General features: G+C 65.8%; 203 protein-coding genes, 1 tRNA gene, 3 pseudogenes and 1 riboswitch. Of the genes and pseudogenes, 118 read left to right on the forward strand and 89 right to left on the reverse strand.

Translation table 11 applies throughout. The annotated features are described in order from the left end of the window. Positions 1-71 precede the first annotated feature (71 nt). On the reverse strand, positions 72-875 hold the full coding sequence (locus AC59JP_RS21815) for a hypothetical protein (protein ID WP_497327937.1): 804 nt from the start codon (positions 873-875) through the stop codon (positions 72-74). A gap of 353 nt (positions 876-1,228) precedes the next feature. On the opposite strand from AC59JP_RS21815, the pseudogene AC59JP_RS21820 reads away from it, so the two are divergent. Together AC59JP_RS21820 and istB are read left to right on the forward strand one after the other, a co-directional pair. Further along, positions 1,229-2,603: pseudogene (locus AC59JP_RS21820) on the forward strand (Mu transposase domain-containing protein). After that, on the forward strand, positions 2,600-3,442 hold the full coding sequence (istB, locus tag AC59JP_RS21825; RefSeq protein ID WP_497327938.1) for an IS21-like element helper ATPase IstB: 843 nt from the start codon (positions 2,600-2,602) through the stop codon (positions 3,440-3,442). The pseudogene AC59JP_RS21820 and the gene istB overlap by 4 nt, the downstream one beginning before the upstream one ends. 847 nt (positions 3,443-4,289) lie before the next feature. On the opposite strand, the gene AC59JP_RS21830 is transcribed toward istB, so the two are convergent. The 5 genes from AC59JP_RS21830 to AC59JP_RS21850 form a co-directional block, all read right to left on the reverse strand. Continuing rightward, positions 4,290-5,441: a hypothetical protein gene (locus AC59JP_RS21830; protein WP_497327939.1), complete on the reverse strand. Its 1,152-nt coding sequence runs from the start codon at positions 5,439-5,441 to the stop codon at positions 4,290-4,292. A 386-nt stretch (positions 5,442-5,827) separates the two neighbouring features. Next, positions 5,828-6,745, reverse strand: a complete 918-nt coding sequence (locus AC59JP_RS21835) for an arginase family protein (RefSeq protein ID WP_497327940.1) — start codon at positions 6,743-6,745, stop codon at positions 5,828-5,830. A 132-nt stretch (positions 6,746-6,877) separates the two neighbouring features. Then, complete coding sequence (locus AC59JP_RS21840) at positions 6,878-7,561, reverse strand: HD domain-containing protein (protein ID WP_497327941.1); 684 nt, start codon at positions 7,559-7,561, stop codon at positions 6,878-6,880. 87 nt (positions 7,562-7,648) lie between these two features. Further along, entirely contained in the window at positions 7,649-8,047 is a 399-nt protein-coding gene (locus AC59JP_RS21845) for a hypothetical protein (protein ID WP_497328167.1), read from the reverse strand. Positions 8,048-9,162: 1,115 nt separating this feature from the next. Beyond that, the gene (locus AC59JP_RS21850) at positions 9,163-10,248 is read right to left on the reverse strand and encodes an HNH endonuclease (RefSeq protein WP_497327942.1); all 1,086 of its coding nucleotides are present in this window, start codon (positions 10,246-10,248) and stop codon (positions 9,163-9,165) included. A 1,253-nt stretch (positions 10,249-11,501) separates the two neighbouring features. Here AC59JP_RS21850 and AC59JP_RS21855 point away from each other — a divergent pair. Next, positions 11,502-12,230: a TerD family protein gene (locus AC59JP_RS21855; protein ID WP_497327943.1), complete on the forward strand. Its 729-nt coding sequence runs from the start codon at positions 11,502-11,504 to the stop codon at positions 12,228-12,230. Positions 12,231-12,279: 49 nt separating this feature from the next. On the opposite strand, the gene AC59JP_RS21860 is transcribed toward AC59JP_RS21855, so the two are convergent. Further along, complete coding sequence (locus AC59JP_RS21860) at positions 12,280-12,663, reverse strand: hypothetical protein (protein ID WP_497327944.1); 384 nt, start codon at positions 12,661-12,663, stop codon at positions 12,280-12,282. Further along, positions 12,660-13,949 carry a hypothetical protein gene (locus AC59JP_RS21865; protein WP_497327945.1) on the reverse strand — a complete coding sequence of 430 codons (1,290 nt, stop codon included), beginning with the start codon at positions 13,947-13,949 and terminating at the stop codon, positions 12,660-12,662. The genes AC59JP_RS21860 and AC59JP_RS21865 overlap by 4 nt, the downstream gene beginning before the upstream one ends. Before the next feature lie 189 nt (positions 13,950-14,138). Between AC59JP_RS21865 and AC59JP_RS21870 the strand changes: the two genes are divergently transcribed. The 3 genes from AC59JP_RS21870 to AC59JP_RS21880 all read left to right on the forward strand — a co-directional run bounded on the left by AC59JP_RS21870 (position 14,139) and on the right by AC59JP_RS21880 (position 16,689). After that, positions 14,139-14,492, forward strand: a complete 354-nt coding sequence (locus AC59JP_RS21870) for a hypothetical protein (RefSeq protein ID WP_497327946.1) — start codon at positions 14,139-14,141, stop codon at positions 14,490-14,492. Between the two features lie 431 nt (positions 14,493-14,923). Further along, on the forward strand, positions 14,924-16,276 hold the full coding sequence (locus tag AC59JP_RS21875) for a cytochrome P450 (protein WP_497327947.1): 1,353 nt from the start codon (positions 14,924-14,926) through the stop codon (positions 16,274-16,276). A 62-nt stretch (positions 16,277-16,338) separates the two neighbouring features. Beyond that, positions 16,339-16,689 carry a hypothetical protein gene (locus tag AC59JP_RS21880; RefSeq protein ID WP_497327948.1) on the forward strand — a complete coding sequence of 117 codons (351 nt, stop codon included), beginning with the start codon at positions 16,339-16,341 and terminating at the stop codon, positions 16,687-16,689. Positions 16,690-16,693: 4 nt separating this feature from the next. Here AC59JP_RS21880 and AC59JP_RS21885 read toward each other — a convergent pair whose 3' ends face one another. The 4 genes from AC59JP_RS21885 to AC59JP_RS21900 all read right to left on the reverse strand — a co-directional run bounded on the left by AC59JP_RS21885 (position 16,694) and on the right by AC59JP_RS21900 (position 19,520). Then, positions 16,694-17,212, reverse strand: coding sequence for a hypothetical protein (locus tag AC59JP_RS21885; RefSeq protein WP_497327949.1), 519 nt, complete (start codon positions 17,210-17,212; stop codon positions 16,694-16,696). A gap of 58 nt (positions 17,213-17,270) precedes the next feature. After that, a complete protein-coding gene (locus AC59JP_RS21890; RefSeq protein ID WP_497327950.1) occupies positions 17,271-17,954 on the reverse strand; it encodes a hypothetical protein in 684 nt (227 codons plus the stop codon). 79 nt (positions 17,955-18,033) lie between these two features. Next, the gene (locus AC59JP_RS21895; protein ID WP_497327951.1) at positions 18,034-19,263 is read right to left on the reverse strand and encodes a type II toxin-antitoxin system HipA family toxin; all 1,230 of its coding nucleotides are present in this window, start codon (positions 19,261-19,263) and stop codon (positions 18,034-18,036) included. Continuing rightward, the gene (locus AC59JP_RS21900) at positions 19,260-19,520 is read right to left on the reverse strand and encodes a helix-turn-helix transcriptional regulator (RefSeq protein ID WP_497327952.1); all 261 of its coding nucleotides are present in this window, start codon (positions 19,518-19,520) and stop codon (positions 19,260-19,262) included. Before AC59JP_RS21900 ends, AC59JP_RS21895 begins: the two co-directional genes overlap by 4 nt. Before the next feature lie 358 nt (positions 19,521-19,878). Between AC59JP_RS21900 and AC59JP_RS21905 the strand changes: the two genes are divergently transcribed. The 3 genes from AC59JP_RS21905 to AC59JP_RS21915 are packed head-to-tail and all read left to right on the forward strand — an operon-like array spanning position 19,879 to position 23,572. Then, the gene (locus tag AC59JP_RS21905) at positions 19,879-20,928 is read left to right on the forward strand and encodes an ABC transporter substrate-binding protein (RefSeq protein WP_497327953.1); all 1,050 of its coding nucleotides are present in this window, start codon (positions 19,879-19,881) and stop codon (positions 20,926-20,928) included. After that, positions 20,921-22,534 carry an ABC transporter permease gene (locus AC59JP_RS21910; protein WP_497327954.1) on the forward strand — a complete coding sequence of 538 codons (1,614 nt, stop codon included), beginning with the start codon at positions 20,921-20,923 and terminating at the stop codon, positions 22,532-22,534. Before AC59JP_RS21905 ends, AC59JP_RS21910 begins: the two co-directional genes overlap by 8 nt. A gap of 12 nt (positions 22,535-22,546) precedes the next feature. Further along, on the forward strand, positions 22,547-23,572 hold the full coding sequence (locus AC59JP_RS21915; protein WP_497327955.1) for an ABC transporter ATP-binding protein: 1,026 nt from the start codon (positions 22,547-22,549) through the stop codon (positions 23,570-23,572). Here AC59JP_RS21915 and AC59JP_RS21920 read toward each other — a convergent pair. From AC59JP_RS21920 to AC59JP_RS21935, 4 genes are all read right to left on the reverse strand, one after another. Beyond that, complete coding sequence (locus tag AC59JP_RS21920; RefSeq protein WP_497327956.1) at positions 23,569-24,378, reverse strand: ABC transporter ATP-binding protein; 810 nt, start codon at positions 24,376-24,378, stop codon at positions 23,569-23,571. The genes AC59JP_RS21915 and AC59JP_RS21920 overlap by 4 nt on opposite strands. Positions 24,379-24,386: 8 nt before the next feature. Beyond that, positions 24,387-25,412, reverse strand: a complete 1,026-nt coding sequence (locus AC59JP_RS21925) for an ABC transporter substrate-binding protein (protein WP_497327957.1) — start codon at positions 25,410-25,412, stop codon at positions 24,387-24,389. Between the two features lie 41 nt (positions 25,413-25,453). Further along, a complete protein-coding gene (locus AC59JP_RS21930; protein ID WP_497327958.1) occupies positions 25,454-26,323 on the reverse strand; it encodes an ABC transporter permease in 870 nt (289 codons plus the stop codon). A gap of 117 nt (positions 26,324-26,440) precedes the next feature. Continuing rightward, positions 26,441-27,472 (reverse strand): LacI family DNA-binding transcriptional regulator, encoded by a 1,032-nt coding sequence (locus AC59JP_RS21935; protein ID WP_497327959.1) that lies wholly within the window; start codon positions 27,470-27,472, stop codon positions 26,441-26,443. A gap of 172 nt (positions 27,473-27,644) precedes the next feature. On the opposite strand from AC59JP_RS21935, the gene AC59JP_RS21940 reads away from it, so the two are divergent. Genes AC59JP_RS21940 through AC59JP_RS21955 form a run of 4 tightly spaced genes read left to right on the forward strand, consistent with a single transcriptional unit; the run spans position 27,645 to position 31,925 of the window. After that, positions 27,645-28,802: a Gfo/Idh/MocA family protein gene (locus tag AC59JP_RS21940; RefSeq protein ID WP_497327960.1), complete on the forward strand. Its 1,158-nt coding sequence runs from the start codon at positions 27,645-27,647 to the stop codon at positions 28,800-28,802. Beyond that, positions 28,799-29,980, forward strand: coding sequence for a dihydrodipicolinate synthase family protein (locus tag AC59JP_RS21945; protein ID WP_497327961.1), 1,182 nt, complete (start codon positions 28,799-28,801; stop codon positions 29,978-29,980). Before AC59JP_RS21940 ends, AC59JP_RS21945 begins: the two co-directional genes overlap by 4 nt. Continuing rightward, a complete protein-coding gene (locus tag AC59JP_RS21950; protein ID WP_497327962.1) occupies positions 29,977-30,810 on the forward strand; it encodes a sugar phosphate isomerase/epimerase family protein in 834 nt (277 codons plus the stop codon). The genes AC59JP_RS21945 and AC59JP_RS21950 overlap by 4 nt, the downstream gene beginning before the upstream one ends. Continuing rightward, positions 30,807-31,925, forward strand: a complete 1,119-nt coding sequence (locus tag AC59JP_RS21955) for a glycerate kinase (protein ID WP_497327963.1) — start codon at positions 30,807-30,809, stop codon at positions 31,923-31,925. The genes AC59JP_RS21950 and AC59JP_RS21955 overlap by 4 nt, the downstream gene beginning before the upstream one ends. Here the strand turns inward: AC59JP_RS21955 and AC59JP_RS21960 are convergent. Together AC59JP_RS21960 and AC59JP_RS21965 are read right to left on the reverse strand one after the other, a co-directional pair. Continuing rightward, the gene (locus tag AC59JP_RS21960; protein ID WP_497327964.1) at positions 31,912-32,571 is read right to left on the reverse strand and encodes a hypothetical protein; all 660 of its coding nucleotides are present in this window, start codon (positions 32,569-32,571) and stop codon (positions 31,912-31,914) included. The two genes, AC59JP_RS21955 and AC59JP_RS21960, sit on opposite strands and share 14 nt — an antisense overlap. Before the next feature lie 224 nt (positions 32,572-32,795). Further along, on the reverse strand, positions 32,796-33,485 hold the full coding sequence (locus AC59JP_RS21965) for a type 1 glutamine amidotransferase domain-containing protein (protein WP_497327965.1): 690 nt from the start codon (positions 33,483-33,485) through the stop codon (positions 32,796-32,798). A gap of 136 nt (positions 33,486-33,621) precedes the next feature. Here AC59JP_RS21965 and AC59JP_RS21970 point away from each other — a divergent pair, with 136 nt between their 5' ends. The 4 genes from AC59JP_RS21970 to AC59JP_RS21985 all read left to right on the forward strand — a co-directional run bounded on the left by AC59JP_RS21970 (position 33,622) and on the right by AC59JP_RS21985 (position 36,375). Further along, positions 33,622-34,866 carry a plasmid pRiA4b ORF-3 family protein gene (locus tag AC59JP_RS21970; RefSeq protein ID WP_497327966.1) on the forward strand — a complete coding sequence of 415 codons (1,245 nt, stop codon included), beginning with the start codon at positions 33,622-33,624 and terminating at the stop codon, positions 34,864-34,866. 122 nt (positions 34,867-34,988) lie between these two features. Beyond that, positions 34,989-35,336: an ArsR/SmtB family transcription factor gene (locus AC59JP_RS21975; RefSeq protein ID WP_497327967.1), complete on the forward strand. Its 348-nt coding sequence runs from the start codon at positions 34,989-34,991 to the stop codon at positions 35,334-35,336. Continuing rightward, positions 35,333-35,806 (forward strand): SRPBCC family protein, encoded by a 474-nt coding sequence (locus tag AC59JP_RS21980; protein WP_497327968.1) that lies wholly within the window; start codon positions 35,333-35,335, stop codon positions 35,804-35,806. Before AC59JP_RS21975 ends, AC59JP_RS21980 begins: the two co-directional genes overlap by 4 nt. Further along, positions 35,803-36,375 (forward strand): TIGR03086 family metal-binding protein, encoded by a 573-nt coding sequence (locus AC59JP_RS21985; RefSeq protein ID WP_497328169.1) that lies wholly within the window; start codon positions 35,803-35,805, stop codon positions 36,373-36,375. Before AC59JP_RS21980 ends, AC59JP_RS21985 begins: the two co-directional genes overlap by 4 nt. Before the next feature lie 53 nt (positions 36,376-36,428). On the opposite strand, the gene AC59JP_RS21990 is transcribed toward AC59JP_RS21985, so the two are convergent. Beyond that, positions 36,429-38,291: a helicase-related protein gene (locus AC59JP_RS21990; RefSeq protein WP_497327969.1), complete on the reverse strand. Its 1,863-nt coding sequence runs from the start codon at positions 38,289-38,291 to the stop codon at positions 36,429-36,431. Between the two features lie 142 nt (positions 38,292-38,433). On the opposite strand from AC59JP_RS21990, the gene AC59JP_RS21995 reads away from it, so the two are divergent. The 4 genes from AC59JP_RS21995 to AC59JP_RS22010 all read left to right on the forward strand — a co-directional run bounded on the left by AC59JP_RS21995 (position 38,434) and on the right by AC59JP_RS22010 (position 41,104). Continuing rightward, a complete protein-coding gene (locus AC59JP_RS21995; protein ID WP_497327970.1) occupies positions 38,434-39,198 on the forward strand; it encodes an SDR family oxidoreductase in 765 nt (254 codons plus the stop codon). Continuing rightward, positions 39,159-39,518: a hypothetical protein gene (locus tag AC59JP_RS22000; RefSeq protein ID WP_497327971.1), complete on the forward strand. Its 360-nt coding sequence runs from the start codon at positions 39,159-39,161 to the stop codon at positions 39,516-39,518. Before AC59JP_RS21995 ends, AC59JP_RS22000 begins: the two co-directional genes overlap by 40 nt. Beyond that, complete coding sequence (locus AC59JP_RS22005; RefSeq protein ID WP_497327972.1) at positions 39,515-40,405, forward strand: RNA polymerase sigma-70 factor; 891 nt, start codon at positions 39,515-39,517, stop codon at positions 40,403-40,405. The genes AC59JP_RS22000 and AC59JP_RS22005 overlap by 4 nt, the downstream gene beginning before the upstream one ends. A 291-nt stretch (positions 40,406-40,696) precedes the next feature. Beyond that, complete coding sequence (locus AC59JP_RS22010; protein WP_497327973.1) at positions 40,697-41,104, forward strand: acyl-CoA-like ligand-binding transcription factor; 408 nt, start codon at positions 40,697-40,699, stop codon at positions 41,102-41,104. Positions 41,105-41,125: 21 nt separating this feature from the next. On the opposite strand, the gene AC59JP_RS22015 is transcribed toward AC59JP_RS22010, so the two are convergent. Then, complete coding sequence (locus AC59JP_RS22015; RefSeq protein ID WP_497327974.1) at positions 41,126-42,007, reverse strand: type IV toxin-antitoxin system AbiEi family antitoxin; 882 nt, start codon at positions 42,005-42,007, stop codon at positions 41,126-41,128. Between the two features lie 238 nt (positions 42,008-42,245). Here AC59JP_RS22015 and AC59JP_RS22020 point away from each other — a divergent pair, with 238 nt between their 5' ends. After that, complete coding sequence (locus tag AC59JP_RS22020; protein ID WP_497327975.1) at positions 42,246-43,448, forward strand: Fic family protein; 1,203 nt, start codon at positions 42,246-42,248, stop codon at positions 43,446-43,448. A 135-nt stretch (positions 43,449-43,583) separates the two neighbouring features. Here AC59JP_RS22020 and AC59JP_RS22025 read toward each other — a convergent pair whose 3' ends face one another. From AC59JP_RS22025 to AC59JP_RS22040, 4 genes are read right to left on the reverse strand one after another with little or no spacing between them, the layout of a single operon-like run. Then, entirely contained in the window at positions 43,584-44,093 is a 510-nt protein-coding gene (locus AC59JP_RS22025) for a GNAT family N-acetyltransferase (RefSeq protein WP_497327976.1), read from the reverse strand. 28 nt (positions 44,094-44,121) lie between these two features. Further along, entirely contained in the window at positions 44,122-44,886 is a 765-nt protein-coding gene (madM, locus tag AC59JP_RS22030; protein WP_497327977.1) for a malonate transporter subunit MadM, read from the reverse strand. A 1-nt stretch (position 44,887) separates the two neighbouring features. After that, positions 44,888-45,289, reverse strand: a complete 402-nt coding sequence (gene madL / locus AC59JP_RS22035) for a malonate transporter subunit MadL (RefSeq protein WP_497327978.1) — start codon at positions 45,287-45,289, stop codon at positions 44,888-44,890. A gap of 9 nt (positions 45,290-45,298) precedes the next feature. Beyond that, entirely contained in the window at positions 45,299-48,058 is a 2,760-nt protein-coding gene (locus AC59JP_RS22040; RefSeq protein ID WP_497327979.1) for an AMP-binding protein, read from the reverse strand. 121 nt (positions 48,059-48,179) lie between these two features. Here AC59JP_RS22040 and AC59JP_RS22045 point away from each other — a divergent pair, with 121 nt between their 5' ends. After that, the gene (locus AC59JP_RS22045) at positions 48,180-48,842 is read left to right on the forward strand and encodes a GntR family transcriptional regulator (protein WP_497327980.1); all 663 of its coding nucleotides are present in this window, start codon (positions 48,180-48,182) and stop codon (positions 48,840-48,842) included. A gap of 1 nt (position 48,843) precedes the next feature. On the opposite strand, the gene AC59JP_RS22050 is transcribed toward AC59JP_RS22045, so the two are convergent. From AC59JP_RS22050 to AC59JP_RS22060, 3 genes are all read right to left on the reverse strand, one after another. After that, complete coding sequence (locus AC59JP_RS22050) at positions 48,844-49,101, reverse strand: response regulator transcription factor (protein ID WP_497327981.1); 258 nt, start codon at positions 49,099-49,101, stop codon at positions 48,844-48,846. A gap of 73 nt (positions 49,102-49,174) precedes the next feature. After that, positions 49,175-50,194, reverse strand: a complete 1,020-nt coding sequence (locus AC59JP_RS22055; protein WP_497327982.1) for a DUF8320 family protein — start codon at positions 50,192-50,194, stop codon at positions 49,175-49,177. Beyond that, positions 50,191-51,393 (reverse strand): sensor histidine kinase, encoded by a 1,203-nt coding sequence (locus AC59JP_RS22060; RefSeq protein ID WP_497327983.1) that lies wholly within the window; start codon positions 51,391-51,393, stop codon positions 50,191-50,193. Before AC59JP_RS22060 ends, AC59JP_RS22055 begins: the two co-directional genes overlap by 4 nt. A gap of 83 nt (positions 51,394-51,476) precedes the next feature. Here AC59JP_RS22060 and AC59JP_RS22065 point away from each other — a divergent pair, with 83 nt between their 5' ends. Continuing rightward, entirely contained in the window at positions 51,477-52,175 is a 699-nt protein-coding gene (locus AC59JP_RS22065; RefSeq protein WP_497327984.1) for a carbon-nitrogen hydrolase family protein, read from the forward strand. On the opposite strand, the gene AC59JP_RS22070 is transcribed toward AC59JP_RS22065, so the two are convergent. Genes AC59JP_RS22070 through AC59JP_RS22080 form a run of 3 tightly spaced genes read right to left on the reverse strand, consistent with a single transcriptional unit; the run spans position 52,163 to position 54,311 of the window. Next, positions 52,163-52,957, reverse strand: a complete 795-nt coding sequence (locus tag AC59JP_RS22070; protein WP_497327985.1) for an acyl-CoA thioesterase — start codon at positions 52,955-52,957, stop codon at positions 52,163-52,165. The genes AC59JP_RS22065 and AC59JP_RS22070 overlap by 13 nt on opposite strands. After that, positions 52,954-53,823, reverse strand: a complete 870-nt coding sequence (locus tag AC59JP_RS22075; protein ID WP_497327986.1) for an SCO6745 family protein — start codon at positions 53,821-53,823, stop codon at positions 52,954-52,956. Before AC59JP_RS22075 ends, AC59JP_RS22070 begins: the two co-directional genes overlap by 4 nt. A gap of 32 nt (positions 53,824-53,855) precedes the next feature. Continuing rightward, a complete protein-coding gene (locus AC59JP_RS22080) occupies positions 53,856-54,311 on the reverse strand; it encodes a hypothetical protein (protein ID WP_497327987.1) in 456 nt (151 codons plus the stop codon). A gap of 131 nt (positions 54,312-54,442) precedes the next feature. Between AC59JP_RS22080 and AC59JP_RS22085 the strand changes: the two genes are divergently transcribed. Further along, positions 54,443-54,922 (forward strand): OsmC family protein, encoded by a 480-nt coding sequence (locus AC59JP_RS22085; protein ID WP_497327988.1) that lies wholly within the window; start codon positions 54,443-54,445, stop codon positions 54,920-54,922. Positions 54,923-55,014: 92 nt separating this feature from the next. Here AC59JP_RS22085 and AC59JP_RS22090 read toward each other — a convergent pair whose 3' ends face one another. The 5 genes from AC59JP_RS22090 to AC59JP_RS22110 all read right to left on the reverse strand — a co-directional run bounded on the left by AC59JP_RS22090 (position 55,015) and on the right by AC59JP_RS22110 (position 58,257). Beyond that, positions 55,015-55,617: a DUF6636 domain-containing protein gene (locus AC59JP_RS22090; protein WP_497327989.1), complete on the reverse strand. Its 603-nt coding sequence runs from the start codon at positions 55,615-55,617 to the stop codon at positions 55,015-55,017. A gap of 132 nt (positions 55,618-55,749) precedes the next feature. Then, entirely contained in the window at positions 55,750-56,124 is a 375-nt protein-coding gene (locus tag AC59JP_RS22095) for a DUF1801 domain-containing protein (protein WP_497327990.1), read from the reverse strand. 26 nt (positions 56,125-56,150) lie between these two features. Then, complete coding sequence (locus tag AC59JP_RS22100) at positions 56,151-57,320, reverse strand: winged helix DNA-binding domain-containing protein (protein ID WP_497327991.1); 1,170 nt, start codon at positions 57,318-57,320, stop codon at positions 56,151-56,153. Between the two features lie 99 nt (positions 57,321-57,419). Further along, on the reverse strand, positions 57,420-57,740 hold the full coding sequence (locus AC59JP_RS22105; protein ID WP_497327992.1) for a hypothetical protein: 321 nt from the start codon (positions 57,738-57,740) through the stop codon (positions 57,420-57,422). Between the two features lie 10 nt (positions 57,741-57,750). Further along, positions 57,751-58,257 carry a DUF3558 domain-containing protein gene (locus AC59JP_RS22110; RefSeq protein ID WP_497327993.1) on the reverse strand — a complete coding sequence of 169 codons (507 nt, stop codon included), beginning with the start codon at positions 58,255-58,257 and terminating at the stop codon, positions 57,751-57,753. A gap of 160 nt (positions 58,258-58,417) precedes the next feature. On the opposite strand from AC59JP_RS22110, the gene AC59JP_RS22115 reads away from it, so the two are divergent. Further along, positions 58,418-59,026 (forward strand): ClpP family protease, encoded by a 609-nt coding sequence (locus tag AC59JP_RS22115; RefSeq protein ID WP_497327994.1) that lies wholly within the window; start codon positions 58,418-58,420, stop codon positions 59,024-59,026. Beyond that, positions 59,023-59,610 (forward strand): ClpP family protease, encoded by a 588-nt coding sequence (locus tag AC59JP_RS22120; protein WP_497327995.1) that lies wholly within the window; start codon positions 59,023-59,025, stop codon positions 59,608-59,610. Before AC59JP_RS22115 ends, AC59JP_RS22120 begins: the two co-directional genes overlap by 4 nt. Here the strand turns inward: AC59JP_RS22120 and AC59JP_RS22125 are convergent. Further along, positions 59,607-59,903: a helix-turn-helix domain-containing protein gene (locus tag AC59JP_RS22125; protein ID WP_497327996.1), complete on the reverse strand. Its 297-nt coding sequence runs from the start codon at positions 59,901-59,903 to the stop codon at positions 59,607-59,609. The two genes, AC59JP_RS22120 and AC59JP_RS22125, sit on opposite strands and share 4 nt — an antisense overlap. A gap of 103 nt (positions 59,904-60,006) precedes the next feature. Between AC59JP_RS22125 and AC59JP_RS22130 the strand changes: the two genes are divergently transcribed. Together AC59JP_RS22130 and AC59JP_RS22135 are read left to right on the forward strand one after the other, a co-directional pair. Further along, entirely contained in the window at positions 60,007-60,456 is a 450-nt protein-coding gene (locus tag AC59JP_RS22130; RefSeq protein WP_497327997.1) for a nucleoside deaminase, read from the forward strand. 112 nt (positions 60,457-60,568) lie between these two features. Next, complete coding sequence (locus AC59JP_RS22135; protein WP_497327998.1) at positions 60,569-61,474, forward strand: hypothetical protein; 906 nt, start codon at positions 60,569-60,571, stop codon at positions 61,472-61,474. A gap of 85 nt (positions 61,475-61,559) precedes the next feature. On the opposite strand, the gene AC59JP_RS22140 is transcribed toward AC59JP_RS22135, so the two are convergent. Continuing rightward, the gene (locus AC59JP_RS22140; RefSeq protein WP_497327999.1) at positions 61,560-64,793 is read right to left on the reverse strand and encodes a DEAD/DEAH box helicase; all 3,234 of its coding nucleotides are present in this window, start codon (positions 64,791-64,793) and stop codon (positions 61,560-61,562) included. Positions 64,794-64,841: 48 nt separating this feature from the next. Here AC59JP_RS22140 and AC59JP_RS22145 point away from each other — a divergent pair, with 48 nt between their 5' ends. The 3 genes from AC59JP_RS22145 to AC59JP_RS22155 are packed head-to-tail and all read left to right on the forward strand — an operon-like array spanning position 64,842 to position 68,077. After that, entirely contained in the window at positions 64,842-65,519 is a 678-nt protein-coding gene (locus AC59JP_RS22145; protein WP_497328000.1) for a response regulator transcription factor, read from the forward strand. Between the two features lie 20 nt (positions 65,520-65,539). Further along, positions 65,540-67,273: a ubiquinone-dependent pyruvate dehydrogenase gene (poxB, locus tag AC59JP_RS22150; RefSeq protein WP_497328001.1), complete on the forward strand. Its 1,734-nt coding sequence runs from the start codon at positions 65,540-65,542 to the stop codon at positions 67,271-67,273. Positions 67,274-67,285: 12 nt separating this feature from the next. Next, positions 67,286-68,077, forward strand: coding sequence for an SDR family NAD(P)-dependent oxidoreductase (locus tag AC59JP_RS22155; protein ID WP_497328002.1), 792 nt, complete (start codon positions 67,286-67,288; stop codon positions 68,075-68,077). 15 nt (positions 68,078-68,092) lie between these two features. Here AC59JP_RS22155 and AC59JP_RS22160 read toward each other — a convergent pair whose 3' ends face one another. Next, positions 68,093-68,992, reverse strand: a complete 900-nt coding sequence (locus AC59JP_RS22160) for a DUF5996 family protein (RefSeq protein WP_497328003.1) — start codon at positions 68,990-68,992, stop codon at positions 68,093-68,095. Positions 68,993-69,033: 41 nt separating this feature from the next. Between AC59JP_RS22160 and AC59JP_RS22165 the strand changes: the two genes are divergently transcribed. From AC59JP_RS22165 to AC59JP_RS22200, 8 genes and pseudogenes are all read left to right on the forward strand, one after another. Then, on the forward strand, positions 69,034-70,923 hold the full coding sequence (locus tag AC59JP_RS22165; protein ID WP_497328004.1) for an alpha-amylase family protein: 1,890 nt from the start codon (positions 69,034-69,036) through the stop codon (positions 70,921-70,923). 132 nt (positions 70,924-71,055) lie between these two features. Beyond that, positions 71,056-71,196, forward strand: a pseudogene (locus tag AC59JP_RS22170) (TerD family protein); the annotation flags it as partial. 58 nt (positions 71,197-71,254) lie between these two features. Beyond that, positions 71,255-72,331, forward strand: a complete 1,077-nt coding sequence (locus AC59JP_RS22175; RefSeq protein ID WP_497328005.1) for a DUF475 domain-containing protein — start codon at positions 71,255-71,257, stop codon at positions 72,329-72,331. 148 nt (positions 72,332-72,479) lie between these two features. Next, positions 72,480-75,758: an exodeoxyribonuclease V subunit gamma gene (gene recC / locus AC59JP_RS22180; protein ID WP_497328006.1), complete on the forward strand. Its 3,279-nt coding sequence runs from the start codon at positions 72,480-72,482 to the stop codon at positions 75,756-75,758. After that, positions 75,755-79,027, forward strand: a complete 3,273-nt coding sequence (locus tag AC59JP_RS22185; RefSeq protein WP_497328007.1) for a UvrD-helicase domain-containing protein — start codon at positions 75,755-75,757, stop codon at positions 79,025-79,027. The genes recC and AC59JP_RS22185 overlap by 4 nt, the downstream gene beginning before the upstream one ends. After that, the gene (recD, locus tag AC59JP_RS22190) at positions 79,024-80,874 is read left to right on the forward strand and encodes an exodeoxyribonuclease V subunit alpha (RefSeq protein WP_497328008.1); all 1,851 of its coding nucleotides are present in this window, start codon (positions 79,024-79,026) and stop codon (positions 80,872-80,874) included. The genes AC59JP_RS22185 and recD overlap by 4 nt, the downstream gene beginning before the upstream one ends. Positions 80,875-81,034: 160 nt before the next feature. Next, positions 81,035-82,666: a MinD/ParA family ATP-binding protein gene (locus AC59JP_RS22195; protein ID WP_497328009.1), complete on the forward strand. Its 1,632-nt coding sequence runs from the start codon at positions 81,035-81,037 to the stop codon at positions 82,664-82,666. Between the two features lie 29 nt (positions 82,667-82,695). Continuing rightward, positions 82,696-83,580, forward strand: a complete 885-nt coding sequence (locus AC59JP_RS22200) for a hypothetical protein (RefSeq protein WP_497328010.1) — start codon at positions 82,696-82,698, stop codon at positions 83,578-83,580. Positions 83,581-83,597: 17 nt separating this feature from the next. Here AC59JP_RS22200 and AC59JP_RS22205 read toward each other — a convergent pair whose 3' ends face one another. Together AC59JP_RS22205 and AC59JP_RS22210 are read right to left on the reverse strand one after the other, a co-directional pair. Further along, positions 83,598-84,272 (reverse strand): Rv1157c family protein, encoded by a 675-nt coding sequence (locus AC59JP_RS22205; RefSeq protein ID WP_497328011.1) that lies wholly within the window; start codon positions 84,270-84,272, stop codon positions 83,598-83,600. Between the two features lie 90 nt (positions 84,273-84,362). Continuing rightward, positions 84,363-84,857 carry a winged helix-turn-helix transcriptional regulator gene (locus AC59JP_RS22210; RefSeq protein ID WP_497328012.1) on the reverse strand — a complete coding sequence of 165 codons (495 nt, stop codon included), beginning with the start codon at positions 84,855-84,857 and terminating at the stop codon, positions 84,363-84,365. Positions 84,858-84,913: 56 nt separating this feature from the next. Here AC59JP_RS22210 and AC59JP_RS22215 point away from each other — a divergent pair, with 56 nt between their 5' ends. Continuing rightward, a complete protein-coding gene (locus AC59JP_RS22215) occupies positions 84,914-86,311 on the forward strand; it encodes an MFS transporter (protein WP_497328013.1) in 1,398 nt (465 codons plus the stop codon). Here AC59JP_RS22215 and AC59JP_RS22220 read toward each other — a convergent pair. The 7 genes from AC59JP_RS22220 to AC59JP_RS22250 form a co-directional block, all read right to left on the reverse strand. Continuing rightward, the gene (locus AC59JP_RS22220) at positions 86,254-87,657 is read right to left on the reverse strand and encodes a DUF2079 domain-containing protein (protein ID WP_497328014.1); all 1,404 of its coding nucleotides are present in this window, start codon (positions 87,655-87,657) and stop codon (positions 86,254-86,256) included. The genes AC59JP_RS22215 and AC59JP_RS22220 overlap by 58 nt on opposite strands. Positions 87,658-87,730: 73 nt before the next feature. After that, the gene (locus tag AC59JP_RS22225; protein WP_497328015.1) at positions 87,731-91,261 is read right to left on the reverse strand and encodes an SbcC/MukB-like Walker B domain-containing protein; all 3,531 of its coding nucleotides are present in this window, start codon (positions 91,259-91,261) and stop codon (positions 87,731-87,733) included. Beyond that, positions 91,258-92,391: a TIGR02678 family protein gene (locus tag AC59JP_RS22230; protein WP_497328016.1), complete on the reverse strand. Its 1,134-nt coding sequence runs from the start codon at positions 92,389-92,391 to the stop codon at positions 91,258-91,260. The genes AC59JP_RS22225 and AC59JP_RS22230 overlap by 4 nt, the downstream gene beginning before the upstream one ends. After that, on the reverse strand, positions 92,388-93,872 hold the full coding sequence (locus AC59JP_RS22235) for a TIGR02677 family protein (RefSeq protein ID WP_497328017.1): 1,485 nt from the start codon (positions 93,870-93,872) through the stop codon (positions 92,388-92,390). Before AC59JP_RS22235 ends, AC59JP_RS22230 begins: the two co-directional genes overlap by 4 nt. Before the next feature lie 66 nt (positions 93,873-93,938). After that, positions 93,939-94,883, reverse strand: coding sequence for a GTP pyrophosphokinase (locus AC59JP_RS22240; protein WP_497328018.1), 945 nt, complete (start codon positions 94,881-94,883; stop codon positions 93,939-93,941). A 22-nt stretch (positions 94,884-94,905) separates the two neighbouring features. Then, positions 94,906-95,709, reverse strand: coding sequence for an ABC transporter permease (locus tag AC59JP_RS22245; protein WP_497328019.1), 804 nt, complete (start codon positions 95,707-95,709; stop codon positions 94,906-94,908). After that, entirely contained in the window at positions 95,706-96,671 is a 966-nt protein-coding gene (locus AC59JP_RS22250; protein ID WP_497328020.1) for an ATP-binding cassette domain-containing protein, read from the reverse strand. Before AC59JP_RS22250 ends, AC59JP_RS22245 begins: the two co-directional genes overlap by 4 nt. Before the next feature lie 147 nt (positions 96,672-96,818). On the opposite strand from AC59JP_RS22250, the gene AC59JP_RS22255 reads away from it, so the two are divergent. From AC59JP_RS22255 to AC59JP_RS22270, 4 genes are read left to right on the forward strand one after another with little or no spacing between them, the layout of a single operon-like run. Continuing rightward, entirely contained in the window at positions 96,819-98,186 is a 1,368-nt protein-coding gene (locus AC59JP_RS22255) for a type I glutamate--ammonia ligase (protein WP_497328021.1), read from the forward strand. After that, positions 98,187-98,855, forward strand: coding sequence for a DUF6885 family protein (locus tag AC59JP_RS22260; RefSeq protein WP_497328022.1), 669 nt, complete (start codon positions 98,187-98,189; stop codon positions 98,853-98,855). Positions 98,856-98,911: 56 nt separating this feature from the next. After that, positions 98,912-99,562: an FMN-dependent NADH-azoreductase gene (locus AC59JP_RS22265; protein WP_497328023.1), complete on the forward strand. Its 651-nt coding sequence runs from the start codon at positions 98,912-98,914 to the stop codon at positions 99,560-99,562. Between the two features lie 44 nt (positions 99,563-99,606). Then, positions 99,607-100,797 carry an NAD(P)/FAD-dependent oxidoreductase gene (locus tag AC59JP_RS22270; RefSeq protein ID WP_497328024.1) on the forward strand — a complete coding sequence of 397 codons (1,191 nt, stop codon included), beginning with the start codon at positions 99,607-99,609 and terminating at the stop codon, positions 100,795-100,797. A gap of 4 nt (positions 100,798-100,801) precedes the next feature. Here the strand turns inward: AC59JP_RS22270 and AC59JP_RS22275 are convergent, their stop codons facing one another. Both AC59JP_RS22275 and malQ read right to left on the reverse strand, forming a co-directional pair. Then, positions 100,802-101,035, reverse strand: coding sequence for a hypothetical protein (locus AC59JP_RS22275; protein WP_497328025.1), 234 nt, complete (start codon positions 101,033-101,035; stop codon positions 100,802-100,804). Positions 101,036-101,040: 5 nt separating this feature from the next. After that, positions 101,041-103,173 carry a 4-alpha-glucanotransferase gene (gene malQ / locus AC59JP_RS22280; protein WP_497328026.1) on the reverse strand — a complete coding sequence of 711 codons (2,133 nt, stop codon included), beginning with the start codon at positions 103,171-103,173 and terminating at the stop codon, positions 101,041-101,043. Between the two features lie 78 nt (positions 103,174-103,251). On the opposite strand from malQ, the gene AC59JP_RS22285 reads away from it, so the two are divergent. The 4 genes from AC59JP_RS22285 (at position 103,252) to AC59JP_RS22300 (ending at position 106,607) form a co-directional block, all read left to right on the forward strand. Then, positions 103,252-104,334 carry a hypothetical protein gene (locus AC59JP_RS22285; RefSeq protein ID WP_497328027.1) on the forward strand — a complete coding sequence of 361 codons (1,083 nt, stop codon included), beginning with the start codon at positions 103,252-103,254 and terminating at the stop codon, positions 104,332-104,334. A 3-nt stretch (positions 104,335-104,337) separates the two neighbouring features. Continuing rightward, complete coding sequence (locus tag AC59JP_RS22290; RefSeq protein ID WP_497328028.1) at positions 104,338-105,738, forward strand: OFA family MFS transporter; 1,401 nt, start codon at positions 104,338-104,340, stop codon at positions 105,736-105,738. Continuing rightward, complete coding sequence (locus tag AC59JP_RS22295) at positions 105,735-105,857, forward strand: MFS transporter small subunit (protein WP_497328029.1); 123 nt, start codon at positions 105,735-105,737, stop codon at positions 105,855-105,857. The genes AC59JP_RS22290 and AC59JP_RS22295 overlap by 4 nt, the downstream gene beginning before the upstream one ends. 63 nt (positions 105,858-105,920) lie before the next feature. Next, positions 105,921-106,607, forward strand: coding sequence for a YqjF family protein (locus tag AC59JP_RS22300; protein WP_497328030.1), 687 nt, complete (start codon positions 105,921-105,923; stop codon positions 106,605-106,607). A gap of 10 nt (positions 106,608-106,617) precedes the next feature. On the opposite strand, the gene AC59JP_RS22305 is transcribed toward AC59JP_RS22300, so the two are convergent. Together AC59JP_RS22305 and AC59JP_RS22310 are read right to left on the reverse strand one after the other, a co-directional pair. Further along, entirely contained in the window at positions 106,618-107,772 is a 1,155-nt protein-coding gene (locus AC59JP_RS22305) for an SfnB family sulfur acquisition oxidoreductase (RefSeq protein WP_497328031.1), read from the reverse strand. Further along, entirely contained in the window at positions 107,769-108,938 is a 1,170-nt protein-coding gene (locus AC59JP_RS22310) for an LLM class flavin-dependent oxidoreductase (protein WP_497328032.1), read from the reverse strand. The genes AC59JP_RS22305 and AC59JP_RS22310 overlap by 4 nt, the downstream gene beginning before the upstream one ends. Before the next feature lie 92 nt (positions 108,939-109,030). Between AC59JP_RS22310 and AC59JP_RS22315 the strand changes: the two genes are divergently transcribed. Then, positions 109,031-110,788 (forward strand): NAD-binding protein, encoded by a 1,758-nt coding sequence (locus AC59JP_RS22315; protein WP_497328033.1) that lies wholly within the window; start codon positions 109,031-109,033, stop codon positions 110,786-110,788. Between the two features lie 3 nt (positions 110,789-110,791). Here the strand turns inward: AC59JP_RS22315 and AC59JP_RS22320 are convergent, their stop codons facing one another. Further along, a complete protein-coding gene (locus AC59JP_RS22320) occupies positions 110,792-111,952 on the reverse strand; it encodes an alkaline phosphatase family protein (RefSeq protein WP_497328034.1) in 1,161 nt (386 codons plus the stop codon). 51 nt (positions 111,953-112,003) lie between these two features. On the opposite strand from AC59JP_RS22320, the gene AC59JP_RS22325 reads away from it, so the two are divergent. Next, a complete protein-coding gene (locus AC59JP_RS22325; RefSeq protein ID WP_497328035.1) occupies positions 112,004-113,173 on the forward strand; it encodes an MFS transporter in 1,170 nt (389 codons plus the stop codon). Here AC59JP_RS22325 and AC59JP_RS22330 read toward each other — a convergent pair. Beyond that, entirely contained in the window at positions 113,125-114,444 is a 1,320-nt protein-coding gene (locus tag AC59JP_RS22330) for a T3SS (YopN, CesT) and YbjN peptide-binding chaperone 1 (RefSeq protein ID WP_497328036.1), read from the reverse strand. The genes AC59JP_RS22325 and AC59JP_RS22330 overlap by 49 nt on opposite strands. A gap of 251 nt (positions 114,445-114,695) precedes the next feature. Here AC59JP_RS22330 and AC59JP_RS22335 point away from each other — a divergent pair, with 251 nt between their 5' ends. The 4 genes from AC59JP_RS22335 (at position 114,696) to AC59JP_RS22350 (ending at position 118,678) form a co-directional block, all read left to right on the forward strand. Then, positions 114,696-114,845, forward strand: a complete 150-nt coding sequence (locus AC59JP_RS22335; protein WP_497328037.1) for a hypothetical protein — start codon at positions 114,696-114,698, stop codon at positions 114,843-114,845. Positions 114,846-114,890: 45 nt separating this feature from the next. Next, positions 114,891-115,589, forward strand: a complete 699-nt coding sequence (locus AC59JP_RS22340; RefSeq protein WP_497328038.1) for a GNAT family N-acetyltransferase — start codon at positions 114,891-114,893, stop codon at positions 115,587-115,589. Between the two features lie 114 nt (positions 115,590-115,703). Beyond that, positions 115,704-115,856, forward strand: coding sequence for a hypothetical protein (locus AC59JP_RS22345; protein WP_497328039.1), 153 nt, complete (start codon positions 115,704-115,706; stop codon positions 115,854-115,856). Positions 115,857-115,888: 32 nt separating this feature from the next. Continuing rightward, complete coding sequence (locus tag AC59JP_RS22350; protein ID WP_497328040.1) at positions 115,889-118,678, forward strand: helix-turn-helix transcriptional regulator; 2,790 nt, start codon at positions 115,889-115,891, stop codon at positions 118,676-118,678. On the opposite strand, the gene AC59JP_RS22355 is transcribed toward AC59JP_RS22350, so the two are convergent. The 7 genes from AC59JP_RS22355 to AC59JP_RS22385 all read right to left on the reverse strand — a co-directional run bounded on the left by AC59JP_RS22355 (position 118,675) and on the right by AC59JP_RS22385 (position 124,359). Continuing rightward, positions 118,675-118,953, reverse strand: coding sequence for a GNAT family N-acetyltransferase (locus AC59JP_RS22355; RefSeq protein ID WP_497328041.1), 279 nt, complete (start codon positions 118,951-118,953; stop codon positions 118,675-118,677). The genes AC59JP_RS22350 and AC59JP_RS22355 overlap by 4 nt on opposite strands. A 10-nt stretch (positions 118,954-118,963) precedes the next feature. Continuing rightward, positions 118,964-119,674, reverse strand: coding sequence for an ABC transporter ATP-binding protein (locus AC59JP_RS22360; protein ID WP_497328042.1), 711 nt, complete (start codon positions 119,672-119,674; stop codon positions 118,964-118,966). Further along, positions 119,671-120,447, reverse strand: coding sequence for an ABC transporter permease (locus AC59JP_RS22365; protein ID WP_497328043.1), 777 nt, complete (start codon positions 120,445-120,447; stop codon positions 119,671-119,673). Before AC59JP_RS22365 ends, AC59JP_RS22360 begins: the two co-directional genes overlap by 4 nt. After that, positions 120,425-121,429 carry an ABC transporter substrate-binding protein gene (locus AC59JP_RS22370; protein ID WP_497328044.1) on the reverse strand — a complete coding sequence of 335 codons (1,005 nt, stop codon included), beginning with the start codon at positions 121,427-121,429 and terminating at the stop codon, positions 120,425-120,427. Before AC59JP_RS22370 ends, AC59JP_RS22365 begins: the two co-directional genes overlap by 23 nt. Next, positions 121,426-122,121: a TenA family protein gene (locus tag AC59JP_RS22375; RefSeq protein WP_497328045.1), complete on the reverse strand. Its 696-nt coding sequence runs from the start codon at positions 122,119-122,121 to the stop codon at positions 121,426-121,428. Before AC59JP_RS22375 ends, AC59JP_RS22370 begins: the two co-directional genes overlap by 4 nt. Beyond that, a riboswitch (TPP riboswitch) is annotated at positions 122,115-122,215 on the reverse strand. Its footprint overlaps the gene before it by 7 nt. A 26-nt stretch (positions 122,216-122,241) precedes the next feature. After that, positions 122,242-123,666: a sugar porter family MFS transporter gene (locus tag AC59JP_RS22380; protein ID WP_497328171.1), complete on the reverse strand. Its 1,425-nt coding sequence runs from the start codon at positions 123,664-123,666 to the stop codon at positions 122,242-122,244. A 42-nt stretch (positions 123,667-123,708) separates the two neighbouring features. Beyond that, complete coding sequence (locus AC59JP_RS22385; protein WP_497328046.1) at positions 123,709-124,359, reverse strand: hypothetical protein; 651 nt, start codon at positions 124,357-124,359, stop codon at positions 123,709-123,711. 33 nt (positions 124,360-124,392) lie between these two features. Here AC59JP_RS22385 and AC59JP_RS22390 point away from each other — a divergent pair, with 33 nt between their 5' ends. Both AC59JP_RS22390 and AC59JP_RS22395 read left to right on the forward strand, forming a co-directional pair. Next, a complete protein-coding gene (locus AC59JP_RS22390) occupies positions 124,393-124,794 on the forward strand; it encodes an SRPBCC family protein (protein WP_497328047.1) in 402 nt (133 codons plus the stop codon). A 14-nt stretch (positions 124,795-124,808) separates the two neighbouring features. Beyond that, entirely contained in the window at positions 124,809-126,350 is a 1,542-nt protein-coding gene (locus tag AC59JP_RS22395) for a carboxylesterase/lipase family protein (protein ID WP_497328048.1), read from the forward strand. On the opposite strand, the gene AC59JP_RS22400 is transcribed toward AC59JP_RS22395, so the two are convergent. Beyond that, complete coding sequence (locus AC59JP_RS22400) at positions 126,347-126,646, reverse strand: DUF1540 domain-containing protein (RefSeq protein ID WP_497328049.1); 300 nt, start codon at positions 126,644-126,646, stop codon at positions 126,347-126,349. The genes AC59JP_RS22395 and AC59JP_RS22400 overlap by 4 nt on opposite strands. Positions 126,647-126,745: 99 nt before the next feature. Next, entirely contained in the window at positions 126,746-127,627 is an 882-nt protein-coding gene (locus AC59JP_RS22405; protein WP_497328050.1) for a serine/threonine-protein kinase, read from the reverse strand. 72 nt (positions 127,628-127,699) lie between these two features. Here AC59JP_RS22405 and cynS point away from each other — a divergent pair, with 72 nt between their 5' ends. Both cynS and AC59JP_RS22415 read left to right on the forward strand, forming a co-directional pair. Next, positions 127,700-128,146 carry a cyanase gene (gene cynS, locus AC59JP_RS22410; protein ID WP_497328173.1) on the forward strand — a complete coding sequence of 149 codons (447 nt, stop codon included), beginning with the start codon at positions 127,700-127,702 and terminating at the stop codon, positions 128,144-128,146. Positions 128,147-128,287: 141 nt separating this feature from the next. Then, positions 128,288-129,028, forward strand: coding sequence for a type IV toxin-antitoxin system AbiEi family antitoxin (locus AC59JP_RS22415; protein WP_497328051.1), 741 nt, complete (start codon positions 128,288-128,290; stop codon positions 129,026-129,028). 80 nt (positions 129,029-129,108) lie between these two features. Here the strand turns inward: AC59JP_RS22415 and AC59JP_RS22420 are convergent, their stop codons facing one another. Continuing rightward, complete coding sequence (locus tag AC59JP_RS22420; protein ID WP_497328052.1) at positions 129,109-130,488, reverse strand: aminotransferase-like domain-containing protein; 1,380 nt, start codon at positions 130,486-130,488, stop codon at positions 129,109-129,111. 160 nt (positions 130,489-130,648) lie between these two features. On the opposite strand from AC59JP_RS22420, the gene AC59JP_RS22425 reads away from it, so the two are divergent. From AC59JP_RS22425 to AC59JP_RS22460, 8 genes are read left to right on the forward strand one after another with little or no spacing between them, the layout of a single operon-like run. Further along, complete coding sequence (locus AC59JP_RS22425; RefSeq protein ID WP_497328053.1) at positions 130,649-131,485, forward strand: nitrilase-related carbon-nitrogen hydrolase; 837 nt, start codon at positions 130,649-130,651, stop codon at positions 131,483-131,485. Continuing rightward, positions 131,482-132,903 carry a dihydropyrimidinase gene (gene hydA, locus AC59JP_RS22430; protein WP_497328054.1) on the forward strand — a complete coding sequence of 474 codons (1,422 nt, stop codon included), beginning with the start codon at positions 131,482-131,484 and terminating at the stop codon, positions 132,901-132,903. Before AC59JP_RS22425 ends, hydA begins: the two co-directional genes overlap by 4 nt. Positions 132,904-132,906: 3 nt before the next feature. Beyond that, entirely contained in the window at positions 132,907-133,968 is a 1,062-nt protein-coding gene (locus tag AC59JP_RS22435) for a TIGR03842 family LLM class F420-dependent oxidoreductase (protein ID WP_497328055.1), read from the forward strand. After that, complete coding sequence (locus AC59JP_RS22440; protein WP_497328056.1) at positions 133,965-134,885, forward strand: ABC transporter permease; 921 nt, start codon at positions 133,965-133,967, stop codon at positions 134,883-134,885. The genes AC59JP_RS22435 and AC59JP_RS22440 overlap by 4 nt, the downstream gene beginning before the upstream one ends. 8 nt (positions 134,886-134,893) lie before the next feature. Continuing rightward, positions 134,894-135,694, forward strand: coding sequence for an ABC transporter ATP-binding protein (locus AC59JP_RS22445; RefSeq protein ID WP_497328057.1), 801 nt, complete (start codon positions 134,894-134,896; stop codon positions 135,692-135,694). Next, the gene (locus tag AC59JP_RS22450) at positions 135,691-136,452 is read left to right on the forward strand and encodes an ABC transporter permease (protein ID WP_497328058.1); all 762 of its coding nucleotides are present in this window, start codon (positions 135,691-135,693) and stop codon (positions 136,450-136,452) included. Before AC59JP_RS22445 ends, AC59JP_RS22450 begins: the two co-directional genes overlap by 4 nt. Positions 136,453-136,464: 12 nt before the next feature. After that, a complete protein-coding gene (locus AC59JP_RS22455) occupies positions 136,465-137,616 on the forward strand; it encodes an ABC transporter substrate-binding protein (RefSeq protein WP_497328059.1) in 1,152 nt (383 codons plus the stop codon). After that, positions 137,613-138,917 carry an aspartate aminotransferase family protein gene (locus AC59JP_RS22460; protein WP_497328060.1) on the forward strand — a complete coding sequence of 435 codons (1,305 nt, stop codon included), beginning with the start codon at positions 137,613-137,615 and terminating at the stop codon, positions 138,915-138,917. Before AC59JP_RS22455 ends, AC59JP_RS22460 begins: the two co-directional genes overlap by 4 nt. A 42-nt stretch (positions 138,918-138,959) precedes the next feature. Here the strand turns inward: AC59JP_RS22460 and AC59JP_RS22465 are convergent, their stop codons facing one another. After that, positions 138,960-140,333: an FAD-binding oxidoreductase gene (locus tag AC59JP_RS22465; RefSeq protein ID WP_497328061.1), complete on the reverse strand. Its 1,374-nt coding sequence runs from the start codon at positions 140,331-140,333 to the stop codon at positions 138,960-138,962. Between the two features lie 157 nt (positions 140,334-140,490). Here AC59JP_RS22465 and AC59JP_RS22470 point away from each other — a divergent pair, with 157 nt between their 5' ends. Then, positions 140,491-140,817, forward strand: coding sequence for a hypothetical protein (locus AC59JP_RS22470; RefSeq protein ID WP_497328062.1), 327 nt, complete (start codon positions 140,491-140,493; stop codon positions 140,815-140,817). 5 nt (positions 140,818-140,822) lie between these two features. Here the strand turns inward: AC59JP_RS22470 and AC59JP_RS22475 are convergent, their stop codons facing one another. Next, a complete protein-coding gene (locus AC59JP_RS22475; protein WP_497328063.1) occupies positions 140,823-141,464 on the reverse strand; it encodes a Type 1 glutamine amidotransferase-like domain-containing protein in 642 nt (213 codons plus the stop codon). A gap of 27 nt (positions 141,465-141,491) precedes the next feature. Between AC59JP_RS22475 and AC59JP_RS22480 the strand changes: the two genes are divergently transcribed. Then, positions 141,492-143,162: a dihydroxyacetone kinase family protein gene (locus AC59JP_RS22480; RefSeq protein ID WP_497328064.1), complete on the forward strand. Its 1,671-nt coding sequence runs from the start codon at positions 141,492-141,494 to the stop codon at positions 143,160-143,162. A gap of 50 nt (positions 143,163-143,212) precedes the next feature. Here AC59JP_RS22480 and AC59JP_RS22485 read toward each other — a convergent pair whose 3' ends face one another. Continuing rightward, a complete protein-coding gene (locus AC59JP_RS22485; protein WP_497328065.1) occupies positions 143,213-143,635 on the reverse strand; it encodes an HIT family protein in 423 nt (140 codons plus the stop codon). Positions 143,636-143,637: 2 nt separating this feature from the next. Then, a pseudogene (locus AC59JP_RS22490) lies at positions 143,638-144,401 on the reverse strand (SIR2 family NAD-dependent protein deacylase). Between the two features lie 205 nt (positions 144,402-144,606). Here AC59JP_RS22490 and AC59JP_RS22495 point away from each other — a divergent pair. Genes AC59JP_RS22495 through AC59JP_RS22505 form a run of 3 tightly spaced genes read left to right on the forward strand, consistent with a single transcriptional unit; the run spans position 144,607 to position 147,457 of the window. Then, positions 144,607-145,710 carry a Re/Si-specific NAD(P)(+) transhydrogenase subunit alpha gene (locus AC59JP_RS22495; RefSeq protein ID WP_497328066.1) on the forward strand — a complete coding sequence of 368 codons (1,104 nt, stop codon included), beginning with the start codon at positions 144,607-144,609 and terminating at the stop codon, positions 145,708-145,710. Beyond that, a complete protein-coding gene (locus AC59JP_RS22500; protein ID WP_497328067.1) occupies positions 145,710-146,039 on the forward strand; it encodes an NAD(P) transhydrogenase subunit alpha part 2 in 330 nt (109 codons plus the stop codon). The genes AC59JP_RS22495 and AC59JP_RS22500 overlap by 1 nt, the downstream gene beginning before the upstream one ends. Next, positions 146,039-147,457, forward strand: coding sequence for an NAD(P)(+) transhydrogenase (Re/Si-specific) subunit beta (locus AC59JP_RS22505; RefSeq protein ID WP_497328068.1), 1,419 nt, complete (start codon positions 146,039-146,041; stop codon positions 147,455-147,457). The genes AC59JP_RS22500 and AC59JP_RS22505 overlap by 1 nt, the downstream gene beginning before the upstream one ends. 65 nt (positions 147,458-147,522) lie before the next feature. Here AC59JP_RS22505 and AC59JP_RS22510 read toward each other — a convergent pair whose 3' ends face one another. Continuing rightward, on the reverse strand, positions 147,523-148,182 hold the full coding sequence (locus tag AC59JP_RS22510) for a hypothetical protein (RefSeq protein ID WP_497328069.1): 660 nt from the start codon (positions 148,180-148,182) through the stop codon (positions 147,523-147,525). A 197-nt stretch (positions 148,183-148,379) separates the two neighbouring features. On the opposite strand from AC59JP_RS22510, the gene AC59JP_RS22515 reads away from it, so the two are divergent. After that, a complete protein-coding gene (locus tag AC59JP_RS22515; RefSeq protein WP_497328070.1) occupies positions 148,380-149,018 on the forward strand; it encodes a LysE family translocator in 639 nt (212 codons plus the stop codon). An 8-nt stretch (positions 149,019-149,026) separates the two neighbouring features. Here AC59JP_RS22515 and AC59JP_RS22520 read toward each other — a convergent pair whose 3' ends face one another. Both AC59JP_RS22520 and pdhA read right to left on the reverse strand, forming a co-directional pair. After that, positions 149,027-150,001: an alpha-ketoacid dehydrogenase subunit beta gene (locus tag AC59JP_RS22520; protein WP_497328071.1), complete on the reverse strand. Its 975-nt coding sequence runs from the start codon at positions 149,999-150,001 to the stop codon at positions 149,027-149,029. Further along, positions 149,998-151,074 carry a pyruvate dehydrogenase (acetyl-transferring) E1 component subunit alpha gene (pdhA, locus tag AC59JP_RS22525; protein WP_497328072.1) on the reverse strand — a complete coding sequence of 359 codons (1,077 nt, stop codon included), beginning with the start codon at positions 151,072-151,074 and terminating at the stop codon, positions 149,998-150,000. The genes AC59JP_RS22520 and pdhA overlap by 4 nt, the downstream gene beginning before the upstream one ends. A 178-nt stretch (positions 151,075-151,252) precedes the next feature. Here pdhA and AC59JP_RS22530 point away from each other — a divergent pair, with 178 nt between their 5' ends. Genes AC59JP_RS22530 through AC59JP_RS22545 form a run of 4 tightly spaced genes read left to right on the forward strand, consistent with a single transcriptional unit; the run spans position 151,253 to position 155,852 of the window. After that, entirely contained in the window at positions 151,253-152,731 is a 1,479-nt protein-coding gene (locus AC59JP_RS22530; protein WP_497328073.1) for a cryptochrome/photolyase family protein, read from the forward strand. Between the two features lie 52 nt (positions 152,732-152,783). Further along, complete coding sequence (locus tag AC59JP_RS22535; RefSeq protein WP_497328074.1) at positions 152,784-153,596, forward strand: SDR family oxidoreductase; 813 nt, start codon at positions 152,784-152,786, stop codon at positions 153,594-153,596. Positions 153,597-153,609: 13 nt separating this feature from the next. Further along, on the forward strand, positions 153,610-154,827 hold the full coding sequence (locus AC59JP_RS22540) for an acyl-CoA dehydrogenase family protein (protein ID WP_497328075.1): 1,218 nt from the start codon (positions 153,610-153,612) through the stop codon (positions 154,825-154,827). After that, positions 154,824-155,852 (forward strand): phosphotransferase family protein, encoded by a 1,029-nt coding sequence (locus tag AC59JP_RS22545; RefSeq protein WP_497328076.1) that lies wholly within the window; start codon positions 154,824-154,826, stop codon positions 155,850-155,852. The genes AC59JP_RS22540 and AC59JP_RS22545 overlap by 4 nt, the downstream gene beginning before the upstream one ends. On the opposite strand, the gene AC59JP_RS22550 is transcribed toward AC59JP_RS22545, so the two are convergent. The 3 genes from AC59JP_RS22550 to AC59JP_RS22560 all read right to left on the reverse strand — a co-directional run bounded on the left by AC59JP_RS22550 (position 155,821) and on the right by AC59JP_RS22560 (position 158,261). Next, the gene (locus AC59JP_RS22550; RefSeq protein WP_497328077.1) at positions 155,821-156,282 is read right to left on the reverse strand and encodes an acyl-CoA thioesterase; all 462 of its coding nucleotides are present in this window, start codon (positions 156,280-156,282) and stop codon (positions 155,821-155,823) included. The genes AC59JP_RS22545 and AC59JP_RS22550 overlap by 32 nt on opposite strands. Beyond that, on the reverse strand, positions 156,279-157,436 hold the full coding sequence (locus AC59JP_RS22555) for a benzoate/H(+) symporter BenE family transporter (RefSeq protein WP_497328078.1): 1,158 nt from the start codon (positions 157,434-157,436) through the stop codon (positions 156,279-156,281). The genes AC59JP_RS22550 and AC59JP_RS22555 overlap by 4 nt, the downstream gene beginning before the upstream one ends. A 72-nt stretch (positions 157,437-157,508) precedes the next feature. Beyond that, positions 157,509-158,261 carry a class I SAM-dependent methyltransferase gene (locus AC59JP_RS22560; RefSeq protein ID WP_497328079.1) on the reverse strand — a complete coding sequence of 251 codons (753 nt, stop codon included), beginning with the start codon at positions 158,259-158,261 and terminating at the stop codon, positions 157,509-157,511. Positions 158,262-158,358: 97 nt separating this feature from the next. Here AC59JP_RS22560 and AC59JP_RS22565 point away from each other — a divergent pair, with 97 nt between their 5' ends. Beyond that, positions 158,359-159,102, forward strand: a complete 744-nt coding sequence (locus tag AC59JP_RS22565) for a GntR family transcriptional regulator (protein WP_497328175.1) — start codon at positions 158,359-158,361, stop codon at positions 159,100-159,102. On the opposite strand, the gene AC59JP_RS22570 is transcribed toward AC59JP_RS22565, so the two are convergent. Beyond that, a complete protein-coding gene (locus tag AC59JP_RS22570; protein ID WP_497328080.1) occupies positions 159,099-159,626 on the reverse strand; it encodes a PTS sugar transporter subunit IIA in 528 nt (175 codons plus the stop codon). The two genes, AC59JP_RS22565 and AC59JP_RS22570, sit on opposite strands and share 4 nt — an antisense overlap. Beyond that, on the reverse strand, positions 159,623-159,853 hold the full coding sequence (locus AC59JP_RS22575) for a PTS sugar transporter subunit IIB (RefSeq protein ID WP_497328081.1): 231 nt from the start codon (positions 159,851-159,853) through the stop codon (positions 159,623-159,625). Before AC59JP_RS22575 ends, AC59JP_RS22570 begins: the two co-directional genes overlap by 4 nt. Positions 159,854-159,984: 131 nt before the next feature. On the opposite strand from AC59JP_RS22575, the gene AC59JP_RS22580 reads away from it, so the two are divergent. The 5 genes from AC59JP_RS22580 to AC59JP_RS22600 are packed head-to-tail and all read left to right on the forward strand — an operon-like array spanning position 159,985 to position 164,618. Continuing rightward, on the forward strand, positions 159,985-161,229 hold the full coding sequence (locus AC59JP_RS22580; protein ID WP_497328082.1) for a PTS transporter subunit EIIC: 1,245 nt from the start codon (positions 159,985-159,987) through the stop codon (positions 161,227-161,229). Beyond that, positions 161,226-162,389, forward strand: a complete 1,164-nt coding sequence (locus AC59JP_RS22585) for an N-acetylglucosamine-6-phosphate deacetylase (protein WP_497328083.1) — start codon at positions 161,226-161,228, stop codon at positions 162,387-162,389. Before AC59JP_RS22580 ends, AC59JP_RS22585 begins: the two co-directional genes overlap by 4 nt. Continuing rightward, a complete protein-coding gene (gene nagB / locus AC59JP_RS22590; protein WP_497328084.1) occupies positions 162,389-163,168 on the forward strand; it encodes a glucosamine-6-phosphate deaminase in 780 nt (259 codons plus the stop codon). Before AC59JP_RS22585 ends, nagB begins: the two co-directional genes overlap by 1 nt. Before the next feature lie 2 nt (positions 163,169-163,170). Next, on the forward strand, positions 163,171-163,689 hold the full coding sequence (locus tag AC59JP_RS22595) for an O-acetyl-ADP-ribose deacetylase (protein WP_497328085.1): 519 nt from the start codon (positions 163,171-163,173) through the stop codon (positions 163,687-163,689). After that, the gene (locus AC59JP_RS22600; protein WP_497328086.1) at positions 163,686-164,618 is read left to right on the forward strand and encodes a threonine/serine dehydratase; all 933 of its coding nucleotides are present in this window, start codon (positions 163,686-163,688) and stop codon (positions 164,616-164,618) included. The genes AC59JP_RS22595 and AC59JP_RS22600 overlap by 4 nt, the downstream gene beginning before the upstream one ends. Here AC59JP_RS22600 and AC59JP_RS22605 read toward each other — a convergent pair. The 3 genes from AC59JP_RS22605 to AC59JP_RS22615 are packed head-to-tail and all read right to left on the reverse strand — an operon-like array spanning position 164,615 to position 167,098. Next, a complete protein-coding gene (locus AC59JP_RS22605; protein WP_497328087.1) occupies positions 164,615-165,427 on the reverse strand; it encodes a shikimate 5-dehydrogenase in 813 nt (270 codons plus the stop codon). The two genes, AC59JP_RS22600 and AC59JP_RS22605, sit on opposite strands and share 4 nt — an antisense overlap. Positions 165,428-165,438: 11 nt before the next feature. After that, positions 165,439-166,155, reverse strand: a complete 717-nt coding sequence (locus tag AC59JP_RS22610) for an HNH endonuclease family protein (RefSeq protein WP_497328088.1) — start codon at positions 166,153-166,155, stop codon at positions 165,439-165,441. 40 nt (positions 166,156-166,195) lie between these two features. Continuing rightward, positions 166,196-167,098: an NADP-dependent oxidoreductase gene (locus AC59JP_RS22615; RefSeq protein ID WP_497328089.1), complete on the reverse strand. Its 903-nt coding sequence runs from the start codon at positions 167,096-167,098 to the stop codon at positions 166,196-166,198. A 37-nt stretch (positions 167,099-167,135) separates the two neighbouring features. Here AC59JP_RS22615 and AC59JP_RS22620 point away from each other — a divergent pair, with 37 nt between their 5' ends. From AC59JP_RS22620 to AC59JP_RS22650, 7 genes are read left to right on the forward strand one after another with little or no spacing between them, the layout of a single operon-like run. After that, complete coding sequence (locus AC59JP_RS22620; RefSeq protein ID WP_497328090.1) at positions 167,136-169,979, forward strand: DEAD/DEAH box helicase; 2,844 nt, start codon at positions 167,136-167,138, stop codon at positions 169,977-169,979. Continuing rightward, positions 169,979-170,734 carry an SWIM zinc finger family protein gene (locus tag AC59JP_RS22625; protein WP_497328091.1) on the forward strand — a complete coding sequence of 252 codons (756 nt, stop codon included), beginning with the start codon at positions 169,979-169,981 and terminating at the stop codon, positions 170,732-170,734. Before AC59JP_RS22620 ends, AC59JP_RS22625 begins: the two co-directional genes overlap by 1 nt. Positions 170,735-170,780: 46 nt before the next feature. Continuing rightward, positions 170,781-172,289 carry a CoA-acylating methylmalonate-semialdehyde dehydrogenase gene (locus tag AC59JP_RS22630; RefSeq protein ID WP_497328092.1) on the forward strand — a complete coding sequence of 503 codons (1,509 nt, stop codon included), beginning with the start codon at positions 170,781-170,783 and terminating at the stop codon, positions 172,287-172,289. A gap of 18 nt (positions 172,290-172,307) precedes the next feature. Beyond that, positions 172,308-173,447 (forward strand): isobutyryl-CoA dehydrogenase, encoded by a 1,140-nt coding sequence (locus AC59JP_RS22635; protein WP_497328177.1) that lies wholly within the window; start codon positions 172,308-172,310, stop codon positions 173,445-173,447. Continuing rightward, positions 173,444-174,502, forward strand: coding sequence for an enoyl-CoA hydratase/isomerase family protein (locus tag AC59JP_RS22640; RefSeq protein WP_497328093.1), 1,059 nt, complete (start codon positions 173,444-173,446; stop codon positions 174,500-174,502). The genes AC59JP_RS22635 and AC59JP_RS22640 overlap by 4 nt, the downstream gene beginning before the upstream one ends. Then, a complete protein-coding gene (gene mmsB, locus AC59JP_RS22645; protein WP_497328094.1) occupies positions 174,499-175,383 on the forward strand; it encodes a 3-hydroxyisobutyrate dehydrogenase in 885 nt (294 codons plus the stop codon). Before AC59JP_RS22640 ends, mmsB begins: the two co-directional genes overlap by 4 nt. Continuing rightward, the gene (locus tag AC59JP_RS22650) at positions 175,380-176,156 is read left to right on the forward strand and encodes an enoyl-CoA hydratase (RefSeq protein WP_497328095.1); all 777 of its coding nucleotides are present in this window, start codon (positions 175,380-175,382) and stop codon (positions 176,154-176,156) included. The genes mmsB and AC59JP_RS22650 overlap by 4 nt, the downstream gene beginning before the upstream one ends. Before the next feature lie 3 nt (positions 176,157-176,159). Here AC59JP_RS22650 and AC59JP_RS22655 read toward each other — a convergent pair whose 3' ends face one another. Beyond that, positions 176,160-176,684, reverse strand: coding sequence for a MarR family winged helix-turn-helix transcriptional regulator (locus AC59JP_RS22655; RefSeq protein WP_497328097.1), 525 nt, complete (start codon positions 176,682-176,684; stop codon positions 176,160-176,162). A gap of 168 nt (positions 176,685-176,852) precedes the next feature. Between AC59JP_RS22655 and AC59JP_RS22660 the strand changes: the two genes are divergently transcribed. Continuing rightward, on the forward strand, positions 176,853-177,587 hold the full coding sequence (locus tag AC59JP_RS22660) for a hypothetical protein (RefSeq protein ID WP_497328099.1): 735 nt from the start codon (positions 176,853-176,855) through the stop codon (positions 177,585-177,587). Here AC59JP_RS22660 and AC59JP_RS22665 read toward each other — a convergent pair. Next, positions 177,571-178,407, reverse strand: coding sequence for a rhomboid-like protein (locus AC59JP_RS22665; protein ID WP_497328101.1), 837 nt, complete (start codon positions 178,405-178,407; stop codon positions 177,571-177,573). The two genes, AC59JP_RS22660 and AC59JP_RS22665, sit on opposite strands and share 17 nt — an antisense overlap. Positions 178,408-178,525: 118 nt before the next feature. Between AC59JP_RS22665 and AC59JP_RS22670 the strand changes: the two genes are divergently transcribed. Beyond that, positions 178,526-179,158, forward strand: coding sequence for an alpha/beta hydrolase family protein (locus AC59JP_RS22670; RefSeq protein WP_497328103.1), 633 nt, complete (start codon positions 178,526-178,528; stop codon positions 179,156-179,158). On the opposite strand, the gene AC59JP_RS22675 is transcribed toward AC59JP_RS22670, so the two are convergent. From AC59JP_RS22675 to AC59JP_RS22685, 3 genes are read right to left on the reverse strand one after another with little or no spacing between them, the layout of a single operon-like run. Further along, the gene (locus AC59JP_RS22675; protein ID WP_497328105.1) at positions 179,146-179,814 is read right to left on the reverse strand and encodes a TIGR04282 family arsenosugar biosynthesis glycosyltransferase; all 669 of its coding nucleotides are present in this window, start codon (positions 179,812-179,814) and stop codon (positions 179,146-179,148) included. The genes AC59JP_RS22670 and AC59JP_RS22675 overlap by 13 nt on opposite strands. Continuing rightward, on the reverse strand, positions 179,811-180,464 hold the full coding sequence (locus tag AC59JP_RS22680; RefSeq protein ID WP_497328107.1) for a glycosyltransferase: 654 nt from the start codon (positions 180,462-180,464) through the stop codon (positions 179,811-179,813). The genes AC59JP_RS22675 and AC59JP_RS22680 overlap by 4 nt, the downstream gene beginning before the upstream one ends. Before the next feature lie 7 nt (positions 180,465-180,471). Continuing rightward, complete coding sequence (locus tag AC59JP_RS22685; protein WP_497328109.1) at positions 180,472-181,533, reverse strand: NAD-dependent epimerase/dehydratase family protein; 1,062 nt, start codon at positions 181,531-181,533, stop codon at positions 180,472-180,474. A 131-nt stretch (positions 181,534-181,664) separates the two neighbouring features. Between AC59JP_RS22685 and AC59JP_RS22690 the strand changes: the two genes are divergently transcribed. Next, positions 181,665-182,996, forward strand: coding sequence for a hypothetical protein (locus AC59JP_RS22690; RefSeq protein ID WP_497328111.1), 1,332 nt, complete (start codon positions 181,665-181,667; stop codon positions 182,994-182,996). On the opposite strand, the gene AC59JP_RS22695 is transcribed toward AC59JP_RS22690, so the two are convergent. The 4 genes from AC59JP_RS22695 to AC59JP_RS22710 form a co-directional block, all read right to left on the reverse strand. Further along, positions 182,983-183,681 (reverse strand): methyltransferase domain-containing protein, encoded by a 699-nt coding sequence (locus tag AC59JP_RS22695; protein ID WP_497328113.1) that lies wholly within the window; start codon positions 183,679-183,681, stop codon positions 182,983-182,985. The genes AC59JP_RS22690 and AC59JP_RS22695 overlap by 14 nt on opposite strands. A 179-nt stretch (positions 183,682-183,860) precedes the next feature. After that, positions 183,861-183,933: transfer RNA gene (locus AC59JP_RS22700), tRNA-Arg, on the reverse strand. 60 nt (positions 183,934-183,993) lie between these two features. After that, positions 183,994-184,710, reverse strand: a complete 717-nt coding sequence (locus AC59JP_RS22705; protein ID WP_497328115.1) for a DUF305 domain-containing protein — start codon at positions 184,708-184,710, stop codon at positions 183,994-183,996. Beyond that, a complete protein-coding gene (locus AC59JP_RS22710; RefSeq protein ID WP_497328117.1) occupies positions 184,707-185,576 on the reverse strand; it encodes a thioredoxin-like domain-containing protein in 870 nt (289 codons plus the stop codon). The genes AC59JP_RS22705 and AC59JP_RS22710 overlap by 4 nt, the downstream gene beginning before the upstream one ends. 131 nt (positions 185,577-185,707) lie before the next feature. On the opposite strand from AC59JP_RS22710, the gene argS reads away from it, so the two are divergent. The 23 genes from argS to AC59JP_RS22825 all read left to right on the forward strand — a co-directional run bounded on the left by argS (position 185,708) and on the right by AC59JP_RS22825 (position 209,344). Beyond that, positions 185,708-187,360 (forward strand): arginine--tRNA ligase, encoded by a 1,653-nt coding sequence (gene argS / locus AC59JP_RS22715; RefSeq protein WP_497328119.1) that lies wholly within the window; start codon positions 185,708-185,710, stop codon positions 187,358-187,360. Then, positions 187,357-188,775 carry a diaminopimelate decarboxylase gene (gene lysA, locus AC59JP_RS22720; RefSeq protein WP_497328121.1) on the forward strand — a complete coding sequence of 473 codons (1,419 nt, stop codon included), beginning with the start codon at positions 187,357-187,359 and terminating at the stop codon, positions 188,773-188,775. Before argS ends, lysA begins: the two co-directional genes overlap by 4 nt. After that, positions 188,772-190,079 carry a homoserine dehydrogenase gene (locus tag AC59JP_RS22725; protein WP_497328123.1) on the forward strand — a complete coding sequence of 436 codons (1,308 nt, stop codon included), beginning with the start codon at positions 188,772-188,774 and terminating at the stop codon, positions 190,077-190,079. The genes lysA and AC59JP_RS22725 overlap by 4 nt, the downstream gene beginning before the upstream one ends. After that, the gene (gene thrC / locus AC59JP_RS22730) at positions 190,076-191,158 is read left to right on the forward strand and encodes a threonine synthase (RefSeq protein WP_497328125.1); all 1,083 of its coding nucleotides are present in this window, start codon (positions 190,076-190,078) and stop codon (positions 191,156-191,158) included. The genes AC59JP_RS22725 and thrC overlap by 4 nt, the downstream gene beginning before the upstream one ends. Positions 191,159-191,169: 11 nt before the next feature. Further along, entirely contained in the window at positions 191,170-192,102 is a 933-nt protein-coding gene (gene thrB / locus AC59JP_RS22735; RefSeq protein WP_497328127.1) for a homoserine kinase, read from the forward strand. Positions 192,103-192,359: 257 nt separating this feature from the next. Then, the gene (gene rho / locus AC59JP_RS22740; protein ID WP_497328129.1) at positions 192,360-194,441 is read left to right on the forward strand and encodes a transcription termination factor Rho; all 2,082 of its coding nucleotides are present in this window, start codon (positions 192,360-192,362) and stop codon (positions 194,439-194,441) included. A 285-nt stretch (positions 194,442-194,726) separates the two neighbouring features. Continuing rightward, positions 194,727-194,960 (forward strand): 50S ribosomal protein L31, encoded by a 234-nt coding sequence (gene rpmE / locus AC59JP_RS22745; RefSeq protein WP_497328131.1) that lies wholly within the window; start codon positions 194,727-194,729, stop codon positions 194,958-194,960. 95 nt (positions 194,961-195,055) lie between these two features. Beyond that, on the forward strand, positions 195,056-196,135 hold the full coding sequence (prfA, locus tag AC59JP_RS22750; RefSeq protein WP_497328133.1) for a peptide chain release factor 1: 1,080 nt from the start codon (positions 195,056-195,058) through the stop codon (positions 196,133-196,135). A gap of 19 nt (positions 196,136-196,154) precedes the next feature. After that, the gene (locus AC59JP_RS22755) at positions 196,155-197,003 is read left to right on the forward strand and encodes an SHOCT domain-containing protein (RefSeq protein WP_497328135.1); all 849 of its coding nucleotides are present in this window, start codon (positions 196,155-196,157) and stop codon (positions 197,001-197,003) included. A gap of 2 nt (positions 197,004-197,005) precedes the next feature. Beyond that, positions 197,006-197,887 (forward strand): peptide chain release factor N(5)-glutamine methyltransferase, encoded by an 882-nt coding sequence (prmC, locus tag AC59JP_RS22760; RefSeq protein ID WP_497328137.1) that lies wholly within the window; start codon positions 197,006-197,008, stop codon positions 197,885-197,887. Between the two features lie 12 nt (positions 197,888-197,899). Next, the gene (locus AC59JP_RS22765; protein WP_497328139.1) at positions 197,900-198,556 is read left to right on the forward strand and encodes an L-threonylcarbamoyladenylate synthase; all 657 of its coding nucleotides are present in this window, start codon (positions 197,900-197,902) and stop codon (positions 198,554-198,556) included. 11 nt (positions 198,557-198,567) lie between these two features. Further along, positions 198,568-199,848, forward strand: a complete 1,281-nt coding sequence (gene glyA / locus AC59JP_RS22770; protein WP_497328141.1) for a serine hydroxymethyltransferase — start codon at positions 198,568-198,570, stop codon at positions 199,846-199,848. A gap of 110 nt (positions 199,849-199,958) precedes the next feature. Continuing rightward, positions 199,959-201,050, forward strand: a complete 1,092-nt coding sequence (locus AC59JP_RS22775; protein ID WP_497328179.1) for a glycosyltransferase family 4 protein — start codon at positions 199,959-199,961, stop codon at positions 201,048-201,050. An 18-nt stretch (positions 201,051-201,068) separates the two neighbouring features. Further along, complete coding sequence (locus AC59JP_RS22780; protein ID WP_497328143.1) at positions 201,069-201,512, forward strand: Cg1360 family ATP-synthase-associated protein; 444 nt, start codon at positions 201,069-201,071, stop codon at positions 201,510-201,512. Positions 201,513-201,845: 333 nt separating this feature from the next. After that, the gene (gene atpB, locus AC59JP_RS22785; protein ID WP_497328181.1) at positions 201,846-202,622 is read left to right on the forward strand and encodes a F0F1 ATP synthase subunit A; all 777 of its coding nucleotides are present in this window, start codon (positions 201,846-201,848) and stop codon (positions 202,620-202,622) included. Between the two features lie 67 nt (positions 202,623-202,689). Beyond that, positions 202,690-202,932: an ATP synthase F0 subunit C gene (locus AC59JP_RS22790; RefSeq protein WP_497328145.1), complete on the forward strand. Its 243-nt coding sequence runs from the start codon at positions 202,690-202,692 to the stop codon at positions 202,930-202,932. Between the two features lie 2 nt (positions 202,933-202,934). Beyond that, entirely contained in the window at positions 202,935-203,489 is a 555-nt protein-coding gene (locus tag AC59JP_RS22795) for a F0F1 ATP synthase subunit B (RefSeq protein ID WP_497328147.1), read from the forward strand. Positions 203,490-203,494: 5 nt separating this feature from the next. Further along, entirely contained in the window at positions 203,495-204,319 is an 825-nt protein-coding gene (locus tag AC59JP_RS22800; RefSeq protein WP_497328183.1) for a F0F1 ATP synthase subunit delta, read from the forward strand. Positions 204,320-204,356: 37 nt separating this feature from the next. After that, on the forward strand, positions 204,357-206,006 hold the full coding sequence (gene atpA / locus AC59JP_RS22805) for a F0F1 ATP synthase subunit alpha (protein ID WP_497328149.1): 1,650 nt from the start codon (positions 204,357-204,359) through the stop codon (positions 206,004-206,006). Positions 206,007-206,045: 39 nt separating this feature from the next. Then, positions 206,046-207,020, forward strand: coding sequence for a F0F1 ATP synthase subunit gamma (locus AC59JP_RS22810; protein WP_497328151.1), 975 nt, complete (start codon positions 206,046-206,048; stop codon positions 207,018-207,020). 2 nt (positions 207,021-207,022) lie between these two features. Continuing rightward, a complete protein-coding gene (atpD, locus tag AC59JP_RS22815; protein ID WP_497328153.1) occupies positions 207,023-208,474 on the forward strand; it encodes a F0F1 ATP synthase subunit beta in 1,452 nt (483 codons plus the stop codon). A gap of 6 nt (positions 208,475-208,480) precedes the next feature. Beyond that, entirely contained in the window at positions 208,481-208,852 is a 372-nt protein-coding gene (locus tag AC59JP_RS22820) for a F0F1 ATP synthase subunit epsilon (protein WP_497328155.1), read from the forward strand. A 42-nt stretch (positions 208,853-208,894) separates the two neighbouring features. Beyond that, on the forward strand, positions 208,895-209,344 hold the full coding sequence (locus AC59JP_RS22825; protein WP_497328157.1) for a DUF2550 domain-containing protein: 450 nt from the start codon (positions 208,895-208,897) through the stop codon (positions 209,342-209,344). Here AC59JP_RS22825 and AC59JP_RS22830 read toward each other — a convergent pair. Next, positions 209,341-209,928, reverse strand: a complete 588-nt coding sequence (locus AC59JP_RS22830; protein ID WP_497328159.1) for a cob(I)yrinic acid a,c-diamide adenosyltransferase — start codon at positions 209,926-209,928, stop codon at positions 209,341-209,343. The two genes, AC59JP_RS22825 and AC59JP_RS22830, sit on opposite strands and share 4 nt — an antisense overlap. Positions 209,929-209,983: 55 nt before the next feature. Between AC59JP_RS22830 and murA the strand changes: the two genes are divergently transcribed. Next, positions 209,984-211,237, forward strand: coding sequence for a UDP-N-acetylglucosamine 1-carboxyvinyltransferase (gene murA, locus AC59JP_RS22835; RefSeq protein WP_497328161.1), 1,254 nt, complete (start codon positions 209,984-209,986; stop codon positions 211,235-211,237). Here murA and pdxR read toward each other — a convergent pair. Next, positions 211,230-212,618 carry a MocR-like pyridoxine biosynthesis transcription factor PdxR gene (gene pdxR, locus AC59JP_RS22840; protein WP_497328163.1) on the reverse strand — a complete coding sequence of 463 codons (1,389 nt, stop codon included), beginning with the start codon at positions 212,616-212,618 and terminating at the stop codon, positions 211,230-211,232. The genes murA and pdxR overlap by 8 nt on opposite strands. An 81-nt stretch (positions 212,619-212,699) precedes the next feature. Here pdxR and AC59JP_RS22845 point away from each other — a divergent pair, with 81 nt between their 5' ends. After that, on the forward strand, positions 212,700-213,380 hold the full coding sequence (locus AC59JP_RS22845; RefSeq protein ID WP_497328165.1) for a pyridoxamine 5'-phosphate oxidase family protein: 681 nt from the start codon (positions 212,700-212,702) through the stop codon (positions 213,378-213,380). Positions 213,381-213,832: the final 452 nt, after the last annotated feature.

The raw sequence follows: 213,832 nt of genomic DNA on the forward strand, positions 1-213,832 counted from the left end.
CGAACTTCCTCGGTGCAGCCATAACGGCATTCTCCTGGTGAGATCACAGTCTCCACCAGACCCAGGACGGTTCAAAGACTCCGTGCGCTGGACCTGGACAGCAACTGCGCCCGATCGAGCACGTTCATTGCGGCGAAAGCATCGTCGTCCAGCATCGGCAGAGTGTCTTGCTTGATCAGCTTTAGCAGTTGGTCCCAGTTCGGCAGACCGGCGGATACGCTCACGCCTGCGCCGAGCAGCAGCGCGACGTCACCACCCCTGATCTTCACAGCCAACTTCTTGGCCGCTGTGCTTCGGTCCGTCGGTTGGTGCCGCTCCCGTCTGATCGACTGCAGGGCTGCGTAGTCTGCCGCATTGTCCACCACGATCACGATGTCGAATTTCGAATTCTCCACGAACCTAGTGGTGTGGTCGAGCAGGGACTTGATCACATCACCCCGCACACCGTCGTAGCCGCCGAGTCCAACACCGAGCGTGGGCATAGCAATCAATGGCCTCACCCGGCCGTCTCCTAGTCGAGGCACGTTCGCCTTGATCTCCTCGAGCGCCTCGTCCAGGCCTGCCATCAGCCACGGGACGGACGGCCGTCCGTCGTGTGCGACATTCAGAATCCATGCCGGCCGGTGGGCGGCCGAACGGGATGAAAGCTGACGGGCGCGTCCCCTTCCGATTGCGGCTGATGGCTCCTTATCGAGTTCAAGGGCAGGCCACCAGGTCCTACGTGGAATAAAGTTCGAGCTCGTCGGGACGATGAGAACGTCGGACGCAACCGCTTCCAGTCGGCCCTTCACCACGAAGACGTGGCCGGCCACGCGCGTTTCGACCGTTTGTAGGTGGGGATGCTTCGAACCGTTGCCGAACGGTGACTTCATCATAAGACCGATACTAGGTCTGTCGCGGTGCGCGGTATTACGACCGCATGGTGACGGCGGGCCCGTCTTCGGGAGTGTGGTGACGAATAGCGTTATTAGCAGGAGGATTCGGTGGTTCGAGGGGACGTCGTCCACTGTTGTACATAGTTGCGCCGACAGAATCCACACTGCTGAACCCGCGCGTCTTCACCCGGCTAGATCGCGGACTGCCGGAGGACTGACGGCGCTCATCTGAAGTGCTCACCTCTGCTCACCGAAACTGCTCACCCGTGTGGCTCCGCCAATGAGGGCGGGTCTCCTTCGATGCTGGTGGTCTCTCACCACGCACCAGCACTCCGAAGGAGACCCGCGATCTCATGCTCACATGGGAAGAGGACATGGAGATATCCGCACTGCACAAACGAGGAATGTCGATCTCGGCGATCGCCCGCCACACCGGCCGAAACCGTAGGACCGTCCGCAACTACATCACCGGCGTCACCACCCCCGGCGTCCGCACGAGAACCACACCGGACCCGTTCGAGGCGTTTGTCGACTACGTCCGCGCCCGCCTCGCCGAGGACCCACACCTGTGGGCGGTGGCACTGTTCGACGAACTGATCGCACTCGGGTTCGCACTGTCGTATCAGAGCTTGACACGCAAGATCCGCGAGCAGACGCTGCGCCCGATCTGCCTGTCCTGCAGCACATCCACCGACCGCGCGAACGCGGTGATCGAACACCCACCCGGGAGCGGAAACCCAATGGGACTACGTCGATCTCCCCGACCCGCCACCGTCGTGGGGGTGGGGCAGATCGGCGGCCCTGTGGGTCGGCTCGTTGGCGCATTCCGGGAAGTGGCGGGCGGTGCTGACCCCGTCGAAGGATCAACCGCACCTCGTCGAGGACCTCGACCGGGTAACCCGGGCGCTCGGCGGGGTCACCGCGGCGTGGCGGTTCGACCGGATGGCCACGGTCTGCCATCCCGACTCCGGACGCGTGACCGCCACCTTCGCCGGCGTCGCCAAACACTACGGAGTGTCCGTCGAGATCTGCCCACCGCGACGCGGGAACCGCAAAGGCGTGGTCGAGAAGGCAAATCACACTGCAGCGCAACGATGGTGGCGTTCACTACCGGACATGAGTGTCGAAGCGGCGCAAACGAACCTGGACGAATTCTGCGCCCGCGTCGGCGATACCCGCACCCGGCACACCGCATCGGGAACGGTCACCGTCGCCGAGGCGGCAGCGGCCGAACCGTTGGCCGCGGTGCCCGCCGCGGGCTACCCGGTCATCGTCGGTGACGCCCGGACAGCGTCCCGGCAAGCGTTGGTGTCCTACCGCGGCAACCGGTACTCGGTGCCGCCTGAGCTTGCGTCAGCGCAGGTGACCGTGGCCCGACCGGTCGGTGGGGGCCATCTCGACATCCTCACCGTCTCGGGGATCACCGTCGCACGGCACCGCATCGCCGCGGACGGGCTCGGCGCGGTGGTGCGCGACCACGGTCACGTCGTGGCGCTCGAGGCGGCCGCCATGGCGGGTGCGAACACCGGCAGACCGCACCGCCGCAAGGAACGGATACCACCCGGAACCGAGGCGCTCGCCGCAGCGGAGACGCTGCGGCGCAACCACACCGACACTGCGCCGGCGGACCCGGCTGCACACGAGACCGGTTCGGCGTCAGCAGCTTCCGATGTCGTCGACCTTTCCGCCTACGAGCGGGTCGCGCGGGGACGGAACACCCTCACATGAGCCGCACCCCGAAAGCCGACGCCCTGCCCACCCCGAACACCGCGGAGGCGGCCAGTCTCTATCAACGCCTGCGCGGGCATCTGGGGGTGCTGCGCCTCGCCGACGCCGCCGAAGCGCTCCCCGCCGTGCTCGATCAGGCCACCGCGGAGAACTGGACCATGACCGCGGCGTTGGAGCGGCTGCTGTCCATCGAGGTCGACGCCACCGAGGCCCGCCGGTTGACCGGACGGCTGCGGTTCGCGTGCCTGCCGACGCCGGCGTCGCTGGAGAATTTCGACTACGACAACGCGGTCGGGGTGGACAAGAAGTTGATCGACGAACTGGCCACTTGCCGCTACCTCGAGACGGCTACGAATGTCCTGCTGATCGGCCCGCCCGGTGTCGGGAAGACGCACCTCTCGGTCGGATTGGCCAGGGCCGCAGCATATGCCGGTTATCGCACCTACTTCACCACCGCCGCAGACCTCGCAGCTCGGTGTCACCGGGCGGCGATCGAGGGGCGGTGGGCGACGACGATGCGGTTCTACGCCGGCCCGACGTTGCTGGTGATCGACGAACTCGGCTACCTCCCGTTGCCGGGTGAGGCTGCTGCTGCGTTGTTTCAGGTTGTCTCGCAACGCTATACGAAAACCTCGATCGTGATCACCAGCAACCGTGGGGTCGGCTCCTGGGGCACCGTCCTCGGCGACGACATCATGGCCGCTGCGATGCTCGACCGGCTGCTGCACCGATCCGTCGTGCTGGACATGACCGGCGATTCCTACCGGCTGCGCGACCACAACGCACGCTCGGAAAAGCTCCGCAAAGCAGTCAGCGGCACCCGCCAACCGCTACAGTGATCACCGCTACAGGGTGAGCAGTTTCGGTGAGCGGACCTGAGCACTTCCGATGAGCGTCCTCAGGACTACGAATAGCGATCGGGCACGCAGGGCCGATGCACACATACCGCTATCTGCAGTCCCTGATCGTCCCACCGAATGGCGCTTAAGCGCGAGCCGTGGCTGACCACAGACCTCGCGGATACGTTCGGGCTGGGACTGTCGTTCTTTTAACCAACCGCATCGGCGGTCCCACTCATAAACTTGTTGCGCGTGTTGCATTACCGACTGTGACAGATCCCTTAGCAACCAGACGGGCAGTACTCGCGCTCCACGAGGTCGTCGGCGAAAACCGGCGGATGCGAACTGAGTTCGTGTCGAAAGACAGCAAGACCGCTACAGCCGCTGTCTATGGGTCGGCCATCGACGGCTTTGTGCCGACAGTGTCGGCCTCTCCGGTCAAGGGATTACAGACGAGCACGTCCAGGAACGACTTGCTAAGCCGACGTGCTACCGGTACGTCTACGCTCCGCCCGTCGCGCTGCCAGGCATCGCGTTCGACGGAAAGTCAGAAGTGCTGACCAGTTCTCTGTGAGTGTTGTTGGCTTACATCGACGGCGCCTAACCTCGATCTTTCTCTGGGCTGACGTGTTGGCCTGAGCGAGTCGAGATTGTGATTCTGCGGCCCCGGTGCGAGGCCGTAGCGTGATGGGGTGCCGATGGACTCGAGTTCACGGTCCGAGGGGCGTTTTCTCCCGTCGTCAGTTTAGGAATGCGTGTTCGAGCAGGTGCGGTCGACACCGGCAGCCGGGTCAGTGCGGTCACAATCAGCTCTGACCGTCGTCACCGATTGCGCGGAAGCTGACAGTCAGTCGATTGGTGTGTTGCCTTCTCGGCGGTCTCGTAGGACCTCAATCTTCGATATGACCTTGCATTCCGCGCGGTTCGGGGCTCCGTCGACGCTTGCTACCTCTTTCGCGAGTTCGGCAATATCGGCGAAACCTCCGCTTTCCGAGGCGAACTGTTGCCAGACCTCATCCTCGGATACCTCAACGAGCTGCGCCAATTGATGGTCGACGACCTGGTGTTGATCCCCCACGATCGTGACAAGGTGCCGCATCAAAAGGGCTTCGTCGTCAGAGATCTTCCCATCGGCGTTGATGACCAGCCACGCGACCCACAACGCCAAGCGGGGATGCTTCGAGCGCGTGGAAAGACGATTTGCGAGCTCAAGTACTCGGGCCTCGTTGCGGAAGACGGCTCGCGCATGGCGTCCGGCAACCTGCGTCGTATACCGATTCAGGAGGACAGATAGCGGTATGCCGACCAGCGGGATGCCGATCTTAATGACATTGCGCTGCAGGAGAAATTTCCCGACGAATGGCAAACCCTTGGCGGCATTCAGCACGCCTTTCGCATAAAAACGCTTGACTAGGGGCCGGATCGCGACGGGGACGATTTTGACTACGCCCTCGCGCGCCACTTCTCCACCTTTAATGGTGAAGGCAACCCGTATGAGCTTCCACAGGTCGTCCGGATCGTCCAGATCGAGTGGCACGCGGTAGAGGACGGCTACGTCGTAGGCGAGGTGCAACTGCAGTTGCGTGATGTAGGCGACGTCGATCATCACGGTCACGATTGCAGCTGGCACCGTCGCCGGGGATGCCCCGCCGAGGCTCCCGATCGTCGCGGCGATGGTTGCTGTGTAAGCACTGGCCGACAGGCCGCCCTCGATTGCTGCATAGCGTGAGGCCATCTTGATCCGCTGATCGACAATCGCATCCGCGGGGACGCCTTTGTACTTCGTTTGGAAGTACTGCCAGTCCACCTTCTCGGAGTATGCGCGAAGGGAGTGCGCTAAGAGCTTCGTGAACCAGCCGCCCGATTTGATGTCGTCGCCGCTCAGCTGCTTGACGAAGTCCTGTACCTCAGAGCGATCGCGTTCGACTCGCCGGCGGTCATCCGACTCAGTGTGGTGCGACTGAACGGAATCATCGGTTCCTTTGGCATTCTTTGGCACGGACGCTCCTTGAAGAGTGAGTTGGCAGTTGCTGGCCCTGGGTGTGCAGGTCGCCGATAGTCGGACCACATCGGGTCAAAGCGGGGTTCTTATTGAGGTTCGTTGATCTCGTTGCCGTCCTCCGGTTGGTGAGTGACAGCATCGGCAAGTTTACGTGACCCGGTAATCTCGCTCCTGCGACTTACCCGCCGCGGTCAACTCGTCGGCCCGGCGGAGTTTGCGCACGTTGTCTTCCGCCGAGTGCCGTTTCCGTCCAGCCAGTGTTGATCGTCTCGTCTGCCCAGGTTGTGGGCAACGAGACTCGAAATCGAGATGACCCTTTCACTGGGAACTTGCAACTGCCGCAACGAAGTTCGACGGGGAATAATTGTCGTAGCGGCCACCGTTTACGCTGCGGTCGTCACTGTCGCGTCACCGATGATGTCGGTGCAGGCATTGCGGTCCAACGCTGTCGCGATGGTGATGCGGTGCAGCTCGACCACGGCGTCCTCCGACAACCGGCTGCCCTTGTAGCCGCCGGCCATGACGAACGCCACGGGGATACCGGCGTCGCGGCAGGCGTCGAACACCAGCTGTTCGCGTAACGCGAGCACGGGGTGGGTGATGCCGTCGAGACCACCGATGTCGCAGTTCTCGAAGGGATCCATCCCGGCGTTGTAGAGGACCAGGTCGACGTCGTTGTTGCCGATGGCGTCGGACAGTGCGGCGGCGCACGCGGGCAGATAGTCGGCAGCGCTGTCGACCATCACCGACCCTTCGTGCTGGTCGAATCTGTCGACGGACACGTCGACGTGGATCACTGACGTGTTGCGACCGATGATGTCGGCGGTGCCGCCGCCGTTGTGGGCGTCGAAGTCCACGATCATCACGACGCGGGCCGCGCCACTGGCGAGGACATCGAAAGCGGCGATGGCCAACCCGTTGAACGTGCAGAAACCGGCTCCACTGTCACGACTTGCGTGGTGCAACCCAGATGACAGTGACCCGGCGACACCGTCCGACAGGGCGGCGTATGCAGCTTCGATAGCGCCACCGTTGGACGACGCGACCATGGGATAGAGGTCACGTGACCACGGAAACCCGTTGCCCTCAGCGAGGATACGGTCGTTGCCGGTCTGAACAGCGTCGATGTAGGTGGTCGTGTGTGCTCGCTGTAGCTGCTCGATCGACATGGGGCGGGGCGACACGACCTGGACACCGTCGATGGGGTGCGTGGTGAGCGAATCGGCGATCCAACCGGCCTTGCGGGTGGTGTCGAACGTGTGGGTCGCTCCGACGTACTGGGGGGAGTAAAAAACCTTCATAGGTACCTCACATTGGAATATGCCCGAGCCTTGGTTGCTCGCAGGGGCTGAGTAACTCGGGCCGCGTGAGCGGTCCGGGTGATTTTTCGAATACTTGATCGGGTTTAGCTGACCGACCTGAGCGGCTCGGGGTCAGTGAGGTTCACCCAGCGACTCGGACAACGCGACGAGTCGAGTTCGAATGGCGTCGACGCCGTCGCGACCGAGGGCGAGCCGGTCGTCCAGTGATTCCAGCGCGGACGAGAAAACCGGGACCAGTGGCGCGTATTTCCTGCTCAGCTTCTCGCGTTGGTCGTCGTCGCCCAGAAACTGAACGCTGCCGGCGTTGTCGACGAAGTCCGCGTACTTCACCAGGAATACCTTCGGATCCGAGATCACGGACGCGACGTGCTTCGCATAGGCGGCGTTCTTCTCCTCCTTCGTAAGGCCTGGTTCTGTCGGCGGGTTCGTGACCGCGTCGACCAGCCGAGCTGTCTCGGCCCCGAAGTGCGAAGCCAAAAGGTCCGGCGCGGACTCTGCCGCAGCCTCACCATCGGTCAGGATCGACACGATCTGCCCCGGCTGGTCCTCGACGGTGTCGTGCAGCGCCGCCGCGCAGAGTACGTCCGTGTCGGCGCACCCCAACCGGATGAGCCGCAGCACGTTCCGGAGCGGATGAACGATGTACGGATCGACCGGATAGCCGTTGCGTCCGATCCGGGTCTGGGAGAGGTGCGCTGCGGTCGCCAGTTCGAGGGCGGCGCGGAGCTGTACGACGTCGACGCGCGTGGCGTCGAGCTCGTGCAGAATCGCGAATACCAGTGCGGCCGAGTCCATGTGCTTCAATTTCGTCGCACGGAAGCTATCGGCAAGGAGCTGAGTAGTCAAAGCTTTTCCAGTCTGTTGTGTCGGTCGTACATGAGCTCACAGGGAACGCGGCAACTCGTCGGCAAATCGGTAGTTGCACCCGAGGTCGTCGGGCTTCGTCATGCCTGTGTTGTCGCGGAACCAGGTGATACACGTGTTCGCGATCAATCGTGTGTCTCGGGTGAACAGGTAGCCGTCGGTGCAGTCGTCGAAATGGTCGTCGTGGTGCCAGGTGTCGAGTTCGAGTCCGTCCGCGGAGTAATCCGCGAGCATGAGGTAGCCGAGCACCTCGCGTGAACGCCTCACCATGAAGACGCCGTCGTCGAGCACTTGGATTTGTGCGCACACCACGGGTGCGCCTTCCTCTTCCTCGGCTGGTCCGTAATCACTGGGGCCGAGTTCGATCACGAGCCCGACCGGTTTCCCGTGCATCGATTCGACCAGCCACGCCGCCATGCTGTCCCAGGGATCTATCTCTAGCCGCGTCTCTGCGTTGTGGAGAGTGACGAGGTGACTGCCGTTCTCTATCCGAGCAGTCCAGGCGGGGATCTCCGACCCGTCTCCGACGATGTTGGCCGTCCCATCCTCATCGACCCAGACGCTGTCGAGGAAGAACGGGCGCGTGAGCGTGTGTCCGTCGACCGTGGTGATGTCGGCACTCCACCCGCTGAGGTCGACATACGGATCGGTGACCACCACGTATCGGTCCACGTCGTTCGACACCAGCTGCCAGTCAGGCATCTGCGCATCGTCCGTTGTTCCCGAATGTGTTACCGCGTCTGATGTCTCGGCGCGGTAGATGTCGGCGCGGACCGAGCGGATGCGCGCGATCGACCACGCATTGCTGACGGAGTGTGCAGGCTTGGCGATCAACTGTGCACCGAGCTCCGCAGGGCCATGCGTCTCGACGATCAACTGTGGCCGTTTCGTACCTGACTGACTGAGCCGTGCATCCACTGTGCTGTGCACACATTTTAACAACGGTCGCGGAGTGCGTCGTTTCCCGGATGGTGTCCGCTCCGGCTCGACCTCGATGAGCACGGTCGCACGGCGTCGCAGCTCGACTTCGTTGCACCAGTCGGGCGAAATGTCGGCGTCGTGGTCCACGAAGGGTTCGGTTACCCACAGATCGGAGCGGCAGATCTCGATGCCGGCGATCGGCCAGAAGTCCTTCATGGACCCGACCGCCTGCATGGCGGTCTGTCCGGACTCCCACCATCCGCTGTGCGCGACCTCGAACACGATGCGCGCGTTGCCGAGCGGTGATCGGTCGAGATAAGCGACGCGCGTCCCGAGGGTGTCCAGGAGCGCGGTGCGCCGGCTGGGGGACAGCGTCGACAACCGCTGGTCCACCTCGATGGCGATCGTGAAACCGGGGTCCCCGGCGGGGATGCCATCGAGTCCATAAGGGTTTGGTTGCATAGCGCTCTTCTCTGTGGTGTGCGAAGGAAGTGCCGCGGATGTCGGCGAGGAGGTGTCCGCCGTGAGGACCACCTGCACTCATAGTTGTACACGGGGGTACCGACACTTTCGGGTTGGCCGTGGACGTCCAGGAAGCAGGTCAGTGCTGGTCAAACTCGAGACATCGAGGCGGAGCGACACGATGCCCTGCGGGCCCGCCAGACAGGTGATACGACGGGCTGGCTGGCGTAGAGGCCACGCGCGGATGTGCGCACCCGGTCGAACTGGCTGGGCCACTCGATGCGCGCAGCGAGTTCGTCGAGCAGCGGACGTCCCCGGTCCAGGGCACGGTCGACGTGGGCGCGGTCGGGTAGTAGTTGAGACTTGCTCGTGTTGCACCGTGGGCAGTCCAGCACAAGATTGGTCAGTCCGTCGATACCGACCCTCGACCAGGGGAGCACATGGTCGACATGCGCGGCCAGCCCTAGGCGGGTGGCGCAGTAGAAGCACCGATCACTGAATGCCTCCGTCAAGACTTCGCGGGGACGTTGCAGCGCGACCCGGTCCGAGCCGAACAGGTGCCCTTCGAGATCCGGAACGGTCTCGGACAGATACGAATTCATTCTCCGGACGTCGTCGACCCACGCGATCAAAAGCGCAGGCTTGAGGAGTGCGGACAGTCGAGCGAGGGCGAAGCAGACTCCGGGAAACAGGACGATGCAGTTGTCGTGATCTTGGACAGTGCGGGCGCTGACCTTGCCGCTGAGCCAGCTGTCGTCGAACAGGAACGCGGCAACTGCCGAGCGGCCGGGTACGCGCTGCAGACGGAACAGCGGTTGCTGCGCCAGTACGAGCTTCACAGTCGCAACCGTGCGTCGGTAGGCGTCGGGGTCCCGCCGTGCTGCGATGTCCAGCGGTATCTCTCGACCCTGAGACCGTGTCAGTGATGCCAGGTCGCGGACCGCGTCCGGGATCTTGGCCACCTTGTTCGAGGACTGTCGGAGGTAGTGACCATCGAAGTCGCGAACCTGCCTCCAGTAGAGCGCGATCACCCATGCGGAGAGGTCGTCTAGATCAACTGAGAACGCGGCGTCGTGGTCCTCTGGAACGTGCTCGACGCAGAACTCTAGCAGCGCGACGAGGACGGCAAGCTTGTACGGGACTTGATCCCCGACATCATCGTAGCCTCCGGGCGAATTCCCTCGACCCGAATCTTGGACGCTGAGGATTCGCGAAACGCGTTGCTCGATAAACACTTCCGAGGAGGGCTATGAGCTTCGCGACGCTGCTGAGGACGACAACGTCGAGGAGCTGACCGACGTCTGCAAGGCGTCTGGGCGTTGGCTTCTGACCTCGGCATCACCACCGCGACCTTAGACGAGGTGGCATCCGAGAAGCGGGGGGACTCGAGGTAGGTTCGGCAGGAGGTTGTGATTGGACTGACGGCAGGGACGCCGAGGGACGTTCCCTGCCTATCGAACGCTGCATCGAAGTGTCCCAAAACCAAAGTAGCGATGTATCTCACTACGTAATTTCCACACCAACAGCTATCACTCCCGCCACCACTTTTATCCGGCAGGTGCACCACAGAGAAAGTTTTTGGTATAGCCAAGTCCCAGTGGGTCACCTACCGACTCAAATGTTCTGCACCAAGCGTCGAACCACTCAGGTGAGTTGATATTCTCCCAAATGTTCGGTACTCCTCCGCCGGGATTGGCATCTAATGCCTCAGGAATGCAGGCCGCAATCCACAACGTACTTCCAACCCATTTGGGAAGGCCGTAAACCCGATTCAGTAACACCGATGCTGCTGCCTCTAATCCCGGTGGGAGCGGTTCGAACGATGCGGCGCGTTGATTACCGCACGTTTGTTTGCTCGTCCCACCGTCACGGCTCAATGAGATCGACTGTCCCGGAAAGTCCGGGGAAGGGCCGCTCAAAGTAGTATCACTCGCGGTGAGTGCCCATACGCCGTCGACGCATGAAACAGAAGATGACCTAACGGTGGCTTGTACTAAGATCGTGGACCCGTTGCGGCCAATCTCGGCCCAGTCGGCCTTGCACAAACCTGAAATATCTATGCTACCGCGCAGGGGGGCGGATCTGTCGATGTCGACGATCGCTGGATATGGTCCGTCAGGCCAGATAACAGTGCCAAACCATCGGCCGGTCAGATCCTGGGCCGGGTCAGCTTGTGCGGGCAATGTCGTGACTAGGTAAGCCAGGCTGATGACGCTGCACACTAATAGCGTACGAATCCAGCGGATCAAAGTAGACCTTCCGATCGTAATCTGGTGGGAGTCTGTTTCTCATGGGATTGAACAGCTTTTTCTGATCCCGCGCAGTCCGCTAACTGAATGACAGTGAAGCCGGAAGGTGTCTGCTAGGTCAATCGCCGGCTACCATATGTTGGACGGTGTCGGAAGCGATCTGGTCTCTTGGGTTTAGCGTCACGCAATTTTCGTTGCGGGTGGGCATAGGGTGTCGTTCGCATGGCGACTCGGTGCTGATGCGCTCCAGGTTGATTCAGCTCGGAGCGACACCGGCGGTCAATTTCAACGCCAGCGTGTCCGCAGTCTTGCTTCTCGACGGCGGCGACTTTGATCCGCGGATGCCGCGCGTCGTCGAGAGAGGACTGAGCGTCCTGGGCGCCTCGGATGTGGACGGCGCGTTGAAGATTGAGCAGCCCGCCGTGTTGCCGGCCCGGAAGCCGACCGTGCCGCTTCTTCCGCGCGGAGCCGTGATCGACCTCGATTCCACGACCACCGTTTTCACAGTCGATGCGTCGTGGAGCGCCGCGGCCGGGCCGCTGTCCGTCGACGTCGTGGCCTTCCTGCTCATCCGTGATGAAGTGGCGTCCGGGGACGAGGACTTCGTCTTCTACAACGCGCCGGCGACTTCCGACGTAGCCGTGTCGTTGTCCATCGACGGCGACAGTGAGCAAGGTGTCCGTGTCGACCTCGACGCGGTGCCGGACGATATCGAGCGCATCGTCGTTGTGGCCGCGATCGAGGACGAGCGCACCTTCGGCGACGTCGGCGGCGTGTCCATCACAGTCACTGGTCCCGAGTCTGCCTTCGCAACAGCAGTATTGGACGCAGCGACGACCGAGCGGTCGTTGCTTCTCGCCGAGATCTACCGGCGGGGAACCGGGTGGCGAATGCGCGCCGTGGGCCAGGGGTATGACGACGGCTTGGCGGAACTGGCAGGGCGGTATGGCGTGGAGGTGGACGACTGAGGTTGACCGCCTGAAGCTCGCTGGTCGGGTCTTCGTCAACCCCGCCTGGTCAATACGGCGGCTGCAGTATGAATCGAGGCATCTCGACCGTGTGCACAATAACCTCGCCCCAGTCACCGACCAGTCGATAGCTGTTCCCCGATTGCGCCAAGGTGTCGATGTTGCCGAGGTCGTCGAGCCCGTCAGCGTCGGTCGAGCGCACCGTGCTCCTGCGGATCCACTCGACCCCCGACGGGCTCAGGAATATCAAACTAGCTGCAGCATAACAATATTGCTCACCACGCCGTGGCGGACGATACGCCGGGTGTGATGGCGTGAGGACGGCATCGAGATCGAACACGAGGTTGCCATCGCCCTCGCGGATCGCGGTGACGTAGCTGTCTTCGAGATACACCCCGGCCATTCCGGACAAACTCGTGTAGTCGGTCGTCATGGCACATCCCACTCTATCGGTGTGTGGTTGTCGGGGCTCCGCCGTGAGACGGGGTTTCCGAACGGGTCGGTTCGTTGACCGGAGGCGTCGCGAATCTCGACATGCGGGTCGGTGCTGCCCGGTGCTCGATCGGAGCCGCGTTTGATCGTCACTCGGACCACGCCGTTCTCGTCCACGAATTTGATCGGGCCGCCAGGGGATTGCATCCGCGTCCATCCTTCACCGCGGGCAAGGTTCTCCAGCTCGGATGCCTTCGGTGCAACGTCGTTCTCGAACAACTCGGACAGTTGCCGACGCGGTGCTGTCGGGCGAATTCGGTCGACGACGTTGCGTCCGAGGGATTTCAATCGCTCCAGGGTGAGCATGAGACCCCGAAGATCTTCCGTGACTTTGACGCCTCGCTCGATGGTCTTCGCGACTCGCCACGTCGCGACGGCCTCGGAGACAATGCGCGCAAACTTTGTAATCGTGTGAGCAGACTTGGCTGCGCCTACAGCTGCCGCGGCGCCGAACGTGATGAAGGAGGCGGCCACCGTGATGGCGGCTGTGACGCCGAGTTCAACGGCAAGGTTGTTCAATATTCGGCTCAGAGCGCCGCGAAACTCCTCGATGTTTCGTCGGTACTCGCCGCACGAGTCCGCCAACTCCGTGCTGGCCATGCGGATCGCGTCGACGCTCGTGGCAAGTTCTTCCAGGTCGTCCAAGATGAGGTCGACTTCAGGCGAAATGGTGTCGCCGAACGAACTGACAGCGGCGATCAGGTCGGCAGCGGCGTCAGTCAGTTCGGAACTGTGACCTACCTGGAGCCAGGCCTCCGCGGCATTCGCGAGCTTGTTCGTGTCCGCGTCGGGGACGGCCACACCGATCTGGGCGACGAGCCCCAGCGTTCCGTCGACAAGCCCGTTGCCGGGACCGCCCGCCGACGGCGGCAGGGGCGAGTCGCACCCGGGAGTCGGCGCTGGGTCGGGCACCATTGACAGCTGAGTAGAGTTATCAAGCGTCGAATCCGACTCGGCTGCAGCATGATTGAATCCAGCGGTTCTGAGAAGGCCGGCGTAGTTCTCGAGTGCCTTGACGATGTCGTTCGCGGTGGCCGTGATTCCGATTGCGCGTTGGTCGTAGGACGCGGCCCATGCTGCCCCGCCGTCGTCGGAACCCGCCATTCCGCCGCAAACGACAAGGTTTCTACTCGCAGCACCGAGAACCGTGAAGACTGCGACGGCTGCGTCGTTGCAGCGGCTGGCGGCGTCGTAGTAGATCTGTGGGTCGATGTCGAGCTGCGTCACGACACCCACCTGTCGGCATACCTATGCATCTGCTGGCCCCCTGCCATCTTGGACGCGTGAACGCGCGGGGCGGTTCCCGTCGATTTGTTGGTTGCGGGGTGAATCGCATCCCGTGAGATCGCACTTGGACACCCACGTCTATGTCGGAGCTTCCATCTACGGTTCCCACACCACACACAAGGGGGAACAGTGGACTGGAATCTCGTACTCGCTCCGCTGGCGGTAGCGATCCTGACGGCGTCCGCATCGGCCGTCGTCAAGGCAGGGCGTTGGCTGGTTGCCGACGACAAGTCGAGAAAGATGCACGAGCGGCTCGATGAAATGGCGGTGGCGCTCGGGGACGCCGAACGACTGAAGAGCATCGGACTGGCCGAGTGGGCAGCTGAGTTCGAACAGGAGGCTCTGGAAACTGCTGTACGGCCACTTGCGCGGTGGCGCGACGCGAGGGTGACGGAAAGCCTTTCATGGCTGCGAGTGTGGCGGCATTTGCCTATTGCGCGATGTTTGGCGCTATCCCGTTGTTTCCAGTGCATCAGCGTTTAGCAGTAATAGTTTTGGTTGGTTCGTTGTCGGTCAGTGCTGTCGCATGGATTCTCTGGATCTTTCTTTCCAGGCGTGCCGCAAGACGGGTGGCGACAGCCACCCGCGCGATGGCTTCTGTGGTTCGGCTGCACTGCAGAGGAATTCAGTCATGCGAGTAGTTGGGTCAGGCGGCTTTGCTGCTCGCCCCGCCAGAAACGCCTCCTCATCAGTCAGGCAGCTCGCAGGACGCACACGCCGTAGAGCACGGTGAACGAGTCGACCGACAGGAAGAAGCCCTTCGCTCCTGGGCCACCGACCTGCGTGCACGTCAGTCCGTGAGAGGCGCCGAAATAGGACGTCCGCGAATGGCAGGACCAATTTGCCGGAAAGGGATTACGATCCCCTCGAAGCCGCGACGCGGCAACGTCGGCGGTCCGAGGAGCAGTGGTGGCGTGACTTCGGTGTTCGCACAGCGCGCCAGCTACCACCGGCAAGGCATCCGTTTCCAGGGCGGCCCGCTGCCATTGTTGTCGGAACGCAAGGTGTCGGGGGCGTTCGACCAGAAATTGGCCCGCGACCATCTGTTCGTCGGTGACGGTCGTTCGGACTTCGTCGGCACCTGGCGCGGCAGCCGAGTGCAGCTGTACGCAGTCTCGCGCCGGGCCATCGACGCGATCGTGAATCCGAAGATTTCGGGACCTCTGATCGACCGGGACACGGCAGCGCGCTACTCGTTCGGTCAGCTGAGTCCGGAGGCGATCACCTTCGCATCGGCGAACCAGCCGAACTTTCGTGAGCGCAAGAGGAACCTGATCGTCGCAACCAGTGCCGGCTACGCCGCTGCGCCCACGATGCACGCCATCGATCGACAGTTCGCCGCTACCCGCGGACTGGCCACTCTCGACGTGCGTCCCTCCGTCACCGTCTGCGTTCGCGATGCTGTGGCAGAAGCGATCTGGGGTGACGCGGCCTCTGCGCCTGTCGTCTACATCGACGGGGCAGGGTGTGAGCAGACCCTGCCGTTCGCGGAGGCGATGTACGACAACTTTCTCAGGCTGAGAGAGTACGCGAACACGTACGTGATGCGAGTCGAGCCGAGACTGCAGCGGTTCGCCGTCACCCGAGAGCAACGTTGGATGCGCTCCAACACCCGCGTCCTGCAACGGCACATGTCGACGGTTCCTCCCGACAACACCATTGCCGGCCACATCAGGCGGCTGCATGGCATTTCGGGTTTCTCGCACGACATCGTCCGGGACGACACCGCGACATCGTTCATCGCCGCAGTCGACACCACACGCACCGCCATTCTCGCAACCCTGAAACATCTGCTCGACCCGGCGAATGCGAGCTGGAAGGAGCAGGTCGCGGCGGTGAGTCCCGATTCGGTCGGCGACTCCATGCTGATGCGTGCCTGCGTGATGGAGGCGATGCGCGTCGACACCCCGGGGTCCGTGTTCAACGGGCGGGTGACCGAGGACTTCACCGTGACCCTCGGGGACTCACAGTTCGACCTTCACCGAAACACGCTCGTGATGCCGAACATTCATGCGCTGCATGCCTCGTACGGACCGACCTTCGACCCTGGCCGTCTGCTGCGGGCGCACGCGTCGGAGTTGGTGATCCCGTTCGGGAAGGGGCCGCGGTCGTGCCCCGGAAAGTCGTTCGCGACGTCGATGATCGTGATCTACGTCAACGCCTTCCTACGTGCGTACCCGGACGCACAGTTGGATCCGTCGCAGCCGGACAACGGGTTTCCGATTCACACCTCGTCGGAGCACGGTCTGCATGTTTCGTTGCACTAGTCGTCGAGCCCCCCGGACGCCTACTGTGTGAACGCGACAGCGTGGCGACCAGAGGAGAGCTCATGGATTTCGGACAGGTCTTCCGCACCGCGGCGAACGGGGCGAACAAGGTGATGCTCCCGCTCCTCCGGAACAGTCCGTTGGCGGGTGTGCTCAACAAGTCGATGGCCGAGGTCACCTACACAGGCCGCAAGTCGGGCAAGCAGATCACGCTGGTCGTCAGCTACAAGCGCAGCGGAGACACCGTGCGCATCGCAGTCGTTGCTCCGGACGCGAAGAGCTGGTGGCGCAACTTCCTCGGCGAGGGCGCACCGATGACGTTGATGTTCGACGGAAAGCCGCACGAAGCCCATGCGATTGCGACCCGCAACGACAAGGGCGCAGTTCGGGTCGAGGCAAAGCTGCTGACGTAGGTCGTCAGGCGGGACCCAAGCGGACGGAGTCGTCGACCAGCAGTCTGCCTTGCACGTCTACCAGTGTCAGCGAACGATTCTCGGTGTCCACCCGTCCGCCCTTGGTGACATATCTGAGCCGGGCGACGACCGTCGACGCATCCCGCGGCGTCACGGACAGAACCTCGACCGACCGAATCGTCGACCAGAATTGCTCGAAGCTTGCCTTGCCCGTCTTGCTGGCGTACCGCTGGTCGAACATCGCCCAGGCCTGCTCGGTGGACCCGGGCAACAGGCCGTACAGATTGCGAACCACCTGCTCCGGTGACGGCATCGGCGGGGGAGGCGGCGTGGTGGTGGTGGTGACGGTGGTGGTCGTTGTCGACGTCGGCGCAGCGGTGGTGACCGAAGTCTGCGGCGCAGCGATCGGTGCCGCGGTATCGCGATGCGTCACCACGAATGCGAGCGCACCCACCAGGACGGCCAGGACACCGAGAGCAACCAGCAACAACATCTGAGCTCGGGTGGGGCGGAAACCGTCCATACCCAGAGCCTATTACCCGGTCAAGTTTCCGGCGGTCGTCCGGTTTTTTTTGGGAGACCTACGCCGTGCGCGGCAACTCGTCCGCGAACTCGAACGAGCACCCGAGCTGATCCAGGGCGTCCTCCCCGCCGTTGTCCCGCAGCCACGCGGCGCACGCACTCGCTACCAGGAGTCGGTCCCGGCTGAAGAGGTAGCCGTCGGTGCAGTCGTCGAACAGCCCGTCGTGATGCCACAGATCGAGCTCGAGTCCGGCGACGGAATGGTCGACGAACCGCAGCTGCCGCAGAATCCGACGTGAGCGGCGCACCAAGAACACGCCATCCTCGAGCACGTGAATCTGCGCGTTGACGAATTCGAAGTCCTCGATCTCCTCGTCGGGGATGTCGGTGTTGGGTCCGAGGTCGATGATCATTCCGGGTCGCGAATCGGTCATGGACTCGATCAGCCAGGCGGCCAATCCGTCCCACGGTTCCACCGGAAGTACTTGTCCATCAGCTGTTTCGAAGCTGTCGAGCAGTGCAGCCGCTTCGATGGTCGCGGTCCACGCGGTGCGCGTCGCCAGTTCGATGTAGCGGAAGTCGGCGTCGTTCTGCACAAATGGGGAGGAGTCCGCGGTCCCGTCGACGTGGTTGTAGTGGATGGTCCAGCCGGTGAGGTCGGCGTGCGGGTCCGTGATCACGACGTACCGGGTGCACAGGTCGTCGAATGCGAACTGCCAGGACGGTATGGCGTGAGGTTCCATGGTCCCGTTCTACCGTCCCACTCGGGGTCGGGCGCGGGGAGTACGCGACGCCAGTTCTTGATTACGCGAGGGAATCAGCTCACTCGTCGGACAGTTCGTCGCACCGCTTCGAGAGTAGGTCGGCAAGGCGAGCAGTCGACTTGGGGTCGAAGCCCACGGAATCGAGATCGGACACCCCGGAGCGCACCCCGGCACACACGTCGTCGATGATCTTCAGCGCGGCTCGCTCGGGCAAGCCCAATCTGCCTGCCGACTCGACGACGTGCGTGCGGGACCACCTGTTCGCGCGACCGTACAAGTCGAGCGCCATCGGGTCCTTCCACTGCGCGTACGGCTGCGTGCACAGGAGGTCGTATGCCGGTGTGACAGTCCAGATATCGCGGCTGTTCCGGTAGATCGAATAGTTCTTCCCGTGAAGATTGCCGTTCCCGATGGCGTAGGAGAACACCGTCATTCGCATCAATTCGGATCGGGCCTGTTGCGCGGATCCGCCACCGCGTTCGACCGCGTCGGCAAGGGCGGAGATGACGGTCTCGGTCTTGGCCCTGTACTTCGATGCCGGGTAGATCCCCAGTACTTGACATGCATCTTCTTGCGCCAGGCGCCGATCTGCGTGACGGTCGAACCGTTCGACCAGCAGCGCGGTGGTTCCGTGTCGATCGGTGACGACCTGCCTCCGCGGGACGCGAATACCGCATTGTCCTGCGAGGGTCATGAAGAAGTTCTCGTTTTCGATGAGATGGGGAAAGCGTTGAGGCGGTGCCAGTTTCAAGATTGCAGGCCCGGTAGTGGTCTGGACGGGTGACGAATACATCTGTGCAGACACTTTTCCCTGTACACCCGGTAGGGCTGCATGGTCGATGTCCAGCGAGTCCGTGCTCGACAGTGACGCGAACAGTGCCCGGAGGTCAGCTACCGGCGACCGCGGATCGAAGGCATACTGCTGTTCCGGCAGGCTGTCGCCGCTCGGAAGGACACGGACGTCGCCGATGGTGTCCGCCCCCACCGCCAGAAGGAGGGTGAGGTGATCGTCCTCGGACGTCTTCGTTGCGCTCACGACGCCGCTGAGTCGAACTCCCTCTGGGAGTAGGCCTGCGAAGAATGCGGGCACACTTCCACCCGATGCGACTGTGCTTTGCAAGGATTTCGGAAGCGACCAGGCAATGGCCGATGCGGTCGGATCGTCGAGGTAATCCGAACCATAGCTGAACGTGACGTCGTCGCCCGTTCTCACCAACGTTCCCGCCAAGCGATCACCTGTGTAGACGTCGGCTGCGCTGACCGACCGAAGTGCGGTGGACCCTGTCATGACGACGTGTCGGGGTCGACGACCGAACCAGCTCTGGTCACCAGTTTGACTTCGCACCCCAACGCGTCGGCAATGGCTGTCGCACTGTCGGATTGGATCGCCGTCCGTCCGCTCTCCAGTGCCTGCACCGTGGAGCGGCCGACCCCCGCCAAGAGTGCCAGCTCGGCTTGCGTGAGCCGAAGCTGCAACCGTCGGGAAATGAAGGCGCGGGTGAGTTGGTCGAGGTCGTGTTTCTGGGTCTTGCGTGGCTGGGCCATGTGAGGTGCCTAGGGCTTGTAGTTCCGGGCTTTAGGTGAACTGTAGCAGCGATAGCGCCTGCAGCGTCTTCTATGCTTGCAAGTAGCTGCTTAAGGGCGCCATGCCGAGGCAAGGATCCGATGCGAGTTGCTAAGCTTGGAATGGCAAGCGTTATGGTTCTCCTCGCCGCTTGCGGCGATATGAACAAGTTCGGCCCACGCCGATCTCGCAGGGCCTCACGCCGGATGGACCAGCCGGTGAGGTTCCATGGTCCAGTTCTACCCATTCCAACCCGTTCACTCCGCCGACACCATCCGTTCCCCCAAGACACCTCGACGAGTCGGTTACGGTCAGCAGCATGAGTGACTTCGATCGTCGATGCTTTTGGGAGAACTCTCTGTGAACACTTTTCGTCGCGTGGCCAGCGGAGCATTGGGCCTCGCTGTTGCGCTGTCTGTGGCCTCCTGTTCCGAGCCTGCCGCCCCGGAATCCAGCAGCGGTGCCGGCGGCGGCGCCAGCGGGTCCCTCACCGTCTACACCTCGGAACCGCAGGCCAAGATCGATGCGCTGAACGCCGAGTTCACCGCCGAGAACCCGGGCATCGACGTCCAGGTGTTCCGTGCCGGCACCGGTGACCTGAACGCGCGCATCGCCTCCGAGCGGCAGACCGGCAAGATCGGCGCCGACGTACTCCTCGCCGCCGATGCTCCGACCTTCGAGAAGTACAAGGCCGACGACCTGCTGCTGAAGTACACCCCGGCCGACGTCGGTGCGCTGGATCCGAACGTCGTCGACCCCGACGGTTTCTACGTCGGTACCCGCATCATCCCGACGGTCATCGCCTACAACACCAACGCCGTCTCGCAGGCGCCGACGGCGTGGAAGGACCTGGCAGACCCCAAGTACAAGGGCCAGATCACCCTCCCGAATCCCGACGTCTCGGGAGCAGCCGCGTTCAACACCGCTGTGTGGCTCGGTCAGTCCGATCTGGGCCTGCCGTGGCTCACCGACCTCGTCGCCAACGAACCCGTCGTCGCCGAAAGCAACGGCCCCGTGGCCCAATCCGTCGCCGCCGGCACGCAGCCGATCGGCATCGTCGTCGATTACCTGGTGCGAGAACTCGCGGAGAAGGGCTCGCCCATCGCCGCGTCGTACCCCACCGACGGTGTCCCTTACATCTCGGAGCCCGCCGGCATCTTCAAGGATTCCGCCAACACCGAGGCCGCGCAGAAGTACGTCGACTTCCTCGTCAGCAAGAAGGGACAGGAGATCGCGGTCGGGCAGCAGTACCTGCCCGTCCGCTCGGACGTCGGCACCCCCGAGGGCGCACCCGCGCTCGCCGACATCAACCTGCTGAATCCCGACCTCGACCAGATCACCGCCTCGCAGCCCGATGCCGTCCGCACGTTCAACGATCTTCTTGGCTGACCGCGTCACCTGGGTACGAGCCGGCCTGTGGCTGGCTGTACTCGCCCTGGTTGCCGCACCCTTGGCCGCGGTGGTGTCGATCGGCCTGGGTGGCAACCACATTCAGGAACTGATCGACGGCGGCATTGCGTCGGCCGCGACGAACAGTGTGGTCTCGGCCGGAGTCTCTGCAGCCATTGCCGTCGCCTTCGCGACGGTGATGGCGCTGGTGCTGGACCGCACCGATCTGCCCGGACGCTCGGCGCTACGGCTGATCCTGCTGAGCCCGTTGCTGATTCCGCCGTTCGTCGGTGCCATCGCGTGGACGGGTTTGCTCGGTCCGAGCGGAATGATCAACTCGTTCTGGAACGACCGATTCGGTAGCGGACCGTTGTGGAACATCTACGGCGGTGACGGCGTCATCTTCCTTTTGGCCGTTCACTCCTACCCGTTGGCGTACCTCATCATCAGTGCTGCGCTGCAACGGGTTCCGGGCGATCTGGAGCAGGCGGCGCGGATCACGGGCGCGTCACCAGGCCAAGCCCTGCGCCACGTCACGCTGCCGCTGCTGCGTCCGGCACTTCTGGCGTCCTTCACGCTGACGGCGGTGTCCAACCTCGCCGACTTCGGAATCCCCGCGCTGGTGGGTCTGCCCGAGCGGTACGTGACACTGTCGACGACGGTCTACCGATACATCCAGTCCGGTACCGTCGACCGGCCGCTCGAGGTGGTCTCGACCATCGGCATCGGTCTCCTCGTACTTGCGATCGCGGCGGTCATCGTCGACCGCCTGGTGGGACGACGGACGGTCCAGATCGACGGCGCCGTCACCGCGTCGCAGCTGCTCGAGCTGGGTCGCAGTCGCAGTGCTGCCGCTGTCGGAGCATGGACCATCGGACTGATCCTGACGGTTCTTCCGATCGCCGCACTGGCGACCCAAGCGTTGTTGCCGGCGCCGGGCGTACCGCTGACGTGGGACAACCTGACGTTGTCCAGTATCGAATCGGCCGTGACTGCGCCCGGAACGCTTGTGGGCATTCAGAATTCGGTCACCCTCGCGGTTGGAGCTGCCGTGGTGTGCGGATTTCTCGGCCTCGCGATCGGTGTCGTCACCACCCGAACCCGCTCGCGCGACAACGTGGGCCTCGACCTCGCAGCGATGTTGCCGCAAGCCATACCCGGATTGGTGATCGCTGTCGGATGGTTGATCATCGGCCGCTACACCGGACTGTTCGACACCAAGTGGGTCATCCTCTGCGCCTACGTGATGGCGTTCTTGGCCATCGTGGTGCAGGCGGTACGCGCACCCTTGAGCGCCACGCCCACCGCGTTGGAGGAGGTCGCGAGATCGTCCGGCGCCTCACACTTTCGGTCGCTCTGGGACGTGCCCTGGAAGATGGCCATCCCGGCGGCAGTGACGGGTGCGGTGTTGGTCGCACTGACCGCGGTACGCGAGCTGACCATTTCGGTTTTGCTCGTGGCCCCCGGCACGCAGACGCTCGGAGTGTCCATCTTCAACCTGCAGCAAGCCGGCGACTACAACGCCGCGTCCGCCCTGTCCCTGCTCGTCGCCCTCGTGGGTATCGCCGGCCTCGGCCTGGTCGCGTCCTCACGCATCCGACGCTAGAAGAAGGTAACGATGTCAGCCATCACCATCGACGCGCTCGGTCTGCGCTACCCCGACGGAACAGTCGGACTCGACGGCATCGACCTCGACATCGCGGACGGTGAATTCGTTGCGCTGGTGGGACCCTCGGGTTCCGGCAAGACGACGCTGCTGCGCACGGTCGCGGGATTCCTGCGACCCACGACGGGGTCCATCTCGATCGGATCCGAGCCTGTCGCCGATCTGCCACCGGAGAAACGCAAGCTGGGCATGGTCTTCCAGCAGCACGCACTGTGGCCGCACCGCTCGGTGGGACGCAATGTCTCGTACCCACTCGAACTGGCGAAGGTCCCGAAAGCGGAACGCGCCGAACGGGTGTCCCGCGTGCTCGATCTGGTGGGCCTTCCCGGTCTGGAGAAACGGGATCCCGCGACGCTGTCGGGTGGTCAGCGTCAACGCGTCGCACTGGCTCGCGCTTTGGTGTCCTCGCCCAGGGCGCTTCTTCTCGACGAGGCGCTGTCGGCCCTCGACGAACCGCTCCGCGACCGTCTCCGACTCGAATTGCGTTCCCTGACCAGGGCTGCCGGGCTGACCGTGATCCACGTGACGCACGACCGCACCGAAGCGCTCGCGCTCGCCGACCGAGTCGTGGTGTTGGACGACGGGAAGATCGCCCAGGTGGGGACGCCAGAGGAGGTGGTGCGTACTCCGTCGTCGGCGTTCGTGGCGCGGTTCCTGTCCGACGCCAACCTGATCGACGGCGTCGTCGCGGACGGAACCTTCACCGCTGGAACGGTGAGCGTGCCCTCCGACGGCTCCGGACCCGGCACGCTGGCCATCCTCCCCACCGACATCGAGATCGGCAGCGATATCGACACCAGCGGCGCGATTCACGGGACCGTCACCTCGTCCCTGTTCGGGCGCGACGCCAGCGACGTGGTGGTGGAGAGCGGCGGCGCCGACTACCGCTGCTCGGTCCGCGGCCCGAGACCCGAAGTGGGGGAGCAGGTTTCGCTGTCGATTCGGCGGTCGTTCTTCTACCCGGCCAGTCCTGACTAGTCCACCCCTGTCGTCGCCCCCAACAGATCCCGCACCGTGTTCGCCACCGAGATGAACTCGGGCTTCTCCATCGTCGCGCCGTATTCGCGGTGTGCGGGTAGGTCCACGTCGAGAATGTCCACGATCCGGCCGGGCCGAGGGCTCATGACCACCACGCGGTTGGCGAGGTAAACGGCTTCGGCCACGGAGTGGGTGACCAGCATGACCGTCGTGCCGGTTTCTCGCCAGATACGGTGCAGTTCGACGTTCATCTTCTCGCGGGTGAGCGCATCGAGGGCGCCGAAGGGCTCGTCCATCAGCAGAACTTCGGGTTCGTGTAGCAGAGCCCGGCAGAGGGAGACGCGTTGCTGCATGCCTCCGGACAACTCGTGAGGAAGCGCCCCTTCGAAGCCGGTCAGACCTGTCATCTCGATGAGCTGATCGGCCTTGGCCGCTGCGGCCTTCTTGTTCATACCGCGCATCTCACCCTGAAGCAGGATGTTCTTGCGGACTGTTCGCCATTCGAGCAGTGCGGCGCGCTGGAAGACGTAGCCGATGTTGCGTTGGGGTCCTTTGACTTGCTTGCCGGCGAGTTCGACGGATCCGCGGGAGGCGCCGGTCAGGCCGGCGACCACTTTCAACAGCGTCGACTTGCCGCAGCCCGAAGGTCCTGCGATGGAGACGAACTCGCCCTTACCCACGGTGAGGTCGACATCGGACAGTGCCGTGACATCGCCCCGCTTGGACGAGAATTGGACAGTGAGGTTGTCCACCGTGACGGCGGTGTCGGTGACGGTTGTCGGACGTTCCGATAAAGATGCGCTCATGTGCTCGCTCATTCCTTGTTGGAGGTGAAGGAGGAGTCCCAGTACTTCGACGGCTCAGCTCCGACCTCGGTCAGACCGGCGTCACCGAGGATGGAGATGGTGTTGGTCCAGTCCTGCTCGGCATTGACGCCGGGAGCCTGGCCCTCGGTGTTGGCGGTGGAGAGCAGCGGGATGGTCTCCTGCCACTGCTGCAGCAGCACCGACTCCGGCGGGGTCTGCGGGTCCTTGCCCACCATGGCTTTCACGGCCTCTTCGGGGTTGGCGATGGCGGCTTCGAACGACTCGATGGTGGCGTCGACCATGGCTTGAGCAAGCTCGGGGGAGCGCTCGATCGTCGACGTGTTGGCGATGAGGCCGTTGCTGAAGAAGTTCAGCCCCTCGTCGGAGTATCGGAAGTAGCGCATCTCCTTGCCCGACTTGTTGGCGATGTTCGGGCCCTGGTCGTGCGCGAAGCCGATGAGACCGTCCACCTGGCCGGAGAGCATGGCGGCGATCTTCCCCGCCGAGTCCAGACTTTGTTGCTTGACCTGATCCTCGGGTACCCCCGCGCGTTCGAGGAAAATCGGGAAGGTGGTGGTGGGGGCGTCACCGGCGGATACGGCGATGGTCTTGCCCGCGAGGTCCGCGGTGCTCTGAATGGGTCCGTCGGCGTAGACCTGCACAGCGGACGGCGTCGTCTGCAGGAAGACGCCGAGACTCTTGACCTTCACGCCCTTGTCGATGTTCGACATGACGGCGGCGGAATCCGCCCAGCCGAAGTCGGTCTGGTTCGAGCCTGCGGCCTGAGCGGTCTTGGTCGAGCCCTGGCCTGCGGTGATGGTGAGGTCGATGCCGTGCTTCGCGAAAATCCCCTCTTGGACACCGTAATAGAACGGAGCGTGCTCGCCGTACGGATACCAGTTGAGCATCAGCGAGGACGCGGTTGTCTCCCCGTCGGCGCCGGGCGCCTTCTCCGTGCCGCCGCCACCGCCGCCACATCCGGCGAGAGCGAGCGACGCGGCTACCGCGGCGACGAGGGCAGTCTTGAGTTTCATGCGAGTCTTCTTTCGATGAGGTGTAAGGGGAGGCTGCCGAATCACACTGCGCCGACGGACGCGGTGGAGCGGCGAGATGCGTGCCAGGGGATGAGGAACTTCTCGGCGACCTCGATGATGAGGAACAAAATGATGCCGAGTAGAGACATGATGATGAGTGCGGCGAAAAGCATTGCGGTGTCGATGTTTCCGTTGGCCTGGAGAATCACGTATCCGAGTCCCTCGTTGGCGCCCACGAACTCACCGACCACCGCACCGGTCACTGCGAGCGTCGCCGCGATCTTGAGGCCGGACATCAACTGTGGCAGGGATGCGGGAAAGCGCACCTTGCAGAACGTCTTCCACTTGCTCGCGCCCATCGTGGACGTCAACTCCAAAATTTCGGGGTCGACGGACCGAAGACCCGCCATGCCGGCGATGACGATGGGGAAGAACGCCATGAGTACAGCGACGAGGATTTTGGGGCTGGCACCGAAGCCGAGCCACACGACGAACAGTGGGGCAATCGCGATTTTGGGGATGACCTGCGCGAACAGAATCAGCGGGTACATCGTCTTTTCGAGGGACGACGAATAGAGCATCATCACTGCGACGGCGATACCGACCAGTCCGGCGATGACGAAACCTGCGACGGTTTCGTAGGTGGTCACCCAGGTGTGGCCGGCGAGATAGGACGCGTTGTCCACCATCGTCGACCAGGTGTCACCGGGAGACGGAAGAATGTAGGGCGCAACGAGTCCGGAAGCGGTCACCGCCCACCAGGCGGCTACCAGAACGGCGACGAGGGCGAGGGGACGCCACAGGCCGGACCAGGTGTTGCGGAACGAGGGAAACCGTCGACGACGCGTCGGCGCGGGATGTGGCGCCGGCGGTGCAGTGGGACGGGCCTCAGCTGACGTTGTTACCGCCATGAGTAGTCCTCAAGCTAGTAATGGTGCGGGCTCGGTTGCTCCCGCTGGGAATGCGCTTTCCGAAGCTGAGGACGAACATAGTGTGATGGGGCGCACAGTGTCAAGGAATTCGGACACTTACCTGCTCAGAGCGCTGCTTGCTCTCAGAATCACTGCGCCAGGGGCGAACTCGTGGGTGTCACGCGAGGACTCTGCGGGATCGAGGGCGAGTTCGACTGCTCGCTTGCCGATGTCGACGAGTGACAGTGCCACCGTCGTCAAGCTGGGGACATGGTCGCGAAGGGTAGGGATGTCGTCGAACCCGGCCACGCATACGTCGGTGGGAACGTCGAGACCGAGCTCGCGCCACGCGGCGATGGCACCGATGGCCATGACGTCGGTAACGGCAAAGACACACGGCGGAGTTCCGTGACCCGGCGTCAGCTCGAGTGCCGGCGCGAGTCGCCGGGCGGCGCTGTAGCCGCCGTCGCGGGAGAAGTCGCCTGCGATCTCGATTTCGGGCGTCACGCCGTGCCGGCAGAGGGCATCGACGAACCCGTTGCGACGGTCTGCGGAGGTGCGGATGTTGCCCGGTCCGCCGATGACGGCGAAGCGGCGGTGGCCGAGCTCGTACAGCGCCTCAGCCAATGCTGCTGATGCAGAACGATTTTCGGGTTCCACCGCAGATCCGAAGGGCAGTGGTTGTCCGATGACCACAACGCGGCCACCGTTGTCGCGATAGGTCGCGAACTCGCGCTCCAATGTGCGGTCCAGGTCCCCGCTCTGACGGGAGCCGGCCAAGATGATCGCGTCGGCACGGTGGGAGATGAACGTACTCACCGACTGGCGCTCGATGTCGAAGTCACGTTCAGTGCTGGCGAGGAGCACGAGTTTCCCTGCGTTGCGCGCCTCGTTCTGGACTCCGCGGACGATGGAGGAGAAGTATGGATCGGCGACATCGTGCACGATCAGCCCGATCAGTCCCGTCGACGCCCGTGCCAGGGCCTGTGCCTGGGCGTTCGCCACGTACCCGAGTTGTGTTGCCACGGCGCGAACTCGGTCGGCTACTCCTTCGCCTGGAACGCGCGATGACCCGTTCAGCACCCTCGACGCGGTCGCCTGGGAGACGCCGGCTGCTGCGGCCACGTCACGTAAACGCACTGCTGCCATGTCACCCCCTGCTGCCTGTTGACCAATCGTCGTTGACAGCATAGCTTGGAAAGCGCATTCCGAAGCTGACTTTCCTCCCCGACGTGTGCCGACTTTCCGCTGCACCGTCTCAACAGGTCCTGTCGTGGGCTTTCACCGGCCCGTATCCCTCTGCACAGACAAGGCAATTCGAATGCCCCAGACCACCCGAACCCTGCGCATCGCCATGAACGGCGTCACCGGCCGCATGGGTTATCGCCAACACCTTCTGCGGTCCATCCTGCCGATTCGCGACACCGGCGGACTTCTACTCGACGACGGCACCCGCGTGCAGATCGAGCCAATTCTCGTCGGTCGCAACGAAGCGAAGCTGCAGGAGCTGTGCGAGAAGCACGGCATCACCGAATGGTCGACGGACAGCGCCGCGGTCATCGAGGACGCATCCATCGACATCTATTTCGACGCCCAAGTGACCTCGCGCCGCGCAGAAGCGCTGTCGTCCGCCATGAAGGCCGGCAAGCACGTCTTCACGGAAAAGCCCACGGCAGAAACGCTGACCGAGGCCATCGAACTTGCGCGTATCGCGCAGAACGCGGGAGTCACCGCCGGCGTGGTGCACGACAAGCTCTACCTTCCCGGGCTGGTGAAACTCAAGCGCCTGGTCGACGAGGGCTTCTTCGGACGCATCCTCTCCCTCCGAGGCGAATTCGGATACTGGGTCTTCGAAGGCGACGGGCAACCCGCTCAACGCCCGAGCTGGAACTACCGGGCGCAGGACGGTGGCGGCATCGTCATCGACATGTTCTGCCACTGGAACTACGTGCTCGAAAGCATTCTGGGGAAGGTCGAGACCGTCACCGCGAAGGCCGCCACCCACATTCCGACGCGCTGGGACGAGCAGGGCAAGGAATACGCCGCCACCGCCGACGACGCGGCCTACGGAATCTTCGAGATGGAAAACGGCGTTGTCGCGCAGATCAACTCGTCGTGGGCCGTGCGGGTGTTCCGCGACGAGCTCGTCGAGTTCCAGGTCGACGGCACACACGGTTCCGCCGTTGCGGGGCTGCGCAAGTGCGTCGCGCAGCACCGCTCGCACACCCCGAAGCCCGTCTGGAATCCCGACCTCCCCGTCACCGAGCCGTTTCGCGACCAATGGCTCGAGGTCCCCGCGAACGCCGACCTCGACAACGGATTCAAACTGCAGTGGGAAGAATTCCTGCGCGACGTCATCGCCGCTCGACCGCACCGTTTCGGGTTGCTGTCCGCCGCCAGAGGCGTTCAGCTGGCCGAGCTCGGGTTGCGCAGCTCGGCCGAAGGTCGCCGCCTCGACGTTCCTGAGATCGCGCTGTGACCGCCGTCGACTCGCGGATCGACATCGCGCTGCCCGGTCACGGCGTCTACGAGCTCGGCGAGCCCGGCGAGTGGACGAAACCCGCCTCGCCGATCACCTCGCGCATCGCTTACGCGGCAGCGCATGTCATTCCACGCGCAACGGGAGACAACACTCCCGGCGCAGCCGCGGACATCGACTGGGACGCGACCCTGTCGTATCGCCACGAACTGTGGTCCTACGGACTCGGTGTCGCGGATGCGATGGACACCGCGCAGCGCGGTATGGGCCTCGACTGGGCGGCAACGTCCGAGTTGATTCGTCGGTCCGGTGCCGAAGCTGTTCGCGTCGGCGGACTGCTGGCGTGTGGCGCCGGTACGGATCAACTGGACTTGGAGACCCTGCCGTCCGGACGGGTCGGTCTCTCCCGCGTCCTCGACGCGTACCGGGAACAGATTGCGGTGGTGACCGAGTCGGGCGCGAAGGTCATCGTCATGGCCTCGCGGGCGCTCGCGCGGGTGGCGACGTCACCGGACGACTACCTCGCCGTCTACTCGACTCTGCTCGACGAGGTCGATCGACCCGTCGTATTGCATTGGCTCGGAACGATGTTCGACCCGGCGCTCGACGGCTACTGGGGTAGCTCCGTTATCGACGAGGCGACCGCGACCTTCCGTGAGCTGATCGATACGCACGCGGCGAAGGTCGACGGCGTCAAGGTGTCACTGTTGAACGCCGAGCACGAGGTTTCGTTGCGGGCCGCGCTGCCCGATGGCGTGCGCCTCTACACCGGTGACGACTTCAACTATCCCGAGCTCATCATCGGTGACGGGCAGCATCATTCGGATGCGTTGCTCGGCATCTTCGCCGGCATCTACCCCGCCGCGTCGACGGCCTTGCAAGAACTCGATCGCGGGAACACGACTCGCGCCGAGGAGATCCTGCGCTCGACACAGGAACTCGGGCGGCACATCTTCTCCGCTCCCACGTACTACTACAAAACGGGAATCGCGTTCCTGTCGTGGCTGAACGGCAAGCAACCGGGCTTCTCCATGGTGGGCGGACTGGCGTCGGGACGCAGCGTCGAGCATCTGACGGAGTTGTTCGTGCTTGCCGATCGTGCGGGGCTGCTGGCCGATCCGCCGCTCGCCGCCCATCGCATGGCACTGTTCCTCGAACTGAACGGGGTGTTGTCATGACCGACGACCCGTATGCGTTGCTCTCTCTCAACACCAAGACGACGAACAGCTGGACGTTGAAGGAGTGCGTCGATGCTGCCGCCCGAGCCGGACTCGGTGCGATCGGACCGTGGCGTGACCGAGTGCAGGAGGCAGGGGTCTCCGAGTCGGCGAAGATGATTTCCGATGCGGGACTTCGGGTATCGAGCCTCTGCCGCGGCGGCTTCCTCACGGGGTTGACCGACGACGGCCTCGACGACAACCGTCGGGCACTCGACGAAGCGGCGGAACTCGGCGCGCCCGAACTGGTGATGGTGATGGGCGGTATTCCCGATCGCGATCTGGTCGGTGCGCGCCAACGAGTGGAGGATCGCCTGGCTCAGCTCGTCCCATATGCGCTGGAGCGTGGTGTGCGCATCGCGTTGGAACCGCTGCACCCGATGTTCGTGGCCGATCGTGCCGTCGTCTCGACGCTGGGTCAGGCACTGTCGATGGCGGAGCCACACCCGGTCGCGGCGGTGGGCGTCGTGGTCGACACCTTCCACGTGTGGTGGGACCCGGAACTGGAATTGCAGATCCGAACGGCAGGTGAAAGGGGACGAATCAGCTCCTATCAGGTGTGTGACTGGTTGGTGCCGATGGAGGCCGATCCACTGCTTTCACGCGGAATGATGGGTGATGGTGTGATCGACTTCGGCACCATCGGCCAGTGGGTCCGCAGCGCAGGTTATCGAGGCGACGTCGAAGTGGAGATCTTCAATGCCGATGTGTGGGCTGCGGACGGGGACTACGTGATCGAGACGATGAAGCGGCGGTTCCGTGATCTGGTGCTGCCCAGCCTGATCGGGTGAGGGTTCTTTTCGCCCCCGACTCGTTCAAGGGCACCATCGACGCCGTCGACGCTGCAGCCGCGTTGATGGAAGGGTGGGCGTCTGTTCGAGATGCAGACGATCTGGTGTCGATGCCCCAGGCCGACGGTGGCGAAGGCACGCTCGACGTGCTCGCGGCGTGCTCCGCCGGTTCGGAGTGGTCACGTGCGCGCGGTGTGTGCGGCCCGGATGGACGTGCGGTCGATGCGCGGTGGCTGGTGCTGGCAGACGGCCGGGCAGTGGTCGAACTGGCCGAATCGTCGGGGATTGCGATGATGGCTTCGTTGGACCCGTTCGGTGCCACGACCCGCGGGCTCGGCCAGGTGATCGCGGCCTCGGGGTGCGATCAGATCTCGGTGGCGCTGGGAAGTTCGGCGTCGACCGATGGCGGTCTCGGAGTGCTTCGGGCGCTGGGGGTTCGAGTGCTCGACGCGGCTGGCCGTGACGTTTCGGAAGGCGCCGCCGGGTTGGTTCGTGCTCGGTCCGTCGATGCGTCGGGCCTGATGTCGGTGCCGTCGGACATCGAGTTGCTGACCGACACACGCGCTGTGCTGTTCGGAACCGATGGTGCTGCACAGGTTTTCGGGCCGCAGAAGGGAGCGTCGGCCGCGGACGTCGGGGTACTGGACGAGGCATTGGAGCGATGGGCAGAGTTGCTTGGAGACGCAGGATTGGTGGCCGACCCTCTCATGCCGGGCACGGGAGCCGCCGGCGGGGTAGGTTTCGGACTCGTCGCGCTGGGAGCCCGAGTCGTCGGCGGGGCGCAGCGGGTGTCCGAGCTGACGGGGCTGAAGCTTGCGGTGCCCACCGCGGACCTGGTGGTGACGGGTGAGGGGAGGTTCGATCGCACATCGTTGACCGGAAAGCTCGTCGGGCACGTCGTTCAGATGTGCACCAGCGCTGCCGTTCCGGTCGCAGTAGTTGCCGGTGCCGTCGACTCCGATGACGACGTGCGAACCGTCTCGTTGACCGAGCTCGCGGGGAGCGCCGAGGCGGCGATGGGGGACGCGCACCGGTGGTTGGTGGCGGCAGGGCGGGAATTGGCTAGGGCGATAGAAACTGAACTCGCAGAACGCTTACGCCTCAGAGCACGGTGAACGAGTCGATCGACAGGAAGAAGCCCTTCTCTCCCGGCCCACCGACCTGCGTGCACGTCAATCCGTTCTCGGCCGATGCACACGTGACGGTGCGGCCACTGGGAAGCGAGAAGACGGCACTGTCCCCGTACTCGAGGGTGTTGGGTGAGTCGTATCCTTCGCCCTGAATGATCGTCGCGCACGGCTGTGGACCGCTGGGGAACCAGCCGAAGCGATTCGCGCGACTTTGTTCGACGTCGGGGTAGAAGCCACACAGCGACGCGGTGGTGACTGTGTGCGGGTGTCCCTCGGTCTGGCAGATGAAGTTGCCGTCGATGACGCGGCACTGAATCTGCTTGGACGGGGTCGCGAACGAGTACCGCGACCCGTCGGTGAAGTTCGAAGCGGGAAGTGGCGCAGGCGACGTCGCCTGGCTGGTCGGGGCGGCGGGTGCCGGCGTGTCCGCAGCGTCGGTCGCGTCGGTCGCGGGATCGGGCGTCGCAGCGTCGCCGGTCGTGTCGGGCACGGTCACCGTCACTGTCGGCGCGGGACTCGAGTCGGGTTCTGACGAGCAACTCGCAGTTGCGATGGCCAAGGCCACGGCCGCCATGGCCACCGCGGTGCGTCGTGCGAACCTGTTCATGAATCCTCCCGAGGCGTCCGTCATGTGTTCACAGTGTCGCCATGACCGGGAGATTCGTTACCGAGGCATACGTCCTTGTGGTGCCGGTCGAACAGACGCCTCGCTGTCAGGCGCGGAACCCCGCAGCCGATTGGACCTACCCCCCGGCGATCTGAGGGACAGGAACCACATCAACGCGGTCGAGTGCTCGCCCTCGTGGGCGTCGACGAATCGCGAGGTTCCGTACCAGGACAGTTACCTGGAGGGGGTCACTTCTGGAGCGATCCGAGCTTCTCGATCAGCGCATCGGCTGCGGCGGACGAGGACGCGGGGTTCTGCCCGGTGATGAGGAGTCCGTCTTCGACGACGTACGACGCCCAGTCGTCGCCCTTGGAGAAGTTGCCGCCGAGCTTGGTGAGCTCGTCTTCGAGGAGGAACGGGACGACGTCGGTCAACTGGACGCCCTCTTCCTCGCTGTTGGTGAACCCGGTGACCTTCTTGCCCTGCACCAGCGGGGTGCCGTCTTCGTTGCGGACACGTCGCAGCACGCCGGGTGCGTGGCAGACGAGGGCGACGGGTTTGCCTGAGCGCAAGGTGTTTTCGATGAGGTGGATGGAGTCCTCGTCCTCAGCGAGGTCCCACAGGGGGCCGTGGCCGCCGGGGTAGAAGACGGTGTCGAAGTCGTCCGGGGACACCGAGTCGAGCCGGACCGTGTTCGCGAGTGCGGACTGGGCGTCGGTGTCGTCGTCGAAGCGGCGGGTCTGATCGGTCTGGGCATCGGGCTCGCTGCTCTTCGGATCGAGTGGGGGCTGGCCGCCCTTGGGTGAGGCGAGCGTGACGTCGGCGCCCGAGTCGATAAAGCGGTAGTACGGGGCCGCGAACTCCTCGAGCCAGAAGCCGGTCTTGTTGCCGGTGTCGCCCAGCTCGTCGTGGGAGGTGAGGACCATCAGTACTTTCATCGTGAACTCCTGTGTTCGTCGCGGGGCTGTCGGTGTTGAGTGTTCCCATCCTGGCCGGGTTCGAACCCCGTGGTTCGAGGTGGCTAGCAGGAACACATACGGCTCTCGGGAAGCCCACCGCCATAGAATTCCGCTCATGGAGATCACGGTGACGCTGGAGCACGTCGAGCCTGCGGTCTGGCGACGGTTCACCCTGCCCTCCGGCGCGACCTTGCCTGAGCTGCATGAAGTCCTGCAGGACGTCTTGGGTTGGGAGGACCGGCACCTACACGCATTCGTCACAGGCAACGGTCAGCGATACGAGATGCAGGTGTCCCTCGACGAATGGGACCACGGTGAGGACCTCGTCGAGGACGGTGTTCGCGTCGACGAGCTACTCGGTGACGGTCTCGAATACGAGTACGACTTCGGTGACGGGTGGAAACACCAGCTGGTCTGCGACAGCACCGTCGCCGATGACGGTCCTCCGAAATGTCTGGCCGGGGAGCGTGCGTGTCCACCCGAAGACTGCGGTGGACCGCATGGGTACGAGGAGCTGCTGGCGACACTCGCAGACCCGAGCCACCCCGAACACGAGCATATGAAGAACTGGGCAGGCGACTTCGCCAGCGAGCGGTTCGATGTGGACGAGGCGAACCGTCGGATCGCTGCACGGCAAGAAATCGCGGGACTGGCTGCGCATGCGCCGAAGCTGCTGCCGGTGCTCGACCGCGCACCTCTCCGCTATCACCCCAAACTGATCGATGCGCTGCGCCGGGTTGACTTCGGCGGCGCACCCGTCGACCCGGTCGTCGCAGCCGTCGCGATGGAGAAGATGACGTGGATGCTCGGTCGTCTCGGCAGCGACGGACTCGGGCTCACCGCCGCGGGTTACCTCGCACCCAAGGACGTCGTCGCAATCCGTGACGAGCTGGACTGGGGGCGCGAGTGGATCGGGGGGTCGAATCGGGAAGTGGACAATCAACCGGTCCACTGGCTCCGGCACGCGATGACCAACCTCGGGTTGGCGCGCGTGCTGAAGGGTCGACTGGTACGCACTCGCATGGGTGCAGCGCTCGCCGAAGACCCGGTCAAGTTATGGGTCCACGCCACCAGCAGGATGCCTGTCGGTCGCGAGGACTCCGAGAAGGAATCAGGTGTCCTCCTGATCGCCGCCGTCGCTGCAGGAATGATTGGAGGCGAACGCAATTCGCTCATGTTGCAGAGCATGGAAATCGGCGGCTGGAGAATTCCCGACCGTCAACGCAGCTACATGCAGTACGTCGCCCGCCCCACGCTGGACCTCCTGACGCTGATCGGCGCTGTCCCGTGGACGCTCGGCCGCGACAGTGAGATCCCGGAGTGGGGTCGCAGGTTCGCGGCTGATGCGTTGGTGGGCTGAGCCGCGCGCCTCGACGGTAGTTATCCACAGGTAGTTCGAGAGCAAACCGCTAGCGTATTCAATCCAACGGTTGACAACAGAACCGACGACGCGCACACTGATACTCAACCGAAAGGTTGAACATGACCGATCCACTGTCCAAAGTATTTGCAGCACTCAGTGATCCGATCCGCCGCGACATGGTGGGCAGGCTGTCCGACGCCGATGCGACGGTCAGCGAACTCGCCGAGCAGTACGACGTGAGCATGCAGGCCGTCTCCAAGCACCTCAAAGTGCTCGAGCGTGCCGGCTTGGTCAGTCGTGGCCGAGTAGCACAGACACGCCCCGTGCACCTCGAAGCGGAGGTCTTCGATCTGATGACGAAATGGATTGAGCGGTACCGCATCCGGGCCGAACAGCGCTACCAGCGCCTGGATGCAGTGCTTGCCGAGATGAACGAGAAACCACACCGAAAGGACACCGCATCATGAACGTTCGCGAGGCCACCATCGAGGCCGATGCCACACTGCCGATCATTCGCATCACCCGCGATTTCGACGCCACCCCAGCCCAATTGATGCGCGCGCATACCGATCCCGCAGTGTTCTCCCAATGGGTCGGACCTCGCGGCATGGACACCGAAATTCTCGAGTGGGACGCTCGCAACGGAGGTGCGTGGCGCTACGTTGCGCGCCAAGACGGTGAGGAATACGGGTTCCGCGGCTGCTTCCACACCGTCTCCGACGACGTCATCGTCCAGACCTTCACGTGGGAAGGCCAACCCGACGGCGTCTCGCTGGAGACCCTGCGCTTCGAGGATCTCGGCGACGGTCGTACCCGCTTGCGTGCCCAGTCGTTGGTCGACAGCTTCGAAAGCCGCGACGGCTGGCTGGCCTCGGGCATGGAGGCCGGCGTCAACGACGGCTATGCGCAGCTGGACGCGCTACTGGGCGAACTCTGATGGGTGCGATCGCAGAACTGTCACCCGCCGAACGTCACGCGGTGTTCGCAGCCGGATTCGGTGAACACGTTGCACAGGTGACTGATTGGGGCATGCCGACCCCGGTGGATGGATGGGTCGCGCGCGACGTCGTCGAGCACCTGATCGGGTGGTCACGCGGATTCCTGCGTGCGGGAGGTCTCGAGCTCGCGGTCGACCCGCAGACGTCCGTAGACCCAGTAGCAGCGTGGTCTGCTCACAGCGCAGATATTCAGTCGTTGCTCGACGGGCCCGATGCAACCGCGTCGTTCACCCATCCGTTCGCCGGAACGCACGCGCTCGCCGATGCCATCGACCGCTTCTACTCGACGGACGTCTACATGCACACATGGGACCTTGCGACGGCGCGAGGCGTCGACAGTGGGCTCGACCCAGACTTCGCCGCTCAGGTGGTCGACGGTATGGCAGGCATCGAGGAGATGCTGAGGTCGTCGGGTCAGTACGGCCCCGCGGTGCCTGTGCCGACCGACGCGGACCCGGTGACGCGGTTGGTCGGGTTCATCGGGCGAGATCCGCAGTGGACCCGGTGACGCTCGGGAACGCCGCGGTCACTTGACCAAACGACCAGATACCGGGTACTGACTCACTGTGCTCTCGCCGCCAGGAACGCCTCCGGGTCGATCAGATCCGCCTGCCCCACAATCGAACCCAGGTCCGCGATCCGCTCTACCCCGGTCAGCACCATCTCCTCTTCGACAGTGCCTTCGGCGTAGGCGTAGTAGCAGGTGGACGTCGTGTGCTGGTGGTCCTTGTCGATCCGGTTCGCGCGGCCCTCGATCTGGCGGATGTCGATGGGCGTCCACCGCGGGTCGTGGATGAGGGTGACGCGCGGGGCGAGGGTCGAGGTCGTGCCCTCGGGAAGAAGTAGCTCGTTGGTGTGCAGGTTGATGGCACTGGTCGTGGTGGAGATGATGACGGCGGCGTCCCCGGTCTGGAATCTGCGGATCTCGCGCTCCTGGTCGGGGCTGCTCATGCTGCCGTCGACCACGGCGACGGCGAGACCTTCGTCGCGCAACGTCTCGGCAAGCGCTGCAACAGTTTCGCGGTAGAACGCCGACACGAACACCTGGTTGCCGGCCTTGACCCAGGTGCGCACCTGATCTGCCGATGCCTCGATGCGTAGGTATGAACACTTCTGCCGGAAGCGCAGGGTGGCAGACCGGAGACTCGGATTCTTCTGCAGCACCCGATTCTTGTAGACCGGCAGTCCCACTTCCTTGCGGTAGTCGAGCCACGCGGAGTTGTAGAGCCGTTTCTGCGCGGCGGTGAGTTCCTGGCCGAGCGGTTCACGCGGGGTAGGCGGTGAGGGACGCGAAATCGACCACGGCACAGCCCCTCCCGAGAGCCAGCCGTGGACGGACGCGATGTCGCGTGCACGTTCGGCGGCGTCCGCGGGTTCCCATCGCCACGTCGCCAACCCGGTCGAGGCTTTGCCCGCTTTGATCGCGAAGCCGGACTCCTGAAGGAACTGTGCCCATTTCACGGTGAGGGCGTAGCCGAGGGAATCGTCGTCGCCGATGATCTCGGTGCCGCGTGACTGCTCGATCGCCCGCGCCATGTACGCGAAGTGCAGCGGTTGGTAGCCCGGTGTCGCGGACATCCACACCACCGCCCGCGCCGCCTCCTGGTACCGCCACAGGATTTGCGACTGCTGCGATTCGATGTTCATCAACGCATGCGACTCGTCGGCGACAACCACGTCGATCTCGAAGCGGAGTTCACCGAGCGTGATGGTCCGTTTGTTCTGTGTCCGTTTGCGTTTGCCCAGATCGGTGTCCTCGGGAACCGTCAGCAGCTTCTTCGTCGACTGGTAGGTGACGAGGAGCCAGCGCTTGCGATCCGGCGGGTCGATGTCCGCCTCGCTGTCGGCGATCGTGCGACGCCACCCCGGCAGCGCACCCTTCGGCGCCACCACCAGTACCGTCCCGATCTCGGCGGCCGACATCTGCCGAACCGCCTCACACACGGCGAGGGTCTTACCGAGGCCGGTCGAATCCATCTGCGTGAAATACGGAAAGCCGTTGTCCAGGGCGGCGAGGTGGCGTCGAACGGATTCGAGTTGGGTCTCGCGCGGCTGCATCGACCGCTCTCTGGTCTCTTCGTCACGCCACGTCTCGTTCGCGTCGTCCTCGAGCCAGCGCTGCAGGCTGTAGGGCATCGACTCGTACGGCTGCAGATACTCCGGCAACTCGGTTCCGTAGTACGCGAACACCCGGGGGCCCGGATACCAGCGAGCTCCCGCGGCACCGGCCGTTGACCGGTCCTCGAACGGGACGTCAAGGACCCAGACACGTTCTCCCGGATCGGGGACGCGTAGGTCGGGGGCAGCGGTCTTGGTGGTTCTACGCGGTGCCCGCTTCTTCGTGGTGCCCTTGAACTTGCGGGCAGCGCTGCTCTGACCGGCTCGGACGGTTCGGGTGGTGGTCGTTCGTTTACGCGGAGGCATCGGATCCAGTCTGTCGGACGGCGGCCCGGCAACAGTAAAGGAGCCCTCCGACACCGCGCCTGTCACAACTCGGCGAGCTACCCGGTCGTAGGGGTGACCGGCAGCCACCTGGGCTTCCGGCAATCCAGCGGAAGTAGTCACCATGCGCATCGTGGTCATCGGCGGAACGGGCCTGATCGGCTCGAAACTCGTCGCAAAGCTGAGCGACGAGGGACACGACGTCATCGCAGCGTCACCCAACTCGGGCGTCGACACCCTCACCGGCGAGGGATTGGCCGAGGTACTCGACGGAGCCGACGTCGTCGTCGACGTGTCGAATTCACCGTCGTTCGAGGACGCGGCCGTTCTCGACTTCTTCACCAGGGCGACGACGAACATACTTGCTGCCGAGGTTGTCGCCGGCGTCGGGCATCACGTTGCGCTGTCGGTGGTGGGGACCGAGCGGCTCGCCGACAGTGGGTATATGCGAGCGAAGGTGAAGCAGGAGAGCCTGATCGCGGAATCCTCGATTCCATACTCGATCGTCCACGCCACCCAGTTCTTCGAGTTTTTCAAGTCCATTGCACGAGGAGCGACGGTCGGCGACGAGGTGCGACTGTCACCCGCTCGCATCCAACCGATGGCTGCCGACGACGTGGCCGAGACCGTCGCACGCGTCACGCTCGGTGCCCCGTCGAACGCGACCGTCGAAGTCGGTGGACCCGAGATCTTCGCACTGAACGAGTTCGTCGCGCACGGACTGAAGGCGCACGGCGACCCACGCACCGTCGTTGCCGACCCGCAGGCACCATACTTCGGCGCGATCCTGACCGACCGCGAACTGATCCCCAACGATGACGCCCAGCGCGTGGAGACGACGTTCGATACGTGGCTCGCCGTCGACGTCGTCAGCGGACCGAAGCCCTGACCTCCCACGACGACGTGGCCGCCGCATGCTGCTCCGGCAACGCGCTCACACTCGGGAGCGTGATGTCGGAGGGCGTGTGGGTGGACATCGACATGGAGGGTCGGGTGTTCGGTCGAGCCGGTGTGGTCGATTTTCTTCTGGCGTTCTGTGCGGAACATGGGACAGTGAGCGTGGGATCAGTGAACGGTCGAGCGGGCCTCGTGCGCCGCGAGGCGAACCGAGTGAACGGAATTGTTGTGTTCTCCCTGCGGCGCAGTCTGATCGATCGGATGTGGTGCGTGCTGGCGCCTGCCAAGCTCGGACATTGGACGGCGTCGTGACATCCGAACTCGATTCAGCCACAGCGCTGTTCATGGATGCGCGTCCACAACTTTTCGGCATCGCCTACCGAATGTTGGGGAGTGCCGGCGAGGCCGAGGACATCGTTCAGGACGCGTGGCTGCGATGGCAGGCGTGTGACCGATCGACGGTGGTGAATCCGGTGGCATTCTTGTCGACGACTACCACGCGGCTGGCGATCAACGCGGTGCAGTCTGCTCGCGCTCGGCGCGAAACCTACGTCGGGCCATGGCTTCCCGAGCCGGTCGACACGAGCAACGATCCTTCGCTGGGTGCTGAACGCGGAGAGGCGCTGGAGTTCGCGGTGCTGATCCTCCTGGAGAAGCTCTCACCCACCGAGCGAGCTGCGTACGTGCTTCGGGAATCCTTCGAATACCCGTACAGGCAGATCGGGGAGATCATCGAGGTGTCGGAAGCCAATGCGCGCCAACTGGTCACTCGGGCACGTAGACATATCGCCACCGGACGGAGCGCGACGGTGCACGTCGATGACCGGCGTCGGTTGCTGACCGCCTTCGTCGACGCAGCGCAGACCGGCGACCTGGCCTCATTGAAGCGACTCTTCGTGGCCGACGTCGTCAGCTCGTCCGATGGTGGTGGTGTGGTGGGCACTCTCGCCGCTCGCATCCCGGTATGCGGCGACGCGAGGGTGGCGCAGTTCGTTGCGGCATTCGCCTCCCACTTCTGGACGGGCGCCGACATCCGCTGGGTCGAGGCGAACGGTGCGCCGGCGGCGTTGCTGTCGCGCGACGGTGTGCCGTACACATTGGTGACGGCGGAGGTGTCGCCGCAGGGGATCGAGCACGTGATGTGGGTTATGAATCCGTCGAAGCTGGGCGGGTTCGAGAGTGCTTCGCGAGATCGATAGTGCTGCAGGGCTATCGGGAAGAGATAAGGCTCTCGGAAACGTCTTCGCCTCGTCGTACCCTTCGTCAGTCCCGGAAGTAGGACCCGCTCGCCAAGTCGTCCAGCAATGTCGGCCCGGATGGATTCCAGCCCAACATCTTCTGGGTGATGGTGCTGGACCGATCGCCTACGTGGCGCTGCCCTCGAGCTGTCCCACGATCGGGGGTTCGAGCAGACGACGGCCGCCGACATCGCGGAGGCTGCCGGCGTCACCGAGCGAACATTCTTCCGCCACTACTCCGACAAACGCGAAGTGCTGTTCGGCGGGCAGGACTCGCTGCGTCAGGTGTTCGTCGGCGGAGTGGCTGCGGCCCCGGCGGAGTGGTCGGCTGTCGCCATCGTGGAGCACGTGGTCCATTCGATCGAGTCGTACTTCGATGCCGACCACCGGTCGAGTTCGCGCGTGCGCCAGGCTGTCATCGACGCGAATCCTGGCCTGCAGGAGCGCGAGTTGCTGAAGATGGCCTCGCTTGCCAGGGCGACCGCAGTGGCGCTCGGTGAGCGCGGCATTCCCGAGCCGCAGGCAACTCTGGCGGCGGAGTCCGGAGTGACGGCGTTCGGAGTTGCGTACCGGCAGTGGATCGCCGACGAGGAAGAGAGCTCGTTCGCCGCCTTCGTCGGTGAGGTCTTCGGAGTATTGCGGGCGGTGACGAAGGGGTAGTTTTCGAGAGCATTCTGTTCGCTATCGAATGTGCGAACGTCTCTCGATCAAAGCGAACCCGTCACGAAGTATGCGGCGCAACCGCTCCGGATGCGTCAGGTCCGACCATACCCAGCGCACCACATGCAGACCGAGTGCCCTCAGGCGATCCTCCCGAAGCTTCTCTTTCACCAGGGAGCTGTGATCGCCGTACTTGGTCAACCCGTCGAACTCGCCGATCATGAACTCCCAGTCGAAGTCCGTCCAGCCGATGACACCACGTCGGTCCATGAAGGTGTGCTGTAGTCGCGGTGCGGGCACCTCGGGCCACCGCGTCATCAGCGCCCGACTCCACGATTCGCCGATGCTCTCGGTCAGTGGACTCGCGAATTCGACTGCACGCCTCGCCATGGCGAGACCGTGACGTCGGCCCAGTCTCTCGAGCGGTTCGACGAAGTTTGCACCCAGGCGCAGCGCAGACTCCACCGCGCACACTGCTTGATCGAACGTTCCCCGGCATGCGATGTCGAGTGCCGTCCGCGCCGGCGTCGTCACCGGAATCGAGTCCACGACGGTGCAATCCTCTGGGGCCAGGGGGAACCGATACAACTTGCGCCGCGACGACGTCGTTCCGCCTCCGCGCCCGTCTGCGCTTTCGTGAACGCGCGAGCGGTCGGGCCGCAACAATGCGAGACCGTGCAACGCTGCGGCCGACTCGTGGCTGAGCACCCCGCTGATGCCGCGTTCCGCATAGGCCCGGACGGTGACCGCGTACTGCTCGTGCGGTGCCAACGCGTCCCAGTCGCTGCGGGTGACCGTGCATCCGCGCAGGATCGAGGCGCGTTCGCCTCGCATGCGGGCGGTCCGAAGCTGCTGATCAGTGATCCCGGCGGCGAGCGCGGCGCGGCGTGTGAGGTAGTCCACGAGATGGAGTGTGCAGGCAGCTGCTTGTCCGCTCGGCTCGCTGTGCCCAGTTATCCACAGGCGATCAGGCCGTTTCGAGAGCGCTCTGCGAGTTGGAGAGCACTGCAGGGCTAGCGAAGTTGCAAACAGCTCTCGAAATGCTGTGCCACGCGAATGTGGTGGACGAGCGGGCCGGGCTAAGTAGGGATCCGGCTGCTCATAGCAAACGCTATGTCGTTAAGATTTGGTAAGATCACTCATGGCCGGAAATCGACTCAGGGCGGTGGACTACGAGCAGCGGCCGTGGCGTCCCACCACGGAACTCACATCCCGGACGCAGAAGCGCCTGCACACCGGTCCGTACTCCTCCTCGATTCCCGCACGAATTGTCGACTTGGAGTTGGGTCTGGCGACCGACGTGATCGCCGAATCCGAAGATGCCCTGCGCGAGATCGTTCGGTTCGACGAGTACGCATCGCAGAAGTTGGGTCCGGGAGTCGAGCTAGCTCCGATGAGTTCGATTCTGTTGCGCACGGAGAGCGCGGCGTCGTCGCAGATCGAGAATCTGACCGTCGGGGCGCGAGGACTTGCGCTCGCCGAGTTGGGGCTTCCCGCTAATCGAAACGCATCCATCGTTGTAGGAAACGTTCGTGCCATGGAGGCTGCGATCGCCGCGCGTTCGGGCATAGACGCCGGCTCGATCCTGGCGATGCATCGCGCGCTGATGACTCCGACCGGTGACACTCACGCGGGGGAATGGCGACAGGAACAGGTCTGGATCGGGGGGTCGAACGTCGGTCCGCATCGCGCAGCATTCGTACCGCCCCATCATGATCGGCTCGCCGAATCGTTGACCGACCTGTTGGACTTTGCCAGTCGGACCGACCTTCCCGTTCTGCCCCATGTGGCGCTCACGCACGCTCAGTTCGAGACCATTCACCCCTTCACGGACGGCAACGGCAGAACTGGGCGTGCACTGGTCCACGTCATGCTTTACCGCAGCGATGCCGTCCAGCGGGTTACGGTCCCCCTGTCTGCCGGGCTGCTCACCGACACGCGGTCGTACTTCGACAGCCTCGACGCCTACCGAAGTGGCAAGGTGGAGCCCATCGTTCGCAGTTTCAACAACGCGACCTTTCACGCCGTAGCGAATGGACGGCAGTTGGTCGACGACCTGGTGGCAACCCGATTGCACTGGACCGAAAATGTTGTGGCACGCAGTGATTCGGTGGTGTGGGGGGCTGTCGACGCGCTCGTCGGGCAGCCCGTGATAGACAACGCATTCGTGCAGCGAACGTTCGGTGTGAGCGATATGGCTGCGCAACGGGCTATCGACAAATTGGTCGAGGCGCAGGTGCTTCGTCAGACGTCGAAAGGCCGTCGGAACAGAGTCTGGCAAGCCGATGACGTACTCACCGCACTCGACGAGTTCGCGGAGAGGGTGCGTCGGGCTGCGCTGTGAGATTCGCGGAGAGACCGAGACGGACCTCAGTAGTCGCCCGACGACTGACCGGTGACCCCGGTACCGATCCGAGTGAGGTGCACCCGGCGGGAGAGCCTGATGACCGGTCGAAGCATCAGCTGAGCCCACGGAATCCTATACGGCAGTTTCGAACACGATCTCCAACCCATCCTCCTCGTCCCACTGCTCGCCCACCTCGACGAACCCGAAGGTCGCGATCAGGGCGAGCGAGGGCGTGTTGTCGGGGCTGATGGTGGCGCGCACGGTGTGCACGTCCGGGTGTCGCTGCCCGACGCCCAGGAGCGTCTCAACGGACCGTCGTGCATATCCGCGCCTACGAAATTCGGGATCCACTCGGTACCCGATTTCCACCATGCCCGCCTCGTCGGGAGCGCCGTGAAAGCCGGCCACTCCGACCGGAAGGGAGATATCGGGGTCGACGATCAAGCGCGTGATCCATGTTGCGTCCGAAGGTGTCTGCGTGATCTGCCTACTTCGGAGGCGCCAGAGACCGCGGCATTCGATCCCCGCCAGATAGGGCGACACCCGTGGATCCGGATCACCTGCGGCGAGCGTGTACAGCGCGTCTGCCGGGACGGCGTCCAGGTGCATTCCCGATCGATGGTTCCAGGGTGTGCTCGACATCGTCACGACTCGACCCGCATGTCGACCATCACCCGCCAACGATGGCCCTGATGATCACGTAGAACAGCGACGGTCCGAGCAGGCAACCGATTCCGGTGTAGTACGTTGCGGTCATGGCGCCGTACGGAACCAGGCGTTTGTCGGTCGCGGCCAGTCCGCCAGCGACTCCGGACGTGGTGCCCATCAGTCCGCCGTAGGCCATCGCCGATTTTGCGTTGTTCAGCCCGATCAGACGCGCGATGAACGGTGTACCGATCATGACGACAACGGACTTCACGAGACCGGCTGCAACGGACAGTGCGATCACTTCCGAGCTCGCACCCACGGCGGTTCCTGTCACCGGTCCGACGATGTACGTTGCAGCGCCGGCGCCGATGGTCACCAATGATTCGGCGTCCCGGTAGCCGAATGCCGCGGCGATGGCTGCGCCGACGACGAAAGACACTGTCACGCCCAGGATGATCGACAGCACACCGGTGATGCCGGAGCGCTTGATCTCCTTGAGGTCGACGCCGAAGGCGGTGGACACGATGGCGAAGTCGCGCAGCATCGACCCGCCCAGCAGGGCGAGACCGGACAGCACTGCGAAGTCGGCAACGCCCTTCTCGCCCCCGGTGACCGTGCCGCCCCAATAAGCCAGTGCCAGGCCGAAAATGATCGCAATTGCGGACCCGTGCAAACGGCCGCGGGTCAGCGTCTTGGACAGGAATCCGGCCAGCAGCGTCAATGCGCCGACGACTACGAACGCCACCAACAAATCGTTCTTCTCGAAGACCGAGCTGAGCAGTTCCATATCAGGCCTCCTGCTTTTCTTGCTCGGTCAGCGGAGGCAACGGCTCGGACGGTGTGCCGATCTTGGCCAGCACCGGAACCAGAGCGGCGCCGGCAACCAGAGCTCCGAGGCCGGCGAGGATCGCCATCGGTCCGCCGCTGACGGCTGCCGCGACGTTCTGGATCGACGCCATGGCGATGACGATCGGGATGTACATTGCGCTCCAGAAAAAGATTCCCTGTTCACTTGCTTTGGGGAAGTGGCCCTTTCGGCGCAACCATTCGACGGCGAAGATCAACATGATCATCGCGAAGCCGACTCCGCCGACATTGGCATCGATGCCGAGCAGGGCGCCGATGACTTCACCGACAATCGTGCCGGACAGCATGCACAGCGCGAGCGCCGCAACTCCATAGAGAACCATCGTGTACTCCTACGTCGCGGATGTGAACAGATCGGCGTACTGCTTGCGCAGTTCGGCCTTTTGGACTTTGCCCATGACGTTGCGGGGCAGCGCCTCCACGACACGCACAGCTCGGGGATGTTTGAACCGGGCCAGATCGCCGGTGATGTGATCCATCAGTTCGTTGTCCTGCGGGCTCTCGCCCGGATTCGGAACCACCAGGGCGACAATGGTTTCACCGAAATCCGGATGCGGTACGCCGATGACGGCGGATTCGAGCACCTTGGGGTGGCTGTCGATGAGCTCTTCGATCTCGATGGGGTAAATGTTGTATCCCCCCGAAATCACCATGTCCTTGTCACGTCCGACGATGCACAGGTAGCCGTCCTCGTCGAACATGCCCAGATCCCCGGTGATGAAGAAGCCGTCGGAGCGGAACTCCGAGGCCGTCTTCTCGGGCATCTGCCAATAGCCCGCGAAGACGTTGGGGCCGCGTACCTCGATGCTGCCGACCTCGCCGTCCGGCAACGGCTTTGCAGAGTTACGGTCGACGACACGAATCTCCGTACCCGGCAACGCCTTGCCGACGGTTCCGGGTTTGCGGGGTCCGCCCTCGTACGGGTTCGTGCTGTTCATGCCCGTTTCGGTCATGCCGTAGCGCTCGAGAATGGAGTGGCCGGTGCGGGCCGAGAACGCCTTGTGGTCGCTGGCGAGCAGCGGCGCGGACCCCGAGACGAACAGGCGCATCGACGTGCACAGTTCGGGTGTGACCTTCTCGCTGTTCGCGAGCCGGGTATAGAAGGTGGGCACGCCCATCAGGACGGTGGAGTGTGGGAGGAGATCGATGATGGCATCGGCGTCGAACTTGGGCAGGAAGTGCATCGACGCGCCGGCTGCGAGTGTCATGTTGGCGGCAACGAACAGTCCGTGCACGTGAAAGATCGGCAATGCGTGGATCAGTCGGTCCTCGGACGTGAACTGCCACGCGTCGATCAAGGCCTCGCAGTTGGCGGCGAGGTTGCCGTGCGTGAGCACCGCGCCCTTGGAGCGCCCGGTAGTGCCGGAGGTGTAGAGGATGGCGGCAGGGTCATCGGTCGTGGCGTCGAAAATCTGGTCGTCCCGCTCGGTGCCGCTCAGTAGCGATCCGTCGCCCGACTCGCCGAGCGTTTCCAGTACGAGGCTGTCCTCGTACTCGGCGTACTCGCTCACCCGATCGGGCGCGCAGACCAGGACGCGAGGCTGCGCGTCGCCGATGAAATAGCGCATCTCCGAACCGGTGTAGGCAGTGTTCAGCGGCAGGAAGACGCCGCCGACCTGCAGCGTCGCCAGGTACAGCGCAATGGCCTCGGGAGATTTCGATACCTGCATCGCGACGCGGTCTCCCGGCGTCACACCGTCGGCTCGCAGTCGGGCAGCGATCTGCGCGACGACGTCGGAGGTGTCGCGGTAGCCGAGTGTGCGACCATCGGGCAGCTCGAAGAGTGGAGCGTCCGGTCGACGTCGCACCTGCTCGTCGAACAGTCGGAAGATGGTGGTGGCGTGGGTCATCAGCGGTGTTCCTTCTCTGTTGGGAAGCGTGTCGGCGAGCGCCTTCAGAGGACCGTCGACGGCGACCGTGCGCCGCCGCACGAAGTCCTCGTGCCTGCGTTCGAGCTGGTCGGGCTCGTAGAGGTAATTGACCATGGCCCCGTACGACTGCTGGCAGGCCTTGTCGGAGAGGTTCGCCGGCCAGTTCAGTCGCCACACAGTCGCGCCATTTCCGAGGTGGAAGCGGGCGACGGAGTCCACCGGGCGACCGTCGGCGCGTCGCTCGACTGTCAGATACTTCAGCAGGGCGGGAAACAATCGGTCGCCGGCTGCCGCACCGGAGTCCAACTCGGCCGCCAGCTCGGCGTCGCCGGTCTGCGGATCTTCGAGCCACTGCCGGAAGCCGGGGATCGGTGACAGCGTGACGAACCGATGTAGGTGCGGCAGTTGACTTTTCACCTGCTCGATGACCTGTTTGATCAGGGAACTGCCGAACGAGACCCCCGCCAGACCGTCGAGAGCGTTGTTGATCGAATACAGCGCGGCGGTGTCTGCGCTCGACGGGTCGAGGGCGGCAGCAGGTTCCAGTAGTGGACCGATACGGTCGGGCACACCCTGCACCAAAGCGACTTCGACGAAGATCAGCGGCACGTCACCTGTTGCCGGGTGGAAGAAGGCGAAGACGCGGCGGTCCTCGGGTTCGATTCGACGACGAAGTTCCTCTTCGGTCGTCATCGGGTGGACTGATTCGTAGTGCATCAGGTGCCGGTGCAGTTCGATCGGTGAGTCCCAGGTGACCTCGGTCATCTGCAGGAATCCGCGGTTGAACCAGGATTTCAGAAGATGGTGGAAGTCGTGGTCGAGTGCACGCAGGCGCGGGTCGGTGCGCATCAGCCGGCGTAGATCGGACCGCATCTCGACCAGTGCCAATGTCGCGCCGGGCGCGTGGTTGATGCGACGGAGCAACTGCTGGCGAGCCGGCTCGACGGCGTCGAAAAGCTCGATGGTCTGTGCGCTGGTATCGGTGCCGGCGCTGCGGACGCCCTCCCACTGCCGGAAGGCGGCCCGAACTCGGTCGGCGTCGACGTCGTACGCGGTGGTGACGTGCTGGAAGAAGCGCAGCTTGTCGGCATCGTCGAGTCCCGCGTAGTCGGCCAAGGCCTCGGTCGCAACGGCGCGAATCGACGCCTCACCGACGTCGCTCATCAGGATTTCGCATGCTTCGAGCAGCGCGTTCAGTGGTTGGCCGTGTTCGGATTCCATGGCACGTCCTTGTCCAAGCGGTATATTTCGAAGCGCGTGATATATATAACAGCGACGGTAGCGGATAATTGTGAGCTGCACCACCCCTTGGATCGGTTAATCTATTTCGCAGGAGGTGGCCATGATTCGAGTTCCCGAATCCCAGCGAGTGCGCGATGCGCTGGAGAACGCCGTCCTCGACGGCCACTACCGGCCGGGCGCACGCCTCGATCCGACCCAACTCGAAAAAGAGTTCGGCTGCTCACGCACGCCCATCCGTGAGGCGCTGCAGGCGCTCGAGCGGTCGGGTCTGGTGCAAATTCGTCCCAAGCAAGGCACGTACGTCACCGAACTCGGTATCTCGGAAGTGGCCGAGCGTTTCGAGGTGATGGCCGAACTGGAGGGCATGGCTGCGCGACTCGCGGCGGGCCGTATCGAACGCGACGCACTCGCCGAACTCGAAGTGGCACTGCAGGAATGCGAGGAGCACGCAATCAGCGGCAACGCGGATGCGTACTACTACGCGAACGCGCGCTTCCACGGCATCATCAACGATTCGTGTGGCAACGACTACCTGCGTCAACAGGCATTTGCGTTGAAGCGGGTACTGCAGCCCTACCGACGACTCCAGTTGCGTGTACCCGACAGGATGCGGCGGTCGATGGCAGAACACCGGGTCATTGCCGACGCGATCGCCCGCGGAGACGCGGCTGCCGCCGAGACCGCGGCACGGGACCACGTATTGGTTCAGGTGAAGGAGTTCAGCAACCTCGTGCGAACGTGGCGCCAGTTGTCGGCGAGCTGACTCACAGATCCTCGATATCGATCAGCCCGTCCTGCAGTGCCCGGCACAGCAACGATGCCTTGGTCGACGCGGACCGCCCACAGTCCTCGTACTTGTCCCGGATTCTCGCGATGTGCGTGCTGAGCGTCGAGGGCGCGATGAACAACCGCCGCGCGGCCTTGCTTTTCGAATCACACAACAACCATTCCCGCAGTACTGCTATTTCGCGGGGGCTCAGGGCGGGCCGTTCGAACGGCGGCGAAAGCGGGGGAGCGGTCACCCTCGGAACGCTAGTGAGGGCGGCCCGGAACGGACAGACGCGACTTTTCGTGACACCAGTTCGGGGGTCACGGTTACGTGCTGAAAGTATCGACTCCGTTCGCGTCGATGCTGATTCGCCTCGACGACGAATCCTCGACGTAGACCGACGCCACCGTCTCGCGGCCCGGCGGGAGAATTCGCACTCGCACCGCGCCGGACTGAGCCGACGCCAGGACCGTTGCCACCTGAGATCGCACGCGATCGACCACCCAGGGGTCCGCGTCGTCCAGACCTCCATCATCGATCAGAAGGACTTCGACCCCACGTCGACGGGCTTCGAGTGCGGCCTCGTCGACCAGCGGTGTCGACAGAGCCGGTGCACGGAGATGATCCCGCAGATGAGCTTCCAACAGCTCGCACTCGATGCGCTCGTGGACGGTGAGTGGAATGTCGCTGGCTATTCGGGTCAGGAGCGGCCTGGCCAGACGGTCGAGCCGATTGCGTTGCTCGGTGCGCTCGGCAACGGCTGCTGCCAACGCGGACTGTTCTTCGATCTGCCGCTCCGACCGGGCGCGCAACGTGAACACGGCCTTTGCGGTGGGACGGAGGGTGAAGGACAGGATTGTGGCCATCGCCAAGGGGGTGGCGTCGATGACGACCTTGCCCGCTTCTGCGGCGAATGTGCTTCCTGTCCAGGATCCCCATGCGCCGTAGATCGCGATCATCGCAAACAGGCTGAGCCATGGTGGAATTCGCCGACCCCGAACGCACATGAAACACAGAACGGTGGTCGCTGCTCCGTGGGTCCAGCCTTGTAGGGGCGTCACCATCGGGACGGGGAGCACCCACAGCACAAGTACCGATGCGAGCGGTCCGATCGAGGACAGTGCGAGAGTTGTGCTGCGCGGCAACGGATCACCGGGCGCTGCGATCAACGCGATCACCCCGGCGGAGATGAGCGCCACCGCCCCGACGACGGGCCAGACGGAGCTGACACCCTGAAGGTTCGCGAAGGCTGACACCGAGATCGCGACGATGTACACGACGACAACTACCTTGGCTGCCTGCGTGTGCATCCCGAGGAGGGTGCGAACGTCCTGCTCCGGCGTCACTGTGCGGCTGTCCAGGACACACTGACGCGGGTGCCGTGATCGGGGCGCGAGACGACGGACGACGAGCCACCGGGAAGTTGGCGCAACCGTCCGTGAATGCTCACCGCAATTCCCAACCGGTGTGGAGGAACGCTCGCCGGATCGAAGCCCACGCCGTCGTCGGCGATCTCGATCCGAAGTGAAGGACCCTCCGCCAGGGCGACACGGACTGATCGCGTCGTTAATGGACCGGCGTGAACAACGCTGTTACGGAGCGCTTCCGACGTCGCCGACGCCAGGGTGCGGACAACCCCGGCGGGGAAGACGACATCAGGCAGCTGAGTGTCGACGTCGACGCGCAGACCCGGGTCGATGGCGGCCACCACCGCCTGGATCACCGCCACGCTCTGCGCAGCACCGAGTTGCTGATCGTCGTCGGCTCCCGACTGCATGTCGTCGATGGCATCGAGTGTTCGCGACGCCTGACGTGCCAGCTCCACTGAGCTGCCCTCACGAGCGGCGGCCAACAGCGTCGACATCACGCTGTCGTGAGTGAGCTCGTCGAACCGGCGTCGCTCGTCGGCGCGGGCGCGCACGGCACCGGTCTCCGCAGCGTCGACGAAGGCCTGATTGCGGGTACGGTCCAGCACCCCGGCCGTGCGGATGGCCATGATGCCGGCCGCGACCGGCACGATGCAGAACGCGAACGAGAACGCGATCTCGGGATAGAGGGGGCCATTGAATGCAGGGGCGCGGACCTCGTGGTTGATAGCTGCGGCGCCGACCACCACCACGCCCAGAGTCAGAAACGCCCATCTGGGCCGCCACGCTGCGGCTGCTGCAAGTCCCGGTAGACCGATGAATTGCGAGAACCACATGCCTTTGTTGTTCTCGATCAACCCACCGTTCCATCCGACGGGCCAGAGTGCCAGCGAGACAAAGCATCCAATCACGGACGTAGCGGCGAGGACGCGGAGCTGCGCCTCGGACGATCGCCATCCCAGCACACCCATGGCGATGCCGGGGCCGAAGAAAGCCGGTAGCGCAACCACATTCCACCAGGGGGCCGTCACCGCGAATGCACGATGAATGTCAGGCGCCAGCATGCCGAGGTAGAAAACGTAGCCGATGCCGAGGAAGATGGAGAATTGTTGCGTGATGCGGAGGGAAGCAGAGGAATTCAGGGGGTCGAGGGGAGCAGTCTGCAGACGCTCCTCCATCCGACCATGAGAGCACGAGCCGTGCGGAACTGTCTGTCCTACGTTCGAATGACTGGAAGTACTTTCGATGTGAGGATGGGTACATGGAGTCGCTGCGCATCGCCGTCGGGCAACCGCTGGTCGGTACCGACCTGTCGGCGTCGGTCAGCGCACACGCCGCGCTCGTACTGGCGGCGCGAGCCGACGTGATGGTCTTCCCCGAGATGTCGCTGACCGGTTATCGCCTCGACGCCGATCCGGTGGACCTCGACGGATTGAACGAACTCGTCCTCGCGTGCAGAGCGGTGGTGACGTACGCGTTGGTGGGGGCTCCGATCGAGCACGACGGACAACGAGCCATCGCAATACTGCGGGTCGATTCCGATGGCGTCAGCGTCGCGTACCGAAAATCGTTTCTCGCCGAGGACGAGAAGTCGCATTTCGAGGCCGGCCCCGGTGCCACGGCCATCGAGATCGACGGATGGCGATTCGGCTTGGGCGTCTGCAAAGACACCGGAGTCGACGAACACATCACCGCCACAGCAGCTCTGGACGTCGACGTCTACGCGTGTGGCGTGGTGCATCATCGGTCTGAACTCGCGGAGCAACGCCGGCGAGCAACGGACATCGCCTCTCGTTGCGACGCGTACGTCGCGATGGCCAGTTTCGCGGGACCGACCGGCGAAGGGTACGACCGGGCTGCGGGCCACTCGTCGATCGTGTCGCCGTACGGCGAGACGCTGGCGCAGGCAAGCGAACTCGCCGGCGACTACACCGCGGTCACGATACATCAGTCCTTGTAGTACACCAGCTGATGTCCGGTGGCGAGGAGAGTGCCTGCGGTGCTCCATAATTCGGCTGTCTGGTCGTGGTACCCGCGGTGGAACCGTCGTGCGTGGGCGGTGGCCAGGAGGAAGTCGTCGCCCTGCGCGGCGAGGTCGTCGGCGGTCGCGAAGAAGTGGACAGTCAGCGAGATGGTGCCGGCGGACAGGTACTTCCCGCGTCGCTGAAAGACGCGGGGGTAGAAGGTGTCGCTCAGCGACGTCAGCGCAGCGAAGTCCAGCGGGCGCGGCGGATTGTCTCTGATCCACAGTGTGCCGACCGAATCGGCCGCTTCGGTCTCGGTGAGAGCGCCTCTCAGGTAGCGCATCTCGTAGTTCGCGGCCCACGCGATCATCGTCGGGAAGTCGATCGGATCGATACCGTCGGGTCCTGGAACGTCCGGTTGCACGGCCTCGTCGGAATCCCAGGTGTCGCGGCGGGTGCCGAACACGGCGGTGGCCGTCGTCGCGATCGTTCCGTTCTGGTGCAGTTCGATGTACCAGTGCTGGTTGCTGCGATTGGTTCGCACTGCGCGCGTGGTGATCTCGAAGTCGCCCTCGGCGATGGGGCCGGCGAAGTTCACCGTGACGATCAGCGGATCACCGTGACGGTCCGGGTGTAGCTCGACTGCACGGACGAGCAGTGCGGCAGTCAGTCCACCGAACGGCCCGACCATGTTGTTGAACGGTGCGGAGGTCCGTCCGCGATAGTTGCCGTCTCCCAGGCTTTCCAGCGCGAGGGCGTCGTCGAAGTTGTGGGTCATTTCTTCTTCGTTCCCGGCAGGAAACCGGCGTCGATCACGGCCTTCACGTACGGGCGAACGCTGGTGATGAGCTCGTCCGCGTCGGGCACGTCGTTCCACACGGCCGAGGCCATGATGTCGGTGCGGTCCTCGATGTGCTGATCGAGGGTGACGCCGTCGGCGGTCAAGGTTTCTGCGCCGTCGGCAACCGACAGCAACCCACGCTCGACGAGACGCTGTGCGGCGGAATCCCATTCGTCGTCGGACCATCCGCGCGTCAGCTGGGTGATGCGTCGACCGAGTCCGCCGCGACGGATGTCGGGATCCAGATGCTTGGCCTCGTGGAACACGTTCGCTTCCGTCGGGTCCAACTGGGCGTCGACCAAGGCGGCGAGATGACCGTCGCCGCGCCACTCCCGCAGCACCGCAATTGAATGCCACAGTTTCAGGTGGGGTGCGTCCGGGCGCTCCGAGGAATGCCACGCGGCGGCCAGTGGGCGGCCCGCGAAGGACGCGGTGTCGCCGATGTCACGCAGTCGGTCCGCCACCTCGACGAGATGAGGTTCGTCGACGAGCGGTCCGAGGGCGTCACCAAGTACGCGGTCGAGTGCGGCCCACCGACGGGCAGCAATGGTATCGAGGCCGGCATCCAGGGCCTTGGGCCACGAACGGTCGATCAACGTCGGGTTGAAGTTGTAGAACGCCGCCGCGACGACGCTCGGGGCGCACGCCCCCATCGGAGCTGCGCGAGATCCGACGTACCAGGCATGCCCGTCGAGCCCGGTGTCCGTCCCCGCCTGGGTCAGGTCGGGGTTGAAATACGCGGTGATGTGATACCGCTCGAACGTCTTGTAGGCAGCGCGTGCGAGCTCCGGCGAGGTGGTCATGAGTATTGAACGTACCCATGACCACTCCGGGGTCAGCTGACGGTCAGGTAAGGCGTCCAGGCTGTGAACGAGTGACCCATGGATGTGCAGGTCAGCGCGCCCTTGAAGCCGACCTGGCAGTTGGCGCCGCCATAGCTCACCGATCCCTCCAACTGCTTGCTTCCCGCGCGTCCGTGGGGGCCGCCGATGCCGAAGGTCGGGTGAGCGGGAAACCAGGGGACGTCGATCGCGATGTCGTAGACCTTGGGGGAGAACGGCACCTGAGTCAGGAATTGGCCGCCGACGATGTCGCAGCCGACGACGCCGGTCGGCTTGATCGAACAGTTGAGGGAACCGCTCGAGAAGTAGACCGTGTCTCCCTGCAGGTAGGCGTCCGGCGAGACCGGGACCGGTGCGGGGTAGTCGATGGCCGACGCGACGCCGGCTCCCGTCAACGACATGGCGAGCGCGGCGGCTCCGACCAGTGCTGCTTTGGTGATCGAGCGCATGATGACTCCTCGGTGTCGACGGTGGTGTCCGTGTGTCGGTCCGCGACCCAGAATCGTTACCCGTAGTCAAGATTTGAATCACCTCGAGTGCAACAGTGTTGGACGCCGTGGCTCGGGGTGATGGTGGGACCATGACTACCAGCACTATTCGCACCTCCGTCGTTCCGTTCGTGCTCGACGCCCGCGGAACCGGCGTGGCCCAGCACCTCGTCGTCCAGGGAGACGCCGGACACGAGTTCGACACCGACGCCTACCCGGCCTTCGGTGGCAAGGACGAAGCACCCAGCCCCCTGTTCTACGTCCTCGGCGCACTGACGTCGTGCAATCAGGTCACCGCCGCGCTCGTCGCGAAAGACCTTGGTATCACGTTGGGCGAGTTCACCTTCCGTGTCCAGGGCGATCTCGACACCGAGGTTCTGGTCAAGGGTTCCGAGGGCAACGCCAACTTCGACACCGTGACGGTCCAGGCCACTCTGCAGACCGACGCGGACCAGGCCACCTTCGAGACGTTCGTGTCCGAGGTGGAGCGTCGGTGCCCTCTGTCGCAGCTCTTCGTCCGAAGCGGGCTGGAGTTCGTCAACGAGTGGACGAACGCGGAGCTCACCCGATAGGACTGGTCCCCGCAACGAGCGCCTTCGCGATGATGGTTCGTCTCGTCATCCTCGTCGAGAATACGACCGGGATGCTCGCCAGGACGTTGTTCTCAGAACAGCCGCGCCACTTGAGCAGACAGTTGAAAGCCGAAGCCGCCGTCGTTCGTGCATGTCATGCCATCCTCGCGTGAGGCGCAGGTGTAGCCGTTCATCGCGATGGATTGGTTGTACTGCAACACTTTCGGAGTCTGCGAATAGAAGACGCCCTGATTGAAGCACGCCGGCTCGATGGTCGACTGCTTCATGAAGAAGCCCTTGGTGAGCTGATCGACCGTGAACGTCGAGTTCGCGCAGCTGGCACCGGGAGGGACTGGAGCATCCGCAGCCTGGCAACCCGACCCGTAGTCGAGCGAGGAAATCCTGCACGCAATGTTGCCCGTCGGGGACGTCCAGGAAATACCGTTGCCGTCCTCGAAGGTGGACGGGTCGACAGCGGTGACGGGTGCATCGGGAGCAGACGCGGTCTCTGTGACGGTCTCGGTCACCGGCGCGGCTGAACTGGTCCTGGTCAGGGTGGGTAGGGAGGTTGTCAATGCCGGTTGACTGCCCGCCGAGGTGGTGAGCGAGTCGGACGTGGGTTCGGCTTGCCCTCCACACGCGGAAACGGACATCGCGGCTGCTACGGCGGCGACCAGAGCGAGCTTTCGGAACATGGGTCCTCCTCGACGGGTTGTTGGGAGGTTTATCCGTCGGCGAGTCGGTGTCGTTAGCGATTCGAACGTAACGATTCGGGGACGGTAGTGGTCGAAAGTTCAACGGACTGTTGACGATCAACGGATCATTTCCTACTTCTTGGTCTTGCGTGCCCGGTTGAACTCGATCGCCGCCTGCACCAAGCCGGTCAGCGCGTCCTCGTCGATGGTGTCGCCTTCGTACAGCTCGTAGGATCGGCGCTGCTTACCGCCCAGCTCCCCGTTGAACACACCCTTCGGATCGTCGAGAGACGCGCCGTACATGAAGCCCAGTTTCACCTTCTTCTTGAAGATGTCGCCGACGATCAGGATCCCGTCGACCTCCCACGTGGGGGAACCCATGTACTTCCAGTCCTCGGTGACCGCCGAATCGGCAGCGAGGACGATGCGGCGTGCCTCGGCCAACGCCGCACCACGCCAATCCGGATGCGTGGCAATCAGGTTGTCGATCTCGTCGCTCGGAGTCACGGCGCAAAGATTACGCGTGATCGCTGTCAGGCGCGTCCGCGCAGCTTCTTGTCGGTGGGGGTGGGGAACGACGGCACGATCGGCATTCCGTCCAACAGTGTTGTCAGCCTCGCGGCTTCCGCCTCGACGGCTGTGGTTGCGGCCGAGCCGACGTCGTCGAACATCTCGGTGATCACGTCGCCGGTCGAGCTGACGGACCACCCACCAACGATGCGACCGTCGGACCAGATGGTCGGGCCTATGTTGCCGAACGTGTCGAACAATTTCGGTCCGTGATCGCCGAGGTACCAGTCGCGACGTTTCCACCCCATGGGCGTCGGATCCAGCGAGGGCAGGAGGGCGACTCCTGCCTTCTTCCGCGGGAAGTCCGTGCCCGACAACATAATCCCGTCACCTTCGGCCAGCTGCACATCGACAGTGTCGAGTGACGCGACCGCCGCCTTGGTCTGGGTCTTGTTCCAACCCGTCCACCACTGCAGGTCTTCGGGCGTCGCGGGACCGAACACTTCGAGCCACCGCCGGGCCAACTCCGTTCGCGCCGTTGCCTCGTCGATGTCCTCGATCCCATCTGGCCGCCAGTGCTCGATCGGTGCCCACGTGTGGTGACGCGAGGTCCACTTGCCGCGCGGCTCGGACCGGACCATGTGCCCCTCCGCCGCCAACATCACGAGCACCTGCGAGGTGACGTTTTGCTTGACGTCGTAGACCTTGTCGGTCGTGGGCAACAACGCAGTCCGCAATCCCGGTACGGCCGCAGACAACTCCGCCCCCGTGGCGGTTCCGAGTCGGCGCAGCTCTGCAAGCGTGTCCCGCTCGAGATCGGCGAGCCAGGCGTCGACGTCCTCGACGACGGGGTCCGTCGGCAGCGTCGACACCTGCTTGATCAGCCGTGCCCGCATCACGCGTGCGACCCCGACGCTCGCCGCGGAGTGGAACAGCGGGACGTCCTCCGCCTTCACGACGAACATCGTCCGGCGCATCGCCATCATGCGAAGCAGGCTGCGGTCCTGGTACATCGAGGCTCGAACGTCCTCGACGGTGAGCGACTTCGACCGAGCGAAGAACGACAGGTAGACGCTGGCCGGGTCCGTGGCGTGGAGGGCGAGCATGGAGGACACGATGCTGTTCGGACTCTCCGACATCGCGAGTTGGTAGCGCGTCAGCCTGGCCCGGCGTTGAGCGTCGGTGATCTTCACGGTGCCAGTGTGGCCGGTCGGAGGGCTGTTGTCTGCGATAAGCGCACGGTATGGCGATAGGCCCACGGCTCGACGTGGGCCTATGGCGATTCGGTGCGCCTATCCGGAGGAGGTGAGCCGTGCAGTGTTCGCCGCCTCGGTTTCGGTGTACGCCCGGCCTGCGGCGAGGAAGGTCTCGGCCATGCGGTCGGCGATGTCGATGTGCTGCTGGATCACCGAGGCAAACGAGGCGTCTGAGCCGATGGCCAGTTGGAGGAACTTGTTGCCGAGGGCTTGGCCGGAGGGGAGGGTGCCGAAGGCTTCGATGTTGGTCAAGTAGAACGCCCTGTTCTTGAGGTCGCGGAGGCTTCCCGCATACTGCCGGCAGGCCGCAGCGCAACTCTCCGCTGCTCCTGGCTCGAGAACGAGTGTTTCGGTCATTTTTGCCCCGTCATTTAAGAAGTATTGGATCGAGAATCTGGGCTGATCGCATCGCGGCATCACAGGGCGCCTCAGCTTTGGGGAGGCCACCTTTTGTACCGACGCTCACGACTATCGAACCTCTGGCCCATGCGAATGCAACATCGCAATAGTCACGTGCCGTGTCGTACACAGCTACGTAACTCACCGCATCCCGGTCACCCACCTTCACCGAGACGAAGTCCGTACTTTGCGGATTACTCCGAATCTCCCCAATCGTGTGCGTCGTCGACAACACCGTCAGGTAGTACCACCCGGCGTCCCAGGTGCACAGATCCCAGTCCTTGGCCTCGACCCCAAAATAGTCCGTCGCCACGACGTCGTCCGGATTGGCACCGGTTGCTCGAACCGAGTCCGCCGGGATCTCGCAGGGGTCGAACAGTTCGAAGCTGGATGCGTCGACGACCGGTGTGCCCTCGACGGACTGCCCGCATCCGGCCACGACAAGTCCGAGCATTGCCACCCACAGCCGACGCATTCCCCACCCCCTGAGACCTTGGACGCACCAGGAACCGTATCGGTTCCACCACGGCAACCGCTAGAAGCAAAACCCCACTGTGCCCCTCTGCTCATAGCAGACGCGCTGCCCACAGCAGAACCGCTGGCCCGCAGCCACATTGGCACTGCAGACTCGAACCATGACCGACAGCCCGAGAATGTTCCCGCCAGACCTCCGCAACCAACTTCTGCGCCACCGCGTTCTGGTACTCGACGGACCGCTGGACGACGACAACGGCACCGTCCTCACCACCCACCTGCTGACCTTGGCCGCAGAGAATGCGTCGGCCGATATTGCCCTCTGGATTCATTCACCGGGCGGATCGGTGCCGGCGATGTTGGCGATCCGCGACGTGATGCGACTCGTCCCGTGCGACGTATCGACACTCGCGCTCGGGTTGGCCTGCAGCGCTGGACAATTCCTTCTGTCATCGGGTACCCGGGGCAAGCGGTACGCCCTCCCGCACGCGCGGATTCTGATGCATCAGGGATCCTCCGGTATCGGTGGATCGGCCGTGGAGGTGGAGGTGCAGGCGAACGATCTGCGGCACACTCGCGACACCGTGCTCGGTCTCATCGCAGACGACACCGGCCAATCCCGCGAGCAGATCTTCGAGGACTCGCTGCACGATCGGTGGTTCACCGCCGACGCTGCACGCGATTACGGATTCGTCGATGCGATCGTTGACTCGTTCGACCAGGTCATGCCTATCAGACGCGTTCCGTTCGGAATGGAGATGGCTCGATGAGCACCTACACGATCCCCAACGTCATCACTCGCGATTCGAGGGGTGAACGCGTCGTCGACGTGTACTCCCATCTGCTCAGCGAGCGCATTGTCTACCTCGGTACCGGCATCGACGCCGGCGTCGCGAACGCGCTGATCGCACAGCTTCTTCATCTGGAAGCAGACTCGCCCGACCAGGAAATCTCGATGTACATCAACTGCGAAGGCGGTGATACTGCAGCGATGCTGGCCGTCTACGACACGATGCAGTTCATTGGATCACCAGTTGCCACAACATGTGTCGGGCAGGCGGTGGCGGCAGGCGCGGTCTTGCTGGCTGCTGGGGCGCCGGGCCGGCGGTCGGCATTGACGCACAGTCGGGTCGTGCTCCATCAACCGGCGGCGCAGGGGCGCGGCACCATCCCGGACCTCATTCTCGCTGCCGACGAAGTAGTGCGGGTACGTGCGGAGATGGAGTCGATTCTCGCGAAACACACGGGCCGCGACGCCTCGACGCTGCGGCACGACACCGACCGCGACCTCGTGCTGACGGCTCCGAGAGCACTGGAGTACGGAATCGTCGACCAGGTTCTGGAGGGTCGCTAGGCCGCCATCATCGTGGTGGTGCCGCGGGACAGGTCGTGCTGCGCCTGACCGGCAATCTCGGCCACCGAGGTGCCGAGCGCTCCGACGACGGCCGCGAGGATCTCGCTCGACGGATCCTTGCGGCCCCGCTCGAGCTCGGAGAGGTACTGAGGCGAGATTCCGGCGCGAGATGCGGTGCCGGCCAACGTCTGCCCTCGCCGACGACGATGCTCGCGCAGTCGTCGACCGACCACCTCACGCCAGAGTGGTTCCACGGATGGCCGACGCGTATCGAGACGAATGAGCTCTCCCATGGTCGAACCCTAGCCCCGTGTCGTCGGGCAGGCTCGTCGATTCTGCTCACAGCAGAGATCCGTATCGTCTCTGGAAGTAGTCGACTGACGCATGGAGGCAACGATGCCGGAGAACAACGACCACCTTGCCCGCAGTATCGCGCTGGCCGTCGAGGCGGGCGAGGCGGGAAACCGTCCCTACGGAGCGGTGGTAGTCGGAACAACCGGGGTGGTGCTGGCTGAGGGGCGCAACGAAGTCGCGTCGACCGGGGACATCAGTGCGCACGCCGAACTCATGGCGCTGCAACAATTGACGGCAGACCAGCTGGCCGGATCGACTGTCTACGCAAGCGGAGAGCCCTGCCCGATGTGCGCGGCCGCGTGCGTGTGGGCGGGAGTCGCACAGATTGTGTTCGCTGCGTCGAGCGCAGGCTGTGCCACGGTGGTTCCGGGTGGTCCGCGCATCGAGCTGTCGTGCGCGACGGTGATCGAAGCGTCGAACGCCGACATCGTGGTGGTGGGTCCCGAATGCGAACCGGAGGCGTTGGCGGCGATGCGGGCGTCCGTGGCATAGATCCACCTGCGCTTGTGCCATCGGCGCACGTCGAGACGTGTGCGTATGGCGAAACCGCGAGCCTGTGGATAACCGTCAGCACGAAGTACCCCGATAAGTCCACGCTGCATCCATGGACTTTCCTTTCGGCATCTTCCACACTCGGACCGGTCTCGCCGCGATAGGTGTGACCGACAACGAGATCAAGCGCGGGCTACGTGCTCGCACCCTTGTCGCCCTGGGCCACGGCGCCTATGCGGACGCGGCGGCGTACGAGGCCATGACAGCGGAGCAGCGGCACGTGCTGTCCGTCCGGGCAGCCGCGTCGGCGTGCAGCAGGCCGGTGGTCAGCCATCAGTCCGCTGCCGTACTCCACGGTCTGAGCATGTGGAACCCGGACCTCTCACGCGTGCACCTCAGCGTCGACTCGCGACATCACGGTCGAAGGACGGCGACGCTGCACGTGCACCCCAACCGCCTCGGCGACCTGGTCCACAAGGACGGACTGACCGTGACGTCGGCGGCCAAGACGGCAGTGGATCTGGCGCGAACGTTGCCGTTCGAAGCTGCTGTGTGCGTGATGGACTCGGCACTGACAAGAACGACAAGAGACGAGGTCACACGAGTCGTCCACGCGAGCGCCGGCCTGACAGGAATCAGCGCTGCGAAACGAGTCGTGGCCTTCGCGGACGGTCGAGCCGAGTCAGTCGGAGAGTCGCGTAGCCGGGTCTACCTCCAGCGCTACGGCTTTCCGGCGCCCGAACTGCAAATCGCGCTGCGCAATCCGAACACCCTGCGGGTGATGCGACCAGACATGCTGATCGGCGGTGTGATCCTGGAGTTCGACGGGAAGGTGAAGTACACCTCGCAGGAGGCACTGTTCGCGGAGAAGAAGCGCGAAGACGAACTGACGTCGCTCGGCTGGGTGGTCGTGCGGTGGACGTGGGGCGACCTGTCGAGCGACGCCGGTGCCGTCACGCTGAGGCGGGGACTTCAGCGAGCAGCACGACTTCCGCCGCCGCTGACGATTCGCCTATGACATCGCCATAGGCGCACGTCGAGACGTACGCCCATGGCAAAACCATGCGCCTATCGAGCAACCCAAGCTACTCGACCAACCCAAGCTACTCCACCAACCCCCGAATATCGTCCGCGGACAACGTCGAGCTGAACGCCGCACCGTCGTCCATCACGCTTCGGAACAGCGCTGCCTTGCGCTCCTTCAACGCCATCACTTTCTCCTCGATGGTCCCGCGCGCGACGTAGCGGTTCACGAACACCGTCTTCGTCTGACCGATGCGGTGGGTGCGGTCCACGGCCTGGGCTTCGGTGGCCGGGTTCCACCACGGGTCGAGGACGAAGCAGTAGTCGGCTTCGGTGAGGGTGAGGCCGACGCCGCCTGCTTTCAACGAGATCAGGAACACCGGCGCCGAACCAGTGCGGAACCGCTCCAGTACGGCGCCGCGGTTGCGGGTGCGGCCGTCGAGGTATTCGGTCTCGATTCCGCTCGCAGACAATCGTTCTCGCACGCGCGAGAGGTATCCGGTGAACTGGCTGAACACCAGGGCGCGGTGGCCTCCGGCGATCACCTCGTCCAACTGGTCGATCAGTTCGTCGGTCTTGGAGCTGGAGACGTCGGCGTACTGGGGGTCGATGAGGAACGGATCCAAGCTGAGCTGACGCAGCAACGTCAGCGACGTGAGGATGGTGAACCGGTTCTTGTCCAGCTCCCCGAGGAGTCCGAGAATCTTCTGACGTTCACGGTTGAACGTCAGGTCGTAGAGACGCTGGTGCGCCGGATTCAGGTCGACCTCGACGGTGACTTCCTGTTTCGGGGGCAGGTCGGTCGCCACGAACTCCTTGGTGCGGCGCATCACGAGCGGGCGGATGCGTCGACGCAGTCGGGCGAGAACGTCGCTGTCACCGTCGTTTTCGATCGGTTTGCGGTACATCTCGGTGAACACGCGCGGCGACGGGAACAGTCCGGGGGAGGTGATGGACAGCAGCGACCACAGTTCCATCACGCTGTTCTCCATCGGTGTGCCGGTGATGGCCAGCTTGAACGGGGTCTCCAGTCGTCGGGCGCACTGGTACGACTTTCCCTGGTGATTCTTGACCGACTGAGCTTCGTCGAGCACCAGTCCTGACCATGTGCGCGAGTCGAAGTCGTCGAAATCGATGCGGAAGATGGTGTACGACGTGACGACGATGTCGGCGCCCTCCGCGATGTCGACGATGCTCCGGCCGCGGCGGGCTTGGGTCTCCGACGCGGTGACGACGCGGAGACCGGGGGTGAAGGTGGCGGCTTCTCGTGCCCAGTTGTGCACGACGCTCGTGGGCGCGACGATCAAGAACGGGGATACCAGTCCCGTTGTCTCGCTTTGCTTCTGAATCAGCGAGAGCGTCTGAATGGTCTTTCCGAGACCCATGTCGTCGGCCAGGATTCCGCCGAGCCCGTGGGTGTAGACGAACGAGAGCCACGACAAACCTTCGAGCTGGTAGGTGCGCAGCGTCGCATTCAGGCCCGCAGGTGGTTCGACGGGTTCGAGCGAGTCGAGCATCAACAGTCCCGACACCTGCGCTTGCCACGCCTCGGCCTGCGACGTGACGACTCCCAGTGCTGCGAACTCGTCCCACAACCCCACCTGGAAGCGGCTGAGGCGCAGAGAATTTCCCGGTGCGTCCTGCAGCGAGCGTGCTTCCTCGACCAGTGCACGCAGTCGTGTCAGCTGATCGGATCCCAGGTCGAAGTACCGGCCGTCGGCCAGAATGAGGTGGGAGTCGCCGCGTGCGATTCCCGAGATGACCTCCGCGACAGGCACTGTGGTCCCGTCGACCATGACGTCGATTCCCAGATCGAACCAGTCGTTGCTGCCGCGGATCGAGCTGGTGCTCACCGAGATCGAGATGTCGTCGCTGACGTCTGCGAAGGACGGCGGTTCACCGGTGACGATTACGGTGACGCCGTCGATGTTCTGCAATGCAGGAACGCCGAACGACATCAGCTGCGCTGCCGCGAATCCCTCTCGGGTGAAGGGCCGCAGCATTCCCCCGAGCGAGGGGACGTCGAGAATCTCGGCGACCGCTGTCAATACGGCCAGTTCGGAAGAAGTGTCGCGGTGAGCCTCACCTCCGGGCGCTCGCTCGGTGGAGATGTACATCGGAACGGTGTCGACCGTGTAGTGCCACTGCCCCGACACCAACACTCGGTGTCCTGGCGAGTACGTCATCACCAGATCCAGTGCGGGGCCGACGATCACGGGCTCGCGGAACGACGAGTCGGACGACACCACGGACGTGGTACGCCGGATGGCGGGCAGGTAGCGCGAGGAGAACGAGTCGCGGTCCTCCCGCGGAACCATCAACCCACCGGGCGTCGTCGCGATCGACATGAGTGCGGCCGGAACGGGAGTGGACATGCGCGCCAACCGAAACGGGCGTTTGGCGGGCTCGTCGGTGTTCGCGGGATCCCAGTGCACGAGGCCCGTGCCGTCGTCGCCGACGAAGGAGAACGCCGAACTCGGGAGGGACACACCGTCGACCGTCGTGTGGCCGGTCACCGTCAGCGATCCCGAATCGTGCGACACCACATCGACTTCGAACGTCGCCTGCTCGATGGGCGGGATGTCGCCAAAAGTTCGAGTGGCGTGGACGAGGGGGAGACCGGCGTCGTGTGCGCTGGCCAGAACGCCCCAGACCGAGCGGCCGGGCAGGTCACCGAGATCGAGGTTTCCGATCTGCTGGTACGAGTACCGGGACCGACCGGCCCGGGACTTGACCAGGTGCAGCGAGTACAACTCCTCGAGGATCTCCAACTGCTCCGCGAACCCGCGATCCTGCGAGTACGGCATGCGGTCCCACGCGATACCTGTCGTGGCCCACGCCCCGGTACGCCCTCGTCGCAACGGACGAGCGAGAAGACGGAGGGAGCCGGGGTGCTCCTTCGTTGCCCCCAAGGACAACTGCAGCGCGAGATGGGACTGCTCGGTGTCGTCGTCGACCAGCGGTTCGAGCACAGTCGTCCAGTGCGACGGGGCAGGCGCTGTCGTCACCGCCGACCGGATTGCGTGCAGCACCACAGCCGCGGAGTGCTTGCATCGAACCCTCATCGGGCACGAGCAGGACGTATCGGAGATGCCGGCCACGGCGCCGTCGTCGACGATGACGTCCACCCGAGTCTCGTACGGAACCGCCCGCTGACCGCGCACCCGCGCGTGCAGCACGTGACCGTCCCACTCCAACCCCGATACCCGTCCAGCGCGGGCGTATGCGTCGCCGCGCGAGTAGCTGTCCCCCGTGAACGTTCGACGAATTGCGGCGGGCGCGGAGGCAGAGAGGCGGGGCAGAGAGGCGGTCATCGCAGTCGAGGGTAGGCGAGCGGGCGACCGGTGCGTCAGAATCGTCCAATGGGGCGAGGTGATGTGCGCGACGACGTCGAGAAGCGGGTGCTGCGGATCGGTGTCGTGGACGACCACTATTCGATAGTTCGAGGACTGACGGCGATCGCCGACGAGCACGACGACATGGCGGTGGTGGCCGGCGAGGACACGGTGGCAGACTTGCTGGCCGTCACCACGGACCTCGACCTGGTGATTCTCGACCTCAGGCTGGCCGACGGTTCCTCCCCGCGAGCGAACGTCGAGTGCCTGCGTGACGCGGGCATGAAAACACTGGTGTACACCTCGGGTGATGAGCCCTACCTGGTTCGTCAGGCCGCCGCGGCGGGTGTGCTGGGTGTGGTGCGCAAGTCGGCGCGTCCGTCGGAGATCGTCGAGGCCATCCGGTGCGCGGCGGCGGGTGAGCAGTTCGCCACCATGGACTGGGCCGCGGCCATCGACTCCGACGAGGACTTCGTCGACCTGCCGCCGAGGCTGCGGCAGGTGTTGGAGCTGTACGCGGCGGGGGAGCCGACCAGTCGGGTGGCCGCGCAGACGGATCTGTCGACCGAGACCGTCAATGCGTACGTCGGGCGGATCCGGGCCAAGTACAGCGCGGTAGGGCGTCCAGCACCGACGAAAACCGATCTGTACAAGCGCGCGATCGAGGACGGCTGGCTTCCCATTCCGCGGCGCTTCCGGCGCTGATCCGGCGCATACTGTCGGCCATGGCAACCGTCGCAGACCATTACGTCCAGACCCTGACCGAGAGTGGCGTGACCCACGTCTACGGTCTTCCCGGAGATTCACTGAACGGCTTCACCGACGCGATCCGTCGGCACGAGGGTATGACCTGGCAGCATGTTCGCAACGAGGAGACCGCAGCGTTCGCCGCTGCCGGTGATGCCGCGATCACGGGCGAACTCGCGGTGTGTGCCGGTAGTTGCGGACCCGGCAACCTGCATTTGATCAACGGGTTGTTCGACGCCCACCGCAGCCGTGTGCCGGTGCTGGCCATCGCCGCCCACATCCCGCGCAGCGAGATCGGGTCGCAGTACTTTCAGGAAACCCACCCGCAGAGCCTGTTTCAGGAATGCAGCGTCTTCTGCGAACTGGTCAGCGATCCCGACATGGCCGAACACGTTCTCGCCATGGCGATGCGCGCCGCCATCGAAGAGCGAGGGGTCGCGGTCGTGGTGGTACCGGGCGAAATCTTCCTCGCACATGCCGAACAGCGGAAATCGACACCTGCGATCCGCCCCACCACCTCGCATGTCCGTCCCGACGACGCGTCGCTCGACCATGCTGCGTCCATCCTGAACGCGAGCAGCAACATCACGATTCTGGCCGGCGCCGGTGTGGCCGGAGCGCACCAGCAACTGCTCGACATCGCCGGTGCGCTCAACGCCCCGGTCGTGCACGCGCTGCGCGGCAAAGAGCATGTGGAGTACGACAACCCGTACGACGTCGGTATGACGGGTCTGCTTGGCTTCGCGTCGGGCTACCGCGCCATCTCGCACGCCGATGTGCTGCTGATGCTGGGCACCGACTTTCCCTACCGCACCTTCTATCCCGAGGACGCGAAGATCATCCAGGTCGACATTCGTGGGCAGAACCTGGGCCGCAGAGCAACGCTGGACGTCGGTCTCGTGGGCACCGTGGCCGACACCGTCGACGCACTGCTGCCGCGCCTTCACGCGAAGACCGACCGGGAACACCTGGACAAGTCCCTGAAGCACTATCGCAAAACGAGAAAGAACCTCGATTCCTTCGCCGTCGACGATCGGCACCGCACTCCTATTCGGCCGGAGTACTTGGCGCGGTTGGCAAACGAACTCGCCGACGACGACGCGGTCTTCACCGTCGACGTCGGATCACCCGTGGTGTGGGCCGCGCGGTACCTCACGATGAACGGCAAGCGTCGACTCCTGGGATCGTTCAACCACGGTTCGATGGCCTGCGCGCTGCCGCTCGCCATCGGTGCGCAGACGGCGCAGCCCGGCCGACAGGTGGTGGCGTTCGCCGGCGACGGCGGACTGACCATGGGCTTCGGTGAGCTGATCACGTTGATGCAGAGCGGGTTACCGGTGAAGGTGATCATCTTCGACAACTCGTCGCTGAACTTCGTGGAGCTGGAGATGAAGGCGGCGGGCATCGTCAACTACGGCACCGATCTGAAGAACCCCGATTTCGGCGCGGTCGCCCGGGCGCTGGGGATGTTCGGTCGGCGAGTGGAGAAGCCGCAGGATCTCGAAGCTGCTCTCACCGAGGCGTTCGCGTACGACGGGCCGGCGGTGATCGATGTCGTGACCGCAGCCCAGGAACTCTCCATTCCGCCCAAGATCACCTTGGAACAGGCAAAAGGGTTCACGCTGTACGGCATTCGGACGATTTTGTCCGGACGGGCGGACGAGTTGGTGGACCTCGCCGACACCAACGTCCTGCGCCGCATCTTCGACTGAGAGGCACCTCTAATGCAGATCGACCTGTCCCCGTACACCGCCCTCGTCACCGGTTCCACGCAGGGAATCGGTGCGGCCATCGCTGCCGGGTTGGCGCGATCGGGCGCCACCGTCGCGGTCAACGGGCGTTCGCAGTCGGGTGTCGACGCGGCCATCGAGCGATTGCGCTCCGAGGTGCCCGACGGAACGTTCGTTGCCGCTCCCGCTGACGTCACGACGGCCGACGGAGCCACCGCGGTGCTGGACACGGTTCCCGAGGTCGACATCCTCGTCAACAACCTCGGCATCTTCGGGTCGACGCCGGCGCTCGACATTACCGACGACGACTGGCGACGGTACTTCGAGGTCAACGTTCTTGCCGCGGCGCGGCTCATCCGACTGTATCTGCCGCAGATGACAAAGAAGGGGTGGGGTCGAATCCTCGACATCGCAAGCGATTCGGCGATCGTCATACCCGCCGAGATGATCCACTACGGAATGTCGAAGACTGCGCTGCTCGCGGTCTCACGCGGGTTCGCGAAGGAAGCGGCCGGCACCGGAGTGACCGTCAACTCCGTGATCGCCGGTCCCACCCACACCGGTGGCGTCGAAGATTTCGTCTACGAACTCGTCGACTCGAATTTGCCCTGGGACGAGGCCCAGGTCGAGTTCATGAAGAAGTTTCGTCCACAGTCGTTGCTGCAGAGGCTGATCGAGCCGGAGGAGATCGCCAACATGGTGGTCTACCTCAGTTCGCCGTTGGCGTCGGCGACCACGGGAGCGGCGGTCCGCGTCGACGGCGGGTACGTGGACGCGCTGGTCTAGAAGATCACCGCGTCTTCAAAAGATCACCGCGTCCGACCAGTCACCGAGTTCGGCGGCCACGGAAAAGGTCGACTCCAGAAACTCCATCAGGAGCACGTCGGGGTTGGCCGCGTTCCGCACATCGGCATAGGGGAGTACGAACTCCCCGAGCGCTGCGTCGTAGAAGGCTTGGTCCGGTGCCACGACGTGCGACTCGAAGCCGATCGGCGACGGGTACGCGTAGGAGTAGAAGACGCCTTCGTCCGCGCCACCCGGCCAGTAGCCGCAACTCGAGACCTCGTCGCTGTAGGCCTCGGTCATCACCCAGTCCGGACAGTTCGGGATACCGCCGGGATGGGGCTCGGCCTTGCGTCCGGAGAAGCGTGTGACGGCCAGATCGAAAGCGCCCCAGAAGAAGTGGACCGGGCTGGCCTTACCGCGGAATCGTCCCCGGAAGTCCGAGAACACGCGGTGTGCACTCACCAGGGACGTCCAGAAGTCGGTCATGGCCGCCGCGTCGTAACTCGAATGCTCGGTGTCCTCCGCGAACGGAATCGCGTGGGCGAGTTCCACCGGGACCGGCGTGATCGCGACGTCGATATCGAGTTCGACAAGCAACGAACGGAATTCGGTGTAGAAATCGGCCACGGTCCGCGGCGCCAGCGCCATGGTGCGCGATCGACCGTCCGTCGTCAGGATGGTCAGGGTGTGCGCCCGGAAATCCATCCTGATCTCGACGCCGATGGACTTGTAGGGCATCAGCGACGTGGTCAGTCCCGTGGCATCGACGTAGAGCGGGACGCCCCACCAATGATTGACGTCCGGGGCAAGCGCAAGACGCACCTTTCCGACGATTTGAGTCCACAGGTGCACGGTGTCGCGGGTGGCGATCCAGTTCTCGACGGGAAGTGCGGGCCAGGCAGCGTTCTCGGTCATGGCCCATACTGTGGCACGTCGACCCGTGAAATGATCGCTTCATGGCAACTCCCGACGCCGTCTACGACACGGTGCGCGACATCCTCGCCGACGCGCCGGTCCACCAACGCAAGTCGTTCGAGTTGCGGCTCGAACGGTGGTGGCCCGACCTGCACGATGCGGTCACGGCCCTGTACCCGGACCCGGACCACGTTGCGCTGCGCCTGGTGTCGGTCGCGGCACGCGGTTTCGTCGCACGGCCGACCGACCTGCACCGGCTCGACGAGCGTCGCCTGCTGCGCCCCGACTGGTTCCAGGGGCCCGATATGTTCGGATACGCCTGCTACGTCGACCGCTACGGCGGTACCCTCGCCGGCGTCGGTGACCGTCTCGATCACCTGACGGACCTCGGCGTCACGTATCTGCATCTGATGCCGCTTCTCACCCCGAGGCCAGGAGACAGCGACGGCGGCTACGCCGTCATGGACTACCGCACCGTCCGCTCCGATCTCGGTAGCAACGACGACCTGTCCGAGCTCTGCGCGAAGCTGCGAGACCGCGGAATTTCGCCGGTCATCGACTTGGTGCTCAACCATGTTGCGCGCGAACACGAGTGGGCCGAGAAGGCGCGTGCGGGAGATTCGGTCTATCGGGACTACTTCCTGATCTATCCGGACCGCACGACACCGGACTCCTACGAGCGAACCCTCCCGGAAGTGTTTCCCGATTTCGCTCCGGGAAGCTTCACACTCGACCCGGAACTCGACGAGTGGGTGTGGACCACCTTCAACGACTTCCAGTGGGATCTGAACTGGGCCAACCCGGCCGTGTTGGTCGAATTCGCCGACATCGTCATGCATCTGGCGAACCTGGGCGTCGAGGTACTGCGCCTGGACGCGATCGCGTTTCTCTGGAAACGGCTCGGCACGAACTGTCAGAATCAGCCCGAGGTTCACGCCATCACGCAGGCGCTGCGGGCCACCGCTCGACTCGCCGCTCCGTCGGTGCTGTTCAAGGCCGAGGCCATCGTCGGACCGCGCGATCTGCTGCCGTACCTCGGGGCGGGTCGGCACACCGGCCGTGTGTCCGACATCGCCTACCACAACAGCTTGATGGTGCAGGTGTGGTCGATGTTGGCCACTGGGCGAACCGATCTGGCGGTGCACGCGCTGTCCTCGCTCCCGCCCACTCCGCCGAGCGGCACCTGGGTCACCTACGTCCGCTGTCACGACGACATCGGGTGGGCTATCGACGACGCCGATGCTGCGGCAGTGGGGTTGTCGGGGTGGGGACACCGAAACTTCCTCGCCGACTGGTACTCCGGCGAGTTCGACGGGTCCTGGGCCGACGGCATTGTCTTCCAACACAATCCGCAGACCGGTGACCGCCGCATCAGCGGTACCGCGGCCGCGTTGGCAGGGCTCCGATCCGATCCCGACAACGCACGGGCTCGGCTGTTTCTCGCGCACGCGATCATCGCGGTGTGGGGCGGAATGCCGGTGGTGTGGAGCGGCGACGAGATCGGCCACCTCGGCGACCCCGACTGGGCGTCCGAAGAAGGTCATTCCGGCGACAACAGGTGGGTGCACCGGCCGCGAGTCACGGACGCGGACCGCGCCCGCCGCCTCGAAGCCGGCACCGACGCGCAGCACGTGTTCGACGGCCTAGCTCACGTCGCCCGCGTGCGCGCGGATCTGCCGATGCTGCACGCCGAAGCGCCCGTCGACGTTCTGACCGACGCGCCGGACGGGCTGCTCGCCATCGCGCGGCGGCACCCCAGCGGAACTCTGATGGCTCTGTTCAACGTGACCGCGCACCCGCTGCCGTTTCCGCAGCATCGCCTGCCGTCGCCGGCACTGGAGGTGCTGTCCGGGCACGAGCTGATCGTCGACGCAGGCGGTTCGGTGTGGGTGCCGCCGTACGCGGCTTGGTGGGTTGTCGAGGCGCCCTAGTACTGGACCCGGAACCCGCCGATGAACGTGATCTGGTTCCCTTCGGGATCCGAGACGGTGCACAGCCGCACGAAACATTCGGAAATGAGGTGCGTGATGGCAGTAACTCTCGCCAAAAGCGGCAATGTCTCGTCGGAGGATGCGTCGACCGAGACCGCGATGGTGTTCGGGGAGATCTACCGCCGCGCCGGCGAATGGAAGTTCCGGGCAATCGGGCAGGGTTATGTGTCCGGGCTTGCGGGTATCGTCCGTGACAACGGGATCAACGTCTGAAACCGTGCCCTGACAGCATAATTCGGGCAAAAGCGACAAAGCAGAGGTTTCTTCGACAATGGTGCTTCGCATCTTCGGCATGTCCATCGTGTTCACCGTGCTCGCCGTCGTCGTGGGGTTCGTCTACGGCGGACCGCAGGCAGCGGTGCTCGTGTTGATCCTCGGCGTTCTGGAGATTTCGCTCTCGTTCGACAACGCGGTCATCAATGCGACTGTGCTGCAACGGATGAGTGAGTTCTGGCAGAAGATCTTCCTGACGGTCGGCGTGATCATCGCCGTGTTCGGCATGCGGCTGATCTTCCCGCTCGTGATCGTGTGGGCCGCGTCGGGACTCGGACCCGTTGCCGCACTGGACCTTGCACTCAACCCGCCGGCCGACGGCGCCGCCACGTTCCCGGACGGACGACCGAGCTACGAAACTCTGCTGACCGACGCGCATCCGCAGATCGCCGCGTTCGGCGGCATGTTTCTCCTGATGCTGTTCCTGGGCTTCATCTTCGAAGAGCGCGACATCACCTGGTTGTCCGCCATCGAGAAGCCGCTCGCGAAGGCCGGCAAACTCGACATGCTGGCCGTCGTCGTCGCCGGAATCGCCCTGGTACTGGCCGCCGAATTCCTGGCACCGGAGGACAAAGTGTCCACCGTCATGGTTGCCGGTGTGCTCGGAATGGTCACCTACATCGCCGTCAACGGACTCGGAGAATTCTTCGACACCGGAGACGGTGACGGCCCCTCGGAATTGGCGAAGGCCACCGGAAAGGCCGGATTCTTCCTGTTTCTCTACCTCGAAGTGCTCGACGCGTCGTTCAGCTTCGACGGTGTCATCGGGGCGTTTGCCATCACGGCAGACCCGATCATCATCGCGCTGGGTCTCGGCTTCGTAGGCGCCCTGTTCGTTCGATCGCTGACGGTCTATCTGGTGCGCAAGGGAACCCTCTCGGAGTACGTGTACCTCGAGCACGGAGCGCACTGGGCCATCGGCGCCCTGTCGGTCATTCTGCTGGTGTCCATCGGCGTCGAGATCAACGACATCATCACCGGTCTGGTGGGAGTGGTGCTCATCGGACTGTCGCTCGTGAGCAGTATTCGTCGAAACAGGAAGTCGGCCGACCGCGACGAAGTCGTCACGGTCTGAGTAAGGGATCCGACGGCCGGCGCGCATCAGCGTTCGTGGGCGAGCGGCGCCGACCGCCGAATCTTTCTCCCCCCGATTGGTTCGACGCACCTTTCCTCGAATCGGTTCCATCGACTTCGTGTCCGACCCACCCGCTACCGTGCAGGGCATGTTGATCGTGCATCGCGCCGAGCGTTCCGGAACGCTCGCCGATGCCTTGGGGCAGGTGCTGTCGACGCCCCTCGACGATCCGTTCACTCGGGAGATCGTGTCTGTGCCCGCAAAGGGTGTGGAGCGGTGGCTCAACCAGCGCCTGTCCACGGTGCTGGGAACGGCGGCCGGCGACGGTATCGCCGCCAACATCGATTTTCCAACGCCCACTCGACTCGTCGACACGGCGATCTCCGCGGCCGGCGGGATGGACCCGGACGACGATCCCTGGTCGCCCGGCCGGGTTCTGTGGGCGTTGCTGGCGGTCATCGACGAGAGCCTGGGTGAACCGTGGTGCGCGGTGATGGCCAAGCACCTCGGGTACGACCCCGAGACGAGAACGGTCGAGGGGTATCGCGCGGGACGTCGGTGGGCCACCGCCGCTCACGTCGCGGATCTCTTCCGCGGGTACGCCGCCGCGCGTCCCCGCATGCTGATCGACTGGTCCGGCGGTGCGCTCACCGACGGTGCGGGCGCGCCGTTGGCGCCCGACCTCGCTTGGCAAGCGGAGTTGTGGTCACGGCTGCACTCACGCATCGGGAGCCCCAGTCCGGCCGAACGTCTCGGCGATGCATGCGACACGTTGCGCAGTCGGCCCGAGTCGGTCGACTTACCCGAACGACTGTCCCTGTTCGGCCCCACCCGACTGAGTTACGAGCAGCTGCAGGTGATCTCGGCTCTGGCGGCCAATCGGGACGTGCATGTGTGGATTCCGCATCCGAGCCCGGCGATGTGGACGTCCCTGGCCACGGCACCCGCGCACGTGCGCCGGTCCGAGGACGGTACGGCTCTCGCGGTCGGGCACCCGCTCCTGTCCTCCCTGGCGAGGGACGTTCGCGAACTTCAGGTGCGCCTCGGTCCGCACGACGTGACGGACATCCATCACGACGGCGACGACACGCGATCGACGCTGCTGGGCCGCATCCAGGACGACATTCGCCACGACCGCGCGCCGGCGACCGGTGCCACCCTCGACGGCACCGTTCAGGTGCACGCCTGCCATGGAGCTCCGCGTCAGGTGGAAGTGCTGCGTGAGTGCTTGCTGCACGTGTTCGCCGAGGACCCGACCCTCGAACCGCGCGACGTCCTCGTGCTGTGTCCCGACGTGGAAACGTATGCGCCCCTGGTGCGTGCGACCTTCGGGCAAGGCCTGCTCGGACACCCCGGTCACCGGCTGCGCGTTCGTCTCGCCGATCGCGGGCTCCGACAGACCAACCCGTTGCTCGCCTCCGTGGCCACGTTCCTCGAACTCGCCGAGGGCCGTGTCACGGCCAGTCAGGTACTCGACCTCGCCACCAGTGCGCCGGTGCGCACCATGTTCCGCTTCACCGACGACGATCTCGAGCGGCTGCGAGAGTGGACGCACGCGTCGGGCGCACGGTGGGGCATCGGTTCGAGACAGCGCGAGGCCTTCGGACTCGGCGACTTCCCACAGAACACCTTCAACACCGCCGTCGACCGCATCCTGCTCGGAGTTGCAGCGGACGAGTCCGACAACAGTTGGCTCGATCTCGCGCTTCCGCTGGACGACGTCGACGGAAACGACATCGACCTCGCCGGTCGGTTCGCCGAAATGGTGGACCGGCTTGCCGTCGTTCTGCGCGATCTTCAAGGGCCGCAGACAGTGTCGGAGTGGGTTCGAGTTCTGCGCCGCGCGCTGGATCTGTTGACCGACGTCCGCGTGGCGGATCAGTGGCAGGTGGCCGGCGCGCACCGAGAACTGGCCGAGGCCACCGAACACGGCGCGGCCACCGAGCTGCGTCTGGCCGACATAAGAGCCATGTTGGCGAGCCGTCTGGCAGGTCGCCCGACCCGCGCGAACTTCCGTACCGGTGAGCTGACGGTGTGCACCATGGTGCCCATGCGGTCGGTGCCGCACCGCGTGGTGGTGTTGCTCGGATTGGACGACGACGTCTTTCCCCGGTCGAGCAGCACCGACGGTGACGACGTCCTGGCCCGCGATCCCCTTGTCGGAGAGCGGGACCTGCGCAGCGAGGATCGTCAGCTGCTACTCGACGCGGTGATGTCCGCCGGAGACCGACTGTTGCTCTTCTACACCGGCGCCGACCCGGTGTCGGGTGTTGCCAAGCCGCCCGCCATTCCGCTCAGCGAGCTGCTGGACGTGGTCACGTCGACGGCCGGAGCCGATCCGGTTCAGCGACATCCGTTGCAGCCCTTCGATCCTCGAAACTTCGTCGCCGCCGAGCCCTTCAGTTTCGATACCAGCGCGCTGGCGGGTGCGAAGGCAGATCGGCAGCCCGCCCAGCCGATTCCGCCGTTCCTGCCCGCACCCTTGCCGGCGCTGCCGACGGGTGATGTGAATCTGGCCGATCTGGTCGCCTTCGTGCAGAACCCCACGCAGGCGTTCCTTCGTCAGCGACTCCGCTTTCGGGTTCCCGAGGTCGACGACGACATTGCCGATGCGCTCGACGTCGAACTGGCTCCGTTGTCGCGGTGGAACATCGGGGACCGCATGCTGTCCGCGGTACTCGGCGGCACCGAACTGTCCGAGTTCGCGGCCGCGGAATGGCGACGCGGAACCTTGCCCCCGTTCCACCAGGGCCGTCGCCAGCTGAACGTCATCGAACAGGGCGTCATGGCGCTGGCCGAGGCGTCCCGGTCGGTCCACGTGGGCTCACCGACGAGTGTGGACGTCGCGGTCGATCTCGGCGACGGCCGCCGCATCACCGGAACCATCCCCGGCATTCACGGCTACGTGATCGCGAGGACACGCTATTCGACGCTCGGGCCCAAACATCGGTTGGAAGCGTGGGTTCATCTGTTGGCCTTGGCCGCTCATGCACCGGACGGGATCTGGGAGGCGATCACCACGGGGAAGGGCAAACGCAGCACACCCATCATGCGATCGACCTTGTCCGCGCCAGCCAACGCAGTCGACATTCTGCGCCAACTGGTCGACCTTCGTGACCGCGGAATGCGGGCCCCGCTGCCGATGGCCACAGAGTCGACGGCTGCGTACGCGGAACGACGGTTCAGAGGCGTCAACGCCGATGGTGCTCTGACTGCCGCAAATGAGACGTTCGCGGACAGGTTCGGCGACAACACCGACCGCAGCATCGTCTACGTCTACGGAGACTCCCCGACGCTGGCAGCACTCGGCGACGGACCACCACACGAGGACGAAGCCACGTGGAGCGACGACCCGACGCGGTTCGGCGCCTTGGCGTTTCGGCTGTGGCACCCATTGCTGAGCCGAGAGACGCAGGGGCAGCCATGAACTTCGATCCGACCGCACCGCTGCCGACGGGCACGACCGTCCTCGAAGCCAGCGCCGGCACCGGCAAGACCTACGCCATCGTCGGTCTCGCCACCCGCTTCGTTGCAGAGGGCGTGACCGACGTGGCGCACCTGCTGCTCGTGACGTTCAGCAAGGCCGCCACGCAGGAGCTTCGCGATCGAACCCGTGCTCGCTTCGCCTCCGTCGCAACGGCATTGGCCGACGTGAAGACGGCGCGTACGTCGACCGACGAGGTGGTGCGCTGCCTCGCCGACGTCGAGCCTGCGGAGGTCGAGGTTCGGCGACGACGCCTGACCACGGCACTGTCCGACTTCGACGCCGGCACCATCGCCACCACCCACAGCTTCTGCCAGCGCATGCTCGACGGGTTGGGGATCGGCGGCGAACGCGAGCCGGACGCGGTATTCGTCGAGGATCTCGACGACCTCATCGCGGAGGCGTCCGACGACATCTACCTGCGCACCTATTCCCGGTCCGACGTCTCGGCGGCCATCGAGCCCAAGGAAGCGCGCTCGGTGGCGACGGCCGCGGTCAAGGACCGGCAAGCCGTCTTGGTGCCGGACGAGGACGAGGACACCGTCGCGGGCCACCGCGTCATCTTCGCGCGCAAAGCCCGCGACGAGGTCGAGCGGCGCAAAAGGGTTCTGGGCGTGCGGGATTACGACGACCTGCTCGGTCTGCTGCACGGAGTGATCGACGATCCCGAGCACGGGGCCGCGGCGTGCGCCCGCATCAGCGAGCGGTTTCGCGTGGTTCTCGTCGACGAGTTCCAGGACACCGACCCGCTGCAATGGGACATTCTGCGCCGCGCATTTCACGGCAGCAGCACCTTGGTCCTGGTCGGCGACCCCAAACAAGCCATCTACGCATTCCGAGGAGCCGAGGTCCTCAGCTACCTCGATGCAGCGCGCATCGCCGACGAACGTCACGAGCTCACCACGAACTGGCGCAGTGACCAGCCCCTGCTCGACGCCCTCGCGCACGTCTACGAGGGCGCCGCCCTGGGTCACGAGGACATCGTGGTGCACCACGTCGGTGCCAAGCATCCCGAGTCCCGGATTACGGGACGGCCGCCGCTGCGGGTGCGCTACCTGCCGCGCACCAGCATGGGACCGCTGAATCGATCGGGATTCCCCACGGTGGGTCGGGTGCGGGAACGGGTCGCGGAGGACGTTGCAGCGGACATCGTCGGATTGCTGAGCGGTTCAACCACCCTGAACATTGGCGGCGAGAGTCGTCCGGTCGCACCCGGAGACGTCGCCGTGCTGCTGCGTACGTGGCGGCAGGTCGCCCTCGTGCGCGATGCGCTCGATCGCGCCGGTGTTCCGTCCGTGCTCGCCGGGGGCTCCTCGGTTTTCGCCACCGCCAGCGCCACCGACTGGCTGTGGGTGTTGCAAGCGCTCGAACAACCGCACCGATCCGATCGAGTGCGACTCGCCGCGCTCACCCCTCTGCTGGGGTGGACCGCCGAGGGGCTCGACGCCCGCGGTGACGATGCCGTCGCCGAGGTGAGCAACCAGCTACGAAATCTGTCGATGTTGTTCGCGCAGTCCGGTTTTGCCGCGGTATTCGAACGCATGGCCTGGGAGACGCGCCTCGAGAGTCGACTACTCGCGCTCGACGCGGGGGAACGGCAGCTGACTGACCTGCGCCACATCGCGCAACTGCTGAACAAGGCGGCGGTGGAGGAGTCGTTCGGCCTCACCGCTCTGACGCGATGGCTGACCGATCGTGTCAAGGATCCCGGGGGCGGGGTCACCGACCGGAGCCGCCGGCTCGACAGCGACGCCGCGGCCGTGCAGATCGCGACCGTCCACGCCACCAAAGGTCTCGAGTTTCCAATCGTCTACGTCCCCTACGTCTGGGATGCCTTCTCGATGTTCGAGCCGACGTCGCTGCTGCTGCACGACGACGACGGCCGGCGCCTGCTGGATGTGGGCGGGTCGAGCGGACCGGGGTACTCCGCGCGCAAGACCGTGCACGACACCGAACAGGCGGGTGAGGAATTGCGCCTGTTCTATGTCGCACTCACGCGCGCACAGTGCGCCGTCACCTTGTGGTGGGCACCGAGCTGGGGAACGCGCGAATCGCCCGCACATCGGCTGTTGTTCGGACGGCTGCCGGGCATCAGTACACCCGAGCCGAAACCCAAGGTCCCGGCCGACGACGTCGTGCGCACGCACCTCGAGAACTGGGCGGGCGACGGCCCTGACGGGACGATCTCGGTCGAATTCGTCGACACCCGAGCAGAATTCGACGCGCACTGGTCACCGACAGAGTCGCCGGCCGGTCCACTGGCAGCAGCTGAGTTCGACCGGACACTCGACATGGCGTGGCGCCGCACGTCCTACTCCGCCCTGACGGCGTCCGCCCACGACACCGCGGGCGTGGGCAGCGAAGTCGAGCGTGAGGAGAAGACCGACGAGCCGGACGGGGAACCTCCTGTCGAGGAGGTGCTGACCGGCATCCCGTCGCCGATGAACGGTATGCCGGCCGGGGCAGCGTTCGGTACTCTGGTGCACGAGGTGCTCGAGCACGTCGACACCGGAGTCGACGATCTGCACGCCGAGGTGCTGCGTCGCTGTCGGGACGCCGTCGCGGCGCGGCTCGCCGACGTCGAACCCGAGGCGCTCGCCGACGCGCTCATGCCGGTTCTGCACACCCCGCTCGGTTTCGGAACGTTGGCCGACATCGGCCCGCAGGACCGCCTCGCCGAACTCGATTTCGAGCTTCCACTGGTCGGCGGTGACGACCCCGCGTCCGTGCTCGTCACCGTGAAGAACATTGCCGCACTGGTGCGTTCGCATGTGTCGCCCGACGACGTGCTGGCTCCCTACGCGGACATGCTCGACACCCTCGAGGCAGTCCCGTTGCGCGGGTACCTGACCGGGAGCATCGACTCGGTGCTGCGCGTCGGGGAGAAGTTCGTGATCGTCGACTACAAGACCAATCGCATATCGCGTGGTGACCTCACCGTCGCTCACTTCGGTCGCACGCGGATGGCGGGGGAGATGATGCGATCGCACTACCCGCTGCAGGCGTTGCTGTATTCGGTTGCGCTGCATCGATATCTGCGGTGGCGTCTGCCCGGCTACCGGGCCGATCGGCATCTCGGCGGCGCGCAGTATCACTTCGTGCGTGGAATGGTCGGTCCGGACACTCCCGCTGGTTGTGGAGTCTTCGACTGGGCGCCGCCGCCGGCGCTGGTGGCGGGGCTCTCCGACCTTCTTGCGGGAGCGGGCGCATGATCACCGCCGCCGTGGCCCAGCGCGGGAAAGGACGCCTGCGCGAATTCAACGAGGCGGGGGTGCTCGCCGCCGCCGATGTTCACGTCGCGCTTCGTCTCGGTCATCTCGGTGGAGAGTCGTCGGAGGACGTGCTGCTGGCGACGGCGCTCGCCGTGCGCGCGGTGCGTTCGGGCTCGGTGTGCTTGGACCTGAACAGGTTCCGAGACGTCACGGTCGACGACGACTCCGAGGTCGAGGTCGAGTCCTTGCCATGGCCGCAGATCGACGGGGTGATCGCCGCGCTGCGCCGCAGTCCGTTGATCGTCGGCGGCGACCGGGGTCCTCTTCGACCGCTTCGCCTGATCGACACGGACGAGGGTCTGCTGCTCTACCTCGATCGATACTTCCTGCAGGAGCAGATGATTCGGCAGGTTCTCGACGAACGCTCCACCTCGCACCCCGAGGTGGACGCCCGGGCGCTGGCGTCCGACCTGACGCTGCGGTTCGGTGGGGAGTCGGCGCCCGACCGTCAGCGCATCGCCGCAGCATTGGCCGCCACCACCTGGACCACCGTCATCGCCGGTGGACCCGGCACCGGCAAGACGCACACGGTGGCGCGAATACTCGCCATTCTCGTTGCGGCGCACGGTCCCTCGTTGCGCATCGGTCTCGCGGCACCCACCGGAAAGGCCGCGGCACGCCTGCAGGAGTCGGTCGGCGAGCAGTCCGCAGAACTCTCGCTTCCGCCCGATCTGTCGGCGATGACGTTGCACCGCCTGCTCGGATGGCAGCCGGGAAGCAAATCGCGCTTCAAGTACACCGCCGGCAACCGATTGCCGTACGACGTGGTGGTGGTCGACGAAACGTCGATGGTGTCGCTGACCATGATGAGCCGCCTCCTCGAAGCCGTCCGGCCCGACACGCGCGTGCTGCTGGTGGGTGACCCCGACCAGCTGACCTCCGTCGACGCGGGCGCGGTGCTGGCCGACCTGGTGGCGCGCCCGGTCACCGGTTCGCTCCCACCGGCTCTGACCTCGCTCGTCGGGAACGACCTGAACGCAGCCGACGATCCGGACGAGAAGGCGCTCACCGCGCTCGAGCGGGACCGACTGCGTGGCGGTGTGGTGCGGTTGAGCCGCGGTCGGCGCTTCGGCGGGCAGATTGCCGAGCTCGCCGTGGCCGTGCGCGACGGAGACGCCGACGCGGTGCTGCGTCTCCTCGACCGCCCGACCGAGGAGTTGTCGTTCCATGGGCCCGAGGACGTGGCCGGGGTGAGGCGGGACGTCGTCGACACCGCCGCGGTGGTCACCGCTGCCGCGGCGTCGGGCCACGCCGCCGAGGCAATACGGGGACTCGAGCAACACCGTCTCCTGTGTGCTCATCGGGACGGACCGTACGGAGTGCAGCGGTGGGCCCGCACCGCCATGGAGTGGGTGGGTGAAGCGCAGGGAAAGATCTTCGACCCCTCCCGGTGGTATCCGGGTCAGCCGTTGCTCGTGACCGCGAACGACCACGAGACACGCATCTACAACGGGGACACCGGTGTCATCGTGCAGAACCAGGACGGCACGCTCTCCGCGGCGTTCCAGCGCGGATCCACACCATTCCTGCTGCATCCGAGCCAATTGTCGGCAATTCAGACCATTTATGCCATGACAATTCACAGGAGTCAGGGCAGCCAGTACGACACTGTCACAGTGGTTCTTCCCGCCGAAGCGTCGTCGCTTCTCACTCGCGAACTTCTCTACACGGCGATCACCCGTGCCAGGAAGCATGTCCGGGTGGTCGGCACCGAGGAAGCTGTGCGAGCAGGTGTCGAGCGGCAGGTGCTGCGGGCGAGTGGGCTGAGGCGCACGATACTCGAGTGACTCGAGGTTCCCATTGTGGTGCGCCACATAGTCGGGACTCCCGTTATCTCCCGCGCCATTGATCGGTGCGCTAATATTCGGTCGGTTTCGGGCGTAAAGTTTGTTTCTGCACCCAAACCGGTACGTGAGGGGGATCGCCCGTCCTCGGAGGGAATCAGTCATGGCAACTTCGGTAGAGCCCGAGCGCGCACTGCGCCGCGTTCGCTCCGGCACGTCCGACGCCCCGTCCATCGACAGCGGACCTGCTCGCTGGGGCCTGCGAGGCAAGGTCAACGGCCTGCTCGGCGGGGCATCCCTGCTGTCGGCCGGCGCCGCGGAGCTCGAAGCGCGCGACGATGTGAACGCCATCCGGTGCGCCCTGCCGGCCCGCCAATCGATCGTCGTCGCGAACACCGAAGGCGGCATGGGCAAGACCCCGACCGTCGTCATGCTGGCCAACCTGTTCGGGCGCCACCGCGGAGGCGACGTGGTCGCCTGGGACATCGCCGGGGTCCGCGGCAACCTCGGGCAACGCTCGGCCACCAACGTCGCCGACGGCAACACCGTCTGGGGTCTGCTCGCCGACACGAACGAAGAGCCGTCCGCCGAAGCCGAGCTCGCGCGCTACTTGTGCCGCCAGCCCACGGGCGACGAAATCCTGGCGTCCGACCGTGCGGCCCGGCACATGGAGTCGATCACGACTCCCGAATTGGTCGCGATCGGAAACACGCTGGCGCAGCACCGCCAGATCATCATCTTCGACACCGGCAACGACGACCGCGCGACCGCATGGAAGTGGGCGACGTCGTCCGCGGACCAGCTTGTCGTTCCGATGCCCTACCGCCGCGGCGCCGCGTCGTCGGTGACGTCCATGCTGGCGACGCTCAGCGCACGCGGTTTGGACGACCTTGTCGAGCGCGCCATCGTGATCGCATCGCCGCCCCCGCGTGGGGCGCCTGCTGCGGTGGTCGAGGAGGTGCGGCGACGGCTGACCGAATTCGGTGTCCGCACGATCGTCGACGTTCCGTACGAGCCCGCGTTGGCCTCGTGGGAGCGCATCGACCACGTATCCCTGCCGGACGCGACGGTGCGAGCCTGGACGCACGCCGCGGCAGTGATCGCGAAATCCCTGGCCGTCGGAGCGCGTCGACCCGATGCAGCTTCACCCGACAGCGCCGTGCCGACCGACGCGGTACCAACCGACGCAGTACCAACCGACGATGCGCAATCGTTCGACGTGACCACCGCTGCCCTGCGCCAGTGGTCGACGCGCGAACCCGCCCCGGCTCCCGTCGGAGTCCGCGCAGAGACCGGCAGACGGATACCGGTACGTGGTGTCATGGCGTGCGCCGCGGTCGCACTCGCGGCGGCATCCGCAGGCGGTGTGTTCCACCTGGCCGATCGCGCTGACGCGACACCTCCCGCACCCGTTGCCGCGCAGTCGGATTCAGGCGTCGACCCCGCGCGAGCCAGCGGACCGGCGGTGATCCGAGCGTACGACGACCGGTACTACACGGACCGCAGTGCCGAGGGCGCCGCGTCGCTGTGGACTCTTCCGGAGGTCTCGCCTGCCGAGGCCACCGCTCGGACGGACCAGTTGCAGAAGACGATCGACGACACCGACCCGGGTATGCAACACCGATTGGCCGTGACGCCGACGTCGGATCCGAACGTGTTCGACGTGGTCCTCACCCTGACGACGTCGGACGGTGTGGAGCACCCGTACAACCAACAGTTCACGGTCGCCGAGAACGACGGCTCCTACTCCATCGTCTCGAAGATCGACTGCGAACAGCAGTGCCCCGCTCCGTGATTCCCGTCGATCGAAAGGGTCCCCGATCCGTGTCCGCCAACACTGTGCCGCTCCCGTTGTGGAAATCCGTGGCTTACGCCGGACTGGGTGTGGTGGCCGCCGCGACCATCGGTGTGTTCGGGCAGTCCACGGCGTGGGCTGCTCCGACCGACGACACACCGACCGGTGCCGCTGCTGTCGAGAAGCAACGCCAGGAACAGAACGAGAAGATGGCGAAGATGGCCGCCGACGCCAAGGCGGCCCAGGACGCGAAAGACGCCGAGGCGGAGGCGCAACGCGAGGAGCGCCAGAAGGAGCAGCGCGAGCAAGATCGTCAGAACGCACAGGACCAGAACTCGCAAGACGCTCCGCCGCCGCCCGCGCCGTGGGTGCCGCCGGTGTTCGTCCTCCCCGATCTCCCGTTCGACGTTCCGGGCTTGACCCCGCCTGCCGACCCGGCTCCCGTCGAGGCGGCTCCTGCGCCGGCGCCGGTCCCGGATGCCGTTGCCCCCGTTGTGGTTGCGCCGGAACCCGAGCCCATGCCGGAACCTGAGCCCCAGCCGGAACCGGGGCCCGTCACGCAGACTCCTCCGGCACGGACTCCCGCGCAGGAGCAGCCCGAGAAGAAACGGGATCCGGACCCCGAGCCTGCGCCCGTTCCCGCGCCGCAGCCGGCGCCGTTGCCCGCTCAGCCGCAGGTGCAGTCGGCTCCGACCCATCAGCCCACGCCGGGTCCGGGTCCTGATCCGGAGCCAGATCCCGAGCCCACCAATCCTCCTGTGCCCGAGGTGCATTCGGACGGTGGTCCCACGCAGATGGCCAACCCGGATCCGACCTCGGACGCACCGTCGTCCAGCATGGCGAACCCGTCACCGAAGGCCGACAAGCCGGGACCGAACAAGGCCGGCCCGAACCTGGGCAACCCCACGCCCTGACCGGTTGATCGAACGCCCTAGGGCGCGTTGACAACTCCCGCGACCGGGAGGTAATCGCACTGCGTGCCGAAGATCGTCTGAGTCGAGCCGTGAATCACGGCCGCGACGAGTCCGGGGCCGGTCGGTACAGTGGCGGACAGGGTTTCCGGACCGGTGGGCAGACCGGCGAGCTGCTGAGCGACCCAGGTGCGCTCGCTGCGCAGGGGTGCGTCGCCGCGCTGGCCGTTGGCGAGGTTGAACCACGTCACCCACAGCGTGTCGGTCTGCTTGGCCATGTCGATCGGGGTGTCGATGCCGAAGAACATGAAGTGCACGCTGCCCGGCTCGATGAAGTACGGCAGCGTCGGATCCGCGGCAGGTCCGGAGACGCCCCACGCGCGCCCTTGAGACGAGTTGCGCAGCGGGTTCCGGTTGTCGTAGTAGCCGGTGCAGCTGTTGGCGAACGTGTCGTAGAAGAACTGCTGTTGCGGAGCTTGCATGTTCGTGCCGAAGGGGACCGGGATGGGATAACCGGCAACGTTGGTCTCGGCGCCCCGAGCGCCGGATTGCGCGGCGGCGATGGCCGCGTCCAGTGCAATGTCGACGGGCGACTTCGGCGGTGCGGGAGCCGGATCGGCCGCCGCGGTGGTGGAACCGGTCAACGCGATCACCGCGGCCATCACGCCACACGCCAGCAGTTTCGAACCCTTCATGGCGATGATGTTAGCGGGTCTACGGGCCTGACCCCGCCGCGCGAGTCTCGATACGGAATCGGTCCGATGACTCGTCGTTACCTGTGAGCACTACCGAAACGGCGTCAACAGTCGCCGTGGACTGCGTAGAGCGACCGAGATCGCGTCGGACCTCACGGTCGGATCCGCCCCGGGGCCGGGCCGCATGTCGATGCGATCCGGGCTCGGTGACGTCTCGCATCGCGGGCACCGGCCTGCGACCAGGTCGGTACCGCAGTCGGCGTGCGCGAAGATGCGGCGCGGCCCCCGCGGTGATCGACGTTCCGCCCATGTCGTGAGCGCGGCGAGTGCCGGCCAGAGCGACAGGGCATCGTCGGTGGGGACGTACTCGTCTCCGGTCCGCACCAGCAGGCCGTCGTCGACGAGGGATGCCAGGCGCGTGGTCAGTACTGCTTTGGAGATGTCGAGATGCATCTGGAAGTCGGTGAAGCGGCGTACCCCGAAGACGCTGTCGCGCAGGATGAGCATGGTCCAGCGTTCGCCCACCGTTTCCAGCGCTCGCGCGAGCGAGCAGTCCTGCTTCGCGTAATCGACTCCGAGTGCCATGGTGCGATTCTACGTGATGGTCTGTTCATCGGACCAGATGCTGTTACATTGACGCCATGAATCGCTCGCATGCCCTCGCGGTGTCCGCGCTCGGAACGCTCCTGACTCTCGTCGCCTTCACCGCACCCCTGGCGACGCTGAACGCGACGGCGTCGACACTCGGCGCCGACACCGCGGGACGCACGTGGATCCTGAGCTCGATGGCCATCGGCCTCGGCGCCGCGCTGTTGTCGAGCGGCACGATCGCCGACGACTTCGGCCGCCGCCGCACCTTCGTGATCGGCTGTGTGGTTCTCGCCGTCGGATCTTTGGCCTGCGCCCTGGCGCCCACCACACAGGTGTTCGTGGGCGCCCGCGTCGTGCAGGGCCTCGGCGGCGCAGCCATCGTGGCCGCCAGCCTCGGGATCATCGCGCACGCATTTCCGCCGGGACCCGAACGGGCAGCGGCATCGGGGGTGTGGGGCGCGAGTGTGGGCGGCGGAATCGCATTGGGTCCGTTGGTCTCCGCGACGCTGGATCGATTCGCGAACTGGCGCGACGCGTACTGGCTGCTCCTCGCCGCCGTCGTGGTCCTGGCCGTCGTGACCGTTCGTGTCGTCGGGGAATCGCGGGCGGACAGCCGACGCGGTCTCGACCTGATCGGAACGGTTCTGCTGGCGGCCGGTGTCAGTTCGCTGCTGGCCACCCTCGTCGAAGGACGTCAGGGCTGGGCACAGGTGCACGTCGCCGTTCTCGCCGCGGCCGCGGTGATTCTGCTGGGACTGTTCGTGGTGGTCGAATCACGAAGCAGCGCAGCGATGCTCGACCTTGCACTTTTTCGCCAGCCGCCGTTCGTGGCCGCAACGGTGGCCGCGCTGGCGACGGGCGCCGGCATCATCGCACTGATGTCGTACATGGGTGCGTTCCTCGGCGGGGCGCTCGGAATCTCGGCGCTGGGCGGCGCGTTTCTGCTGTTCGCGTGGTCCGGCTCGAGTGTGGTCACCGCCCTTCTGGCACGGCGCATCCCGTCGCGCTTCGGCGGTCGACCGCAGCTGGGCGTCGGACTGATCGGCGTGGCCGTCGGGCAGCTAACGCTCGTGGGGATCACCGCGGAATCCACGTGGGTGCGGTTTCTGCCCGGACTGCTGATCGCCGGAATTGCCAGCGGCGTGCTCAACGCGGCACTCGGACGTGAGGCGGTGGCCAGCGTTCCCGCCGGACGCGGCGGTCTCGGCAGCGGCGCAAACAACACCGCCCGCTACGTGGGGTCGGCCATCGGAGTGACCGTCGTGGCCGTCATCGCGGCCCGGCCGGGCAGCGGTCCTGCCGTAGCGGCCTCGCTTGCGACCGGCTGGAACCACGCAGCCGTCGTCACGGCCGTTATCTCACTGGTCGGTGCGGCCGCCGTGTTCGTCGCTCACCGCGCGACGCGCGAGAGAACTTCGATGCCGTCGACGTCCGCCGTCACCACGTAACCGTCGGCCAGGGCGTCGCTGATCGCCTTGTCGTCACCGGCTCGGTCGAGAGGCCAGCCGGGCGGCCTCGCCCGATTCACCACGATCCAATCGGGAGTCGAGGTGTCGGCCTGGCGACGAGGAAACACCGTCACGTCGTGGGTCGAGACGAACTGCGGCACGAGATTGTTCGATGCCGCGATCGACTCGTCGGCGGGGATGGTCGAGGCGATCTCCGCCGCCGTGACGGCCTGCGGATCCACGCGCCAGCCGTCCGCGTGCGCGAGGCGCGAGAGCGGGGTGAACGGGAGCGATCCGATCGCAACCACGGCGACGGCACCGAAGATGACCCGTTGCGCTCGGCGCGAGAGGTGCATGTCGCGTCGACCGCGAATCACGGCGTCGATCAATGCGGCGAACAGAATCGGCATCAGGATCGCGTTGTAGTGGTAGATCGGCACCCAGTAGTTCGAGTTGTCGCTCAGGAACCGCCACGCGACGGTCGGAGCAGCGATCAGCGTCAGCGGCGACCGCAGCGCAGCGAACCCGGTGATGGCGAGCAGGAGCAGAATCGTCGCCGCGCGGGAGTCACCTGCCACCAGTCCGTGCGCGGTGTCGGCGATTCCGGAGCCGAGCGGGGGCAGGTTCGATCCCTGGTTGTACGCGTCGTCGGTGCTCAGGGCGGGGATGATCACCTTGACCGCCAGAGCGGTCCACCCCAACCCCCACACGATCGTCGCCGCTCCCCAGAGGCGGACACGGCCGGTCGTCCAGAAGGCGGCCAATGCGCCGATCACGGCGACGGTCAGGCCCATGTCTTCCTTGACGAACACCAGCGGAAGGGCCCAGAGCAGCGCTGCGCGCCAGCGGCCCTGACCGAGCGCCACCACCGAGAACGCCAGGATCGGAACGGCGAACGCGATCTCGTGGAAGTCGAAGTTCAGTGCCGATTGCAGGCCGAAGGAGAGGCCGTAGCCGAGCGCGACGATGACGGCGATGCGCTTGCCGAAGGACTCCTGCGCCCACCGCGTCAGCGGGACGACGCCGACAGCGAAGAGGACGGCCTGCGCGATCAGCAGCGTGTCCGGCGACGGAAACAACCGATAGAAGGGGGCGAGGAGAGCGGTGATGGGCGAGAAGTGATCGCCGAGGGTGTTGTAGCCGGTGCCGAGGAGGTTGGATATCGGCGCCTGCAGATGCGCGTATCCCGACACCTCTTGGACGAAGATGCCCAGGTCGAAGCCCGATGTGCGGAGTTGGCGCTGGCCCATCAGCGACAGCGCCGAGTACAGCGCCGCGAAGACGACGAAGGCGCTCAGTGGCAGCGCCCACCCGCGCGTCCGTGCCGACGGTTCGGGCGCCCTCACCTCGGGTTTGTTCTGTAAAGCCGTCACGGGAAGTCAGTTCTACTCGCAGAAAATGAGATATGCCTGTGAACCCTCAACCCAGCGCGTGCAGGTGCTTGTGTTTGCCGTCCCAGTGCACGCGGGTCGTGACGACCGCGCTGTCGCCCAGCCGCCGGATCTCGTAGACGTCGAGCGCGGGCACCTCGGGAACTGTGCCCCACAGAGCGTGGCCCGTCATGACGAAGTCGATGTCGAGCCGCACGAGCAGACCCATCAGCTCGCCGATCGTGCTCTCGTCGATCTTGGCGAACGCGTCGTCGAGCAAGACGAGCCGCAGCGCGTTGTCGGCGTCGGGAAGGCTGGACAGGTAACCGTCCGCCGCGGCGAAGAGTGCGGCATAGGACACGAACCGCGTCTCGCCCTGCGAGATCTTGGCGCGTTTGGAGATGCGGCGCTGCTGGTCGGGCTCCGGGCCGAGGATGGTGACCTCGACGGCGTGCCACGTCCGGTAGTCGAGCGCCGTGGCCAGATGGGCGGCGTATCCGGCGCTCGGATCCTCCGCATGCAGCTGCTCGACGCGTCCGCGCAGAAGTCCGACGAGTTCGTCCTGATTCGACGACTGCTCGGCCGACAACAGCTCGAGAATGCGGGCGAGCTCGGGTTCGTCCTTCTCGAGGTGCCAGCCCATGCGCACACCGATGCCGTGCGAGGTGCGGCTGGTACTGAGGCTGGAATTCATCGCCTCGATCAGCTCGCGCGCCTGCTCGATGCGCCTGCGTAGTTCGTCGGACACCCCGCCGAGCACGAAGCCGGTGAAGACGTCCCGCTCGCGCTGGCCGAGTGCCTGTTTGCCCTCGCTGACGCGGCGGGTCAGATACTCGACGGCCGCGATCGGATGGTGAGCGTCGCCGGCGCCGTCGATGTGCACGACGTACACCCCGTCCTCGACGCGCTCGGACACCTCGAGCTGGCCGGACGAGTCACGCTGGAACTGCTGAAGTGCGGCGATGAGGTCGTTGACGTCGACCGCGGTGTGCGTGCCGATGGCGTCGAGTGCGGAGGTGACGACCTGGCGGACGTGCTCTGTGTCGTCGGGGTGTTGGGCGACGGGGATCTCTGCGGGAACGGCCGCAGCCAGGCCTGGAAGGCGGACGCGGGCGTTGTATTGGGCTACTCGCTCGACGAGTTCCGCCGCGCGCGCCGACTCCTTCTCGGCCGCCACCGCGGCGTCGGTCCGGGCTGCGGCGAGCTGGTTCTGCAGATCGGTGACCGTGCGCGACGCGTCGTTCAGGTTGTCCTCGGTGACCCGGTGTTGTTCGACCGTTCGATTCAGCTCGACGGTCAGTTCTTGGAGCGGAACGTCGAGCGCGTCGTGGGCAGATGCGAGCTTGGACGCCTGATCGTGCCACTGGAGACGGCGATCTTCCGCTGCGCTCTCGGCGTGGACGCGATCGTTCGTCGCGTACCCGAACTCGGTGAGCGCTGACGCCGCGGCCGCTGCAGCGCGAACCGTGGTGCGGGACGCCGCCGCGAACACGGTGGCCGAGGACGCGACACGCAGACATGCCGCATCGACGGCGGTCAGGTCGGCGACGGTCACCGGAAGGTCCATGCCGTGGCAGGCGACGCGGTGATTCTCGAAATCCGTGCTCCACTCGTCGCGTTCGCGCCGGGCGTGAAGCTCGGCGTCGCGAGCGCGGGTGGCACTCGCCCGCGCAAACTCGGCCAGAGCGGCTGCGGTCGCACGAGCGGCGGTCAGCGCCGTCGACGACGGAGCTGCGCCGAGGTGAGCCTCCAGGGCAGACCGGTCGTCGGCCGATCGGTCGCCGATCGCCCGAGCTGCGCGCACGGGAAGTGTGTCCAGCGCCGGCCCGGCCGTGGACTCGCCGACGAAGGCCTCCACATCGGAGAGCAGGGCGTCGACCTCGGGGTGTTCGGCGATGTCCGGCAGGAGCGATGCTGTGGTCGGATCCGAGACCCATTGCCGCCACGCACGATTCGCGGAGATGGCGACTTCGTCGCGCGACTCTGCGGCGTCGGACGCGCGTCGGTCGTCTCGATCCGCCTCTGCGCGTGCGTGTTCGGCATGAAGCTCGAGTTCGCGAATGCGGCCGCGCTCGACCTCGAGGCGCGTGGCTTCCTGGAGCCGACGCGTGGCCTGTTGGTGTCGGTGCTCGGCGGCCTCGGCGACTCGCTCGGCGGCCTCGGCGGCAGGCCCGAGATCGGCCGGCACCGTGGTCGCTTCGACGAACGTCGGCCGGACGATCGAGGACGGAAAACCGTCGAGCGAGTCAGTGACCGTGGCCTGCTCCGGCTCGCGGGCCCGATCGACGACGTGAATCTCCGTGGGCAGGTCTCCTGCCTCGAGCCCGGCCGACGTCGAATCTCGCGGTAACGCCGCGAGATTCGAGGCCGCGTCCCGCGCAGCGGTGCGGACGTCGTCGTAGCGTCCGATGAGACGATCGGCCGCGTTGACCTCGGCGATGCGGGCCCGCCGGGCGAAGCCGAGCGATTGCTCCGCCGTGCTGCGCAGCGCCGCTACCGCCACGTCGCGCTGGCGGAGGTCGTCGGCCGACTTGAACAGGTCGTGCTCGCGGAAGGCGTCGAGCGCCCGCACCAACTCGGCGCGCTCGTCGGTCAGGTCTTGCCGGAGTGCGGTCGCGACCCCGAGTTCGGACGCCAACCGCTCCGCGATGGCGATATGCGTGCCCTCGATGCCGCGGGCCGTGGACACGGCGTCGACGCCTTCCCGTACCCGCACGGCAGCATTGTGCAGAACTGTTGCGGCGTAGTCGGTCCAGACTCCGCGGAACCGGTCGACGTTCGCCAGCGTCGCTTCGAGACGCTGCTGAGACTGACGAGTTTCGGTGAGTCCGTCGAGCTGCTCGCCTGCTGCGCCCAAGGTGGACTCGCTCAGCGGTGGCAACGCGTCGGAGAGGATCTGCGGCAACTTGCCTTCGTCGATGCGGTTACCCACGTCGGGGGAGCGCAGGGTGTGCAGCAACTGCATCAGACCGGCGAAGCGATCCTTTCCGGACTCGCCGGTCAGGCCGAACACTCTGGTGCGCACGGCTTCCCGATGTTCCTCGGGGGTCTTCGACAGGTTGTCCGCGCCGACGGCGTCGATCAGGTCGTCACGCGAGAGGGCTTCGCGGTTGTCGGCGATCAGGTGGAGATCGAGCCCGACGCGGCGATCGGTGGTGAAGAAGAGCACCTCACTGCGGTTCGCCGTGGTGGAGTACTTGACGTGCGCGCCGACGGTGAGGTGCCCGCGGTCGTTCTCGAGCTCCACCCACAGGTAGCCCAGTCGATTGCTCTGTCCGCGCGCGCCGGTGCGCATCAGCTCGTCCAGATTGACCTTGTTCGATCCGGTCGCATCCATCCGTCGGCGATCGCCGTCGAGAAGGTAGGGGAGCAGCATCTCCAGGGCGCGCGACTTACCGGATCCGTTGGCGCCCCGCAAGATCAGCCGACCGCCGGAGATGGTGAACTCGGTGTCGAGGTAATGCCAGACGTTCACGACGCCGGCGCGGGTGAGGCGCCAGCGGCGGCTGTACTGCTTGGCGGGAAGGCCGGAGGCCGGTCGTCCTTGTTCAGCGGGAATGCCTGGTTCGGGCTGGGTCACGTGTCTGATCCCGTCATGGGTCGGTAGCGGGCGGCGTGGGCGCGGAGTGCAAGTCCGTTCTCGCGGGACTCGGCCATGCGGAAGTCGTGCAGCAGTGCCACCACATCGGTGCGCAGCGCGGACACCGAATCGACGTACTCCTGCTTCCACGACCGCTCGTTCTCCGCGGTGAGTTCGGACAGGATCTGATCGACCAGCGACCACGGTGCGAGCAGTTCGGTCCGCGGCTGCGCAGCCGGAAGTCGTTCCACCAGTTCGCCTACCAGTAAGAGCGTCGCCTGCTTGAGGCTGCCGCTGCCGGGGAATTCGATGTCGCTGAGCCGGGCGTCGGAGTCGTAGGCGAGCACTCCCTCGGCGCGTACTTCCAGCGTGAGACCGAAGTACTCGTCCAGTTCTCGGGTGAGTTCGGTCTTCTCGCGGGCGAGGACGTCCAGCTCGGCGTCGCTGAGGTCCTGTCGCAGACTGATCGGATCCTCCACGAGCCGTCGACGCAGTCGCTGCCGCGGGTTGTCGCTCGGGCCGGTGAGAACCTGTGCGAGTTCGGTGTCCGGTCCCAGCGGATGCGTCAGGAGGTGGGGGAGCAGGGGACGTGCGACGGAGAGCAGCGCGTCGTTGTTCGCATTGTCGCCCCACGCGGTGACGGTCCCGTCGGTCTCGCCGAGCAGCCCCCACTCGACGAGAACCTGCAGCGCGGCGACCAACCGTCGGCGGTCGGTGATGTTCTCCGTCAACGCGATTCCCCGAGCATCGGCGTCCTCGCGGACCCGCGCGGCGAGGGTCGACAGCAGAACCTGATCGCCCATCCCGGGCGCCAGCAGTGCCGCGGCGGTAAGGGCCAGCAACGCATAGGACGATGCCCCCAGCGGAACACCGTTGGGCCGCCGCATGGCTCGTGTGGGCGCCGTCGGTTCGAGCGGGGTTTTTTCCAGGCGGGCAAAACTCGACTCGACGACGAGCGTGTATCCGAGCTGCGTCGCGAACGTCGACTTGAGCGCGGTGGCGTGTTTGCGGATGAGCGACAACAACTCCGGGTCTCTGGACGCCGTGATGATGGGCCGCTGCACGAGTTCGCGGCTCGCTTCCTGCCGACCCGCCGCGTCCTGTGAGTGGGTGCCCAGAGATTCGGTCATCGCGCGCTCCAGCGGGCGTCGTCCGCGCTGCGACTCGACAGGGGTTCCACCGTGAGCGCCAGATCGTGCACGGTCAGCGTCCCGTCCGGCGAGTGGACGACGGTGTCCGCGCCGCCGGTTGCGATCAACCGGAACCCGAGATCCTCGTCGCTCCACTGCCCACCGGGCCCCGCATCGCCGGCGGCCGTCAGCAAACGTCCGAGTTGTTCGAGCAGCAGAGCCCTTGCGGCGCTGGACAATCGAGCACCGTCGAGGGTGCCGAGGCCGGCGAGTTCGTCGGCGGCGTCCCGCGTGCGGAGGGCGTCGGCGCGGGCGATCTCCTCGACCCGTCGTCGGTCGGCCGTCGTGTCCGGCACCCGCGACACGCGGCCTCGCGACACACGATCACCGCGCTCGCGCAGCGACACCGGCACGGTGATGGGATCGGCGTTCCACCACGATGTTCCGGGACCGACACGCGGGTCGGGTTCGTCGGGTCCGAGCAACAGGTGCCGGGTCGGGTGGGCACCGAACGTGGCGGCGAACAGACGCTCGGCATCCTCGTCGGACGACGAGTCGAACCACGAGGCGAGGCGCAACAGGTCCGCTCGGCGAGAGAACCCGGAGTCCGACGCGTCGAGAATGCGCTTGGCGTTCGAGAGCAGCTGGCCGAGTGCCTGCCCAGCGGCGGCGCGCAGTTCGGCCGGTCCCGATCCGGCGCCATGGCCCGCGTACCAGCGCCGAAGACCGTCCCATTCATCGCGGGTGCGTCCGGCGGGCCGTTCGACGGGAGTGTCGGTCAGCACCAGGCGCGGAACCGAGTCGAGGACCTCGAACAACGAATTCGGTACCCGCTCCAAGGCAGCCGACACCACGGGTGCGTGGCGGTTGACGTCGGCGGTGACGAGGTCGACGTAGTCGAGCAGGACCGACTTGAGCTCGGTGTATTCGTCGCCGCCGAGGTCGAACCGACCCAGGACGTCGGCCAGGTAGGCGTAGAACTCGGCGACGCTCTCGGTGAAGAGACGGTGATCGTTGAAGACGCCCGTGACGATGCCCGCGATGCGGTCTGCATCGGGCGCCGGGGTGTCGAGCAGCGTCGGCAGTGCACCGACTCCCTCCGCGATCCGGCCCAGCACTTCGCGGGAGACCTCGCGGGCGCCGTCGGTGGCATGCAGGATCTCGACGGCTCCGCGGTGAACCCGCCGGCCGAGGCCGCTCACGCGGTAGCGCGCACGGGCTCGCAGATAGTCGGCGACGGTGTCGACCCGAGCGTCGTGGGTGGACGGAACGAGGTTGCCCCACTCGACCAGCTGCAGGCAGCGCGCCTCGACGGTGTCGACGTCGAGATCCACGCGCTCGGCCACCATCGAGGCGGACATGTCCGTGAGGACTCCGGAGGTCAATCTGTTCAGAATTGCGATGTACTCGTGCCGCTCGTCCGTCGACAGATACCGGAACAGGTCGAGGTGCGCGTCGGCGCTGCTCTCGGGGTCCGGCATCGTTAGAAGTCCTCGATCAGGGGGCGAAATGGTGGACGTTCCCCCAAGACTAAAGGCACGGCTGGATCAGAGCGGTTTGGTTCGCTCCAACGGCCCGACGACGTTGTAGTACAGCGCGTCGTCGGTGTCGTCGACCGTGACGTTCACGTGCTGCCCGACGCTGAGGTAGTGGTCGACCTTGATGCGCTGGCGTGACTTGGCCGCGTCCTTGACCGATCGCGCGGGGATGAGGCCGCGGCGTCCGTCGTCGGCGACGGCGAGGGCATAGCGCGGGCCGGTGCGGACCACCCGAACGCGGATAGTGGGCCCCGACGCGTGCGCGCCGGACGCGGTGGTCAGCTCTTCGAGTTGGCCGGCGAGGGTGTCGGCCATGGCGTCCACCTCGGCGAGGAGGGTTGCCATGGAAGTGGCGTACTCGGAGTGGCGCTGAGTCGGCTTCAGCGCGCCTCCCGGTTTGTACATGTCCTCGTGCGTCAACTCGCCCCAGGCGTCCTGCAGACGCGTCTTGACCTGCACCTCGACCTTCACGCTCACCATTCCCTGGTGGGTGGCGACCCCGACCACGAGCACCGCATGGAATGCGCGATACCCGCTCGGTTTGGGGTAGGTGACGTAGTCGACGGGAGTCTCGGCGAAGTCGATGGGGCAATGCGCGGACTCGGACGCCTCGACGAGCTTCTCGGTGAACGCAGTGAGATCGCGCGGCGACTTGCACAGCACCTTGACCCCGACGATGTCGCTGAGTGCTCGAGCGACGTCGTCGGGGGTCTGCGGCATGGTGATCCGGCCCTCGGCGATCCTGCGCCTGATCTTGTCCGCGGCGCGCGCCGGATCCTTGATGCGCGCGGTGTCGGCGTTCAGCCTGTCGCGGTCCAGGTTGTCCAGGATTTCGTCGGCGATGGTGTCCAGAAACGTCTGCGCCGTGACGAGCGCAGCTTCCCACGCACGGGCCCGGTCGGTGTAGAGCTCCTCGACCAGGTCGTCGAGCGGGTCGGCTTCGGGTGCACTCACCGCGAAAACCTTAGTCAACGGTTCAGCGACTGACGGCCTTCTTGTACCGGTTGATCGCCAATGGCACGAAGACGATCAGCATGAGCGCCGACCACCCCAGGGTCGCAATGACGGGATGTTGCAGCGGCCAGGCATCGGGTGGCGGAAGCGCCGGGTTCACGTTGCCGAACAACACGCGACTGGCCTGAGTGATCGCCGAGACCGGATTCCACTCCGCCACCGGCTTCAGGAACGACGGCAGGTCGCTGCTCTGGACGAACGTGTTCGCGATGAACGTCAGCGGAAAGATCACGATGAAGCTGGCGTTGTTGAACACCTCCGGTGTGCGGATCCACAGTCCGATGACCGCCATCAACCACGACAGCGCGTACGCGAACAGCAGCAACAGCACGAACCCGAGCAGCGCCTCGAAGAACGACGATCTGATGCGCCAGCCGACCAGTAGACCGGTCAGCGACATCACCACGAGGCTGATCACGTTGATCACGATGTCGCTGCTGGTGCGGCCGATCAGCACGGCCGACGGCGCCATCGGCAGGGTCCGGAACCGGTCGATGATGCCCTTCTGCATGTCCTCGGCGAGGCCGAGACCGGTCCACGTGGAACCGAAGATGACGGTCTGCGCGAAGATGCCGGCGATCAGGAATTCCCGATAGGACATCCCAGGTATGTCGATGGCCGATCCGAAGATGAACGCGAAGACGAGAACGAACATGATCGGCGAGAGCAGAGTGAAGACGATCAGGTCGGGCACGCGCTTGATCTTGATCAGATTGCGTTTGGCGATGGTGGCGCCGTCGGTCACGGCCATGGTCATGGCGTTCATTTCTGCTCCTCCGCAGTGTCGGACTCCGGTGCATGCCCGGTCAGTTTCATGAACACGTCGTCGAGACTCGGGCGGCCGAGCCGAACGTCCGTCGGTGCAATGTCCTTGTCGCGGAGCAGGATCAGCGCGTCGGTCAGGGAGGCGGACCCGTCGCTCACACCGACGCTCACCTCGCGTGAACTCTCGTCCATCTCGACGCGGCCCGGCGCGAACTGCTCGAGAATGCTGCGGGCCACGGTGAGGTCGGTGCCCTCGGCCAGAGTGAGCTCGAGCCGCGTTCCGCCGACCCGGTCCTTCAGCTCGTCGGCGGTTCCCCGCTCGATGACCGTGCCGCGGTCGATCACGGCGATCGAATCGGCCAGCTTGTCGGCCTCCTCGAGGTACTGCGTGGTGAGCAACAGCGTGGTGCCGCCGGCCACCAACTCCTCGATCACCGCCCACAGGTCGACACGGGCTCGGGGGTCGAGTCCGGTGGTCGGCTCGTCGAGGAACAGCACCGGTGGGTCGGCCACGAGTGCGCCCGCAAGATCGAGGCGCCGCCGCATTCCGCCCGAGTAGCCCTTGACCGGGCGGTCCGCCGCGTCGGCGAGGTCGAAACGCTCGAGTAGCTCGCGCGCGCGAGATCGGCTCTTGGCTCGCCCGAGGTGATAAAGCCGCCCCACCATGTCGAGGTTCTCGAATCCGGTGAGGTGTTCGTCGACCGCCGAGTACTGGCCGGAGACCCCGATCCGGGACTTCAGCTCGCGCGCGTCCTTCACCACGTCGAGGCCGACCACGGTGGCAGTTCCGGAATCGGCCTGCAGAAGCGTGGTCAGGACGCGGATGGTGGTGGTCTTGCCGGCACCGTTGGGGCCGAGCAGGGCCATGACCGTGCCCACGGGAACCTCGAGGTCGAGTCCGTCGAGGGCGTGGATGTCGCCGTAACTCTTTCGTAGGCCGCTGGCGGTGATAGCGAACGTCATCTGCGCTCCTTTTTCCTGGTATGCCGGGTACGACCTGCGAACGGGACAAAACTCATCGGGCAGGAGTGGAGCCTGCGGAACGACCAGTCGACGGGACGGTAGCGAGAGGTACCGACAAGTTCCACTGATTTAGGCGAAGATCAGCTGATGCACGACTTCATCGACACCACCCAGAGCCCCATCTCGATCGCGCACGCCCTCGCGGGCCGCGGCATCGTCGGCGTCACGATCGCCTGGTTCGACAACAACGGGATCGTGCGTTCGCGCATCGTCACGACGGAGGAGTTCGCGTCGGTGGCGCTGAAGGGCGTGGGCGTCGCTGCCATCTTCCCGGTGTTCGACACCCACGACACCATCACCAACGGCTTCGAGGAGCTGTCGCGGCCGTCCGGCGATTTCCGCGTCTTGCCGGTTCTCGAGACGCTGGCTCCGCTGGCGGGCCAGCACGGCCTGGCGTGGGCGGCGGCGCGTCAACTCGACCGCAACGGCGACCAGTGGCCGTGGGATGCGCGCGGGGTGCTCGCCCGGCAGGTCGAGGCCGCGGCGGAGCGAGGACTCACGATTCGGGCCGGTTACGAGATCGAGTTCTCGGTGTTCGCGGCCGACGGTGGCCCGTCCGCGGCGGAGTCGGGCGCTGCCTACAGCGCTCGCGCCCTCGTCGAGGTCGACGATTTCGTCCGCGCCCTGCTGAAGGATCTGGCTGCTAATGGGGTGGCGATCGGCCAGCTGCACGCAGAGTTCGGCAACTCCCAGTTCGAACTCAGCCTCGCCGCGGTCGATCCGATCAGCGCTGCCGACAACCAGCTTCTGGCGCGGCAGACCATCTACGCCGCTGCGCGCACACACGGTCTGCGCGTGAGCTTCTCGCCGGTCACGCGTGAGAACAACCCGGGCAACGGGTGGCACCTGCACACCTCGGTATGGCGGGAGGAGAACAACCTCCTGAGCGGAGACGACGCGCACGAGATGTCGGCGGAGGGAGCATCGTACGTCGCGGGAATTCTGCGAGACCTGCCGGCGATCGTCGCCGTCACCGCCCCGTCCGAAGCGTCGTTGTTGCGCCGCCGACCGGGCTTCTGGGCGGGTGCCTACGGTTTCTGGGGCGTGGAGAATCGCGAGGCCGCATTGCGGTACGTCCTCGGGGGCGCGCTGCTCGGCGCCGGGAACGCCAACGTGGAGCTGAAACCGTCCGATGCGTCGTCGAATCCGTATCTGGCGCTGGCGGTCGTGATCGGATCCGGCCTGGCGGGTATCGCCGACGAGCTGACGTTGCCGGAGCCCATTCGAGACGACGTGGGCGGCTGGACCGAGGCCGAACGCGCCGACAAGGGCGTCGTCGCATTGGCCACGGACGCGTCCACGCAGGCCGCTGCTCTGGCCGAGAACGACCGTGTCCGTTCGGTTCTCGGTCCACAGGTGTACGGAGCGTTCGCTGCGGTGCGCGCGTCCGATGCCGCCTGGGCGGAAGGAAAATCGGCCGCCGAGATCATCGACGCGCACCTCTGGCGATACTGAGTGCGGTACCTGCCCGGCTCGGACGGCGTTCTGGCGCAGCAACAATCGCTGCTCCCGCAGCCGGAGCAGCTGTGCGGGCCGTTCTGGGTGGACGTGGCGTTTCGGGCGCTCACCGGGGAGTCGCCGGGGATCACCGAGATCGCCCGTGACGCAGGAACACTGGTGTACCCCCACGATCTTCCGATGTACCGACCGTCGTCGGTGGTGCCGCGTACCGCCGGGTGGGCGGGACTGCCGACGACGACGGATCCCGATCGGTCCGGCACCGATGCCGAAGGTGTTCGTCGCGCACTCGACCCGCTGAGTGTGGTCCCGGTGACCGGCGCGTTCGACGCAGCCAACCTGCACGCCCTGCTGGCCGGTCTCACCGAGCCGGTCGTGGTGATCGCCAACGTGCACACGTCGTTCTTCGTCGATCCGGACGATCCAACCCTTGCGTGGTCGTGGCCGGTGGGGCACTTCGTTGCACTGATCGGGTACGACGAATCGACTGTGGCCGTAGCGGATTCGTATCCCATCGGCTCGCCGCCAGGGCAATACGTGCAGACCCTCGACGCCGTCGCCGCTGCGTTGAACCGTGACGGCCTCGGGTCCGGCGGACTGTTCGTCGTCAGCGCCGCCGACGTGCCACTCGTCCTGAACGACGAATTGTCCAAGGAGCTGTGGTGAGGGTTCCCGTCATGTCCGACGTGACACCATGACCCCGCCGAACGAAAGGTCCTCCCGTGCCCGCACTGCTCCACCTTGATTCGTCCGCCGACCTGCAGCGGTCGGTCAGTCGCTCCCTCACCGCGTTCTTCGCCGAGCAGTGGTCCGCGCAGGCTGCCGACAACACCGTGGTTCGGCGCGATCTGCACGTCGATGCGCTGCCGCATCTTCCGAGCAACGTCTTGCACTGGCCTGCGCGTCTGCGTACCGCGGACGAATCCGTCGATCCGGCGGCCGAGGCGCTGCAAGCAGAGCTGATCGACGAGGTGATCGCCGCCGACGTCGTCGTGGTCGGCGCCCCGATGTACAACTGGTCGATGCCGTCCACGCTCAAGGCGTGGATCGATTATCTGCACGTGCCCGGTGTCACGACACCGTTCGACGGGCCCACCAAGCCGCTGGAAGGAAAGCCGGTCGTGGTGGTGAGCAGTCGCGGAAACACCTACGCCGACGGGACACCCAGCGCGGGAACGGACTTCGTCGTGCCCACGCTCGAGCACGTGTTCGGCACCGTCTTCGGAATGGACGTCCACGTGGTCCTCGCGGAGTGGACTCTGGCCGGTCGCGTTCCGGCCATGGCACCGCTGATCGGCGACGCGGCGGCCAGCCTGGCGGCAGCGCGAGATCGGTTGTCGCAATTGGCCACGACGCTCGCAGCCCGCAGCTGACGAAGCGTCAGTTTCACCCGGGCACCCCTCGGGTACGCCCAAACATGACTACTTCCAGTTTCGATTACCTCATCATCGGCGGCGGCATGGTCGCCGACAGCGCGGCCCGCGGCATCCGCGAGAAGGACACCGACGGGACCATCGGCATCCTCGGAGCCGACGTCGACGAGCCCTACACGCGACCCGCGCTGAGCAAGAAGCTGTGGACCGACGACGAGTTCACCACCGACAAGGTCCCGCTCAACACCGCGTCGGACACCGGCGCCACCGTTCTGACCGACACCGCCGTGACGTCCATCGATCGCGAGAACTCGACGGTCACCACGGCGTCGGGCGACACGTATGGCTACACGAACCTGTTGCTGGCCACCGGCGCCACACCCAAGACGCTCGACCTCCCGGCGACGCCGCGCGTGGTCTACTTCCGCACCTACGCCGACTACCGACGCCTGCGCGCGCTCGCGACCGAAGGCAGCCACATCGCCGTCGTCGGCGGCGGATACATCGGCGCCGAGATCGCGTCCGCGCTGGTGCAGAACAAGGTGAAGGTCACGCTCGTCACCACCGACGACAAGCTGGGCGCTCACATGTTCCCGGCAGACCTCGCATCGGCCTTCGACCAGGGGTTCGTCGACCACGGCGTCACCGTGAAGCGGTCGGCGAAGGTGACGGGCGGCAGCCAGTCCGAATCGTCGGTCACGGTGACCCTCGACGACGGCACCAGCGTCGAGGCCGACGCCGTCGTCTTCGGTCTGGGCGTCACGCCGAACACCGAGTTGGCCGAAGGTGCGGGACTGGAGGTCGACAACGGCATCGTCGTCGACGAGTTCCTGCGGACCTCGGACCCCCACGTCTACGCGGCGGGTGACGTCGCGAACTATCCCGACGCGATTCTCGGACGTCGCCGGATCGAGCACGTCGACAACGCCGAGCAGATGGGCAAGACGGTCGGGCAGATCATGGCCGGCAGCTCCGAGCCCTACACCTACACACCGCTGTTCTACTCGGACGTGTTCGACGACGGGTACCAGGCGATCGGCACCCTCGACGCGTCACTGACGACGGTCGAGGACTGGAAGGAGCCGGCCAAGGAGGGCGTCGTGTACTACCTGAACGACGAGAAGCGTGTTCAGGGTGTGCTGATGTGGAACGTGTGGGAGGGCCTCGACGAGGCACGTGGATTGCTCGCGAACACGTCCGCGCAGACCGAGGAGTCGCTGCGCGGCACGATCTGACCTCCTAGTCGGTGCGGGCCACCGCGCGGTTGCGGTACGCGAGGGTGGACCCGCCCACCAGCAGGACGACGAAGCTGATCCCGGTGATCAGGGACCAGCCCTCGAAACCGCCGGCAGCGGCGGTGAGGAAGAGTCCGAGCGCAATGAGGCTGGCCAGCATCATCGGCAACGCGATCCAACTGGCCACGCGCTGCGCGGTCGTCTTCTCGATGGTGTGCAGTTCGGTCGTCTCGTCCATGCCCATTATTCGGATCCTGAGCCGGAATGGACGGCGACCGTTTCGTCGGCGAGCAAGTCGGGTGCATCACGTAGATCGTCGACCATGACCGCCGTCCCGTCCGCGTCGGCGAGCGGAATGCGCCAGTTCTCGTACTGGGTCTCGTCGGTACCGGGCTGATTCTGGATCCGGTGCTCGCCGACGACGTCGACCAGCGCTACTCCGAGAAGCAACGACGGGCTGCGCTGAATCAGCCGATGCAGCGCAGCCACGGTCTGCGCGATCGTGGCGCCGTCGGTCAGCAGCCCGCGATCGCGGGCCAGTTCCAGCACGGCGTCCCGACCCTGCGCGTCCTGCGCCTTTTCTTCCTCGACGTCGCGCTCCAGCAAACCCAGTCGCGATCTGAGGTCGATGTGTTCGCCCGCGAGGTACCCGGCGGTCGGCGGAAGGTCGTGGGTGGTCACCGACGTCAGACAGAGGCGACGGTATTCCTCGGGCGGGATCGGGTTGTCGTCTCCGTCCTTCTCGAACCACAGGATCGACGTGCCGAGGACACCGCGCTCGGCGAGGTAGTCCTGGACGACGGGTTCGAACACCCCAAGGTCCTCACCGACCACCACGGCGCCCGCACGTTCGGCCTCGAGTACGAGGATGCCGATCAGCGCCTCGTGGTCGTAGCGAACGTAGGTGCCCTCCGCTGGTGACGACGCATCGGTGGGAATCCACCAGAGTCGGAACAGGCCGAGAATGTGGTCGACGCGCAGACCGCCGGCGTGCCGCAGGACGGTACGCAGCATGTCTCGATAGGGCGCATAACCCAGCTCCGCCAAGCGATCCGGTCGCCACGGCGGCTGATTCCACTGCTGCCCTTGCTGATTGAAGTTGTCGGGCGGGGCGCCGACAGTGACACCCTCGGCAAGTGCGGATCCGAGCGACCACGCGTCGGCTCCGCGCTGCTGCACCCCGACCGCAAGGTCGTGCACGACGCCGATGTCCATGCCCGCGTCGAGCGCGGCAACCTGGGCCTGGCGGAGCTGCTCGTCGCAGATCCACTGCAGCCAGCTGTAGAACTCGATGCGATCGGCAAGCTTGTTCTGCTGCTTGCGAACCCACTCCGACTCCGGGCCCGCGGCTTTGGTCTTCCAGCGGGGATCGTCGTCGGACATCTTCTCGGTGAGCGCACACCAGGTTGCGAAGTTGCGCAGCCCCTCACCCTCGAGGTCGCAGAACCGTTCGAACGACGCCTGCCGGCTCGGGCTCCGCGGCACCGCGAAGATCCACTCGAGGGCGAGCAGCTTCGCTCGGTACGACGGGGTGCGGTCGATCCGTTTGATTTTGTGGTTGACCTTGGCGAATTTTCCGGCGAGCTCGGTGACTCTGCCGTAGCGCTCCTTGCTCAGTTGCGCTGTCTCGCAGATGTTCTCGATACGAATGTAGAGAGGGTTGAAGAAGCGTCGCGTCGTGGGAAGGTAGGGGGAGGCTTCGATGGGCGGCTGCGGCGCCGCGGCGTGCACGGGATTGATGAGGACGTAGTCCGCTCCGTGATCGGCGCCCATGATGGACGCGATATCGCCCAAGTCACCGAAATCACCGACACCCCAGGACCTCTCGGAGCGAATGGAGTACAGCTGCGTGAGCAGACCCCACCGCTGGCGGTCGGAGATCCGCTCGGTGGTCGAGAGCGTCGCAGGTGTGACGACGAGAGTGCACGAGGCGTCCACGGAACCGCTCGCGCGCAGCGTGTGCCACCCGAGCGGCAGATCGGCCGGCGGAGCGAAAGTGGCTCGCCCGGTGAGGATCCCGTCGATCTCGCGGGGGTCGAACCACACGGCGAGTTGCTCGGCCTCGACGGTGTCGCCGAACTCGGTCTCGATGGTGACGGTGACACTCTCGCCGTGTGGAACATGCACCAGCACATGGGGTCGGGTGCCCTCGGTGGTCACGACCACGGGAGGAAGAACGCGGCGCCAGTCGGCCAGATCGTGATCGGCGACGGACTGCTCGACGTCCGCCTCGTCGGCCGCGGCCACGTCCAGCGCACCGAGGACTCGCTGCAGGGTCGCGTCGCTGACGTCGCGACGCGCTTTGTCCCACCCTTCGTACGACGTGGCAACGCCGTAGCGGTCGGCGAGATGACGCAGTTTCTCGGTGTAGGTCACGATGCCCGAGTCTAGGCTTCTGGGCCACACTTCGAGACTTCTGGGCCACGCTTCGAATCGTCTGGGACAGTGGAGTGCATGGACACGAGCGACGATCCGATCGACGAGCGCACCCGGCGCGGTGACCGCATTCGGCAGTGGACCGACGCCGCCCGACTCGAGTGCCACCACGACGCGCTCACCGACCGCGCCGCGCTGCTCATCGCGCTGGGACGCGTCGACGAGACGACTCGACAGATCGTCCTGAACCGCTTGCGCTCGGGGCGGCTGTTCCCCTCGATCGGCGGGTTCGGCGAGCTGCGCCTGCTGTGCGAGGAGATCACCTGGCTCGACGGCAAGCTCGAGGGATTGCGGGTGGGACCGACCCGTCTTGCGCTGCAGCAGCGTCGAGCGCACCTTGCACGCAAGTACGCGGCCGCCGAGTCGACGTTCGAGCTCTCCGATCACCACTACGCCCGCGGAGTCCGTGCCATTCGCAAGGACCGCCGCGACGGCGTGCACCTCGACCTCGAACAACGATCTGCGCTCTTCGCCGCGTTGACGAGGACACCGACGCCGCTGGGGCTCGGCCCCGGACCGTTCGACCGCGCGCGAGAAATCGTCGCCGGTGTGGCGGCGGAGCGGCTCGAGCCGGTCGGCCGAGGGGTTCCCGAGCTGGCCCGCGCCGTCGCCGGCAAGGACGCGGATCGATTCGCGGACCGCTTCGACACCATGCTGTTCCTCGCGGGCACGTACCACGACCGGATCCAGGCGTCGAAGATGTGGCGCTCCGAGGTGTTCGCCATCCAACGAAGCCAACTCGACGTCGGCGAGGAACTGATCCAGATCTCCATCGACGTGACCGAGCTCGCCGACGTCGAAACCGAACTGACCGCGGCGTTCGAAGAGGGCGATGCCCGCGACGAGGTCGGCCGCCGCGAGGTGCTGCTGCGCAAAGGTGACCTCATCCCGGTGTGGGACCAGCTGGTGGACCGGGTGGCCGCGCTCTCGCGCATCGTCGACCAACTCGTCGACGCCGAGCGTGACCACCGCACTCTCGGCGCCCTGCAACGCACAGTCGACCTCGACGGCAAGATCGGTGACCTGATCGCGCGGTCCGGGTCGCGGGAATTGTCTGCGGACAACACCCACAACGTCGGGGATCAAATCGACAAAAGATGATTCATGCTTCAACAGTTTGAGCACCTGTCGGACAGGGCACCCGCCACTGTGTCCTACGCCATACTGGAAAAATCTCGCATCGTTGCCCCGGCGGGTTGGAGTCGATGGCTGATCCCACCGGCAGCGCTCGCCATTCACCTCGCTATCGGCCAGGCCTATGCCTGGAGCGTGTTCAAAGCCGCCATCTCGTCCGATGCGTCCCTCGGATTGAGTGGCACCGTCACCGCCATCCCGTTCCAGCTCGCCATCGTCATGCTCGGACTGTCGGCAGCGGTGCTCGGAACCCGAGTCGAGAAGCACGGCCCCCGATGGGCCATGGCGATGTCACTGCTGTTCTTCTCGTCCGGCCTTCTCGTGTCGGCCCTGGGGATGAGCCTCGACCAGTTCTGGCTCGTCGTTCTGGGCTACGGCGTGATCGGCGGTATCGGCCTCGGCATCGGATACATCAGCCCCGTCTCGACGTTGATGAAGTGGTTTCCCGACCGCCCAGGAATGGCAACCGGAATCGCCATCATGGGTTTCGGTGGCGGCGCACTGATCGCCTCGCCCCTGACGTCGAAGCTGTTCACCGCCTACGGCGGTATCTCCGACTCGTCCATTGCCAAGACGTTCCTGACGCTGGGAATCGGCTACGCCGTGTTCATGGCGCTCGGCGTCGTGCTCATCCGAGTTCCCGCCGACGACTGGACCCCGAAGGGCTGGACTCCTCCCTCCGTCACGGCCGGAGTTCAGGCGATCAAGGTGTCGGCGGCCAACGCGATCAAGACCCCTCAGTTCTGGCTCCTGTGGATCGTGTTGTGCTTCAACGTGACTGCGGGCATCGGCATTCTCGAGCGCGCCGCGGGCATCTACACGGACTTCTTCCCCGACCCGACCGCTCCCGAAGCGATCGCGTCGGCCGCAGCAGGTTTCGTGGCGTGCCTCTCGCTCACCAACATGCTGGGACGCTTCGTCTGGTCGTCGGTGTCGGATCTCGTCGGGCGCAAGAACATCTACCGGATCTACCTCGGCGGTGGCGCGTTGCTCTACCTCTACATCACGCTGTTCACGAACAACAACAAGGTGTTGTTCCTCGTCAGCGCGTTGTTGATTCTGTCGTTCTACGGCGCCGGGTTCGCCACGATGCCCGCATACCTGAAGGACCTCTTCGGGACGTACCAGGTCGGTGCCATTCACGGTCGTCTCCTCACGGCATGGTCCGCCGCCGGTGTTCTCGGACCGTTGATCGTCAACGCCATCGCCGATTCGGGCGAGCCGGGAACGACCAGCCGATACGTACCCGCTTTCATCACGATGATGTGCCTGTTGGCCGTCGGCTTCGTGGCGAACGAACTGATCAAGCCCGTGGATCCGAAGTTCTCGGAGACGGACCTCGACACCGACAAAGTGGGAGCAGCACAGTGAGCGAGCAGAAGTCGGCACCCGTGCCGGTCATGGCACTGGCCTGGGTGTGGGTTGGCGCGCCCTTCGCGTGGGGTGTCTACGAGTTGATACTCAAGGTCCAGAACCTGTTCGGTAGCTGATCGGTGGGCGCGCCCGATGCCGAGTTATGGCCTCGGCCTCCACGATTGCCCCGGCCCATCGTCATGGACCAGAGGTGGGAGCGGCTGACGTTCCTGCATTGGCGGGTCGACCCGTCCCGTGTCGCACCGCTGCTGCCGGCGGGTGTGGCACCGGACGTGTTCGACGGGTCGACCTGGGTGGGCCTGATCGGATTCGAGATGGTCGGCGCCGGTCTCGGTTACGGCCACCCCGTCCCGTACGTCGGGACGTTCCCCGAGATCAACGTCCGGCTGTACTCGGTCGACGGTGACGGTCGCCGGGGCGTGGTGTTCCGCTCACTCGAAGCGTCGCGCCTGGCCGTCGTCCTCGCGACCAATGCCGTGAAAGTCAAGTACCGGTGGTCGTCGATCGACATCGACGACGACGGAAGCGTGATCGGCTTTCGTAGCCGACGTCTCGCCCCGCCGAGCCGCGGCGCCACAACCGATTTCGCCGTCCGGCGTGGAACGCGCGACATGTCCGACGATCCGCTCGGCGAGTTTCTCACCGCACGCTGGGGCATGCACACGTCGATCGCCGGGCGTCTGTTCTTCGTGCCCAACGTGCACCGGAAGTGGCCCTTGGTGGACGCCACGCTGGTGCGATGCGACGACGAACTACTCGCCGCGGCCGGGCTGGAGGGCGTCGCGTCGTCGCCGCCGGATTCGGTGCTGTTCTCGGACGGGGTGCGCACTCAGTTCGGGCGGCCCATTCGGGCCCGGGCGGTGTAGCGGCCCGAGTTCAGATCAAGCCGTGCCTCGGTGGCAGCGTGTCGGACAGCGCGTACCGCCCGATGTGCTGCACCTTCCACCGCACGGGATCGTGCAGCGTGTGGGTGCGCGCGTCGCGCCAGAGCCGATCGAGCCCCAACGACGCAGCCGCAGAACGTGTTCCGCCCGCATCGAACAGGGCGGCCGACGCGTCGAGAGCGGCCCGAACCGACGACACCTTCGCTGCCGCGGTGGCGATGGACGCCTCGGCCGCGGAGTCTTCCGTCAGGTCGGCTTCGGCGTGGTCGATGGACCGCGCGGCGTCGCGCACCAGGGCGTACGCGGCCCGCACGCCGATTTCGACGTCCCCGAACTGCTGAATCAGAAGAGGGTCGTCCGACGCGGCGGTGACTCCGGCCTCGAAGTGCGGTCGAGCTTTCGCGAGAACCTCCCGGGCAACGCGGACCGCGGCTCGGCCGATACCGGCGTCGATCGCTGCGTGCAGCAGTTGAGCTCGCGCGCCGTACGTCGTGGGGACGGCGAAGATCGGTGAGAACGGAACTACCGCTTCCGGATCCACGCGGACGTCGTCGAGGCGGACGGTGCCGCTGGCCGTGGTGCGCTGACCGAACCCGTCCCAGTCGTCCTCGATCGTGACACCGGGAGCGTCGGCGGATACGAAGACGACCACCTTGTTCTGTGGTCGGGCGTCCACGTCACCGACGACGGCCCGAACCACGAGCCAGTCCGCGAGAAGCGCACCCGTGCAATAGAACTTGGTTCCGGTCAGGCAACCGTCGGACAGTGTCGTGAGATCGATGTCGATTCCGGGCGTTGCACGTTCGCTCTGGGCGTTCGCGAATCGCCTGCCCGCCAGTGCTTCCGAAAAGAAGTACGCCTGCTGTTCCTGCGTACCCTGCAGCCTGAGAGCTTCGAGGAACGTGAAGTGACTCTGCGGGATCTGAGCGACGCTGGGATCGCCCTCCGCGAGGGCAAGGAACACCTCCGCCAGCTCTACCGCGGACGCACCGACACCGCCGAACTCCGTCGGGACGGTGATGCCGAGCAATCCGGACGCGGACAACTCGTCCAGCTCGGCGCGGGGCAGGGTCCGTTTCAGATCACGGTCGTGCGCACCGGCGGCGAATTTCGCACCGAGCGTGCGCGCAGTGTCGACGAAGGTCATCGCGCCGGCAGGAACGGCACATGGCCGGACGGTGCGGGAGCCGCGGATGCGTCGCCGAAGAGTCCGCGCCGACGCAGCACCGGCAGGACGCCTTCGCCGAACCAGTACAGCTCCTCGAGGTGGGGGTATCCGGAGAACACGAACTCGTCGATCCCGACGGCTGCATACTCGGCGATGCGGTCGGCCACCTCGGTGTGGCTGCCGACCAGTGCGGTGCCGGCGCCGCCGCGCACAAGTCCCACGCCCGCCCACAGATTCGGCCGAATCTCCAGTGCGCGTGCGTCCTTCCACGATCCGTCCTGTCGGTTTTCCTCGTGCAGCGCGAGCATGTTCCGCTGGCCCGTCGACTCGCTCCGCGCCAGATTCGCCTGCGCCGTGGCGACGGTGTCCTCACCCAAAGCTTCGATGAGCTGACCGGCCTGCGCCCACGCTGCCTCGGACGTGTCCCGGGTGATCACGTGCAGCCGGATTCCGAAGCGAAGTGTCCGCCCCTGCTCGGCCGCGAGACCCCGGATCCACTCGATCTTCTTCGCCACGGCCTCGACCGGCTCGCCCCATGTGAGGTAGACGTCGCAGTGGCGGGCTGCGATGGGTCCCGCGGGGCCGGACGACCCACCGAAGTACAGCGGGGGAGTGGGATCCGGAACGAACGGCAGCGCGGCGTCGTCGACCTGAATGTGCTTGCCGCGGTGCGTGACCGTCTCACCGCGCCAGAGGCCGCGGACGATCTCCAGGAATTCGTCGGTGCGCTCGTAGCGCTGCACCTTGTCGAGATGGTCGCCGTACTGCCTCTGTTCGTGGGCCTCGCCGCCGGTGACGACGTTGAGCAGCAACCGTGACGGAGCGTGGCTGGTGAAGGTCGCCGACATCTGCGCGGCCAGTGTGGGACTGATCAGGCCGGGGCGGAACGCGATGAGAAAGGCCAGCTTCTCCGTCTCGCGGGCGAGCATGGCCGTGGTCAGCCACGCATCCTCGCACCAGGCGCCGGCCGGTGTGAGAGCGCCGCGGAATCCGAACTCCTCGGCGGCTCTGCCGATGGACGACAGGTAGCCGATGGTGGCACGGCGATCGCCTCCCGCGGTTCCGGCCTTCATCCCGTGGCCGCCGCCGACGATGAGGCGACTGTCGCCGTAGGTGGGCAGGAACCAGTGCAAGTCGACAGTCATACATCCGAACGTAGAGGTCGATCGCCTGGAGGCACAGAATTAGCCTCGGCGTGATTCCAACCCTGGCGCCGCACTCGCACTACAGTCCGAGCATGGACGAGCTCGCCGGACACGTCATCGTCTGCGGTGTCGCGGGAATCGGGATGCGCATCGTCGACCAGCTCGTCGCGTCCGGTGAGCAGGTCGTTGTGGTCGGTCGCACGCCCGATCCGCGCCTCACCGCGGCTGCGGCCCGATGGGGCGTCCCGCACCTCGTGGCGGGCGTCGGAATTGCCGAGGCACTGGCTGCCGCCGGACTGTCGACCGCCATGGCCGTCATCTGCGTCGAGCAGAACGAGCTCTGGAACCTCGAGACCGCCGTCCTCGCGCGCGAACTGCGCCCGGACGTCAATGTCGTCGCGCAGCTGTCGAACGCGACCGTCGGCGGGGCGATGAACGACGACGGCGGTCCCGGTGGCGTACTGGACATCGCGGACCTGGCTGCCCCCTCGGTCGTGGAGGCGTGCCTGGGCATCACGGTCCACGACGTCGAGATCGCCGAAACAGGTTTCGTGGCAGCGCGATTGGACGTCGCGGAGAAGTCCACCCTCCGCGCCCTCTATGGGGATCTGGCCCCCGTCGCGGTGGTCGGCCCCGGTGGGGAGCTGGTCGCGTGCCCGGGCCGCGACCATACCGTCGGACCGGGCGACGTCGCGACGATGCTCGGTACCGACGACGATTTCGCTCGCGCCGGCATCACCCTGACGCGGGGTTCGGAGGCCGGCGAGCAGTCGTTCGCCCCGAGGCGACGCCACCGAATACGTGCCGCCTTCCGAGGTTTCGTCGAGGACACCAACCCCAACTTCTTTCGGATGCTCGCCGTGCTGCTGACGCTGCTGGTGATCTCGTCGACCGTTCTGCGTATCGGCTACACCAAACCGGGAATGAGCATTCTCGACGCGTTGTACTTCAGTACCGAGACCATTGCGACAGTCGGCTACGGCGACTTCACCTTCAGCGATCAGGCAGTGTGGCTGCGCCTCTTCTCGATCGTCCTGATGTTCGCCGGAGTCACCACCACCGCGCTGCTGATGGCCTTCCTGGCGGAGCTGCTCATCAGTCGGCGGCTCTCGCACACCGCAGGCAAACGCGCGGCGCGGTTCATGTCGGGTCACGTGGTGGTGATCGGGCTGGGCGCGTTCGGCATTCGGGTCGCCCGCGAGCTGAAGTCGCTCGGGCGTGACGTGGTGGTGATCGAACGATCCGAGGACAGCCGATTCGTCAGTGCCGCAGCCGCACTCGATGTTCCCGTCATCTTCGGCGACGCCACCCTCACGGAGACACTCGTCGACGCCAGGGTGGCGCAGGCCTCCGCCGTCGCCGTGCTGACCAGCGACGACATGGTCAATATCGAAACCGGCATCGCGGTGCGCGGTGTGCTCGGAGACCGGTGGGCTGACCGGCCGGGACGACCGGGCGTACCCGTCGTGATGCGGGTGTTCGACCGTTCGCTCGGCGATGCGGTGGCCGATCGATTCGGATTTCGCTACGTGCGGTCGACGGAAGAGCTTGCGGCGCCGTGGTTCATCGGAGCAGCGCTCGGTCTCGAGGTGCTCGGCACGTTCTCGGTCGGACCCCGATCGTTCATGGTCGGGCGACTCGAGGTGACCGTCGACGGCGGACTCGACGGCATGGCCATGCACGAGTTGTCGGCGCACACTCGGGTCATCGCGATCGGACGGGTCGCGTCGGGCGTCGTCGAGCATCCGCCCCGGCGCGGAACGAGTTTCGCCGCGGGTGACCATGCCTACGTCGTCGGCCCGTACGAGGAACTGCTGGGCGTGCTGCGCAGAGATCGAGGACTGGACTGAGCGTCAGTGGTTGTGCGACACCACGATCGCGGGCACCAGCATCTCGGCCGACGTCAACGAGCCGTGATGACCGAGCAACTTCGACTGCATCGGCTCGCCCCCGCGGCGCACCAGCGCACCGGATCCGAGCGACACCGCCACCACGTCGCCGATGCGCTCGGCCACGGCGCCGGTGACCGTCGGCCCGAACCACCCGCGCTCGATCGCGTCCTCACGGGCCACGGCGAGAAAGCCGGCGAGACTCGACCACGCCGCGAGAACGTCTGCCGCCGAGCCGGACTCGGCGAACACGTGCCGCGCCCGTGGTTCACCGGCGATCATCCGAACTCCCTCGCGCAGTGCAGGAGAGGCGTCGACGTCGACATGCCCCTCGACGTGCACCATGCCGTGGTCGGCAGTCACGACGAGAGCGGCGTCCGGTGGCAACTCGTTCGCGATTCCCTCGGCGATCCGGTCGACCTGAGACAACTCGAATGCCCATGCAGCAGAGTGCGGTCCGCGGACGTGGCCGGTCAGATCGAGGTCGGCGTAGTAGGCGTACACCAGTGATCGTTCGCCTGCCCGCAGGGCCGACCGTGACTCCGCGATCAGGTCACCCGCCGACACCACGGTCCGAAAGTCGCCGCCGCGCAGCACGGCTCGGGTCAGACCGGATTCTTTCTGATACGACGGTGCGACGCGCGAGACGGTGATGCCGTCTGCCTCGGCCCGCTCGAACACGGTGCTCCGCGGCTGAATCTCCTCGGGGACCGCAGCGGCGAGCATGTTCACCTTCTGCTGGTGCCCGTGGTCCGCTTGTCCGTGCAGCTGCCACTTCAACGGATTCATCGGGCGATCGAAGCCGGGCAACGCCATCAGGTAGCCGACGATGCCGTGCTCGCCCGCGGGCAAACCCGTTCCGATGGACCCCAGACTGGTGGCGGTGGTGGACGGGAACCCGGCCGTCCACGATCGACCCGTGTGCTGAGAGAGGAACGGTGCGGCGGCGGGATTGGCGACGAGTTGCTCGTAGCCCAAGCCGTCCACCAAGAGCACACACACTCTGCGTACGCCGTCGATTCCGAGGTCGAGCCGGTCGTGTTCACCGGCGACACCGAGTGCGCCGAGCACGGACGGCATCACATCGGACAGCGCGCCGTGACCGTAGCGCGGGGTGACGATCATGCTTCGAAGGGTAACGGGAGGACCCCTTCACGTTGCTGGTTCAATGACGAAGTGACGAATCGCGCATTCGCCTCTGTCCTCGCCGTACTGCTCACGACGGGTTGGGCGGCAAATCATTTCGCCGCGGTCATCCCGTCCTTGAAGGAGTCGGAGGGGCTGTCGGCCGCCCTGCTCGACGGGGTGTTCGGCATCTATGCGCTGGGCCTGCTTCCGGGACTCTTCTTCGGCGGGACGCTGTCGGATCGCATCGGCCGCGTCGGCGTGGTGATACCGGGCGCCGTCGTGGCCACCGCGGGAACCGTCTCCTTGTTGCTGTGGCACGAACCCACCGGCCTGCTGGTCGGCCGCCTCGTGGTGGGAATCGGAGCGGGCCTGACGATCGGCGCCGGCACCGCGTGGGCTGCCGACCTGAAGGGATCGGCCGGCACGGTGCTGGCCGGGGTGTTCCTGACGGCGGGGTTTGCGTTCGGCCCGCTGGTGAGCGGCATCGTCGGACAGTTCTCGGACCGGCCCATCACCCTGCCGTTCATCGTGTCGGCAGTCCTGTCGGTGGCCGCCATCGTGTCGGCACTGCTGTTCGCCCGAGTGGACGTCACCGCGGGGACGCCGACGGCAGGGGCGGTGGACCGTGAGTACTCGGCCACGTCGGCGCTGAGCTGGTCGCTACCGATGTCGTTCTGGGTGTTCGCGAGCGTCACCCTCGCCTTCGTGACGCTGCCCTCGCGTATGCCCGCCGATCTGGAAGGACCGTTGCTGTCGGGCGTGGCTGCAGGCACGGCTCTGATCACCGGCATCGCTGTGCAGGCGGCGGCGCGCCGCCGACAGTGGGGGCCGCGGACCGGTGTCGTGGGGTCCGGGCTCGCCGCCGTGGGGTATCTGCTGGTGGCCGTCGGCGGTGCTCAACCACCGGTGTGGCTGTTCGCCGTGTGCTGTGTGGTGCTCGGTGCGGCCTACGGACTCTGCCTGCGGGCTGGTCTGCTCGATCTCGAACTGTTCGCGCCGCCCCGTATTCGAGGCTCTCTGACCGGCGTCTTCTACGTCGGTACCTACCTCGGCTTTGGTCTTCCTGTGCTGCTGGTGCTGATCGAGCCCTCGGTGGGCATCGTCGCGCCCATGGTGGTGCTGGCCGTTCTCGCCGCCGCGGCGTCGGCGGCCAGGGCCCGCCGTCTCGCTCAGTCGAACAGCGTGTTCTCTCCGGGGTTGCGGAACAGCTCCAGCTGACCGCCCGCCACGTCCCGCGTGCGCACCTCCCCGACCAGCCGTCGGTGGGCGGAGGTGAGCAGATCGACGGTGATGTCCCAGACCGCGAGGTCCTCGTACGCCGCGCGGACGACGCGTCGGTCGTCGCTCGCCTCCGCGCGCTCGTTCGCGGCGTGCACCTGCTCCTTCGCGAGGTCCAGGTAGCGGCCGATGGTCTGACGGTCCCGATCGCCGAGAATCAGGACGTCGTCGATGTCCACGGAATCTCCGTGTTGCCACACCAGCTCGACCAGGGCCCGCAACTCCACGGGGAGTACGGCCGAATCGTCGTCGTCGGCCAGGGACGTCACGTTCCCCAAAGCATCGATGTAGGGCACCGCATCCAGCTCGACGACGACATCGTGTGCAGCCTCGAACACGAAACGCTCCATCACAGCGAGCATGTCGAGAAGGTGCTGCGGAACGAAGGGCACCACGGACAGCTCGATCGTCGCCACCACCCGATCGTCCTGCAGAAGCAGTTTGACGTGCGGCCACCGCGTGTTGATGTCGGCGATCACGGTGGCCGCACCACGGACGTCGGGTACCGCCGCTGCGATGGGCGCCAGGATCTGAACGAACGGCGCGTCGTCCATGGGGCACAGGTAGATCCACGCCGACCCCAGCCGCAGTGGGATGTCGCCGTCCTCGTCGACCGGGGGTACGAAGCCCAGCATGTGTTCGAGCGTGTCGTCGATCAGCGACCGGCGATGATCGGGCGAGACGATCGTGACCGCGGCCCGCAGGTCGATCGACACGCGAGGTGGTGGATCCGAGACGACGAACTCGCTGCCGGTCGACTCCGAGTCGAGGAACACCGGATGCGGCACGCAGAAGACGTCTCGGACGACGGCGACGGCCGCCGCCGCGACCTCGTCGGCGAACGACAGAGGGCGGTCGAGGAACCAGTTGCTCGGCTCGTCCGACGCGGACTCCGGTCCCACGACGGGATCGGCGAATCCCAGAGCTCGCAACGCGTCCTCGTCGGCCGGGCTCAACTGCCTGTCGGCGGCGAGATAGTGGTTGGAGAGCACCTCACACCGGACGAACTGTCGATGATCCGCAGCGCTGTCCGCGTCGTCCCACGCGTAGAGCTGCACGCACGGTGCCGACACTTCGTCGGGGTCGTCGGTCACGGCGACCAGCAGCAGCGTGTCACCGTCGCGCATGTCCGCGATGTGATCCCCGAGAGCGCTCCGGCAGGCGCGCCATGCCAGGGCAACGGAGCGGTCGAAATCGTCGACATCAGTCATGAGCGGACCGTAGCGCGAGGCACCGACAATTTAATTCGGTGGCGCTTGCCGGCCGGTCTGCGCATGATGAGTCCAGTACCCGAGAGCGAAGCGAGGTGATCCCCGTGAACACGACCATCGATGTCCCGAACCGCGGGTCCGCGCGCGCCACGGCCGTCTTCGCGCGCTAGCCGCACCCCCCTTTTCCTTTCACGGATCCCTGTCAGGGAAGCCGTCTGTTTCTGCTGCCCCCGAGAGGAGGTCAGGCCACCATGACCCACTACCAGCACCTCGTCCGCGAACACCGCCAGAGGGTCGAGCGGTCGCTGCTCGCCTACGAGCGCAGCAAGTTGATCGAGTCGAAACCAGTTGTGCACGAGAAGAAGTCGATTGTTCGTGCCCTCGTCCCGGCGTGGAGGTGACACCGCACGAGAGCGCCGAGCGTGGCCGGACGTATCGTGTCGCGAGTGCGTGAGTACTCCGATCTCGACGACCCGGTCCGCTCGGCGCTGAGCGGCGCCCACCGCAGGTTCCGAGTCACTCGCGGCCGCGTCGCCGGATACGAGCGCGACGTGGCGCCGTTCATCGCGCACCCATTGCTCATGACCGACGACGACTGGTCCGACCTCGCCGACATCGGCGGACCCGGTGTCACCCTTCCGCTCATCTCCCTCGAGAACACCGAGGCACCGAGCGGCTGGCGAATGGTCTCTCAATTCGGCCTCGTACAGATGACCGGCGAGAACTTCGCCCCGGCGCCCGAACTTTCCGCGGTGCGCCTGGGACGGGAGGACGTGCCGGACATCCTCGATCTCGTCGCCCGCACCCGACCCGGGCCGTTCCTTGACCGGACCATCGAACTCGGCACCTACCTCGGCATCCGCCGGGAAGGCCGACTGATCGCCATGGCCGGCGAGCGCATGCACCCCGGGGACTGGACCGAGATCAGTGCCGTGTGCACCGATCCCGAGTTCCGCGGCGAAGGTCTCGCGACGCGGTTGATGCGCGCTGTCGCCGCCGGAATCGTGGCGCGCGGCGAGACGCCGTTCCTGCATGCGTCAGCGTCGAACACCGGTGCCATTCGCCTCTACACGCAGCTCGGTTTCACGCTGCGGCGAGAGTCGGTCATGACGATCGTCGAAACGCCTGCCGTTCCGAAACCCTAGGGATAGCTGAACATTCCCTAGGGATCGCTCCGGCCACGAAGTTCGGGAGTTCGTCCGATGTGCCTCGGGCCGCATCGGACGACGGTTGTACCCATGAACCCCACATTCGATTCCATGGCCGAATACGAAAACCGTGTCTCCCGTTCTCTCGCCGCGTATCAGCGCCGAGAGCGCGCGAAGGCGAGCCCGTCCCGTCCGAGCGTCTGGCAGCGGCTGTACTACTTCGTCGACACCCACACGCACGCCCCGACTCGTCCTACGGCGTAGACCCCGCCGTCGGGGTGCGCAATGATGAGCGCGTGCTCCCCACCAGTCCGCTGATCGGCCGAGGCACGGAACTGGATGCGTTGCTGCAGGGCCTCGGTGACGCCGATCGTTCGGTTGCCGTCGTCTCCGGTGACGCGGGGGTCGGCAAGACGCGGTTGCTCACCGAATTCGCGTCCCGTGCACGCGAGCGTGGTTGGTCCGTCCTCGTCGGGCACTGCCTCGACCTGGGCGGGATGGGAGCGCCGTACCTGCCGTTCACCGAGATGTTCGCGCGTGTGCAGAACGTCGACCCCGATCTGTCCGACGCGATACGGGACAGCTTCCCGTCCGCCTCTCGCCTGTTCCCCGGAGCGGACACGGCGGACGAACGACCCAGTCGCGGTTTGCTGTTCGACTCGGTTCTCGGTGCGCTGGCGAGCATCGGCGACCGGGATCCAGTCCTGCTCGTCGTCGAGGACGTGCACTGGGCCGACACGTCCACGCGAGAGTTGTTGTCGTTCCTGTTCGCTCGGCTGCACACCGAGCGGGTGTCGCTGGTGGTGAGCTACCGGAGCGACGATCTGCACCGTCGTCACCCGCTGCGCCCGACGCTGTCGGAGTGGACCCGTATGCCCGCCGTGCGCCGTGTCGACGTCGAACCGCTGAGCGGCGAACTGTCGCACCGATTGCTCGAGTCGATTCACGCCGGCCAGCGTTCGGACCCGCGGCGTAGCGAGATCGTCGACCGGTCGGGTGGCAATCCGTTCTTTCTGGAAGAGCTCGAAGCTGCTCGTATGCGCGGTGATTCGGTCATTCCGCCGGCGCTCGCCGACGTTCTACTTGTCCGCGTCGACGGCCTCTCGGACACCGCGCACCGCGTGGCCGACGCGATGGCGGTGGCCGGCCCTCGCTCGGCTCAGGACGTGCTCGCGGGCGTGGTCGACATGCCGGACGAGGACCTCGAGGCGGCGCTGCGCGAACTGGTCGACGCGAAGATCGCCGTCGTATCGGGGTCGTACTACCGGTTCCGCCATGCCCTGCTGGGGGAGGCGTTGTACTCCGACCTGCTTCCGGGGCAACGTAATCGGCTGCACACCCGCTTCGCTGCCGTACTCCCCGGGCACGAACATCCCGGTGCCGCGGCCGATCTGGCACGCCACGCCGAACTCGCGCACGACGTGCCCACCGCCTACGCCGCTCACGTCCGGGCCGGTGACGAGGCGATGACGATCCCCGCGCCCAGTGAGGCGATGGCGCATTTCGAGGCCGCACTGGACCTCTACTCGCCCGGATTCGAACCGACGGAGAGTCGACTGGTGCTCCATTTCGCGGAGGCGGCAGGTGTTGCGGGCGAACAGATGCGAGCACTCACCGCCGTACGTCGCGAGCTCACCCGCATCGGGACCGACGCCGACGAGGTCGAACGAATCGGCTTGCTGTACGCAGGTGCAACCGCGGCACTCGAGGTCGAGCGAGAGATCGAGGCGATGGAGTGGGTGAACGCCGCGCTCGATCTCGCCACGGCCTCGACGCACCCACACTGGCGGGCACGGTTGACGGCCCTCGCGGCGCACGTGACGGAATCGCTCGGACGCTACGACGTGTCGCAGGCGTGGGCGCGCGAGTCGGTAGCCCTCGCCACCGAACTGGACAAGCCCGCCCTGTCGGCGGACGCGCGAATCACGTTGGCACGCATGCATCAACGACTCAGCGATCCGGAGCGGGCTCGGCAGCTGCTGGCGGAATCGGCGTCGCTCGCGGAGCAGGACGGCGAGGTGGGTACGCACATTCGATCGTTGATGAACATCGGAATGTTCGACCTGGACGAGGGTGACTTCACCTCTGCTCTGCGCTCGCTCGCGTCGGCTGTCTCGGTCGCGGAAGAGTCGGGGCGGGCGTGGAATCCCTACGCGACCCTGGCGCGCGTGCACGAGGGCACGGTCCTGTTCTACGTCGGCGAATGGGACCGAGTTCTGCAGATCGCCGATGCGACGGGCCGAGACGCACCGGCCTTGGCGCGAGCGCAACTGCGCGCGGCCGTGCTACCCGTGCGCGCGGCGCGAGGTGACGACACGGTGGTCGACGATGTCGACGCCGTGTGGGAATACGGCTCCCAGGACGGGCTGATCACCCTGCAGTGTGCGTCGGCGCTGTTCGATCTCAACATGTTTCACGGACGTAGTGCCGCGGCGATCGACGCCGTCACGAGCGGCGTCGCGTCGATTGCGAAGCAGTGGCACAACCCGTGGTTCGCCGCACGGTTGCGGCTCAGCACGCTCGGCGCGCGAGCGGTCCGGGCCGGGCTGCAGAGCGGAGCCCTCACGCCGGACGATGCGCGAGAGAAAGCGTCGGCGTTCATCGTCGACGGGCGTATCACCCTCGACTACGCGCACTCGTTCGGCGGCGAGACGGGATGGGAAAGTCGCGCTTGGGCAGCGCGATTGGCTGCGGAGGAGTTGCACATCACTGCGCTGCTCGATCATTCGGACCAAGAGCCTGCACGTCGGGCGTGGCGTGAGACGGCGGCGCTCTTCGCCCGGCAACCCTACGAACGCGCTCGATGCCTGCTCGAAGCCGGTGACGTCGAGTCACGTCGCGTCGCGCACGAGATCTACGCAGCGCTGAAGATCCCCACCGAGCGCGAGGTGGCGACGGAATCGGCCTCGGACGCGCTCACACCACGCGAGCGTGACGTGCTCGACCTGATCACCGAGGGATTGACCAACAAGCAGATCGCCGATCGGTTGTTCATCAGCGTCAAGACGGTGAGCGTGCACGTGTCGAACGTGCTGTCCAAACTCGGCGTCCGCAACCGGACCGAGGCAGCGCGGGTGAAGCGCTAAGCCAACAGGTCCGTGTATTTGTCAGACGAGGCAATGAAATCGCGGACGAACCAGCACGTCGGCACCACTTTCGCGCCGGCGTCTCGGGTGTCGTCGAGCGCGAACTCGGTGATCTTCGCGGCGAGCCCGCGGCCACGGAACTCCGGCAGGGTGACCGTGTGATTGAAGTCGCGCACCCCGTCGTGCTCGACGTAGTCCGAGTAACCGGCCAAGGTGTCGCCGTCGAAGATCTCGAACCGCTGACGGTCCTGCTGGTGTTCGACCCGTGTCGTCATGGGTGCCAATCTACGCCCGGAGCAGGGCGAGCAATTCTCGTTCGTGCTCGACGAACGCGGGCGAGGTGATCACGTCCACGCCGCGGGGCCGAGGCAACTCGATCGACAGCTCGGCCACCACGCGAGAAGGTCGGTGCGACAACACGATCACCCGATCGGAGAGGTAGATCGCCTCGCGGATGTCGTGGGTGATCATCAGCACCGTCCACCGATATTGCTGCCACACACCCTGCAGCCAGTCCTGCATCGACGTTCGGGTGAGCGAATCGAGTGCTCCGAACGGTTCGTCGAGCAGGAGGACGTCGCGACCCTGCACCACGGTCCGCAGCAGTGCGGCGCGCTGGCGCATACCGCCGGACAGCTCGCGCGGGCGCGCACTTTCGAATCCCCCGAGTCCGAAGACGGGGAACAGTTCTCGGGCCCGGCTCCGCGCGTCGTTCTTGCTCACGCCCTGTACCTCGAGACCGAGGGTGGTGTTGTCGAGAATCGACCGCCACGGGAACAGCAGGTCCTTTTGCGGCATGTATCCGCAGCGGGGGGCGTCGACGGTTCCCGCGTCGGGGGAGTCCAGTCCGGCCAGCACGTTGAAGATGGTGCTCTTGCCGCAGCCGCTCGGCCCGATGATCGAGACGAACTCGCCGGGGCGGGCGGTCAGGTCGATCCCGTCCAGCACCGGTGTGCCGGGGTAGGACTTGACGACCCCGTCGAGCGTGACCGTCATGATGCCTCCGCCAGAATCCACGGAGCCACGATCCGCTCCACCGCGTACGTCAGCAGGAAGAGCACGATGCTGAGGACGGCGGTGACCACCACCGCGGCGAGCACCAGATCGGTGCGGAACGAGTTCTTCTGCTGACTCATGTAGATGCCCAGACCCGATGTGGCCCCGACGTATTCGGAGAACACCGCACCGACCACGGCGTAGGTGATACCGATGCGCAGCGAGGTGAAGAATCGCGGCATGGCGGAGGGAAGGCGTACGTACCGGAACACCTGACGGCGCGAGGCGCCCATGCTGCGCAACAGCCGCCCAGCGTCTCGATCAGCAGAACCGAACCCCTCGATCAGTCCGAGCGCCATGGGGAAGAACGTCACCAGCGCCACCACCAACAATTTCGGTGCGGTGCCGAAGCCGAACCAGATGATCATCAGCGGCGCTATCGCGATGATCGGCAGCGTCTGCGACACGACGAAGAGTGGAACGAGCGCACGCCGCAGCCACGGCGAGAAATCCACGAGCACAGCGAGAACCCAGGCGACCGTGAGGGAGAGTGCGAAGCCGAGAAGAGTGACCTGCAGGGTCGACCACGCGTGCCCGGCGATCACGTCACGTTGCGCCCAGCCCTGAGAGACGACCCGCGTCGGCGTCGGCAGGATCTGGGGCCGCACCCCGGCGACGCCGACGTACACCTGCCACACCGCGAGCAGAACGACGACAACCACCAGCGCCGGCGCGAACCGGCTCCACCGGTCAGTTCTGTGCGAGGTAGTCATCGGTGAAGTACGTCGACCAGTCCGGCTCGGACGTCAGCGGTGCGCCGCTCTGGTCGGTCAGGACGCCTGCCTTGTAGAGGAAGTCCGAATACCCCGTCCACTGTTGGAGAGTCTGGGTGCCGACGCGGCCGTCGGCGTCGCGCATGTACTTCTCGGCCAACATCTTCTGGCTTTCGCGCACCAGATCTTCGTCGGTGAATGCGCCGGGATTCGCGTCGATCAGGTCCTGCGCCGCCTTGTCAGGGTTGTCGGCGGCGAACTGATACCCCTTCTGCAGGGCCTGCACGAACTTTCGCGCCTCGTCGGGATGGTCCGCGAGCCATTGTTCGTTGCCGTTGACGACGATCGCGTACGCGTCGGGGAATCCGTAATCGGTGTACTGGAAGTACTTCATGGGCGTGCCGGCGCGCTGAGCTTCGAGCCCTTCCCATGCGTCGTAGGACACCGTGAAGTCGGCGTCGCCGTTGTAGACCGCCTCGTACGCGGACGTACCGAGCACGACCGTCTTGAAGTCACCGCTTCCGCCGTCGTTCGCGATGACCTGTTTCAGGGTCGCGTCCTCGCCGGCGTCGCCGAATCCGGCGTATGTCTTGCCGGACAAATCTTTCGGGCTGCGGATGTCGTCGCGATCGGCGCGCACTCCGATGCCGGTCGCCCAATGTTGCAGCGGCGCAAGCACGGACACGGTGCGCGCGCCCGCGGCCTTGGCGAACGTGGCCGAGCTCTGGAAGCTGATGCCGAACTCTGCGTTACCCGCGTCGACGAGAGTGTCGGGCGAGGTGTTGTTGTAGGGCAGGACGTTCACGTTCAGTCCGGCGTCCGCGAAGTATCCCTCCTGCTGGGCGACGAAGAGACCCGTGTGATTGGTGTTCGGGGTCCAGTCGAGGGCGAAGTCGATGGTCTCGGGACTGTCCGCGTTCGACCCGGCGCAACCGGTCAGGACCGACGCCGCAACGGCCACGAGTGCGATCAGCCGCTTCACGATGCGGGCCAGGGCTGGGGGAACAGGGCGGTGTCCCAGAACAGGAGCTCGTACCGCATGGCGACGACGAAGGCGTCGGCCATCTTCTCGCGCTCGACGTCCGTCGCGGATTGCGCTGCGGTATCGACCAATTCGCGTGCTCGACCCGCCGAGTCCTGAAACTCCTCGGCGTCGTAGGTGGTGACCCAGCGGGCGTACGGGTGATCCGGGTCGCGCGCCAGGACGTTCTGCGCGGACGCGGCGAGACCGCGGCCCACGTCCGCGTAGATCCAGAAGCACGGGAGTACGGCTGCCGCGGCGACTCCGAAGGACTCGGTGGCGGCCGCGGCGATCAGGTAGGAGACGTACCCCAAACACACCTGTGAGTGATTTCCGCCCCCGGAGGGGCGGTTTTCGCTCACAGGGAGGAGGGACGTGTGCAGCGACTTCTCGACCACAGCGGCCGTGGCCGCCGACGTGGCCCAGAAGGCGCCGCTCTCCGAGTCGGGAGCACGGGAGGCGAGAAGCGCGAGAGCCTTCGCGTATCCCTCGAGGTAGAGGGCGTCCTGCTCGATGTAGTGGTGGAACGCGTCCAGCGGAAGCGTCCCGTCACCGAGCCGTCGGAGAAATTCGAGTTCGTCGATCTGTTTGCGTAGAACAGCGGTCTGTTGCCACAGATCGTCGGTGAAGCGCGCGCCAGGTACAGCAGTCACAGCAGTGACATCCCTTCGTCAGCATTACCTGCATCAGGTTCTCGGGTGTCATCTCAGCCTTGCCGTCAAAGGCAAAGCACCCCGTGTCAAAGAACTGCCTCAACATAACACCATCCGGTGTCAGGCCTTCATGTCCTCCAATTCCATGCCCTTGGTCTCGGGAATGTTGCGCTTGACGAAGAAGAAGGACACCGCCGCGAAGAAGGCGAAGCCGCCGTACACGATCGAGAGTCCGACCATCTCCGTGAGCGACGGGAAGAGCAGCGAGATGACGAAGTTCGCGATCCAGTTCGCCGCGGTGCCGATTCCGAGCGCCATCGCGCGCATCCGGTTGGGGAACATCTCACCGAGCAGCACCCACATGACCGGGCCCCAGGTGGAGGCGAAGAAGATGACGAACAGGTTCGCGCCGATCAGCGCGACGACACCCCACGGGCTGGGCAGGCTGACGTTGTCGCCGCTGCCGATCTGCTGCGAGAACGCGACGGCGGCCATGACGAGGCCGACGAACATGCCGATCGACCCGGCCATCAACAGGTTTCGTCGGCCGACGCGGTCGACGAACAGGATCGCCACGAACGTCATGGCGACGTTGATGACCGAGGTGATCACCGACGTCGTGAAGGACTGATCCTCGGTGAAGCCGACCGACTTCCACAGCGTGGTCGAGTAGTAGAAGATCGCGTTGATGCCGACGAACTGCTGCAGAACGGCCATCACGATGCCGACCCACACCAACGGGTGCAGCCCGAACTTCGGTCCGCGGATGTCGGCGAACGACGACTTCTGCTCGGCCCGCAGGGTCAGCCGAATCTCGTGGATGCGCTCGTTGGGGTGCAGCTCGCCGGTGATGTTCGCCAGAATTTCGGCGGCTTCCTCGTCGAGGTGCTTGCCGACCAGGTAGCGGGGCGATTCCGGGATGAGCAGGGAGAGCACGCCGTAGATGACGGCGGGGACGACGCCGACGAGGAACATCCACCGCCACGCCTCCATGCCGAACCAGAGATCGTTGGACGCGCCGCCTGCGGTGTTCGCGAGGACCGCGTCGGAGAGCAGTGCGGCGAAGATGCCGATGGTGATGGCGAGCTGCTGCAGCGACGCGAGCGACCCGCGCATGCGTGCCGGTGCGATCTCCGCGATGTAGGCGGGCGCGATCACGGACGCGATACCGATTCCCAGGCCGCCGAGCACACGCCAGAGCATGAGGTCGGGAACGCTGAAGGCGATGCCGGAGCCGATGGAGCTGATGATGAAGAGCGCAGAGCCGAGGAGCATCACCTTCTTGCGACCCCAGCGGTCGGACAGGGAGCCGGCGAACCAGGCGCCGGCCGCGCACCCGAGGAGTGCGATGGCCACGGTGAACCCGGTGAAGAACTTGCCGAGCCCGAAGTTGCCCTGAATGGAATCGACAGCGCCGTTGATGACCGAGCTGTCGAATCCGAAGAGGAAACCACCGACGGCGGCAGCGACGGTGACGCCGATAACCTTGGCCGTGTGGTTGGCTGACGCCTGAGTGGTCATGCTGCGCCTACTTCGATCGAGTATTGGTTACTTTTCGCACCATACGCCCGAAGAATTGCGCTGCGGTCAGAAGACCCGGAATGCATTGTTCGACACGGTGAATCCGTGCTCGCCTCTGTCCGTGCAGGTGACCCCTGTCGACTCGTCCACCGCACACGTGAAGCCGTCGGCCGACAGCGGAGCACCGTAGGGAAGCTCCTGCGCCGGGCCGTCGAGGTTCGTGTACTTCGGATCGCCGAGGCTGACGAACCGGCCGGGTTCGCCGCCGCCGACCTCGATGGAGTTCGGAAACACCGACGTTCCGGGTGCGCCGCTGCCCTCCACTTTCGGGGCGTCGGCGGGGAGGTCGCCCTGGCACCCCGCCGCGGGTTGAGCCCCGCCCGTGATGATGGCGCAGTTGAACTTGCCGCTCGGTGAGGTGAAAAAGTAACTGCCCGAGACGGATCCGGCGTACTTCGACGGATCGACGGCGGGGGCCGCTGTCGACGTGGTCGTCGTGGTCGACATGTTGGTGGTCGTGCTGGTGCTGCTGCTGGATGTCGTCGTCGTCGTCGACGTTCGTGCGGGTGTGGTGGTCGGTGCGCTGGAGGTTGCCGTGATCGGCGGGCGGCCGTCCCCTCGGGGATTTCCCTCGACGGTGGTGCCCCCGCACCCGGTGAGCAGCGCGGCAGCGGCGAGTCCGACGACGAGTGCCCTGCCCCCACACCTGTTGGCCATGATCGAAACCGTAGCCGCTTCCGAATCAATGATGTGCAGACGACATTGCAGAAAACCGGCGGCGCGCCCGCAGACGTGGTGTGGGAGCGCTACATGAACCCGCTGATGTGGACGTCCTGGGCGCCGCAGATTCGCGGAGTCGACGCCAGCGACAACCGTCTGCGCGACGGCACCACCGGCACCGTCTACGGGCCGCTGGCCGTCAAGGCCAACTTCGAGGTACTCGTCGTCGACGAGCCGGCTCGCACCTGGCTGTGGCGCGCGTGGGTCGGCCCCGAGTCGCTCGGCCTCACACTCGAGCACGGCGTTCAGGATGCGGTGCGCGGAACGGGGCAACGCGGAACCCGAACGTGGTTGACCGTCAGTGGCCTCGCCCCGCTGGTACTGGGCTACTCGCCCGCCGCCTACCTCGCGCTCGGCCGCCTCGTCGCCTGACCGCGTTGCCTACGATGGATTCGGTGAAATCCGATTCCATCGTCGTCGACACGCCGTCCGGTCCGGTCCGCGGATACGCCGAGGGCGACATCGTCAGCTGGAAGGGCATACCCTTCGCCGCTCCGCCCGTCGGCGATCTCCGCTTTCGGGCGCCCGTGGCCCGCGAGCCGTGGCAGGACGTACTCGACGGCAAGCACTTCGGAGAGATGGCGCCGCAGGGACGCGACGGTCCCGTCCCGATGGATCCCAAGATGGTCATCGGGGAGGACTGCCTGTCGCTCAACGTGTGGGCGCCGCGCCCCGACGGTGTCCGTCGTCCGGTCATGGTCTGGATTCACGGAGGCGCTTACGCGTTGGGTTCGTCGGCCCAGAAGATCTACGACGGACGCAATCTCGCGCACCTCGGTGAGGTCGTAATCGTCACGATCAACTACCGCGTCGGCGCGTTCGGGTGGGTCGATCTATCGTCGGTGTCCGACGAATTCGACACCAACATCGGATTGCGGGATCAGATCTTCGCTCTCGAATGGGTGCGCTCGTCCATCGACGCGTTCGGCGGAGACCCGGGCAACGTCACCGTGTTCGGCGAATCGTCGGGCGGCGCGTCCATCACGACGCTGATGACGTCGCCGAAAGCCGAGGGGCTCTTTCACAAGGCGATCGCGCAGAGCTCGCCGGCCACGTCTGTATACGGACCGGACCGGGCGGAAACCGTCGCGCGGCGGTTCATGGAGTTGGTGGGTCTGTCGGCGGCGGACGCGCACGAGCTGCGCACGATGCCGTTCGAGAGGATCGTCGACGCGAGCGAGAAGCTCGTCTACGAGATTCCCGAAAAGGTGCCCGGCACACTGGGATTGGCACCGGTCGTGGACGGCGACATCGTCCCGCGCTACCCGGTCGCCGCGTTCCAGAAGGGGTTCTCGCACCGCATTCCGCTGATTATCGGATCCAATCACGACGAGGCGTCGGTGTTTCGGTTGATGCGGTCGCCGCTGATGCCGGTCACCTCCGACACCGTCACCAAGATGTTCGACGCGATCGCCCTCGATCACCCGGACCTCGCGCCCGCACGGGTGGCCGAGATCATGGCTGCGTATCCCGATCTCCCGAAGAGCAGTGGCGCGATCGCTCTGTCCCGCGACGCAGGTTTCCGAATGCCGAGCCTGTGGATTGCGGAAGCGCACTGTCAGCATTCCCAGACGTTCGTCTACCGCTTCGACCATGCGACGCCGGTCCTGCGCGCAGCGCGAGTCGGTGCCGGTCACGCGACCGAACTGCCGTACGTGTTCGGCAATTTCGGGACCTTCGACCGCGACCCGACGTTCTGGCTGGGTGGACGCAAAGCGGCACAGCAGGTATCCCGGCGGATTCAGCGACGCTGGGTGGCGTTCGCATGGCACGGGGTACCTGCTGCGTTGGACGGCTCGAAACACTGGGCGCCGTACGACGACGTGCGGCGTCGCACCCTCGTGATCGACGGCCACGATTCGCTCGTCGACGACCCCGACAAGGAACTGCGCGAAGTGTGGGGGCAGAAGGTGCTGGGGTTCAGTTAGGCCTTCGAGTACGTGAGGCAGTTCGCGGTGTCGGAACCTTCACCGGCGCCGATGCGAACGGCCGTGGCGTTGCACTCGAGGTTCTTGTTGTTGACGCAGTCGACGCGCTGGCAGGCGCCGACCTGAGTGGACACGGTGTCGAGTCCGCCCTTCGTCGACAGCGGGATGAAGGTGCCGCAATCGGCACTTCCGTTCGAGCCGCCGACGTTGATGGCAAAGGCGTGACATCCGTCGTGGTTGTAGGAGCAACTGCTCACCGTGCATTCGCTGACGTGGGGCATTTCGAGAGTTGTCATGACACCGAAGATAGCGTCGAAAATTCGAATGCAACAGCAAGGTCAGGCTGACCTTTCCTGGCCGAAATCAATTATGCAACAACGGCGTTTCGAAAATGGTTATCGGCGCCCACGCCAGAATCGTCGCCTCGAGTTCGTCGTCGCCGCCACCGGAGATTCGACGTACAGAGCCCGGGCAAGGAGAGTGGCGAACTCGCCCGCGGTTCGGTAACGATCGGCGGGGTCCTTCGAAAGTGCCTTCGCCACAATCGAATCGACTGCCCTCGGAATCGACGGCGCCCGCCGGCTCACCGACGGGGGTGGCGCCGAGAGGTGGGCCGAGACGATGCCGAACACAGTCGAGCGCGGATAGGGCGGCGCTCCGGATATCAATTCCACGAATGTGCACGCCAGCGCGTACACGTCCACGCGCCCGTCCAGACGTCCCGCTTGAAGCAGTTCCGGCGAAGCGTACGGAACGGACCCGAGAATGCGACCGTTGCGATTGAGAGGTCGTACGTCGTTCAGCACTCGTGCTATTCCGAAGTCGGTCAACAATGCCCGCTCGTCGGACACGAGAATGTTGGACGGTTTGACGTCGCGATGCAGGACCTCGCACCCGTGCGCGTAGTCGAGCGCCGCGGCGATTCCGTCGACGATGCGCGAGACGGTCGCGGCAGGCAGACGGCGGTCGTCGCTCGCGAGCTGGAGTCGGGCCGCGGTGGTCCCGTCGACGTACTGCATCGTCGTGTACGGAATGTCGCCCGACACTCCGTGGCCGTACACCGCAACGATATTGGGGTGGCGCAGCTCGGACGCGATGGCGAATTCGCGGTCGAAACGGGTCCGACCGTGCTCGGTCCGTGCCTCGGCGGCGGTCAGAACCTTGAGCGCAACCCGATTCCCGTCCGCGTCGACGGCCAGATAGACCTCGCTGGAACCGCCTGTGCCGACGAGTGTGTGGATCGTGTGCCCGGCGATGACGTCGCCATGGTGCAACAATCAATCACCTCCGTAATCGATGCGCAGAACAGTAGGACACACCGGCTCACGCCGCTTATCGAAAGGGCCGTGATGGCACTCGACAAGAAGAAGGCAGCAGAGGCCGTACTGGAAGCGAAGGTGCGGCACGGCGTCACGTGGGCTCAGCTCGCCGACGCCATCGACCGGGCGCCGGCGTGGACCGTCGCGGCGCTTCTCGGCCAGCATCCGGTGCCGGCCGAACTGGCCGAGAAGGTTGCCGCGATCCTCGAGCTCGACGCCGACACCACCCTCGCGCTCACGGTGCAGCCGTACCGAGGGCCGTGGGACGGTTCGATCCCCACCGACCCGACGATGTACCGCTTCCACGAAGCGCTCATGGTTTACGGGCCCGCGCTCAAGGAGCTCATCCACGAGGAGTTCGGTGACGGAATCATGAGCGCCATCAACTTCAAGTTGGACGTCTCGCGGCGGCCGGATCCCGACGGGGACCGGGTTGTGGTGACGTTCGACGGGAAGTTTCTGGACTATCGCTGGTAGTTGGTTTTGGCAGACCGTGCAGCAATGGGCAGACCCTGTAGCGTCTGCCGAACGCTGGACGGTCTGCCGAACGGCCTGTGGATAAGCGTCGGCAGACGATGCGCCCGGTCCTCGACCATCGAACGATGGACATACCGGACGGTGGTCGTCAGCCATCAGTCGGCCGCGCTCGTGCACGGGTTCGAGATGTGGAGCCCGGATCTGCGCGTCGTGCACGTCGGTTCGAGTCGAGCTCGTAGTGGGCACAAGAGCACGCGTCGCCATCTCCATGCCGACGGACTGACCGACGACGACATCACCGTCGTCGACGGTATGCGGGTCACCACACCGGCACGAACCATCGCCGATCTCGCTCGCGTTCTATCGTTCGAAAAGGCAGTCTGCGTGGGTGATTCGGGGTTGAGGACATCCTCGGCGTCGACGCAAGACGTCACGGACGCGCTCGGTCGGTCCTCGACGCGAGGGCGCACGGCCGCGCGGCGGGCTGTCGAGTTCATGAATCCACTCGCAGAGACGGTCGGTGAATCTCGCAGTCGGGTCTACATCCATCGGCGCGGACTTCCGATTCCCGAACTGCAAGTGGCGCTTCTCGATCCGCACGGACGGTTCCTCGGGCGGCCCGACTGCCTGTGGGAGGACGAGGGAGTGATCGGTGAATTCGACGGGATGGTGAAGTACAGCAAGTACCTTCGCAACGGTGAGACGCCGGGCGACGCCGTCGAGCGCGAAAAGCGTCGCGAGGACGAACTGCGCTCCTACGGGTGGATGGTGGTCCGGTGGACATGGGCGGACCTGGCCACACCGCGGGCGGCGATTCGGATCGCGCGGGCCATCGAGACTGCGCGCACGATGCCGCGGCCGACGACGGTGCGCGCTGCCTGAGTTTTGGCAGACCCCGCAGCAACCGGCCGACCCTGCAGCGTCTGCCCAACGCTGGACGGTCTGCCAAAACAATCCCAGATCTACCGCCGCCTCCCATACTGCGGCTCCGTCCGCGCCGCATGCACCAATTCCGCTGCCACCCAGTCGATCTCGTCGGACTTCAGGGCGGCGGTGGTGATACGAAGATGGTGGTCAGCGGAATCGGCGACGCGAAACACCTCGCCGGGCGCCGTCTTGATGCCGGCGGCAGCGAGCGAGACCATGGCCGAGGACTGGTCCAGCACCGGTAACCACAGGTTGAATCCGTCCACCCGCCCGACATCGATGCCCCGCGAGGACAGCGCGTCGATGAGCGACGCCGAACGCTCTCGATACGTCCGTCGGGCGTTCTCCACCGTGGCGGAGGCGACGGGATCGTCCAGCATCGCCATGAGCAGTCGCTGCAACAGCCTGCTGGTCCATCCGGGTCCCAGCATGCGTCGCTCGATCACGTCGTCGACGATCCCGGCGGCGCCGCCGAGGACCGAGAGGCGCAGATCGGCGCCGTGCGATTTTGAGTAGGACCGCACGTGCGCCACCTTGTCCGGGACGAACGAGCCGAGGGAGAGATCGGCGGCTCCGGCAATGTCACCGGAGTGGTCGTCCTCGATGACGACGATGTCGGCGTCGCCCAGCACGCTCGCGAGTTGGGACACTCGCAGTTCGCTGAGCGACACCCCGGTCGGGTTGTGCGCGCGGGTTTGCAACATGACGGCGGCGGGCGAGTGCGCTCGAAGCGCGACGGCCAGCATGTCCGCGCGCATGCCCTCGGCGTCGACGGGCACCGGAATCGGTTTGGCGCCGACGCGCGCGAGGAGGTCGAGGAAGGGAGGAAAGCAAGGGTCTTCGACGACGACGCGGTCGCCCATGTGCACGTGCACGCGCAGCAGGCGGTCGACGGCATCGAGCGCGCCGTCCAGCACGGCGATCCGATCGGGTGCGAACGGCCACGTCGCGCGCATAGCTGCGTCGAGTTCGGGCAGAACGGCGTCGCCGAGGTAGTTGGCGGCGAGGTCGGTTCCGGCCACCGTCTTCAGTGCCGCCGAGAGGTCGGGGAGCAGCGCGGGGTCCGGAGTTCCGCGCGACAGGTCGACGGTGAAACCGCTCTCGGTGGGCGGATGCAGGCGCCAGTACCGGGTGCCATTGCGTGCGCCCGGCGAGGTGACGAACGTGCCGGCCCGTCCTCGGGAGACGATGACGCCGAGACCGGCAAGTGCCTGCCAGGCCTGATTGACGGTGGCGGGGGAGACCCGTAGCTCGCGGGCCAGTTCGCGAACGGTGGGGAGACGGTCGCCGGGTTGCACTGCGCCGGAACGGATTCTGCGACTGACCGCCGCCGCTATGCCAGCTGCAGTGCGGTCGTCGAGCTGCCCGACGAAGTCGCCGAGGACGTCAACGTGCTCCTCTTCGGCGGTCGACATGGACTCATTGTTCGCACGCATCGTCATCCGCGAGATCGGTCCCGAGAGGAATTTACGAGGCGGAAACTGTTACCGCTCAGTTGTTACACAAATTGTTGCGTTCAGGGTGCAGGATCACACAGACGAAGAATCTCGTTGATCGCGGAAGGTGATTGCTGCAATGACGATCGTGCGCGCCGCGCTGGTTCAGACGAACTGGACCGGTGACAAGGAATCGATGATCAAGGCCCACGAGGACTATGCCCGGCAGGCAGCCGAGCAGGGCGCCAAGGTGATCTGCTTCCAGGAGTTGTTCTACGGGCCCTATTTCTGCCAGTTGCAGGACGCGAAGTTCTACGACTACGCCGAGTCCGTTCCCGGCCCGACGGTCGAGCGGTTCCAGGCGCTCGCCAAGGAACTCGGGATGGTCATGGTGCTGCCCGTCTACGAACAGGAGCAGCCCGGAGTTCTCTACAACACCGCCGCCGTGATCGACGCGGACGGCTCCTACTTGGGCAAATACCGCAAGCACCACATTCCGCACGTCAACGGGTTCTGGGAGAAGTTCTACTTCCGCCCGGGCAATCTCGGCTGGCCCGTGTTCGACACCGCGGTCGGCAAGGTCGGCGTCTACATCTGTTACGACCGGCACTTCCCCGAGGGCTGGCGAGCGCTGGGCCTCGCCGGCGCCGAGATCGTGTTCAACCCCTCCGCCACCTCGCGCGGGCTGTCCAACTACCTGTGGAAGCTCGAGCAGCCCGCGTCCGCCGTGGCCAACGAGTACTACATCGGCGCCATCAACCGGGTCGGCATCGAGGAGTTCGGTGACGACGACTTCTACGGAACCAGCTACTTCGTCGACCCGGAGGGCAAGTTCGTCGGCGACGTCGCATCGGACACCGCGCCGGAACTGGTGGTTCGCGACCTCGACCTCTCGCTCATCAAGACCGTGCGCGATCGGTGGGCCTTCTATCGAGACCGCAGGCCCGACGCCTACGGACCGTTGGTGGCGCCGTGAGTACGACGTTCGTCCACGGCGGCACAGTGGTGTCGCCGACAGGCTCGCAGAAGCTCGACGTCCTGATCGACGATCAGACGATCGTCGCTGTGCTGCAACCGGGTTCGACCACTTTGGGGGTGGATCTCGCCGCGACCAGCGACACGGTGATCGACGCGACGGGCAAGTACGTCATCCCCGGCGGAGTCGACGGACACACCCATATGGAGATGCCGTTCGGCGGCACGTTCGCGTCCGACACGTTCGAAACCGGCACCCGCGCTGCGGCGTGGGGAGGGACGACCACCATCGTCGACTTCGCCATTCAGACTCCGGGCCAACGAGTTCAGGACACGCTGGCGCAGTGGCACGAGAAGGCCGCGGGGCAATGCGCCATCGACTACGGGTTCCATCAGATCATCGGCGACGTCACCGACGATTCGCTGAAAGCCATGAGCGAGCTGGTGTCCGAGGGCGTCACCAGCTTCAAGCTCTTCATGGCGTATCCCGGTGTGTTCTACTCCGACGACGGCAAGATCCTGCGGGCCATGCAGTCCGCTGCCGAAACCGGGGCTCTGCTGATGATGCACGCGGAGAACGGAATTGCCATCGACGTGCTCGTGGCGCAGTCCGTCGCCCGTGGTGACACCGCTCCGTATTTCCACGGCACCTCGCGCCCGTGGCAGATGGAGGAAGAGGCGACGCACCGGGCGATCATGCTCGCGAACGTCACCGGCGCACCGCTGTACGTCGTCCACGTGTCCGCCAAGCAGGCGCTGGAACAGATCGCGCAGGCCCGCGGCCGCGGTCAGAACGTCTTCGCCGAGACCTGCCCGCAGTACCTGTACCTCTCGCTCGAAGAGCAGCTCGGTGCACCGGGATTCGAAGGCGCCAAATGGGTCTGCTCGACCCCGCTGCGCTCCCGCGAAGAAGGTCACCAGGACGAGCTGTGGCGGTACCTGCGGACCGGTGACGTCACCACCGTCAGCACCGACCATTGCCCGTTCTGCATGAAGGACCAGAAGGAAATGGGGATCGGCGATTTCTCCAAGATCCCCAACGGTATCGGGTCCGTGGAGCACCGCATGGATCTCATGTTCCAGGGAGTCAAGAACGGCCTCATCTCGTTGGAGAAGTGGGTCGAGGTGTGCTGCACCACGCCCGCTCGCATGTTCGGGATGTACCCCCGCAAGGGCATCGTCGCGCCGGGTGCGGATGCGGACATCGTGATCTACGACCCCAAGGGGCACACCAGCATCGGGGTGGACAAGACGCACCACATGAACATGGACTACTCCGCGTACGAGGGGTTCGAGATCGACGGTCACGTCGACACCGTGCTCTCGCGCGGAACGATCATCGTCGACGAGGAGAAGTACGTGGGCCGGGCCGGGCACGGATCGTTCGTCAAACGCGAACTCTCGCAGAACCTGATCTGATCGATGGACATCGGAGTGGTGCTGCAATGCACCCCGCCCAGTTCACGGGTCGTGGAGCTCGCGAGAATCGCCGAGACGCATGGTTTTTCGCACGTGTGGACGTTCGATTCGCACCTGCTGTGGCAGGAGCCGTACGTGATCTACAGCCAAATTCTGGCGTCGACGCGCAAGGTCGTCGTCGGACCGATGGTCACCAACCCGTCCACCCGCGACGTCACCGTCACCGCATCCACGTTCGCGACGCTGAACGAGATGTACGGAAATCGAACGGTGTGCGGCATCGGCCGCGGTGACTCGGCTGTCCGCACGCTCGGCGGCAAGCCCACCACCATTGCGCGACTGGAAGAATCGATCGAGGTCATTCGCGAGCTCGGCAACGGGCGCAGCGCGCAGATCGGTGAGACCACGGTTCGATTCCCGTGGGCGGCGAAGTCCGAACTCGAGGTCTGGGTGGCCGGATACGGTCCACGCGCACTCGAACTGACGGGGCGAGTCGCGGACGGCTTCATCCTGCAGCTGGCCGATCCCGACATCACCGCATGGACCATCGCGACGGTGCGTGCCGGTGCCGAAGCAGCCGGCCGTGACCCGGACGAGATCACCATGTGCGTTGCGGCACCGGCGTACATCACCGACGGATCACCGGAGGCGCTCGACCATGCGCGGAACCAGTGTCGTTGGTTCGGCGGAATGGTGGGCAACCACGTCGCCGACATCGTCACCAAATACGGTGCGGATGCAGACACCTCGGGTCGTTCCGCAGGCTCCACTCCTGCTGTTCCGAAGGCGTTGACCGATTACATCGCCGGTCGCGAAGGATACGACTACAACCAGCACGGCCGCGCCGGGAACACCCACGCGGACTTCGTACCCGACGAGATCGTCGACCGTTTCTGCCTGCTGGGGCCGGCGAGCGAACACGTGCGCCGGTTGAAGGAGCTCGAGAAGCTGGGCGTCGACCAGTTCGCGGTGTACCTGCAGCACGACAACAAGACCGCCACGCTCGACGCGTACGGGGAATCCGTTCTGCCCGAGCTGATTGCACCCGTGACGGCCACACAGTGACAAGCGTTCTCGATGCGGCGGCGGTGGTGGAGCCGGCGCCGGCAGCTCCGACGTCCAGCCGGTACCGGCGCCCCCTCATGGGCGTCCTCGCCATCGCTCTGATTCTCGTGGTGTGGGAACTGGTCAAGGTCCTGGTGCCTGCGAACGGGGTGTCGATCGGCGACACGCGAGTCCTGCCCAGGACGGACGACGGCGCCCTGCCTCACGTCTGGTCTGTCATCACCGTTCTCGGGCAGCCCGAGGTGAGTGTGGCCGGGTCCCGCAGCGTGGGCGCGGCGCTGCTGGCGACAGGCCTGTTCAGCTTCGTGTTGGCGATCCTGGGATTCGTGCTCGGCGCGGTCGTCGGGCTACTCCTCGCGGTGGCGATGCAGCGGTTCGGCTTGGTCGAGCGAGCCGTCCTGCCGTATGTGATTCTGTCGCAGACTGTTCCGTTGATCGCGTTGGCTCCGCTGATCGTCGGGTGGGGCGGAAAGATTGCGATCGGAGGCCAGCCTTGGCAGCCGTGGATGAGCATCGCCGTCATCGCGTCGTACCTCGCGTTCTTCCCGGTGGCCATCGGGATGCTGCGTGGGTTGCGGGCACCCTCGACGGCGTCCGTCGAACTGATGCACTGCTATTCGGCCGGGTGGTGGCCGACCTTGCTGAAAGTGCGGCTCCCGGCGTCGGTTCCGCACCTGATCCCGGCACTTCGACTCGCCGCGGCGTCGTCGGTGATCGGCGCGATCGTCGCCGAGATCTCCACCGGCACAGCGGGTGGCATCGGCCGGCAGATCATCGTGTTCTCGCAGCAGGCGACCGGTGACTCCTCTCGCCTCTACGCCGCGGTGCTCGCGGCCGCACTGCTCGGTGTGGTGGTCACCGCACTCGTCGGACTTCTCGAACGTCTCCTCGGCCGGTACGCCGGCCGCCGCGGATAAGGACAGCAATGACGAATGCAATCGACTTAGACGGCGTCGGCAAGGTGTTTCAGGGTGCGGGCGTCACCGCGCTCGAAGACGTGTCGCTGACCGTCGGAGCAGGCGAGTTCGTCTCCCTCATCGGGCCGTCGGGGTGCGGCAAGTCGACGTTGTTACGCATCATCGCCGACCTGGACCAACCGTCGTCGGGAACGGCCAAGGTCCTGGGCAAGACTCCGCGCCAGGCGCGTCTCGATCAGGACTACGGCATCGCCTTTCAGCAAGCGGGACTGCTCGATTGGCGCACCGTCCGCGCCAACGTCGAGCTGCCGCTGGAGCTCCACAAGATGCCCGGGAAGGAGCGACGCGCACGCAGCGCAGAGTTGCTCGAGATGGTGGGGCTCACCGATTTCGCGACGCGGTACCCGACCGAACTGTCGGGCGGTATGCAGCAACGCGTCGCCATCGCTCGCGCGCTTGCGCGGACGCCGTCACTGCTGCTCATGGACGAGCCGTTCGGCGCTCTCGACGAAATGACCCGTGAGCGAATGCAATCCGAGCTGCTGCGCATCGCGGGTGAGACCGGCGCTGCCGTGGTGTTCGTGACGCACTCGATTCCCGAGGCGGTGTTCCTGTCCGATCGGGTGGTCGTGATGTCGCCGCGCCCGGGCCGCATCACGGCTGTCGTTCCGATCACCGGAGTCCGCGGAGCCGAGGGGGACGTGCGCGAGAGTGCGGCGTTCTTCGACTCGATCACCGCAGTGCGCGAGGCGCTGCACGGTCGCACGCGGTCGGGAACCATCGGCGTCAGCGGAGTCGACGTCCGATGAAGACGCTCGCCCCACCCGTCGTGTTCGGGGTCGCCGTGCTGGCGTTGTGGCAGGTGCTGACCACGGTCGCCGGAATCCCGTCGTTCCTGCTCCCGTCGCCCGGTGCGATTGCCGAGCAGTTCGGGAAGAACGTCAGCGGTATCGCCACGGCGTCGATGGCGACGGGAACGAACGCGTTGGTCGGCTTGCTCGCGGGAACCGTTCTGGGCGTGCTCGCGGCTATTCTCGCCACGCGCACCCGTATCGTCGACGAACTGCTGTCGCCCGTAGCCGCTGCGGCCGCTGCCATCCCGATCGTCGCGCTCGCGCCGCTGTTCAACTCGATGTACTCCTCGACGACAGACCTCCCGCGTCGTCTGGTGGTCACCGTCGTGGTGTTCTTTCCCTTGTTCGTCAGCACCGGAAAAGGATTGCGGCAGTCTCCGCAGGTCCACCTCGACCTCATGACGTCCTACGCCGCGAGCAACTGGGCCACGACGCGCGCCGTCCGCATTCCGGCTGCATTGCCGTTCCTGTTCACCGGGCTACGCGTCGCAGCGCCCGGTGCCGTGATCGCCGCCATCATCGCCGAGTACTTCGGGGGGCTCCAGAACGGTCTCGGCTCCCGAATCACCTCTGCCGCATCCAATACCGCGTATCCGCGAGCCTGGTCCTACGTTCTCGGAGCCATGATCGTAGGCCTGCTCTTCTTCGTCGTCGTTCTGCTCGTCGAGCAGGCGGCGAAAAGGCCCCGCCCGTCCGTATCGTCCACCCACTGACCAGGAGACTCGATGACAACCCTTTGGAAGCGTGTGGGCATGGCTGCGGCCAGCGTCGCCCTGGTCGCCACCGCCCTGACCGCCTGCAGCACAACCGAATCGGGGTCGACCACATCGTCCACGAGTGCGGACGGCCTGACGCCGGTCAAACTGCAACTGCAGTGGTTCAAGCAGGGCCAGTTCGCCGGCTACCTCGCCGCCGTCGATCAGGGCTTCTACAAGGAGCAGGGTCTGGACGTCCAGATCGTGGACGGCGGAACCGATATCGTGCCGCAGACGGTTCTGGCCCAGGGTCAGGCCGACTACGCGATCGCCTGGGTGCCGAAGGCGCTCGCGTCCCGTGAAGCCGGCGCCGGCATCACCGACGTCGCGCAGATCTTCCAGAAGTCGGGATCGAGGCAAGTCTCGTTCAAGTCGGCGAACATCAACTCTCCCGCCGACTTCCGCGGCAAGACAGTCGGAAACTGGGGCTACGGAAACGAATTCGAGCTGTTCGCCGGGATGACGAAGGCCGGTCTGAATCCGGCATCGGACGTCACGCTCGTGCAGCAGCAGTTCGACATGAACGGGTTGCTGTCCGGTGACATCGCAGCGGCGCAGGCGACGTCGTACAACGAGTACGCACAGCTTCTCGAGACGAAGAACCCGGCCACCGGCCAGCTCTATACGCCGGCCGACTTCACCACGATCGACTGGAACACCGACGGCGTTGCGATGCTGCAGGACGCGATCTGGGCCAACACGGAGAAACTGAACGATCAGGCCTACAAGGACCAGACCGTCAAGTTCATCGCCGCATCGCTGAAGGGGTGGGCGTTCTGCCGCGACAACGTCGAGAAGTGCCGCGACATCACCGTCGCCGCCGGATCGACACTCGGTGCGAGCCATCAGCTCTGGCAGGTCAACGAGGTCAACAAGCTGATCTGGCCGTCGCCCGACGGAATCGGCATGGTCGACCAGTCCTCGTGGAATCAGACCGTCGAAATTGCTAAGAGCGCCCGCAACGCCGAAGGGTCGACGGTGCTGACCAAGGATCCCGACGCCGAGGCGTACACCAACGAATACGTCACGCAGGCACTCGACATGTTGAAGTCCGACGGTGTCGACGTGACCGGTGAGTCCTACACGCCGCAGACAGTCACGCTCGAAGAAGGTGGAAAGTGAGTGAGCACGTTTTCTACTCCTGGTCGGCTCAGGCCGAGCTGAACCCGATCACCGTTGCGGGAGCATCGGGTTCGTGGTTCTGGGACGAGACGGGAAAGCGATACCTGGACTTCTCGTCGCAGCTGGTGAACGTCAACATCGGACACCAGCATCCGGACGTCATCGCGGCCATCGTCGAGCAGGCGCAGATTCTCACCACCATCTCTCCGACCGTCGCCAACGACAAGCGAAGCCAACTGGCGACGATGATCGCCGAACGTGCGCCGGGCGACCTGAATCGGGTCTTCTTCACCACCGGCGGTGCCGAGGCCGTCGAGCACGCGGTTCGGTTGGCGCGCCAACACACCGGCCGCACCAAGATGCTGGCGGCGTACCGCTCGTACCACGGCGGAACGGGTGTGGCGATCGGCCTGACGGGTGAGCCGCGGCGGTGGGGGACGGAACCGACGAACGTCGACGTCGTCCGATTCCTCGGTCCCTACCCGTACCGATCACCCTGGGAGACAAGCAGTCCGGAGGAGGAGACCGCTGCGGCGCTGAAGCATCTCGAGATGGTGATCCAACTCGAGGGCGCTCAGAACATCGCCGGGTTGATCCTCGAATCCGTCATCGGCACCAACGGTGTGCTGATCCCGCCTCCCGGCTACCTTGCCGGCGTACGGGAACTGTGCACCAAGTACGGCATCGTCTACATCGCCGACGAGGTCATGGTCGGGTTCGGCCGTATCGGCGAGTGGTTCGCGTGTCAGGCCTGGGACGTCGAGCCGGATCTGATCACGTTCGCGAAGGGAGTCAACTCCGGCTACGTGCCGCTCGGCGGCGTGGTCATCTCGGAACGCATTGCGCAGCAGTTCGATCACACTCCGTACCCGGGCGGCCTGACCTACTCCGGTCACGTGCTCGGCTGCGCGGCCGGCGTCGCGTCGATCGAGGTGTTCGAGCGCGACGGCATCCTGAAGCACGTGCGCTCCGTCGGCGAGGAGGTTCTCGGAGCGGGCCTGTCGAAGTTGGGGGAGTCGCATCCCAGCGTCGGCGAGGTTCGCGGCAAGGGCTTCTTCTGGGCGGTCGAATTGGTGAAGGACCCGAAGACTCGGGAACCGTTGACGCCGTTCGCCGCGACGGGTGCGGACAATGCTGCGATGGCCGAGGTGACCAAGGCGGCGAAGAGCCGTGGCCTGTGGCCTTTCGTCGCCGGCAACCGGTTGCAGATCGCGCCGCCGCTCACCACGAGCGAGGACGAGATCAGGCAGGGGCTCGAAATTCTCGACGAGGTTCTGGACGTGGCCGATTCGCTGATGTAACCCGCTGTGAGTGAAAACCGCCCCGAGAGGGGCGGTTTTCACTCACAGCACGGCGCCCGGGTTCAGAATCCCCGCCGGATCGAGCGCGTGCTTGATCCGGCGGGTCAGCTCCATCACGTCCGGGCCCACCTGATCGGGCAGCCACGCCTTCTTCAACCGGCCCACGCCGTGTTCGCCGGTGATGGTGCCGCCCAACGAGATTGCGAGCGTCATGATGTCGCCGAAGGCCTGATGGGCGCGCCGCTCCATGTCGGCGTCGTCGGGGTCGAAGACGATCAGCGGGTGGGTGTTGCCGTCGCCGGCGTGCGCGATCACGGCGACCACCACGTCCTGCGCAGCGGAGATTTCCGCGATCCCCTCGACCAGATCGGCCAGCGCGGGCAGGGGAACTCCCACGTCCTCGAGGAGTAGGCTGCCGGTCCGTTCGACCGCCGGTATGGCGAAGCGACGGGCGGCCGCGAAGGCTTCGCCCTCGTCGGGGTCGTCGGTGACGAAGACGTCGTCGGCTCCGTTGTCCCGGCACGCGGCCGCGATGATCTCGATCTCCTCGGTGCGGTGCGCGCCGGGTGAGTCGGAGCGGGCGATCAGCATGGCCTCGGCGCTGCGGTCCAGGCCCATCTTCATCGCGTCCTCGACGGCGTTGATGGACGCCTTGTCCATGAACTCGAGCATCGCGGGTCGCATAGTGCGGGTGATTGCGAGGATTGTGTCGGTGGCGGCGCGAAGCGACGCGAACGAAGCGACGACGGTGCTCGCGGGCGGCTGAGCCGGAATGAGGCGCAGCGTGATCTCGGTGATGATGCCGAGCACACCTTCGCTGCCGACGAACAACTTGGTGAGCGAGAGTCCCGCCGAGTCCTTCAGGCGCGCGCCACCGAGATGCACCGCGGTGCCGTCGGCGAGGACGACCTGCAGGCCGAGAATGTAATCGGTGGTCACGCCGTACTTCACGCAGCACAGTCCGCCCGCGTTGGTCGCGGCGTTGCCGCCGATCGAACACATCTCGAACGACGACGGGTCCGGCGGGTACCAGAGGCCGTGCTCGGCAGCGGCGGCCTTGACCTCGACGTTCAGCAGACCGGGCTGCGCGACGGCGGTGCGCGTGACGGGATCGACGGTGATCTCGCGCATCAGTTCCGTCGACAGCACGAGTCCTCCGTCGACGGCGGTGGCGCCGCCCGACAGTCCCGATCCGGCGCCGCGGGGGACGACGGGAACCGAATGCTCTGTCGCCCAGCGCATCACGGCCTGAATGTCTTCGGTGCTCCGCGCCCGGACGACGGCGAGGGGCGTACCGGCGTCGGGGTCGCGCGCCCAGTCCTGGCGGTAGCTCGCCGTGATGTCGGGGTCGGTGACGACGTCCGAGGAGTCGAGTGTCTCGACGAGCGAATCGAGTGCGCTGATGCTGATGGTCACGCCTTCGACGTTACCCGCGCGTATGACGTGAGCCACAAAAATGCGACTTTCACATACGTCACATCAGTCACTCTGTTATCAGATCGTATCGGTATAGCGACTCGAAAACGCTTGTCGTAGGGCTAGCGTCCAGAAGACGGTCGCTAGGAGGCTCCCCATGGCACGGTCCAACACATCGCAGAAGTCCGACTGCGTGGCAGCGCTGTTCTCGTACGAGTTCGCCCACACGCGGGTTCACTACGACACCATCGAAGCCATCCATCGAGGCGACGTGGGTACCTGGGTCGATGCACTCACCTCGTCCGGGCTGTTCTCGCCGGCGGAGGCGCAGGAGTTCCGCGCGCGCTGGTCGGCACAACCCAAGGAGTTGCTCGATCTTCTGCTGCGGGACGCGGACGAGATGACGGTCCGGCGCTGCCGCACCACGTGGTCGGCGCTGGACAGGCTGTCGCCGTTGCTCGTACCGGTAGCGCACAGCGGTTAAAGCAGTCAGACCACTTCCTCGCGGTCGCCGTCCACGATCAGCACCTGCTCGTCGGTAAGGGTGACGAAATCCACGCCTGCCGCCCGCAGTGCACTCACCATTCGACCACCCGCGTCGTCGTCGTCCAGTAATTCCGATTGCCAATGCGGCACAACGGCTCTGGAGATCACTCCGAGTCCGTCCCATTGCGCGTCCGTCCCGGTGGTCGGCCGCACCTCGCCGGGCGGGTCGGCTTCCTCGATTCCCACCAGAGTGGGCCCGAGGATGCACGCTCCGGCGCTGTAACCGCCGTACACCGCCGCGTCGTCGACAAGCATCCGGCGCAGCACGGTGTCCCCGCCGCTGCGGGCGAGCTGCGCCCGCAACACGAAGGTGTTTCCCCCTCGGACCCAGACGGCCGGAAACGTGGCCAGCGTATCGGCGAGTTCGGCTGTCCTGCCGACGAATTCACGCAGGTCGACCTCCTCCGGGGCGAACCCGGCCGACCGCAACGGACCCAGCTCGCTGGTCACGCTCGACGCCCTGGCCGACGCCGGCCAGGAATCGCCCGCGTTGGCGATCACCGCGATGCGACCCGGTTGCCCGACCATGTCGAGGAACCGTTGTCGATGACCGCCGAATCGGTAGGACGCCAAAAACAATCGCACGTCGGAAACGCTACCTAGTGTGGGGTCATGACGACGCAGAAGATCATCGATTCTCCGCGGACCCTGGTCGCCGACGCTGCGCGCGCTGCCGCATCGATCGCCGCCGACCTGACCTGGGTGCCGAACCCCGGATACTTCACACGGCGCGAACCGTTGCCCGATTCTCGCGTCGCACTCCTGTCCGGCGGTGGGTCCGGACACGAGCCGTTGCATGCCGGATTCGTCGGTGCCGGGATGCTGGCGGGCGCCGTTCCGGGACTCGTGTTCACCTCACCCAATGCCCTGCAGATCCGAGCTGCCACCGCGGCGGTACACGCCGGCGGCGGAGTGCTGCACATCGTCAAGAACTACACGGGCGACGTGGTCAATTTCTCGATCGCCGCCGATTTCGCGGCAGACGACGGGATCGACGTCGAGACGGTCGTCGTGGCCGACGACGTGGCGACCGAGTCCGAGGACGGGCCGGGTCGGCGCGGTACCGCGGCCACCATCGCCGTCGAAAAGATCTGTGGCGCAGCGGCCGAGCGCGGTGATTCACTGACCGAGGTCGCAGCTCTCGGACGTGCCGTGGCCGAGAACGCGCGCAGCATGGCCGTCGCCTTTCGCGCGTGTACGGTGCCCGGCGCCGACCGTGCGTCCTTCGATCTGCCCGACGGCGAGATCGAGCTCGGCGTCGGCATTCACGGTGAACGCGGAACCGGCCGGGTGCCGGCGATGTCGGCGCAGGAACTCGCCGCCGCCCTTCTCGACCCCATCGTGTCCTCGCTCGGCCTCGACAGCGGGGCGGAGGTCATCGTGATCGTCAACGGTCTGGGCGCCACCCATCCGTTGGAACTGAACGTACTGTTCGGCAACGCGGCAAAGTACCTGTCCGGCCGAGGAATACGGGTACGCCGTGCCCTCGTCGGTACGTTCGTGACCGCCTTCGACATGGCCGGGGCATCCCTCACGCTCGTGACGTGCACCGACGACATGCTCGAGTTGTGGGACGCCCCCACGTCGGCGCCGGGATGGCCGCACGCGCCCGGCGGTGAGTTCGCGGGACTGCAGGATGCCTCCGATGATGTTGCCGCACTGGACTACACGGACGACTCCGAAGCCGATTCCTCGGTGACGGCGTGGGCGTCCCGGTTCGTCGAGAGAGTCCTCGGGAGCGTCGACGAGCTGACCGACCTCGACCGACGGGCGGGTGACGGAGACTTCGGAACGAACATGGTCGCCGCGTTGGACGCGGTGGCGATCACCGACGACGACTCCCCGTCCGCTGTGTTCAGACGCATCGCCGACGGTTTCCTCGGCAGTGCCGGCGGCACGTCCGGCGCGCTGTTCGGGGTGTGGTTCCACCAGTTCGACGTCGCCTTCGGGGCGGCCGGTGTCACCACCGATGCGCTGGCCGATGCCACCCGCGACGGTATGCGCGCCATCACCGATCTCGGTGGCGCCGCGGTCGGCGACAAGACGATGATCGATGCGATAGCACCCGCGGTCGAGGCTCTCGATTCGGCACGCGCACAATCGCTCTCGGACGCGCTGCGCGTCGCCGCGGACGCCGCTCGCTCGGGCGCCGAGTCGACGTCCGAACTGCTGGGCCGCCGCGGCCGGGCGAGCTACATCGGCGACGCAGCTCGCGGTGTCGTCGATCCGGGGGCTCTGGTGGTCGCGTGGCTTTTCGAGGAGGCAGCGCAGTCCCTGACTTGATTCGCCCCCTGACCTGATTCGCCCCCTGACCTGATTCGGCCCCTGCCTGATCACTCCTGCGCCAACGCCTCCCGCAACATGCGCGCCGTCGCCTCGAGTTCGTGCGGTCGCCGCGTCAACAGCTGGGCGGCGAAACGCAGCTTGTCCCCGGAGAAGCGCGGAACCACGTGCATGTGGTGATGGAAGACGGTCTGCATGGCGGCGCGGCCGTCGTTGACGAGCAGGTTCACCCCGTCGGCGCCGATGGCCGATCTGCGCTGCGCGGCAGCGATCTTGCGGCCTGCGGTGAACACGGCTTCCGCCGAGATCGGGTCGAGGTCGGCCAGACCGGAGGCGTGAGTGCGCGGCACGACCAGCGTGTGACCCCGCGCGAGCGGACGGATGTCCAGGAACGCCACGACGGTGTCGTTCTCGTAGACCCGTGACGCGGGGCACGTGCCGTCGACGATGTCGCAGAAGATGCAGTCGGTCACGGCTACAGCGTCCCGGGCCGCAGGACGGCGTCGACGAGCGCGGGTAGGCCCTCGGCTGCGGTGGTCCGCCAGCACACGTCGGCTACGTGCGAGATCTCGGTCTCGACCGGGTTGATCTCGAGAACGGACCCGCGGGCGTGCGACGGCAGGCTCGCGAACGGCTGCACGACGCCGGAGGTTCCGATCACGACGACCAGGTCGGCAGCCGACACGGCGGCACTGGCCGCGTTCCAGTCCTCCGAGGGGAGAGACTCCCCGAACCACACGACACCCGGGCGCATCTCCCCACCGCAGTGCGGACACGTCGGCGGCGTCATCCGGTCCGCGGACGGGTCGAAGGGCGCGAGCTCGAAGTCGGGATCACGCCGGCCGCAGGTGTACAGCGCGGATCGAACAGGTTGCCGTGCACGTGTGCGGCCACCGTCGTTCCCGCACGTTCGTGCAGATCGTCGACGTTCTGCGTCGCGACGGTGACGTCGACGGCCCGCTGCCATTCGGTGATCGCACGGTGCCCGGGGTTGGGCTGCGCCCGAGCCACGATGTCCATTCGCCACCGGTACCAGCCCCACACCAGGGCACTGTCGCGTTCCCAGCCGTCCGCGCTGGCGAGCTCTTCGTTGTCGAAGCGGGCCCACAGGCCGGTTCGAACGTCGCGAAACGTCGGAACTCCGGACTCCGCGGACATGCCTGCTCCGGTCAGGATTGCGACGCGCTGCGCGTCGCGAGCCAGTGCGACGGCGCCGCGTGACGCAGCGTGGGAAGTCATGCCTGGAGTGTGCCGTGCCACAGATCGGATCGCCGATTCTGTATGAGTTCGCTCACCATCTCCGGCCCGTGTCCCATCTGTCTGTGTCGTGGGTTACCTTGCCCATACGTCGTCAACGTCAACACCGGCGTGTTCCGTCGAGCGCTCGATCAGCACTCCGAGAACACCTCGCCGGTAACCGCACCATCAGAGAAAGACAAAGCATTTGGATACGCCGCAGAGCGTCGGCCCCCTCGTGGGGGTCGTTCGCGAATCGGGCGACGGTGAACGCCGCGTCGCGCTGGTTCCCAAGATCGTGTCGTCCCTGACCGGAAAAGGTGTCCGCGTCGTCGTCGAGTCGGGTGCGGGCCTCGGGGCTCTCATTCCCGACGAGCTGTACACCGCCGCGGGCGCGTCCATCGGCGACCCGTGGTCCGCCGACGTCGTCGTCAAGGTGGCGCCCCCCAGCGACTACGAGGTCGCGAAGCTGAAGTCGGGCTCGACGCTCATCGGGTTCCTGGCGCCGCGCAACGCGGACAACAAGATCGCCGCGCTGAAGTCCGCGGGCGTGCAGGCGTTCGCGGTCGAGGCCATCCCGCGCATCTCGCGCGCGCAGGTCATGGACGCGTTGTCCTCGCAGGCCAACGTCGCGGGCTACAAATCCGTGTTGCTCGCGGCGTCGGAGTCCACGCGCTTCTTCCCGATGCTCACCACCGCGGCCGGCACCGTGAAGCCTGCGCTGGTGCTCGTGCTGGGAGTCGGCGTCGCCGGTCTGCAGGCCCTGGCGACGGCCAAGCGTCTCGGCTCGCGCCCGACCGGATACGACGTACGTCCCGAGGTCGCCGACCAGGTTCGTTCGGTCGGCGCGCAGTGGCTCGATCTCGGCATCGACGCCGCCGGTGAGGGTGGGTACGCCCGTGAGCTCACCGACGACGAGCGCGCCCAGCAGCAGAAAGCGCTCGAAGACGCGATCAAGGGCTTCGACGTCGTCATCACCACCGCGCTCGTACCGGGACGGCCGGCACCGCGTCTGGTGACGGCGGCGGCCGTCGAGGGCATGAAGCCCGGCAGCGTGGTCGTCGACCTCGCCGGCGAAACGGGCGGAAACTGTGAGCTCACCGAGCCGGGCCGGACCGTCGTCAAGCACGACGTCACCATCTGCTCGCCGCTCAACCTCCCGGCCACGATGCCGGAGCACGCCAGCGAGCTGTACGCCAAGAACATCTCGGCTTTGCTCGAACTCATGCTGAAGGACGGTGCATTCTCGCCGGACTTCTCCGACGAGGTGATCGCGCAGTCCTGTGTGACACGTGAAAAGGAAGACGCCTGATGGATTACACAGGTCTGCTCGCCAACATCGGGATCCTGGTGCTGTCCGGCTTCGTCGGGTTCGCCGTGATCTCCAAGGTCCCCAACACGCTGCACACACCGCTGATGTCGGGCACCAATGCCATTCACGGCATCGTCGTGCTCGGTGCGCTCGTGGTGCTCGGCACCGTGGAGAACCCCAGCATTCTCATTCAGATCATCCTGTTCGTCGCCGTCGTGTTCGGCACGGTCAACGTCATCGGCGGCTTCGTCGTGACCGACCGCATGCTGGGCATGTTCAAGGGCAAGGCCCCCGAGAAGGTCTCGGCCGACACGAAGGGCGACGCCTGATGAACAACCTCGTCTCCGTGATGTACATCGTGGCGTTCGCCATGTTCATCTACGGCCTGATGGGCCTGACCGGCCCCAAGACCGCGGTTCGCGGCAACAAGATCGCCGCGGTCGGCATGGCGATCGCCGTGATCGCGACGCTCATCCACATCCGGGACACCTCGAACTGGATCATCATCGTCGCGGGTCTCGTCGTCGGTGTGGTGCTCGGTGTTCCGCCCGCACGTCGCACCAAGATGACGGCGATGCCGCAGCTCGTCGCGCTGTTCAACGGCGTGGGCGGCGGTACGGTCGCGCTGATCGCATGGTCGGAGTTCCTCGAGACCAGCGGCTTCTCGGACTTCCACGGCGAGACGGGCCCGACTGCGCCCGTCATCATCGGTTCGCTCTTCGCCGCCATCATCGGGTCGATCTCGTTCTGGGGCTCGCTCATCGCGTTCCTCAAGCTGCAGGAAACGCTGCCGGGACGCCCGATCACCGTCGGCAAGCTGCAGCAGCCGCTCAACGCACTTCTCCTCATCGCTGCCGTCGCGGCCGCGGTGATCATCGGGATCGGTGCGTCCGGCGGCGGTGTGTCGCAGCTGTGGATCCTCGTGGTTCTGGTTGCGGCCGGAATCCTCGGTCTGACGGTCGTGCTGCCCATCGGCGGTGCGGACATGCCCGTGGTGATCTCGCTGCTCAACGCCCTGACCGGACTGTCCGCGGCGGCCGCCGGCCTGGCGCTCGACAACACCGCCATGATCGTCGCCGGCATGATCGTCGGCGCGTCGGGAACCATCCTGACCAACCTCATGGCCAAGGCCATGAACCGGTCCATCCCGGCCATCGTCGCCGGTGGATTCGGCGGCGGCGCAGCGGTTGCCGGTGCCGGTGACGGTGTCGAGCGGACCGTGACGGCAACGTCCGCCGCGGACGCCGCGATTCAGATGGCGTACGCCAACCAGGTCATCGTCGTGCCGGGCTACGGCCTCGCGGTCGCGCAGGCACAGCACGCGGTCAAGGACATGGCCAAGCTGCTCGAGGCGAAGGGTGTCGAGGTCAAGTACGCCATTCACCCCGTCGCGGGCCGCATGCCGGGCCACATGAACGTCCTGCTCGCCGAGGCCGACGTCAGCTACGACGCGATGAAGGAAATGGACGACATCAACGACGAGTTCGGCCGCACCGACGTCACGTTGGTGATCGGCGCGAACGACGTCACCAACCCGGCAGCGCGCAACGACCCGAGCTCGCCGATCCACGGCATGCCGATCCTGAATGTGGATCAGTCCAAGTCGGTGATCGTGCTCAAGCGGTCGATGAACTCCGGTTTCGCCGGTATCGACAACCCGCTGTTCTTCGCGCAGGGAACGTCGATGCTGTTCGGCGACGCGAAGAAGTCCGTCAGTGAAGTGACCGAGGAGCTCAAGGCTCTGTAGGCGGCTTCGCCACCTGTGCGCGATTTCCGCCCCCAGAGGGGCGGAAATCGCGCACAGCGGGTGGACTATTGGCGGTCGGCACCCAGCGCCATGGCGGCCGTGCTGAGCGGGTTCTGCCGTTCGCGCTCGGCAGCGATGGGCGAGTGCGTCATGAGGATCGACGCAAGCGACCACCAGAGCCCCACCACCAGTAATGCGCCGACCACCGAAACGACGCCGGCCGCGGCCGTGGTCACCGCGGCACCGGACACGGCGAGAATCACCACGCTGCCGAGGCCCGCCACCGCCGGTCGCCACCGCGCCGCACTCACGATCGACGCAGCCGCAACCACCGACGCCACCGCGATCACCGGCCCGTTGGCCACCGCGGACGGGAGAACGGCCTCGCCGATCCAGGTGCGCATGCCGGCGCCCATCAGGTTGGCGCCCAGGGTCGTGATCAGGACCGCCGCAATTCCGTAGTGCAGCTTGCGGACCACCGCGATCACGGACAACGCCGTCACGGCGAGCAGAATCGACGTCACCTCGAGCGACCCGAGCAGTGCAGCCGCGGGTCGGTACAGCGGAGCGAGGTACGTGCGGCCCGGTGGGTAGTCGACGCCCGCGGCGGGCAGCACTGCGTACAGCGCGATCAGCGCGGCGGCGGTGACGGCCGATGCCGTCCACCACCGTCGCCGGGTTCCTCGGTACTGGAGTCGAATTCGCTCCGTGGTCGTGGTGCTCACGGAGACGAATTCTCTCTCATGACTCTGGCAAAATCCTTAGACGCTGGAGCGAGCGGGCAGCGGCCCGGGCCGGGTACAGTTGTTCCCGGCAGGACCGAACGGACCCGCCGCTTACGCGATCTCGAAAACAAGCCTTCCCGGCTGTCGACATAGTCCATCCGAAATTTGGATAGTCCTCACCGTACGGAAGCAATGACATGATCTCTTTCACGACGGCAGTCGCCTTCGCTCTGGCCTCGCTTGCGCTCATCGCAGTTCCGGGACCCAGCGTGCTGTTCACCGTCAGTCGCTCGATCTCCTATGGACGTCGCGGCGGTCTACTGAATGTCCTCGGCAACGGATTGGGGCAAATACCGCTGGTCGTCGCGGTCACAGCCGGAGTAGGAGCGCTCGTGGCGAGTTCTGTTGCGGCACTGACTGTCATCAAGATCCTGGGTGCCGCGTACCTCGCATACCTCGGCGTCCAGACCATTCGCCATCGCAACCGACCGAGTGCGGTGGCCGACACGCGCGCAAGGACGCTGTCGAGAAAGCGGCTTCTGCTTCAGGGCTTCACAGTGGGAGTGACCAACCCGAAATCGATTGTCTTCCTCGTCGCGATCCTTCCCCAATTCGTGGATCCATCACGCGAGGATGTGCCAGTTCAGCTTGTCGCGCTCGGCATGATATTCGTGCTCGTCGCGCTTGCGCTCGACTCGATCTGGGCGCTCGTCGCAGGGGGAGCCAGGGACTGGTTCGCTACCTCTCCGAAGCGACTGTCGAGTATGGAGGGCATCGGCGGCGGACTCATGATCGGCCTGGGAGCGGTGCTGCTGCTCTCCGGAGAAAAACCTTGACGGAGGTGCTATCGCGCCAGAACGGTGTCCACCGCAGCCAGGATGCGGTCGGCGTCGGGGAGGTAGTGCTTCTCCAACCGCGCGGGTGGGTAGGGCGTGTGGAAGCCGCCGACCCGTTCGACCGGAGCTTCCAGGCTGAGGAAGCACTCGTGTGACACGTGCGCGGCGATCTCGGCCCCGATCCCGACGAAGGTCGACGCTTCCTGAACCGTCACCAGACCCCCGGTCTTGCGGACCGACGCGTCGATGGTCGCGTAGTCGATGGGCGAGAGTGACCGCAGATCGATGACCTCGACGCTGTGGCCCTCGCTCGCCGCGATCTCCGCGGCCTGCAGAGCGGTCCGCACGCGGGAGCCGTAGGCGACGATCGTGACGTCAGTCCCCTGACGGACCACTCGTGCGGAGTCCAGCGGCAGCGGGTCGGACATGTCGATCTCGCCCTTGTCCCAGTAGCGGCTCTTCGGTTCGAAGAACACGACCGGATCGTCCGACGCGATGGACTGCTGGATCATCCAGTACGCATCGGTCGGCGTGCTCGGAACCACGACGCGCAGCCCGGCCGTGTGTGCGAAGTACGCTTCGGGCGACTCCGAATGATGTTCCACTGCACCGATTCCGCCTCCGAACGGGATGCGGATGGTCAGCGGCGCCGTGGCAAGACCGTCGGTGCGGTAGCGAATCTTGGCCACCTGCGAGACGATCTGGTCGAACGCGGGGTAGACGAATCCGTCGAACTGAATTTCGCAGACCGGCCGCATTCCCCGCAGGGCCATCCCGAAAGCCGTTCCGATGATGCCGGATTCGGCGAGCGGCATGTCGAGGACGCGGGTGTTGCCGAAGTCCTTCTGCAGCTCGTCGGTCACGCGGAACACTCCGCCCAGCTTGCCGATGTCGAGTCCCATCAACAGGACCTTGGCGTCGTCGTCCAGGGCTGCGCGCAGACCGGCGTTGATCGCCTTTCCCAGTGTGGTGGTCGTGCTCATGACAGGGCCTCCGTGTAGGCGTCGAAGTTCTGCTTCTGGGTCTCGACCAGTGAGTGCGGGTCGGCGTAGACGTGGTCGAACAGCGAGGCGGGGGTCGGATCGACCGAGGTGATCGTGGCTGCGCGGAGGCGGGTGGCCACGTCGTCGGCCCGCTCGCGAACGCGCTCCTCGAATTTGCTGTCCCACAGATCTTCTCGACGGAGCAGCTGCTCGACGCGGGAGATCGGGTCGCGGACCTTCCATGCGTCGCGTTCTGCGCTGTCGCGGTAGCGGGTCGGGTCGTCGGAGGTGGTGTGCGGGCCCATGCGGTAGGTCATCGCTTCGACGAACGTCGGGCCACCACCTTCGCGGGCGCGCTTGGCGGCCATGCGGGTGACGGCGAGAACCGCGAGCACGTCGTTGCCGTCCACGCGCAGTGCCGGCATCCCGAAACCTGCTGCGCGCGAGGCCAAGGGGAGAGGGCTCTGCACGCTGACCGGCTCGCTGATGGCCCAGTGGTTGTTCTGGCAGAAGAACACGACGCCTGCGCCGAAGGCGACGGAGAAGGACAGCGCCTCCGAGATGTCGCCCTGACTCGTCGCGCCGTCGCCGAAGTAGGCGATGGTGGCGAGCTCGTCGCCCTCGAGGTGGGCGGCCATGGCGTATCCGGTGGCGTGCAGGCCCTGCGAGCCGACGATGATGGCCGGGTTGGTGATGCCGTACGTCTTCGGGTCCCACCCGGCGTGTGCGACACCGCGCCACAACTTCGTGAGGTCCTCCGGCGGCACTCCGCGGCAGTAGGCGACGGCGTGTTCGCGGTAGCTGGTGAATGCGAAATCGGTCGGTTCGAGTGCGCGTGCGGAACCGACCTGCGCGGCCTCCTGGCCGAGCATCGGAGCCCAGAGGCCGAGTTCGCCCTGGCGCTGCAAGGCGGTGGCCTCGGAGTCGATGCGGCGGCTGACGACGAGATCCTCGTACAGCGCGCGAACGGCGTCGGGGCCGACATCGGCGACCAATGCGGCGAACTCGGGATTGTGGACGCGTCGACCGTCCGGCTGAACCAACTGCACGGGATGAGCGATGTGGTCTCGCATTGCACTGCCTCCGGTCTCAGGATTGTGTCCTGCTTCACAGGATCCTCGTCTGAGCGAGATGCGCAAGTGCTGGTCAACAATATGCGCAGAAGGCACGTCTGACAATAAATGCTTTGATCAGTGATGAGCGTCCTGCTCACTTCGGTTGGTCGCGGCGACGGCTGGGCATACTCGAAACATGGCCGCACCACTCTGGATCTTCGCCGACCAACTCGGTCCCCACGTGCACTCGACACCCGAACACGTGGACCGCGAGGTGGTGATGGTCGAGTCCGCCGGCGCCCTCCGTCGCCGCCCGGCGCACAGGCAGAAAGCGCACCTGCTCCTGTCGGGCATGCGCCATCTCGCCGCCGAGCTCGGCGACCGGGCGACCTACATCAAGGCCGACACGTACCGAGAGGCCATCGAGTCCCTCGGACGCCCCGTCGTCGTGCACGAGCCGACGTCCCGCGCCGCGGAAGCCCTGGTGCGACGGATGCAGGACGACGGACTCGTCGAGAAGATCCTCCCGATTCCCACGTTCGCGCTTTCTCGCGCCGATTTCGCGGACTGGGCGGGCAAGAAGAAGAAGTTCATCATGGAGAACTTCTACCGAGATCAGCGTCGGCGATTCGACATCCTGATGGACGGTGAACTGCCGACCGCAGGTGCGTGGAACCTCGACGTGGAGAACCGGGAAAAGCCTCCCAAAGGGCAACGCACACTCGATGTTCCGGAGCCGTGGTGGCCCGAGGAGGACAGCATCGACAACGAGGTTAGACGCGACCTCGACGCGATGGACATCACGTGGCTCGGTGAGGACGGCCCACGACTGTTCGCGGTCACCGCGGACGAGGCGCAGCAGGCATTGACGACGTTCGTCGCCGATCGACTCGACACGTTCGGGCCTTACGAGGATGCGGTCATGGCCGACGACTGGACCATGTCGCATTCGTTGCTGTCCGTCCCGCTCAACATGGGGCTGCTGCACCCGCTCGACGCCGTCCACGCTGCCGAGCAGGCCTATCGGGACGGCAATGCGCCGCTGGCGAGCGTCGAGGGTTTCGTTCGTCAGATCATCGGATGGCGCGAGTACGTGTGGCACCTCTACTGGCACTTGGGGGAGGAGTACGCGAACCGCAACGAGATGGACGCGCACACCCCGCTGCCGTCGTGGTTCGCCGATCTCGACGCGGACGCCGTCACCGCGGCCTGCCTGTCCGACGCGTTGCGTGGGGTCCGCGACCGGGGGTGGGTGCACCACATTCCGCGGCTGATGATTCTGGGAAACCATGCGCTGCAACAGGGTTACGACCCCCGCGAGCTCACGGACTGGTACACCGCCAACTTCGTCGACGGGTTCACGTGGGTCATGCCGGTCAACGTCGTGGGGATGAGCCAGCACGCGGACGGCGGGGTGATCGCCAGCAAGCCCTACAGTTCCGGCGGCGCCTACATCGACAAGATGACGAACCACTGCAAGGGGTGCGAGTTCGACCCCAAGAAGAGGCTCGGCGACGACGCGTGCCCGTTCACCGCGGGGTACTGGGCGTTCACTCACCGCCATCGAGAACGCTTGGGCTCCAACCCTCGTACTTCTCGGGCAGTGAGTTCGATGAACCGACTCAAAGACCTCGACGCCGTGCTCGAGCAGGAGCGACACCGAGACAGTTTCTAGATCGTCGGCGCCGACTCCGACGCGTCGCCGAGCTACGTCTAGCATCGGAGAGATGCGGGTCACAGGCACAGTCGCCATTGTCACGGGAGGCGGCGCCGGTATCGGCGCAGCCATTGCACGAGCGCTCGCAGCCGGGGGTGCGTCCGTCGTCGTCGCGGACCTCGCCGAGGACTCCGCGGTCGCGGTGGCGGACTCGATCGGCGCCTCCGCTGTCGGAATGGGCGGCGACGTGTCCGACCCGGCCGTGATCGACGCACTGATCGCGCGCGCGGAGAAGGAATTCGGCCCGGTGGATCTGTACGTGGCCAACGCCGGCACGGCCGCGGGCATGGGTGTCGACACACCGGACGATCTGTGGGACGTCGCACTGAACGTCAACGTGCTGGCTCATGTCCGGGCCGCGCGTGCGCTCGTCCCCGGATGGCTCGAGCGCGGAAGTGGCTACTTCCTGTCGACGGCGTCTGCGGCCGGCTTGCTGACCCAGATCGGTTCGGCCACCTACTCGGTGTCCAAGCACGCCGCGGTCGGGTTCGCGGAATGGATGTCGGTTACCTACGGCGACAGGGGAATTGCCGTCAGTTGCCTGTGTCCGATGGGCGTCAACACCGCATTGCTCAATTCGGGATTCGAGACGGATCAGCCGGGCGCATCCGTGGCGGCGAGTGCTGTCACCCAAGCGGGCGCCGTACTGGAACCGGACGACGTCGCCCGCGTGGTCATGGAGGCGATCGAGGACGAGCGTTTCCTGATCCTGCCCCATCCCGAAGTGCTGGAGATGTACCGCCGCAAGGGATCCGATTACGGCAGATGGATCGGCGGCATGCGCAAGTACCGGCGCGCCCTCGAATCCGGCCAGTCCAACTAGAGGAGACACCACCATGGATTTCGCTTACTCCGACCGCTGCCTCGACTTTCGTGAACGGCTTCTCGCGTTCATGGACGAGCACATCTATCCGGCGGAAGCGGTGTACGCGAAGCAGATGGCGGAGTCCGGCGACCCGCACTTCGACCCGCCCATCATGGAGGAGCTCAAGGCCGAAGCGAAGTCGCGCGGCCTGTGGAACCTCTTCCACCCCGACCCCGAGTACGGCGCGGGCCTGACCAACGCCGACTATGCGCCGCTTGCCGAAATCATGGGCCGCAGCGCCATTCTCGCGCCCGAGGCGTGCAACTGCTCGGCGCCGGACACCGGCAACATGGAGGTGTTCACTCGGTTCGGCACGGACGAGCACAAGGAGAAGTGGCTCAAACCCCTTCTCGACGGCACCATCCGGTCAGCCTTCGCGATGACCGAACCTGCCGTGGCGAGCTCCGACGCCACCAACATCCAGATGACGATGGAAGCCGACGGCGAGGACTTCGTACTGAACGGCCGAAAGTGGTGGACCTCCAACGCATTGCACCCCAACTGCAAGGTGCTCATCGTCATGGGCAAGACCGATCCCAGCGCGTCGACGTACGCCCAGCAGTCGATGATGGTCGTTCCCATCGATGCGCCCGGTGTCACGGTGGTGCGGGGCCTGCCGGTGTTCGGGTACCAGGACCGCGAGGGCCACGCCGAGGTGCTGTTCGAGAACGTTCGCGTTCCGGGCAAGGACGTTCTGGCGGGCGTCGGTGCAGGATTCATGATCGGTCAGGCACGCCTCGGCCCAGGACGCATCCATCACTGCATGCGCGCCATCGGCATGGCCGAGCGGGCGCTGGAGCTGATGTGCGAGCGCGCGTCGTCGCGCGTTGCCTTCGGTAAACCTGTTGCGGCACAGTCGAACATTCAGGACTGGATTGCCGAGTCTCGCATCGACATCGAGATGGCACGCCTGCTCACCCTCAAGGCCGCATGGCTGATGGACACCGTCGGCAACAAGGAAGCGCGAGTCGAGATCGCGGCCATCAAGGTGGCCGCCCCGAACATGGCGCTGCGCATCGTCGACCGTGCCATCCAGGTCCATGGGGGCGGCGGAGTGTCCGACGACTTCCCCCTCGCCAGCATGTACGCACACCTGCGCACCTTGCGACTTGCCGACGGTCCGGACGAGGTGCACAAGCGGACCATCGCACGGGTCGAGCTCGCGCCGTATCGCCAGGACGCGAAATGACAGCAGTCGGCATCGACGAAGATGCTGTCGGGACCTGGATCTCCGATCTCGGCATCGGAGCAGGTCCTCCGATCTCGTTCGAGCGCATCGGAAACGGGCAGTCGAACCTGACCTACGCGGTGAAGGACGCGACCGGGGGCCGCTGGGTTCTGCGTAGACCCCCGCTCGGGCACCTCTTGGCGTCCGCGCACGACGTGGTGCGCGAACACCGAATCCTGTCCGCCCTTCAGGGGACCAGTGTTCCCGTGCCCAAGATGGTTGCGGTGACCGAAGATTCGACGGTCACCGACGCACCTCTGGTCTTGATGAGTTACGTCGACGGCATCGTCGTCGACGACGTCTCGGTGGCGGAGGGGCTCACGCAGGAGCGTCGGCGCGCCATCGGTCTCGCCATGCCCACCACCCTCGGCACCGTCCACGGCGTCGACCTCGAGAGCGTGGGTCTCCTCGATCTCGCCAGCCACAAGCCCTACGCGGCGCGCCAACTCAAGCGGTGGTCCGCGCAGTGGGAGCAATCGAAGACCCGCGACGTCGACGACATCTCGCGCCTGGCAACGGCGTTGGCGGAGTGCGCGCCGGAGCAGTCCGAGTTGACCCTGGTCCACGGGGACTTCCACCTGAGCAACGTCATCACCTCCGCCGACGACGGGTCGATCAAGGCGGTCGTGGACTGGGAACTGTGCACGCTCGGCGATCCACTCGCCGACGTCGGTGCCCTGCTCGCCTACTGGCCGGAGAAGACCGACCCGTCCGGTGGGCCGTTCATGATGTCCACGCTCCCGGGTTTCCCGACCCGTGCGGAACTGGTCGAGACCTATGCACAGTCGACGGGGCGCGACGTCTCCACCGTCGGATACTGGCACACCCTGGCGCTGTGGAAGCTGTCCATCATTGCCGAAGGGGTCATGCGCCGCGCTCTCGACGACGAGCGCAACCGTGGACGCGACGGTGGTCCGACGGCGACGCTCATCGACGGCATCATCGCCCGTGCCGTCAGGACGGCAGAGGAGTCGGGGATTCTGTGAGACGCGCTGCGGCCGAGCGAATCTGCTCGGGAATCTCGACCGGCTTGCGGGTGGTGGCGTCGACGTAGACGTGCACGAACCGGCCGGTTGCGGCGGGTTCGAGCTGGTCACCGTTCTCGCGGAACACCGCCAGCGCGTAGACGATCGATTTGCTGCCGAGCTTGGTGACCGAGATGCCCACGTGGAGCTTGTCGGGAAAACTCAACTCGCGCAAGTAGTTACAGGACGTCTCGGCCACGATGCCGATGGCGGGCAGGGTGCGAATGTCGACCCCGGCCGCGTCCATCAGCCACGCGTTCACCGCCGTGTCGAAAAACGAATAGTAGGTGACGTTGTTGACGTGGCCGTAGTGGTCGTTGTCCGCCCATCGGGTGGGAACCGGCCACAGCACCGGGTAGTCGGACGCGATGACGGGCTCGACCTCTCTCATGCCTTCGACAATAACGTGGCCCGCACGACGAGCCCCATCACGAGTGCCCAGAACGCCGGGCCGATTCCGGCGATGGAGACTCCCGACGCGGCGACGACGAACGTGACCACTGCGGCGATGCGGCCGCGATCGTCGGACAGCGATGCCGCCAGCGAGGACGCGAGCACTCCGAGAAGGGCAAGGCCCGCAACCGTTTCGACGATTCCTGCCGGTGCGGCCGCGACCAGAGTCACCAGCGCGGCAGAGGCGAGAGCGAGAACGAGGTACGCGACACCGGCGGAGAATGCTGCGGTCCACCGTTTTTTCGGATCGGGGTGCGCGTCGGGACCGGCGGACAGCGCGGCGCTGATCGCGGCGAGGTTGACGGCGTGCACACCGGCCGGCGCCGTGATCACGGTTCCGAGCCCGGTGAGGGTCATCGAGGCGCGCCACGGAACGGTGTAACCGAAGGACGCCATGACAGCGGTGCCGGGGATGTTCTGCGCCGCCATCGTCACGATGTAGAGCGGGAGCGCGATGCCGACCATCGCCTGCCACGTCCAGTGTGGCGTCGTCAGGCTCACGGCCGGGACGAGCGTGGACGTGTCGAGAGCGGATTTCCCGGCGACGACGCTGATGCCGATCACGATGGCGGCAGTGCCGAACGCCGCAGGAACGGCCCAGCGCGGCGCAAGACGTGACAGAGCGAGCCACACGACGACCACCGGTGCGACCGCGAGGGGATTCACCGAGAAGGCCTTCACCGGCTCGATGCACAGCGGGAGGATCACCCCCGCCAGCATCGCCTGAGCCAACGACACCGGAATGGAGGCGATGAGGTCACCGAGCCTGGACCATACGCCGGTGAGCACGATGGCCGCACCGGTCACCACGAATGCGCCGACCGCCGCCGCCCACCCGCCCTCGACGGCGCCGGTCCCGGCCAGCAGTGCTGCTCCCGGAGTCGACCACGCCAACGTGATCGGCATGCGAAAGCGGTAGGCGAGGAACATGATTCCCAACGCCATGACCAGGGTCACGACGAACAGCCCGGAGGCCGCTTCGGCCGGGCTGGCACCGACCGCGCGAAGCCCGGTCAAGACGACGGCGAAGGAGTTGGTGAAACCGACGAGCGCCGTGACGATTCCGGCGTTGATCGGTTGACTGAGGCTCACGACGGACAGTCTGGCTCAGGTGTCGCCGTCGAACACACTCGTGGTGAAGCAGAACGCTCGTTTTTCACCGACTCACTCGACGTATGCCGTGGCCAGAACCGTCATGTAGTGGTAGTCGATCTGCCCCGCATCGGAATCGGCAACCGCAGCACGTACGGCGCGGAGAAGCGGCTCGCGTGTGTCCGCAGGCAGCGCGATGTGGTTCGAGAACGTGCCGAGCAGGCCCGCGAAGCTGTCGGGGTCGTAGTGGGCGGTCCAGTCGTACGTCGTCACGGTCCACGGCGAGAAGCCCTCTGCTCGTTCCAGTTGCTGCTCGAACTTCGCGTGGAGTTCGATCTCCACGCGTCGGTCCAGATCGGGTGCGTATCGGGCGTACACGTCGTTGACCGCAGCCCACACGGGACCGTCGATGTCTCGCAGGCGGTTGCCGAACACGCAGAGCTTCCCGCCCGGTCGCAGTGCTCGGGCGGCAACGGCAGCGCCGCGAACGGGGTCGACCCAGTGCCAACTCTGGGCGGCCGACACGACGTCGAACGTGCTCTCCGGCACGATGCAGTTCTCGAAGGTCGAGGTCTGCACCTCGACATCGCCTCCTGCGCAGCGAGATCTGATGAGTGCGGACATCTGCGGATCGGGCTCCACGGCGAGCACCGATGCTCCGGCCCGAACCAGAGCAGCGGTCGACTTGCCGGTGCCGGCGCCCGCCTCGAGAACACGGGTGCCCTCGGCAACGATGTCGGAGATCAGATCGTCGGGATAGCTCGGCCGCCAGCGGTCGTATTCGTCGGCGACCCGACCGAAACTGAGTGCGCGTTCGTTCGACATCCGTCGACGGTACAACTTCGGCCGAAAGTGGCCCCGATGACGTATTCTGCCATTGGACCGGACCAGTCCTTACCTGCTCGAAAGGCCTCTGACCGTGGTGATGCCCGTACACCTTCGAGACACCGCCGTCCCGAAGCACGAACAGCTGCGCGCGATTCTGTTGCACCGGTGCACCAAGGAGCTGCAAGCGGGTGACCTGATGCCCAGCGAGCGAAAGCTGATGGAGGACTACGGGGTCAGCCGCATCACCGTGCGTGAGGCCATCGGTCAGCTCGTCAACGAAGGTCACCTCGTCCGAGTCCGCGGCAAAGGCACGTTCGTGGCCAGTCGGCCGGTCCAGTCGAGGCTGCACCTTGCGTCGTTCTCGGAGGAGATGCGCAATCAGGGCCTGACGCCGACGACGGTGGTGCTGTTCGCTCGACTCGAGGACCCGTCGGCTGCGACGACGCGCGCATTGCGACTTCGCAACGGAGAGAAGGCTTATCACATCAAGCGGTTGCGTCTCGCGGACGGCGAACCGGTCAGTGTCGACGACGGGTGGTACAGCGCGACGGCGCTACCCGGTCTGATCGATCTGGATCTGAGCGCATCGGTGTACCAGTCGATCGCAACGCAGTACGGACTCACGATCGACCGCGCGGAGCAGACCGTGAGCGCGACGGCCGCGGACAACGACACGGCGACCCTTCTCGGCACCAAACGTGGTGCGCCGGTGCTGTATTTCGACCGAGTGTCCTTCTGCGGCGACGAACCCCTCGAACACACCGAGAGCTGGTACCGGTGTGATCGGTACCAGCTTTCGATGGAAGTGCAAGGGCAGCGGCGGAACTCGGCGCGCTAGGTGTTTTTCCCGGGCAGGTCGAAAAGCGGATCACCCGGTTCGACGTCCGAGTCGACGGACGGGACGGCAATGGAATCGGGCTTGGAATCCATCACGACGACGGGGCAGACGTCGGAGTATCCCGCCGCGGCGATGGCGGCCGGATCGTAGGACACCACGATGTCCCCGGCTTCTACGCGATCACCCTCTGCGGCAACAAGTTCGAATCCTTCGCCCTTCATCTGCACGGTGTCGATCCCGATGTGAACCAGGACACCCGCTTTGTCCGGCGTGAACACGACGAATGCATGGGGATGCAGTTTCAGGATCCTTCCCGCCACGGGGGAGCGGACCTCGATGCGTCCGTCCGCGGGTGCCGGTGCGATCGCGACGCCGGCTCCGACCATCTGACCGGCGAACACCGGATCCGGGACGTCGGCGAGCGCGATCACGTGGCCCCGGATGGGGGTGAGAACGCTCGTGGTCCCGGAGGATCGGAGGTCGGCCGGATTCGCTCGGGAAGACCGGAGGTCGGCCGGTTTCACAGAATGTCCTCGATGTCCTCGGCGAGGGTGTCGGCTTCCGGTCCGACGATCACCTGCACCGCTGCGCCCTTCTGAAACACACCGTGCGCGCCGGCCTTCTTGAGGGCTGACTCGTCGACCAGTGATCCGTCCTTCACCTCGGTGCGCAACCGGGTGATGCAGGCTTCGATTTCGACGATGTTCTCGGCGCCGCCGAGTCCGGCGACGATGGCTTCGGCTTTGGACATCGATTCTCCTTGGTTGTCGTCCGGGTCACATCACGAGGTTGACATCACGGCTGGACCTGGTCAAACTCTAACTGGTTATGACCGGACAGTACCCCCTGGCTCTGCGGTCCACAACACCGGAAGGAATCACCATGGCAGTGGAAACAACCTCGACGGAGGACGGCAAGAAAGAGTCCAGGTCGCTGGCCAATCTGCAGCGCTTCGGTCGCAGTCTGATGCTCCCCATCGCTGTCCTGCCGGCCGCAGGCATCCTGCTGCGCCTCGGCCAGGACGACCTGCTCGGACGCTTCGATCCGCTGAAAACCGCGGCCACCGTGATCTCGGCGGCCGGGCAGTCCGTGTTCACCTGGCTGCCGCTCATCTTCGCGGTCGGAATCGCCATCGGCTGGGCGAAGAAGTCCGACGGGTCCACCGCTCTGGCTGCTGTGGTCGGCTACATGGTGATGGACGGAGTCTTCAAGGCGATGTCGCCGGTTGTGCTGGCCGGCAAGACCGATGCCAAGGGTGCTCAGGCGATGATCGACTTCGGTGTTCTCTCGGGCATCGTGATCGGCCTGCTGTCGGCGATTCTCTGGCAACGCTTCTACCGCCAGAAGCTTCCGGACTACCTCGGGTTCTTCAGCGGGCGCCGCCTGGTTCCGATCCTCACCGCTGTGACGGGACTCGTTGTCGCGGTACTGATGTCGTTCATCTACCCCCTCTTCTACAGTGCCCTGAACTGGGTCGGTAACACCGTCGCCGAACACAGCGTCGTCGGCAGCGGCATCTATGGATTCGCCAACCGCATGCTCATTCCCGCCGGCCTGCACCACATTCTGAACTCCGTCGTGTGGTTCCTCGTCGGTGACTACCAGGATGCAAGCGGTCAGATCGTGCGCGGCGATCTGAACCGATTCTTCGCAGGCGACCCGACCGCGGGTGTCTTCATGACCGGCTTCTTCCCGATCCTGATGTTCGCGCTCCCGGCGGCGGCGTTCGCGATCTACCGCAACGCGAAGCCGTCACAGAAGAAATTGGTGGGCGGAATCATGTTGTCGACCGGCCTCACTGCGTTCGTCACCGGTATCACCGAGCCTCTCGAGTACTCGTTCATGTTCATCGCCTGGCCGCTGTACATCATTCACGCGTTCCTCACGGGAACGTCGATGGCGCTGTGCAATGCACTAGGCATTCACGACGGCTTCACCTTCTCCGCGGGAGGCATCGACTACCTGCTCAACTACGGAATCGCCACGAAGGCATGGATGCTGATCCCCATCGGCCTCGTCTACGCGCTGATCTACTACTTCCTGTTCAGCTTCGTCATCAAGAAGTGGAACCTGCGCACCCCCGGCCGCGAGGACGACGTGGTCCCGGACGCCGCAGAAGTCAAGTGACAGAACAGTTCCTGCGTGGGAGGGTCGTCACACCGGGCGGCGTCGTCGACGACGGCGTGGTCACCGCTGATGACGGCGTGATCACCGCCGTGCGCCACGCGGTGCCGTCCGACCCTGCTGTACCGTCCGATCGTGCGGCGCAACCGGACTCGACGATTCTGCCCGGTTTGGTCGACGTGCACTGTCACGGCGGCGGCGGTTCGAGCTTCCCCGATTCGGACTCGGTGATGGAAGCTGTGCTCCACCATCGCCGGCAGGGCACCACGACGATGCTGGCGTCATTGGTATCGGCTCCGGCCGAGCGTCTTCTCGATCGAACCGAGCTGCTGGCCGGTCTGTACGAGGCCGGCGAGATCGCCGGCGTCCATCTGGAGGGACCGTTCATCTCGGCCGCCTGCTGTGGCGCACAGGATCCGGCTTCCATCGTCGACGGAGACCCGGGCTTGCTGAAGGAACTGATCGACGCCGGCCGAGGATCGATCAGGTCCATGACGGTGGCACCCGAGACCGCACGGTTCGACGAGTTGGTGGAGGTGATGCTCGGTGCCGGTGTGGTCGTCAGCCTCGGGCACACCGACGGCGACGCGGCTCTCGTGCGTCGTGCCTTCGAGTCCATCGACGGCCGTACCAGTGCGACGCACCTGTTCAACGGGATGCCGCAGTTCCATCATCGAGCGCCGGGGCCTGCGGGAGCATGCCTGGCCGCGGCCGGCGCAGGCAGAACCGTCCTCGAATTGATCGGCGACGGTGTACATCTCGCGGACGAGACGGTGCGCACCGTGTTCGATCTGGTCGGACCCGACCGCATCGCGTTCGTGAGCGACGCGATGGCCGCGGCCGGGATGGCCGACGGCCGATACCGGTTGGGTGCGCTGGATGTGCAGGTGACGGACGGGACGGCGCGCCTTGCGGAAGGCTCGCACGCCATCGCGGGCGGGACGTCGAACGTTCTCGCGATCGTGCGGAGAGCTGTGGTCCACGCGGGCATCGGACTCCGGGATGCGGTTCAGGCCGGATCCCGCACTCCCGCCGCACTGTTGGGTATCGACGACGTCGGCCGCATCGAAGTCGGTGCGCGCGCCGACCTCGTCGTGACCGATGCCGATCTACGACCGGTGCGCGTGATGCGCGGCGGTGATTGGGTGACGGGAGTTCGCTGATGGAAATCGTGATTCTGCCCAGTGCCTCCGAGGTGAACTCGGTGGTCGCCGACGTCGTCGAACGGGCGGTGCGGTCCGGGCCCTGTGTTCTCGGGCTCGCCACCGGTTCGAGTCCGGTCGGGTGCTACCGCGAACTGGCACGACGACACCGCGAGGAAGGCCTGTCCTTCACCGGCGCGCGTGCATTCCTGCTCGACGAGTACGTCGGGCTACCCAAGGAACGAGAACAGTCGTACTTCTCGTTCATCAGGACGGAATTCGTCGACCATGTCGATCTCGATCCCGCCGTTGTCGCGAGTCCCGACGGCGAGGCGTCGGACATCGCCGCGGAGGCCCGTCGGTACGACCGCGCCATCGCCGAGGCCGGGGGCGTCGACGTGCAGTTGCTCGGCATCGGCACGGACGGGCACATCGGGTTCAACGAACCGGGTTCGTCGTTGCAGTCGCGCACCAGGGTCAAGACGCTCACCGAGCAGACCCGAACCGACAACGCGCGCTTCTTCGACACACCCGACGACGTGCCGCACCACGTGTTGACGCAGGGTCTCGGCACCATTTCCGAGGCGCGACACCTCGTACTGATCGCCACCGGCGAGTCGAAAGCAGATGCTGTCGCCGCGGCGGTGGAGGGTCCGCTGTCGGCCTTCTGCCCGGCCTCGGTGATCCAGTGGCACCAGCACGTCAGCGTCGTACTCGACGACGCCGCGGCGTCGCGGCTCGCACTCGCGGACTACTACCGGTATGCGTTTGCGAACAAGCCGGCGTGGCAATCTCTGTAGCCATGACCGCTATCGAGATCGTCGAAGGGGACATCACCACTCTCGACGTCGACGCCATCGTGAACGCAGCGAACTCCGAGCTGCTCGGTGGCGGCGGCGTCGACGGTGCCATCCACCGCGCCGGAGGACCGGAGATTCTGGCCGAGTGCCGCAAACTGCGGACGTCGACCTACCCGAACGGGTTGCCGGCCGGGCAGGCCGTGTCGACGACGGCGGGAAACATGCCGTCTCGCTGGGTGATTCACACCGTCGGACCGGTGTACTCGGAATCGGAGGACAGATCGGAGACCCTGCGTTCCGCGTACATCGCGTCGCTGGCCGCCGCCGACATTCTGGGCGCCCATCACGTGGCGTTCCCTCTCATCTCGGCCGGCGTCTACGGATGGCCGAAGAAGGACGCCGTCGACCAGGCCATCACCGCGATCGGGTCGGCCGTCACCCACGTCACCACGGTGACCATGGTGGCCTTCGACAGCGAGGTTGCCGAGCTGCTGCGTGTGCGGCTGGCGGAGAGCGCGTGATCGGTCGGGACGACGTCGTTCAGGCTGCCGACCGTGTCCACGGCTTCGTGCGCAGAACGCCCTCGATCGAGGTGTCGCCGAATCTCGTTCTCAAGTGCGAATACTTGCAGCACACCGGCTCGTTCAAAGCGCGCGGCGCCTTCAATCGTGTTCTGACGGCGCACGATCGGGGTGAGCTGGACCCGGCCGTCGGCGTGGTGGCCGCGTCGGGAGGCAACGCCGGTCTGGCGAACGCCTACGCGGCGAGAACCGTGGGTGTCCCGTGCACCGTGTTCGTCCCGGAGACCGCCCCGGCCACCAAGGTCGAACGATTGCACGCGTACGGCGCGATCGTGCATCAGGTCGGGTCGGAGTTCGCCGAGGCATTCGACGCCGCAACGACTTTCGCGACGCGAACCGGCGCCGTGATGTGTCATCCCTACGACCAGATCGAGGTGGCGGCCGGCGCCGGCACGATCGCCGAGGAAATCCTCGCCGACGATCCCGACGTCGACACGATCGTCCTGTCCGTCGGGGGCGGCGGCCTCTACGCCGGTGTCGCGGCGTCGGCCACCGGTCGCGCCCGGATCGTCGCGGTCGAACCGCGGACCGTTCCGACGTTGCACTCGGCTCTCGCCGCGCGAACCCCGGTTGACGTGCCCGTGTCGGGGATCGCCGCGGACTCGCTCGGTGCTCGTCGCGTCGGAGCGTTGGCTTTCGAGATCGCGACGGCCACGCCGCCGGTCAGCGTTCTCGTCGACGATGCCGATATCGTCGACGCCCGCAATCACCTGTGGAGCGAATTCCGGATCGCCGCGGAACACGGTGCGGCCACCGCGCTGGCGGGACTGCTGTCGGGGGCCTACGTGCCGAGCGACGGTGAACGGGTGGCCGTGATCGTGTGCGGCGCCAACACCGACGTGACCACCGTCGGACGCCAAAAAGCCTAGGCCCGGGAGAACTCCGACGCACGCGCGATCTGCTCGTCGGTCGGCCGCACTCCGGTGTAGAGCGCGAATTGCTCTGCCGCCTGCAACGCGATCACCTGCGCACCCGTCACCACAGGTTTGCCCGCAGCACGGGCAGCCACGATCAACGGTGTTTCCGACGGCATCGCCACCACGTCGAACACGGCCCGTGCCTTGCTGATCTGCTCGGAAGTGAAGGGCGACGCGTCGGCGTCCGGCCCTCCCGCCATGCCGACTGGTGTCACGTTCACCAGCAGGTCGGCTCCCACCGGCTCCGGAACCCATCGGTAGCCGTACTGCTCTGCGAGCGCCGGACCGGCGGTGGTGTTGCGCGCAACGAGGGTGCCGTCGACGAGTCCGCTGTCCCGAAGCGCCGCCACGACCGCCTTCGCCATCCCGCCGCTGCCGGTGACGGCGACGGACCAGTCCGTCCCGTAGCCCGCTCCCGCAACAAGATCGGCCACCGCCTGGTAGTCGGTGTTGTAGGCGTGCAACTCTCCGCCCTCGTTGACGATCGTGTTGACCGACTCGATGGCCGACGCCGAATCGTGCATGACGTCCACGAACTCGATGCACGCCTCCTTGAACGGCATCGAGACTCCGCACCCTCGAATTCCGAGTGCCCGGATGCCCCCGATCGCCGAGGCGAGGTCGGTGGTCGTGAAGGCCTTGTAGACGAAGTTCAGATCGAGCTCGTCGTACAGGTAGTTGTGGAATCGCGTCCCGATGTTGCTCGGACGTCCGGACAACGACATGCAGAGCTGGGTGTCGCGGTTCAACATGCGTGTCATGACCGCACAGACTAGCCGCATCCTTGGGCGACATCGGTGAGCGTCTCGCGGTCGGCAGCGGTGATCGGAAGGCCGTACTGGGCGGCGACGGTGAGATAGCGGCCTGCGTAGAAGCAGTGGTACGCCTCGTTCGGCGGCATCCAGTCGGACGGCGTCTTGTCGCTCTTGGACTGGTTCTCTTCGCCGTCGACGGCTATCAACTCGTAGGTCACGTCGTTCGCGAACTGGATGCGTCGCTCGATCGGCCACAGCGACGCGCCCATGTCCCAGGCCGCGGACAGCGGGTAGACGTGATCGATCTGTATCTCGCCCGCGTTCTGCTTGGTGAACGCGATCGTGGTGCCCGTGTACGGATCGGCCAAAGAACCCGCGACGACCACGCAATTGTTGGTGCCCGGCTTGAACTCGACGTTCGTCAAGGCGACCTGCAGGACGTTGTCCCGTGTTCCGCACCCGTCGTGCCCACCGGGTCCGTCGTAGTCGTCGGTCCACGCCGGGCCGAACACGCAGCCGTCGCCGACCTTGCAGCTGCGCTCGTACCCGGGGACGTCGGGACGGGATGGGGCGGTCGCAACACCGGCGAGCAACGTCTCCAGCTGCGCCCGAGTGGGACTTCCCGGAGCCGGGGCGGCCGCGGTGAACCCGGGAACCGAGTCGCAGCCCGTGACGACGGCGAACAACGAGACGACGCCGGCGGCGAGGACGAGGAGCAGTCGGCGTCGGGTCACCCGTGCAGTGTGCCCGGCCGCACCGACAGAGTGCCGACGGTTATCCACAGCCGAGTTCGATGACCACTTTCCCGGTCGCGTGACCTGCCTCGACGGCGGCGAGGGCCTCACCCGCACGGTCGAGCGGGAACCGAAGACCGACCCGAGGATCGAGATCGCCCGATTCGACGAGACGAGCGAGAGCAGCGAAGGCCTCGCCGGTACGTCGCCGCGTCACTCCCGCGCCGCCGAGCGCCGACGCGGTCGACGGGTCCGCGACGCTGATCAACCGGCCACCCGGAGCGAGAGTGCTCGCCACCGAGCGCAGCGTGTCGCCGCCGACCAGGTCGAGGATCGCGTCGACTCGTTCGGACGGAACGGTGCCGCGGTCGAGCCAGGTTGCGCCGAGACCGCGGACCACGTCGGCTTTCGATTTGCTTGCGATGCCCAGCACCCGCGCAGCTCGGCCCTGTGCGATTTGGAGCGCAGCGGTGCCCACACCCCCGCCGGCCCCGATCACGACCAGAGTGGTGTCGGCCCCGACACTCATCTGATCCATCGCGTCGTACGCGGTCCCGGCCGCAACGGGGAGTGTCGAGGCGTCGGCGAAGGACACGCCGTCCGGCTTGTGCGCGGCCGACTCGGCGTCGACGAGCGTGAATTCGGCGTACCCGCCCTGCGCGGCCCCGAACACGGCGTCGCCCGGCGTGAACCCGCTGACGCCCTCTCCGGCGGCGACGACGGTTCCGGCCACCTCCCGGCCCAGAACCGCGGGAAAGGTCACCGGCACGGTTGCTGTGCGCAGCCCGGATCGGACCTTCCAGTCGGCCGGATCCACGCCCGCCGCGCGCACCTCGACCAGCAGCTGACCGGGGCCTGGCTGCGGAGTGGGGAGATCGAGCAGAACCTGCGTCTCGGGGCCGCCGTAAGCGGTGAAGCAGTACGCCAAGGGCACGGCGGCCATCCTGCCAGGTGTCGGACCCCGGTGGTTGGATGGTTTCATGCTGCACGGGCTCTGGACTCCAGGTGCGGGCCTCATGCTGTGGGACGACGAGAGCGTCGACTCGGAGGACGACGAGCTGCCACCCGTCCTCGCCAAGATGATGACGCGCAAGTTCCGGCACCGCCCTCGCGTCACGTTGCCGTCGCCGCCGGGAACCTTGTCCGTCGCGATGCCCGCCATCGGACTCGCTCCGCCGGAGGCGGTCGAGGTGCTGCTCAAGGTTCCGCGTCGACATCCCCGATTGTCCGGTGACCTCCGCTTCCTGGGCGTCGTGGTCGCCGGTCTGCAGCGATGGGTGCGTGCGGGTCGAGTGGTTCCGCAGCAGCACCGGGCGGAGAATCAGTGGTGGACCAGGTGGGAGCTGGTGGGAGGAGAGTCCCAGCGCGCGTGGATGGCAGAGCTGATCGCCGTCATGCCGCCGGTGCAGACCTTCGAGAGCGGCGGGCCGAAGGCGGTTCTCGACGACATGGTCGGCGAACTCACCGATCCACTGGTGCGGCGCATCGTGGGGCGGCCCGAGGTCACGCACCCCTTGCTGGAGTCGCTTATGGACGGCGAGCCGTACGTGGACGGGACGGCCAGATCCGAAGCGCTGCTGGCGAAGTGGCGCGCCAGTCTGCAGGGAGACGAGCCGGATCTGGTACTGCGGTTGCTCGAGCCGGAGGACCTGCCGGAAAGTGCCGATACCGAGTCCGAGCCCGACGCGTTGTGGCGCCTCGAGGTTCTGCTGAGACCGGATGGCGAAGCGCCGCAGCCGGTTCCGGTGCGCGGATCACTGCGGGAAGGCCGGAGGCCGGCCGGAACGACGGACCCGGCGTTTCTGCGGATCGGGGTGCGCAAGCTCGGGGAGGCATTCACGGCCTACCCACGTCTGCGCGACGTACCGTCCGACCCCGATACGCTCGACCTCCTTCTCCCCACCGACGTGGTGATCGATCTGGTGCAGCACGGCGCAACCGCGTTGCGCGAGAAGGGGATCACCGTTCTGCTCCCGCGCGCGTGGAGCAAGCTCGACCCGTCGCTCCGGCTGAAGGTCGAATCTCCGCCGGCGCCGGCCACCGAGGATCGCGCCGTCGGTATGAACGAGATCGTCTCCTACGATTGGCAACTCGCGCTCGGCGACATGGTGCTCACCGAAGTCGAGATGTCGCGGCTCATCGACGCCAAGTCCGGTCTCGTGCGCATGCGCGGGCAATGGGTGCAGGCGGACGCGGCAACACTGGCCAAGGCCATCAAGTTCATCACCGATCAGGGGCCGTCCCAATCGGAGTCGCTGAAGTCGTTGCTCGATCAGCTGTCGAGCTCGGTACCGGTCCCCATCGAGCAGGTCGACGCAACCGGATGGGCTGCGGCGCTGCTGGATCCGGACCGCACGCCGGAACCGATTCCGGTGCCGGAGTCGCTGAAAGCGACGCTCCGCCCGTACCAGCAGCGGGGACTGGACTGGTTGGCGTTCATGAGTTCTCTCGGACTCGGTGCCGTACTGGCCGACGACATGGGTCTGGGCAAGACGATTCAGGTGCTGGCGCTTCTCGCCCACGAACGGGCGGTGATCCCGACACTGCTCGTGTCGCCCATGTCCGTCGTCGGCAACTGGCAGCGCGAGGCCGCGAAGTTCGTACCCGACCTGAAGGTACACGTTCACCACGGCGCCGACCGGTTGCGCGACGAGGCGCTGACCCGCGCGGTGGTCTCCAGCGATCTGGTGGTGACCACCTACGCGCTGCTCGCGCGCGACGTCGAGCAGTTGCAGAACCAGACGTGGCGGCGGGTGGTGCTGGACGAAGCGCAGCACATCAAGAACCACACGACCCGTCAGTCCAAGGCCGCGAGCGCCATCCCTGCCGATCACCGGCTGGCTCTCACCGGGACACCGGTCGAGAACCGGCTCGACGAGCTGCGGTCCATCCTGAACTTCACCAACAAGGACTTGTTGGGGTCGCCGTCGGGCTTCCGCGCGCGGTTCGCGATACCGATCGAGCGGGAGAAGGACGAGACCGCCGTGGCTCGATTGCGCTCGCTCACATCGCCGTTCGTGTTGCGCCGGGTCAAGACCGACAAGAGCGTGATCGCCGATCTGCCCGACAAGTTCGAGATGACCGTCCGCAGCAATCTCACGGCCGAGCAGGCGTCGCTGTACCAGGCGGTGGTCGACGAGATGATGCGCCAGATCGCCGAATCCGAGGGTATGGCGCGCAAGGGGGCCGTCCTCGCAACGCTGACGCGGCTCAAACAGATCTGCAATCATCCGGCGCACTTCCTCGGTGACGGCTCGTCGGTTCTCAAGCGTGGGCAGCACCGGTCGGGCAAGCTCGCGCTCGTCGAGGACATTCTCGAGTCGGTGCTCGGTGACGGTGAGAAAGCGTTGCTGTTCACCCAGTTTCGCGAGTTCGGTGACATCGTGGCCCCACACTTCTCCGACCGCTTCGGTCGGGAAGTTCCGTTTCTGCACGGCGGGGTGTCGAAGAAGAAGCGCGACGAGATGGTCCAGGCATTCCAGTCCGACGACGGCCCGCCCATCATGGCGCTCTCGCTCAAGGCCGGCGGCACGGGACTCAATCTGACCGCGGCCAACCACGTCGTCCATCTCGACCGGTGGTGGAACCCGGCTGTGGAGAATCAGGCGACGGACCGTGCGTTCCGCATCGGCCAGCGCAAGAACGTGCAGGTGCGCAAGTTGCTGTGCGTCGGCACGGTCGAGGAGCGCATCGATGCGATGTTGACGACGAAGAAGGATCTGGCCGACCTCGCGGTGGGGTCCGGCGAGAGCTGGGTGACCGAGATGTCCACCGCCGAGTTGCGCGACCTCATGAGCCTGTCCCGAGATGCGGTGGGGGACTGATGGTCGATTTCAGCCAGTACGGAAAGCGTCGCCTCGTTGCCGGCGGTATCGAATCACGCACCACGCGAGGAGCTTTCGGTCGTTCGTGGTGGGGCAAGCAATTCGTGCAGACCATGGAGGAGCTGGCCGATGCCGGCCGACTCGCCCGTGGCCGAACGTATGCGCGCGGCAAGGCGGTACTGTCGCTCGAAATTCGCCGGGGGCTCATCGTCGGCGACGTCCAGGGAAGTCAGCTCGACCCGTTCTCCGCGGTGGTGTCCGTGCGGCCGCTCGATACGTTCGCCACCGACGAGCTGCTGGCCGAGATCAGGCAGACGCCGGGAATGCTGGCCGAGCTGGCGTCGGGATCCATCCCCACGGCGCTCGGTCCGCGATTGTTGCCGACCAGCGCGTCCGAACTCGACTTCGAGTGCACGTGCCCGGATGCAGGGTGGCCATGCAAGCACGCCGCCGCGCTGACGTATCTCGCTGCCGAAGAGATCGACGTCAGCGCCGACAAGATCTTGATTCTGCGCGGCGTCGAACTCGACTCGTTGATCACCGGTATCGAGTCGACGACGACGCGGGTGAGCGCGGACGACCACTTCGGCGACGAGGTCGAGTTTCCCGAGTTGCCCACGCCCGTGTACGCCGCTGCACCCGCCGACCTGGACCGGTCCTGCCTGCGCCAGGCCCTGCGAACGGCGGACGTGGACGAGTCCGAGAACGCGAAGGCCATGGCCGACCTGGACGACCTGTACCGACGGATGAAGTGAGGGCTGGTCCTAGACATGCTCGGACGTCCAACTATAGGATGACCGCATGACTCGTGAACTGACCCACTTCGTCGGCGGCAAGCACATCCCCGGTTCGTCCGGCAACTTCGCCGACGTGTTCGATCCCAACACCGGAGCCGTGCAGGCCCGAGTTCCGTTGGCCGACAAGGCCGAGACCGAGGCCGCCATCGCGAACGCCGAGGACGCCCAGCGCGAATGGGCCATGCAGAATCCGCAGAAGCGGGCCCGTGTGCTGATGAAGTTCCTGCAACTGATCAACGCGGACATGGAGTCGCTCGCCCGTCTGCTGTCCTCCGAGCACGGCAAGACCATCGCCGACGCCAAGGGCGACATCCAGCGCGGCCTCGAGGTCGTCGAGTTCGCCACCGGCATTCCGCACCTGCTCAAAGGCGAGTACACCGAGAGTGCCGGCGGCGGTATCGATGTCTACTCGATGCGTCAGCCCCTCGGCGTCGTCGCCGGGATCACCCCGTTCAACTTCCCCGCCATGATTCCGCTGTGGAAAGCCGCACCCGCGCTGGCGTGCGGCAACGCGTTCATCCTCAAGCCGTCCGAGCGTGACCCGTCGGTGCCGCTGCGCATCGCGGAGCTCTTCCTCGAGGCGGGGCTGCCGCCCGGCGTGTTCAACGTCGTCAACGGCGACAAGACCGCCGTCGACGTGCTGCTCACCGACGACCGGATCAAGGCGATCGGCTTCGTCGGCTCCACGCCCATCGCCCAGTACATCTACGAGACGGCCGCCCAGCACGGCAAACGCGCTCAGTGCTTCGGCGGCGCCAAGAACCACGCGATCGTGATGCCCGACGCCGACCTCGACGGCGCCGCCGACGCCCTCATCGGCGCAGGTTACGGATCCGCCGGCGAGCGCTGCATGGCCATCTCCGTCGCAGTGCCGGTGGGTGAGGAAACCGCAGAGGCGTTGCGCGCCAAGCTGATCGAGCGTATGGAGAAGTTGAAGGTCGGTCGCAGCGACGACGAGGGCGTGGACTACGGGCCCGTCGTCACGCAGGCCGCGCTGGACCGCGTCAACGAATATGTGCAGATCGGTGTGGACGAGGGAGCCGATCTGGCCGTCGACGGCCGCGGTTTCTCGTTGGAGGGTCACGAGAGCGGGTTCTTCGCCGGGCCGTCGCTGTTCGACCGGGTCACCCCCGACATGCGCATCTACAAGGAAGAGATCTTCGGACCCGTGCTGCAGATGGTCCGCGCCGCCGATTACGAAGAGGCGCTGCGGCTTCCGTCGGATCACGAGTACGGCAACGGTGTTGCCATCTTCACCCGCGACGGCGACACCGCCCGTGACTTCACGGCCCGCGTCAACGTCGGTATGGTCGGCGTCAACGTGCCGATTCCCGTTCCGATCGCGTACCACACCTTCGGTGGTTGGAAGCGTTCCGGATTCGGCGATCTGAATCAGCACGGCCCGGACTCGGTGCGGTTCTACACCAAGACCAAGACGGTGACCTCGCGCTGGCCCAGCGGCGCCAAGGAAGCCGTGGCCGAGAATCATTTCGTCATCCCGACGATGGACTGATCGCGTATGTCGAGCAACATCTTCGAGCTCTCCGGTGACGAGCGGGCGATCAGTGACACCGCCCGCGAATTCGCCGCGGAGTACCTCGCGCCGCATGCGATCGAATGGGACCAGGACAAACATTTCCCGGTCGACGTTCTTCGCAAGGCCGCGGCTCTGGGAATGGGCGGCATCTACACCAGGGAGGACGTGGGCGGCTCCGGGCTGACGCGAGTGGACGCGGTCAGGATCTTCGAGCAACTCGCGATCGGTGACCCGTCGATCGCTGCGTACATCTCCATTCACAACATGGTGACGTGGATGATCGACTCCTACGGCACCGACGAACAGCGCACCAGGTGGGTTCCCGCTCTCTGTTCGATGGATCACCTGGGCAGTTACTGCCTCACCGAGCCGGGAGCGGGGTCGGACGCCGCCGCGTTGTCCACGCGTGCGGTTCGCGACGGGGACGACTATGTCCTGAACGGGGTCAAGCAGTTCATCTCCGGCGCCGGCACCTCCGACGTCTACGTCGTCATGGCACGCACCAGCGCGAACGGGGCACGCGGGGTGAGCGCCTTCATCGTCGGAAAGGACTCCGCGGGACTGTCGTTCGGCGCCAACGAGAAGAAGATGGGCTGGAACGCTCAGCCCACCCGGCAGGTCGTGTTCGAGGACGTGCGCGTTCCCGCCGCCGACATGCTCGGAGCCGAGGGCGACGGTTTTCGCATCGCCATGAACGGTCTCAACGGTGGACGCATAAATATCGCCGCGTGCTCTCTCGGCGGCGCGCAGTCCGCATTCGACACGGCTGTCGCCTACCTGGCGGACCGTCGGGCGTTCGGCGGGGCGCTGCAGGAGAAACAGGCGCTGCAGTTCCGGCTCGCCGACATGCGCACCGATCTCGAGGCGTCTCGCACGTTGCTTCTCCGCGCAGCTCATGCGTTGCAGGCGAATTCGCCCGACAAGGTGGAACTGTGCGCGATGGCGAAACGGTTCGTCACCGATACCTGTTTCGCGGTGGCCAACGATTCACTGCAGATGCTCGGCGGATACGGCTATCTTGCCGAGTACGGCATCGAGAAGATCGTGCGCGACCTTCGGGTGCACCAAATTCTGGAAGGGACGAACGAAATCATGCGCGTCGTCATCGGACGTTCGGTCGTGGGAGCAGCATGACGGATGTAGTTTTCGACGTCTCGGACGGCGTCGGCACCATCCTTCTGAACCGGCCCAAGGCAATCAACGCGCTCGACCACGAGATGGTTCGTGAGATCGACGCCCAGCTGATCTCCTGGGCGTCGGATCCGCAAGTGCGCGTGGTGCTGCTGAAGGGCGCCGGTGATCGGGGTCTGTGCGCAGGCGGCGACATCGTCTCCATCTACGAGGACGCGCGATCCGGTGGCACGGCCAGCGCCGACTTCTGGCGCGACGAGTACGTGATGAACTCGCGAATCGGCCGCTACTCGAAGCCGTTCGTGGCGATCATGGACGGCATCGTGATGGGCGGGGGAGTGGGCATCGCGGCACATGCGTCGGTCCGCATCGTCACCGAGCGCTCCAAGGTCGGAATGCCCGAAGTGGGAATCGGTTTCGTCCCCGACGTCGGTGGTACCTGGCTGCTCGCCCGCAGCCCCGGCCAGACCGGTGTTCACGTGGCGCTCACGACGGCGCGGATGTCGGCCGCCGACGCGATCGCCGCCGGATTCGCCGACCACCTGGTGCCGTCGGACTCGCTCGAAGACTTCGAGAAGACCCTGCGCGCTGGAACCGTGGAGGATGCGGTGGGTGGGTTCGCGCAGCCACCGGGTGAGTCCGAGTTGATGGCACAGCGTGACTGGATCGACGAACTCTACGGCGGCGACGACGCGAGCGTCATCGTCGACCGTCTGCGCGAGAGCGGAATCGACGCGGCCGTCGCTGCTGCCGACGCTATCGAGAGCAAGTCGCCCACGTCGGTGGCCGTCACGCTCCGGTCGATTCGGCTGGCGGAACGCGCAGCGTCGTTGGAGGAGGTGCTCGAGCACGAGTACCGAATCTCCGTGTCGTGCCTGACTTCTCCCGATCTCGTCGAAGGTATTCGAGCGCAGGTCATCGACAAGGACCGGTCGCCGTCGTGGACTCCCGCGACCCTGGCGGACGTGACGACGGCGGACGTCGACCGGTTCTTCGGCTCGCTCGGCGACAACGAACTGAATCTTCCCGAGCTGGACCCACAGAAAGGATCGTCGTGACCACGACCATCGGATTCATCGGCCTCGGACACATGGGTGGTCCGATGGCCGCCAACCTCGTCTCCGCGGGGTACGACGTGCACGGGTTCGACCTGGTGCCCGCATCGCTCGAGCAGGCGGAGAAAGACGGGGTGCGTCTCGCCTCGTCGGCCTCCGATGCAGCGTCGGACGCGGATGTCGTGATCACGATGCTGCCGAACGGGCGCCTCGTTCTCGGGGTCTACGACGAGGTGCTCGAAGCGGCCGCACCGGGCACCCTGTTCGTCGATTCGTCGACGATCGACGTGGCAGATGCCCGGCAGGCGGGCGCATCCGCGGTTGCCGCCGGTTTCGCCGCGCTCGACGCGCCGGTCTCGGGCGGAGTCGGCGGCGCCACCGCGGGAACGCTGACCTTCATGGTCGGCGGCACGGAGGACGACTTCGCCCGGGCCCTTCCGCTTCTCGAGGTCATGGGGCGCAAAGTCGTGCACTGCGGCGCAGCGGGAAACGGGCAGGCGGCCAAGGTCTGCAACAACATGATTCTCGGCATCTCGATGATCGCGGTCAGCGAGGCATTCGTGCTCGGTGAGAAGCTGGGGCTGACCAATCAGGCTCTCTTCGACGTCGCGTCCACGGCGTCGGGGCAGTGCTGGGCCTTGACCACCAATTGTCCGGTGCCCGGTCCCGTACCGACGAGCCCGGCCAACAACGACTACAAGCCGGGCTTCTCGGCTGCGTTGATGACGAAGGATCTCGGTCTCGCAGCGAATGCGTTGCGTGCCAACGGAGTCGAGGGCGAACTGGGTCTGCTCGCCACGTCGATCTACGAGAAGTTCGCTGAAGAGTCCGGTGGGCAGGACTTCTCCGCCATCGTCAACGCCATCAGGGAGCGATCCGCGTGAGCGACTACCAGACCATCCTGACCGAGACCCGCGGGCGGGTCGGGTTGATCACGCTGAATCGGCCGAAGGCGCTGAACGCGCTCAATTCGCAGCTGATGGAGGAGGTCGTCTCCGCCGCTCGCACTTTCGACCGGGATCGAGGCATCGGTGCCATCGTGATCACCGGGTCGGATCGCGCCTTCGCCGCCGGAGCGGACATCAAGGAAATGCAGTCCAAGACGTACATGGACGCGTACCTCGACGACTTCTTCGCCGACTGGGATTCCTTCGCCGCCGTGCGAACTCCCACGATCGCCGCCGTGGCCGGGTACGCGCTGGGCGGCGGGTGCGAACTGGCGATGATGTGCGACTTCATCCTCGCCGCGGACACCGCGCAGTTCGGTCAACCCGAGATCGCACTCGGCGTCATTCCCGGAATCGGTGGCTCGCAGCGCCTCACGCGGTCGGTCGGCAAGTCCAAGGCGATGGAGATGTGCCTGACCGGGCGCAAGATGGATGCCGAGGAAGCCGAGCGAGCCGGGCTGGTGTCGCGCATCGTGCCGGCGGCGGAGCTGCTCGACGAGGCGATGTCGGTGGCCGCCACCATTGCCGAGAAATCGTTGCCGGTCGCGATGATGGTGAAAGAGGCGGTGAATCGTTCGTTCGACACCACCTTGGCCGAGGGAGTTCGGTTCGAGCGCAGGGTTTTCCACTCGACCTTCGCCACGGACGATCAGAGCGAGGGAATGACCGCCTTCATCGAGAAGCGGTCGCCGACGTTCGAGAACCGCTGAGGTTCACCAGGAACCGCCTTCGTCGAAGTCCCCGGCCTCGCGGCGAGTTCGGGCGAGGATGCGGACCAGGGGGCTCAGATCCTTGTCGGCAATTCCGGGCTGGGCGAACACTCGATCGTTGAGCTCCTTCGTCGCCGAGATGGCCAGTGCGCGTCCCTCGTCGGTGATCTCGACCAACGTAGTGCGTCGATCCGTCGGGTGCGGAACGCGGCGGACGAGGGACGCTGCCTCGAGCCGGTCGACGGCGTTGGTGACGCTGGTCGGGTGAACCTGCAGGCGCGCACTGGCTTTCGCCATCGGCAACGACCCGTTCTTGGTGAAGGTCAGGAGGGTGAGCAGCTCGTATCGAGCGAAGGTCAAGCCGGTCGGTTTCAGGACCTCCTCGACGCGCGACATCATGATCTGCTGCACACGCATGATCGAGGTGACGGCAGCCATACCGTCGGCGGCCTTCTTCCACCCGTGTTTCGTCCACTGTCGGTGAGCTTCCTCGATCGGATCGAGCGGGAGCTTCGGTGCGGACGCCATGCTTTGATCATTTCACGGCCACTACCCTGTTCGCACCGAACCATCAACCCCATCAGCAACATCTATCACTTTGGTATCAGTACCGTCTCAAACGGCTACGACGCCGAAATCCCGTGTTCCACTCGCTGTGCACACCATCTCTGTCCGTTTCACCGAGGGAGTCCTTCCATGCGCCACCAACGATCGCTCCGCCGAACGGTCGCGGTTCTCGCCGTCGCATCCGCGGCACTCGCCGTTCCCACCACGGCCTCTGCCGCCCCCGTCGCCACCGGCGCGGCCGCAGCCGCGCAGCAGGCGATCGCCGCCGCGGGAACAGCGACGGACGTTGCCGGACCCGCCGATCTCGCGAGCCTGATCGGCACGGCGAACCAAGCTCTCGAAGGACTCGGGTTGACGCCGTTCTTCTACCCGACCGGCGCACTCAACTGCTCCGCCGTTCCCGGAACGCCGCTGGGAATCGTGCCCGCGGTCGCCGGAGCAGCGCCCGGGCCGTACGCCATTCCGGGCCTGCCCACGGTTCCGGGAGTCGACACGAACCTCGTCGGCAAGGGTGAGACCCTCTTCGCGTTCGTGCCGGCCGGTGTCGTGAACGACGCCGCCGACAAGACGGGGATGCAGGTGGCCTGGTTCAACGTCAACACGTTCCAGGGTGGATTCGCCGAGATGGGCGGCCTCGGAGAGACGCTCATGGGCACCCTGTTGAGCCGTGTGCCCGACCAGTTCAAGGCGATCGCCGAAAGCATCCTGGCCCCCGTCGTAAACGCGATTCCGAGTGCCGGCGTGCGGCTCGCGCCGGTCGAGACCGGATCAGGAACGGTGCTTGCTGCGGTGTTCGGCCAGGTCACTCACGACGGACAGACCTGCGCGTTCCTGCCGACCATCGGGCTCACGCAGGTCGGGTGACCGGCGCCGGTTTGTGTGAGGTCAGCTTGTACGCGGTCATCGCGGCGGCTGCGGCGACCAACGGGACCGTCCACCAGTAGTCCTGCCACCCGACCTCGGCGAGCGCGAACACCGTGCCGACGGCGAGGAGGGTGCGCAGGGCGGTCTTGTTGTACTCACGAGGAACTGCGTTGGACGGCCGGATCCATCGGTACGCGGCCAGCATCCCGATGGTGACGGCTGTCAGGTGGCCGACGGCGGTGAAGTCGTGCTCGATCACGACGGCGACGCCGGTGACCGCGAACCACATCGAGGCCCAGGGAGCCCGGTACGTCGTCGGTAGCGCCCAGGTCAGCGCGCCGATGACGGCCGCGGCGCCATAACTGACGCCGACGTCCTCCGCGCGGACCACGCTGATCGGGACGGCGCCGTGCCGTACTGCGAAGAACAGGCCCGTTGCCACCAGCAGCGTCGCGCCGACGTGCCCGAGAGCGAACAACGCGAACAGCTTGCGGCTGCGCCACACGATCTCCGCCACCGCGAGAAGACAGACGAGGCCGGGAAGCCAGAGCCAGGTGGCGCCGCCGTCGGTGACGAACGCGCTGACGACGAGCGTTCCGACGTGGCCGTGCAGGAGATTGTGCAGGTTCGTGCTGGCGAGCAACAGAAAGCGATCCTGTGCGGAGTCGGACAGCTGCGACAACCCGATCGACGCGGCGATGATCAGGCACGCGTAGATCGTCGTGACCCGAACTGACCACAGAGCCGATCCGATACGGCGAAGTGTCCACGCCGGCGCCGTGCGCGGCGCACGTGCCGGCACGTCGGTCACAGCGGTCACATCGATGCCCTTCACGAAAAGTAGTTACCCGAGCTCGAGAATATGCAACCTCACCGGTGCGTCCGCCATTCCCGAGCTGTGAGGTTGCTGGGAGCCGGCGGACGGTACCGTCACCGTCATGGAGTCATTCGAGGCCGAGGGGGTCGTGGGTTCGCTCGATCGCCCAGCCGACGCCGTCCGTGCGGCAGTGTTGCTCGCCCACGGAGCGGGCGGCAACCGCGAATCGAAGATCCTGTTGGCCGTCTCCGACGCGCTGACGGCGCGCGGACTGCTGGTGGCCCGGATCGATCTGCCGTTTCGGCAGCGACGTCCGAAGGGTCCGCCCTCCCCGTCCGGGGCGGCCGGCGATCGTGCGGGCATCGTGGCCGCGGCGTCGGCGCTGCGGTCGCTGGCCGGCGACGTGCCACTGGTCGTCGGCGGTCAGTCCTACGGCGGCCGTCAGGCGTCGATGGTGGCGGCGGAGAACCCGGACATTGCCGACGGCCTGCTGTTGCTGTCCTATCCGCTACATCCGCCGGGCAAGCCGGAGAAGATGCGCACCGAGCACTTTCCGCAGTTGCGAACCCCGGTCGTATTCGTCCACGGAAGCAGCGACCCGTTCGCCACCGACGACGAGCTGGCGGAGGCGGTCACCGACGTTCCGTCGCAGGTGCACGTGGTGAACATTGCGGGCGCCGGCCACGATCTCGCGCCCGCCAAGAAGCCGACCGGAACACTTGCCGCCGACGCCGTGGTGGACTACCTGCTCTGATCCGCCACGGCTCGCGCGAAATTGCTGCCCGACGCGCACAGATCGGCCACCGTCTGCAGGTCCTCGAGCTCGTCCGCGTCGAGCAGCGCATCGACCAGTTCGACACGGCCACCGGCCTTCTCGATCGCCGACCGGGTGAGGTCACCGGTGTTCGACTGCGACATCGGCACCGACCCGACGGGAATCACCCACGTCGGGTTCGGTACACCGAGCACCCACCACCCGCCGTCGAGTGCAGGTCCGAGAACACAGTGGTCGGGGGTACGCAGCAGTGAACTGCACACCGACGTGAGCAGAGCGGGCGTCACCTGAGGAGTGTCCATGCCGATCTGGACGATGGGGTCCCCGTCGAAGGCGTCGTGGTGCGCGTTCACGAGGCGTGTTGCGAAGTCGTCGCCCCGCTGCTCGACAACGGTGAAATGCGACAGCGCTTCTCGCACCTCGTCGCTGCGGGCCGCGTCGGCCACCCGACCCGTCATGGCCACCACGCGGCGGCGTGCGGGGGTGCGGGCCACCGCATCGAGAGTGTCGAGCAGTGCGGCAGCAGCGATCCCCGCCGCCTGGTCCGCGGTCATCGTCTTCATCAGGCGAGTCTTCGCCAGTCCCGGTACCGGCGCCTTCGCCACCACCAGGAGGGTCACAGCCGGATCGGTCACGGTATCGCCTTCCAGAAGTCCCAGATCGCGATCGCACTGCCCTTGACCGACCCGGAGACCTTCGATTTGCCGGCGGTGCGGGGCCGATAGGTGATGTCGCGCTCGACGATTCGCCACTTCGCGCGCGCAGCGAGGACGAGCAACTGCAGCGGGTAACCCGAGCGGCGGTCGCTCACACCCAGATCGAGCAGCTGCGTCCGTCGGAACGCACGCACCGGACCGATGTCGTGGACGTCGATGTCGAGGCGCTGCCGCAGGCGCGCAGCCAGAATCGAGTTGCCGATGCGGGCGTGCCACGGCCACCCGCTCGCACGCACGGCCCGTCGGCGACCGACCACGAGATCGGCGTCGGCCAGGGCGCCCACCATGGAGACCAACTCGGCCGGATCCATGGATCCGTCACCGTCGAGCACACACACGATGTCGGTCTCGGCAGCCACCACCCCGGCGTGCACCGCCGACCCGTATCCCGGGACGCGTTCGTGGACGACGCGGGCGCCGTGTGCGCGGGCCACGTCGGCGGTTCCGTCCGTGGAGTTGTTGTCGACGACGAGCGCGGTGAACCCCGGCGGCATCGCGGCCAACACGCCCGGCAACGAGCCGGCCTCGTTCAGGCACGGAATCACGACTGTCGCAATGGGATCGGTCATGTCCGTCTCACACCGTCGGCGGGCCGGCGGAGGCGGCGTCGCGCAGAGGTGCCGAGGCGAAGCGCACGAGACCGTCTTCGGGGTGCACCGACGCCTTGAACCCGAGAAGCTTCTCGGCGCGATCCCCGCTGGCCACGATGTGCCGCACGTCGCCCGGACGGAATTGCCCGGTGACGACCGGTTCGATTGCATGCGACTGCGCTTCGGCGAGGATGGACGCGACCTCGCCGATCGAAATCGGGTGGCCCGAACACACGTTCAGGGGAGTGAAGCCGGACAGACCGATGTTGACCGCGGCGAGATTGGCCGCCGCTACGTCACGGACGTCGACGAAGTCTCGCATCTGCGTCCCGTCCTCGTAGACCCGCGGCGGTTGCCCGGCTTCGAGTGACGACCGAAACATCGCTGCCACACCGGAATACGGGGTGTCGCGCGGCATGTGGTCGCCGTAGACGTTGTGGTAGCGCAGCGCCGTCACCGAACTGCCGGTCGCCAGGGAGAACGCCAGCGCGAAGTGTTCCTGCGCCGTCTTGCTCGCGGCGTAGAGGCTCCGCGGTTCCAATGGCGCGTTCTCGTGCACGACATCCCACACCAGCGGCTCGTCGCCGATGGGGCAGCGGTTGTCGAACATCCCGTTCTCGAGGTCCTCGGTGCGTCGGGGGAGCGGCCGGACGGCGCCGTGCGTCTCGCACCGATAGTGACCTTCCCCGTAGACGACCATGGACGATGCGAGAACGAGTCTGCTGCACCCGGTTTCCGCCATGGCAGCCAGCAGGACGGACGTCCCGAAATCGTTGTGACTGGCGTACGCGGGGGCGTCGGCCATGCTCACACCGGCACCGACCACGGCCGCTTGGTGACAGACCACGTCGACCCCGGCCATGGCCGTCGACAAGTCGGCCGGTGAACGAACGTCCAGGCGGGAGATACCGTCGACGGGTTCGGGGGACTCTCCGTGCGCGGAGGCGAGGAATGCGTCGGACGCGACCACGTCGTGACCGTCGATGCGCAACGCCTCGGCGATGTGCCCGCCGATGAAACCCGCTGCACCGGTCAGAAGTACACGCACTTCGCTCTCCTCGTCATTTCCTCGGTCGGTACATTCGTGTGTGGATCGGGCTGCTGCCGAACAAGGAGCTGGGGAACATTACTGTCGAGCAAGACTCTCACGACACCGAGCCTGGGTTGCGCCTGCCTCGGATGCGCGATCTGATCGGGGCGGTCCTGGCCGTCGTATTGGTGGTCGTCGCGGCTGTGGTCGCGAAGATGGGGAACGAGAAAATCACCCCGCTGATCACGCCCTCGGCCCGCACGTTCCGCGACTTCACCGAAGGGTCGCCGCTGTTCGCTCAGTGGCTGCCGCACGTGGGCCCCGGTACCCCGTTCGCGGTGGTGATCGCGGTCGCGATGGTTCTCTACGGCCCCGCCGTGGCGGCCCGGATGTCGTGGCGACCGTTGATGTTCACGACCTGGGCCGCCTCGTTCGGGTGGGTGCTGTCTCTCGCACTGGTCGACGGGTGGCACCGCGGCGTCGTGGAGAAGCTGACCGCGAAAGACGAGTACCTGTACGAGGTTCCGGGCGTCACCGACATTCCCGCCATGCTGAAGACGTTCACCACGCACATCGTCGACGGTCAGATCGGCTCCTGGACGACGCACGTGTCGGGTCATCCGCCGGGCGCTCTGCTCGTGTTCGTCTGGCTCGATCGCCTCGGATTGCAGGGCGGTGCCTGGGCGGGAATGTTGTGCATCCTCGTCGGATCCTCCGCCGCTGTCGCCGTGGCGATCGCAGTGCGCGCATTGGCCGGAGAGTCGCTCGCTCGGCGGGCGGTGCCGTTCCTGATCCTCGCCCCGGCCGCGATCTGGATCGGTGTGTCCGGTGACGGGTTGTTCGCCGGCGTTGCGGCGTGGGGCATTTCGTTGCTGGCCCTCGCGGCCACCCGTACCGTGTCGCGTCCCTGGATCTACGCCGTCGGTGCGGGCGTTCTCCTCGGTTTCACCGTGTACCTGAACTACGGGCTCACGCTGATGGCCATTCCGGCGCTCGCGGTCCTGATCGCCACACGCAACGCGCGGCCCTTGATCGGGGCATTGTTCGGCGCGCTTGCCGTAGCTGCGATCTTCACGGCGTACGGCTTCTGGTGGTATGACGGCTACCAACTCGTCCAGGTGCGTTACTGGCAGGGCATTGCGCAGTACCGCCCGTTCGCCTACTGGGGATGGGCAAACATCGCGTCGGCGGTGTGCGCGTTGGGTCTTGCGGTCCCGGCGGCCCTGCACAGATCGTTCGCGTGGAAGCGTCTGCGAGGGTTGTCGGGACTGTCGATGTTGGTGATCGCCGGAGTCCTCGCCATCGCGGCGGCGGACCTCAGCACCCTCAGCAAGGCGGAGACCGAACGCATCTGGCTGCCGTTCTACATGTGGGTCCTCGCGGCAACGGCGTTGCTGCCGAAGCGAACTCACCGGTTCTGGCTTGCCGTGCAGGCAATTGCCGCGTTGGCGATCAATCACCTTCTGCTCACGAATTGGTGACGGGGGCCAATCGAACGAAGCTGCGCCCGCCCAGTTCCACGGTGGTGACCACACGCAGATCCGACGCGCTGGCCAAGTCCGTCATGACCGCGGGATCCACGCGCGCCCAGTCGAACCAACCGCCGGTGGCGTCCTGGGACTCCCAGCGAACGCGCTCCGACGTCAGTCCGGTGCCCGGGCGATCCACCTCGGCGAGAACGTAACCGTCCAGCGCCACGAGCTCACGGGCACGGCGCAGCACCCGCAAGGGATCACCGCCGATGCCGATGTTGCCGTCGGCCAGCAGGACGTGCCGCCACGATCCGGCGTCGGGGATGGTGTCGAAGATGCTGCGCTGCAACGCATGTCCGCCGCGCGCGACGGTCATCTCGATGGCCGCCTCGGAGGAATCGACGCCGAGTGCGCGGATTCCACGCCGAGCGAGATCTGCGGTCAGACGGCCGGGCCCACAGCCGAGATCGAGCGTGGGTCCGTCGCAGGGAACGAGAAGAGCCATGTCGCCCACGCGGTCTCGGGTGCTCGCGGCGTCGCCGCCCAACCATCGGTTGACCGGCATGGGTGCGCGCTCACCGGACTCGCTGAGCACCCAGCACGGCTTTCCGGCCGAGGCGCTGCGGAAGAGAGTGTCGAATCCTTCGATTTGCTCGCCGAAGGTGTCCGAGTCGTCGACGGTCAGCAGCGACATACGCGACAGCTCTCGTTGTTCATGGCTGTGTATTCCACGGCGGAGCCCTCCCGAATCACAATCCGCACAATCGACGTGATGTCGACTATTGAAATCATTGTGGTCGTAATTCGGCTCCGACCGCGAATCGGATCGGTTGTGTGAGCTGTGACGCGGCAATAGCCGGCGGAATTTGCAAGTGCCCCCGGCAGGATTCGAACCTGCGGCCTTCCGCTCCGGAGGCGGACGCTCTATCCCCTGAGCTACGGGGGCGCATCGACATGCGATGTGCCTGTTGGGCGCTGCCAGCCTATCTCATGGCTGGATCGTCGATCAGAGGGGTTGCGCACCCTTCTGAGAGAGCATCTGCGTCATCAACTGTGCCTCGGAGGTCTGCGTGTCGACCATGGTCTGCGCGAGTTGGCGCACCGCGGCCGTCTCGGCGTAGGTGGCGCCGTACTGCATCATCTCGAGGCCGCCCTGGTGGTGCCGGAGCATCAACTGCAGGAACAGAACGTCGACCGCGGACCCTGTGGCCGTCCGGAGACGCGACATGTCGTCGGCCGAGGCCATGCCCGGCATGGTCGACACCGGGCCCGTCTCGGTGGACATCCCGGACATGGAGTGCCCGCTGTCGGCCGTCATCCAGGCCATGTAGCCGCCGGAGGACAGCGGTGCCTTGTCCCACAGTGCGAGCCACCCCTGCATCTGACCGACCTGATTCTGCTGCGTGGTCAAGATGTCGTAGGCCAAGTTCTTCACCAGCGGATCGACAGCGTTCGTGTAGCCGATCGTCGCCATCTCGATGGCCTGGTTGTGGTGGACCGTCATGTCCTGCGCGAATCCGACGTCGACCGAGTCGTCCGCCGGAATCGGGACGCCCTTGTCCGCGAGCGGCATCTGCACCAGGAAGCCCACTGCGAACCCGATCACGAGCAGACCGATGGCGCCGATCACCAGCAGCGCGGTCTTCTGACTGCGCTTCGGGACGTCGGTTTCCGAGAGCTCCGTGGTCTCCGATTCCCCGGTGCTCTGCTGCGCCTCGGTCACGGGTTGGGTGTTCCGGTCGGGATCTGCAGATCGGACGGCAGTCCGGAGCCGCCCGCCCCACCGGTCTCGGTGGCGTCGGGGGTGATGCCGGCGCCGTCCATCGGCACCGCGTCCGGACCGGGAGGTGTGGGATCGAACGGCGGCGGGTTGTCGACGTCGAACGTCTCCGGCGTGGTCGAGCAACTCGCACCGACCTCGGGGTACTGGAAGCGGTTGAGGCGCAGGGCCGAGATGAACTGGTCGATGCGCGGATCGTCCGGGCTGTCGAGCTTGAGCTGATGGCCCCACGACTGCAGCGACACCGCGTGATCGAGACCGGGGTACGGCGACATCATCGTGTATTGCTGGCCGTCGACCTTCTTGGCGAGGTCGGCGACCTGATCCGCGGACAGGTCGTCCGGGTTGTAGGTGATCCAGACAGCGCCGTGTTCGAGGCCGTGCACGGCGTTCTCGGTGCGAATCGCGTTGGGGTACACCGTGCCCATGCAGTTCGCCCACACCTGATCGTGCGGCCCACCGAACGGCGGCGACTCGTCGTAGGCCACGCGCTGGGTCGCGGCCACGTGCAACGCAGCCGGATACTGCTTCACCACGACGCCTTCGATACCGGTCGACGGATCCTGGTTGGACTCGGACGGCGCGAACTTCTGCGCCTCGACCCGGGCCTGGTACTTCGGGTACAGGTTGGCGGCGAGAACACCGATGAGAGCGATCACGACCACGACGGCGCCGATGGTGAGCCACGGAATCTGACGGCGACCCTTCGCGCCTGCGCCGGGTACACCACCCTGCTTCTTGGGCTTCTTCTTGGAAGCAGCCTTGATGGCTTTGGCTGACTTCGCGCCTTTGTCGGAACCGCTGGGCATCGGTGGTGTGCTCTTTCGTCGAGGGGAACCTGCAAGCGACTACTGTACGGACGGAGTCTGAGTACTCGCTCAGACGTGCGTCCGCAAGGCCGGTCGGGTGCACCTGACCTGTGCCCATAGAATAAGCGCCTGTGACTCCCGCCGATCTTGCCGAACTGCTCCGCGCGACCGCCGCCTCGGTGCTGGTCTCGCGCGGTCTCGATCCCGCGGTGCTCCCGGCAACGGTGACGCTGGACCGTCCACGCAACCCCGAGCACGGCGACTACGCCACCAACGTCGCGATGCAGGTGGCCAAGAAGGCCGGTGTGTCCCCCCGCGACCTCGCGTCCTGGCTCGCCGACGCACTCTCGTCCGAGGCCGCGATCGACGAGGCCACGGTTGCGGGCCCCGGCTTCCTCAACATTCGGCTGGCCAAGGCGGCGCAGGGCGCGATCGTCGAGCGTGCGCTCGCCGACGGAGTTTCCTACGGCACGTCGGACGCACTGTCCGGTACCTCGATCAACCTCGAATTCGTCTCGGCCAACCCCACCGGCCCCATTCACCTGGGCGGAACCCGGTGGGCCGCCGTCGGCGACGCGCTCGGTCGCGTACTCACCGCGCGCGGCGCGGCCGTCACTCGCGAGTACTACTTCAACGACCACGGGGCGCAGATCGACCGATTCGCGCGGTCACTGGTCGCAGTTGCTCTGGGCGAACCCACCCCGGACGACGGATACGCCGGTGCCTATCTGTCCGACATCGCCGCGGGTGTGCTGGCCGAGCGACCCGACGCGCTCGAGTTGGCGCCGGAGGATCGTCAGGAAGTGTTCCGCGCGATCGGCGTCGACAAGATGTTCTCCCAGATCAAAGCCAACCTGCACGAGTTCGGCACCGATTTCGACGTCTACTTCCACGAGAACTCCCTGTTCGAGTCGGGAGCGGTGGAGAAGGCCGTCGAGACGCTCCGCACGTCGGGCAAGTTGTACGAGAAGGACGGCGCGTGGTGGCTGCGCAGCACCGACTTCGGCGACGACAAGGACCGGGTGGTGATCAAGAGCGACGGCAACGCCGCTTATATCGCCGGTGACATCGCGTACTTCCAGGACAAGCGTTCGCGCGGATTCGACCTCTGCATCTACATGCTGGGCGCCGACCATCACGGATACATCGGCAGGCTCAAGGCCGCAGCGGCCGCGTTCGGCGACGACCCGGACACCGTGGAGGTTCTCATCGGTCAGATGGTGAACCTGGTCTCGGACGGTGTCGCGGTCAAGATGAGCAAGCGGGCGGGCACCGTCATCACGCTCGACGACCTGGTCGAGGCCATCGGAGTCGACGCCGCGCGGTACGTGCTGGTGCGGTCGTCGGTGGATTCGAGCATCGACATCGACCTTGCGCTGTGGTCGTCGCAGAGCAGCGACAACCCGGTCTACTACGTGCAGTACGCGCACGCGCGACTCTGCTCGCTCGCCGTCGGAGCCGCGGAACTCGGCGTGAGCTCCGACGACCCGGACTTCTCGTTGCTCACCCACGAGGCGGAGGGCGATCTGATCAGGACCATCGGGGAGTACCCGCGGGTGGTGGCCAGTGCCGCCGATCTTCGTGAGCCGCACCGCATCGCGCGGTATCTCGAGGAGCTGGCCGGGTCCTACCACCGTTTCTACGGCGCGTGCCGAGTGTTGCCGCAGGGCGACGAGCAGCCGGCGCCTCTGCACACCGCGCGCCTGGCGCTCGGCAACGCAACTCGCCAGGTCCTCGCCAACGGGCTCGGACTCCTCGGCGTGACCGCACCGGAGAAAATGTGAACGCGCATCCCGCCGGCCCCCGGCACGCAGAGGGTTCCCCCGTGTCGTCCGCGCCGGAACGGCCCACCGCCGCCGCGTCGACGTCGTTGCCGGAGAAGATCTTTCCGCGCAACGCGACGCGAGACGACGACGGTGTGCTGTCCGTCGCCGGCGTGAAGGTCACCGACCTCGCTGCCGAGTACGGCACGCCGCTCTTCGTCATCGACGAGGACGATTTCCGCTCGCGCTGCCGGGACATGGCGGCCGCGTTCGGCGCCCCCGAGCGAGTTCACTACGCGTCCAAGGCGTTCCTGTGCGGAGAGATCGCTCGCTGGGTGGCCGACGAAGGCCTCTCGCTCGACGTGTGCTCCGGCGGCGAGCTGGCGATCGCGCTGCACGCCGGCTTCCCCGCGGATCGAATTGCCATGCACGGCAACAACAAATCCCGTGCCGAGCTCGAAGCCGGCGTCCGCGCGGGCGTCGAGCACGTGGTGCTGGACTCGATGACCGAGATCGACCGTCTCGACCAGGTCGCCGGTGAACTCGGGTCCGTGCAGGACGTTCTGATTCGCATCACAGTGGGCGTCGAGGCCCACACCCACGAGTTCATCGCCACCGCCCACGAGGATCAGAAGTTCGGATTCTCGCTTGCGGACGGTTCTGCGCTCGCTGCCGTGCGTCGGGTGTTCGAGACCGACAATCTGCGACTCGTCGGTCTGCACAGCCACATCGGGTCGCAGATCTTCGAGGTCGACGGGTTCGAACTCGCCGCCCACCGCGTGATCGGACTCCTCCGCGACGTCGTGGCCGAGTTCGGGGTCGACAAGACCTCGCAGATCTCGGTGGTCGATCTCGGTGGCGGCATGGGCATCCACTACGTGCCCGGCGACGATCCGCCTCCGGTGGACGAGCTGGCGGCGAAGTTGACGAACATCGTCGAGACCGAGTCCGCCGCAGCGGGTTTGCCGACACCGACTCTCGCGGTCGAGCCCGGACGGGCCATCGCCGGACCCGGAACGGTGACGCTGTACGAGGTGGGAACGGTCAAGGACGTCACGGTCGGGTCCACACTGACGCGTCGCTACATCAGCGTCGACGGCGGTATGAGCGACAACATTCGTACCTCGCTCTATCAGGCCGAGTACGTCGGACGTCTGGTCTCGCGTGACTCCGACGCCGAGCCGGTGCTGGCGCGAATCGTCGGAAAGCATTGCGAGAGTGGCGACATCGTGATTCGTGATACGTGGCAGCCGGCCGACCTCGGTCCCGGGGACCTGTTCGCCGTGGCCGCCACCGGCGCCTACTGCTATTCCATGTCGAGCCGCTACAACCTGCTGCCGCGCCCCGCGGTGGTGGCTGTGCGGGCCGGCGAAGCGCGACTCGTGCTCCGCCGAGAAACCTTCGACGATCTTCTCAGCCTGGAGGTAAGCAAGTGAGCGCACCGTCGGTACACCCCATCGGGGTCGCCGTTCTCGGTCTCGGCAACGTCGGCACCGAGGTGGTCCGCATAATCCAGGAGAACGCGGGCGACCTGGAAGCACGCGTCGGTGCTCCGATCGTGCTGCGCGGCATCGCCGTTCGCACGCTGGGGGACCGCGGCGTGTCCGAGGATCTGCTGACCACCGATCCGCACGCGCTGGTCGCTCGCGACGACGTCGACATCGTCGTCGAGGTCTTCGGCGGCATCGAGCCGGCGAAGGAGCTGATGCTCAGTGCGTTGAACGCCGGCAAGTCGGTGGTCACCGCCAACAAGGCACTGCTGGCCGAGTACACCGGTGAGCTCGCCGAAGCGGCCGAGAACCACCGCGCGGACCTGTATTTCGAGGCGGCTGTCGCCGGAGCGATTCCGGTTGTTCGTCCGCTCATGCAGTCCCTGGCGGGAGATCGAGTCGACCGGGTCATCGGCATCGTCAACGGCACCACGAACTTCATTCTGTCCGCGATGGATTCGACCGGAGCAGACTACTCGGAGACCCTGGCCGAGGCGGGCCGACTCGGTTACGCCGAGGCCGATCCCACCGCCGACGTCGAAGGGTTCGACGCCGCAGCGAAGGCCGCCATCCTCGCCTCGTTGGCGTTCCACACCCGCGTGACGGCCGCCGACGTGTACCGCGAGGGCATCTCGTCCATCACCGCCGACGACCTGGCCACCGCTCGTGCGCTCGACTGCACCGTCAAGCTCCTCGCGCTGTGCGAACGTGTGGTCGATCAGGACGGCAAGGAAAGCATCTCCGTTCGCGTCTATCCCGCCCTGGTGCCGCTCTCGCACCCCCTGGCGTCGGTGAACGGTGCGTTCAACGCCGTCGTCGTCGAGGCGAAGGCGGCCGGCCGGCTGATGTTCTACGGTCAGGGCGCCGGCGGTGCTCCCACCGCGTCCGCGGTCATGGGCGATCTGGTGATGGCGGCGCGCAACAAGGTGTTCGGCGGCCGCGGTCCGGCCGATTCGACCTACGCCAAGCTCCCCATCGCGCCGATGGGCGACACGCCCACGCGGTACCACGTCAACATGCAGGTCTCCGACCGTGCCGGCGTGTTGTCCGCTGTCGCAGCCGAATTCGCCAAGTTCGACGTCAGCATCTCCACGGTGCGGCAGGAGGGTGCCGGTGAACACGCCCGCCTCGTCGTCGTGACGCACCGCGCCACCGATTCCGCCCTGGCGGCCACCGTGAAGTCCTTGTCGGGCCTCGAGTTCGTCAACGACGTCACCAGCGTTCTCCGATTGGAAGGCACTTCCGAATGACGACCACCACGCAGCCCGTACACACCCCGTGGCCTGGGTTGATCGCCGCCTACCGCGATCGTCTCGCCATCGGTTCCAACTGGACCCCGATCACGTTGCGCGAGGGCGGAACTCCGCTTCTCCCCGCCGAGCGGCTGTCCGAGCTGACCGGGTGCGAGGTGCACGTCAAGGTCGAAGGCCTCAACCCGACGGGGTCGTTCAAGGACCGCGGCATGACCATGGCGGTCACCGATGCGCTTGCTCGTGGGCAGCGCGCCGTGCTGTGCGCCTCCACCGGAAACACCTCGGCCTCGGCTGCGGCGTACGCGGCCAAGGCGGGCATGACCTGTGCGGTGTTGATTCCGCAGGGCAAGATCGCGATGGGCAAGCTGGCGCAGGCGCTCATGCACGGCGCCAGGATCATTCAGGTCGAAGGCAACTTCGACGACTGCCTGGAACTCGCCCGCAAGACCACCGCGGAGTTCCCCACCATCGGGCTCGTCAACTCGGTCAACCCGGTGCGCATCGACGGTCAGAAGACCGCCGCCTTCGAGATCTGCGACGCGCTCGGCGACGCCCCGGACGTCCACGTCCTCCCGGTCGGCAACGCCGGCAACATCACCGCCTACTGGCGCGGATACAGCGAGTACTACACCGACGGACTCACCACACGCCGTCCGCGAATGCTCGGCGTTCAGGCGGCCGGTGCGGCACCTCTGGTGCACGGTGCGCCCGTGAAGAACCCGGACACGATCGCGACGGCGATTCGGATCGGTTCGCCCGCCTCGTGGAACGGCGCAATGACCGCCAAGGAAGAGTCCGGCGGCGCGTTCCGGGCCGCGACGGACGACGAGATCCTCGAGGCGTACCGGTTGCTCGCGTCGACCGAAGGTATCTTCGTCGAACCTGCGTCCGCGGCATCGATCGCCGGCCTGATCGCGGCGAGCCGAGAAGGATGGCTCGACCGTGGACTCAAGGTCGTGTGCACGGTCACCGGCAACGGTCTCAAGGATTCGGACACCGCACTGCTCGGAATGACCGAGGTGCAGCCGATCCCGGTCGATCCCGTTGCAGTGGCGTCGGCACTCGAACTGGCCTGACGACGGCGACGATGACTGCGACACTGCCCACCGGACTGTCCGCGCGAGCGCGCGTGCCGGCGTCGAGTGCCAACCTCGGTCCCGGATTCGACTGTCTCGGAATGGCTTTGGGGCTCTACGACGAGATCGTCGTGACCGTCGCCGCATCCGGGTTGGACATCCGAGTCGAGGGCGAAGGCGCCGACGACGTTCCCTGGGGCCCATCGCATCTCGTCGTGCGCGCCATCGAACGTGGCCTCGAGTCCGCGGGCGTGTGGGCGGACGGTCTTTCTGTGGTGTGTCACAACTCCATTCCCCACTCGCGCGGTCTCGGGTCGTCGGCGTCCGCCGTGGTCGGTGGGTTGGCAGCGGCAAACGCGCTGGCCGCCAAGATGAGTGCCGAGCTCGAGCTGAGTGCGGCGCAGATGGTGCAACTGGCCTCGGAGTTCGAGGGTCACCCCGACAACGCGTCGGCGAGCGTCCTCGGGGGAGCGGTGGTGTCCTGGAGTGAAGAGGCCGGCCCGCCGGAAGGTCCCCGCACCTTCGCGGCGACGCGACTCGAAGTGCACCCGGACGTCCGCGCCACCGTGTTCATCCCGCGGGAACGATCCTCGACCGTGCACACGCGCGGGCTGCTTCCCGAATTGGTGCCACACCGCGACGCGGCTTTCAACGCGGGACGAACAGGTCTCGCGGTCGTGGCCCTGACGTCGCACCCGGAACTGCTGATGGCGGCCACCGAAGACCGGCTGCATCAGCCGTACCGCGCCTCTGCACTGCCTCTGACCACGCGTTGGGTGCGCGAAATTCGCAGCCGGGGTTTCGCGGCCACCGTGTCCGGAGCGGGCCCCACCGTCCTTGCCCTGAGCACCGAGCCGCTGCCGCACGACCTGGTCGAATCGGCGCGGGACGAGGGAATGAAAGTCCTCGAGTTGGACGTTGCAGAGGGCGTAGCGGTCGACTGAGCGCGGCGCGCGCAGGTCGGTTCTTGCCCGCGCCGAGGTGTGCGGCTATTCTGGCAATCGTCCGCACATCGTGCGCATCTGGCGCCGGTCTTCACACAGGGCGAAATTCTATTCGTAGCCTCCCCCTGGTTCTCTACTGAGACCGATTCTGCAACCGACGCGAACGAACACGGCACAACCGGGTTCGAAATGACTCGAACCTCGGGACGAACCCTCGCTTTGGCGCACAGTGCGCGCGAGGGAAGGAAAGGACCTCCGTGACCGATACGGACCTCATTGCTGTTCCCGATTCCACCTCGGCTCCCCGCGCAGCCTCTCGTCGCGGTGCGGGTCTGTCGTCGATGGTGTTGACCGAGCTGCGGAGCCTCGCCACCGAGCTGGGCATCAAGGGTGTCTCCGGGATGCGCAAGGGCGCGCTCGTCGAGGCCATCGAATCGCGCCAGGTGCCGCCGCCGCGCCGCGAGAGCGCTCCGGCGCAGGAGCCAGCTGCCGCTGCGGCACCCGCAGCCGAGACGACGCAGGCGTCTCCGTCGGACGACGCCGATTCCGCAGGGCCTCGTCGCACCCGAGCACGCCGCGGTGCGACCCGCCGTGCCGGCGCTGCCGATTCGGAAGCCGGTTCTGCCGCGCCCTCCACGCAGGACGCACCGGCTACCGCCGAGACCGCACCGGCCGCGCCGACCGAATCTGCGCCCGCCGAGGCGGCGCCCACCGAATCTGCGCCCACCGAATCTGCTCCCACCGAATCTGCGCCCACCGAGGAACGCACCGGTGGCAACGGACAGGGTCAGTCGGACCGCCAGGGCGGAAACGACCGACCGCGTCGCGAGCGTCAGAACAACAACGATCGCCAGGGCAACGGCGAGCGTCAGAACAACAACGATCGCCAGGGAAACAACGATCGTCAGAACAACAGCGACCGCCAGGGCAACGGCGACCGCCAGGGCACCAACGATCGTCAGAACAACGGCGACCGCCAGCCGCGCAACGATCGCAACAACGACCGAAACAACAACGATCGCAACAACAACGACCGGCAGAACAACGGTCCGCGCGACGACAATCGTCAGCAGGACGACGAGGGAGACGGTCGGGGCAGGCGGGGCCGCAGGTTCCGTGAGCGTCGTCGTGGACGCGACCGCGACGGTGCCCCCGACGGCAACCAGCGCGAGCCGGAGATCCGGGAAGACGACGTTCTGCAGCCGGTTGCCGGCATCCTCGACGTGCTCGACAACTATGCGTTCGTGCGGACGTCCGGGTACCTCGCCGGACCCAACGACGTGTACGTGTCCATGAACCTCGTCCGCCGCAACGGATTGCGTCGTGGTGACGCCATCACCGGTGCGGTCAAGGTGGCCAAGGACGGCGGCGATCAGGGCAACTCGCGGCAGAAGTTCAACCCGCTGGTTCGCCTCGACACCGTCAACGGTGCCGAGCCCGACGCAGCCCGGAAGCGGCCCGAGTTCAACAAGCTCACGCCGCTCTACCCGAACCAGCGTCTGCGCCTCGAGACCACGCCGAACATCCTGACCACGCGCATCATCGACCTGGTCATGCCCATCGGTAAGGGTCAGCGTGCGCTGATCGTCAGCCCGCCCAAGGCCGGTAAGACGAGCGTGCTGCAGGCCATCGCCAACGCGATCGCCGTGAACAACCCCGAGTGCTATCTGATGGTCATCCTCGTCGACGAGCGACCCGAAGAAGTCACGGACATGCAGCGCAGCGTGAAGGGTGAGGTCATCGCCTCGACCTTCGACCGGCCGCCGGGCGATCACACGTCCGTCGCGGAGCTCGCCATCGAGCGCGCGAAGCGTCTGGTCGAGGACGGCCGCGACGTCGTCGTGTTGCTCGACTCGATCACGCGTCTGGGCCGTGCGTACAACAACAGCTCGCCCGCATCGGGCCGCATCCTCTCCGGTGGTGTCGATTCGACTGCGCTGTACCCGCCGAAACGTTTCCTCGGTGCCGCTCGCAACATCGAGCACGGTGGATCGCTGACGATCATCGCGACGGCCATGGTCGAAACCGGGTCGACCGGTGACACCGTGATCTTCGAGGAGTTCAAGGGCACGGGTAACGCCGAGCTCAAGCTCGATCGCAAGATCGCCGAGCGTCGCGTGTTCCCCGCGGTCGACATCAACCCGTCCAGCACCCGCCACGACGAGTTGCTGCTCAGCCCCGACGAGGCAGCTGTGGTGCACAAGCTCCGGCGCGTGCTCTCCGGTCTCGACTCGCATCAGGCCATCGACCTGCTGGTGGACCGTCTGAAGAAGAGCAAGAACAACATCGAGTTCCTCATGGAGGTCTCGAAGACGGCGCCGGGCGGGAACGACAACTAGTTCGCTTCGCCGAGAGTGGAGCATTCGTCCCGCCGGCCGGGACGAATGCTCCACTCTTGTCGTTGCACGGACCGGATCGAAGGTGCCCCGGCTTCTCGCACCCCGAATCGGCGGTGCCCGACGCAATTCCGGGCTGTCCGACCACCGAGGAATAGATCGAACTGCCGCCCGGTTGTGAGGATTACCAGCTCAGAGAGCCCATCTGGCATACTGAGCGGCTGAGTCCGGTTCCGGTTCACGTCCTCGATTGGCGAGGTCGACCCGGCGACCATGAAAGGGACACCCATGAAGGCAGGAATCCACCCGAGCTACAACGCGACGACCGTCGTGTGTGGTTGCGGAAATACTTTCGAGACGCACAGCACGTCCACGGCCGGACGCATCAACGTCGAGGTCTGCTCGCAGTGCCACCCGTTCTACACGGGTAAGCAGAAGATCCTCGACACCGGCGGCCGCGTTGCTCGCTTCGAGGCTCGCTACGGCAAGCGCGCCGGCAAGAAGGCCGACGCAGACAGCTAGCTTCTCCACAGACGCCCGTCCTGAGCTCCGCGCTCGGGGCGGGCGTCTGTTCTTTCTCCACGACATGTTCATCACCGACGACTGGGAGCACGAACATGGCACGCACCACCTCCCCGTCCGCCATCGACGACATCCTGGCGGAGCACGAGGGGCTCGAGCGCGAGCTCGCCGACCCGGCTCTGCACAACGACCCGGCCGCTGCCCGCCGCGCCGGCAAGCGCTTCGCCCAGCTCGCCCCCATCATGAGCGTCCACGCCAAGCTGTCCGCTGCGCGAGACGACCTCGAAGCCGCGCGCGAACTGGCTGCTGACGATTCGAGCTTCGCCGCGGAAATCCCGGCCCTCGAAGCCACTGTCCTCGAACTCGACACGGCTCTGACCGATCTGCTCGCACCACGTGATCCGCACGACTCGGAAGACATCGTGATGGAGGTCAAATCCGGTGAGGGCGGCGAGGAGTCGGCGTTGTTCGCATCCGACCTCGCTCGCATGTACGTCCGGTACGCGGAGCGCCGCGGCTGGAAGGTCGAGATCCTTGACGCCACCGTGTCCGATCTCGGTGGATACAAGGACGCCACGCTGTCCATCAAGTCCAAAGGTGATGCGGCGGACGGTGTCTGGGCTAGGCTCAAATTCGAGGGCGGTGTGCACCGCGTCCAGCGTGTGCCCGTCACCGAGTCGCAGGGACGCGTACACACCTCGGCCGCAGGCATTCTCGTCTACCCCGAGCCCGAGGAGGTCGAGGACGTCCAGATCGACGAGGGCGACCTGCGGATCGACGTCTACCGCTCGTCCGGCAAGGGTGGGCAGGGCGTCAACACCACCGACTCGGCGGTACGCATCACGCACCTCCCCACCGGCATCGTCGTCACCTGCCAGAACGAACGCTCGCAACTGCAGAACAAGGCCCGCGCCATGGTGGTGCTCGCCGCGCGTCTGCAGGCTGCTGCCGAGGAAGCTGCAGACCAGGAGGCCGCCGCCGGTCGCGCCAGTCAGGTCCGCACGGTCGACCGTTCCGAGCGCATCCGCACCTACAACTTTCCCGAGAACCGCATCACCGATCACCGGATCGGGTTCAAGTCCCACAACCTCGACGCCGTTCTCGACGGCGAGCTCGATCCGTTGCTCGACGCCCTCGCCGCAGCCGATCGTGCGGCCCGGCTGCAAGCGGAGTGACCTGCGTAAGCTGACCGTCATGGCACAGCAGTTGACTCCGGACGGTCGGCGTTCCGTCGATTCGATTGCGCAGCGATACGGCATTTCCACCGGGGCGGTCGAGACCATGCTGGTCGCGGTCAACATCGGTGGCGGCACCATGGCGCAGTTCAACGTCGCCGAGCTGGGCGGCGGTGGTCAGTGGATGCGCGGCGGAATGACCATGGTGGGCAACATGTTCGATCACGGGCTGAAGCAGCGCGTGGACAATCTGTGCAACGAGCTGTCCAATCTCCTCGCGTCGATGCAGGTGTTCGCGGTGGTTCCGGGGGCCTCGGGTGGTCGCGGAAACAACTGGTGGCCTGCCGAGTTGGGCACACCCAGCTCGAGCGGCGGCCAGAACGACACCCGGTACGCCGTCTTCCCACAGGTCAAGCGTCTCGCGATCCAGTACGGCGGATCGGTCACCGTGTACGACACCCTCGATTACTCGATCGGCGGTGTGTCGCAGCAGCAGGGCAACGGGCCGCAGTCACTGCTGTTCTCGAGCCAGAAGGGGCAGATCCCGGTGACCAGCCTCCCTCAGGTTCGCACCGACGCCGACGGCCGAGCAGAGCCGACGGTTCAGCAGGCGCCCGAGTCGGTTCCGTCGCCGCCGCAGCACCGCACCGATGCGGACCTGAGCTGGAACCGGCAGCCCGAACAGGCACCGCCCATGTCCGCAACTCCGCAGTCCGCAACTGCGCAGACACAGTCCCCACTGTCGGGAGGCTCCGGCTCGAACGACGTGATCGCGTCCATCGAGGCCCTCGCCGGGTTGCACGCACGAGGAATCCTGACCGACGACGAGTTCTCGGCCAAGAAAGCGGAACTACTCGGGAGGTTGTAGAGGTGACCAGAGTTCCGCTTCGCATCGCGATCGTCGAGGCAACCGCCACGCTCACTGAGGCGGGTGTCGGGAGCCCACGGGCCGACGCAGAAGTTCTCGCATCGCACATCGTGGGCGTGCCGCGGACGCGACTCGGGCTCGTCCCGCTCGTGGAACCCGAGGTGCTCGACGCGTACCGCCAGATGGTCGCGCAGCGCGCCAAGCGAATTCCGTTGCAGTACATCATCGGAACGTCCTCGCTCGGTGAGATCGACGTCGAGGTCGGGCCTGGAGTGTTCGTGCCCAGGCCCGAAACCGAACTGCTCCTCGCGTGGGCTCTCGCGTTCCTGGAGAACGTCGACCGGCATCCGCCGGTCGTGCTGGACCTCTGCACGGGGTCGGGCGCCCTCGCCCTGGCGATTGCGCACGCTCGACCAGACGCGGTGGTGCACGCAGTCGAACTCGAACACCACGCGCTGGCCTGGGCGAGGCGCAACGCCGATCTGCTCGCGACACAAGGCGATACGCCGATTCACCTCCATCACGGGGACGTCACCGACCGCACTCTGCTGAACCAGCTGGACGGCACTGTCGACGTGGTCGTCGCCAATCCGCCCTACATTCCCGAAGGCGCGGTACTCGAGCCCGAGGTCGCCGACCACGACCCGCGCACCGCACTGTTCGCGGGTTCGGACGGCCTGTCGGTCATCAAGCCGATGGTCGCCAACGTGGCCCGGTGGTTGCGTGTCGGGGGAGGGGTCGGGGTGGAGCACGACGATTCCAACGGCGCCGGTGTGGTCGAATCCTTCACCGAGCGAGCGGTTTTCACAGATGTCACCGAGCACGTAGACCTTGCGGGGAGGCCGCGATTCGTCGTCGCTCGCCGGACCGTTCGCACCGAGTGAGAGGATGATCCCGTGTCCACTGTTTACGACTGTTCCGACGTCGATTCACGCGCTGCAGGACTGGACGCCGCTCGGCGCGCCCTCTCCTCCGGCCGGCTCGTGGTCATGCCCACCGACACCGTCTACGGTGTCGCGGCCGACGCCTTCGACAGCAATACCGTCAGCGACCTACTGCGAGCGAAGGGTCGGGGCCGGGACATGCCGGTCCCCGTCCTGGTCGGTTCCTGGAACACGATCGACGGTCTTGTCCTGGGTGTTCGCTCTGCTGCGCGCGACCTGATTCAGGCGTTCTGGCCCGGCGCGCTGAGCCTCGTCGTGCATCAGGCGCCGTCGCTCGCGTGGGACCTCGGAGACGCCCGCGGAACCGTGATGCTGCGGATGCCGCTCCATCCGGTGGCGATCGAATTGCTGCGCGCCGTCGGCCCGCTGGCGGTGTCGAGCGCCAACATCTCCGGCAAACCGCCGGCCGTGACGGTCACGGAGGCGAAGGAGCAGCTGGGCGGGTCGGCCGCCGTCTACCTCGACGGGGGCCCGGCGAAACACGCTCTCGCATCGACGATCGTCGACCTCACCGGGGACACCCCGCGCATACTTCGTGTCGGGGCAGTCACGGCGAAAGACATCGCCGAGGTGCTCGGTGTGACCGAAGACAGTCTCGTCGACCGATAAGGACGTCCGTCATGGCAGCGCAGTTCTGGGGTCCCGACTGGAACGAGTTGGCGACCACCGACCCCGAGATCGCCGACGTCGTGCAATCGGAACTCGGCCGTCTGCGCGGCGGCCTGCAGCTGATCGCGAGCGAGAACCTCACAAGCCCGGCGGTGTTGGCGGCACTGGGGTCGGTGCTGAGCAACAAGTACGCCGAGGGCTACCCCGGGCGCCGCTACTACGGGGGCTGCGAGTTCGTCGATCGGGCCGAGACTCTGGCGATCGAGCGTGCGAAAGCGCTGTTCGGTGCGGAACACGCAAACGTGCAGCCGCACTCCGGTGCCAACGCCAACCTGGCCGTCTACTCGGCGTTCGCGCAGCCGGGCGATTCCGTCCTCGCGATGAGCCTCCCGCACGGGGGACATCTGACACATGGTTCGAGGGTCAGCTTCTCCGGTCGATGGTTCACACCGGTGCCGTACCACGTCGACAAGCGCACCGAGCTGATCGACTACGACGAAGTGCGGGACCTGGCTTTGCTTCATCGTCCGAAGATCATCGTCGCGGGCGCAACCGCCTACCCGCGGACCATCGACTTCGCCGCGTTCCGGTCCATCGCCGACGAGGTCAACGCAATTCTGTGGGTCGACGCGGCCCACTTCATCGGTCTGGTGGCGGGAGGTGCGATCGAATCGCCGGTTCCCTACGCCGACGTCGTGTCCGCCACCACGCACAAAGTTCTGCGAGGTCCGCGCGGCGGCATGTTGCTCAGCCGTGCCGAGCACGCCACTGCGCTCGACAAGGCCGTCTTCCCGTTCACGCAGGGTGGCCCGTTCATGCACGCCATCGCCGCCAAAGCGGTGGCGTTCCGAGAGGCGGCGACGCCCGAGTACCGCACCTATGCACGCTCGGTGGTGGAGAACGCGGCGGCGCTCACCGAGGCGCTCGAGTCGGAGGGCATGCGTGCGGTGTCGGGCGGTACCGACACCCATCTCGCGTTGATCGACATCGGCAAGACCGGTGTGTCCGGCGCCGAGGCCGAGTCTCGTTGTGGCGCAGCGGGAGTCACGCTGAACAAGAACTCGATTCCGTTCGATCCTGCCCCGCCTGCCGTCACGTCCGGTATTCGCGTCGGATCGGCATCGGTGACCACGCAGGGATTCGTCAGGTCGGACATGGCCACCATCGGTTCGCTGATCGGTCGGGCAGTCGCGGCAGATCCGGCCACCGACGCCGGCCGAAAGACCCTCGAGCAGCTCTCGAAGGAGACCGCCGAGTTCGTGTCGAGCAAGCCTGCCTACCCGCGGGCCTGACCGCGTCCGAAGGTAGCGTCTGAGCCGTGCTTGCCCACTCCGCGACCTCTCTGCTGGCCCAGTCCAGTGGTCGAGGGGCGGGCGTCCCCATTCGCGAGTTGCTGCTGGTGATGTTGACCGCAGCCGTCGTGACCTTCTTCGCAACCGGTGGAATCAGGCTCCTCGCTCTCCGATTCGGCGCCGTTGCCGTGCCGCGCGAGCGCGACGTCCACGTCACGCCCACACCTCGCCTCGGCGGTATCGGCATCTATCTCGGACTGCTCGTCGCGCTGTTGTTCGCGCAGCAGTTGCCGGCACTGACGCGCGGGTTCGAGTTCACCAAGGAAGTACCCGCGGCGCTGGTCGCGGGCGTGATCATCATGCTCGTCGGGGTGGTCGACGATCGGTGGGGCCTCGACGCCCTGACCAAGTTCGTCGGCCAGGTCACCGCGTCCGGTGTTCTGGTGTTGATGGGGGTGAGTTGGTACCTGCTGTTCGTTCCCTGGGGCGGAGGCCAGACCATCATTCTCGACCAACTTCAGGCGGGCCTCGTCACGGTGATGATCACCTTGGTGATGGTCAACGCGATGAACTTCGTCGACGGCCTGGACGGGCTCGCGGCCGGCCTCGGACTCATTGCTGCCGTCGCGATCTGCATCTTCTCGATCGGCCTGCTCCACCAACAGGGTGGTGACGTCAGCGCCTACCCGCCGGCGATGATCGCTGCCGCTCTCGCGGGCGCGTGCCTCGGATTTCTCCCGCACAACTTTCAACCCGCACGCATCTTCATGGGCGACTCGGGCTCGATGGTGATCGGACTGATGCTGGCCACGGTCTCGACCAGTGCGTCGGGCCGCATCAGCCTGAATGCCTACGGCACCCGCGACCTGCTGGGCCTGCTCACCCCGTTGCTCATCGTCGGGGCCGTGATGTTCATCCCGATGCTCGACCTCCTGCTGGCCGTCGTGCGACGCACTCGCGCGGGGCGCAGTCCCTTCAGCCCGGACAAGATGCATCTGCATCACCGGTTGCTTCAGATCGGGCACTCGCACCGGCGCGTGGTGCTTCTCATCTACTTGTGGGTCGGCGTGCTGGCCTTCGGGGCGGTGGGCGCCGCCCTGATCGACCGGCGCGTGGTGGTCCTCGTGTTCGCCGGCGGACTCGTGTTCGCGCTGGTCGCGACGGTGGTGCCCAGCTTGAGTGAGGAACGGCGTCACCGTTAGGCGGTAGGGTCGCTTCCCGTGAGTTTCACACCGCAGCCGATTCCGGCGCCCACTGCTCCCTTACGAGCCGCCGTTCGATACGGCGCGATCGCGCTGGCGGTGCTCGCCGTGGCGTCCGCCGTGATCGCGTATCTCGTCCAGGGATTGCCGGGATTGTGGGGCGCGCTCATCGGAGCCGGGCTGGGCGGCGCGTTCATTCTGCTGACGTCGGTGTCCGTTCTGTTCTCGGCCCGGCTGTCGCCTACCAGCCTCGGCGCCGTGCTGCTGGGCGGGTGGATCGCGAAGATGCTCGTCGCGGTCGTGGTGCTCGGCGTGCTGAACGGAATGACCTTCTATCACCGGAGCACGCTGGGCATCGTGGTCCTGGCTGCATTGGTGATCGTGCTCGGTGCGGAGACTTTCGGTGTCCTCAGATCCAGAACGCCGTACGTCGACTCGAAGGATGAATCCGACGGTCAGTAGTACGACATTGTGTAGTAGTGTGAAGCCCGTTACGACCCAGTTAAGCTTCGGCCCAAACTGGTTGCTAAAGTTTCGTTCAAGCGAGAAGGAAGCGGACGAATTGGGCGCTTTGTCCAGATCGTCGACCGTTTCGCTGACTACATCACCACATTTCAACCGAGTCGACGACAGTCGCCGACCTTCGGCAGGCGCAGTGAGATCCCATGGCTCTCGTGCGACTGACGACCACGCGAGACGTCCTCGTCGACCAGCAACATTGTCGTTGTCCGCTCGAACCGTGGATGCACTCGATCCACGGCCCGAACACGGGAGAGACCGCTGAGCGTCACCAATCTGGCCGCGGAGTTCAGCCCGCCGTCACTAGCCGACTTCTTCCCTCCGGCCGTGTTGTTCGAGGGGACGCCGTTCGAGCTGGATCGTCTGATGCTCGTCCGCATCCTGATGACGGTCGTTCTCATCGCCTTCTTCGCTCTCGCGATGCGCAGCCCCAAGATCGTCCCTCGCGGAATTCAGAACCTGGGTGAGATCGCGCTGACCTTCGTCAAGGAGCAGATCGCCGACGAGGTGTTGGGCAAGGAGATGGGCAAGAAGTATCTGCCCATCCTCGCGACCATCTTCTTCACCGTTCTGTTCCTGAACTTCTCGGGTGTGATCCCGTTCCTGAACATCTCGTCGAACGCCCGCGTCGGCATGCCGATCGTTCTCGCTGCCGTGGCGTACATCGTCTTCAACTACGTGGGCATCAAGAAGTACGGGTTCACGAAGTACATGAAGTCGTCGGTGGTCGTTCCGAACGTCCCGATCGCACTGCACTTCCTGCTGATTCCGATCGAGTTCGTCTCGACGTTCATCCTGCGCCCGTTCACCCTGACGGTGCGACTCATGGCCAACATGCTCGCCGGCCACATCATGCTTGTTCTGTTCTTCAGCGCGACGCAGTTCTTCTTCTTCGAAGCAGAGACGCCGCTGCAGGGGTTCGGAATCTTCTCGCTCATCGCCGGGTTCGGGTTCACGCTCTTCGAGCTCCTGGTGATCTTCCTGCAGGCGTACGTCTTCGCACTGCTCACTGCCGTGTACATCGACCTCGCTGCGCACGCCGATTCACACTGACCGCTCCACCTGGAACACCTGACCCGCGCCCGACCGGTCGTGGGCAACAGAAAGGGAACAGATCAACATGAGCCTCACCTACCTGGCACAGGAAGCCACCGAAGTCACCGGTGCCGGCTACGGCGCCATCGGCTACGGCCTCGCGGCCATCGGCCCCGGCATCGGCGTGGGCATCGTCGTCGGTAAGGCCATCGAGGGCATCGCGCGTCAGCCCGAGCTCGCCGGCCAGATCCGTACCAACATGTTCCTCGGCATCGCGTTCACCGAGGCGCTCGCGCTGATCGGCCTCGTCGCCGGCTTCATCTTCTGATCATGTCGACAACTGCGGTACTCGCGGCCACAGAGGGCGAGAAGATCAACCCTCTCGTTCCCGCGACCTACGACATCGTCTGGTCCGCGGTCTGTGTCGTCGTCATCGGCTTCTTCTTCTGGAAGTACGTGCTCCCGCGTTTCCAGACGGTCTTGGCCGAGCGCACCGACAAGATCGAAGGCGGCATCAAGCGAGCCGAAGAGGCTCAGGCCGAGGCGAAGGAAGCGCTCGAGCAGTACCGCGCTCAGCTCGCCGAAGCACGCCAGGAAGCCGCCAAGATTCGCGAGGACGCACGTTCGCAAGGACAGCAGATTCTCGCCGACATGAAGGTCAGCGCCCAGGAAGAGAGCGACCGCATCGTCGCGTCGGGACACCAGCAGCTTGCAGCACAGCGCCAGCAGATCGTGGCCGAGCTGCGTAGCGAACTGGGTCGCACCGCCGTCGATCTCGCGGAGAAGGTCATCGGAGAGCAGCTGTCCGACGACGTCAAGCGGGCCGGAAGCATCGACCGGTTCCTCGACGAGCTCGACTCCGTCGGCGCAGATTCCGGAAAGTGAGCACCATGTACGCAGCGAGTCGCGAAGCGCTTTCCGAAGCGCGTGAGGCGCTCGGCAGCGCTCTCGACTCCGCGTCCGCGGGCGAGGCAACCGCCGCCGCCGCGCAGACCGGCGCCGAGTTGTTCTCCGTCGTGTCCGTTCTGGACACGCAGCGGTCGCTGCGCAACGCACTGGCCGACGCCTCGGCGTCGCCCGAAGCCCGAACCGGGTTGGCGGACAAGCTGTTCGGCGGCAAGGTCGGCGATCCGACCCTGGCCGTCCTGCGCGTCGCCGCCGCTCGCGGGTGGTCCGTCCCGCGGGACATGACCGACTCGCTGGTGCGTCTCGGGCAGGAGTCCCTGCTGCGGGCAGCCGACGATCAGGATCAACTCGACACCGTCGAGGACGAACTGTTTCGCCTCGGCCGGATCGTGGCGGGCAACCCGGCACTGGAGCAGGCACTGTCGGACCGGTCGAAGCCGGCTTCCGCAGTGCAGGAACTGATGTCGAAGTTGCTCTACGGCAAGGTCACCGCCATCACCGAGGCCCTGGCCAAGCAGGCCGTCGGACGCCTTCGCGGCGCACCGGCGGACGCCATCGACGCGCTGTCGCACCTTGCAGCAGATCGACGGCAGAAAGCTGTCGCACTCGTGCGCAGCGCTACCGAGCTGACGACCGAGCAGGTGAATCGGCTCGGAACGACGCTGGAAGGCATCTACGGCAAGCCCGTGACCGTCCACGTCGAGATCGATCGGGAATTGCTGAGCGGGCTCGTTGTCCGTGTCGGCGACGAAGTCATCGACGGCAGTGGCGCAGGCCGACTTGCGGCCCTTCGCAAGACGCTCAAGTAATTCTTCAGTCAACCTAGACAGTGAGAGCAGGAACAACATGGCGGAGCTGACGATCTCCTCCGACGAGATCCGTAGTGCTATCGAGACCTACACCGCGAACTACTCGCCGGAATCCTCCCGCGAAGAGGTCGGCACGGTGTCGGACACCAGTGACGGCATCGCGCACGTCGCCGGATTGCCGTCGGCGATGTCGAACGAGTTGCTCGAGTTCAAGGGCGGCGTGCAGGGCGTGGCCCTGAACCTCGACGCCACCTCCATCGGTGCCGTCATCCTCGGCGACTACGAGCACATCGAAGAGGGCCAGGAAGTTCGGCGCACCGGCGAGGTTCTCTCCGTGCCCGTCGGCGACAAGTTCCTCGGTCGCGTCATCGACCCGCTCGGTGCGCCCATCGACGGCCTCGGCGACATCGAGTCCGACGAGCAGCGCGTCCTCGAGCTTCAGGCCGCGTCCGTGCTCGAGCGTCAGCCCGTCGAGGAGCCCCTCGCCACCGGCATCACGGCCATCGACGCGCTCACGGCCATCGGCCGCGGACAGCGTCAGTTGATCATCGGCGACCGCAAGACCGGCAAGACCGCGGTCTGCGTCGACGCCATCATCAACCAGAAGGCCAACTGGGAAAGCGGCGACGAGAACAAGCAGGTTCGCTGCATCTACGTCGCCATCGGTCAGAAGGGCTCCACGATCGCCGGAGTCAAGACCGCTCTCGACGAGCACGGCGCCATGGAGTACACCACCATCGTGGCCGCTCCCGCGTCCGACTCGGCCGGCTTCAAGTGGCTCGCCCCGTACACCGGCTCGGCACTCGGCCAGCACTGGATGTACCAGGGCAAGCACGTTCTGATCGTGTTCGACGATCTGACCAAGCAGGCCGAGGCATACCGCACCATCTCGCTGCTTCTGCGTCGCCCGCCGGGCCGTGAGGCGTACCCGGGTGACGTCTTCTACCTGCACTCGCGTCTGCTCGAGCGGTGCGCAAAGCTCTCCGACGAGCTCGGTGGCGGCTCGATGACCGGTCTTCCGATCATCGAGACCAAGGCCAACGACATCTCGGCGTTCATCCCGACCAACGTCATCTCGATCACCGACGGTCAGGTGTTCCTCGAGTCCGACCTGTTCAACAAAGGCGTTCGCCCCGCGATCAACGTCGGTACCTCGGTCTCGCGCGTCGGTGGCGCGGCGCAGACCAAGGGCCTGAAGAAGGTCGCCGGATCGCTGCGTCTGGAAATGGCTCAGTTCCGTGAGCTGGAGGCGTTCTCCGCCTTCGCATCCGACCTCGACGCGGCCTCCAAGGCGCAGCTCGAGCGCGGCGCACGCTGGGTCGAGCTGCTCAAGCAGGACCAGTACACCCCGGTCTCCGTCGAGGATCAGATCGTCTCGATCTACCTCGTCGACGCCGGCTACTACGACAGCGTCCCGGTCGACGACGTTCGCCGCTTCAACAGCGAACTGCTCGAAGACCTGCACCGCAACGCCCAGGACGCGTTCGATGCGATCAAGGGTGGCGCGAAGGCGCTGGCCGACGAGAGCGCCGACAAGATCAAGGACGCGACCGACAAGTTCAAGCAGGGCTTCCTGACGTCAGACGGCGAGTCGATCGTCAACGAGGCCGAGGCAGAGTCGATGGACCCCAACGAGGTCGATCACGAGAACGTCAAGGTCACTCGGAAGCACCCCAAGAAGTCATGACGGCAATCGAGCAACGGCGATACGGGAGTGAGGTGACCGATGCCCAGCATTCGTGAGCTCCGCTCCCGGATCCGATCGACGAACTCGATCAAGAAGATCACCAAGGCGCAGGAACTGATCGCGACATCGCGCATCACGAAGGCGCAGGCGCGAGTCGAGGCGTCCAAGCCGTACGCCACCGAGATCACGAAGGTGCTCTCGGCCTTGGCCAGTGCGGCGGGTTCGCTCGATCATCCGCTGCTCACCGAGCGTCCGGAACCCAAGCGTGCAGCTGTTCTGGTGGTCACCAGTGACTCCGGTCAGTGTGGCGGCTACAACTCGAACGTTCTGCGCGAGGCCGAGGAACTGCAGCAGCTGCTGCGCTCCGAGGGCAAGGATCCGGTCATCTACGTGTTGGGCCGTAAAGGTCTGACGTACTACACGTTCCGTGACAGGGACGTGAAGGGTGCGTGGACCGGCTTCTCGCAGCAACCGACCTACGCCGATGCCGCGAAGGCGAGCAAGCATCTGGTCGAGTTGTTCATGGCGGGCTCCGGCGACGAGGTCGAAGCGCCGAACGGCGAGGGCACCGTCGAAGGTGTCGACGAGTTGCACATCGTCTACACGACGTTCGTCTCGATGCTCTCGCTGAAGCCCACCGTGCGTCGCATGGCACCTCTCGATGTCGACTACGAGGACGAAGACGTCGAGATGGGCGCGGATTACCTCTCCGACAGCGAATCGTCGTCGGAGGTCAAGGCGCAGTACGACTTCGAACCCGAAGCCGCAACTCTGCTCTCCGCGCTGCTCCCGAAGTACATCAGCACTCGCATCTACTCGGCACTACTCGACGCTGCCGCGTCGGAGAGTGCAGCACGTCGTACCGCCATGAAGGCGGCCACGGACAATGCGAACGACCTGGTCAATGCCTTGTCTCGGCAGGCGAACCAGGCCCGGCAGGCCCAGATCACCCAGGAAATCAGCGAGATCGTCGGTGGCGTCGACGCGCTCGCCGCGAGCTCAGGAAGCGACTGAAAATGACTGCAGCAGTAACCGATAGCAAGAGTTCCGGAGAGAAGTCGTCCGAGAACGGGCGCGTCGTGCGGGTCATCGGTCCCGTCGTCGACGTCGAATTCCCGCGTGGATCGATCCCCGAGCTCTTCAACGCTCTGCACGCGGAGATCGAGCTCGAGGCCGTCGCCAAGACGCTGACTCTCGAAGTGGCGCAGCACCTGGGTGACAACCTGGTCCGCACCATCTCCATGCAGCCGACCGACGGACTCGTCCGCGGCACCCCGGTGTCCGACACGGGCAAGCCGATCTCGGTTCCTGTGGGCGACGTCGTCAAGGGCCACGTGTTCAACGCCCTCGGTGACTGCCTCGACTCGCCGGGCCTCGGCCGCGACGGCGAACAGTGGGGCATCCACCGCAAGCCCCCAGCCTTCGATCAGCTCGAGGGCAAGACCGAGATCCTCGAGACCGGCATCAAGGTCATCGACCTCCTCACCCCGTACGTCAAGGGCGGAAAGATCGGTCTGTTCGGTGGTGCCGGTGTCGGCAAGACCGTGCTCATCCAGGAGATGATCACCCGTATCGCTCGCGAGTTCTCCGGAACGTCGGTGTTCGCCGGCGTCGGTGAGCGCACTCGTGAGGGCACCGACCTCCACCTCGAAATGGAGGAGATGGGCGTTCTGCAGGACACCGCCCTCGTGTTCGGTCAGATGGACGAGCCGCCGGGCACGCGCATGCGCGTCGCACTCTCGGCTCTGACGATGGCCGAGTACTTCCGCGACGTGCAGAACCAGGACGTGTTGCTCTTCATCGACAACATCTTCCGGTTCACGCAGGCCGGTTCCGAGGTGTCCACGCTGCTCGGCCGTATGCCGTCCGCCGTGGGTTACCAGCCGACGCTCGCGGACGAGATGGGTGAGCTCCAGGAGCGCATCACGTCGACTCGTGGACGCTCGATCACGTCTCTGCAGGCCATCTACGTGCCCGCCGACGACTACACCGACCCCGCCCCGGCGACGACGTTCGCCCACCTCGACGCCACGACCGAGCTCTCGCGCCCGATTTCGCAGAAGGGCATCTACCCCGCGGTGGACCCCCTGACGTCGACGTCGCGAATCCTCGAAGCGTCGATCGTCGGCAACGAGCACTTCCGCGTTGCCAACGAGGTCAAGCGCATCCTGCAGAAGTACAAGGAACTGCAGGACATCATCGCCATCCTCGGCATGGACGAGCTCTCCGAAGAGGACAAGGTCACGGTGTCCCGTGCCCGTCGCCTCGAGAAGTTCCTCGGACAGAACTTCATCGTCGCCGAGAAGTTCACCGGCGAAGAAGGCTCGGTCGTGTCGCTCTCGGACACCATCGAAGCGTTCGACAAGGTGAGCAAGGGTGAGTACGACCACCTTCCCGAGCAGGCATTCAACAGCTGCGGTGGACTCGACGACGTCGAGGCCGCAGCCAAGAAGATCAGCGGAAAGTAGTCGATCATGGCCACCGAAATGACGGTCGAACTCGTCGCCGTCGAGGAGCGTCTGTGGTCGGGCAAGGCCACGTTGGTCAGCGCTCAGACCACCGAGGGTGAGATCGGCATCATGGCCGGACACGAGCCGGTCCTCGGACAGTTGATTCCCGGCGGAACCGTCGCGATCACGTCCGAGGACGGCGAGCGTCGCGTCGCTGCGGTGCACGGTGGCTTCCTCGCCGTGACCGGTGCGACCGTGACCATCCTCGCCGAGTCGGCCGAGTTCTCGGACGACATCGACGTCGACGCAGCTCGATCGGTTCTGTCCGAAGGATCCGAGGATCCGGACGAGATTGCGATCGCGAAGGGTCGCATTCGGGCCGTCGAGCGGGCGTAGTCAGACAGAGTTTCTTTCCGACCCCGGCGGGCAGGGCGAGCGATGACCGAAGAAATTGCAGTAATTGCAGTTCTGGTCGTTCTCGCTGCGCTCGCCGGGGTTGCTCTGTTTCGGCTTCGGAAGATTCGCGGTGCCGGCACGCCGGCCATTCTGCGCAAGATGCCGGCAAGTCCGGGCGACCGGTGGCGACACGGTGTCATCCGGTACGGCGAGGGGTCGTTGGTCTTCTTCCAGCTGACCAGCATCCGGCCGGGACCGGACGTTCGGATGGACCGGCAGACGATCGAAGTGATCGGCCGACGCCGTCCTATGGCCTCCGAGCACGACATCATGTCGGACGCGACCGTCGTGACCGAGATCCGCGGGGAACTGATCGGTAGCGGAAAGACTCGTGTTCTCGAAATCGCCATGGAGAGCGGTGCTTTCACCGCATTCATGTCGTGGGTCGAGTCGCGCCCGTCAGGTCGGTCCCTACGCGGACGACCTTCCTAGGACGTTGGCGGGGTTCGGCCTCCGCCGGGCTTCCACAGCACGTCGCCGTCAGGGTTGACGACCCGCCCGAGCACGAAGAGCAGGTCGGACAGACGGTTCAGATATTTGGCGGGCAGCGTGCTGGTCGTTTCGGGGCTGTGTTCGACCGCCGCCCACGCCGACCGCTCGGCCCGACGGGTCACCGTCCGCGCCGTGTGCAACAACGCGCCGGCGGCAGTCCCGCCGGGAAGAATGAACGATTTCAACGGCTCGAGCGTGGAGTTGAAATCGTCGCACCAGGTCTCGAGCCGCTCGATGTACTCCTCGGTGATCCGCAGCGGCGGGTACTTCGGACTCTCCTCGATCGGTGTCGACAGGTCGGCGCCCGCGTCGAACAGGTCGTTCTGCACCTGCCGCAACACATCGATCACTCGTTGCTCGGGTGCGCCGAGAACCACTGCAACGCCGATGGCGGCATTCGCCTCGTCGCAGTCCGCGTACGCCACGAGACGCGGGTCGGTTTTGCGTACGCGCGAGAAATCGCTGAGCCCCGTCGTTCCGTCGTCACCGGTGCGTGTGTAGATATTCGTCAGGTTGACGGCCATGGCGCCAACAGTACCGGCGGTCTCCGAAGCGCTGGCGTGCCTCTACGCTGAGGCAGTGAGTTCACGCTTTCTCGTCACCGGTGGCGGCCGCCTCGCAGGTGAGGTGTCCGTCGGCGGCGCAAAGAACAGTGTTCTGAAACTGATGGCGGCAGCTTTGCTCGCCGAGGGAACGACCACGATCACCAACTGCCCGGACATTCTCGACGTCCCGCTGATGGCCGACGTGCTGCGCGGTCTCGGCTGCGAGGTGCGCCTGGACGGCCCGGTGGTCACCATCGAGACTCCGGCCGAGCTGAAGTACCACGCTGATTTCGCCGCGGTGCGCCAGTTTCGCGCGTCCGTGTGCGTGCTCGGTCCGCTCGTCGCGCGGTGCCGGAAGGCGGTCGTTGCGCTTCCGGGTGGTGACGCCATCGGGTCGCGCCCGCTCGACATGCATCAATCGGGCCTCCGGCTCCTGGGCGCCCACAGCGAGATCGAGCACGGGTGCGTGGTGGCAACCGCCGAGAAGTTGCACGGAGCCACCATCAGGCTCGCCTTTCCGTCCGTCGGCGCCACCGAGAACATCTTGATGGCAGCAGTTTTGGCCGACGGTGAAACCGTCATCGACAATGCCGCTCGCGAACCCGACATCGCCGACCTGTGCGCAATGCTGAACGAGATGGGCGCACGCGTCGAAGGCGCCGGATCGCCGACGTTGACAATCAACGGCGTGCCCTCTCTTCGGCCCACCACACACCGAGTGATCGGCGACCGCATCGTTGCGGCGACCTGGGGAATCGCGGCCACCATGACCAGCGGTGACGTGACCGTCAGCGGGGTCAACCCCAAACATCTGTCCCTCGTGCTGGACAAGTTGAAGGCGGCGGGATCCGAGGTCACGATCCGTCCCGACGGTTTCCGCGTGGTTCAGCACGGTCGACCGACCGCGGTCAACTACGCGACGCTGCCCTTTCCCGGCTTTCCCACCGACCTGCAACCGATGGCGATCGGACTCGCATCCATCGCGAACGGAACGTCGATGATCACCGAGAACGTCTTCGAAGCGCGCTTCCGGTTCGTCGAGGAGATGATCCGGCTGGGCGCCGACGCCCGGACCGACGGGCACCACGCCGTGGTGCGCGGAGTGCCTCGGCTGTCGAGCGCACCGGTGTGGTCGTCGGACATCCGTGCGGGCGCGGGTCTCGTGCTTGCCGGGCTGTGCGCTGACGGTGTCACCGAGGTCCACGACGTCTACCACATCGATCGCGGCTATCCGCGGTTCGTGGAGAACCTTCAGGATCTCGGCGGCGAGATCGAACGCGTCAGCTGAATTCGAGCAGGGCACAACGAACAACGCGTAGCGCCCGGTCGAGTTCGTCGTCCTCGACGCGGCCATAGCCGATCACGAGCCCGCCGACCCCGGTGACGGACCGAGTCGACTCGGCAAGCAGCGGTACGTCCACCCCACGCTGTGCCGACGCGGTGGCCACCTTCTGCGCAACGTCGGGATCGAGCAGCAACGTTGTGTGCATGCCTGCTCCCAGACCACGCAGTTCACCGAACTCCGACAACGCCGCCGCGACCGCCGCGTCGCGCGCTCGATATCGACGACGTGCCGCGCGCACCAGGCGGTCCCATTCGCCGTCGCGGATCAACGTCGTGACTGCTCGCTGAACCGGTACGGACGGGAAGTCTGCTGTGGCAGTGCGCATTTCGATGATTCGGTCCACGATGTGCGGCGGCGCCGACAGCCATCCGAATCTGACACCCGCGCCCAGAGTCTTGGCGACCGTGCCCAGGTACACGACTCGACCGGGAGCCAACTCGGCCAGAGTCGGAAGCGGCGCGACGTCGTACCTGAACTCCGAGTCGTAATCGTCCTCGACGACGAGGAGGTCGCGAGAACGGGCGAACTCGGCCAGTGCGGTCCGCCGGGCGACCGGGAGAAGCCCACCGGTCGGGTACTGGTGTGACGGGGTGACGTAGACGGCACGTGTCGACGGCGGAGCCGAGGAAAGTAGGTCGGTCCTCAGGCCGTCGCGATCCACCGGAACGTCGTGCAGAGTCCATCCGCGTGCACGCGCCGTGGCTGCTGCGGCGCGATAGCCGGGGTCTTCGAGTGCCAGCGTCGGCGATCCGTGTCCGTGACCGAGAGCCGAAAAAGCAAGTGACGAACCATGATTGGTTCCGGACGTGATCACCAGATGTGCGGGGTCGATGTGCAGTCCGCGTGTGCGGGCGATCAGGGCGCTGACGCACGCGCGTACATCGGGTTCGCCGGCGGGGTCCGGATATTCGCCGGGCGCGCGCATCGAGCCGACTTCACGCCATGCCCTCTTCCACGCAGGAGACGGCCGCTCGGGCGTCCACGGAAGGCCCGGCCGAAGCCCGATTCGCGTCGATACCTCGCTTCGTTCGGTGGGTGCTGCCGGGGCGGCATGGCGAACCACGGTGGGAGGGGTGTCGGTCACGAACGTCCCGGAGCCGCGGACCGTGTCTATCCAACCCTCAGCGCCGAGTTGGTCGAATGCGCGCTCGACGACACCACGCGCGACGCCGAGATCGCTCGACAGGGCGCGGGTACTGGGTAGCCGCGCCCCGCCGGGGAGCTCGCCCCGCCCGATCGCGGTACGTATCGCATCGGACAGTTGGACGGGCAGAGTGCGGCGGTCGGTGCGGTCGAGAACGACCGAGACGGAGGCGGCCAACATGTCCGACACGATAATTGGCCTACGAAAACAACCCTGTATTGGACCCTGACAGTGCGCCAATCAGATGGGATCGTGACTGTCATGAGTACCTCTGATCCCTTGTCTCCCACTCCCAGAACAACTTTGACCAGATTGCGCGAACGCGGCGCCGAGGACCGCCGAGCTCTGACGGAACTGCTCGACTCCTCCTACGTCTGCCACTTGGGTGTGGTGGTGGACGGGGCGCCGCGGGTCATGCCCACTGCATTCGGGGTGGACTACGACGGACCGGACCGTGGGGGCACGTTGTACCTGCACGGATCGGTGGCAGCGCGAAGTCTGGTGGCGGCCGGTGGAGTCGATGTCTGCGTGACCGTCACACAGCTCGACGGACTTGTCCTCGCACGGTCCGCTTTTCACCACTCCATGAACTATCGGAGCGCAGTGATCCACGGACGTGCGCGCCGCGTCGACGACGAGCAGGAGCGTGAGACGGCGCTGAATGCGATCGTCGATCACATCGTTCCGGGGCGCAGCGCAGAGCTGCGTAGCAACACCAAGCGGGAGCTCGCGGCCACGCTCGTGCTGGCGCTTCCGCTGTACGACGCGTCGGTCAAGAGCCGTAGCGGCCCGCCGCAGGACGACGATCAGGACGTACTTGCCGGGAGAGTGTGGGCAGGGGTCGTTCCGGTGAAGACCGAGGTGGGGCCCGCGATCACTGCCGGCGACGTCGGTGACGGCGTAGGTGTGCCGTGGACCGTCGAAAACGTCCTGACCAGGTAATTTCCGTCGGACCGGTCCACTGTGTCCGGCGTCACATCGGGAGTTTTCCGGCGATCCGGTCGGGCCGGCGTCCCGATGATGGGTCTGACCTGGGGAAACAGGGGCTCGTTCCGGTCTCACCTGCCGATTTGACCGTGCGGAACCGGTCGCGTAACTTTCTTCAAGTCAGAGCGACACGGACACCGACCCGGAGCCCAGCGGCTAACCGCAGGAGCTACGGAAAACGAGGTAGTACGGAGTCGCATGACCACTCGGACAGAAAAGGTTCGTCTGCACATCGTGTAGGCTGAGCGTACAGTCCACAACCGAAACGCAGAGCAGCTTGACCACGCTCGCGCTTCATGGTTAGTCTGGAACGGTTGCCCCGGAATTGCCTGCCTGTGTTGGTGGGTGGTGATGGTGTGTGCGTGTTCTTTGAGAACTCAACAGTGTGTCGATGAATGTCAGTGCCA

The sequence above is a fragment of the Rhodococcus sp. 320_ES genome, from assembly GCF_059691855.1.

What these genes read in the sequence shown, in the direction of transcription:
- AC59JP_RS22425 (WP_497328053.1), top strand. Translation starts at nt 130,649, where the DNA reads ATGACGATCGTGCGCGCCGCGCTGGTTCAGACGAACTGGACCGGTGAC.
- AC59JP_RS22630 (WP_497328092.1), top strand. Translation starts at nt 170,781, where the DNA reads ATGACTCGTGAACTGACCCACTTCGTCGGCGGCAAGCACATCCCCGGT.
- AC59JP_RS22310 (WP_497328032.1), bottom strand. Translation starts at nt 108,938, where the DNA reads ATGACTGTCGACTTGCACTGGTTCCTGCCCACCTACGGCGACAGTCGC.
- AC59JP_RS22080 (WP_497327987.1), bottom strand. Translation starts at nt 54,311, where the DNA reads ATGCGCTCGATCACCAAAGCAGCACTGGTCGGAGCCGCCGCGCTCGCC.
- pdxR (WP_497328163.1), bottom strand. Translation starts at nt 212,618, where the DNA reads ATGTTGGCCGCCTCCGTCTCGGTCGTTCTCGACCGCACCGACCGCCGC.
- AC59JP_RS22790 (WP_497328145.1), top strand. Translation starts at nt 202,690, where the DNA reads ATGAGCCTCACCTACCTGGCACAGGAAGCCACCGAAGTCACCGGTGCC.
- AC59JP_RS22775 (WP_497328179.1), top strand. Translation starts at nt 199,959, where the DNA reads ATGTTGACCGCAGCCGTCGTGACCTTCTTCGCAACCGGTGGAATCAGG.
- AC59JP_RS21995 (WP_497327970.1), top strand. Translation starts at nt 38,434, where the DNA reads ATGCGCATCGTGGTCATCGGCGGAACGGGCCTGATCGGCTCGAAACTC.
- AC59JP_RS22185 (WP_497328007.1), top strand. Translation starts at nt 75,755, where the DNA reads ATGAACTTCGATCCGACCGCACCGCTGCCGACGGGCACGACCGTCCTC.
- atpA (WP_497328149.1), top strand. Translation starts at nt 204,357, where the DNA reads ATGGCGGAGCTGACGATCTCCTCCGACGAGATCCGTAGTGCTATCGAG.
- AC59JP_RS21960 (WP_497327964.1), bottom strand. Translation starts at nt 32,571, where the DNA reads ATGACGGACGCCTCGGGAGGATTCATGAACAGGTTCGCACGACGCACC.
- AC59JP_RS22640 (WP_497328093.1), top strand. Translation starts at nt 173,444, where the DNA reads ATGACGGATGTAGTTTTCGACGTCTCGGACGGCGTCGGCACCATCCTT.
- AC59JP_RS22020 (WP_497327975.1), top strand. Translation starts at nt 42,246, where the DNA reads ATGGCCGGAAATCGACTCAGGGCGGTGGACTACGAGCAGCGGCCGTGG.
- AC59JP_RS22580 (WP_497328082.1), top strand. Translation starts at nt 159,985, where the DNA reads ATGGCAGTGGAAACAACCTCGACGGAGGACGGCAAGAAAGAGTCCAGG.
- recD (WP_497328008.1), top strand. Translation starts at nt 79,024, where the DNA reads ATGATCACCGCCGCCGTGGCCCAGCGCGGGAAAGGACGCCTGCGCGAA.
- AC59JP_RS22695 (WP_497328113.1), bottom strand. Translation starts at nt 183,681, where the DNA reads ATGTCGCTGCTGACCGTCGACGACTCGGACACCTTCGGCGAGCAAATC.
- AC59JP_RS22660 (WP_497328099.1), top strand. Translation starts at nt 176,853, where the DNA reads ATGCGCCACCAACGATCGCTCCGCCGAACGGTCGCGGTTCTCGCCGTC.
- AC59JP_RS22215 (WP_497328013.1), top strand. Translation starts at nt 84,914, where the DNA reads ATGAATCGCTCGCATGCCCTCGCGGTGTCCGCGCTCGGAACGCTCCTG.
- AC59JP_RS22830 (WP_497328159.1), bottom strand. Translation starts at nt 209,928, where the DNA reads ATGGCCGTCAACCTGACGAATATCTACACACGCACCGGTGACGACGGA.
- pdhA (WP_497328072.1), bottom strand. Translation starts at nt 151,074, where the DNA reads ATGCGAGACCACATCGCTCATCCCGTGCAGTTGGTTCAGCCGGACGGT.
- AC59JP_RS22500 (WP_497328067.1), top strand. Translation starts at nt 145,710, where the DNA reads ATGGATTACACAGGTCTGCTCGCCAACATCGGGATCCTGGTGCTGTCC.
- AC59JP_RS22530 (WP_497328073.1), top strand. Translation starts at nt 151,253, where the DNA reads ATGGCCGCACCACTCTGGATCTTCGCCGACCAACTCGGTCCCCACGTG.
- AC59JP_RS22090 (WP_497327989.1), bottom strand. Translation starts at nt 55,617, where the DNA reads ATGTTCCGAAAGCTCGCTCTGGTCGCCGCCGTAGCAGCCGCGATGTCC.
- AC59JP_RS22140 (WP_497327999.1), bottom strand. Translation starts at nt 64,793, where the DNA reads ATGACCGCCTCTCTGCCCCGCCTCTCTGCCTCCGCGCCCGCCGCAATT.
- rpmE (WP_497328131.1), top strand. Translation starts at nt 194,727, where the DNA reads ATGAAGGCAGGAATCCACCCGAGCTACAACGCGACGACCGTCGTGTGT.
- AC59JP_RS22470 (WP_497328062.1), top strand. Translation starts at nt 140,491, where the DNA reads ATGGCACGGTCCAACACATCGCAGAAGTCCGACTGCGTGGCAGCGCTG.
- AC59JP_RS22655 (WP_497328097.1), bottom strand. Translation starts at nt 176,684, where the DNA reads ATGGCGTCCGCACCGAAGCTCCCGCTCGATCCGATCGAGGAAGCTCAC.
- AC59JP_RS21880 (WP_497327948.1), top strand. Translation starts at nt 16,339, where the DNA reads ATGGATTTCGGACAGGTCTTCCGCACCGCGGCGAACGGGGCGAACAAG.
- AC59JP_RS22335 (WP_497328037.1), top strand. Translation starts at nt 114,696, where the DNA reads ATGACCCACTACCAGCACCTCGTCCGCGAACACCGCCAGAGGGTCGAG.
- AC59JP_RS21915 (WP_497327955.1), top strand. Translation starts at nt 22,547, where the DNA reads ATGTCAGCCATCACCATCGACGCGCTCGGTCTGCGCTACCCCGACGGA.
- AC59JP_RS21895 (WP_497327951.1), bottom strand. Translation starts at nt 19,263, where the DNA reads ATGACAGGGTCCACCGCACTTCGGTCGGTCAGCGCAGCCGACGTCTAC.
- AC59JP_RS21845 (WP_497328167.1), bottom strand. Translation starts at nt 8,047, where the DNA reads ATGGCGGCGTGGCTGGTCGAATCGATGCACGGGAAACCGGTCGGGCTC.
- AC59JP_RS21990 (WP_497327969.1), bottom strand. Translation starts at nt 38,291, where the DNA reads ATGCCTCCGCGTAAACGAACGACCACCACCCGAACCGTCCGAGCCGGT.
- glyA (WP_497328141.1), top strand. Translation starts at nt 198,568, where the DNA reads ATGGCAGCGCAGTTCTGGGGTCCCGACTGGAACGAGTTGGCGACCACC.
- AC59JP_RS21965 (WP_497327965.1), bottom strand. Translation starts at nt 33,485, where the DNA reads ATGAAAGTACTGATGGTCCTCACCTCCCACGACGAGCTGGGCGACACC.
- AC59JP_RS22105 (WP_497327992.1), bottom strand. Translation starts at nt 57,740, where the DNA reads ATGACCGAAACACTCGTTCTCGAGCCAGGAGCAGCGGAGAGTTGCGCT.
- AC59JP_RS22400 (WP_497328049.1), bottom strand. Translation starts at nt 126,646, where the DNA reads ATGACAACTCTCGAAATGCCCCACGTCAGCGAATGCACGGTGAGCAGT.
- AC59JP_RS22120 (WP_497327995.1), top strand. Translation starts at nt 59,023, where the DNA reads ATGAGCACCTACACGATCCCCAACGTCATCACTCGCGATTCGAGGGGT.
- AC59JP_RS22670 (WP_497328103.1), top strand. Translation starts at nt 178,526, where the DNA reads ATGGAGTCATTCGAGGCCGAGGGGGTCGTGGGTTCGCTCGATCGCCCA.
- AC59JP_RS22355 (WP_497328041.1), bottom strand. Translation starts at nt 118,953, where the DNA reads ATGACGACACGGGTCGAACACCAGCAGGACCGTCAGCGGTTCGAGATC.
- AC59JP_RS22595 (WP_497328085.1), top strand. Translation starts at nt 163,171, where the DNA reads ATGACCGCTATCGAGATCGTCGAAGGGGACATCACCACTCTCGACGTC.
- AC59JP_RS21860 (WP_497327944.1), bottom strand. Translation starts at nt 12,663, where the DNA reads ATGACGACCGACTACACGAGTTTGTCCGGAATGGCCGGGGTGTATCTC.
- AC59JP_RS21815 (WP_497327937.1), bottom strand. Translation starts at nt 875, where the DNA reads ATGATGAAGTCACCGTTCGGCAACGGTTCGAAGCATCCCCACCTACAA.
- AC59JP_RS22305 (WP_497328031.1), bottom strand. Translation starts at nt 107,772, where the DNA reads ATGACCTTCGTCGACACTGCGCGCACGCTCGGTGCGAAATTCGCCGCC.
- AC59JP_RS22065 (WP_497327984.1), top strand. Translation starts at nt 51,477, where the DNA reads ATGGAGTCGCTGCGCATCGCCGTCGGGCAACCGCTGGTCGGTACCGAC.
- thrC (WP_497328125.1), top strand. Translation starts at nt 190,076, where the DNA reads ATGACGACCACCACGCAGCCCGTACACACCCCGTGGCCTGGGTTGATC.
- AC59JP_RS22450 (WP_497328058.1), top strand. Translation starts at nt 135,691, where the DNA reads ATGAAGACGCTCGCCCCACCCGTCGTGTTCGGGGTCGCCGTGCTGGCG.
- atpD (WP_497328153.1), top strand. Translation starts at nt 207,023, where the DNA reads ATGACTGCAGCAGTAACCGATAGCAAGAGTTCCGGAGAGAAGTCGTCC.
- AC59JP_RS21835 (WP_497327940.1), bottom strand. Translation starts at nt 6,745, where the DNA reads ATGAAGGTTTTTTACTCCCCCCAGTACGTCGGAGCGACCCACACGTTC.
- prfA (WP_497328133.1), top strand. Translation starts at nt 195,056, where the DNA reads ATGGCACGCACCACCTCCCCGTCCGCCATCGACGACATCCTGGCGGAG.
- AC59JP_RS22320 (WP_497328034.1), bottom strand. Translation starts at nt 111,952, where the DNA reads ATGATCGTCACCCCGCGCTACGGTCACGGCGCGCTGTCCGATGTGATG.
- AC59JP_RS21930 (WP_497327958.1), bottom strand. Translation starts at nt 26,323, where the DNA reads ATGGCGGTAACAACGTCAGCTGAGGCCCGTCCCACTGCACCGCCGGCG.
- AC59JP_RS22560 (WP_497328079.1), bottom strand. Translation starts at nt 158,261, where the DNA reads ATGTCGAACGAACGCGCACTCAGTTTCGGTCGGGTCGCCGACGAATAC.
- AC59JP_RS22550 (WP_497328077.1), bottom strand. Translation starts at nt 156,282, where the DNA reads ATGAGAGAGGTCGAGCCCGTCATCGCGTCCGACTACCCGGTGCTGTGG.
- AC59JP_RS22395 (WP_497328048.1), top strand. Translation starts at nt 124,809, where the DNA reads ATGGATTCGGTGAAATCCGATTCCATCGTCGTCGACACGCCGTCCGGT.
- AC59JP_RS22045 (WP_497327980.1), top strand. Translation starts at nt 48,180, where the DNA reads ATGATTCGAGTTCCCGAATCCCAGCGAGTGCGCGATGCGCTGGAGAAC.
- AC59JP_RS22315 (WP_497328033.1), top strand. Translation starts at nt 109,031, where the DNA reads ATGGACGAGCTCGCCGGACACGTCATCGTCTGCGGTGTCGCGGGAATC.
- AC59JP_RS21855 (WP_497327943.1), top strand. Translation starts at nt 11,502, where the DNA reads ATGCGCTCCAGGTTGATTCAGCTCGGAGCGACACCGGCGGTCAATTTC.
- AC59JP_RS22620 (WP_497328090.1), top strand. Translation starts at nt 167,136, where the DNA reads ATGCTGCACGGGCTCTGGACTCCAGGTGCGGGCCTCATGCTGTGGGAC.
- AC59JP_RS22345 (WP_497328039.1), top strand. Translation starts at nt 115,704, where the DNA reads ATGGCCGAATACGAAAACCGTGTCTCCCGTTCTCTCGCCGCGTATCAG.
- AC59JP_RS22060 (WP_497327983.1), bottom strand. Translation starts at nt 51,393, where the DNA reads ATGGAGGAGCGTCTGCAGACTGCTCCCCTCGACCCCCTGAATTCCTCT.
- AC59JP_RS22455 (WP_497328059.1), top strand. Translation starts at nt 136,465, where the DNA reads ATGACAACCCTTTGGAAGCGTGTGGGCATGGCTGCGGCCAGCGTCGCC.
- AC59JP_RS22505 (WP_497328068.1), top strand. Translation starts at nt 146,039, where the DNA reads ATGAACAACCTCGTCTCCGTGATGTACATCGTGGCGTTCGCCATGTTC.
- AC59JP_RS22690 (WP_497328111.1), top strand. Translation starts at nt 181,665, where the DNA reads ATGCGCGATCTGATCGGGGCGGTCCTGGCCGTCGTATTGGTGGTCGTC.
- AC59JP_RS21840 (WP_497327941.1), bottom strand. Translation starts at nt 7,561, where the DNA reads ATGGACTCGGCCGCACTGGTATTCGCGATTCTGCACGAGCTCGACGCC.
- AC59JP_RS22845 (WP_497328165.1), top strand. Translation starts at nt 212,700, where the DNA reads ATGAGTACCTCTGATCCCTTGTCTCCCACTCCCAGAACAACTTTGACC.
- AC59JP_RS22330 (WP_497328036.1), bottom strand. Translation starts at nt 114,444, where the DNA reads ATGACTGATGTCGACGATTTCGACCGCTCCGTTGCCCTGGCATGGCGC.
- AC59JP_RS22135 (WP_497327998.1), top strand. Translation starts at nt 60,569, where the DNA reads ATGGACTTTCCTTTCGGCATCTTCCACACTCGGACCGGTCTCGCCGCG.
- AC59JP_RS22210 (WP_497328012.1), bottom strand. Translation starts at nt 84,857, where the DNA reads ATGGCACTCGGAGTCGATTACGCGAAGCAGGACTGCTCGCTCGCGCGA.
- AC59JP_RS22245 (WP_497328019.1), bottom strand. Translation starts at nt 95,709, where the DNA reads ATGAACGCCATGACCATGGCCGTGACCGACGGCGCCACCATCGCCAAA.
- AC59JP_RS22515 (WP_497328070.1), top strand. Translation starts at nt 148,380, where the DNA reads ATGATCTCTTTCACGACGGCAGTCGCCTTCGCTCTGGCCTCGCTTGCG.
- AC59JP_RS22275 (WP_497328025.1), bottom strand. Translation starts at nt 101,035, where the DNA reads ATGGACGAGACGACCGAACTGCACACCATCGAGAAGACGACCGCGCAG.
- AC59JP_RS22360 (WP_497328042.1), bottom strand. Translation starts at nt 119,674, where the DNA reads ATGACGGTCACGCTCGACGGGGTCGTCAAGTCCTACCCCGGCACACCG.
- thrB (WP_497328127.1), top strand. Translation starts at nt 191,170, where the DNA reads ATGACTGCGACACTGCCCACCGGACTGTCCGCGCGAGCGCGCGTGCCG.
- recC (WP_497328006.1), top strand. Translation starts at nt 72,480, where the DNA reads ATGTTGATCGTGCATCGCGCCGAGCGTTCCGGAACGCTCGCCGATGCC.
- AC59JP_RS22540 (WP_497328075.1), top strand. Translation starts at nt 153,610, where the DNA reads ATGGATTTCGCTTACTCCGACCGCTGCCTCGACTTTCGTGAACGGCTT.
- AC59JP_RS21980 (WP_497327968.1), top strand. Translation starts at nt 35,333, where the DNA reads ATGAACGTTCGCGAGGCCACCATCGAGGCCGATGCCACACTGCCGATC.
- AC59JP_RS22520 (WP_497328071.1), bottom strand. Translation starts at nt 150,001, where the DNA reads ATGAGCACGACCACCACACTGGGAAAGGCGATCAACGCCGGTCTGCGC.
- AC59JP_RS22255 (WP_497328021.1), top strand. Translation starts at nt 96,819, where the DNA reads ATGCACGACTTCATCGACACCACCCAGAGCCCCATCTCGATCGCGCAC.
- AC59JP_RS22605 (WP_497328087.1), bottom strand. Translation starts at nt 165,427, where the DNA reads ATGACACGCATGTTGAACCGCGACACCCAGCTCTGCATGTCGTTGTCC.
- AC59JP_RS22575 (WP_497328081.1), bottom strand. Translation starts at nt 159,853, where the DNA reads ATGTCCAAAGCCGAAGCCATCGTCGCCGGACTCGGCGGCGCCGAGAAC.
- AC59JP_RS22365 (WP_497328043.1), bottom strand. Translation starts at nt 120,447, where the DNA reads ATGACTACCTCGCACAGAACTGACCGGTGGAGCCGGTTCGCGCCGGCG.
- AC59JP_RS22615 (WP_497328089.1), bottom strand. Translation starts at nt 167,098, where the DNA reads ATGGCCGCCGTGCCCTTGGCGTACTGCTTCACCGCTTACGGCGGCCCC.
- AC59JP_RS22230 (WP_497328016.1), bottom strand. Translation starts at nt 92,391, where the DNA reads ATGACCGAATCTCTGGGCACCCACTCACAGGACGCGGCGGGTCGGCAG.
- AC59JP_RS22195 (WP_497328009.1), top strand. Translation starts at nt 81,035, where the DNA reads ATGGCAACTTCGGTAGAGCCCGAGCGCGCACTGCGCCGCGTTCGCTCC.
- AC59JP_RS22070 (WP_497327985.1), bottom strand. Translation starts at nt 52,957, where the DNA reads ATGACCCACAACTTCGACGACGCCCTCGCGCTGGAAAGCCTGGGAGAC.
- AC59JP_RS22825 (WP_497328157.1), top strand. Translation starts at nt 208,895, where the DNA reads ATGACCGAAGAAATTGCAGTAATTGCAGTTCTGGTCGTTCTCGCTGCG.
- AC59JP_RS22800 (WP_497328183.1), top strand. Translation starts at nt 203,495, where the DNA reads ATGTACGCAGCGAGTCGCGAAGCGCTTTCCGAAGCGCGTGAGGCGCTC.
- AC59JP_RS22165 (WP_497328004.1), top strand. Translation starts at nt 69,034, where the DNA reads ATGGCAACTCCCGACGCCGTCTACGACACGGTGCGCGACATCCTCGCC.
- AC59JP_RS21975 (WP_497327967.1), top strand. Translation starts at nt 34,989, where the DNA reads ATGACCGATCCACTGTCCAAAGTATTTGCAGCACTCAGTGATCCGATC.
- AC59JP_RS22025 (WP_497327976.1), bottom strand. Translation starts at nt 44,093, where the DNA reads ATGTCGAGCACACCCTGGAACCATCGATCGGGAATGCACCTGGACGCC.
- AC59JP_RS22040 (WP_497327979.1), bottom strand. Translation starts at nt 48,058, where the DNA reads ATGGAATCCGAACACGGCCAACCACTGAACGCGCTGCTCGAAGCATGC.
- AC59JP_RS22820 (WP_497328155.1), top strand. Translation starts at nt 208,481, where the DNA reads ATGGCCACCGAAATGACGGTCGAACTCGTCGCCGTCGAGGAGCGTCTG.
- AC59JP_RS22625 (WP_497328091.1), top strand. Translation starts at nt 169,979, where the DNA reads ATGGTCGATTTCAGCCAGTACGGAAAGCGTCGCCTCGTTGCCGGCGGT.
- madL (WP_497327978.1), bottom strand. Translation starts at nt 45,289, where the DNA reads ATGGTTCTCTATGGAGTTGCGGCGCTCGCGCTGTGCATGCTGTCCGGC.
- AC59JP_RS22755 (WP_497328135.1), top strand. Translation starts at nt 196,155, where the DNA reads ATGGCACAGCAGTTGACTCCGGACGGTCGGCGTTCCGTCGATTCGATT.
- AC59JP_RS21920 (WP_497327956.1), bottom strand. Translation starts at nt 24,378, where the DNA reads ATGAGCGCATCTTTATCGGAACGTCCGACAACCGTCACCGACACCGCC.
- AC59JP_RS21935 (WP_497327959.1), bottom strand. Translation starts at nt 27,472, where the DNA reads ATGGCAGCAGTGCGTTTACGTGACGTGGCCGCAGCAGCCGGCGTCTCC.
- AC59JP_RS22175 (WP_497328005.1), top strand. Translation starts at nt 71,255, where the DNA reads ATGGTGCTTCGCATCTTCGGCATGTCCATCGTGTTCACCGTGCTCGCC.
- AC59JP_RS22420 (WP_497328052.1), bottom strand. Translation starts at nt 130,488, where the DNA reads ATGTCGACCGCCGAAGAGGAGCACGTTGACGTCCTCGGCGACTTCGTC.
- AC59JP_RS22290 (WP_497328028.1), top strand. Translation starts at nt 104,338, where the DNA reads ATGCTTCAACAGTTTGAGCACCTGTCGGACAGGGCACCCGCCACTGTG.
- AC59JP_RS22535 (WP_497328074.1), top strand. Translation starts at nt 152,784, where the DNA reads ATGCGGGTCACAGGCACAGTCGCCATTGTCACGGGAGGCGGCGCCGGT.
- AC59JP_RS21885 (WP_497327949.1), bottom strand. Translation starts at nt 17,212, where the DNA reads ATGGACGGTTTCCGCCCCACCCGAGCTCAGATGTTGTTGCTGGTTGCT.
- AC59JP_RS22795 (WP_497328147.1), top strand. Translation starts at nt 202,935, where the DNA reads ATGTCGACAACTGCGGTACTCGCGGCCACAGAGGGCGAGAAGATCAAC.
- AC59JP_RS21905 (WP_497327953.1), top strand. Translation starts at nt 19,879, where the DNA reads ATGCTTTTGGGAGAACTCTCTGTGAACACTTTTCGTCGCGTGGCCAGC.
- AC59JP_RS22235 (WP_497328017.1), bottom strand. Translation starts at nt 93,872, where the DNA reads ATGCCGGACCCCGAGAGCAGCGCCGACGCGCACCTCGACCTGTTCCGG.
- AC59JP_RS21970 (WP_497327966.1), top strand. Translation starts at nt 33,622, where the DNA reads ATGGAGATCACGGTGACGCTGGAGCACGTCGAGCCTGCGGTCTGGCGA.
- AC59JP_RS21940 (WP_497327960.1), top strand. Translation starts at nt 27,645, where the DNA reads ATGCCCCAGACCACCCGAACCCTGCGCATCGCCATGAACGGCGTCACC.
- AC59JP_RS22480 (WP_497328064.1), top strand. Translation starts at nt 141,492, where the DNA reads ATGACGACGCAGAAGATCATCGATTCTCCGCGGACCCTGGTCGCCGAC.
- AC59JP_RS22125 (WP_497327996.1), bottom strand. Translation starts at nt 59,903, where the DNA reads ATGGGAGAGCTCATTCGTCTCGATACGCGTCGGCCATCCGTGGAACCA.
- AC59JP_RS22130 (WP_497327997.1), top strand. Translation starts at nt 60,007, where the DNA reads ATGCCGGAGAACAACGACCACCTTGCCCGCAGTATCGCGCTGGCCGTC.
- AC59JP_RS22085 (WP_497327988.1), top strand. Translation starts at nt 54,443, where the DNA reads ATGACTACCAGCACTATTCGCACCTCCGTCGTTCCGTTCGTGCTCGAC.
- AC59JP_RS22155 (WP_497328002.1), top strand. Translation starts at nt 67,286, where the DNA reads ATGCAGATCGACCTGTCCCCGTACACCGCCCTCGTCACCGGTTCCACG.
- AC59JP_RS22300 (WP_497328030.1), top strand. Translation starts at nt 105,921, where the DNA reads ATGGACCAGAGGTGGGAGCGGCTGACGTTCCTGCATTGGCGGGTCGAC.
- AC59JP_RS21925 (WP_497327957.1), bottom strand. Translation starts at nt 25,412, where the DNA reads ATGAAACTCAAGACTGCCCTCGTCGCCGCGGTAGCCGCGTCGCTCGCT.
- AC59JP_RS22545 (WP_497328076.1), top strand. Translation starts at nt 154,824, where the DNA reads ATGACAGCAGTCGGCATCGACGAAGATGCTGTCGGGACCTGGATCTCC.
- AC59JP_RS21900 (WP_497327952.1), bottom strand. Translation starts at nt 19,520, where the DNA reads ATGGCCCAGCCACGCAAGACCCAGAAACACGACCTCGACCAACTCACC.
- AC59JP_RS22385 (WP_497328046.1), bottom strand. Translation starts at nt 124,359, where the DNA reads ATGGCCAACAGGTGTGGGGGCAGGGCACTCGTCGTCGGACTCGCCGCT.
- cynS (WP_497328173.1), top strand. Translation starts at nt 127,700, where the DNA reads ATGGCACTCGACAAGAAGAAGGCAGCAGAGGCCGTACTGGAAGCGAAG.
- AC59JP_RS22160 (WP_497328003.1), bottom strand. Translation starts at nt 68,992, where the DNA reads ATGACCGAGAACGCTGCCTGGCCCGCACTTCCCGTCGAGAACTGGATC.
- AC59JP_RS21890 (WP_497327950.1), bottom strand. Translation starts at nt 17,954, where the DNA reads ATGGAACCTCACGCCATACCGTCCTGGCAGTTCGCATTCGACGACCTG.
- AC59JP_RS22285 (WP_497328027.1), top strand. Translation starts at nt 103,252, where the DNA reads ATGGACACGAGCGACGATCCGATCGACGAGCGCACCCGGCGCGGTGAC.
- AC59JP_RS22145 (WP_497328000.1), top strand. Translation starts at nt 64,842, where the DNA reads ATGGGGCGAGGTGATGTGCGCGACGACGTCGAGAAGCGGGTGCTGCGG.
- poxB (WP_497328001.1), top strand. Translation starts at nt 65,540, where the DNA reads ATGGCAACCGTCGCAGACCATTACGTCCAGACCCTGACCGAGAGTGGC.
- istB (WP_497327938.1), top strand. Translation starts at nt 2,600, where the DNA reads ATGAGCCGCACCCCGAAAGCCGACGCCCTGCCCACCCCGAACACCGCG.
- AC59JP_RS22680 (WP_497328107.1), bottom strand. Translation starts at nt 180,464, where the DNA reads ATGACCGATCCCATTGCGACAGTCGTGATTCCGTGCCTGAACGAGGCC.
- AC59JP_RS22710 (WP_497328117.1), bottom strand. Translation starts at nt 185,576, where the DNA reads ATGCCCAGCGGTTCCGACAAAGGCGCGAAGTCAGCCAAAGCCATCAAG.
- AC59JP_RS22445 (WP_497328057.1), top strand. Translation starts at nt 134,894, where the DNA reads ATGACGAATGCAATCGACTTAGACGGCGTCGGCAAGGTGTTTCAGGGT.
- AC59JP_RS22810 (WP_497328151.1), top strand. Translation starts at nt 206,046, where the DNA reads ATGCCCAGCATTCGTGAGCTCCGCTCCCGGATCCGATCGACGAACTCG.
- nagB (WP_497328084.1), top strand. Translation starts at nt 162,389, where the DNA reads ATGGAAATCGTGATTCTGCCCAGTGCCTCCGAGGTGAACTCGGTGGTC.
- AC59JP_RS22075 (WP_497327986.1), bottom strand. Translation starts at nt 53,823, where the DNA reads ATGACCACCTCGCCGGAGCTCGCACGCGCTGCCTACAAGACGTTCGAG.
- AC59JP_RS22205 (WP_497328011.1), bottom strand. Translation starts at nt 84,272, where the DNA reads ATGAAGGGTTCGAAACTGCTGGCGTGTGGCGTGATGGCCGCGGTGATC.
- AC59JP_RS22435 (WP_497328055.1), top strand. Translation starts at nt 132,907, where the DNA reads ATGGACATCGGAGTGGTGCTGCAATGCACCCCGCCCAGTTCACGGGTC.
- AC59JP_RS22270 (WP_497328024.1), top strand. Translation starts at nt 99,607, where the DNA reads ATGACTACTTCCAGTTTCGATTACCTCATCATCGGCGGCGGCATGGTC.
- AC59JP_RS21950 (WP_497327962.1), top strand. Translation starts at nt 29,977, where the DNA reads ATGACCGACGACCCGTATGCGTTGCTCTCTCTCAACACCAAGACGACG.
- madM (WP_497327977.1), bottom strand. Translation starts at nt 44,886, where the DNA reads ATGGAACTGCTCAGCTCGGTCTTCGAGAAGAACGATTTGTTGGTGGCG.
- AC59JP_RS22115 (WP_497327994.1), top strand. Translation starts at nt 58,418, where the DNA reads ATGACCGACAGCCCGAGAATGTTCCCGCCAGACCTCCGCAACCAACTT.
- AC59JP_RS22250 (WP_497328020.1), bottom strand. Translation starts at nt 96,671, where the DNA reads ATGACGTTCGCTATCACCGCCAGCGGCCTACGAAAGAGTTACGGCGAC.
- AC59JP_RS22110 (WP_497327993.1), bottom strand. Translation starts at nt 58,257, where the DNA reads ATGCGTCGGCTGTGGGTGGCAATGCTCGGACTTGTCGTGGCCGGATGC.